This window comes from Nocardia sp. 149-1B, assembly GCF_057747975.1.
This window is the reverse complement of the sequence record NZ_CM173233.1, coordinates 620,811-843,042: the sequence shown is the minus strand read 5'-3', so window position 1 is coordinate 843,042 and position 222,232 is coordinate 620,811. Positions and strand designations below refer to the sequence as shown.

At 71.4% G+C, this 222,232-nt stretch carries 230 protein-coding genes and 1 pseudogene (1 of these 231 running past the window's edge); 74 read left to right on the top strand and 157 right to left on the bottom strand.

Annotated features, from left to right (window positions below):
• Positions 1-104 precede the first annotated feature (104 nt).
• Entirely contained in the window at positions 105-1,916 is a 1,812-nt protein-coding gene (locus AC3ANS_RS04065) for an APC family permease (RefSeq protein ID WP_488296423.1), read from the top strand.
• A 67-nt stretch (positions 1,917-1,983) separates the two neighbouring features.
• Here AC3ANS_RS04065 and AC3ANS_RS04060 read toward each other — a convergent pair whose 3' ends face one another.
• Positions 1,984-3,036 (bottom strand): hypothetical protein, encoded by a 1,053-nt coding sequence (locus tag AC3ANS_RS04060; protein ID WP_488294884.1) that lies wholly within the window; start codon positions 3,034-3,036, stop codon positions 1,984-1,986.
• Positions 3,037-3,143: 107 nt separating this feature from the next.
• A complete protein-coding gene (locus AC3ANS_RS04055; RefSeq protein ID WP_488294883.1) occupies positions 3,144-3,839 on the bottom strand; it encodes a hypothetical protein in 696 nt (231 codons plus the stop codon).
• A gap of 89 nt (positions 3,840-3,928) precedes the next feature.
• Here AC3ANS_RS04055 and AC3ANS_RS04050 point away from each other — a divergent pair, with 89 nt between their 5' ends.
• Entirely contained in the window at positions 3,929-4,129 is a 201-nt protein-coding gene (locus tag AC3ANS_RS04050; RefSeq protein WP_488294882.1) for a hypothetical protein, read from the top strand.
• Between the two features lie 16 nt (positions 4,130-4,145).
• On the opposite strand, the gene AC3ANS_RS04045 is transcribed toward AC3ANS_RS04050, so the two are convergent.
• Together AC3ANS_RS04045 and AC3ANS_RS04040 are read right to left on the bottom strand one after the other, a co-directional pair.
• Positions 4,146-4,610: a TspO/MBR family protein gene (locus AC3ANS_RS04045; RefSeq protein WP_488294881.1), complete on the bottom strand. Its 465-nt coding sequence runs from the start codon at positions 4,608-4,610 to the stop codon at positions 4,146-4,148.
• A 17-nt stretch (positions 4,611-4,627) separates the two neighbouring features.
• A complete protein-coding gene (locus AC3ANS_RS04040) occupies positions 4,628-6,151 on the bottom strand; it encodes a GMC oxidoreductase (RefSeq protein WP_488294880.1) in 1,524 nt (507 codons plus the stop codon).
• A 700-nt stretch (positions 6,152-6,851) separates the two neighbouring features.
• Here AC3ANS_RS04040 and AC3ANS_RS04035 point away from each other — a divergent pair.
• Together AC3ANS_RS04035 and AC3ANS_RS04030 are read left to right on the top strand one after the other, a co-directional pair.
• A complete protein-coding gene (locus AC3ANS_RS04035; RefSeq protein WP_488294879.1) occupies positions 6,852-7,838 on the top strand; it encodes a chymotrypsin family serine protease in 987 nt (328 codons plus the stop codon).
• Between the two features lie 114 nt (positions 7,839-7,952).
• Positions 7,953-8,618 (top strand): hypothetical protein, encoded by a 666-nt coding sequence (locus tag AC3ANS_RS04030; RefSeq protein WP_488294878.1) that lies wholly within the window; start codon positions 7,953-7,955, stop codon positions 8,616-8,618.
• A 50-nt stretch (positions 8,619-8,668) separates the two neighbouring features.
• Here the strand turns inward: AC3ANS_RS04030 and AC3ANS_RS04025 are convergent, their stop codons facing one another.
• The 9 genes from AC3ANS_RS04025 to AC3ANS_RS03985 all read right to left on the bottom strand — a co-directional run bounded on the left by AC3ANS_RS04025 (position 8,669) and on the right by AC3ANS_RS03985 (position 20,397).
• On the bottom strand, positions 8,669-9,631 hold the full coding sequence (locus tag AC3ANS_RS04025) for an N-acetylglucosamine kinase (protein ID WP_488294877.1): 963 nt from the start codon (positions 9,629-9,631) through the stop codon (positions 8,669-8,671).
• Positions 9,628-10,887: a 6-phospho-beta-glucosidase gene (locus AC3ANS_RS04020; RefSeq protein WP_488294876.1), complete on the bottom strand. Its 1,260-nt coding sequence runs from the start codon at positions 10,885-10,887 to the stop codon at positions 9,628-9,630. The genes AC3ANS_RS04025 and AC3ANS_RS04020 overlap by 4 nt, the downstream gene beginning before the upstream one ends.
• On the bottom strand, positions 10,884-11,765 hold the full coding sequence (locus AC3ANS_RS04015) for a carbohydrate ABC transporter permease (RefSeq protein WP_488294875.1): 882 nt from the start codon (positions 11,763-11,765) through the stop codon (positions 10,884-10,886). Before AC3ANS_RS04015 ends, AC3ANS_RS04020 begins: the two co-directional genes overlap by 4 nt.
• Before the next feature lies 1 nt (position 11,766).
• Positions 11,767-12,720, bottom strand: a complete 954-nt coding sequence (locus tag AC3ANS_RS04010) for a carbohydrate ABC transporter permease (protein ID WP_488294874.1) — start codon at positions 12,718-12,720, stop codon at positions 11,767-11,769.
• Positions 12,721-12,776: 56 nt separating this feature from the next.
• A complete protein-coding gene (locus AC3ANS_RS04005) occupies positions 12,777-14,111 on the bottom strand; it encodes an ABC transporter substrate-binding protein (RefSeq protein WP_488294873.1) in 1,335 nt (444 codons plus the stop codon).
• Positions 14,112-14,150: 39 nt separating this feature from the next.
• On the bottom strand, positions 14,151-15,350 hold the full coding sequence (locus AC3ANS_RS04000; RefSeq protein WP_488294872.1) for an ROK family transcriptional regulator: 1,200 nt from the start codon (positions 15,348-15,350) through the stop codon (positions 14,151-14,153).
• A 194-nt stretch (positions 15,351-15,544) separates the two neighbouring features.
• Positions 15,545-17,374, bottom strand: coding sequence for a hypothetical protein (locus AC3ANS_RS03995; protein ID WP_488294871.1), 1,830 nt, complete (start codon positions 17,372-17,374; stop codon positions 15,545-15,547).
• Positions 17,375-17,453: 79 nt separating this feature from the next.
• Positions 17,454-18,980, bottom strand: coding sequence for a M1 family metallopeptidase (locus AC3ANS_RS03990; RefSeq protein ID WP_488294870.1), 1,527 nt, complete (start codon positions 18,978-18,980; stop codon positions 17,454-17,456).
• Positions 18,981-19,032: 52 nt separating this feature from the next.
• Positions 19,033-20,397, bottom strand: coding sequence for an MFS transporter (locus AC3ANS_RS03985; protein WP_488294869.1), 1,365 nt, complete (start codon positions 20,395-20,397; stop codon positions 19,033-19,035).
• A 222-nt stretch (positions 20,398-20,619) separates the two neighbouring features.
• On the opposite strand from AC3ANS_RS03985, the gene AC3ANS_RS03980 reads away from it, so the two are divergent.
• Positions 20,620-21,351: a GntR family transcriptional regulator gene (locus tag AC3ANS_RS03980; protein WP_488294868.1), complete on the top strand. Its 732-nt coding sequence runs from the start codon at positions 20,620-20,622 to the stop codon at positions 21,349-21,351.
• A gap of 34 nt (positions 21,352-21,385) precedes the next feature.
• Here the strand turns inward: AC3ANS_RS03980 and AC3ANS_RS03975 are convergent, their stop codons facing one another.
• From AC3ANS_RS03975 to AC3ANS_RS03930, 10 genes are all read right to left on the bottom strand, one after another.
• Positions 21,386-22,381: a zinc-dependent alcohol dehydrogenase family protein gene (locus AC3ANS_RS03975; RefSeq protein WP_488294867.1), complete on the bottom strand. Its 996-nt coding sequence runs from the start codon at positions 22,379-22,381 to the stop codon at positions 21,386-21,388.
• Positions 22,382-22,478: 97 nt separating this feature from the next.
• Positions 22,479-23,300, bottom strand: a complete 822-nt coding sequence (locus tag AC3ANS_RS03970) for a carbohydrate ABC transporter permease (RefSeq protein ID WP_488294866.1) — start codon at positions 23,298-23,300, stop codon at positions 22,479-22,481.
• Positions 23,293-24,249, bottom strand: coding sequence for a carbohydrate ABC transporter permease (locus AC3ANS_RS03965; protein WP_488294865.1), 957 nt, complete (start codon positions 24,247-24,249; stop codon positions 23,293-23,295). Before AC3ANS_RS03965 ends, AC3ANS_RS03970 begins: the two co-directional genes overlap by 8 nt.
• Before the next feature lie 17 nt (positions 24,250-24,266).
• Positions 24,267-25,532 carry an extracellular solute-binding protein gene (locus AC3ANS_RS03960; RefSeq protein ID WP_488294864.1) on the bottom strand — a complete coding sequence of 422 codons (1,266 nt, stop codon included), beginning with the start codon at positions 25,530-25,532 and terminating at the stop codon, positions 24,267-24,269.
• Positions 25,533-25,545: 13 nt separating this feature from the next.
• Complete coding sequence (locus tag AC3ANS_RS03955) at positions 25,546-26,262, bottom strand: SDR family NAD(P)-dependent oxidoreductase (protein WP_488294863.1); 717 nt, start codon at positions 26,260-26,262, stop codon at positions 25,546-25,548.
• The gene (locus tag AC3ANS_RS03950) at positions 26,259-27,047 is read right to left on the bottom strand and encodes a PfkB family carbohydrate kinase (protein WP_488294862.1); all 789 of its coding nucleotides are present in this window, start codon (positions 27,045-27,047) and stop codon (positions 26,259-26,261) included. The genes AC3ANS_RS03955 and AC3ANS_RS03950 overlap by 4 nt, the downstream gene beginning before the upstream one ends.
• Before the next feature lie 3 nt (positions 27,048-27,050).
• Entirely contained in the window at positions 27,051-28,103 is a 1,053-nt protein-coding gene (locus AC3ANS_RS03945; protein ID WP_488294861.1) for an SIS domain-containing protein, read from the bottom strand.
• 249 nt (positions 28,104-28,352) lie between these two features.
• Positions 28,353-29,777 carry an amino acid permease gene (locus AC3ANS_RS03940; RefSeq protein WP_488294860.1) on the bottom strand — a complete coding sequence of 475 codons (1,425 nt, stop codon included), beginning with the start codon at positions 29,775-29,777 and terminating at the stop codon, positions 28,353-28,355.
• 31 nt (positions 29,778-29,808) lie between these two features.
• A complete protein-coding gene (locus tag AC3ANS_RS03935) occupies positions 29,809-30,207 on the bottom strand; it encodes a PIN domain-containing protein (RefSeq protein WP_488294859.1) in 399 nt (132 codons plus the stop codon).
• Positions 30,204-30,464, bottom strand: coding sequence for a type II toxin-antitoxin system Phd/YefM family antitoxin (locus AC3ANS_RS03930; RefSeq protein WP_488294858.1), 261 nt, complete (start codon positions 30,462-30,464; stop codon positions 30,204-30,206). The genes AC3ANS_RS03935 and AC3ANS_RS03930 overlap by 4 nt, the downstream gene beginning before the upstream one ends.
• Before the next feature lie 162 nt (positions 30,465-30,626).
• Between AC3ANS_RS03930 and AC3ANS_RS03925 the strand changes: the two genes are divergently transcribed.
• The gene (locus tag AC3ANS_RS03925; RefSeq protein ID WP_488294857.1) at positions 30,627-31,064 is read left to right on the top strand and encodes a hypothetical protein; all 438 of its coding nucleotides are present in this window, start codon (positions 30,627-30,629) and stop codon (positions 31,062-31,064) included.
• Between the two features lie 6 nt (positions 31,065-31,070).
• Here the strand turns inward: AC3ANS_RS03925 and AC3ANS_RS03920 are convergent, their stop codons facing one another.
• Together AC3ANS_RS03920 and AC3ANS_RS03915 are read right to left on the bottom strand one after the other, a co-directional pair.
• Positions 31,071-32,270, bottom strand: a complete 1,200-nt coding sequence (locus AC3ANS_RS03920; protein WP_488294856.1) for a cysteine desulfurase-like protein — start codon at positions 32,268-32,270, stop codon at positions 31,071-31,073.
• Between the two features lie 21 nt (positions 32,271-32,291).
• Positions 32,292-33,275: an LLM class flavin-dependent oxidoreductase gene (locus tag AC3ANS_RS03915; RefSeq protein ID WP_488294855.1), complete on the bottom strand. Its 984-nt coding sequence runs from the start codon at positions 33,273-33,275 to the stop codon at positions 32,292-32,294.
• Between the two features lie 159 nt (positions 33,276-33,434).
• On the opposite strand from AC3ANS_RS03915, the gene AC3ANS_RS03910 reads away from it, so the two are divergent.
• Both AC3ANS_RS03910 and AC3ANS_RS03905 read left to right on the top strand, forming a co-directional pair.
• On the top strand, positions 33,435-34,466 hold the full coding sequence (locus AC3ANS_RS03910; protein ID WP_488294854.1) for an SLAC1 family transporter: 1,032 nt from the start codon (positions 33,435-33,437) through the stop codon (positions 34,464-34,466).
• 151 nt (positions 34,467-34,617) lie between these two features.
• Positions 34,618-36,057 carry an MFS transporter gene (locus AC3ANS_RS03905; protein WP_488294853.1) on the top strand — a complete coding sequence of 480 codons (1,440 nt, stop codon included), beginning with the start codon at positions 34,618-34,620 and terminating at the stop codon, positions 36,055-36,057.
• Positions 36,058-36,090: 33 nt separating this feature from the next.
• On the opposite strand, the gene AC3ANS_RS03900 is transcribed toward AC3ANS_RS03905, so the two are convergent.
• The 4 genes from AC3ANS_RS03900 to AC3ANS_RS03885 form a co-directional block, all read right to left on the bottom strand.
• Positions 36,091-36,783 carry a SprT-like domain-containing protein gene (locus AC3ANS_RS03900; protein ID WP_488294852.1) on the bottom strand — a complete coding sequence of 231 codons (693 nt, stop codon included), beginning with the start codon at positions 36,781-36,783 and terminating at the stop codon, positions 36,091-36,093.
• 119 nt (positions 36,784-36,902) lie between these two features.
• Positions 36,903-37,133, bottom strand: coding sequence for a tautomerase family protein (locus AC3ANS_RS03895; RefSeq protein ID WP_488294851.1), 231 nt, complete (start codon positions 37,131-37,133; stop codon positions 36,903-36,905).
• A 40-nt stretch (positions 37,134-37,173) separates the two neighbouring features.
• On the bottom strand, positions 37,174-38,049 hold the full coding sequence (locus AC3ANS_RS03890; protein WP_488294850.1) for an SDR family oxidoreductase: 876 nt from the start codon (positions 38,047-38,049) through the stop codon (positions 37,174-37,176).
• Positions 38,049-38,801, bottom strand: coding sequence for an SDR family oxidoreductase (locus AC3ANS_RS03885; protein WP_488294849.1), 753 nt, complete (start codon positions 38,799-38,801; stop codon positions 38,049-38,051). The genes AC3ANS_RS03890 and AC3ANS_RS03885 overlap by 1 nt, the downstream gene beginning before the upstream one ends.
• A gap of 101 nt (positions 38,802-38,902) precedes the next feature.
• Here AC3ANS_RS03885 and AC3ANS_RS03880 point away from each other — a divergent pair, with 101 nt between their 5' ends.
• Positions 38,903-39,754, top strand: a complete 852-nt coding sequence (locus AC3ANS_RS03880) for a helix-turn-helix transcriptional regulator (RefSeq protein ID WP_488294848.1) — start codon at positions 38,903-38,905, stop codon at positions 39,752-39,754.
• A 178-nt stretch (positions 39,755-39,932) separates the two neighbouring features.
• Positions 39,933-40,580 (top strand): hypothetical protein, encoded by a 648-nt coding sequence (locus AC3ANS_RS03875; protein WP_488294847.1) that lies wholly within the window; start codon positions 39,933-39,935, stop codon positions 40,578-40,580.
• Positions 40,581-40,625: 45 nt separating this feature from the next.
• Here the strand turns inward: AC3ANS_RS03875 and AC3ANS_RS03870 are convergent, their stop codons facing one another.
• From AC3ANS_RS03870 to AC3ANS_RS03810, 13 genes and pseudogenes are all read right to left on the bottom strand, one after another.
• A complete protein-coding gene (locus AC3ANS_RS03870) occupies positions 40,626-41,510 on the bottom strand; it encodes a nuclease-related domain-containing protein (RefSeq protein ID WP_488294846.1) in 885 nt (294 codons plus the stop codon).
• A 309-nt stretch (positions 41,511-41,819) separates the two neighbouring features.
• Positions 41,820-42,376, bottom strand: a pseudogene (locus AC3ANS_RS03865) (MsnO8 family LLM class oxidoreductase); the annotation flags it as partial.
• 76 nt (positions 42,377-42,452) lie between these two features.
• Positions 42,453-43,277, bottom strand: coding sequence for an SMP-30/gluconolactonase/LRE family protein (locus tag AC3ANS_RS03860; RefSeq protein ID WP_488296422.1), 825 nt, complete (start codon positions 43,275-43,277; stop codon positions 42,453-42,455).
• Positions 43,278-43,312: 35 nt separating this feature from the next.
• Complete coding sequence (locus tag AC3ANS_RS03855) at positions 43,313-44,245, bottom strand: sugar kinase (RefSeq protein WP_488294845.1); 933 nt, start codon at positions 44,243-44,245, stop codon at positions 43,313-43,315.
• Entirely contained in the window at positions 44,242-44,895 is a 654-nt protein-coding gene (locus AC3ANS_RS03850; RefSeq protein WP_488294844.1) for a bifunctional 4-hydroxy-2-oxoglutarate aldolase/2-dehydro-3-deoxy-phosphogluconate aldolase, read from the bottom strand. The genes AC3ANS_RS03855 and AC3ANS_RS03850 overlap by 4 nt, the downstream gene beginning before the upstream one ends.
• A 40-nt stretch (positions 44,896-44,935) precedes the next feature.
• On the bottom strand, positions 44,936-46,084 hold the full coding sequence (gene dgoD, locus AC3ANS_RS03845; protein WP_488294843.1) for a galactonate dehydratase: 1,149 nt from the start codon (positions 46,082-46,084) through the stop codon (positions 44,936-44,938).
• Between the two features lie 42 nt (positions 46,085-46,126).
• Positions 46,127-46,852: an SDR family NAD(P)-dependent oxidoreductase gene (locus AC3ANS_RS03840; RefSeq protein WP_488294842.1), complete on the bottom strand. Its 726-nt coding sequence runs from the start codon at positions 46,850-46,852 to the stop codon at positions 46,127-46,129.
• A gap of 11 nt (positions 46,853-46,863) precedes the next feature.
• Entirely contained in the window at positions 46,864-47,913 is a 1,050-nt protein-coding gene (locus AC3ANS_RS03835) for a DUF4380 domain-containing protein (RefSeq protein ID WP_488294841.1), read from the bottom strand.
• A gap of 41 nt (positions 47,914-47,954) precedes the next feature.
• Positions 47,955-49,046, bottom strand: a complete 1,092-nt coding sequence (locus AC3ANS_RS03830; RefSeq protein ID WP_488294840.1) for a zinc-dependent alcohol dehydrogenase family protein — start codon at positions 49,044-49,046, stop codon at positions 47,955-47,957.
• Between the two features lie 42 nt (positions 49,047-49,088).
• Complete coding sequence (locus tag AC3ANS_RS03825) at positions 49,089-50,096, bottom strand: ABC transporter permease (RefSeq protein ID WP_488294839.1); 1,008 nt, start codon at positions 50,094-50,096, stop codon at positions 49,089-49,091.
• Between the two features lie 19 nt (positions 50,097-50,115).
• Positions 50,116-51,603 carry a sugar ABC transporter ATP-binding protein gene (locus tag AC3ANS_RS03820; RefSeq protein ID WP_488294838.1) on the bottom strand — a complete coding sequence of 496 codons (1,488 nt, stop codon included), beginning with the start codon at positions 51,601-51,603 and terminating at the stop codon, positions 50,116-50,118.
• Positions 51,604-51,679: 76 nt separating this feature from the next.
• On the bottom strand, positions 51,680-52,684 hold the full coding sequence (locus AC3ANS_RS03815) for a substrate-binding domain-containing protein (protein ID WP_488294837.1): 1,005 nt from the start codon (positions 52,682-52,684) through the stop codon (positions 51,680-51,682).
• 156 nt (positions 52,685-52,840) lie between these two features.
• Positions 52,841-53,707 (bottom strand): AraC family transcriptional regulator, encoded by an 867-nt coding sequence (locus AC3ANS_RS03810; RefSeq protein WP_488294836.1) that lies wholly within the window; start codon positions 53,705-53,707, stop codon positions 52,841-52,843.
• A 270-nt stretch (positions 53,708-53,977) separates the two neighbouring features.
• On the opposite strand from AC3ANS_RS03810, the gene AC3ANS_RS03805 reads away from it, so the two are divergent.
• Positions 53,978-57,055 carry a DEAD/DEAH box helicase gene (locus AC3ANS_RS03805; protein ID WP_488294835.1) on the top strand — a complete coding sequence of 1,026 codons (3,078 nt, stop codon included), beginning with the start codon at positions 53,978-53,980 and terminating at the stop codon, positions 57,053-57,055.
• A gap of 388 nt (positions 57,056-57,443) precedes the next feature.
• On the opposite strand, the gene AC3ANS_RS03800 is transcribed toward AC3ANS_RS03805, so the two are convergent.
• The 4 genes from AC3ANS_RS03800 to AC3ANS_RS03785 form a co-directional block, all read right to left on the bottom strand.
• The gene (locus AC3ANS_RS03800; RefSeq protein ID WP_488294834.1) at positions 57,444-57,821 is read right to left on the bottom strand and encodes a VOC family protein; all 378 of its coding nucleotides are present in this window, start codon (positions 57,819-57,821) and stop codon (positions 57,444-57,446) included.
• Positions 57,822-57,974: 153 nt separating this feature from the next.
• Positions 57,975-60,923: a vitamin B12-dependent ribonucleotide reductase gene (locus tag AC3ANS_RS03795; protein ID WP_488294833.1), complete on the bottom strand. Its 2,949-nt coding sequence runs from the start codon at positions 60,921-60,923 to the stop codon at positions 57,975-57,977.
• Between the two features lie 137 nt (positions 60,924-61,060).
• A complete protein-coding gene (gene nrdR / locus AC3ANS_RS03790; protein ID WP_488294832.1) occupies positions 61,061-61,567 on the bottom strand; it encodes a transcriptional regulator NrdR in 507 nt (168 codons plus the stop codon).
• 285 nt (positions 61,568-61,852) lie between these two features.
• Positions 61,853-62,368, bottom strand: coding sequence for a mismatch-specific DNA-glycosylase (locus AC3ANS_RS03785; RefSeq protein WP_488294831.1), 516 nt, complete (start codon positions 62,366-62,368; stop codon positions 61,853-61,855).
• A gap of 156 nt (positions 62,369-62,524) precedes the next feature.
• On the opposite strand from AC3ANS_RS03785, the gene AC3ANS_RS03780 reads away from it, so the two are divergent.
• Complete coding sequence (locus AC3ANS_RS03780; protein ID WP_488294830.1) at positions 62,525-63,298, top strand: SigB/SigF/SigG family RNA polymerase sigma factor; 774 nt, start codon at positions 62,525-62,527, stop codon at positions 63,296-63,298.
• Between the two features lie 76 nt (positions 63,299-63,374).
• On the opposite strand, the gene AC3ANS_RS03775 is transcribed toward AC3ANS_RS03780, so the two are convergent.
• Positions 63,375-64,295 carry an ATP-binding protein gene (locus AC3ANS_RS03775; protein ID WP_488294829.1) on the bottom strand — a complete coding sequence of 307 codons (921 nt, stop codon included), beginning with the start codon at positions 64,293-64,295 and terminating at the stop codon, positions 63,375-63,377.
• A 37-nt stretch (positions 64,296-64,332) separates the two neighbouring features.
• Here AC3ANS_RS03775 and AC3ANS_RS03770 point away from each other — a divergent pair, with 37 nt between their 5' ends.
• Positions 64,333-64,695, top strand: a complete 363-nt coding sequence (locus AC3ANS_RS03770; protein WP_488294828.1) for a hypothetical protein — start codon at positions 64,333-64,335, stop codon at positions 64,693-64,695.
• A gap of 32 nt (positions 64,696-64,727) precedes the next feature.
• Here the strand turns inward: AC3ANS_RS03770 and AC3ANS_RS03765 are convergent, their stop codons facing one another.
• The 3 genes from AC3ANS_RS03765 to AC3ANS_RS03755 form a co-directional block, all read right to left on the bottom strand.
• Entirely contained in the window at positions 64,728-65,138 is a 411-nt protein-coding gene (locus tag AC3ANS_RS03765) for a DUF3052 family protein (protein ID WP_488294827.1), read from the bottom strand.
• A 156-nt stretch (positions 65,139-65,294) separates the two neighbouring features.
• Positions 65,295-65,648, bottom strand: coding sequence for a LysM peptidoglycan-binding domain-containing protein (locus AC3ANS_RS03760; protein WP_488294826.1), 354 nt, complete (start codon positions 65,646-65,648; stop codon positions 65,295-65,297).
• A gap of 234 nt (positions 65,649-65,882) precedes the next feature.
• Entirely contained in the window at positions 65,883-66,677 is a 795-nt protein-coding gene (locus AC3ANS_RS03755; RefSeq protein WP_488294825.1) for an SDR family NAD(P)-dependent oxidoreductase, read from the bottom strand.
• Positions 66,678-66,749: 72 nt separating this feature from the next.
• Between AC3ANS_RS03755 and lexA the strand changes: the two genes are divergently transcribed.
• The 6 genes from lexA to AC3ANS_RS03725 all read left to right on the top strand — a co-directional run bounded on the left by lexA (position 66,750) and on the right by AC3ANS_RS03725 (position 74,702).
• Positions 66,750-67,499 carry a transcriptional repressor LexA gene (gene lexA, locus AC3ANS_RS03750; RefSeq protein ID WP_488294824.1) on the top strand — a complete coding sequence of 250 codons (750 nt, stop codon included), beginning with the start codon at positions 66,750-66,752 and terminating at the stop codon, positions 67,497-67,499.
• 98 nt (positions 67,500-67,597) lie between these two features.
• The gene (locus AC3ANS_RS03745; protein WP_488294823.1) at positions 67,598-68,473 is read left to right on the top strand and encodes a phosphatase PAP2 family protein; all 876 of its coding nucleotides are present in this window, start codon (positions 67,598-67,600) and stop codon (positions 68,471-68,473) included.
• An 87-nt stretch (positions 68,474-68,560) separates the two neighbouring features.
• A complete protein-coding gene (locus AC3ANS_RS03740; RefSeq protein ID WP_488294822.1) occupies positions 68,561-70,270 on the top strand; it encodes an alkaline phosphatase D family protein in 1,710 nt (569 codons plus the stop codon).
• Positions 70,267-71,517, top strand: coding sequence for an alkaline phosphatase family protein (locus tag AC3ANS_RS03735; protein ID WP_488294821.1), 1,251 nt, complete (start codon positions 70,267-70,269; stop codon positions 71,515-71,517). The genes AC3ANS_RS03740 and AC3ANS_RS03735 overlap by 4 nt, the downstream gene beginning before the upstream one ends.
• 80 nt (positions 71,518-71,597) lie before the next feature.
• Positions 71,598-73,094, top strand: a complete 1,497-nt coding sequence (locus tag AC3ANS_RS03730) for an MXAN_6640 family putative metalloprotease (protein WP_488294820.1) — start codon at positions 71,598-71,600, stop codon at positions 73,092-73,094.
• A gap of 48 nt (positions 73,095-73,142) precedes the next feature.
• Positions 73,143-74,702, top strand: coding sequence for an MXAN_6640 family putative metalloprotease (locus AC3ANS_RS03725; RefSeq protein ID WP_488294819.1), 1,560 nt, complete (start codon positions 73,143-73,145; stop codon positions 74,700-74,702).
• Here the strand turns inward: AC3ANS_RS03725 and AC3ANS_RS03720 are convergent.
• Both AC3ANS_RS03720 and AC3ANS_RS03715 read right to left on the bottom strand, forming a co-directional pair.
• A complete protein-coding gene (locus AC3ANS_RS03720; RefSeq protein WP_488294818.1) occupies positions 74,686-76,704 on the bottom strand; it encodes an ATP-dependent DNA helicase in 2,019 nt (672 codons plus the stop codon). The two genes, AC3ANS_RS03725 and AC3ANS_RS03720, sit on opposite strands and share 17 nt — an antisense overlap.
• An 86-nt stretch (positions 76,705-76,790) precedes the next feature.
• On the bottom strand, positions 76,791-77,258 hold the full coding sequence (locus AC3ANS_RS03715) for a hypothetical protein (RefSeq protein ID WP_488294817.1): 468 nt from the start codon (positions 77,256-77,258) through the stop codon (positions 76,791-76,793).
• 50 nt (positions 77,259-77,308) lie between these two features.
• Here AC3ANS_RS03715 and AC3ANS_RS03710 point away from each other — a divergent pair, with 50 nt between their 5' ends.
• Positions 77,309-77,995: a response regulator transcription factor gene (locus tag AC3ANS_RS03710; RefSeq protein ID WP_488294816.1), complete on the top strand. Its 687-nt coding sequence runs from the start codon at positions 77,309-77,311 to the stop codon at positions 77,993-77,995.
• Positions 77,996-78,006: 11 nt separating this feature from the next.
• Positions 78,007-79,278: a sensor histidine kinase gene (locus AC3ANS_RS03705; protein WP_488294815.1), complete on the top strand. Its 1,272-nt coding sequence runs from the start codon at positions 78,007-78,009 to the stop codon at positions 79,276-79,278.
• A gap of 7 nt (positions 79,279-79,285) precedes the next feature.
• Here AC3ANS_RS03705 and AC3ANS_RS03700 read toward each other — a convergent pair whose 3' ends face one another.
• Positions 79,286-79,720, bottom strand: a complete 435-nt coding sequence (locus AC3ANS_RS03700; RefSeq protein WP_488294814.1) for a hypothetical protein — start codon at positions 79,718-79,720, stop codon at positions 79,286-79,288.
• Positions 79,721-79,850: 130 nt separating this feature from the next.
• On the opposite strand from AC3ANS_RS03700, the gene AC3ANS_RS03695 reads away from it, so the two are divergent.
• Genes AC3ANS_RS03695 through AC3ANS_RS03675 form a run of 5 tightly spaced genes read left to right on the top strand, consistent with a single transcriptional unit; the run spans position 79,851 to position 83,271 of the window.
• Entirely contained in the window at positions 79,851-80,255 is a 405-nt protein-coding gene (locus AC3ANS_RS03695; RefSeq protein WP_488294813.1) for a hypothetical protein, read from the top strand.
• 4 nt (positions 80,256-80,259) lie between these two features.
• Positions 80,260-81,243 carry an FAD:protein FMN transferase gene (locus AC3ANS_RS03690; RefSeq protein WP_488294812.1) on the top strand — a complete coding sequence of 328 codons (984 nt, stop codon included), beginning with the start codon at positions 80,260-80,262 and terminating at the stop codon, positions 81,241-81,243.
• Positions 81,240-81,824 carry a ferric reductase-like transmembrane domain-containing protein gene (locus AC3ANS_RS03685; RefSeq protein WP_488294811.1) on the top strand — a complete coding sequence of 195 codons (585 nt, stop codon included), beginning with the start codon at positions 81,240-81,242 and terminating at the stop codon, positions 81,822-81,824. Before AC3ANS_RS03690 ends, AC3ANS_RS03685 begins: the two co-directional genes overlap by 4 nt.
• Positions 81,821-83,056, top strand: a complete 1,236-nt coding sequence (locus AC3ANS_RS03680) for an NADH-ubiquinone oxidoreductase-F iron-sulfur binding region domain-containing protein (RefSeq protein ID WP_488294810.1) — start codon at positions 81,821-81,823, stop codon at positions 83,054-83,056. The genes AC3ANS_RS03685 and AC3ANS_RS03680 overlap by 4 nt, the downstream gene beginning before the upstream one ends.
• Entirely contained in the window at positions 83,053-83,271 is a 219-nt protein-coding gene (locus AC3ANS_RS03675) for a ferredoxin (RefSeq protein ID WP_488294809.1), read from the top strand. Before AC3ANS_RS03680 ends, AC3ANS_RS03675 begins: the two co-directional genes overlap by 4 nt.
• A 41-nt stretch (positions 83,272-83,312) precedes the next feature.
• Here AC3ANS_RS03675 and AC3ANS_RS03670 read toward each other — a convergent pair whose 3' ends face one another.
• Positions 83,313-84,044, bottom strand: coding sequence for an SGNH/GDSL hydrolase family protein (locus tag AC3ANS_RS03670; RefSeq protein WP_488294808.1), 732 nt, complete (start codon positions 84,042-84,044; stop codon positions 83,313-83,315).
• A gap of 89 nt (positions 84,045-84,133) precedes the next feature.
• Between AC3ANS_RS03670 and AC3ANS_RS03665 the strand changes: the two genes are divergently transcribed.
• Complete coding sequence (locus tag AC3ANS_RS03665) at positions 84,134-85,021, top strand: alpha/beta fold hydrolase (RefSeq protein ID WP_488294807.1); 888 nt, start codon at positions 84,134-84,136, stop codon at positions 85,019-85,021.
• 151 nt (positions 85,022-85,172) lie between these two features.
• On the opposite strand, the gene hflX is transcribed toward AC3ANS_RS03665, so the two are convergent.
• The gene (gene hflX / locus AC3ANS_RS03660) at positions 85,173-86,669 is read right to left on the bottom strand and encodes a GTPase HflX (RefSeq protein WP_488294806.1); all 1,497 of its coding nucleotides are present in this window, start codon (positions 86,667-86,669) and stop codon (positions 85,173-85,175) included.
• 56 nt (positions 86,670-86,725) lie between these two features.
• On the opposite strand from hflX, the gene AC3ANS_RS03655 reads away from it, so the two are divergent.
• A complete protein-coding gene (locus AC3ANS_RS03655) occupies positions 86,726-87,295 on the top strand; it encodes a nucleoside/nucleotide kinase family protein (RefSeq protein ID WP_488294805.1) in 570 nt (189 codons plus the stop codon).
• A gap of 12 nt (positions 87,296-87,307) precedes the next feature.
• Here the strand turns inward: AC3ANS_RS03655 and AC3ANS_RS03650 are convergent, their stop codons facing one another.
• Both AC3ANS_RS03650 and AC3ANS_RS03645 read right to left on the bottom strand, forming a co-directional pair.
• A complete protein-coding gene (locus tag AC3ANS_RS03650) occupies positions 87,308-88,870 on the bottom strand; it encodes an alkaline phosphatase D family protein (RefSeq protein ID WP_488294804.1) in 1,563 nt (520 codons plus the stop codon).
• 74 nt (positions 88,871-88,944) lie between these two features.
• On the bottom strand, positions 88,945-89,355 hold the full coding sequence (locus AC3ANS_RS03645) for a hypothetical protein (protein ID WP_488294803.1): 411 nt from the start codon (positions 89,353-89,355) through the stop codon (positions 88,945-88,947).
• A gap of 76 nt (positions 89,356-89,431) precedes the next feature.
• On the opposite strand from AC3ANS_RS03645, the gene AC3ANS_RS03640 reads away from it, so the two are divergent.
• Complete coding sequence (locus AC3ANS_RS03640; RefSeq protein WP_488294802.1) at positions 89,432-89,875, top strand: MarR family winged helix-turn-helix transcriptional regulator; 444 nt, start codon at positions 89,432-89,434, stop codon at positions 89,873-89,875.
• On the opposite strand, the gene AC3ANS_RS03635 is transcribed toward AC3ANS_RS03640, so the two are convergent.
• Complete coding sequence (locus AC3ANS_RS03635) at positions 89,872-90,690, bottom strand: helix-turn-helix domain-containing protein (protein WP_488294801.1); 819 nt, start codon at positions 90,688-90,690, stop codon at positions 89,872-89,874. The two genes, AC3ANS_RS03640 and AC3ANS_RS03635, sit on opposite strands and share 4 nt — an antisense overlap.
• Positions 90,691-90,741: 51 nt before the next feature.
• Between AC3ANS_RS03635 and AC3ANS_RS03630 the strand changes: the two genes are divergently transcribed.
• Positions 90,742-91,299 (top strand): maleylpyruvate isomerase family mycothiol-dependent enzyme, encoded by a 558-nt coding sequence (locus AC3ANS_RS03630; RefSeq protein WP_488294800.1) that lies wholly within the window; start codon positions 90,742-90,744, stop codon positions 91,297-91,299.
• 143 nt (positions 91,300-91,442) lie between these two features.
• Here the strand turns inward: AC3ANS_RS03630 and AC3ANS_RS03625 are convergent, their stop codons facing one another.
• The 7 genes from AC3ANS_RS03625 to miaA form a co-directional block, all read right to left on the bottom strand.
• A complete protein-coding gene (locus tag AC3ANS_RS03625; RefSeq protein ID WP_488294799.1) occupies positions 91,443-92,219 on the bottom strand; it encodes an SDR family NAD(P)-dependent oxidoreductase in 777 nt (258 codons plus the stop codon).
• A 60-nt stretch (positions 92,220-92,279) separates the two neighbouring features.
• On the bottom strand, positions 92,280-93,107 hold the full coding sequence (gene dapF, locus AC3ANS_RS03620; RefSeq protein ID WP_488294798.1) for a diaminopimelate epimerase: 828 nt from the start codon (positions 93,105-93,107) through the stop codon (positions 92,280-92,282).
• The gene (locus AC3ANS_RS03615; protein WP_488294797.1) at positions 93,100-93,738 is read right to left on the bottom strand and encodes a pyridoxamine 5'-phosphate oxidase family protein; all 639 of its coding nucleotides are present in this window, start codon (positions 93,736-93,738) and stop codon (positions 93,100-93,102) included. Before AC3ANS_RS03615 ends, dapF begins: the two co-directional genes overlap by 8 nt.
• Positions 93,739-93,760: 22 nt before the next feature.
• Positions 93,761-95,572: a gamma-glutamyltransferase gene (gene ggt / locus AC3ANS_RS03610; protein ID WP_488294796.1), complete on the bottom strand. Its 1,812-nt coding sequence runs from the start codon at positions 95,570-95,572 to the stop codon at positions 93,761-93,763.
• 17 nt (positions 95,573-95,589) lie between these two features.
• Entirely contained in the window at positions 95,590-96,114 is a 525-nt protein-coding gene (locus AC3ANS_RS03605) for a dihydrofolate reductase family protein (protein ID WP_488294795.1), read from the bottom strand.
• Positions 96,111-97,016: a helix-turn-helix domain-containing protein gene (locus AC3ANS_RS03600; protein ID WP_488294794.1), complete on the bottom strand. Its 906-nt coding sequence runs from the start codon at positions 97,014-97,016 to the stop codon at positions 96,111-96,113. The genes AC3ANS_RS03605 and AC3ANS_RS03600 overlap by 4 nt, the downstream gene beginning before the upstream one ends.
• Before the next feature lie 521 nt (positions 97,017-97,537).
• Positions 97,538-98,470 carry a tRNA (adenosine(37)-N6)-dimethylallyltransferase MiaA gene (miaA, locus tag AC3ANS_RS03595; RefSeq protein WP_488294793.1) on the bottom strand — a complete coding sequence of 311 codons (933 nt, stop codon included), beginning with the start codon at positions 98,468-98,470 and terminating at the stop codon, positions 97,538-97,540.
• A gap of 18 nt (positions 98,471-98,488) precedes the next feature.
• Here miaA and AC3ANS_RS03590 point away from each other — a divergent pair, with 18 nt between their 5' ends.
• Genes AC3ANS_RS03590 through AC3ANS_RS03570 form a run of 5 tightly spaced genes read left to right on the top strand, consistent with a single transcriptional unit; the run spans position 98,489 to position 100,052 of the window.
• Positions 98,489-98,746, top strand: a complete 258-nt coding sequence (locus AC3ANS_RS03590) for a hypothetical protein (protein ID WP_488294792.1) — start codon at positions 98,489-98,491, stop codon at positions 98,744-98,746.
• A gap of 1 nt (position 98,747) precedes the next feature.
• Positions 98,748-98,927 (top strand): hypothetical protein, encoded by a 180-nt coding sequence (locus AC3ANS_RS03585; RefSeq protein ID WP_488294791.1) that lies wholly within the window; start codon positions 98,748-98,750, stop codon positions 98,925-98,927.
• A complete protein-coding gene (locus AC3ANS_RS03580; protein WP_488294790.1) occupies positions 98,924-99,442 on the top strand; it encodes an NUDIX hydrolase in 519 nt (172 codons plus the stop codon). Before AC3ANS_RS03585 ends, AC3ANS_RS03580 begins: the two co-directional genes overlap by 4 nt.
• A gap of 47 nt (positions 99,443-99,489) precedes the next feature.
• On the top strand, positions 99,490-99,750 hold the full coding sequence (locus tag AC3ANS_RS03575; RefSeq protein ID WP_488294789.1) for a hypothetical protein: 261 nt from the start codon (positions 99,490-99,492) through the stop codon (positions 99,748-99,750).
• Positions 99,747-100,052 (top strand): hypothetical protein, encoded by a 306-nt coding sequence (locus AC3ANS_RS03570; protein WP_488294788.1) that lies wholly within the window; start codon positions 99,747-99,749, stop codon positions 100,050-100,052. The genes AC3ANS_RS03575 and AC3ANS_RS03570 overlap by 4 nt, the downstream gene beginning before the upstream one ends.
• A gap of 20 nt (positions 100,053-100,072) precedes the next feature.
• Here AC3ANS_RS03570 and AC3ANS_RS03565 read toward each other — a convergent pair whose 3' ends face one another.
• The 4 genes from AC3ANS_RS03565 to AC3ANS_RS03550 form a co-directional block, all read right to left on the bottom strand.
• Entirely contained in the window at positions 100,073-100,753 is a 681-nt protein-coding gene (locus AC3ANS_RS03565; protein WP_488294787.1) for a hypothetical protein, read from the bottom strand.
• Between the two features lie 110 nt (positions 100,754-100,863).
• Positions 100,864-102,345, bottom strand: a complete 1,482-nt coding sequence (miaB, locus tag AC3ANS_RS03560) for a tRNA (N6-isopentenyl adenosine(37)-C2)-methylthiotransferase MiaB (protein ID WP_488294786.1) — start codon at positions 102,343-102,345, stop codon at positions 100,864-100,866.
• 223 nt (positions 102,346-102,568) lie between these two features.
• Positions 102,569-103,204 (bottom strand): response regulator, encoded by a 636-nt coding sequence (locus tag AC3ANS_RS03555; RefSeq protein WP_488294785.1) that lies wholly within the window; start codon positions 103,202-103,204, stop codon positions 102,569-102,571.
• A complete protein-coding gene (locus AC3ANS_RS03550; RefSeq protein WP_488294784.1) occupies positions 103,201-104,289 on the bottom strand; it encodes a sensor histidine kinase in 1,089 nt (362 codons plus the stop codon). Before AC3ANS_RS03550 ends, AC3ANS_RS03555 begins: the two co-directional genes overlap by 4 nt.
• Positions 104,290-104,399: 110 nt before the next feature.
• On the opposite strand from AC3ANS_RS03550, the gene AC3ANS_RS03545 reads away from it, so the two are divergent.
• A complete protein-coding gene (locus AC3ANS_RS03545) occupies positions 104,400-105,131 on the top strand; it encodes a hypothetical protein (RefSeq protein ID WP_488294783.1) in 732 nt (243 codons plus the stop codon).
• 3 nt (positions 105,132-105,134) lie between these two features.
• Here AC3ANS_RS03545 and AC3ANS_RS03540 read toward each other — a convergent pair whose 3' ends face one another.
• Positions 105,135-106,706, bottom strand: a complete 1,572-nt coding sequence (locus AC3ANS_RS03540; RefSeq protein ID WP_488294782.1) for an alkaline phosphatase PhoX — start codon at positions 106,704-106,706, stop codon at positions 105,135-105,137.
• 207 nt (positions 106,707-106,913) lie between these two features.
• Between AC3ANS_RS03540 and AC3ANS_RS03535 the strand changes: the two genes are divergently transcribed.
• The gene (locus AC3ANS_RS03535) at positions 106,914-108,398 is read left to right on the top strand and encodes a CehA/McbA family metallohydrolase (protein WP_488294781.1); all 1,485 of its coding nucleotides are present in this window, start codon (positions 106,914-106,916) and stop codon (positions 108,396-108,398) included.
• On the opposite strand, the gene AC3ANS_RS03530 is transcribed toward AC3ANS_RS03535, so the two are convergent.
• Entirely contained in the window at positions 108,382-108,846 is a 465-nt protein-coding gene (locus AC3ANS_RS03530) for a hotdog fold domain-containing protein (protein ID WP_488294780.1), read from the bottom strand. The genes AC3ANS_RS03535 and AC3ANS_RS03530 overlap by 17 nt on opposite strands.
• 166 nt (positions 108,847-109,012) lie before the next feature.
• Here AC3ANS_RS03530 and AC3ANS_RS03525 point away from each other — a divergent pair, with 166 nt between their 5' ends.
• Genes AC3ANS_RS03525 through AC3ANS_RS03515 form a run of 3 tightly spaced genes read left to right on the top strand, consistent with a single transcriptional unit; the run spans position 109,013 to position 111,990 of the window.
• Positions 109,013-110,128, top strand: coding sequence for a TIGR03857 family LLM class F420-dependent oxidoreductase (locus tag AC3ANS_RS03525; protein ID WP_488294779.1), 1,116 nt, complete (start codon positions 109,013-109,015; stop codon positions 110,126-110,128).
• The gene (locus tag AC3ANS_RS03520; RefSeq protein ID WP_488294778.1) at positions 110,125-111,144 is read left to right on the top strand and encodes a phosphotransferase family protein; all 1,020 of its coding nucleotides are present in this window, start codon (positions 110,125-110,127) and stop codon (positions 111,142-111,144) included. The genes AC3ANS_RS03525 and AC3ANS_RS03520 overlap by 4 nt, the downstream gene beginning before the upstream one ends.
• A 9-nt stretch (positions 111,145-111,153) precedes the next feature.
• Positions 111,154-111,990 carry a patatin-like phospholipase family protein gene (locus AC3ANS_RS03515; protein WP_488294777.1) on the top strand — a complete coding sequence of 279 codons (837 nt, stop codon included), beginning with the start codon at positions 111,154-111,156 and terminating at the stop codon, positions 111,988-111,990.
• A gap of 13 nt (positions 111,991-112,003) precedes the next feature.
• Here AC3ANS_RS03515 and AC3ANS_RS03510 read toward each other — a convergent pair whose 3' ends face one another.
• The 3 genes from AC3ANS_RS03510 to AC3ANS_RS03500 all read right to left on the bottom strand — a co-directional run bounded on the left by AC3ANS_RS03510 (position 112,004) and on the right by AC3ANS_RS03500 (position 114,237).
• A complete protein-coding gene (locus AC3ANS_RS03510) occupies positions 112,004-112,831 on the bottom strand; it encodes a PASTA domain-containing protein (protein ID WP_488294776.1) in 828 nt (275 codons plus the stop codon).
• A gap of 285 nt (positions 112,832-113,116) precedes the next feature.
• Positions 113,117-113,470 carry a VOC family protein gene (locus AC3ANS_RS03505; protein WP_488294775.1) on the bottom strand — a complete coding sequence of 118 codons (354 nt, stop codon included), beginning with the start codon at positions 113,468-113,470 and terminating at the stop codon, positions 113,117-113,119.
• Positions 113,467-114,237 (bottom strand): trans-aconitate 2-methyltransferase, encoded by a 771-nt coding sequence (locus AC3ANS_RS03500; protein WP_488294774.1) that lies wholly within the window; start codon positions 114,235-114,237, stop codon positions 113,467-113,469. Before AC3ANS_RS03500 ends, AC3ANS_RS03505 begins: the two co-directional genes overlap by 4 nt.
• A 91-nt stretch (positions 114,238-114,328) precedes the next feature.
• Here AC3ANS_RS03500 and AC3ANS_RS03495 point away from each other — a divergent pair, with 91 nt between their 5' ends.
• A complete protein-coding gene (locus tag AC3ANS_RS03495; protein ID WP_488294773.1) occupies positions 114,329-114,817 on the top strand; it encodes a MarR family winged helix-turn-helix transcriptional regulator in 489 nt (162 codons plus the stop codon).
• A 4-nt stretch (positions 114,818-114,821) separates the two neighbouring features.
• On the opposite strand, the gene AC3ANS_RS03490 is transcribed toward AC3ANS_RS03495, so the two are convergent.
• The 7 genes from AC3ANS_RS03490 to rsmI all read right to left on the bottom strand — a co-directional run bounded on the left by AC3ANS_RS03490 (position 114,822) and on the right by rsmI (position 122,414).
• Positions 114,822-116,621 carry an ABC-F family ATP-binding cassette domain-containing protein gene (locus tag AC3ANS_RS03490; protein WP_488294772.1) on the bottom strand — a complete coding sequence of 600 codons (1,800 nt, stop codon included), beginning with the start codon at positions 116,619-116,621 and terminating at the stop codon, positions 114,822-114,824.
• Positions 116,614-117,519, bottom strand: a complete 906-nt coding sequence (locus AC3ANS_RS03485) for a 4-(cytidine 5'-diphospho)-2-C-methyl-D-erythritol kinase (protein ID WP_488294771.1) — start codon at positions 117,517-117,519, stop codon at positions 116,614-116,616. The genes AC3ANS_RS03490 and AC3ANS_RS03485 overlap by 8 nt, the downstream gene beginning before the upstream one ends.
• On the bottom strand, positions 117,510-118,388 hold the full coding sequence (gene rsmA / locus AC3ANS_RS03480) for a 16S rRNA (adenine(1518)-N(6)/adenine(1519)-N(6))-dimethyltransferase RsmA (protein WP_488294770.1): 879 nt from the start codon (positions 118,386-118,388) through the stop codon (positions 117,510-117,512). Before rsmA ends, AC3ANS_RS03485 begins: the two co-directional genes overlap by 10 nt.
• A gap of 47 nt (positions 118,389-118,435) precedes the next feature.
• Positions 118,436-119,521 carry a resuscitation-promoting factor gene (locus AC3ANS_RS03475; RefSeq protein WP_488294769.1) on the bottom strand — a complete coding sequence of 362 codons (1,086 nt, stop codon included), beginning with the start codon at positions 119,519-119,521 and terminating at the stop codon, positions 118,436-118,438.
• A 333-nt stretch (positions 119,522-119,854) separates the two neighbouring features.
• The gene (locus AC3ANS_RS03470) at positions 119,855-120,682 is read right to left on the bottom strand and encodes a TatD family hydrolase (RefSeq protein WP_488294768.1); all 828 of its coding nucleotides are present in this window, start codon (positions 120,680-120,682) and stop codon (positions 119,855-119,857) included.
• Positions 120,679-121,527 carry an alpha/beta fold hydrolase gene (locus tag AC3ANS_RS03465; RefSeq protein WP_488294767.1) on the bottom strand — a complete coding sequence of 283 codons (849 nt, stop codon included), beginning with the start codon at positions 121,525-121,527 and terminating at the stop codon, positions 120,679-120,681. Before AC3ANS_RS03465 ends, AC3ANS_RS03470 begins: the two co-directional genes overlap by 4 nt.
• Before the next feature lie 2 nt (positions 121,528-121,529).
• On the bottom strand, positions 121,530-122,414 hold the full coding sequence (gene rsmI, locus AC3ANS_RS03460; protein ID WP_488294766.1) for a 16S rRNA (cytidine(1402)-2'-O)-methyltransferase: 885 nt from the start codon (positions 122,412-122,414) through the stop codon (positions 121,530-121,532).
• 23 nt (positions 122,415-122,437) lie between these two features.
• On the opposite strand from rsmI, the gene AC3ANS_RS03455 reads away from it, so the two are divergent.
• Complete coding sequence (locus AC3ANS_RS03455; RefSeq protein ID WP_488294765.1) at positions 122,438-124,057, top strand: dolichyl-phosphate-mannose--protein mannosyltransferase; 1,620 nt, start codon at positions 122,438-122,440, stop codon at positions 124,055-124,057.
• A gap of 173 nt (positions 124,058-124,230) precedes the next feature.
• Here the strand turns inward: AC3ANS_RS03455 and AC3ANS_RS03450 are convergent, their stop codons facing one another.
• The 3 genes from AC3ANS_RS03450 to AC3ANS_RS03440 all read right to left on the bottom strand — a co-directional run bounded on the left by AC3ANS_RS03450 (position 124,231) and on the right by AC3ANS_RS03440 (position 126,252).
• Complete coding sequence (locus AC3ANS_RS03450; protein ID WP_488294764.1) at positions 124,231-124,755, bottom strand: hypothetical protein; 525 nt, start codon at positions 124,753-124,755, stop codon at positions 124,231-124,233.
• Between the two features lie 254 nt (positions 124,756-125,009).
• A complete protein-coding gene (locus tag AC3ANS_RS03445; protein ID WP_488294763.1) occupies positions 125,010-125,603 on the bottom strand; it encodes a DUF6318 family protein in 594 nt (197 codons plus the stop codon).
• A 61-nt stretch (positions 125,604-125,664) separates the two neighbouring features.
• A complete protein-coding gene (locus AC3ANS_RS03440) occupies positions 125,665-126,252 on the bottom strand; it encodes a TetR/AcrR family transcriptional regulator (protein ID WP_488294762.1) in 588 nt (195 codons plus the stop codon).
• Positions 126,253-126,326: 74 nt separating this feature from the next.
• On the opposite strand from AC3ANS_RS03440, the gene AC3ANS_RS03435 reads away from it, so the two are divergent.
• The 6 genes from AC3ANS_RS03435 to AC3ANS_RS03410 are packed head-to-tail and all read left to right on the top strand — an operon-like array spanning position 126,327 to position 132,275.
• Positions 126,327-127,079, top strand: a complete 753-nt coding sequence (locus AC3ANS_RS03435) for an SDR family oxidoreductase (RefSeq protein WP_488294761.1) — start codon at positions 126,327-126,329, stop codon at positions 127,077-127,079.
• Positions 127,079-127,885: an SDR family NAD(P)-dependent oxidoreductase gene (locus tag AC3ANS_RS03430; RefSeq protein WP_488294760.1), complete on the top strand. Its 807-nt coding sequence runs from the start codon at positions 127,079-127,081 to the stop codon at positions 127,883-127,885. The genes AC3ANS_RS03435 and AC3ANS_RS03430 overlap by 1 nt, the downstream gene beginning before the upstream one ends.
• Positions 127,882-128,931 carry a phosphotransferase family protein gene (locus AC3ANS_RS03425; protein ID WP_488294759.1) on the top strand — a complete coding sequence of 350 codons (1,050 nt, stop codon included), beginning with the start codon at positions 127,882-127,884 and terminating at the stop codon, positions 128,929-128,931. Before AC3ANS_RS03430 ends, AC3ANS_RS03425 begins: the two co-directional genes overlap by 4 nt.
• A 1-nt stretch (position 128,932) precedes the next feature.
• Complete coding sequence (locus AC3ANS_RS03420) at positions 128,933-130,156, top strand: acyl-CoA dehydrogenase family protein (RefSeq protein WP_488294758.1); 1,224 nt, start codon at positions 128,933-128,935, stop codon at positions 130,154-130,156.
• A gap of 6 nt (positions 130,157-130,162) precedes the next feature.
• Positions 130,163-131,314 carry an acyl-CoA dehydrogenase family protein gene (locus AC3ANS_RS03415; RefSeq protein WP_488294757.1) on the top strand — a complete coding sequence of 384 codons (1,152 nt, stop codon included), beginning with the start codon at positions 130,163-130,165 and terminating at the stop codon, positions 131,312-131,314.
• 28 nt (positions 131,315-131,342) lie between these two features.
• On the top strand, positions 131,343-132,275 hold the full coding sequence (locus tag AC3ANS_RS03410; RefSeq protein ID WP_488294756.1) for an alpha/beta hydrolase: 933 nt from the start codon (positions 131,343-131,345) through the stop codon (positions 132,273-132,275).
• 10 nt (positions 132,276-132,285) lie between these two features.
• Here AC3ANS_RS03410 and AC3ANS_RS03405 read toward each other — a convergent pair whose 3' ends face one another.
• The 4 genes from AC3ANS_RS03405 to AC3ANS_RS03390 are packed head-to-tail and all read right to left on the bottom strand — an operon-like array spanning position 132,286 to position 135,279.
• Positions 132,286-133,011 (bottom strand): hypothetical protein, encoded by a 726-nt coding sequence (locus tag AC3ANS_RS03405; protein ID WP_488294755.1) that lies wholly within the window; start codon positions 133,009-133,011, stop codon positions 132,286-132,288.
• Between the two features lie 35 nt (positions 133,012-133,046).
• A complete protein-coding gene (locus tag AC3ANS_RS03400) occupies positions 133,047-133,835 on the bottom strand; it encodes a hypothetical protein (protein ID WP_488294754.1) in 789 nt (262 codons plus the stop codon).
• Positions 133,832-134,986 (bottom strand): hypothetical protein, encoded by a 1,155-nt coding sequence (locus AC3ANS_RS03395; RefSeq protein ID WP_488294753.1) that lies wholly within the window; start codon positions 134,984-134,986, stop codon positions 133,832-133,834. The genes AC3ANS_RS03400 and AC3ANS_RS03395 overlap by 4 nt, the downstream gene beginning before the upstream one ends.
• A complete protein-coding gene (locus AC3ANS_RS03390) occupies positions 134,986-135,279 on the bottom strand; it encodes a hypothetical protein (RefSeq protein ID WP_488294752.1) in 294 nt (97 codons plus the stop codon). The genes AC3ANS_RS03395 and AC3ANS_RS03390 overlap by 1 nt, the downstream gene beginning before the upstream one ends.
• 156 nt (positions 135,280-135,435) lie before the next feature.
• On the opposite strand from AC3ANS_RS03390, the gene AC3ANS_RS03385 reads away from it, so the two are divergent.
• Together AC3ANS_RS03385 and AC3ANS_RS03380 are read left to right on the top strand one after the other, a co-directional pair.
• A complete protein-coding gene (locus AC3ANS_RS03385) occupies positions 135,436-135,840 on the top strand; it encodes a YciI family protein (RefSeq protein WP_488294751.1) in 405 nt (134 codons plus the stop codon).
• Between the two features lie 11 nt (positions 135,841-135,851).
• Positions 135,852-137,021: an RNA polymerase sigma factor gene (locus AC3ANS_RS03380; protein ID WP_488296421.1), complete on the top strand. Its 1,170-nt coding sequence runs from the start codon at positions 135,852-135,854 to the stop codon at positions 137,019-137,021.
• On the opposite strand, the gene AC3ANS_RS03375 is transcribed toward AC3ANS_RS03380, so the two are convergent.
• Together AC3ANS_RS03375 and truA are read right to left on the bottom strand one after the other, a co-directional pair.
• A complete protein-coding gene (locus tag AC3ANS_RS03375; protein ID WP_488294750.1) occupies positions 136,987-137,604 on the bottom strand; it encodes a class I SAM-dependent methyltransferase in 618 nt (205 codons plus the stop codon). The two genes, AC3ANS_RS03380 and AC3ANS_RS03375, sit on opposite strands and share 35 nt — an antisense overlap.
• Entirely contained in the window at positions 137,597-138,412 is an 816-nt protein-coding gene (truA, locus tag AC3ANS_RS03370; RefSeq protein WP_488296420.1) for a tRNA pseudouridine(38-40) synthase TruA, read from the bottom strand. Before truA ends, AC3ANS_RS03375 begins: the two co-directional genes overlap by 8 nt.
• Before the next feature lie 35 nt (positions 138,413-138,447).
• On the opposite strand from truA, the gene AC3ANS_RS03365 reads away from it, so the two are divergent.
• Positions 138,448-140,112, top strand: coding sequence for an NAD(P)/FAD-dependent oxidoreductase (locus AC3ANS_RS03365; RefSeq protein WP_488294749.1), 1,665 nt, complete (start codon positions 138,448-138,450; stop codon positions 140,110-140,112).
• 49 nt (positions 140,113-140,161) lie between these two features.
• Here the strand turns inward: AC3ANS_RS03365 and AC3ANS_RS03360 are convergent, their stop codons facing one another.
• Positions 140,162-141,646 (bottom strand): MFS transporter, encoded by a 1,485-nt coding sequence (locus tag AC3ANS_RS03360; protein WP_488294748.1) that lies wholly within the window; start codon positions 141,644-141,646, stop codon positions 140,162-140,164.
• Between the two features lie 25 nt (positions 141,647-141,671).
• The gene (locus tag AC3ANS_RS03355; protein WP_488294747.1) at positions 141,672-142,322 is read right to left on the bottom strand and encodes an SAM-dependent methyltransferase; all 651 of its coding nucleotides are present in this window, start codon (positions 142,320-142,322) and stop codon (positions 141,672-141,674) included.
• A 99-nt stretch (positions 142,323-142,421) separates the two neighbouring features.
• Between AC3ANS_RS03355 and AC3ANS_RS03350 the strand changes: the two genes are divergently transcribed.
• Complete coding sequence (locus tag AC3ANS_RS03350; protein WP_488294746.1) at positions 142,422-143,015, top strand: helix-turn-helix domain-containing protein; 594 nt, start codon at positions 142,422-142,424, stop codon at positions 143,013-143,015.
• Between the two features lie 5 nt (positions 143,016-143,020).
• Here the strand turns inward: AC3ANS_RS03350 and AC3ANS_RS03345 are convergent, their stop codons facing one another.
• Entirely contained in the window at positions 143,021-143,935 is a 915-nt protein-coding gene (locus AC3ANS_RS03345; RefSeq protein ID WP_488294745.1) for a carbohydrate kinase family protein, read from the bottom strand.
• 23 nt (positions 143,936-143,958) lie between these two features.
• On the opposite strand from AC3ANS_RS03345, the gene AC3ANS_RS03340 reads away from it, so the two are divergent.
• The gene (locus AC3ANS_RS03340) at positions 143,959-144,315 is read left to right on the top strand and encodes a GntR family transcriptional regulator (RefSeq protein WP_488294744.1); all 357 of its coding nucleotides are present in this window, start codon (positions 143,959-143,961) and stop codon (positions 144,313-144,315) included.
• A 51-nt stretch (positions 144,316-144,366) separates the two neighbouring features.
• Here AC3ANS_RS03340 and rplQ read toward each other — a convergent pair whose 3' ends face one another.
• From rplQ to rpsJ, 33 genes are all read right to left on the bottom strand, one after another.
• Positions 144,367-144,966, bottom strand: coding sequence for a 50S ribosomal protein L17 (gene rplQ, locus AC3ANS_RS03335; protein ID WP_488294743.1), 600 nt, complete (start codon positions 144,964-144,966; stop codon positions 144,367-144,369).
• A 73-nt stretch (positions 144,967-145,039) separates the two neighbouring features.
• On the bottom strand, positions 145,040-146,056 hold the full coding sequence (locus AC3ANS_RS03330; RefSeq protein ID WP_284536116.1) for a DNA-directed RNA polymerase subunit alpha: 1,017 nt from the start codon (positions 146,054-146,056) through the stop codon (positions 145,040-145,042).
• Between the two features lie 111 nt (positions 146,057-146,167).
• Positions 146,168-146,776, bottom strand: coding sequence for a 30S ribosomal protein S4 (gene rpsD / locus AC3ANS_RS03325; protein WP_488294742.1), 609 nt, complete (start codon positions 146,774-146,776; stop codon positions 146,168-146,170).
• A gap of 28 nt (positions 146,777-146,804) precedes the next feature.
• Positions 146,805-147,212, bottom strand: a complete 408-nt coding sequence (rpsK, locus tag AC3ANS_RS03320) for a 30S ribosomal protein S11 (protein ID WP_296604425.1) — start codon at positions 147,210-147,212, stop codon at positions 146,805-146,807.
• A 68-nt stretch (positions 147,213-147,280) separates the two neighbouring features.
• Positions 147,281-147,655 (bottom strand): 30S ribosomal protein S13, encoded by a 375-nt coding sequence (gene rpsM / locus AC3ANS_RS03315; protein WP_488294741.1) that lies wholly within the window; start codon positions 147,653-147,655, stop codon positions 147,281-147,283.
• Between the two features lie 264 nt (positions 147,656-147,919).
• Positions 147,920-148,033 (bottom strand): 50S ribosomal protein L36, encoded by a 114-nt coding sequence (rpmJ, locus tag AC3ANS_RS03310; RefSeq protein ID WP_028644817.1) that lies wholly within the window; start codon positions 148,031-148,033, stop codon positions 147,920-147,922.
• A 23-nt stretch (positions 148,034-148,056) separates the two neighbouring features.
• On the bottom strand, positions 148,057-148,278 hold the full coding sequence (gene infA / locus AC3ANS_RS03305; RefSeq protein ID WP_011757309.1) for a translation initiation factor IF-1: 222 nt from the start codon (positions 148,276-148,278) through the stop codon (positions 148,057-148,059).
• A 255-nt stretch (positions 148,279-148,533) separates the two neighbouring features.
• The gene (locus AC3ANS_RS03300; RefSeq protein WP_488294740.1) at positions 148,534-149,583 is read right to left on the bottom strand and encodes an LLM class flavin-dependent oxidoreductase; all 1,050 of its coding nucleotides are present in this window, start codon (positions 149,581-149,583) and stop codon (positions 148,534-148,536) included.
• A gap of 49 nt (positions 149,584-149,632) precedes the next feature.
• Positions 149,633-150,688: a TerC family protein gene (locus tag AC3ANS_RS03295; protein WP_488294739.1), complete on the bottom strand. Its 1,056-nt coding sequence runs from the start codon at positions 150,686-150,688 to the stop codon at positions 149,633-149,635.
• A 227-nt stretch (positions 150,689-150,915) separates the two neighbouring features.
• Entirely contained in the window at positions 150,916-151,749 is an 834-nt protein-coding gene (gene map / locus AC3ANS_RS03290; protein ID WP_488294738.1) for a type I methionyl aminopeptidase, read from the bottom strand.
• A gap of 10 nt (positions 151,750-151,759) precedes the next feature.
• Positions 151,760-152,335 carry an adenylate kinase gene (locus AC3ANS_RS03285; RefSeq protein ID WP_488294737.1) on the bottom strand — a complete coding sequence of 192 codons (576 nt, stop codon included), beginning with the start codon at positions 152,333-152,335 and terminating at the stop codon, positions 151,760-151,762.
• Between the two features lie 60 nt (positions 152,336-152,395).
• A complete protein-coding gene (secY, locus tag AC3ANS_RS03280) occupies positions 152,396-153,709 on the bottom strand; it encodes a preprotein translocase subunit SecY (protein WP_488294736.1) in 1,314 nt (437 codons plus the stop codon).
• 165 nt (positions 153,710-153,874) lie between these two features.
• On the bottom strand, positions 153,875-154,315 hold the full coding sequence (rplO, locus tag AC3ANS_RS03275) for a 50S ribosomal protein L15 (protein WP_488294735.1): 441 nt from the start codon (positions 154,313-154,315) through the stop codon (positions 153,875-153,877).
• Between the two features lies 1 nt (position 154,316).
• Positions 154,317-154,499: a 50S ribosomal protein L30 gene (gene rpmD / locus AC3ANS_RS03270; RefSeq protein WP_488294734.1), complete on the bottom strand. Its 183-nt coding sequence runs from the start codon at positions 154,497-154,499 to the stop codon at positions 154,317-154,319.
• Positions 154,499-155,116: a 30S ribosomal protein S5 gene (rpsE, locus tag AC3ANS_RS03265; RefSeq protein WP_488294733.1), complete on the bottom strand. Its 618-nt coding sequence runs from the start codon at positions 155,114-155,116 to the stop codon at positions 154,499-154,501. Before rpsE ends, rpmD begins: the two co-directional genes overlap by 1 nt.
• 70 nt (positions 155,117-155,186) lie before the next feature.
• Positions 155,187-155,570 carry a 50S ribosomal protein L18 gene (gene rplR / locus AC3ANS_RS03260; RefSeq protein WP_488294732.1) on the bottom strand — a complete coding sequence of 128 codons (384 nt, stop codon included), beginning with the start codon at positions 155,568-155,570 and terminating at the stop codon, positions 155,187-155,189.
• A 2-nt stretch (positions 155,571-155,572) separates the two neighbouring features.
• A complete protein-coding gene (gene rplF, locus AC3ANS_RS03255; protein ID WP_488294731.1) occupies positions 155,573-156,112 on the bottom strand; it encodes a 50S ribosomal protein L6 in 540 nt (179 codons plus the stop codon).
• Positions 156,113-156,141: 29 nt separating this feature from the next.
• A complete protein-coding gene (rpsH, locus tag AC3ANS_RS03250; RefSeq protein WP_011757320.1) occupies positions 156,142-156,549 on the bottom strand; it encodes a 30S ribosomal protein S8 in 408 nt (135 codons plus the stop codon).
• Between the two features lie 77 nt (positions 156,550-156,626).
• Entirely contained in the window at positions 156,627-156,812 is a 186-nt protein-coding gene (locus tag AC3ANS_RS03245) for a type Z 30S ribosomal protein S14 (RefSeq protein WP_011757321.1), read from the bottom strand.
• 1 nt (position 156,813) lies between these two features.
• Positions 156,814-157,407, bottom strand: coding sequence for a 50S ribosomal protein L5 (gene rplE / locus AC3ANS_RS03240; protein WP_488294730.1), 594 nt, complete (start codon positions 157,405-157,407; stop codon positions 156,814-156,816).
• Complete coding sequence (rplX, locus tag AC3ANS_RS03235; RefSeq protein WP_488296419.1) at positions 157,407-157,757, bottom strand: 50S ribosomal protein L24; 351 nt, start codon at positions 157,755-157,757, stop codon at positions 157,407-157,409. The genes rplE and rplX overlap by 1 nt, the downstream gene beginning before the upstream one ends.
• A 15-nt stretch (positions 157,758-157,772) precedes the next feature.
• Complete coding sequence (gene rplN / locus AC3ANS_RS03230) at positions 157,773-158,141, bottom strand: 50S ribosomal protein L14 (RefSeq protein ID WP_011757324.1); 369 nt, start codon at positions 158,139-158,141, stop codon at positions 157,773-157,775.
• A 94-nt stretch (positions 158,142-158,235) separates the two neighbouring features.
• Complete coding sequence (rpsQ, locus tag AC3ANS_RS03225) at positions 158,236-158,505, bottom strand: 30S ribosomal protein S17 (protein ID WP_488294729.1); 270 nt, start codon at positions 158,503-158,505, stop codon at positions 158,236-158,238.
• Positions 158,502-158,744, bottom strand: coding sequence for a 50S ribosomal protein L29 (gene rpmC / locus AC3ANS_RS03220; RefSeq protein ID WP_488294728.1), 243 nt, complete (start codon positions 158,742-158,744; stop codon positions 158,502-158,504). Before rpmC ends, rpsQ begins: the two co-directional genes overlap by 4 nt.
• The gene (gene rplP / locus AC3ANS_RS03215; RefSeq protein ID WP_488294727.1) at positions 158,744-159,163 is read right to left on the bottom strand and encodes a 50S ribosomal protein L16; all 420 of its coding nucleotides are present in this window, start codon (positions 159,161-159,163) and stop codon (positions 158,744-158,746) included. The genes rpmC and rplP overlap by 1 nt, the downstream gene beginning before the upstream one ends.
• Before the next feature lie 3 nt (positions 159,164-159,166).
• A complete protein-coding gene (gene rpsC, locus AC3ANS_RS03210) occupies positions 159,167-160,006 on the bottom strand; it encodes a 30S ribosomal protein S3 (protein WP_488294726.1) in 840 nt (279 codons plus the stop codon).
• Positions 160,006-160,446, bottom strand: coding sequence for a 50S ribosomal protein L22 (gene rplV / locus AC3ANS_RS03205; protein ID WP_488294725.1), 441 nt, complete (start codon positions 160,444-160,446; stop codon positions 160,006-160,008). The genes rpsC and rplV overlap by 1 nt, the downstream gene beginning before the upstream one ends.
• Positions 160,443-160,724 (bottom strand): 30S ribosomal protein S19, encoded by a 282-nt coding sequence (gene rpsS / locus AC3ANS_RS03200; RefSeq protein ID WP_091025716.1) that lies wholly within the window; start codon positions 160,722-160,724, stop codon positions 160,443-160,445. The genes rplV and rpsS overlap by 4 nt, the downstream gene beginning before the upstream one ends.
• Positions 160,725-160,739: 15 nt before the next feature.
• The gene (rplB, locus tag AC3ANS_RS03195) at positions 160,740-161,576 is read right to left on the bottom strand and encodes a 50S ribosomal protein L2 (protein ID WP_488294724.1); all 837 of its coding nucleotides are present in this window, start codon (positions 161,574-161,576) and stop codon (positions 160,740-160,742) included.
• A 29-nt stretch (positions 161,577-161,605) separates the two neighbouring features.
• A complete protein-coding gene (gene rplW, locus AC3ANS_RS03190; RefSeq protein ID WP_181645078.1) occupies positions 161,606-161,911 on the bottom strand; it encodes a 50S ribosomal protein L23 in 306 nt (101 codons plus the stop codon).
• Entirely contained in the window at positions 161,908-162,681 is a 774-nt protein-coding gene (gene rplD / locus AC3ANS_RS03185; RefSeq protein WP_488294723.1) for a 50S ribosomal protein L4, read from the bottom strand. Before rplD ends, rplW begins: the two co-directional genes overlap by 4 nt.
• Before the next feature lie 2 nt (positions 162,682-162,683).
• Entirely contained in the window at positions 162,684-163,343 is a 660-nt protein-coding gene (gene rplC / locus AC3ANS_RS03180) for a 50S ribosomal protein L3 (RefSeq protein ID WP_488294722.1), read from the bottom strand.
• Between the two features lie 10 nt (positions 163,344-163,353).
• Complete coding sequence (gene rpsJ, locus AC3ANS_RS03175; RefSeq protein ID WP_008360994.1) at positions 163,354-163,662, bottom strand: 30S ribosomal protein S10; 309 nt, start codon at positions 163,660-163,662, stop codon at positions 163,354-163,356.
• Positions 163,663-164,063: 401 nt separating this feature from the next.
• Here rpsJ and AC3ANS_RS03170 point away from each other — a divergent pair, with 401 nt between their 5' ends.
• From AC3ANS_RS03170 to AC3ANS_RS03145, 6 genes are all read left to right on the top strand, one after another.
• A complete protein-coding gene (locus AC3ANS_RS03170) occupies positions 164,064-164,549 on the top strand; it encodes a carboxymuconolactone decarboxylase family protein (RefSeq protein WP_488294721.1) in 486 nt (161 codons plus the stop codon).
• Between the two features lie 153 nt (positions 164,550-164,702).
• The gene (locus AC3ANS_RS03165; RefSeq protein WP_488294720.1) at positions 164,703-165,626 is read left to right on the top strand and encodes a hypothetical protein; all 924 of its coding nucleotides are present in this window, start codon (positions 164,703-164,705) and stop codon (positions 165,624-165,626) included.
• Positions 165,623-166,246, top strand: coding sequence for a DUF4129 domain-containing protein (locus AC3ANS_RS03160; protein ID WP_488294719.1), 624 nt, complete (start codon positions 165,623-165,625; stop codon positions 166,244-166,246). The genes AC3ANS_RS03165 and AC3ANS_RS03160 overlap by 4 nt, the downstream gene beginning before the upstream one ends.
• Entirely contained in the window at positions 166,243-167,361 is a 1,119-nt protein-coding gene (locus AC3ANS_RS03155; protein WP_488294718.1) for a DUF4350 domain-containing protein, read from the top strand. Before AC3ANS_RS03160 ends, AC3ANS_RS03155 begins: the two co-directional genes overlap by 4 nt.
• Positions 167,358-168,338 carry an AAA family ATPase gene (locus AC3ANS_RS03150; RefSeq protein ID WP_488294717.1) on the top strand — a complete coding sequence of 327 codons (981 nt, stop codon included), beginning with the start codon at positions 167,358-167,360 and terminating at the stop codon, positions 168,336-168,338. Before AC3ANS_RS03155 ends, AC3ANS_RS03150 begins: the two co-directional genes overlap by 4 nt.
• A gap of 10 nt (positions 168,339-168,348) precedes the next feature.
• Positions 168,349-169,641 (top strand): DUF58 domain-containing protein, encoded by a 1,293-nt coding sequence (locus tag AC3ANS_RS03145; protein ID WP_488294716.1) that lies wholly within the window; start codon positions 168,349-168,351, stop codon positions 169,639-169,641.
• 100 nt (positions 169,642-169,741) lie between these two features.
• Here AC3ANS_RS03145 and AC3ANS_RS03140 read toward each other — a convergent pair whose 3' ends face one another.
• Positions 169,742-170,737, bottom strand: a complete 996-nt coding sequence (locus AC3ANS_RS03140; RefSeq protein WP_488294715.1) for a stage II sporulation protein M — start codon at positions 170,735-170,737, stop codon at positions 169,742-169,744.
• Between the two features lie 56 nt (positions 170,738-170,793).
• On the opposite strand from AC3ANS_RS03140, the gene AC3ANS_RS03135 reads away from it, so the two are divergent.
• The 4 genes from AC3ANS_RS03135 (at position 170,794) to AC3ANS_RS03120 (ending at position 175,431) form a co-directional block, all read left to right on the top strand.
• Positions 170,794-171,603 carry an RDD family protein gene (locus AC3ANS_RS03135; protein ID WP_488294714.1) on the top strand — a complete coding sequence of 270 codons (810 nt, stop codon included), beginning with the start codon at positions 170,794-170,796 and terminating at the stop codon, positions 171,601-171,603.
• Positions 171,604-171,991: 388 nt separating this feature from the next.
• Complete coding sequence (locus AC3ANS_RS03130; protein ID WP_488294713.1) at positions 171,992-173,386, top strand: ABC transporter substrate-binding protein; 1,395 nt, start codon at positions 171,992-171,994, stop codon at positions 173,384-173,386.
• 132 nt (positions 173,387-173,518) lie between these two features.
• Positions 173,519-174,481 (top strand): carbohydrate ABC transporter permease, encoded by a 963-nt coding sequence (locus AC3ANS_RS03125; RefSeq protein ID WP_488294712.1) that lies wholly within the window; start codon positions 173,519-173,521, stop codon positions 174,479-174,481.
• Entirely contained in the window at positions 174,478-175,431 is a 954-nt protein-coding gene (locus AC3ANS_RS03120) for a carbohydrate ABC transporter permease (RefSeq protein WP_488294711.1), read from the top strand. Before AC3ANS_RS03125 ends, AC3ANS_RS03120 begins: the two co-directional genes overlap by 4 nt.
• A gap of 73 nt (positions 175,432-175,504) precedes the next feature.
• Here the strand turns inward: AC3ANS_RS03120 and AC3ANS_RS03115 are convergent, their stop codons facing one another.
• A complete protein-coding gene (locus AC3ANS_RS03115) occupies positions 175,505-176,869 on the bottom strand; it encodes a GH1 family beta-glucosidase (RefSeq protein ID WP_488294710.1) in 1,365 nt (454 codons plus the stop codon).
• A 47-nt stretch (positions 176,870-176,916) separates the two neighbouring features.
• Between AC3ANS_RS03115 and AC3ANS_RS03110 the strand changes: the two genes are divergently transcribed.
• Positions 176,917-177,927 (top strand): LacI family DNA-binding transcriptional regulator, encoded by a 1,011-nt coding sequence (locus AC3ANS_RS03110; RefSeq protein ID WP_488294709.1) that lies wholly within the window; start codon positions 176,917-176,919, stop codon positions 177,925-177,927.
• Between the two features lie 4 nt (positions 177,928-177,931).
• Here the strand turns inward: AC3ANS_RS03110 and trmB are convergent, their stop codons facing one another.
• A complete protein-coding gene (gene trmB / locus AC3ANS_RS03105; RefSeq protein WP_488294708.1) occupies positions 177,932-178,693 on the bottom strand; it encodes a tRNA (guanosine(46)-N7)-methyltransferase TrmB in 762 nt (253 codons plus the stop codon).
• Between the two features lie 143 nt (positions 178,694-178,836).
• On the opposite strand from trmB, the gene AC3ANS_RS03100 reads away from it, so the two are divergent.
• Both AC3ANS_RS03100 and AC3ANS_RS03095 read left to right on the top strand, forming a co-directional pair.
• On the top strand, positions 178,837-179,322 hold the full coding sequence (locus AC3ANS_RS03100) for a GyrI-like domain-containing protein (RefSeq protein ID WP_488294707.1): 486 nt from the start codon (positions 178,837-178,839) through the stop codon (positions 179,320-179,322).
• A gap of 17 nt (positions 179,323-179,339) precedes the next feature.
• Positions 179,340-180,683 (top strand): aspartate aminotransferase family protein, encoded by a 1,344-nt coding sequence (locus AC3ANS_RS03095; protein WP_488294706.1) that lies wholly within the window; start codon positions 179,340-179,342, stop codon positions 180,681-180,683.
• A 294-nt stretch (positions 180,684-180,977) separates the two neighbouring features.
• Here the strand turns inward: AC3ANS_RS03095 and tuf are convergent, their stop codons facing one another.
• The 7 genes from tuf to AC3ANS_RS03060 form a co-directional block, all read right to left on the bottom strand.
• Complete coding sequence (tuf, locus tag AC3ANS_RS03090; RefSeq protein ID WP_488294705.1) at positions 180,978-182,171, bottom strand: elongation factor Tu; 1,194 nt, start codon at positions 182,169-182,171, stop codon at positions 180,978-180,980.
• 71 nt (positions 182,172-182,242) lie between these two features.
• Positions 182,243-184,354 (bottom strand): elongation factor G, encoded by a 2,112-nt coding sequence (fusA, locus tag AC3ANS_RS03085; protein ID WP_488294704.1) that lies wholly within the window; start codon positions 184,352-184,354, stop codon positions 182,243-182,245.
• A gap of 70 nt (positions 184,355-184,424) precedes the next feature.
• Entirely contained in the window at positions 184,425-184,895 is a 471-nt protein-coding gene (gene rpsG / locus AC3ANS_RS03080; RefSeq protein ID WP_488294703.1) for a 30S ribosomal protein S7, read from the bottom strand.
• A gap of 1 nt (position 184,896) precedes the next feature.
• Entirely contained in the window at positions 184,897-185,271 is a 375-nt protein-coding gene (rpsL, locus tag AC3ANS_RS03075) for a 30S ribosomal protein S12 (protein ID WP_011757353.1), read from the bottom strand.
• Positions 185,272-185,407: 136 nt separating this feature from the next.
• Positions 185,408-186,781 carry an MFS transporter gene (locus tag AC3ANS_RS03070; protein WP_488294702.1) on the bottom strand — a complete coding sequence of 458 codons (1,374 nt, stop codon included), beginning with the start codon at positions 186,779-186,781 and terminating at the stop codon, positions 185,408-185,410.
• Positions 186,782-186,791: 10 nt separating this feature from the next.
• A complete protein-coding gene (locus AC3ANS_RS03065; protein ID WP_488294701.1) occupies positions 186,792-187,244 on the bottom strand; it encodes a MarR family winged helix-turn-helix transcriptional regulator in 453 nt (150 codons plus the stop codon).
• 209 nt (positions 187,245-187,453) lie between these two features.
• Positions 187,454-188,920, bottom strand: a complete 1,467-nt coding sequence (locus AC3ANS_RS03060) for an NCS2 family permease (protein WP_488294700.1) — start codon at positions 188,918-188,920, stop codon at positions 187,454-187,456.
• Between the two features lie 48 nt (positions 188,921-188,968).
• Between AC3ANS_RS03060 and AC3ANS_RS03055 the strand changes: the two genes are divergently transcribed.
• Positions 188,969-189,256 (top strand): DUF2530 domain-containing protein, encoded by a 288-nt coding sequence (locus AC3ANS_RS03055; RefSeq protein ID WP_488294699.1) that lies wholly within the window; start codon positions 188,969-188,971, stop codon positions 189,254-189,256.
• 7 nt (positions 189,257-189,263) lie between these two features.
• Here AC3ANS_RS03055 and AC3ANS_RS03050 read toward each other — a convergent pair whose 3' ends face one another.
• A complete protein-coding gene (locus tag AC3ANS_RS03050) occupies positions 189,264-190,040 on the bottom strand; it encodes a DUF3027 domain-containing protein (RefSeq protein WP_488294698.1) in 777 nt (258 codons plus the stop codon).
• Positions 190,041-190,099: 59 nt separating this feature from the next.
• Here AC3ANS_RS03050 and AC3ANS_RS03045 point away from each other — a divergent pair, with 59 nt between their 5' ends.
• On the top strand, positions 190,100-191,461 hold the full coding sequence (locus AC3ANS_RS03045) for an MFS transporter (RefSeq protein WP_488294697.1): 1,362 nt from the start codon (positions 190,100-190,102) through the stop codon (positions 191,459-191,461).
• Positions 191,462-191,636: 175 nt separating this feature from the next.
• Here the strand turns inward: AC3ANS_RS03045 and AC3ANS_RS03040 are convergent, their stop codons facing one another.
• On the bottom strand, positions 191,637-192,032 hold the full coding sequence (locus AC3ANS_RS03040) for a cold-shock protein (RefSeq protein ID WP_488294696.1): 396 nt from the start codon (positions 192,030-192,032) through the stop codon (positions 191,637-191,639).
• Positions 192,033-192,075: 43 nt separating this feature from the next.
• The gene (gene larE, locus AC3ANS_RS03035; protein ID WP_488294695.1) at positions 192,076-193,494 is read right to left on the bottom strand and encodes an ATP-dependent sacrificial sulfur transferase LarE; all 1,419 of its coding nucleotides are present in this window, start codon (positions 193,492-193,494) and stop codon (positions 192,076-192,078) included.
• A gap of 78 nt (positions 193,495-193,572) precedes the next feature.
• Between larE and AC3ANS_RS03030 the strand changes: the two genes are divergently transcribed.
• Positions 193,573-195,681 carry a S8 family serine peptidase gene (locus AC3ANS_RS03030; RefSeq protein ID WP_488294694.1) on the top strand — a complete coding sequence of 703 codons (2,109 nt, stop codon included), beginning with the start codon at positions 193,573-193,575 and terminating at the stop codon, positions 195,679-195,681.
• Here the strand turns inward: AC3ANS_RS03030 and AC3ANS_RS03025 are convergent.
• The 16 genes from AC3ANS_RS03025 to AC3ANS_RS02950 form a co-directional block, all read right to left on the bottom strand.
• Positions 195,671-195,892, bottom strand: a complete 222-nt coding sequence (locus AC3ANS_RS03025; RefSeq protein ID WP_488294693.1) for a putative signal transducing protein — start codon at positions 195,890-195,892, stop codon at positions 195,671-195,673. The two genes, AC3ANS_RS03030 and AC3ANS_RS03025, sit on opposite strands and share 11 nt — an antisense overlap.
• Before the next feature lie 30 nt (positions 195,893-195,922).
• On the bottom strand, positions 195,923-196,354 hold the full coding sequence (locus tag AC3ANS_RS03020; RefSeq protein ID WP_488296418.1) for a MarR family winged helix-turn-helix transcriptional regulator: 432 nt from the start codon (positions 196,352-196,354) through the stop codon (positions 195,923-195,925).
• Positions 196,355-196,399: 45 nt separating this feature from the next.
• Positions 196,400-198,715, bottom strand: a complete 2,316-nt coding sequence (yicI, locus tag AC3ANS_RS03015) for an alpha-xylosidase (protein WP_488294692.1) — start codon at positions 198,713-198,715, stop codon at positions 196,400-196,402.
• Positions 198,712-199,749, bottom strand: coding sequence for a LacI family DNA-binding transcriptional regulator (locus AC3ANS_RS03010; protein ID WP_488294691.1), 1,038 nt, complete (start codon positions 199,747-199,749; stop codon positions 198,712-198,714). Before AC3ANS_RS03010 ends, yicI begins: the two co-directional genes overlap by 4 nt.
• On the bottom strand, positions 199,743-201,170 hold the full coding sequence (locus AC3ANS_RS03005; RefSeq protein ID WP_488294690.1) for a GH1 family beta-glucosidase: 1,428 nt from the start codon (positions 201,168-201,170) through the stop codon (positions 199,743-199,745). The genes AC3ANS_RS03010 and AC3ANS_RS03005 overlap by 7 nt, the downstream gene beginning before the upstream one ends.
• Positions 201,167-202,357: a sugar ABC transporter permease gene (locus AC3ANS_RS03000; protein ID WP_488294689.1), complete on the bottom strand. Its 1,191-nt coding sequence runs from the start codon at positions 202,355-202,357 to the stop codon at positions 201,167-201,169. The genes AC3ANS_RS03005 and AC3ANS_RS03000 overlap by 4 nt, the downstream gene beginning before the upstream one ends.
• Complete coding sequence (locus tag AC3ANS_RS02995) at positions 202,354-203,076, bottom strand: ATP-binding cassette domain-containing protein (RefSeq protein ID WP_488294688.1); 723 nt, start codon at positions 203,074-203,076, stop codon at positions 202,354-202,356. Before AC3ANS_RS02995 ends, AC3ANS_RS03000 begins: the two co-directional genes overlap by 4 nt.
• 70 nt (positions 203,077-203,146) lie before the next feature.
• Positions 203,147-204,217: a substrate-binding domain-containing protein gene (locus AC3ANS_RS02990; RefSeq protein WP_488294687.1), complete on the bottom strand. Its 1,071-nt coding sequence runs from the start codon at positions 204,215-204,217 to the stop codon at positions 203,147-203,149.
• A gap of 167 nt (positions 204,218-204,384) precedes the next feature.
• On the bottom strand, positions 204,385-206,001 hold the full coding sequence (locus AC3ANS_RS02985) for an AMP-binding protein (protein ID WP_488294686.1): 1,617 nt from the start codon (positions 205,999-206,001) through the stop codon (positions 204,385-204,387).
• Positions 206,002-206,064: 63 nt separating this feature from the next.
• The gene (locus AC3ANS_RS02980; protein ID WP_488294685.1) at positions 206,065-206,619 is read right to left on the bottom strand and encodes a dihydrofolate reductase family protein; all 555 of its coding nucleotides are present in this window, start codon (positions 206,617-206,619) and stop codon (positions 206,065-206,067) included.
• A 70-nt stretch (positions 206,620-206,689) separates the two neighbouring features.
• Positions 206,690-207,100 (bottom strand): SRPBCC family protein, encoded by a 411-nt coding sequence (locus AC3ANS_RS02975; protein ID WP_488294684.1) that lies wholly within the window; start codon positions 207,098-207,100, stop codon positions 206,690-206,692.
• Positions 207,101-207,241: 141 nt separating this feature from the next.
• Positions 207,242-209,632: an immune inhibitor A domain-containing protein gene (locus tag AC3ANS_RS02970; protein WP_488294683.1), complete on the bottom strand. Its 2,391-nt coding sequence runs from the start codon at positions 209,630-209,632 to the stop codon at positions 207,242-207,244.
• Positions 209,633-209,790: 158 nt separating this feature from the next.
• Entirely contained in the window at positions 209,791-210,753 is a 963-nt protein-coding gene (locus AC3ANS_RS02965; RefSeq protein ID WP_488294682.1) for an RDD family protein, read from the bottom strand.
• A gap of 8 nt (positions 210,754-210,761) precedes the next feature.
• Positions 210,762-211,970 (bottom strand): FHA domain-containing protein, encoded by a 1,209-nt coding sequence (locus AC3ANS_RS02960; protein ID WP_488294681.1) that lies wholly within the window; start codon positions 211,968-211,970, stop codon positions 210,762-210,764.
• Positions 211,967-212,791: a PP2C family protein-serine/threonine phosphatase gene (locus AC3ANS_RS02955; RefSeq protein ID WP_488294680.1), complete on the bottom strand. Its 825-nt coding sequence runs from the start codon at positions 212,789-212,791 to the stop codon at positions 211,967-211,969. The genes AC3ANS_RS02960 and AC3ANS_RS02955 overlap by 4 nt, the downstream gene beginning before the upstream one ends.
• Positions 212,792-212,924: 133 nt before the next feature.
• Entirely contained in the window at positions 212,925-214,082 is a 1,158-nt protein-coding gene (locus AC3ANS_RS02950) for a trans-sulfuration enzyme family protein (RefSeq protein WP_488294679.1), read from the bottom strand.
• A 108-nt stretch (positions 214,083-214,190) separates the two neighbouring features.
• Between AC3ANS_RS02950 and AC3ANS_RS02945 the strand changes: the two genes are divergently transcribed.
• From AC3ANS_RS02945 to AC3ANS_RS02930, 4 genes are all read left to right on the top strand, one after another.
• Entirely contained in the window at positions 214,191-214,697 is a 507-nt protein-coding gene (locus AC3ANS_RS02945; RefSeq protein WP_488294678.1) for an Lrp/AsnC family transcriptional regulator, read from the top strand.
• Positions 214,698-215,201: 504 nt separating this feature from the next.
• Complete coding sequence (locus AC3ANS_RS02940) at positions 215,202-217,478, top strand: helicase-associated domain-containing protein (protein ID WP_488294677.1); 2,277 nt, start codon at positions 215,202-215,204, stop codon at positions 217,476-217,478.
• A gap of 9 nt (positions 217,479-217,487) precedes the next feature.
• Positions 217,488-218,012 carry a CGNR zinc finger domain-containing protein gene (locus AC3ANS_RS02935; RefSeq protein WP_488294676.1) on the top strand — a complete coding sequence of 175 codons (525 nt, stop codon included), beginning with the start codon at positions 217,488-217,490 and terminating at the stop codon, positions 218,010-218,012.
• Positions 218,013-218,154: 142 nt separating this feature from the next.
• A complete protein-coding gene (locus tag AC3ANS_RS02930) occupies positions 218,155-219,795 on the top strand; it encodes a DNA repair helicase XPB (RefSeq protein ID WP_488294675.1) in 1,641 nt (546 codons plus the stop codon).
• A 117-nt stretch (positions 219,796-219,912) separates the two neighbouring features.
• On the opposite strand, the gene AC3ANS_RS02925 is transcribed toward AC3ANS_RS02930, so the two are convergent.
• Entirely contained in the window at positions 219,913-220,572 is a 660-nt protein-coding gene (locus tag AC3ANS_RS02925) for a hypothetical protein (protein ID WP_488294674.1), read from the bottom strand.
• 66 nt (positions 220,573-220,638) lie between these two features.
• Here AC3ANS_RS02925 and AC3ANS_RS02920 point away from each other — a divergent pair, with 66 nt between their 5' ends.
• Entirely contained in the window at positions 220,639-221,994 is a 1,356-nt protein-coding gene (locus tag AC3ANS_RS02920; protein WP_488294673.1) for a TrpB-like pyridoxal phosphate-dependent enzyme, read from the top strand.
• A 99-nt stretch (positions 221,995-222,093) separates the two neighbouring features.
• Here the strand turns inward: AC3ANS_RS02920 and AC3ANS_RS02915 are convergent, their stop codons facing one another.
• On the bottom strand, positions 222,094-222,232 hold the 3' end of the coding sequence (locus AC3ANS_RS02915) for an alpha/beta hydrolase (protein ID WP_488294672.1). Its footprint extends 2,591 nt past the window's final position; the window shows 139 of its 2,730 coding nt (coding positions 2,592-2,730); its start codon lies beyond the right edge, outside the window; it ends in the stop codon at positions 222,094-222,096.

Sequence of the window (222,232 nt, the reverse complement as noted above, 5' to 3'; positions counted from 1 at the left end):
GGTTCCACGACTGGTTCTTCCACCGAGCCGACGACGTCAGCACCTATCCCGGTCCGCATGCTGCTCCTCCCACGGAGGAGAAGACGCAGTCCTGGTGGAAGGTCATGTGCCTGACCGGGGTCGACTACTTCTCCACCCTCGGCTACCAGCCCGGCATCGCGTTCGTGGCTGCGGGGCTGCTCAGCCCGTTGGCCACCGCGGTGCTGGTCCTGCTCACGCTGTTCGGCGCCTTGCCGGTCTACCGGCGGGTGGCCGCCGAGAGCCCCCACGGCCAGGGGTCGATCGCCATGCTGGAGCGCCTCCTGCCGTTCTGGCGGGGGAAGCTCTTCGTGCTCGTGCTCCTCGGGTTCGCGCTGACCGACTTCATCATCACGATCACGCTCTCCGCCGCCGACGCGAGCGCCCACCTCGTGGAGAACCCCCATGTGCCGGACGTCCTCCACGGACAGCAGGTGGGCATCACCCTGGCGCTGATCGCCCTGCTCGGCGCGGTGTTCCTCAAGGGGTTCACCGAGGCCGTCGGCGTCGCGGTCGCCCTGGTGATCGCCTACCTGGGCCTGAACGCGGTCGTGATCGCGGTCGCCGCCGCTCACGTCGCCGGGGATGCCCAGGCCATGACCGACTGGACGCACGGGATGACGGTCGAGCACGGCAACGTCGCGATGATGATCGCGGTCTCGCTGACGCTCTTCCCCAAGCTCGCCCTCGGCATGTCGGGCTTCGAGACCGGCGTCGCCCTGATGAGCCACGTCGAGGGTGACGAGTCGGACCAACGTGACCACCCGGCCAAGCGAATCCGCAACACCCGCAAGCTGCTGACGACCGCGGCCTGCATCATGAGCGTCTACCTGATCGCCTCCAGCCTGGTCACCACCCTGCTGATCCCGGCCGCCGAGTTCGAGGACGGAGGATCAGCGAACGGCCGAGCACTCGCCTACCTGGCGCACCGCTACCTCGGCAACGGCTTCGGGACGGTCTACGACACCTCGACCATCCTGATCCTGTGGTTCGCCGGCGCCTCCGCCATGGCCGGCATGCTCAACCTCATCCCGCGATACCTGCCGCGCTACGGCATGTCACCGGAGTGGGCGGGCGCCGTACGCCCGCTGGTCCTCGTGCTCACCGGGACCGCGTTCCTGATCACCTGGATCTTCCAGGCCGACGTCAACGCCCAGGGTGGCGCCTACGCCACCGGCGTGCTGGTGCTGATGACCTCCGCGGCGGTCGCCGTCACCCTCGCGGCCCGGCGAGCGGGCCAACGCAAGCTGACCCTGGCCTACGGACTCATCGGCGCCGTCTTGGCCTACACCACTCTCGACAACGTCCGCGAACGCCCCGACGGGGTCAAGATCGGGGCCTGCTTCATCGCGGCCATCATCGCGCTCTCGATCCTGTCGCGGATCCGACGAGCCTTCGAGCTGCGGGCCACCGCGATCACGTACGACGCCCGGGCCGAGTCGTTCCTGCGCGACTGCGCCCGGCGGTCCATCAGGCTCGTCGCCAACGAACCCGACGACCGTGACGTCGCCGAGTACCGCGACAAGGTGCGCGAGATCATCGACGACCACGACCTCACCAACGCCGGCGACATCATCTTCGTCGAGGTCCAGCTCGGCGACTACTCCGACTTCGAGAGCCGGATCGAGGTCCACGGCGAGGTCCTGCACGACGAGTACCGGGTCCTCACCGTCACGGGGTCCTCGATCCCCAACGCCCTGGCCGCACTCCTCCTCGACATCCGCGACCGCACCGGGGTCCGTCCGCACATCTACTTCGAGTGGACCGAGGGCAACCCCGGCACCCACCTCCTCAGGTTCCTGCTCTTCGGCGTCGGCGAGGTCGCGCCCGTCACCCGCGAGGTCCTGCGTCGTGCCGAGCCCGACCGGGCCCGCCGGCCCCACATCCACGCCGGCTAGTGCCGCGAACCGGAAGTCGACCGGTCGGCGTCAGGGTGGGTGCCTCGCCAGGCGCCGGAGGCACCCGTCAGGACGTGTAGGGCACCCGCTCCCAGCTCAGCGGCGACGAGTCGTCATCACCCACGGTCACCCGCAGGTAGTCCACGTTGTTGGACGAGCCGTCGACGGTGACCCGGGTGAGGTTGTCGGCGGAGCCGCGCACGGCGTACGTCGTCAGCCACGGCGACCCGGTCGCGAGCGGCTGGTCGGCGGTGTAGACGTGGCTGTCGCCGTCGAAGAGGTAGACGGGCCCACGGAAGTGCGAGGCCTCGTCGACCAGCGCCTGCACCCAGGGCTGGAAGGCGCCGATGTCGCTCCAGGTCGGGGTGTACGTCGGGTCGAACATGTCGGCCTGCTGGAGGACGACGACACCCCGGGAGTGCTCGTGGGCGGCCAGCCGGAAGGCCGCGTGCAGGGCTTCGATGTCGGCGCGGGTGCGGTCGGCCACGGCCCGCTGCTGCTCGGGGGTCGGCTCGGTGTTGCCCAGCCCCGACCAGGGCTGCAGGCCGTTGTCGCTGCCGGTGACGTTCGCGGCCACGAACGTGAGGCCCGCCTGGTCGTAGACGACGTTCTCGGGGTAGCCGCGACGGTCCTGCGAGGCCACCCGCATCGGGTGCCGGCCCAGCGTGCGGCCGGGGTGGCCGAAGAACACCTCGCGGACGGCGTCGAGCCGCTCGAGAGGGTCGTAGGCGCCGTTGTTGGCCCGGTGGCAGTCGGTCCACTCGTTGTCGCCCGGGGTGTAGACCAGCGGGTCCTCGAAGGTGTCGAAGTCGGCGCGGATCGAGGCGAAGTACTCGTCGCTGCACACGCTCGAGCCGTTCTTGATGTCACCGACGTGGACGACCGAGCGGACGGCCGGGTCCTGGTTGATCTGCTGGATCCAGCCGGGGAACGCCGCGATCTGGTCCGCGCCGTACGGTACGTCGCCGATCACCGCGAACGCGTAGCCCGCCTCGTCGTCACCGTGGTCACCGCCGTGACCGGCCCCGTGGGCGAAGCCCGGGGCGGCACCGGCCGCGGCGATCAGCGCGGTCGCGACCACGAGCGAGAGCGGGACGGCGAGACGACGAGCTGAGCGCATGACACTCCTCCGAGAGCGGAACGACGACGCCGGCCAGCCTGGCCCGTCCGGGTGAACCCTGGGCGTCGTACGCGCGTCGGGCCGGTCAAGACCCGGGTCCGCGGCGCCTACCAGAGCGGGCCGTCGTTGATGAAGGCCAGCATCTCCCGCACCCGCTCGTGGTCGCCGGCCTCGAGGGCGGCGGCCAGCTCGGGGTCGCGGCCCGCCAGCGACTGGACATAGGCGAGGAACTCGGGCGAGTCGAGGCCGACCTCGCGCCAGTAGGGGTCGTCGGCGGCCCAGTAGCTGGTCTCGACCGGGGGGAAGTGCTGGACCCGGTCGAGCTCGAAGTCGATCGCGGTGTGCGCCTCGCGCGTGCGCTGCTCGGGCACGGCCAGCCACACCAGCTCGCCTCGTCCGGCGCTCAGGTCGGGCGCCAGTGCCGCGAGGACCTGCTCGGGCCCGACGCCCGCAGCCCACACCGTGGACAGCAGACCCTGCATCCCCTCGCTCCAGTTGGCGCCGCGCTCGCGCCACCCGTCACCCAGCCTCCGGGCCTCGTCGAGGTCACCGTGGACGGCGACCGAGGTGAGCACCACGGGAGCCGGCTCGACGACGTCGACGACCTGGAGGAACTCGTCGCCGTTGAGCTCGGCACGCACCACGTCGCCGACCGCGAGCGGGACGTAGAAGGAGTTGTTCTGCAGGGCGTAGGTGCCGCCGCCGTCATGGGCGCGGACCGGCCGGGCCCACAGGCTCTCACCCGCGACGAGCCCGAGCCCGGCGCGGTAGCGCACGCTGACCTTGACGCGGTCGTCGTCCATGGGCCCAGCCTGCCCCCGATCGCCGACAACCGCACGCCGGGTCCTGCGACCCTGTGCACCACCGCCCGGCACCACTAACGTCGAGCGGCATGGGTGGCAGCAACGGGTCGGCCAGCAACGGAGCCAGCAACGGAGCCAGCGGCGCGATCTACGGGATCGGCATCTTCGGCGCCTGGGTGTGGTTCTGGCAGCAGGCCGATGGGTTCTGGTGGCACGTCCTCGCGATCCCAGAAGGTCTGGTCTGGCCGGCGTTCCTCGTCTACCACGGCCTCGACCGTCTCGCCGGCTGAGCCGAGGCCGCCCAGCTCAGCGGTTGCGGCGCCAGATCGAGGCGTTGAGCGCGGTCGCGAACGCCGTCCAGGCGACGTACGGCGCGAGCGCGGCCGCCCCGGCGCGGTCGTGCCGCGCGGCCTCGCGCAGCAGCGCGAGGTTGAGCGCGTCGAGGCCCGCGATCACGACCAGGCCGCCCGCGGGCGAGCGGCCGCGGAAGAACATCCAGCACCAGCCGGCGTTCGCGGCGAGGTCGGCCGCCGTCAGCGCGAGCATCCGGCTGCCGCCGTCCTCGGACCGCGCGGCTCCGTCGAGCGCGCGACCGGTCCCCCACGCGATCAGCCCGTAGAGCGGGGTCCACACCACTGGGAACGCCGCGCCCGGTGGCTGCCAGGCGGGCTTGTCGATCGAGCGGTACCACTCGCTGTCGGGCGTGGTGCCGAGAAAGCCGACGCCGGCGGCGGCCACTGTCAGGGCACTGGTCACGAGGCGAGGGCGCATACGACCAGCATGCCCTCTCAGGTGAGCACGTCGAGGTCCTGGCGCAGCACGACGTCCATGGAGTACTCCGCCAGCGCCGCGATCGTCATCGAGGGGTTGCAGGCCGCGCAGGAACCGGCGATCCGCGAGCCGTCCATGACGTAGAGCCCGCGCTGCCCCAGCACCCGGCCCGCGTCGTCGACGGTCGAGCCGAACGGCATGCCGCCGACCGCATGGAACGTGGTGTTGTCCAGGAGGTTCGCGTCGAGGTTGACGTGGAACGGCGTGTCGCTGGTGATCCGCTCGACGGCCGCGTCGAGCACTGGCTTGGTGTCCAGCTCGTTCGTCCGGTCCCAGACCGGGAACGCGTCGTCGCGCAGGGCGTCGTACTGCCACCGCCCGGTCTCGGTGGTCACCATGAACCCGGCGATCGTGTAGGTGTTGACGTCGATCGGGATCGGGATCGGGCCGGTGGTCATCGTCAGCGCCCGGGCCGGGTCGGACCAGTCGCGAGCGCCCATGGCGACCGGGCCGGCCTGGTAGGCGCCCGGGCTGTCCTGGGTCGTGACCGCGGCGTAGACCCGCTCACCGTTCGTGCCCCAGCCGGTGCCGACCCCGTCGGGCAGGTCGGGGATCGTGCCCTTGTCACGGGCCTTGACCATCAGCCGGGTGGTGCCGGGCGACCCGGCGCCGAGGAACAGCGCTCGGGTGGTGATCCGCTTGCGCTCGAGCACCTTCCCGCCTGTCGAGATCCGCTCACACTCGATCAGCCACTCCCCCGCCGGCGTACGCGAGATGTCGGCGACCCGGTGCAACGGCGCGACCTGCACGTTGCCGGTCGCCTCGGCCTGCGCGAGATAGGTGACGTCGACCGACCAGCGGCCGCCGTTGTTGCAGCCGAACGTCATGTCGCCAGTGATGTACGACGGGGGCAGCTCGCCCCGCAGCTCGCGGCGGACGACGTCCCAGTCGGTCGGCGAGTCGATCCGGAACGTGTCGAACCCGGCCTGGCGTCCGCGCTCCTCGAAGATCCGCGGAGCGGCGTACCGGGGGTCGGCCAGGATGTCGTCGGGGATCGGCGACACGTGCAGGTCCCGCGCGACCCGGCGGTAGTGGTCGCGGTCGAGCAGGTCGTAGTCGATCGAGCTCGAGATCGTGATCGCGAACGACTCGCGCTGCGGCTGCACGGTCATGCCGTGGTAGCTGATCGAGCCACCGCCCACGGCAGCGACGCACATGACGTCGACGCCGACACCGCGGACCCGCTCGATCAGCCCGGTGTAGGGGATGAACGCGTTGGGGCTGGTCGGCGGCACCGGCATCGTCGGCACCGCGGAGAGCCACGACGACCGGTGGTCGTTGTTCGTGAGCGTGGGGAACGTGTCGGAGCCCGGCCCGGTCGGCCAGCGCATCCCACGCTCGAGCACGAGCGCCTTGATCCCGGCCCGGCCCAGACGCCGGGCGGTGACGCCACCGCCGAAGCCCGACCCGATCACGACCGCCTGCCGACGCTCCTCGGTGACCGGCACGGAGAAGATCGCGGCCCGTGCCGGTCCGGCCACCCCTACCGCAGTGGCACCGGCGGCCGCCGCTCCCAGGAACCCTCGTCTCGACAGCGAACCCATGCGCGCGCGACCTCCGGTCGTCTCGGCCCGATCCTTGACGGGCACGAACTAAACCAGGTGCCGAAACCCTTCAGTAGAGCGGGATCAGCATGCGGACGGGCACCGTCACGCACAGGCGTCCCGCAGCCGCTGGTGGACCGCCGGCGAGGCGCAGCACCACCGCGGTCGCTACGTCGTCATCGGCCGGGCTCGCGGCAAGCTTTTACTCGGTGGCACCGGCGATGTACATGCCCCGTCGACACCACGTGGGCCGACGTCCGCATCCCCCGCCGAGGCCACTGCGGCCGGTCCGCCCGAGTCATTGACTTGACTGCGCCGCGACGAGAGCGTGTACACGAAGTTTCTCCATCTCGGGGGAGAGCACCGATGGCGGGGCCCAGTCGACGGCCCGGTCGATGGCCCAGACGATCCCTCGAAACGCTGAGCGTCCGGCCCGGTCTCACGAGCCAGGGGTCGGGCGCCCCATGCACTCCCTCGCCGGGCCCCGCCGCGTGGGCGCTACTGAGCGCGCCCCACCGACGTCATCGGGCCGACGGCCGATCGAGATGCCCTTTTCGAGTTCCTCGTCCTCTCGGACAGACGAAGGGTGCGCGACATCATGGCGCTATCGGCAGAACAACTCAGATTGCATGACCAGATGGTCCTGGCCAAAGAACGTGTCGAGGGCGACCTCCTCGCCCGCGAGGAGGTGCGTGGCGTCGGCGTGGGACTGCGTGACGAAGGCGGGGCCCTGACCGACGAGCTGGTGATCCTCGTCTACGTGCGCGGCGGTGCGGATGCCGTGACGGATCCGCTGCCCACCACGATCGAGGGGTTCCCCGTCGTCGTTCGAGACGGGGACTTCCTCAAGCAGTCCTCCGCGACCACGGCGGCCACCGTGGCAGAGGCCGACACCAAGCGCTACAACCCCCTGCTGGGCGGAATCAGCATCGCTCCCCGCCGCGTCGACGACGTCGCGGGCACCCTCGGCCTGATGGTGCGAGGTGACAACGACGGCGAGGACGCCATGATGCTGAGCAACTACCACGTCATGTGCCTCGAGGACGGCAAGGCCAAGATCGATGACGAGATGTGCCAGGAGGCGCGCGCCGACAACAGCATCGGGTGGTGCGGCAACTGCGCGGAGCTGACCCGGTGGTACGCAGGCAACGTCACGATCTCGGGCAAGGACTACGGCGTGGACGGTGCCGTGGCGCTGAAGACGGCGCGCTCGGCAAAGCTCAGCGAAGTGGTCGCGATCGGCAAGCTGATGGGTGTCGAGGAACCCGCGGTGTCGATGGCGGTGCAGAAGCGTGGCCGCACGACGGAGCTGACCAGCGGCACGATCCAGTCGATCACCCTGTCGGCCAAGGAAAGCTTCGGGCCACCGGTGGGCGACGTCATCATGGCCAACCAGATCCAGGTCATCGGTGACGCCGGCCCGTTCACGGCCGGCGGGGACAGCGGCTCGGTCTACGTCAGCACCGTGAGCAAGAAGGTCGTGGGCCTGCACTGGGGCGGGTCGACCACGTACTCGGTCGGCAATCCCATCCAAGCCGTCATGAACGCGTTGGCGATCACGATCCCCAGCGCTCCCACCGAGGTCGTCCCGGGCGAGGAGGAACCCGGCCAGGGCTGCTGCTGAGCCCGCTGCTCCCGCACGTCCACCTCGTTCGTCCAGCGCCAGCGCCTGTCCCGAGGCACACCGGCGCCGATCCCAGCCACCCCACATCCCTGCTCGCAGCTAAGGAACTCAGACATGGAACTCGACATCCAGACCCTCGACACGAACACCGAGGTCGTCTTCACCGACCTCGTGGAGCCCGTGATCGCACCCATCGTGGCAGGAGGAGCCAGCGAGTCGTTCTCGATCGAGATCTCCGGCCTCGGCCAGCTCACCGGCCTGAGCTACACCGTGCCGGCGCACACGACCGGCAGGATCAAGGCAGACCTGCAGATCGCGGCGCTCACCAGCGATGACGTCAAGAACCTCAACGCCATGGCCATGTCGATGCTCGATGCGTCCTACCAGGAGGAGGTCAAGGACACCACCAAGACCTCAGCCAGCGCATCGTTGTCGCTGTGGTCGGCGTTCTTCGGCGGCAACTCGGCCTCGGCGTCGTACGAGTCGACGCACGAGAAGATGACGAAGATGGGGCTGAGCCCCGAGCAGATCTCGATGCTGATGGACGCCATGCTCGAGCGCGCCAAGAGCATGTCCAAGGTCAGGATCAACTTCTTCGTCGACAACGCCAACTACGACTACGCCGTCTCCGGCGATCTGTACCTCTACACGGTCTCCGGGACGGTGAAGACCTCCAAGGAGACCTCTCAGTACCGGATGCTCGCCGACCAGGCCGCGGCCGGCGGCCCCCCGCCCTCCGGAGGCGGCGCTCCGTCGACGGGCAACATCATCAAGCTCTGAGCAGAGCTCACCGCGGCCGGTGCCCCGATGCGGGCGCCGGTCGCGGCGGGTCAGACGAAGGTCTCCCGCAGCCGGGCGTGCGCGGTCGGGGCCGCGCCGATCCGGTCCAGGCCGAGCAGCGCCGCTCCCACCACGGGGGGCGCGGACACCACCACGGGTACGGCGAGGGGTGCGGCCTCGGCCAGGCCGGACCCGATGGCGTCGAGCAGCTGCGCGTGACCCCCGGTCAGGACACCCCCGCCGAGGACCACGTCGGTGCGCTCGCCGAGCAGGTCGAGGCGGCGCAGCACCGAGACCGCGAGCGCGACGATCTCCTCGGCCTGCCGCAGCACCACCGAGACCGCCACCTCGTCCCCCGCGCCGGCGGCCGCGAACAGCACCGGGGTGGCGTCGTACAGGTGCCGCTCGGGGATCTCACCGAGGTGCACGCCCTCGACGAGGTCGGCCATGTCGCGGCGGCCGAAGTGCTCGGGCAGCAGCCGCGCCAGCATCGTCTGCGGACCGCGCCCGTCGACGGCCCGTGACGCCCACCACATCGCCTCCTCGACCAGGTACGCACCGCCGCCCCAGTCACCGGAGATGCGGCCGACGGCGGCGAAGCCCGCGGTCCGCCCGTCGTGGCCGACGCCGGAGCAGTTGATCCCCGCCCCGCACACCACCGCCACCCCAGGCGGTTGCTCGACGCCGGCGCGCAACAGCGCGAACGTGTCGTTGCCGACGTACGTCGTGCGCCCCCAGCCGTGCCGCTCGATCTCGACCCGGAGCCGGTCGTGCTCGGTCGCGAGGTCGGCGTTGGCGAGGCACGCGGAGACGTGGGCGACCTGGACGCCGCCGGTGGCCTCGGCGACCAGCGGACGCAGACCGTCGACCGCGGCCCGGGCACCGATCAGGTGCGGCCGGAACCCGCCGCCGCGTGCGCTGCCGACCACGGAGCCGTCCGGGGCGACCACCACGACGTCGGTCTTGGAGTTGCCGGCGTCGATCGCGAGGACCCCGTCGATCGCGCTGTTCACCGTGCCCACGCGAGGAACTCCCGGTTGTGGGCGAGCAGCAGGTCGGTCAGCCGCTCGGCGCGGTCCACCTGACCGACGAGCGGGTGGGCCAGCAGCGCGGTGAAGACCCGGTCGCGGCCACCCTCAAGGGCGGCTTCCAGCGCGAGGCGCTCGTACGCCGCGACGTGCGCGATCAGTCCGGCGTACAACGGCTCGACCTCGCGCACCGGGAGCGGATCGGCCCCCTCAGGGCTGACCCGGGCGCGGACCTCGATCACGTGGTCGTCGGGCAGGAACGGCAGCGTCCCGTTGTTCGCGACGTTCACCACGCGGGTCGCCGCGTCGTCGGTGCCGAGGATCGAGCCGAGCAGCTCGACGGCCGCCTCGGAGTAGTACGCGCCGCCCCGCTGCTCCAGCTCGACGGGCTTCGTGACGACCGCCGGGTCGGCGTACAGGTCGAGCAGGCGCTTCTCGATCGCGGCGACCGCCTTGGCGCGGGACGGCTCGGTGCGCAGCTCGCGGACCACCTCGTCGTGGGCGTAGAAGTAACGCAGGTAGTACGACGGCACGCACCGCAGCCGGTCGAGGACCTCGGCCGGCAGCTCGATCTCGTCCGCGATCTCGGCGAGGTGGTCGGTGAGCAGGCCCGGCAGCACGTCGGTCCCGTCGAGCAGGACCTCGCGCTCCCAGGTGAGGTGGTTGAGCCCGACGTGGTCGAGCTCGATCCGGTCCGGCTCCACCCCCAACGTGGCGGCAAACCGCCGCTGGAACCCGATCGCGACGTTGCACAGCCCGACCGCACGGTGCCCGGCCTGCAGCAGCGCTCGGGTCACGATGCCGACGGGGTTGGTGAAGTCGACGATCCAGGCGTCCGGGTTGGAGCGGCGCACCTGCTCGGCGATGTCGAGGACGACCGGCACCGTGCGCAGCGCCTTGGCCAGGCCGCCCGCACCAGTGGTCTCCTGGCCGACGCACCCGCACTCGAGCGGCCAGGTCTCGTCCGCGTCGCGGGTCCCCTGGCCCCCGACGCGCAGCTGCAGCAGCACCGCGTCGGCGTCGGCGACGGCCGCGGCCACGTCGCTCGTCGTGGTCACCCGGGCCGGGTGGCCGAGGTTCTCGAGGATCCGGCGGGAGACCCCGCCGACCAGCTCGAGCCGCTCGGCGGAGGGGTCCATCAAGACCAGCTCCCCCACGTCGAGACGGTCGGCCATCCGGCCGATGCCGTCGACCAGCTCGGGGGTGTAGGTCGACCCCCCGCCGATCACTGCCAGCTTCATCCCTTCACTCCTGTCAGGGTCACGCCTTCGACGAAGGCCTTCTGTGCGAAGAAGAACACGATGATCACCGGCGCCATCACCATCAGGGTCGCCGCCATCGTGAGGTTCCAGTCGGTGTGGTGCGCGGACTTGAACGTCTCGAGCCCGTAGCTCAGCGTCCACGCGGCCGGGTTCTCGCTGGCGTAGATCTGCGGCCCGAAGTAGTCGTTCCAGCAGTAGAAGAACTGGAACAGGCCGACCGCGGCGATCGCCGGGCGCGCCATCGGCAGCACGACGTGGATCATCGCGCGGAAGTCCCCGCAACCGTCGACCTTCGCGGCGTCGACGTACTCCGCGGGGATCGTCAGCAGGAACTGCCGCAGCAGGAAGATCGAGAACGCATCGCCGAACGCCATCGGGATGATCAGCGGCCACAGCGTCCCGGTGAGGTGGAACTGCTGGGCCCACACGAGGTACATCGGCACGACCACGACCTGTGGCGGCAGCATCATGGTCGCGATCACGACGCTCATGGCCAGCGTCCGCCCCCGGAACTCGAACCGGGCCAGCGCGTAGGCGACCGGGAAGCTGGACACCACGGTCAGCACGGTTCCGACCGTCGCGTAGACGATGGTGTTGCGCCACCAGGTCAGGAAGCCCGGGGTCTTCCACACGTCCACGAGGTTGTGCCACTGGACGGGGTTCGGCCACAGGTTGCGGGTCAGGGTCTGGTCGCTGCCCATCAGGGCGGTCAGCGTCACGAACACGAACGGCAGCAGGAACAGCAGACCGACCGCGATCGCGACGGAGTGCAGCGCGATCCACTGCAACCGTGGGTGGTGCTCGCGGACGGTCGCCTCGGGCCCGAGCGCGGTGAGCGGGGTCGTCGTCGGGCTCATCTCAGGCCTCCCCGAGCAGGCCGGAGCCGCGCCGCATCAGCACCGCGGTGAACGCCATCGACAGGCCGAAGAGCACCAGAGCCACCACGCAGGCCGAGCCGGTGTCGAACCGCTGGAAGCCCAGGTTGTAGACCAGCTGGGGCAGCGTGAGCGTGGACTTCTCCGGGTAGCCGGGCTCGAACTGCTGCCCCGACCCGCCGATGACACCGCTGGCGACCTTCCCGGCCACGAGTGGCTGGGTGTAGTACTGCATCGTCTGGATGATCCCGGTGATCACCGCGAACATCACGATCGGCCGGATGTTCGGCAGCGTGATGAACCGGAACCGCGACCACGCCCCGGCCCCGTCGATCGAGGCGGCCTCGTACTGCGAGACCGGCACGTCGATCAGCGCCGCCATGAAGATCACCATCAGGTCGCCGATCCCCCACAACGCGAGGATCGTGAGCGCAGGCTTGGACCATGCCGGGTCGTTGAACCACCCGGGCTCGGGCAGGCCGAGCTTGCCGAGCACGGCATTGACCGGGCCGGTGCCCGGGTTGAGCAGGAACGCGAACGCCATCGTCGCCGCCACCGGGGGCGCCAGGTAGGGCAGGTAGAGCACGGTGCGGAGCACGCTCGCCCCGCGCTTGATCCGGGTGACCAGCAGGCCCAGGCACAGCCCGAAGATCACCCGGAGCGTGACCATGACCAGCACCAGCCACAACGTGTTGCGCATCGCCGGCCAGAACATCGGGTAGTCGGTGAGCACGTAGCGCCAGTTGTCCAGCCCGTTGGCGACCGGCGGGCTGAACCCGTCGTACTTGGTGAAGGAGAAGTAGACGGTCGAGACCAGCGGGTAGAGGAAGAACAGCCCGGTCCCGAGCAGCCAGGGCGAGAGGAAGGCCGCGTTGCGTGCGGCCTCCCTCCAGCGCCGCTTCCTGATCGGGGCCGTGGCCACCGGAGACGTGCTCATCGGACCTGAACCCATCGGACCTGAACCCATCGGACCTGAACTCATCGAGCCTGAGCTCATTGGGCCTGGGCGATGTCGGTGTCGATCTGCTGGGCCGCCTTCTCCAGGCCGGCCTGCAGGTCCGACACCTTCCCGGCCTCGTAGGCGTAGCCGAGGTCCTGCAGCGTGAGCTGGTAGGCGCCGCCGTTCACGCTCGCCGGGGTCGTGGTGCTGTGGGGGTTCTGGGCGATCGAGATGAAGGCGGCGACGGCGTCGTTGGTCGTCAGGTCGGGCGACGCGAGCGCCTCCTTGGTGGAGGGCACGTTGTGGATCGCGTTGGCGAAGCTGACCACGGCCTGGGTGTCGGTCGTCAGGTACTTGACGAGCTCCCACGCGGCGTTCTGCTTGTCGCTGGTGCTCGCGATCCCGATGACCGTGCCGGAGAGGTAGCCCCGGCCGTAGGTGTCGGCCTGGTCGTCGGGCACCGGGAACGGCGCGACGCCGTACTCGAAGTCGACGCCGGCGTCGTCGATCATCCCGGCCCGCCACTCACCGTCGATCGCCATCGCGACCTGGCCGGTCATGAACGGGTTCTTCGGCCCGAACTCGTCGCCGAAGGTGTTGCGGTACTTCTCGAGCTTGGCGAACCCGCCCAGCGCCTCCACCATCTGCTTCTGCCAGGTGAACATGGCGGAGAACGCCGGGTCGGTGGCCACCGCGGAGGTGCCGTCGTCGTTGAAGTACGTCGCGCCCCACTGCGCCGCGAAGTGGCTGACGGTCGACTCGTAGCCGTGGAAGTTCGGCATGAACCCGAGCTGGGAGAACGTGTCGCCGTCCGCCTTGGTCAGCTTCAGCGCATCGTCCTGGAACTCCGAGAGCGTCTTCGGCGGGGCCGTGATGCCGGCGGCCGCGAACGCGTCCTTGTTGTAGTACAGGCCATACGCGTCGCTGAGCAGTGGCAGCGTGCAGCGGTCGCCGTTGAACTGCGTGTAGTCCAGGAGCGCCTCGGGGAAGGTCGCCTCGGGGTCGATCCCGGACTTCTCGAGGAACGGGGCCAGGTCGACGAAGACGTTCGAGTCACAGAACGCGCCGACGTTGTCCGTGGTGAACGAGGACACGACGTCGGGGGCGTTGTCGCCGCCGGCGCGCAGCGCCTGGTTGATCTTGTCGTCGGTGATGTTGCCGACGACCTTCACGTGGATGTTGGGGTGGTCCTTCTCGAACCGGTCGACGTTGTCCTGGATCGCCTTGACCTCGCTGGGTGCGCTCCAGCCGTGCCAGAACGTGATCGAGACGTCCTTGGTGGGGTCATCGTTCGAGCCGCCCTTCGCGGTGCCCGTGCAGGCGCCGCCCATCAGGGCCACGGTCGCGACCACCGCGGTCGCCGCGAACAACTTGTGGGGGTGCGCCATGGTGAACATCTCCGTTCGATCGGTTGGTGGTGCCGACCCTCAGTCCGCGGTGCTGCTGCGGCGGGTGGCCGGCACGAGGGTGTCGAAGACGAGGTCGCGGGTGGTGCGGAGCGCGGCGTGCAGCGCGCCGGTCAGGACCGGGTCGCTGGCCACCTCGGCCAGCGCGATCCGGGGTCGCGTCACCGCCAGGTCGTTCAGCTCGCGCTGGACGGCACGCCGCAACCGCTCCCCGCCCGCGCTGCTGACGCCGCCGGAGAGCACGAGCAGCTCGGGGTCGAGCAGCGCGACGATCGCGGCGAAGCCGACGGCGAGCCGCTGGCCGAGCTCGGCGAGGAACGCCTCGCCGTCGGGGCTCGCGGCTGCCGCCGCGACCGCGGACTGCGCGTCAGGGGCCTTGAATCCGTGCTGGCGGGCCAGGGCCTGCACGGCCTTGCCGCCGACCAGCTCCTGGTAGCCACCGGCGTTGTTGACGCCGACGTTGCGGACCAGCGGCGTCCCCGGCACGGGCAGGAACCCGACCTCGCCGGCGCCTCCGGTGAAGCCACGGTGCAACCGGCCGTCGAGCACGATCGCCGCACCGACGCCCTCCTCGGCCCACAGCAGCACGAAGTCCTCGCCACCACAGGCGACGCCGACGCTGAGCTCGGCGACGGCCGCCAGGTTGACGTCGTTCTCGACGACCACGGTGGTGCCGAGGGTCTCGGCGAGCTCGCTCAGCAGCTCCGGGCTGTGCCAGCCGGGCAGGTGTCGGGCGTAGCGGAGCCGCTGGGTCCGGGGGTCGAACGCTCCCGGGGTGCCGACGACGAGCGTGTCGAGGCCGGACCGGGAGATGCCGGCGGCGGCGCAGGCCGCGTCCACCGCAGTCCGCACCCGGCCGACGGTGTCGTCGGCCGCCCGGCCCGGCGTGGGCAGCTCGTGGGTGCCGATCACCCGCCCGGTGATGTCCGCGACCGCGGCCCGGATCCGGCGCGGGGTGACGTCGAGCCCACCGACGTACGCCGCCGTCGGGTCGACCTCGTAGAGCAACGCGTTGGGGCCCGGCCGGCCGGTGGTGCTGCCGCTCGGCCGCACCAGGCGGGCCTCCTCCAGGCGGGTCAGGATCTGCGACATCGTGGGCTTCGAGAGCCCGGTCAGCTCCCCCAGCGCGGGCCGCGACAACGGCCCGCGCGCGAGCAGCAGGTCCAGGACGCTGCGGTCGTTGATCGCCCGCATCAGTCGAGGGGTGCCTGGCTCGCGCATGTTGGATCCGAACTGTTAGGTAACCTTCCTAATGATTCGGAGCGTAGAACCGCTCGCGTCGAACTGTCAACGGTTCCGGGGGTCGTCCGACGGTGTGGTTGCGATAGGCGCGTCGGCTACGGGGATCTCGACGGGCGCTCAGGCCCGGGGGCCTTCGCTGCTCGATCAACGGTGACCACCCCGAGCCGATGTAATCAGTCGGGCAGGTGCCACCGGGTGGCGCTCGTGGCGCCGGTGCGCACCAGCTCGCCCGCGGCCACCAGCTGCTGGAGAACGGTCCGTGCGTGCGCCGGGGTCAGGCCGGTCGCCGCGCGTACGTCGGCGCCGCTGACCGGCCCGCGAACGGCCAGCTCCAGGATCACCTCACGCGGGTCGGGAGCACCGCCGAGCGCGATGGTCCGCGCGGCGAGGCCCAGGGCCTCGGGGTCGTCGGCGTACTCCCCGCTCGGGTCGTGCAGCACCACGACATCGGCCTGCCCGGCGGCTGCAGGGTCGGCGAGCAGCTCGGACCACGCGACGACCCGCGGCGCCGCGGTGGCCCCGGCCTCCGAGGCGTCCCGGGCGGCCTCCCACGCCTCGGCCCACCGGGCGATCCGCGGCGCCCACCTCGTCTCGGTGCTGTCGGCCTCGAAGAGCGCCGGCATCCTGGGAGCCCGCTCCGCCACGCGAGCGAGCAGCTCCTCGCGCAGCACCGCCAGCCGGCGGGCGCGGCGCCCCGCACGCATCTTCGCCAACCACTCGGCGTACGCCGTGTCCGCGGCCGCGCGCAGGCACAGGACGAGCTCGGCCACCTCGGGCGCCGGTTGCTCGAGACCCTCGGCGGCGGCGATCCGGGTGGTGGTGAGCTCGAGCTCGACGGCGGCGACCTCGAGGTCGTGGCGGGCCTGCGCCCCTTCGCGTACGGCGACGAGCGCGTCGCCCACCCAGCCGACCTGCTCGACGCCTTCGAGCGTGCCGACCGGCATCAGGCTCAGTGGCCCGGGGCCCAGCATCTTGGCCAGGCGCCGGGAGACCTCGGCCAGCCGCGAGATCGCGCGCAACGCCTCGCCCGCGCTCGCCCACCCCTCGACGAGCTCGGCCCGGGACGCATCGGAGGACACCGGGACGCCCACCGCGTCGAACGCCTCCTCCAGCGCCGCGGCGTAGGCCGCCACCTCGAGATGACGGCGTACGGCGGTGGCACCGGCGACGTCGGCGACCGGGTCGCCGTCGACGCGGGCGCCCTCGAGCAGGCGGGCGGCCGTCCGCTGGGACTTGCCGCGGAACCAGCGCCGGGTCGGCTGTTCGGCAGCGAGCTCGGTCTGCAGGCCGGTGAACACCTGCAGCGACTCCTCGGACTCCTCGACCCCCTCGACCACCGTGTCGCCGAGCTCGGCAGCGGCGGCGAGCAGGCGCTGGATGTCGTCAGTCCGAGCTTCGAGCTGCCGCCAGGCATCCCCGCGCGGGTCACCGAGCGCGAGGTCGGCCGCCCTGACCACCCACGTCCGCCGGTGTCTCAGCACCTCCTCGAGCCGGGCCTTGATCTCCCGGATCACCGCCATCACCTCGGCGGCGTCGGGCCGGTCGAGCACGTCTCGCAGACCCGGGTCGAGCTGGCGGGCCGCCAGGTCCGACCGGGTCACCCGGTCGGCCAGCGTCCGGACGTGCTCCTCGGTCGGCACGGCGTCCTCCGGGGGGAACGCCTGGCGCCGCCGGCGCTGGTTCTCCGCGGTCTCCCGGGCGTGCAGCCGGACCAGCCGGAGCAGCTCGTCGTCATTCAGCGGCAGGTCGCCGCGCACCGGCAGCGGCAACCAGCGCAGGGCCGGATCGGCGACCTGGGCTTGATCGGGCACCGGCGCGGTGTCGGCGAGCCGCTCGCGGACCTCGGCGAGCACGGTCGCGTCGGCGCCCGTGACCAGGACTCGCAGGCCCTCCGTGACCAGCTCGGCGGCAATCGTGGCGAGCCGGTCCGCGGGCGCCTCGCCGGGGCCGAGCACCAGTCGCTCCTGGCGTCGCTGCGGCTCCGGACCGCTTCCAGCTCCCACGTCACTCCTCAGTCGCCGAGATCTTGCGGGCTCCGACGTCGGGCCCGAATGCCAGGAGCCTAGGAGAGCCGCGGCCTCATCATCTCTCGTGCCGCGCGAGCAGCGCGTCGGTGTGACTAATCTGCTCCCACGATGCCGGTACGCCGGCCCGGGCGGCCGCGACCCGGAACCCGGCGGGGAACCCGTTCGCCGCGGTCGGCGCCGGCCGGCGCTTGGCGTAGAGCCACACCTGGAAGAACGACCCGAGGTCCTGTCCCGACACCTTCTCCGCCAGGGCGATGAACTGCGGGATCGAGCCGTTGCCGTAGCGCCGGTCGGCGGCCCAGTCCTGCAGGACCGTCCAGAACGCGCGGTTGCCGATCCGGGTGCGCAGCGCCTGCAGCGTCATCGCTCCGCGGCCGTAGACGGCGCCGTCGAACTCGTGGTGCGCGCCGGGATCACCGATGGCCAGCTTCCAGAACGTGTCCCCTCGGGAGTACTGGCGCCAGTTCTGCCGGAAGAGCTCGGCCGCGCTGCCGTCGCCGTGCTTCTCCGACCACAGCCACGACGCGAACGAGGCGAACCCCTCGTTGAGCCAGATGTCGCGCCAGTTCTCCACCGACACCGAGTCGCCGTACCACTGGTGGGCGAGCTCGTGGACGATCACGTAGATGTTCGAGCCCTGGCGCCAGAACCCGCGCGTGTAGACCGGGCGGGTCTGGTTCTCGAGGGCGAACCCGAAGTCGGCGGCCGGTGCGACACCGCCCATCGCGTCGAACGGGTACTTGCCGAAGTGGCGCGCCTCGAACCGGAGCACCCTCGGGGTCTGGCGCAGGTCGGCCGCGGCGTACCGGCCCTCCTTGCCACCGTCGGACGCGACCGCGGTGACCACGGGCAGCCCATCGGCCCACGACCGGGTGATGTCGAACTGGCCGACGACGAAGAACGCGAGATAGGGCGCCATCGGCTCGGCCTCGCGCCAGTGCCAGGTGCGCTGGGCGTCGCGGGCGTCCTTGGAGACGAGGACCCCGTTGCCGAGCACCTCGAGGTCTTTCGCGACCGTGACGCGGACGTCGTAGGTCGCCTTGTCGCGCGGGTGGTCGTTGGCGGGGTACCACCACGCCGCGATCTCGGGCTCGCCGACGGCCGCCACCCCGTCGTCGGTGCGGATCCACGGCTTGATGCCGTCGGACTTGATCGTGGACGGGACGCCGCTGTAGGTGACCTCGACCGTCATCGCCTGACCGTCACGCAGCACCCGTGCCGGCGTGACGACCAGCTCGTGGCGTCCCTGGGTGTAGGTCGCGGGCCGGCCGTTGACTCGCACCCGGGAGACCGGGAGCACGAAGTCGAGGTCGAAGCGGGACAGCGGCTGGGTCGCGTGCGCGCGGATGCGGGTGGTCCCGCTCAGGTGATCGGTCTGCGGCACGTAGGACACGTGGATGCCGTAGTGGCCGACGTCGTAGCCACCGTTGCCGTAGTCGGCGTAGTAGGGATCACCGATCCCTCGCGCCCCCGGCGTGCCGCCCGTGCCCGACTGCGGTGCGGCGTGCGCGGCGCCGAGCGGCAGCAGCAGCGCCATCCCCACGACCAGTGCGGTACGGCGTACGCGTGCTCGTGATGCCATCGGCTGCTCCTCCCGAGAGACGGCCACCTCCGGCGACCGTGCGATCACACAATCACGAGGGACCGACACGGTCCAGGGGGCCGGGCGCCGGGTCGTCGGCGTCGATGAGCGACGGCGGACCGGTCACGAGCCCGACCTCGGGTTCGGGGCTGCCGGCTCGCGCCTCGGCCAGGACGTCGGCCGGCACGTGCTGCTCGAGGAAGCGCCGGGCCAGCCGGGTCGAGGGATGGATGCCGACGGTGGCCAGCACCACGATGCCGGCGATCACCATCCACCCCGCGGCCCCCCAGTTCATCGCGAGGAACGTGTAGACGGCCGGTGCCCAGACCCGCCCGAGGGTGCTGCTCAGCTCGGCGGCACCCTGGTAGGAGCCGCGCTGTCGCGGATCCATCAGCTCGGCCTCGAACGACCAGCTGGCCGCGGACAGGTAGAGCTCGGCGCCGGTGACCGTCACGTGGCCGAGCCAGACCAGCGCGATCGTCGTCCACCCGACCGTGTCGTGGGTCGCGAGCGTGATCGCGCAGGAGATGACGAAGAACGTCGACGACACCCGGACGGCGCGCAACGCGGTCGGTACGTCGTGCACACCGCGCGCGGCGGCCATCGGCAGGAAGATGCACATCACGGTGTTGGTGCCGAACAGGAACGCAAGCAGCACCCGGGGCGCATCGGTCTCCTCGACCAGCCACAGCGGGATCACGATGTTCAGCAGCACCTGGTTGGTCCAGAACACGCCGGAGAAGAACATCGTGAGCAGCCAGCCGAGGTTGCGCATCGGCCCGGGACCGGGCACCTTGACCAGCCGTTCCTCGGCGCTCAGGTCATCATGCGGAGCACGCGGCAGCCGCATGATCGCGACGCCGTTGACCAGGAACACCACAGCGGTGAACCACGGCAGCGCGTGCAGCAGGTCGTTGGAGTGGAAGGCCAGGGCGATGCCGCCGAGCAGCGAGCCGAGCGTGAAGCCGACGTTCAGCGCGGAGTACATGTAGGCGCGTGAGCGCACCCGTTCGGCCGGAGGCAGCACGTCGATCGTGTAGGCCCCGTGGGCGGCGCCACCCAGGGCGCCGATGACCTCCATGCCGATCGCCATCAGCAGGTAGCCGCGGAAGTCGCCGATCAGCGGCCACAGCGAGAACATCGCCGCCTGCCCCGTCGCGCTGAGCGCCCACATCCGCTTCGGGCCGTAGCGGTCCACGAGCTTGCCCATCGGGAGCGCCGCGAGGAACGCGCCGATCCCCGCACAGGTCAGGCCGAGGCCCACCTGGGCCGCGCTCAGCCCGACGATCTGGGTGAAGAACACCGCCGAACCGGTCATGAACGTGCCCTCACCGAGGGCGAACAGCAGCGACTGGACCGAGAGACGGCCGGCCAGCGGGGAGGGTGGGCGCGCGTGGCGCACGATCGCGGCGAACATCACCGCCGATTCTGCGCCGCGCCACCGACGGGCGTCGCCTCGTTTTCGGCCGGGCCGCCGCGAGGGGCGGCCCGGAGGTGACAGCCGACGCCACCGGGCCGAACATCCCAGAATTTGTCTGACGTCTATAGTGTCTGGTGAGGCGAATCGCTCGCCGAGCGCCACGGCGAGGCACGAACCCGGGCTCGCCTCCGACATCGGGCGTCGACGAGGAGACGGCGAATGAGCTCCACCACCAGGGTCAGCCAGGCCACGATCGTGCGCCAGCAGATCCTCGACCTCATCAACGCCGAGGGGCTGCGCCCCGGGGACCAGCTGCCCACCGAGCAGGTGCTCTCGGAGCAGTTCGACGTCGGGCGGTCGACGACACGCGAGGCGCTCAAGCTGCTCGAGCAGGAGGGCCTGGTGTCCGCGGTCCAGGGCAAGGGCCGCTTCCTGTCGTCGACGTCGGCCATCCGCGTCGAGCGTCCGATCACCGCGTACGAGAGCATCACCGAGATGCTGACGGGCCTGAACCGGTCGGTGACAACGATCGTGCTCAAGGTCGCCGACCGGGCGGCCACCGACGAGGAGGCGACCCGGCTCGACGTCGCACCGGGGACGAGCGTCACCTGGCTCCTCCGGCTCCGGTGCGAAGGCACCGAGCCGCTGATCCTGAGCGAGAACGTGATCGTCAAGGAGCTGCTGCCCGGACCGACGGCGCACCGCGACTGGAGCGGGTCCCTGACCGACCTCCTGGCCGGCCACGGCCACCGGATCAACTCCTCGGCGGCCAGCGTGAGCGCCACCGAGATGCCGGAGCAGTTCGCCGCGCCGTTCAACCTCGCCGGCTACGGCTCCTGGCTGCTGATCCGCGAGACCTGCTACACCTTCGACGGCCGCGCCGCCTTCCTCGCCAACGACTACCACCGCGGCACGGAGTTCGCGTTCAACGTGGTGCGTCGCAGGTCCTAGCCCGAACGGCGCCCGGCGGCGCTGCTCGCGACCCCTACTCGGACGGCGTGACCAGCACCTTGCGGGTCCTGCCGCTGGCGAACCTGTCCAGCGCGTCGGCGTAGTCGTCGACGGCGAAGGTGTCGCTGATCAGCGGTACGGCGTCCACGGCGCCTGTCGCCAGCAGGGCGACGGACCGGGCGAAGCTGTTGAGCGGGCACACCGCACCGAGGATCGTGATCTCCCGCTCATAGATGTCGAACGGGTCGATCTCGACCCGCACCTCGGGGGCGGCCACGCCGAACTGGACGAAGGTGCCGCCCTTGGCGATCCTGGTCAGGCCGTCCGCGATAGCGGGTGCCGCGCCGGTGGCGTCGATGACCACGTCCCATCCGCGGTCGGGCATCACCTCCCCCGCGTGCTCGCCGACGGTGGAGGCACCGAGCGTCCTTGCCGCCTCGAGCTTGCGCGGGTTGATGTCGATCACGTCCACCGTCGCTACCCCGAACCGACCGGCGAGCTGAAGCATCATCAGACCCATCGTCCCCGATCCGTAGATCGCCACGCTGCGGCCCAGCTGCTCACCGAGCAGGTCCCAGGCGTGCAGGGCACACGACAACGGCTCGGCCAGGGCGGCGTGGGCGAGGTCGAGCGCGTCCGGCACCGCGACGCAGACGTGCTCGGGCACGGCCACGTAGCCGGCCGACGCGCCGTTGAGGGTGACGCCGAGCGCCGAGTAGTTGTCGCAGAGGTTGACCCGGCCCTCCTGGCAGTAGCGGCAGCGCCAACAGGGCAGGTTCGGGTCGGCGGCCACCCGGTCACCGATCCGCAGGTCGTGGACGTCGGACCCGAGGGCGACCACGGTGCCGGCGAACTCGTGACCGGGGATGACCGGGAGGCCGGCCGGGTAGTCGCCCTCGAAGATCTGCAGGTCGGTGCCGCAGATGCCGGCAGCAGCCACCGCCAGGACGACCTCCCCTGGAGCGGGGGTCGGATCGGGGACCTCGGCGATCTCGAGCATCCTCGGTCCGGCGATGACTGCTGCACGCATGGTGTGTTCCTCACGAACTGGGGGACGGGTTGGCTGGCGGGACCGAGCGGTCCCGATGGTTGTCTGATGAATGCGCTGACGGGCGAGGCGCCGGCGGTTACTCGCGAACCGCGCCCATGCCCAGGCCCGAGAGGAGGTGGCGCTGGGCGAAGGCGATGAGCAGGAGGATGGGCACGAGCGAGATGACGCTGGTCGCCGCGATCGAGCTCCACAGGATCTGCTTGTCGGTCTGGAAGCCGGCGATGGTGACCGGGATCGTCACCACCCGGTTGCCCGCGAGGACGAGCACGAACAGGAACTCGTTCCAGATCAGCACGAACGTGACCACCGCGCTCGCACTGAGCCCGGGTCGCGCGATCGGGAGGATGACCTGCCACAGGATCCGCAGGTTCCCCGCCCCGTCGACGCGGGCGGCCTCGTCGAGCGACTCCGGGATGCCGCCGAAGATGCGGTACATGATCAGCGTCGACAGCGGCACCTGGAAGGCCACGAGCGCGAGCACCAGGCCGAGCATCGTGTCGAGCAGGTTGAGCTGTCGGTAGATGTAGAACGTGGGCACGACGATCGCGAACGTCGGCACGAGGCGGCTCAGCGCGAACATGAACGTCAGGCTCGCCGCCCCCGGGATGCGGAACCGCGACAGGGCATAGCCCGCCATGGCGCCGAACAGCACGCACAGTGCGGTCGCGACTACCGTGAGCTCGACGCTGTTCGCGAGGGACGCGAGGAACGTCGAGTCCGTCAGCAGCTTGGCGTAGGTGTCGAACTGCGGGACGAACAGCCAGTCCGTGGGCGACTGGTAGGCGCTGCTGTCGCTCTGGAGAGCCACTACCAGCAGCCAGGCGACCGGGTAGAGGCTGACCACGACGAGCACCAGCCCGATGACGAAGTTGGCGACGTGGGCGAGTGCTTTACGCATGCGTGAGACTCCGCTCGTGTGCGCGGCGGCGGATCCGGAGGATCGACAGCCCGAGGAACGTCACGACGGCGAGGAAGGCGACGACGACGGTGACGGCGGCGGAGGTCTGCCCGATCTGGAACTGCCGGAACCCGTACTGGTAAAGGTAGAGGTTGATCACCGAGGTCAGGCGTCCCGGACCGCCACCGGTGAGGACGTAGACCTCGTCGAACAGCTGCAGGGCATCCATCGCCCGGAGCACGAGGACGGCGCCGAGGATCGGCATCAGGTCGGGCAGGATGATGTGGACGAAGCGCTGCCACGCATTCGCGCCGTCCATCATGGCCGACTCCAACGGGTCGGGCGACATGCCGGCGAGACCGGCGAGGCACAGCAGCGCGACGAAGGGCGTGGTGTGCCAGACCTCGACCGCGACGACCGCCCAGCGCACGGTCGAGGGGTCGGTGAGCCAGGCGTGCGGCGAGAGACCGAAGATGTGGAAGTAGTAGTTCAGCTGCCCGAACTGGGCGCTGTAGAACATGCGGAAGAAGTTCCCGATGACGACCGGGACGAGCAGGTACGGCAACAGCGTGACGGCGCGCATCGGCCGCGAGTAGCGCCGCGGCCGGTTGAGCCACAGCGCGATCGCGAGGCCGAGGACCATCTCGAGGACGAGCGCCGGGATGATGATCCAACAGGTGGTGGACAGCGCGGCGTGGAAGTCGGTCGACGTCAGCACCGTCTCGTAGTTGTCGAGCCCGACGTTGTGCACCGGCGCCCCCTCCGCCTTGGAGAGGTCGGTGTCGGTGAAGCTGAGGAAGACGGCGACGATCATCGGCACGACGCGGAGCCCGACGACGAGCAGAGCTGCGGGAAGCAGCAACCCCAGGGGCGCCAGGAGCCCTCCAGCGGGGCCGCGCCGCGTACGACGCGGCCCCGTGGTGCTGGTGACGAGAGGTGAGTCCGTCATGAGCTGGGTGCCAGCTCTCATCGGGCCATCTCGGCGGCGAGGCGCCGGGACGACTCAGTGATGGCCTCGTCGGTCGACAGCTGTCCGTTGAGAGCGGAGGACAGCGGCGGTGACATGGCGGCCTCCCAGTCGACCCAGTGCGAGGTGACCGGGAAGTACACGGCGTTCTGGTAGTTCGTCAGCGCCGCCGAGTAGTACGGGTACTTCGCCTGGTTCGCCGGGTCCGACAGGACGGAGATCCGGCTCGCCGAGCCACCGTTGGCGAGACCCGCCTGCTGCTGCTCGGCCGCGGTCGCCCACGCGATGAAGTCGAAGGCCTCCTGCTGGTGGCTCGACTTGGCCGAGACGGCGAGGCCCCATCCCCCGAGGTTCGGGGTGCTCTTGCCGGTCGGTCCGGACGGCAGCGGCGCGAAGCCCACGTCGTCCTTGACCTTGGACGTGTCGGCGAGGAGCGCGTCCGAGGTGTCGGAGAAGTTGATCATCATCGCGGTCTTGCCCTCGGAGAACGCCGCCGCCGCGGCCGGCCAGTCGGCCGACAAGGCGTCGGCCGGTGCGTACGGCACGACCTTCTTCCAGACGTCGAATGCCTGGCGCGCCTCCGGCGAGTCCATGGCGCTGGACGTGCCGTCGGTGGTGATGGCGGCGCCGTAGGACCACGCGATGCTCCAGTACTCGTCGAGCAGCGGGTCGTCACGCTTGCCGATCAGGGTCGTGCCCGTGACGCCGGTCTTCTCCTGCACGGTCTTCGCGGCCTGCACGTACTCGTCCCAGGTCTTCGGGACCTCGACGCCGGCCTGCTTCAACAGATCGGTGCGGTAGTACAGCATGTACACCGCGCCGAACCAGGGCAGCGCGTACTGCTCGCTGTCGATGGTCCCCCAGTCGACGTAGCCCTGGATGTAGTCGGACATGTCGATCGTCTTGGCGTCCGCCTTGACCATGTCGTTCAGCGACTCGAGGTAGCCGCTCTCGACGTACTGCTTCTCCCACGCGTAGTCCAGGCCGATGACGTCGTAGCTGTCCTTGCCCGAGCTGAAGCCGAGGACCGTGCGCTCCCGGGTGGCGTCGTAGTCGAAGAGGTCGACGTCGACCTTGGTCGAGTGGTCCTTGTTCCAGGTCTTGGCGGCTTCGGCGAGCGCGTTCCCGGGCCCGCCCGCCTGGGCGATGACACGGATCGTGTCGCTTCCGCCTCCGTTGTTGGAGACCGCGCAGCTGGGGAGCATCGCGCCAGCTACGACGATGGTCCCGGCTGCGATCAGCCGGTTGATGGTGCGTTGATGCATGGACCCCTGCTTTCTACGGTCGATCGACGGTGAACCCCAGGTGGGCTCCACCACTGACGGTGAGGAACGAGCCGGTCATGTACCGGCTCGGGTCGGTGACCAGGAAGAGCGCCGTGCTCGCGATCTCCTCGGGCTCGGCGACGCGGGCGAGCGGGGTGGTGCGTTCGTAGTCGGCGAAGACCTGCTCGGGCGTCAGGCCCCGCAGCTGTGCCTCCCAGGCGAGCTCGCGGGTCTCCATCGGGGTGCGGACGTACATCGGGCAGATGCCGTTGATGCGGATGTCGCGGACCGCCAGCTCCGGCGTCACGGCTTCGACGAGGCCCGTGACCGCGAACTTCGAGGCGCAGTACGCGCTCAGGTACGGCGCGCCGCGCAGACCGCCGACGGAGTCGACGACCGCGATGGCACCGCCGTCGCGCATCCCCGGGACGATCGCGCGCAGGCAGTTGAAGACGCCGTACGCGTTGACGTTCATCTGGAAGTGCCAGTCGTCGTCGGTCGTCTCCACCAACGGAGCCATCCGCGAGACGCCCGCCGCGAGAACGGCTGCGTCCAACGGCCCGTCGAGGCGCGCGACGGCGGCCCGGACCGACGCGGGGTCGGTGACGTCGACGGGCGTCGGCGCCGCGAGGTCCCACTCGAGCACGGTGAAGCCGTCGTCGCTGAGCGCCTGCGCGCAGGCACGCCCGATCCCGCTCGCCGCCCCGGTCACTACCGCCGTTCGGGTCATGCTCTCCTCCTGTTCTGCGGGAATCCCCCGCTGTGTCCGCAGGTGACGGCCGCCCATTGCGTGCCGGCAGCGAGTGCCTCCTCGATGGACGCACCCCTGGCGGTGGCGGCGATGAAGCCGGCGATGAAGCTGTCACCGGCGCCGGTGGTGTCGACGACCGCTGCCCGCAGCGCCGGGGCGGCGATCGGGTCGCCCACGGCGGGGTAGGCGATCGCGCCCAAGGCACCTCGGGTCACCACTGCAAGCTCGGCCCCACCACCGACGGCGTCGCGCGCGAAGGCCGTCGGATCGTCCGCGCCGACCGATCCGAACGCGACCGCGAGTCCGTCGTACCCGGCCGAGACCGCGCAGTCCTGGCCGATCCGCGCACCCGGCAGCTGAGCGCGGAGCTCGCCGGCGCGCGGCAGCATCCCGATCTGCACCCAGTCGGCGTCGGCGATCTCCCTGACGTGCTCGGGCGGCGGCGTGTAGTCGGCGGTGACGCCGAAGTCCTCGCGCTCGAACACCCGGTCGCCGTCGACCTCGATGCGGATAAGCGTGACGGCGCTGGCGCCCGGGAGCACGACCAGACCGCCGACGTCGACCCCGGCGTCCGCGAGGACCGAGCGGATGAACGCGCCGTCCCCGTCGTCGGCGACCGCACCGTAGTACCGCACGCTCTCCCCCACGAGCGCCAGCTGCACGGCGACGTTGACGGCGTTGCCGCCGACGAGGTCGTACGACTCGGCGCCGAGATAGCGGTCGATGGTGTTGTCGCCGACGACGGCGAATCGGAGCCGTGTCATCGCTCAGTACACGGTCTGCCGGTAGTAGCGGCGCGTGGTCAGCGGATGCTGCGTGAGCTCCTCGAGGTGGGCGCTGACCCGCTCGAGGAGCGTGGAGATCACGACCGGGGAGAGGAGCGCGCGGACGTCGGGGCTGATCCCGGGCAGGTCGACCTCGGCGGCATCGATGGTGCGGACCTCGTGTGACACGGTCGGGGCCCAGGCCTCGACGCGCTCGACCAGCGAGCGCGCGGCGTCCTCGCCCTTGAACAGCAGCACGCTGGTGTTCTCCTCGAGCAGCTCGAGGGTGCCGTGGAAGAAGTCGGCCGCATGGATCGGGCGGGTCTTGATCCACTGCATCTCCTCGAGGATGCAGGTGCCGTAGTACCAGGCCTCGGCCCAGGTCGACCCGGCTCCGCTGATGATGTGGAAGTCGTGCGCCTGGATCGCGGCCGCGATCTCCGCGGCACGTGGCTCGTAGGCGCGCTTCGCCTCGAGGAGCAGCGGCGGGAGCGTACGAAGCTCCGCGGCCACCCGGTCGTAGTCCTCGTAGTCTCCGGTCGCCTCGAGCAGGGCCAGGACCAACAGGAGCGACTGGAGGTAGAACGACTCCGACGACGTGTCGTCCTCGGCGAAGACGGTGACGTTGTGGTCGGCCTCGCGCGCGACAGGCGTGTCCGCATGGCCGGTGAGGCTGATCACGGTCGCGCCCTTGCTCTTGGCGAAGAGCAGTACATCGGTTGCCTCGGGGGTGGTGCCCGAGAGCGACGGAATGACGACGATCGAGTGCGGGCCGAGTGCCACCGCATCCATCACCATGATCTCAGCCGCGTGCACCACCTGGGCGGGGAACACACTGTGACGTTGCACGATCTGCGCCGCTGGGTGCATGAGCACGCCGGCACCGCCGGCGCCCAGGAAGTAGAGGTTGCGTGCGCCGTTGCGCACCAGTCCGGTCACGAGCTCGCGCAGGGCCATCCCCGCCTCGACGGCGTTGTTCTGGATGGTGACGAATCGCGTCTCGTCGAAGTTGAACATGAAGCCTCGCTGATGGTTGAGGAGGTAGTTGTCTGACATCAGGTCCTGATATCAGCCAACGGTAGACCTCATCAGTTCTCTTCGCTAGATCTTCCGACTTCTTTCTGATCGGGACGGCGTCATCCACGCGCGAACGCGCCAATTCAGCGCCCTGTGACGCCGCTGTGAACGCTGTCAGACAAGCGCACACGACGGCATGACCACTGGCGCGAAGGTCACGCCCGCCAGGGCGCGGGCGCACCCCGCCGAGGCGACTCGCCTCCGGCGCCGACCTGCGGTGACCGGCGCTCAGGTGTCCTTGGTCTGGACGGCGACCCCGTGGCCGAGCCGGCTGTGGCGATAGCCGTAAGCCGCGTAGATCACCACGCCGATCAGGAACCACACCGCGAACCGCACCCAGGTCGCCGGCTGCAGCTTGGTGATCAGCCAGATGGAGAACGCGATCCCGAGCAGGGGGGTGAACGGCATCAACGGCGTGCGGAACGTCCGGGGCAGCTCGGGTGAGCGGTAGCGGAGCACGATCACCGCGGCCGAGACGACGATGAACGCGAGCAGGATCCCGATGTTCGTGAGCTCCGCAGCATCACCGATCGACACGAAACCCGCGATCGCGGCCGACACGACGCCGACGATCCACACCGGCCGGTGCGGCGAGTGGTGCTCGTTGGTCTGCGCGAACCACGCGGGCAGCAGGCCGTCGCGGCTGATCGCGTACCAGATGCGGGACGCGCCCAACGTGAACGAGAACAGCACGGTGATGATGCCGAGGATCGCGCCGATCGCGACCACCTTGGAGAACCCGGCCAGCCCCACGGACTCGAAGGCCGCGCTGAACGCCGCGGTGTCCGAGAGGTCGCGGTAGTCGACCATCCCGGTGAGCACGGTCGCGGCCAGCAGGTAGAGCACCATCGCGATCGCCAGCGAGAGGATGATCGCCTTGGGCAGGTTGCGCTCGGCTTCCTTGGACTCCTCGGCCGCGGTGCTCATCGCGTCGTACCCGAACACGGCGAAGAACACCGTCGCCGCACCGGTGGCCGCGCCGCCGACGCCGTGCGGGAAGTACGGCGTCAGATGGTCGGTGTCGACGTAGAACACCCCGACCACGATCACCGCGAGCACGATCGCGAGCTTCACGCCGACCAGCCAGGTCTCGATGCGCGCGCTCGTCTTGATGCCGCGGTTGAGCAGCCAGGCGACGGCGAGGCAGAGCAGCACGGCGAACAGGTCGACCCGGTGACCGTCACCGGTGCCCGGCGCGCCGAGCATCCAGTTCGGCAGGTCCAGCCCGATCGCGTCGGCGAGGAAGGTGATGTACTGCGAGACCCCGATCGCGACCACCGCCACGATCGCGGTGTACTCCAGCAGCAGGTCCCACCCGATGAACCAGCCGACCGACTCGCCGAGCACCGCATAGCCGTAGGTGTACGCCGACCCCGCGGCTGGGATCAGCCCGCCGAACTCGGCGTACGACAGCGCGGCGCAGGCACTCGCCACGCCGGCGACCAGGAACGAGACGGTGACCGCCGGCCCGGCGTCCGCCTTGGCCACCGGCCCGGCCAGCGCGAAGATGCCGGCGCCGATGATCGCCCCCAGGCCGATCGCGGTGAGCTGCCAGAGCCCGATGCTGCGCTCCAACCCGCTGTCGCTGTAGTCCGCCTGCACCGGCTTGCGCCGGAAGATCCCGCTCTGGGGCTCCACTCGTTGCTCGGCCATACCCGAATCTGTACCCGGAACCCATGGGCCGTCACACCCGCACGACCTCGAGCAGGCCCAGCTCCGCGAGCACGTCGAAGTCGTCGTCCTGGGTGACCACAGGCATGTCGCGCGAGACCGCGACACTCGCGATCCAGAGGTCGTTGACCCCGACGTTGCGGCCTGCCTCATGAAGGACGACGCGCAGTCGCGCCCACGCCGCCGCGGCAGGCGCATCGATCGGCAGCGGCGTGATCGACGCCGCACGCTGGGCGGTCCGCAGGCGCCTCGCCCGGATCTCGGTCGTCGTCGCCGCCAACACCCCGGCCTCGAGCTCCGCGAGCGTGACGACACAGACCAGGCTCTCGTCCGGCAGCCGGTCGAGCGCGAGCTCGCGGCCGCTCTCGGAGGCGATGAAGACGCTGGTGTCCAGGAGGCCGACGGCGGTCACGTCAACGGGCTGAGGTCGTTGGTCGACTCGCCGGCCAGGACCCGGAGGTCGGCCCGCAACTCGGCGTCCGCCTGCTCGGCCGCCAGCCACGCAGCCAGCTCCGTCCGCCGCCACGAACGCGGCCGGGCATCACGCGGCGGATGCAGCTCGGCCACGACCGCGCCTCGGACCGTCACGGCCACCACCCCGCCCGCGCCCACACGACGAAGCACATCAGCGGTGTGATTGCGCAGGTCGCGGCTGGCAACAGCATCCATGTGGCAGATCGTAGCACTTCACGCACACTCTCAGTCCGGCGCACGTGGACTCCGAAGCTCGACGACCCTCCTTCCTCGTCGAGCGGGAGCGGCCGGCGAATCCCCCGCCGTCGGCTTCGTGCCACCGCGACGGCCAACTCCGCAACGGAGCACAGTCGCGCCATGAACGTCGAACCTTTCGAGCTGCGCAGTCCGGCCGACCTGATCGTCGAGGTCGCCGAGCGCGTCCCCCTGACCCGCGGCGCGGCGTACGCCGTCCTCGTCCACGACCCTTCCCAGTCTCAGCAGCTGCGCGCGATCGAGGCGTTGCCGTGCGGCTCCGTCGTCGCCGACGAGCGACTGGTTCGCGACGCGATCTGGGCGGTCTGCGATCGCTGGGACGACCATCGCTGGCACTCGCCGTCCGACCTCAAGATGGTCACCGTGGTCGTCCGCGCCGGGCTCTGCGTGTGGACGCCCGTCGAGTGGACGTGGTCGACCGCCTGGCGCTACGCCAACACCGGCCTGTGTGGCGGCGACCTGATCACGGTGACCGAGCACGGGTGGTACGACTTCATGACCAAGCACGCCGACCACCTGCCGGCGATGCTCGAGGCGTAGTGACTCTCAGCGGGCGATCTCTGCGACGCCGGCGAGCAGCCGGTCGACGTCCTCGGCACTCGTGTACGGCGCCAGCCCGGCCCGCACCGCGCCCGCGTACCCGAGCCCGAGCAACCGGGACGCCTCGATCGCATAGAAGTGGCTGGCCGGGGCGTTGACGCCAACCGCCGCCAACTGCTCGTACACCTCACGGTTGCCGTGGCCGGCGACCGAGAAGAACGCGGTCGGCGTACGTCGGGCGGGGTCGCCGTGGAGGGTGACGCCAGGCGTCCGGCGCAGCCCCTCCAGCAGCCGCTCGAACAACCCCGCCTCGTGCTCCTCGACCGCCCGCATCGACTCCAGCACCCGCGCACGCCGGTCGGCCGCGTCCGAGGCGAGACCCGCGAGGTAGTCGACCGCCGCGGTCGAGCCTGCGAGCAGCTCGTAGGGCAGCGTCCCCAGCTCGAACCGCTCCGGCACCTGATCGCTCGACGGCAGCAGCTTGTCCGAATGGACCCGCTCCCACAGGTCCGGCGCGGCCACCACGACCCCGTGGTGGGGCCCGAGGAACTTGTACGGCGAGCACGCGAAGAAGTCCGCCCCCAGCGCCGCCACGTCCACCGGAGCATGCGGCGCCAGGTGCACCCCGTCGACGTACAGCAGCGCGCCCACCTCGTGCACCGCACCGGCGATCGCCGCCATGTCCGGTCGGGTGCCGAGGACGTTGGACGCCCCGGTCACCGCCACGAGTCTGGTGCGCGCGGACAGCTCGGCCCGCACGTCGTCGACACCCAGGTCGCCGGTGTCGCGGTCGAACCCGACCCACCGCACCGTCGCGCCCACAGACTCGGCGGCCTGCACCCAGGGCCGGATGTTCGCGTCATGGTCGAGGCGGGTCACCACGACCTCGTCTCCCGGACCCCAGGTCTTCGCGAGCGCCCGGGAGACGTCGTACGTCGCCTGGGTCATCGACCGCGCGAACACGACTCCGCTCGCGTCGCAGCCGACCAGGTCGGCCATCGCCGCTCGCGCCGCCGCGACGACCTCCTCGACCCGCAGCTCCGCCATCGTGACCGTGCCGCGGTTGCCGAGGCCGGCCGTCATGGTCGCGGTCACCGCCGCCGCGACCTGGCGCGGCACCTGGCTGCCGCCGGGCCCGTCGAAGAACGCCACCCCCTGCTCGAGGGACGGGAAGTCCGGGCGGATCGCATCGACGTCGAGGCTCATGCCGGCATCATTCCAAGCAGGTCACCCGCCGACGCGAACGCCCACGAGGTCGCGCACGGCGGCGTCGGAGGCGAACAACGCGTCGCGGTCGTACGTCGAGGTGCTGATCATCAGCTCGTCCGCACCGGTGCGCTCGGCCAGCCGCTCCAGCGCCTGTCGCACCGTGGCCGGGCTGCCGGCGACCGCTCGCCCGAGCGACGACTCGACCCGATCACGCAGCTGGGCGTTCCACGGCTGGGCCCGGATCGCCGCCACCGACTCCAACGGCGGGAACTCGCCGGTCTGCCGGGACCGGGCCATCGCCCACGCCTCGGGCAGCGCCAGCTCGCGGGCCTGGTCGTCGGTGTCGGCGACGGTGACGTCCAGCGAGACGGTCACCGACGGCGTACTGCCGCGGTGCGGGCGGAAGTCACGGCGATAGGCCCGGAGGAGATCGCCGACCTCGGCGCTGTCCAGCACCGGGCCGCCGACGACCACCGGGAGCCCCAGCCGGGCAGCCACCTCGAGACCCCGTCCGGTCGCCAGCAGGTACGTCGGGACCCGGCGCCCGGTGGCCGGTCGCGCGGTGATCGGCGCCGAGCCGTCGAGGTAGTCCCGCAGCTCGTCGAGGTCGGCCTCGAAGGTGTCGAGCGCCTCGGGTCCGCGGCGCAGCGCCTGGCGGACCGGCGGGGTGAACCCCAGCGACCGGCCCAGCCCGAGGTCGACGCGACCGGGGTAGAGGGCGTCGAGCATCCGGAACTGCTCGGCCACCACGAGGGGCTGGTGGTGCGGCAGCATCACGCCACCGGAACCGATCCGGATCGCTCCGGTCCGGGCGCCGATCGCCGCGAGCAGCACCGGCGGCGAACCAGAGGCGATGCCCGGCACCGCGTGGTGCTCCGCCACCCAGAACCGGTCGTAGCCGAGCCTCTCGGCATGTACGGCGCGCTCCACCGTCCCGGTCAGCGCCTCGGCCTCGGGCCGGCCGGCGCGGGTCCGCGAACGATCGAGCAGCGAGAGCCTCACAGGGTCACAACCACTGACGGTGGCTCTGCCTTCCCGTGCTTCCGCTGCCGTCCTCGCGGGTGGCCGTCCGCGAGGACGACGTCATCTGACTGATGTTGCGCGCGCCTCGCCCGCCCAGGGTGGGAGCCGTCCGCCACCACCGAGCTCCAGAGGACCACCATGAGGTCTCGTCACACGTTGCACCCCAACCTCCTCGCCGCCCCGTTCGGCCTGACCGGACTGGCCGAGTGCTGGTCGCTGGCCGCACGGGCGGACGCCGTACCGCCCCAGGTGGCGGATGCCCTCTGGCTGCTCTCCGCCACGACCTGGCTCGTGGTCGCCTCGGCGTACACCGGGAACGTCGCTCGCGCGGGGCGGGCTCGCGCCGAGCTGGCCGACCCGGTCTTCGGCCCGTTCACCGTCTTGCTGTTCGTGCCCCTCCTGCTCCTCGCGGTCAGGCTCGCCGCCGATGCCCCCGCCGCGGGGCGCGCCCTGTTCGTGGTCGCCCTGGGCGCCACCCTGGCTGCGGGCGGGTTGCTGACCGCTCGGTGGATCTCGACAGGGACGTCGGCAGCGCACCCGGGGTACCTGCTCCCGACCGTCGCGGGCGGGCTCGTGGCCTCCACTGCGAGCGCCGCGCTCGGCTATCGCGGGCTCTCCGTGGTGATGCTGGGCTACGGCGCACTGTCCTGCGCGATGATCGCGCCGGTGGTGCTCGCCAGGCTGCTCACCGGCCCGCCGCTCGCCGTGGCCCTGAGGCCCACGTTGGCGATCCTGGTCGCCCCGCCGGTCGTGGCAGGCAACGCGGTGCTCGAGGCCAACGGCGACCGCATCGACGTGACGATCCAGCTCCTGGCGGGCTTCGCGCTGGCGATGGTGCTCGTCCAGGCAGACCTGCTCAGGTTCATGCTGAGCGGGCCGTTCGGGCCGGGGTGGTGGTCGCTGGCGTTCTCCTACGCAGCGGCAGGTGCCTTCGCCATCCGCATGCTCGACGACACCACCGGGCGCGCCCATGTCGCGGTCGCCATCGACCTGGTGCTGGCCGCGGTCACCTGCGGGATCGGCTGGCTCGCCGTTCGCACGGTGACTGCTCTCGCACACGGGCGGTACCTGCCGGCCCCGGCCGACGCGGCCGACGTCCCGGGTCCTGCGACGCCCGTCCCGCCGCGCGGGGTTGCGGTCGCCAACTCCGAGATGCGGTCGATCGACTGATGTTGCACGCCTGAGCCCGGCGAAGACTGGCAGCCACACCCCACCAGCCCGCGCGCAACCCACCGGTGGCCCGCGGCCTCGCGGCTGGTCACCCGGACGAACGGCGGCGCGGGGCGCCGCCGCCTCCCGGGCCTCCTCGAACGGAACCCTCATGTCCTCCATCTCCCCCGCCCGGATCATCGCGCCGACCCCCGCACGCCACCGGACCGTCGTCCTCGCGGTCATCCTGGGCTGCCAGCTGATGATGACCCTCGACGCCTCGATCGTGACCACGGCGCTCCCGCACATCAGGGACCAGCTCGGCTTCACCGAGTCGGCGCTCTCCTGGATCCAGAACGCCTACGTCCTGGTGTTCGGCGGCCTCGTCCTGCTCGGCGCGCGTGCCGGAGACCTGTTCGGTCGCCGTCGGGTGTTCATGGCCGGCACAGCCGTCTTCACCCTCGCCTCCCTGCTGGCCGGTCTGGCCCAGTCTGCGGAGGTCCTCGTCGGTGCCCGCGCCCTGCAGGGCCTCGCCTCGGCGTTCGCGATCCCGTCCACCCTGGCGCTGCTGATCACGAGCTTTCCCAGCCCCAGTGAGCGCACCCGCGCGATCGCGGTCTACAGCGCGGTGATCGGCGCCGGTGCGAGCGTCGGCATCATCGTCGGCGGCCTGTTCACCGAGTACCTCTCTTGGCGCTGGGGACTCCTGGTCAACGTCCCGATCGGCGCCGTGATCGTCGCGCTCTCACCGCGCTGTCTTCCCGAGACCGAGCGGCATCCCGGCCGCGTCGACGTCGTCGGAGCCGTGACGATCACGCTCGGCATGTCCGCTCTCGTCTACGGTCTGGTCGAAGCGGCCGAGGTCGGCTGGCTCAGCTCGCGCACGATCGCCGCGCTCGCGGCAGCCGTCGTCCTCATCACCGTCTTCGTGCTCGTCGAGCGCCGGCAGCCGCAGCCGATCGTGCCGCTCGGTCTCCTCGCGAGCATCCCGCGCACCAGCGCCTACCTCGGGCGCGTCCTCGCTGTCGGTGCGATGTACTCGACGTTCTTCTTCCTCAGCCAGTACCTGCAGAACGTCCGCGGCTTCAGCCCGCTGGACACCGGCCTGGCCTACATCCCGTTGACGGCGATGCTCTTCGTGATGGTCTACGTCGTGAGGTACGCCGGGCCGCGGGTGAGCAAGCCGGCCCTGCTCGTCACGGCGTTGGGGCTGGCGATGCTCGGCATGGGCTGGCTGAGCCGGATCGACGCGACGACGGCGTACCTGCCCTGGATCGTGCTGCCGTTGCTCCTGCTCGGTGTCGGCCAGGGCATCGCGATCATCCTGCTCACCGACCTGGGCATGGCCGACGTCGAGCCCGGCCTCGCCGGCGCTGCCTCGGGGTTGGTGAACACCGCGCACCAGCTCGGCGGCTCGATCGGCCTCGCGCTGCTCACCGTCGTCTACGGCGCGGCCACCGGTCACGGTGCGCGGGTCGCCTCGGGCACCGCGGCCCACGGCTACGCGACGGTCTTCGAGGTGGCCACCGGGTTCTACGCGTTGGCCGTCATCGTCGCCCTGGTGATCGTGGCCGACGGGCGCCGCGCGAGGGCTTCCGTCGAGATCACCTGACGGGCTTCTCGCGCGGCCGCCGAGACGGGCCGGTCAGGCCGGGCCGACCAGCGCGAACGGCACGGTGAGCACCGAGCGCCCGACGCGGAGGTGGTAGCGGGTGCGCCCCTGCTTGACCAGCGTGCCGGTCATGCCGTCGTACTTGCTGCCCGGCGCGGCGATCCGCACCCGGTCCCCGACCCGGGCGCTCGCGCCCGCGGAGACCGCCGAAGCGGGCTCGCTCTCCCGCGCCAGCGCCCGGGCGAGCTGGGCGCGGTAGGACGCCGTCATCACGGCGGGTTCACCTCGGTGGGTCCAGGTGATCAGGTGCTCGGCGGAGAACGTCGGCGAGCACTCCGCGCACGACCCGGGCCGCGAGGGACGGCGGTGGCGGGTGATCCGGTGTCCGGCGGCACAGGTGCCGACCCAGTCGCCCTCGACGCGTGGCGTCTCGGGGTCGGTGCAGCGCCGGCCGCTGCAGCCGATGCGTTGAGCGGTGGCCCGCCACACCGCGTCGTGCCCGTGGCGCGGGCCGACCAGCGCGTGGGCGATCTCGTGGAGGATCGTGTCGCGGACGTCGGACTCGTCGTGCAGCGCGGTCAGCGGGGCGCTCAGCCCGATCTGCCGCGGCCCGAACCGGCAGACGCCGGCCCGGGTCTTGGCGCGGTCGAGCACCAGCGTCCAGCCGCTCAGCCCGTGCTCGTCGAGCAGCTCGCGCCCGAGTCGGCGCGCCGCCTGCAGGTCCATCCCGGTCTCCTCACCGCGTCGACGACCCCGTCGTCGCAGACCCTAGGACGGCGCGCCGACAGTCCGGCGACAGCGGTCGGGGAGGTTGCCCTGGCTTCCTCCCCGAGACCTCCGTCGCGCTACCGGGACGCCGTGTCGGCGGACGCGCCTCCGGTGAGCTGGGCGAGGGTCAGCACGTGGTCCCCGATCCCCCAGCCGCCGTCGGGCACCTCGTCGACGAGGACCATCGTGGTGGCGCGGGCGCCCTCGCCGAAGGCTTCGACGTACATATCGGTGATGGTGTGGATGAAGGCTTCCTTCTGCTCGGCGTCGACGAGACCGGCAGGGACCTTGAGGTTGGCGAACGGCATGTCATCTCTCCTGGGTGTGATGGGTGTGGTGGTGGGTCGCTCAGTAGCCGGCGTCGGCCGGCAGGAGCTGGGGCAGCCGGACGCGGTGGAAGAACTCGACGTGGACGCGGTCGGCGACCGCGTTGACCACCTCGGCTCCGTCATGGCTGGGGTCGACGTGCACCCGGAAGGGCGGCACGGCGGCGTCGATGGCGTCGGCGGTCGCGACCGCGACGTCGTAGGGGTCGCTGCCCTCGGGGAACAGCGCGTCGAGCCGGCCGGTGACGTCGGCGAGGACCGGACCATAGGTGTCGTCGTACGCCGCGGCGCGCTCGGCGTCGTCGGGTCCGGCTGCGTGGGCGAAGTGGTTGGTGCCGACCGGGTAGGCGCCGGGCACCACGATCGTGGTCTCGATCCCGTAGAGCTTCAGCTCGGCGGCGTAGGTCACCGCGAGGGAGTCCATCGCGGCCTTGGCCGCGAAGTAGGGGCCGAGGAACGGCGGCCGACCGCCCCGGGTGCTGGTCGACCCGACCCAGACCAGGTGGCCGCGACCGGCGGCCCGCAGTGCGGGCAGGAGGGCGCGGTTGAGCCGGTGGGCGCCGACGACGTTGACGTCGTACTGCGCGACCAGCTGCTCGGGGGTGAAGGACTCCAGCGGGCCGTAGGACATGTGCCCGGCGTTGTGCACGACCACGTCCAGCGCGCCGACCTCGTCGGCCAGCCGCTTCGCCACGGCGTCGATCGATGCCTGGTCGGTGATGTCGAGCTCGAGCGCCACCGCTCCGGTCGGCACGCCGGCCGCGGCGGCGGCGTTGCGGCCGGTGGTGTCGCGGATGCCGGCGTACACGCGGTGGCCGCGCCCGGCGAGCTCGGCGACCAGGTTGGCGCCGAACCCGCTCGAGGCGCCGGTGACCAGGACGGTCTTGGCGGCCGGCATCAGATGATCCCGCCGTTGGCGCGCAGCACCTGGCCGTTGACCCAGTGGCCACCCGCGCCGACCAGGAACGCGACCGCGGCCGCAATGTCCTCGGCCGTGCCGAGCCGCTCGAGCGGCGGCAGCTTGGCGAGGCCGGCCACCTGCTCCTCGGACTTGCCATCGAGGAACATGTCGGTCGCGGTCGGGCCGGGGGCGACGGCGTTGACGGTGACGTCGCGGCCGCGCAGCTCCTTGGCGAGGATCGGGGTGAGTGCCTCGACGGCGCCCTTGCTGGCGGAGTAGGCGCCGTACGTCGGGAAGGCCAGCGGCACGACCGTGGTCGAGAACAGCACCAGCGCGCCGGGGCCGCGCAGGCGGCGTACGGCCTGCTGGGCGACGGCGAAGGTGCCGCGGACGTTGACGCGCAGGGTGCGGTCGAGGTCGTCGAGGTCGAGCTCGGCGACCGGAGCCAGGCGCATCTGGCCGGCGGCGTGGACGACGGCGTCGACGCCGCCGAACTCCTGCTCGGCGCGGTCGAACATCGCCTGGGCGACGCTCGCGTCGGAGACGTCCCCACCGGCGGTGACCGCGCGGCCGCCGCGCTCCTCGATCTGGGCGACGACCTTGTCGGCCTCGGCCTCGTTGGTGCTGTAGCCGACCACGACCGCGTACCCGTCCGCGGCCAGCCGCAGGGCGGTCGCGCGGCCGATGCCGCGGGAGCCGCCGGTGACGATCGCTACTCGATTGCTGTGGGTGTTGGTGTTCGTGTCCATGGCCTCGACGTTGCCGGGTCTGCGGGGGCTGAGGAAGCGGACGTTCTCCCTGGGGATCGCGCCCCCAGGATCCGCCGTCCCGTCCCGGGCACACTGGTGGTGTGGACCTCACCGAGCTCGGAGCCTTCCTGAAGTCGCGCCGCGACCGGATCCGCCCGCAGGACGTCGGCCTCCCCGCCGGGCCGCGCCGCCGGGTCGCGGGGCTGCGGCGTGACGAGGTGGCGGTGCTGGCCGGAGCGTCGGTCGACTACTACGTCGAGCTCGAGCAGGGCCGCGGCTCCCAGCCCAGCGACCAGATGGTCGCCGCGCTGGCCCGGGCACTGCGCCTGGACCGCGACGAGCGCGACCACCTCTACCACCTCGCCGGCCGGCCCCTCCCGACCGTGCACGGCGCCAGTGCCCACGTGCACCCAGCGATGCTGGATCTGCTCGACCGCCTCGGCGACACCCCGGCCCGGGTGATCACCGACCTGCACATCACGCTCGTGCAGAACCGGATGGCCCGCGCCCTCCTCGGCGAACCCTCACCCGCGAAGGGCGTCGAGGCGAGCTTCGTCCACGAGTGGTTCGCCTCCCCCACCACCCGCAGCCGCTACCGCCACGACGAGCACGAGCGCACCGGCGCCTCGTTCGTCGCCGACCTCCGCGCCGTCCTCGGCCGCCGCGGCGACGACGCCACCGCCCGCGCCCTGGTCGACGACCTGCTCTCACGCTCGAAGGAGTTCCGCGAGCTGTGGGAGCGCCAGGACGTCGCCGTACGCCGCAACGACCGCAAGACCCTCATCCACCCCACCCTCGGCGAGCTCCCCGTCAACTGCCTCACCCTCGAGAGCGAGGACGCCACCCAGCGCCTGCTCTGGTTCACCCCCGTCCCCGGCACCCGCTCCGTCGAACAGTTCGAGCTGCTCAGCACCATCGGCGACCAAGACCTCGAGCCCTCCCTCGGCGGTTGAGGAACGACGGTGGTTGAGGAGGTTGCGCCAGCAACAGTCTCGAAACCACGGCGCCTACGGTGGTTGAGGTGCGAGCGAAGCGAGCCTCGAAACCACCCTGCCGCCGACGATCAAAGGACTGCCCGGAGAACACTCAGAATCGCCTGCGCCCCAAGCCCCGATGCGCTGGGATCTCCTCGTGAGGATCGGCACCTGGAATCTCGCCGGACGGTGGACGACCGAACACGAGCGCTTCGTTCATGACTTGGACTGCGATGTCCTGCTCCTCACCGAGGTCAGTGAGCGCGTGGTTATCCCGGGCTACGGCCTCCATCTCGGCGCGGCTCTCATGGCGCAGCGTCGTCGGTGGGCGGGGGTCGCGGGCCGGCGAGAGATCTCCCCATTGCCGGATCCACACGCAGCGAGCGCGATGGCGGTGGTGGACGGCTGGACATTCTGTAGCTCGATCCTCCCGTGGAGGAGTGCGGGCGAGCGAGAGTCCTGGCGGGGCTCACGCCATGTCGACTGGACGGAGTCCTGCCTCGCCACGCTCCTCCCATCCCTTCCGACGGATCGGCTGATTTGGGGCGGCGACTGGAACCATGCCCTCAGCGGACGGGAGTGGGCGGGCAGCATCGGTGGTCGTGCGGCTCTCCTCGCCGTCCTCGACAAGCTGAACCTCCGCGTCCCGACGGCCGACCTCGCACACCGCATCGACGGGCTCCTCTCCATCGACCACATCGCGATCCCGAGAGCGATGACCGTGGTCTCTGCGTCCAGGATCGAGGCGTCCGCAGGCGGGGACCGACTCTCCGACCATGACGCATACCTCGTCAAGATCGGGTGACGCTGTCTCCAAGAGCTCGCCCACGCCGGGGCAACTTGCTCTCGGCTAACGCCAGGTGGTTGATCGGCGGGCGGCCTCAAAGACCTCAGCCTGGCGCCCCGCGTCCAAGACCTCGCCGTGACGCAGGAGCCACCGCGCGATCTGCCGCCGCGGCACGACGTGCACGTCCTTCGGTGGCGACTTGACCGTCCACTCGACCGCGTTCACCAAAACGATCACGCCTTCGACGGGCACCGACCATCCGCACACCTGAGAGAGCAGGTTGGCGGCCCGGGCTGCCTCGTGCCGGGCATTGCGAACGTAGGGCTGGCGTTGGCCATTGATCATCACCGTGTCTCCGCCGACCCAGACCTTGCCATTCGGATGGTTCTTGGCGTTGACCGTGAACACTCCGCCTGGCCCGATGACGAGGTGGTCGATGTCGGAGCCACGAGTTCCGACGGGTATCGCATGGATGAACTGCCACCGCGGATCCTTCTTGAGGATCTTGCCGAACTGGGAGGCGACCTTCTCCTCGCCGTCCGCGCCCAGACGCCAGGCCCGCTCGTCAGTGTGAACGCCGAGGGCTCGCGCCAACAGTGTCTTCACCGGCGCAGCGTCCTTCGCCGCCACTGCCTGCGCTCGGGCTTCCGCGCCCGCCGCGTTGTGTGCAAGATCGAGCCACGCTCGTTCGGCAGGTGGTGGTTCGTTCGGAACGGGCTCCGCCCCGAGGACGCTGATCGTGCTGACCTCTGACGCTTCGACTCCGGCGGCGCTCATCCACTCATGTGCAGCGCTCGTCAACACGGCGAGGTGGCCTTCTCCTTCGGGATGAGCCTCGCCGGTCTGAAGGTCCCACCAACCGACCTTGCTGCCGTCGGGAAGCTCAACGTACAGGCGATCCTTCCCGTACCGCCTCCACCGATTGATCTGAAGCTGTTCTTCCGACATGCGGCCCCCTGCATTCCGAGATACGTGAACTCATCGGATATCCGTACGCCGATCTTGAGGGCAGATCGCGACCTCGCCATGCGAATGCCGCAGATCTGTCGTGGCCGCCTGTCAAGCTGCCGGAGTGCAGGACGGTCTTTACGAATCGCTCATCACCACGGAGCTCGCCGCCGCGCTCAGAGACATGGGGGAGCGCGACATCGCGCGCGGAGACATCGATGACGCCGACCTTCCTCACGTGCTCGCCAACGGCGTACCGGCCTCGTGCGGCCGGAAGTCACGGCGATAGACCACGAGGAGGTCGCCGATGCCCGCGCTGTCGAGGATGGGCCCGCCCCCGACGACGGGCGGCCCCAGCCGACCAGCGACCTCGAGCCCGCGTCCCGTCGCCAGGAGACGGATCGGGATGCGGCGCCGGTGGCGGTCGCGCGGTGATCTCGGCGGCATCCTCGAGGTACGCGTAAAGCTCGGCCAGACCCGCTTCGAAGGTGTCGAGCGCGCCGGCATCGCTGCGCAGTGCTCGGCGCACCGGCGCCGTGAAACCGAGGGATCGCCCGACGTCGAGGTCGACCCGTCCGGGATAGAGCGCGCAGAGCATCCGGAACTGCTCGGCCACAACCAGCGGTTGGTGGTCCGGCAGCATCACGCCACCGCAACCGATCTGTATCGAGCTGGAGCGAGCCCCGGTCGCCGCCAGGACGACCGGCGGGGAGCCCGAGGCGGCGCCGGGCACGTCGTGGTGCTCGGCCACCCAGATCCGGTCGTAGTCGAGGTCTTCGGCGTTGACTGCCCGTTCGATGGCCCCGGGTCAGCGCCTCGCCCTCGGGCCGGCCTGCACGGGTGCGCGAACGATCAAGCAGGGACAGCCCTCACGACATGACAACCATCGGCGTCGGCGCGCGCCTTCCCGGGTCCTTGCGTCGCCGCGAGGTCTGGGATCGCTCAGCCTCCGAAGGGGTGCACCTCGACCCCCGACGCCCCCAAATCGACCCAGAGCGAGCATCCGTCGACGGCGTGCGGGTCGAGGAGTCCATGGCGAGCGGTCGTGACGAGCGCGGGACCGCCGCTCGGGTCCAGGGCCAGGCTGGTGGGCTGGCTCGCTGGGAGGGGAACGACGTCGCTCAACGTACCGTCCGGGTGGTATCGGTGCAGCCGCGAGCCTCCCCACAGCGCGCTCCACAGACCGCCGTCCTGATCCAGCGCCATCCCGTCAGGGCTCCCGTCGGTCACGGTGGCGAAGACCTCGGCTGGGCCGAGGCGCCCGCTGTCCACGTCTAGGCCGTGTCGGTAGATGACACTCCGCGGGCTGTCGGCCAGATAGAGGACGCCGCGCACGTCGTCGATGACCGGGCCGTTCGGGACCGTGATCCCGGCGAGGACCATCCTGAGCTGGTGATCGGGATCGACGCACCACAGGGACCCGGCCCCCGCGGCAGCCTCGTACGCCATCAACCCGAACCAGAGGCGCCCGCGCGCATCGGTGGTCGCGTCGTTGACGCGGACGAGACCGGGGTCGGCGCCCGTGTCGAGGAGGATCGGCGCAGGATCGGCCGCAGCGTCGGCCGAGAGCAGCCGTACGCCGGTGCCCGCGACGACCGCCACGCCGCCGTCACGGCGAGGAGCGACCGCCCCCATCGGCACGCCCAAGTCGAGAACGACCTCGACCCGCCCCGCCCGGTGGGCGAGCAGTCGACCTGCGAGGAGGTCGACTTGCACGGGCCCGCCGGGGAGCCACCGTGCGCCTTCACCGAGGTCGAGCGGAGACATGGACACCGGGCGTACCTGCGGCCCGCGCCCGCCGCTCACCTGACGACCGAGCCGTCGGCGAGGGTCAGGAGTCCGAGCTCGTCTCGGCTCGGCAGACCCTCCCAGTCGCCGTGCGTGCTCACGCAGAAGGCTCCGAGCAGCAGCGCCCGGTCCAGGCACTCGGCAGGCTCCAGCCCGTCCAGCAGGCCGGACAGCAGGCCTGCACAGAAGGCGTCGCCGGCACCCACGGCGTCGACGGCGTCGACCGGCACGGCAGGGCGCTCCAGCCGCAGTCCGTCCCGGGCGTGCAGGGTCGCGCCTGCCGCCCCCCGCTTGACCGCGACGATCCGGGCGCCCGCGTCCAGCAGCTCCTCCAGGCTGGCGGCGACCAGCGGGAGCTCGTCCTCGGAGGCGATGACGACGTCCGCCTGCCGCGCCAGGGGCGCGAGGACGTCGCGGGCCGCCTCGACCGGCCACAACCGGGCGCGATAGTTGACGTCTAGGCTCACCCCGATCCCTCGGGTCCGGGCGGTCGCGACCGCCCGGGTGACGGCGTCGCGCGCGGTATCGGACAGCGCGGTAGTCACCCCGGTGACATGTAGCCATCGCGGCGACGGCGGCTCGAGATGGGGGAGGATGTCCTGCTCCTCCAGGCTGGAGCCGGCCGAGTGCCGCCGGTGATAGTCGACGCTCACCAGGCCGGAGACGCGTTCGCGGCGGAGCAGGATGCCGGTCGGTCCGGAGACCACGGCACCGTGCGCGTCGACCCCTTCGCCACGCAGGGTTCGGACGACCAGCCGGCCGGACTCGTCGTCCCCGACGCGGCCGACCCACCTGGCGGCGTGACCGAGACGTGCCAGGCCGATGGCGACGTTCGCCTCGGCACCCGCGACGGAGGTGGTGAGGCCGGCGCCGGCCGACAGCGGCCCGGAGGCTCGCAGGGACAGCAGCGTCTCGCCCAGCGTCAGCACGTCGATCGCCGGGTTCACGACGCGGGCTCCGGCTCCGCGAAGGCCAGGAACCGCTGGGCGCGGACGCGCAGGGCGCCGAGGTCACCGCCGTGGGGCGCGTCGCCGCACAGCGGGCTCCCCACGCCGACCCCGATGACTCCGGCCGAGAGGTAGGCGCCCACGGAGTCCGCGTCGACTCCGCCGACGGCCAGGAGAGGTACGTCGGGCAGGGGGTCCCTGAGCGCCTGGACGTAGGCCGGGCCGAGGACGGACGCCGGGAAGATCTTGACGGCTGCGGCGCCCCGACGCCGGGCCTCGACGACCTCGGTCGGGGTCAGCGCGCCGGCGAGCACGGGCAGTCCGGCGTCGGCCGCGGCTTCGAGGGAGGGCGCCAGCGCCGGGGTGACCAGGAAGCGAGCACCCACGTCCGCGGCCCGTCGTACGTCGTGAGGCTCCAGGACCGTCCCGGCACCGAGGACGGCGCCGGAGGGCAGCCGGTCCGCGACCTGCTCCAGAACCCAGAGGGCCCGGTCGGTCGTGAGGCTGACCTCGAGCAGGTCGATGCCTGCGTCGGCGAGCGCCAGGCACGTGGCGACGCTGGCGGCGGCGTCACGGCCACGGATGATCGCCAGGACACGGCGACGGGTGACCTGGGCGACCAGGTCGTGAGCGTCGATCGGGTGGGTCATGATGCCTCCGACGTAGTGGTGGGGATGGGGTGGTGGGCGCTCACCACTCGGCGAACGAGCCGTCGTCATGACTCCAGACCGGCGAGTGCCAGTCGTGGCCGCGGGCGCCCAGCCGGCGGACCGCCTGCTCGTCGATCTCGACCCCGAGTCCCGGCGCGTCCCACCGCTCGATGTGGCCGTCGACGAAGGCGAACGGTGATCGATCGAGCACGTAGTCGAGGAGCTCGACGCCGTCGTCGTGGTAATGGATGCCGAGGGACTGCTCCTGGATGAGGAAGTTTGGTGTCGCGAGCGCGACCTGGAGGCTCGCGGCGAGCGCCAGGGGGCCGAGCGGACAGTGCGGCGCCAGGGGCACGCCCCAGGTCTCGGCGAGGGCGCCGATGCGGCGTACCTCGCTGATGCCTCCGGCGTGCGAGAGGTCCGGTTGGAGCACGGCTACCCCGGCCTGCAGCAGGGGCAGTACGTCGGTCCGCGAGTAGGTTCGCTCCCCCGCGGCGACCGGCACCGTCGAGGCGCCCACCACCTCGGCCAGGCGATGGGTCAGCTCCGGCAGCAGCGGCTCCTCCACGAACAGCGGGCGCAGCGGCTCGAGCTCGTGGAGCAACCGCCGAGCGTCCGCGACGCCGACGCGGCCATGCAGGTCGACCGCGACATCGCGATCGTCACCCAGCACCTCCCGGACGCGAGCGACCCGCGCCAGGACGCCGTCCAGGTCGCGGGGGGTGGCCAGCCGCGGGAAACGCCCCGACCCGTTCATCTTCACCGCGGTGAGGCCAGCCTCGACCTGAGCGGCGGCGGCCTCGGCGACCTCGTTCGGCTCGTCACCGCCGATCCAGCCGTAGACCCGGACCCGATCGCGGACCGGGCCGCCGAGCAGCTGGTGCACCGGGGCACCGAGCGACTTGCCGAGGAGGTCCCAGAGCGCCTGGTCGAGGCCCGCGACCGCGCTGGAGAGGACCGGACCGCCGCGGTAGAAGCCGCCCTTGGTCATCCGCTGCCAGTGCGCCTCCACCGGCCGCGGGTCGCGGCCGAGCAGCAGCGGAGCGAGCTCGTCGACGGCCGCCCGCACGGTGGCGGCACGGCCCTCGACGACCGGCTCTCCCCAGCCGACCAGCCCCTCGTCGGTCTCGACCCGGACGAAGACCCAGCGCGGGGGGACGGCGAAGGTCTCGATCGAGACCACCTTCATCGTGCTGCTCCTAGCGTGACGTCGGCCGCGGGCGATCCGGGCTCAGGACGAGTTCTTCGTGACGCTCCAGCCGCCGTCGACCGCGAGACTGGCCCCGGTGACGAACGACGCGTCCTCGCTGAGGAGGAACGCCACCGCCGCGGCGACCTCCTCCGGTCGGCCCAACCGGCCGATCACGGTCTCCGCCGCGCTCTGCACGCGGTCGTCCTCGGAGATGCGGTCCCACTGGGCGGTCAGGACGGGACCCGGGACGACGCAGTTGACCCGCACCTCGCCGCCGTACTCCACGGCGAGCTGCCGCGCCAGTCCGGTCAGGCCGGCCTTCGCCGTGGCATAGCCGGGGACGCCCGGGAGCCCGAACCAGGCGTGCACTGAGGAGACGAGCACGACGGCACCGGCGTCGTCGCGACGCAGATCCGGCAGGCAGGTCCGCACTCCGTGGAAGGCACCGGTGAGGTTGACGCCGAGCTGCCGGTTCCACGAGTCCAGGGTCAGCTCGTGCAGCGGGCGAGGGTCGGTGGTGACCGCGTTGGAGACGAGCGCATCGACCGGCCCGAGCGCTGCGTGGACCTGTTCGAGCAGGAGCATCCAGTCCTTGGCCTCGGACACGTCGCCCGCGACGAACACCGCCGCGTGGCCCGCGGCCACCAGCTCGGCGGCGACCTCCTCGCCGGCCGGGTCGAGGTCGAGCAGGCCCACGCCGTACCCGTCCTGAGCGAGGCGCCGCGCGGTGGCCGCGCCGATGCCTCGAGCCGCTCCCGTTACCACCGCAGTGCGCGTCACGACGGCTCCTGATCGGCGCTGTGGGGTGCGGCGTAGGAGCTCCACCCGGCGAGTGTGCGGTGGCCCTCCGCGGTCACCTCGAGCACCCCGGTGGTCTCCTCGACCACGGCAGCGCAGGAGATCCTCAGCTCGGTCCGCTCGCCCGGAGCCAGCTCGACCAGCGGGCCGAGCACCTCGACCTCGACGATCCGGTCCGGTGGGTCGAGGTCGCCGAACTCGGCCAACGGCCGGTCGAGCGGGTGCTCCAGCCACACCTCGACCCGGGATCCGCCGTCGGGGTACTCGGCATCGGGGTCGACTACGAAGCGTTGGGTGCAGGTCGTGCCGTTGGCGACGTGGGCGAGCCACCCGGTCGCGGTCGGGAAGCCGACCTTGCCGACCACCTCCTGGTGGGGGACGCGCACGACGCCGTGTCCACCCGGCACGGTGCGCGGCAGCCCGGTCCCGGCCAGGACCGGCTCCACGACCGTCCCGAGGTCAGCTGCCGGTCCCACGCCGATGTCGACGCCGCCGTCGCCCGGCGCGCCCGACCGGCGCTGGGTCACGTTCCACAGGGCCCAGCGCACCGGGCGGTCCGCAACGTTGATCGCGTGGAGCAGGAGGTCGTACGTCGCGACGCCCGGTCGGAGCACCAGCTGCCGGACCAGCCGCAGGCCGGTGCGCGGATCGTCGCCGCTCGTCATCGTCAGCGTGAGGGCCGCCCCCTCGTGGAGCTCCCACTCGTAGGCCCCGGAGTCGAGCACCGGGTCCGGCGGGCCGGCCCACTGGTCGGGTGCGGACCAGCCCTGCGGCGCCGGCCAGGTCTTGTCGCCTCCGTAGTTGATCCAGTCCCCGAGGTCGCCCGCCACCGGGGCGCGGACGTGTCCACCGACGGGGTGCAGCTCATCGTCGAGATAGGCAGGGTTGCGCCACAGCGTCTCGACACCGTGCACCTGGACCGAGAGCAGCCGTCCGCCGAGGTCGGGCACGGCTCCGAGCCGGAGCACGCCGTTGTCGAGCCAGACCACGTCGGGCCGCCCCGGCGACCGATCGATGTGCGTGCGCATCCCGGCCACCGGGCCCGCTCGGCCGGGAGCGGCGTCGGCGGTCACAGCTCGGCGCCCAGGTCGAAGACGACCTTGCCGCGGCTCGCGCCAGCCGCCAGGCGGAAGGCCTCGTCGGCGTCCTCCAGCGCGAAGCGGTCGCTCACCACGACCTCCGGACGCAGACCCCAAGCCACCAGGTTCGTCGCGAGCTCGGACATGGCCGGCAAGGAGGTCACCCACGAGGCGTGCAGGGTGAGCTGCTTGTGCAGCAGGGTGTCGGAGACCTCGGTGTCGAGGCGGCCACCCTCGCCCACGAGGGACACGTGGGCCCACTCGGCTGCGGCCTCGATCGCGGTCGACCGACCCGGCGCGGAGCCGGACGCATCGATCGTGTAGGCGAACCCGGCCCCGCCGGTGAGGTCCGCGAGGGTCCCGAGCGTCTCGGGCCCGGCGGCCACCGTGGCATCGACGACCCCGGTCTCCTCGGCCCATCCGCGGCGTGCCTCGCTCGGCTCGACCCCGATGACGCGGCGCGCGCCCATGCCCCGGCCGATCATCGCGGCCGCGAGCCCGACCGGGCCGAGACCCACGACGAGCAGGTCACCCTCGCCGTCGACGCCGATCCGGCGCAGCCCCTCGTAGGCGGTGCCGAAGCCGCAGGCGATCAAGGCTCCGTCGACGTACGAGAGGCCGTCGGGCAGCGGTACGAGGGTGCGCTCCTCCGCGAGCAGGTAGGCGGCGTTGCCTCCGTCGCGCTGCCAGCCGTACGCCGCACGCGAGGCGTCCGAGCAGCTGATGTAGAACCCGCGGCGGCAGTTGTCGCAGAGCCCGCATCCCGCGATGTGATAGACGATGACGCGGTCGCCCTCGACGAACCGACGGCAGTCCGGTCCCACGGCGACCACTCGGCCCGACGGCTCGTGCCCCGACACCACGCCCTGGTAGGCGGGCCCCTCGAGGCCCTTGTGGGTCTTGTAGCCGCGGTAGATGTAGCCGATGTCGCTGCCGCAGATGCCGGACGCTCCGACACGGAGCAGCACCTGACCCGGGCCCGGTCGGGGCACGTCCACCGAGCGCAGCTCGGTGGAGGAGTCACCGGGGAGGAAGACGCCGGGCATGGTGGCCGGCACCGCGGCTGAGGCTGAGGTGGTCACGAGATCTCCTAGGAGGACGGTCGGGCTGACGGCGGGGCGCGGCTAGTCGACGCCGGCGCCGGACCGGCGGCCCAGGAGGGTGTTCACGAGGACGGCGGCGACGATCAGCGCGCCGCGCACGACGTCCTGGAAGAACGAGTTGACCCCCCAGATGATCAGGCCGTTGCCGATGACGGTGATGAAGAGGACGCCGAGGAGCGTGCCGAGCATCGAGCCCCGGCCGCCCTGGAGAGCGGTGCCGCCCACGACGACCGCGGCGATCACGGAGAACTCCAGTCCCTGGGCCGCGCCCGCGTTGCCGGAGGCCAGCCGCCCGGCGATCACGATGCCGAGCAGGGCGGCCATCAGGCCGCTGGTCGCGAAGAGCAGGACCCGGACCCGGAGCACGCGAATGCCGCTCAGCGCGGCCGCCCGGGCGTTGCCGCCGACGGCGTACACCGAGCGCCCGTAGGAGGTCGACCGGGCGACGAAGGCGAAGATCGCGAAGAGCACGAACATCACGATCGCCGCGGTCGGCACCGGCCCCACCTTGCCGCCGAGCCGGTCGAGGAAGGCGCTGTCCTGGATCGGGACAGGGAGCGCGTCCGTCATGAACTGCGCGAGGCCGCGCAACGCGCTCCACAGACCGAGGGTGACGATGAAGGACGGGACTCCGAACTGCCCGCGCAGCCATCCGGCGAAGGCACCGACGAGGGCACCGCCGAGGAGGGTGACGACGATCGCCGCGGACATCGACAGGCCCCACTCGCCGTCGAGCTTGGCGAGGATGACGCCCCAGAACGCCACCGCGGGGCCGAGGGAGATGTCGATCTCGCCCGCCACGATGATCAGGGTGCTCGCCCAGGCGACGATCCCGACGAGGGCGGCGTCGCCGAGGATGTTCCACATGTTGGGGACGGTGAAGAAGCTGTCCGTCGTCGTGGCGAGGACCGCCACCAGCACGAGCAGGGCGACCGCGAGTCCTCCTTCGTTGAGCTGCTGCACCGACAGGGTGCGGCGGGGGCGGCTCGCTGCCGATCCGGTCGCGGTTTCTGCCTTCAGCGTGGTCACGGTGACTCCTCGTTCCTGATCAGTTCTCGGCGATCGCGGCAAGCAACAGCCGGTCGGTCTCGATGTGGGGGGCGCGATGCTCCGACACGATGCGCCCGCCGTTCAGCACGACCACGCGGTCGCACACCAGGTTGAGCTCCTCCATCTCGCTGGAGACGAACACCACGGCCTTGCCCTCGGCCGCCAGTCGGCGGACGAGCTCGTAGATCTGGGCCTTGGCGCGTACGTCGACCCCGCGCGTGGGCTCGTCGAGCAGGAGCAGCCGGCTGCCGGCGTGGACCCATCGACCGATGACGACCTTCTGCTGGTTCCCGCCGCTGAGCGCCCCGACCGGAAGCCGCGGGCCGGCGCTCTTGATCGACATGGTCGCCATCGCCTCCCGCGCCGCCGCGGCCACCTTGCTCCGCGAGATGACGCCGGCGGTCGAGACGGAGCCGAGGTCGGAGAGCACGAGGTTCTCGTCGAGCCCCAGCTCGGGCACGATGCCGTCCACCTTGCGGTCCTCGGGCGTCAGCCCGACTCCGAGTGCGAGCGCCCGGCGCAGGCCGCGGCCGTCCACGCGGGTCCCCTGCACGTGGACGGTGCCGGCCTCGGTCGGCCGGATGCCGGCCATGACCTGGAGCAGCTCGGTGCGCCCCGAGCCGAGGACGCCGGCGATGCCGAGCACCTCGCCGACGTGGACGTCGAGGTCGATGTCGATCAGCTTGGGGTCGACCCGTACACCGCGCACCTGCGCCAGCACGGGACCCGCGACCAGCGGCTCGGTCACCCGCGCCGTCTCGTGGCTCGCCTCGCCGAGCATCAGGTCGACCATCTCGGCGGTGGTCGTCGTGGCGAGGTCCAGGTCGGCGACCTTGCGGCCGTCGCGCATGACGGTCGCGGTGCTCGCCACGCGGCGGATCTCGGAGACCCGGTGACTGACGAAGATGACGGCGACGCCGGATCGCTGGATCGTGCGCACGACGTCGACGACCCGGTCGACCTCGGCAGCGGCGAGCGAGCTGGTCGGCTCGTCCAGGATCAGCAGCCGCGGCTCGTCGCGCACGGCCCGGGCGATTTCGACCAGCTGTCGGTCGGCGATGGAGAGCTGGCCGACCAGGCTCCGGGGATCGATGCGCAGCCCGATGCGCTCCAGCGCGACGGCGGCCTCGCGCTCCATCCTGCGATGGTCGATGCGTCCGCGGCCCGGCCACTGGCCCATGAACAGGTTCTCGGCCACGGTCATGCCGGGGATCAGGGTGAGCTCCTGGTAGACGGTGCTGACCCCGAGCCGCTGCGCCTCCTGGACCGATGCTCGGTCCAGGGCCGTCCCGGCGATGGTCACCTTCCCGCTGTCCGGTGACTCCGCGCCCGCCAGGAGCCGGATGAGGGTCGACTTGCCGGCACCGTTCTTGCCCAGGAGGGCACGGACCTCACCAGGCTCGATGACGAAATCGACGTCCGTGAGCGCTTGCACGCCGCCGTACGACTTGGTCGCGCCTCGCACCTCGGCCGCTGGCGTGGTCATGGTTCCTCCCGGTCTCGTGGGTCCTTCTGGTGAGTCGCGTGCCGCCCCGGGACGCGAGGCGGCACGCGACCGTCTGTCACGGAATGCCGTCGGCGTGCGCCTTCAGCCACCCCGATGCGTCCTCCGAGGTCGTGTAGATGTCGACCGGGACCGGCACGACGACCTCGGCGGGGTCCTGGCCGTCGATGATCTTCAGCGCCTGCTCGATCGCCGCCTTGCCCATCACCTGCCCCGAGATGTCGACCTGGGCGACCAGCACGGAGTGGTCCTTGAGGGCGTTGGCGATGTCCGTGGTCATGTCCCCGCCGAACACCACCGTCTTGCCGACCCGGCCGGCGTTCTCGACGGCCTTGACGGCGCCGATCGTGGCGTCGCCGTACTCACCCATGAAGGCGTCGAGGTCGGGCTTGGCGGTGAGGATGTTCTGCGCCGCGGAGAGGGACGCCGAGGCATCGCCGCCCTTCTGGTTCTCCACGATCTGGTAGCCGGGGACCTTCTCCTTCAGCGCGGCCTCGAAGCCTTCACGCCGCTGGATGCACACTTCGACGAACTCGCAGTTGATGACACCGATCTGCGGGGCGTCGATCCCCTTGTCGATGAAGTAGTCGCCGGCGGCCTCGCCGAGCTTGCGACCGAACTCCTGGGGGTCGCCCAGCATGTACGCCGAGACGTACTTGGAGAGGTCGGGATCCTCGATGCAGGTGTTGTAGCAGATCACCGGGATGTCGGCGTCGTGCGCCTGCTTGATCGCGGGGACCGAGGCGGTCCCGGAGGAGGCGGAGAGCATGATGGCGTCGACCCGCTGCGCCACCAGGCTCTGCATGAAGGTCGACTCCTTGCTGGCGTCGTCCTGGGCATTGGTCTCGACGATCTTCACCGACGTGCCCGCCGCGTCGGCGCCGTCCTCGATGCCCTTGCGAACGCCTCCGTAGAACCCCTGGGTGTCGAGGTAGATGACGCCGACCTTCAGCTTGTCTGCGGACCCGCTGGCTCCGTCGCTGGATCCGCAGGCCGTGAGCCCGGCGGCCGCGACCGCCAGGACCGCAGCGACCGCCGCGAATCGGTGGGTGGTGTGTGCCATGGACCTTCCTCCTGCTGTGGGTTGCGCCTCGGGCGACCTCCCGAGCTCGCTCGGCCGGGCTTCGATGCCGAGAAAACTACGCAGGGTGACCGCCGTCACCCATGGCAGAAACAACGGGCCACCTGGACGAATCGATGGCGATGTGACGACCAGCACTCAGCCCTTGTCGCGCTCGCGGTACTGCGTGGCGGTCATCCCGTGCGCGGCCCGGAACTGGCGCGCGAAGTAGAAGGCGTCGTCGTACCCGACGTGTCGGGCGATCGCCGAGACCGGGTCGGTGGTCGTGTCGAGCAGCTCGCGAGCCACGCCCATGCGCAGCCGGGTGTGGTACTCCGCCGGCCCGCAGCCGAGCTCACGACGAAACAGCGCCGACAGGTGGGAGGCGCTCAACCCGACCCGGTCGGCGAGCTCCGGGACGGAGACCCGCTGGCCGAGGTCCTGCTGCAGGATCGCCGTGGCCAGGGCGACCGGGTCGGGCCGACCGGGCTGGGGCCGGTGCCGGGCTCCCGCGACGAGCGCCATCAGGTGCCACGCCGCACCGCTGGCCGTGACCAACGAAGCCGGCGACTCGTCGGTCTCGAGAGCCGAGATCGCCTCGTCGACCAGGGCGACCGCCTGGGCGAGCCTCGGCATCGGCAGCACCGGCCGGTCGCCGACGGCGTCCACCAGCCGTTCGACGTCACTGCCTGCCACGTGGAGCCACCAGACGGTCCACGGTGCCGACTGCTCGCTGCCGTAGACGTGCGGCACCCCTTGCGGGATGACCAGGCACTCCCCCGGACCCACCGGGTGTCGTACGTCGCCGAGCTCGCACCACCCGCGCCCCTCGGTGCAGACGATCACGATCGCCTGTGCGGCTCCGTGCGGCCGAGACCGACGATGCTCCCCGGCTGCCGGGAAGTAGCCACAGTCCGTCACCAGCAGGTGGGAGGTCACCGGGCTGTCCAACGCGTGCTCGGCGATCCTGCGCGGCAGCACCCGGATGCGTTCCCCCTCGAACCCTGAGCGCCGCGTGGCCTGCATGACGGTGCAGGGTAATGCGCCCGCCGCGCCCACGGGCGCTGGGCCCGTCAGCTATGGCCTACGACGCGTCGCCACGGCGCTGCCGCCACGTCCCCGGCTCGCGCTCCGTTGAGCGGTTCGAGCTCCTCAGCACCATCGGCGACCAAGACCTCACGCCGTCCCGCACTGGTTGAGGTGTGAGCGCAACAGCCTCCGAACCACCCTCCGGCGCCCCGAAGCGCGAACGCCGAAACCCCTCGATTCACTCCACTGGCCTGAGAAGCTGCGAGAGTGCGCGACGGCCTGTACGAGTCCCTGATCACCAGCGAGCTCGATGGCGCACTGCAACGACTAGGCGATGCCGAGGCCACCCGGCGAACGGTTGATGCGGCCGATCAGCCGCACGTGCTCGCCCGGCATGTCTACGAGCAGACGTTGCGGGCACTCGAAGCGATCCGAGACGGCGAGGATCGGCTCCGGCTCGTGAACGACATCATCAGGCGTCTCAACAGCCCCGGCGAAGACGTCCTCCCGCCCGCCGCCCAGCTGCTTCGCGTCGCTACTCCCGACGACTTGGGGCGCGCCCCCATCCCCTTGGTTCGTCCCAGCACCCCGCTGGCCGAGGCGGCCCTGCTGACCAACGCCCACGGCGAGCCCAACCTCGGGGGCGAGCTGCGAGCCGAGATCGACACCGCCGACGGCGTCGACCTGCTGTGCGCGTTCGTCAAGTGGCACGGCCTGCGCTTGCTGGACGAGCCGTTGCGGGCGCGTCGCGACCGAGGCGTGCCCTTACGCATCATCACGACCACCTACATGGGCGCCACCGAGCGAGCCGCCCTCGATCGATTGGTCCGGGAGTTCGGCGCCGAGGTCCGCGTCCAGTACGACGCTCAGCGCACCCGGCTGCACGCGAAGGCGTGGATGTTCCGGCGCAACACCGGGTTCCACACCGCGTACGTCGGCTCCTCCAACCTCTCGCGCGCCGCCCTGCTCGACGGCGTCGAGTGGAACGTACGGCTCTCTCGCGTGGCGACGCCGGCGCTCATGGAGAAGTTCACCGCGACGTTCGCGACGTACTGGAACGAGGCGAGCTTCGAGCAGTACGACCCAGACCGCGACCGCGACCGGCTCGACGATGCTCTGGCCGAGGCTTCGGGTCGCAGCCAACACAACCGGGTGACGATCTCGCTGTCCGGGCTCGAGGTCCGACCCTACCGCTACCAGCAGCAGATGCTCGACGCCATCGACGCCGAGCGCGTCGTACACGACCGCCACCGCAACCTGGTCGTCGCCGCGACCGGGACCGGCAAGACCGTCGTCGCCGCGCTGGACTACCGCCGGCTCTGCGATCCAGTTAGCGGTGAGCGGCCGTCACTGCTCTTCGTCGCCCACCGGCGCGAGATCTTGCATCAGTCCCAGCGCACCTACCAGGAGGTGCTCGGCGACGCCTCGTTCGGCGAGCTGTACGTCGACGGCGCGCGCCCCGAACGGTGGCACCACGTCTTCGCCAGCGTGCAGTCGCTGACGTCGTACGGCGTGGAGAACCTGCCCGCCGACGCGTTCGACGTTGTGGTCATCGACGAGTTCCACCACGCGCAGGCGACGACGTATCGCCGGCTGCTCGACCAACTCCAGCCCCGAGAGCTCCTCGGCCTGACCGCCACCCCCGAGCGGGCCGACGGCGTCGACGTACGCCGGTTCTTCGACGACCGGATCGCAGCCGAGCTGCGGCTGTGGGATGCCCTGGGCGCCGACCTGCTGTGCCCGTTCCACTACTTCGCACTCGCCGACGGCACCGACCTGAGGAGCATCGGCTGGTCGCGGGGTCGGTACGACGAGGAACAGCTCTCCGGCGTGTACACCGGCAACGACCGTCGCGCTCAGATCGTTCTGACCCAGCTGCGGGACAAGGTGCTGGACCCCGGCTCGATGCGGGCGCTGGGATTCTGCGTCAGCGTCGCCCATGCCGAATACATGGCGCGGGTCTTCAACTCCGCGGGCGTGCCGGCGCGAGCGGTGAGTGGCCAGACCTCGCTCCCCGAGCGTGAGCGAGCACTCACCGACCTCCGCACCGGGGACGTGAACATCCTCTTCGCCGCGGACGTGTTCAACGAGGGGCTCGATCTCCCGGAGGTCGACACGGTCTTGTTCCTGCGGCCGACCGAGAGCGCCACGGTCTTCCTGCAGCAGCTCGGACGTGGACTGCGGCGTACCCGCTCCAAAGCGGTGCTCACCGTGCTCGACTTCGTCGGCCATCACCGCAAGGAGTTCCGCTTCGACCTCAAGCTGCGCGCACTGACGGGCCACACGCGCCGCGGGCTGGAGCGCGAGATCGAGCGCGGTTTCCCGTTCTTGCCGTCGGGCTGCCAGATCGTCATGGACCGCCAGGCGCAGGCACTCGTGCTCGAGAACATCCGATCGCAGGTCTCCGCACGCTGGCCGCAGATGGTGGCCGAGCTCCGGTCCTACGGCGACCAGACGCTGCGCTCGTTCCTCCACGAGTCGGGGCTCGAGCTCTCCGACGTCGTGCGCCAGGGCCGCTCCTGGACCCAGCTGCGCCGGGCCGCCGGCCTGCCGACCCCGCCCGGCGGTGACCGCGAGGATGCGCTCTTGAGGCGGACGCGCGCGTTCGCCCACGTCGACGACCCCGAACGCGTCGCCGCGTACAGCACGTTGCTCGGCGACGAACTCGACTACGCCGGGCTCTCCCCCATGGAGCAGCGGCTCGCGAACATGCTGTTCTTCTCGTTCTTCCCCGACGGCGGCGGCTTCGACTCCGTCGACGCCGGCCTCGACGCGGTACGTCGAGAGGTCGCCGCCCGAGACGAGGTGCGCAACGTCGTCGACCTCGCCTTCGACGACACCCGCCACCAGACCGCCGAGCTCGGCGGACCGCTCGCAACCGTCCCGCTACGCGTCCACGCTCGCTACCAACGCGAGGAGGTACTCGCTGCCCTCGGATACGCGAGCTTGCAGCGCAAGCCGAACTCGTTCCGCGAGGGCGTCCTCTATGTCCCGGAGCTGAACGTCGACGCGTTCTTCGTGACGATCAAGAAGTCCGAAGCCGACTACTCCCCCACCACCATGTACCGCGACTACCCGATCAGCCCGACGCTCTTCCACTGGGAGTCACAGTCGACGACGACCGTCGCCTCCAAGACCGGCCAGCGCTACCTCACCGGCGCCGGCACCGTCCTGCTCTTCGTCCGCGAGACCCAACAAGACGCCTTCGGCACCGCGCCCTACCTGTTCCTCGGATCCGCGACCTACGTCTCGCACGAGGGTGAGCGTCCCATCGCCATCACCTGGCGCCTCGACCACGCCATGCCCACCGACTTCTTCCAGGCTGCCTCGATCGCGGTCTCCTGACTGCGTCGCGGCACAGACTTCGCTCCGGCAATCGCGGCGACAAGACGCACCTTCGGTACGCGCACGATCAGCGGCAGATGAGTGCGTCCCCCGCCCGGGCAGCCGCGGGGTCCAGCGAGCGCCGGAGCGCGCCGTGGGCATCACATGGCGCATGCAAGTTCGGGTCCGTTCGAGTCGTGTGCCTCAGGCCGGGCCACGGCTCGTCCTCAGGCACACGACCCGACAGCAGCGGCTGCTGCCGCGCACGACCCGCCGACATCGGCATGAGAGTGCGTTTCGAGCACGCGCTGACAGGCGGCGGTAGGACGCGCCTGTCGATCCGCTCAGCCCACGAGAGTGGCGTGCAGGACGGCAACTCCCGGCGGCCCCGGTCGGACCGGCGTCGCGCTCACGCGGTGGGCGGATGCTCAGCCACACAGAAGAGGTTGCCCTCCGGGTCGGCCATCGTCGTCCATTGCACGTGGGGGTGCTCATCCAGGACATCCCAGCATCTCGTCGCGCCTGCCGACACCAACCGGTCGACCTCCCGGCCTCGCGTTCCCCAGGGCACCGTCAGATCGAGGTGGATGGTGAGCCGGCTGGGCCGCGGCCCGGTGAGCGGCTGGAAGAACATGGCGAACCCGCCGGGTCCCGCTGCCGGGATGTAGACCAAGTCGTCAGCGGAAGACGGGGTGCCACCAGTGACCGTTGCCCAGAACCTCGCCAGCGCCTGCGGATCAGTTGCTTCGATGTTGATGGAGCCAAGGGTGACCTGAGGAACATCCATGTCGTCGACCTTAGGCGCAGGCAGTTGACTGAAGCCGTCAGCGTCATTCTAGAGCCGGAGCGCCGCCCCTCAAGTCGTCGAGGGCGGCCGGTCCGAAACGATTGGACCCCCGGGGCATTGCCCCGGGGGTCCAGCGGGTTAAGCGGCGGATCGTCAGCTGCAGCCGCTGGTGGAGCCGCAGCCCTCGCAGACGTAGCAGGAGCCGGCGGGGCGCATCTTGGTGCCGCAGGTGAAGCAGAGCGGGCTGTCGACGGCGGTGCCGGTGATCTGCTCGAGGAGCTCGGCGGAGGTGTGGGCGACCTTGGCGGGCTCGGCGGGGACCTCGCGGGCCTCCGAGCCGTGGGTGTCCTTGGTCTCCACCTCTGCGTCGACGATGTCCACATGGGTGGTTTCGAGGCTCGGCGCTGGCGCGCCTCGCACCTCAACCACCGGAGCCTCGATCAGCTCGGCGGCGGAGCCGGTCTCCTCGACGGGCTCGTAGGAGCCGGTCTCGAGGTAGCGCTGACGCTCGTCGGCCGAGTAGATGCCCAGCCCCTGGCGGGTCTCGAAGTCGAGGTAGTCCAGCGCGAGGCGACGGAAGATGTAGTCCATGATCGACTGCGACATCCGCACGTCGGCGTCGTCGGTGAGGCCGGCGGGCTCGAAGCGCAGGTTGGTGAACTTCGAGACGTAGGTCTCCAGCGGCACGCCGTACTGCAGGCCGATGCTGACCGCGATCGAGAACGCGTCCATCACGCCGGCCAGGGTCGAGCCCTGCTTGCCGAGCTTGAGGAAGATCTCGCCCAGCTCGCCGTCGTCGTGGGCACCCGAGGTCATGTAGCCCTCGGCGCCACCCACGGTGAAGGAGGTGGTGCGCGAGACGCGGGACTTCGGCAGGCGCTTGCGGGTCGGGGCGTAGACGATCTTCTCGATGACCTTGGTGGTCTCCTCGGCCGAGGCATCGGCAGCGGCGACGTTGGACGACGTGCCCTTGTTCTCACCCTTGCCGGACGACATCGGCTGGCCGACCTTGCAGTTGTCGCGGTAGACGGCGGTGGCCTTGAGGCCGAGCTTCCACGACTGCAGGTAGATGTCCTCGATCTCCTCGACGGTCGCCGTCTCCGGCAGGTTGACCGTCTTGCTGATCGCACCGGACAGGAACGGCTGGGCCGCGGCCATCATCCGCACGTGGCCCATCGGCTTGAGCGCGCGGGCGCCCATCGCGCAGTCGAAGACCTCGTAGTGCTCGGTCTTCAGGCCCGGCGCGTCGATCACGTGACCGTGCTCGGCGATGTGGGCGACGATCGCCTCGACCTGCTCGGGCTGGTAGCCGAGCTTGCGCAGCGCCCGCGGGATCGTCTGGTTGACGATCTGCATCGAGCCGCCGCCGACGAGCTTCTTGAACTTGACCAGCGAGAAGTCCGGCTCGATGCCGGTCGTGTCGCAGTCCATCATGAAGCCGATGGTGCCGGTGGGGGCGAGCACCGAGGCCTGCGCGTTGCGGAAGCCGTTGGTGGCGCCCAGCTCGATCACGTCGGCCCAGGCCTGGGTGGCGAGCTTGTGCACCTGGGAGTCGGCGATGCCGAGCGTGCGCACGGTGTCGTTGGCGGCCTGGTGCTTGCGCATCACGCGCTTGTGGGCCTCGGCGTTGCGCGCGTAGCCGTTGTAGGGACCCACGACCGCGGCGAGCTCGGCCGAGCGCTTGTACGACGTGCCGGTCATCAGCGAGGTGATCGTGGCGGCCATCGCGCGGCCACCGTCGGAGTCGTAGCCCAGGCCCATCGCCATCAGCAGCGCGCCGAGGTTGGCGTAGCCGATGCCGAGCTGGCGGTAGTCGACCGTGGTCTGGCCGATCGCCTCGGTCGGGAAGTCGGCGAAGCAGATCGAGATGTCCATCGCGGTGATGATCACCTCGACTGCCTTCGCGAACAGCTCGGCGTCGAAGGTGTCGTCGTCCTTGAGGAACTTCAGCAGGTTGAGCGAGGCGAGGTTGCACGAGGAGTTGTCGAGCGACATGTACTCCGAGCACGGGTTGGACGCGGTGATCCGGCCGGTCTCGGGGTTGGTGTGCCAGTCGTTGATGGTGTCGTCGTACTGCAGACCCGGGTCGGCGCACTCCCACGCGGCCTTGCTGATCTTGCGGAACAGGTCGCGGGCGTCGACGGTCTCGATGACCTCGCCGGTCTTGCGGGCCCGCAGGCCGAACTCGGTGCCGTCCTCGACCGCACGCATGAACTCGTCGCTGACGCGCACGGAGTTGTTGGCGTTCTGGTACTGCACGGAGGTGATGTCGACACCGCCGAGGTCCATGTCGAACCCGGCGTCGCGCAGCGCGCGGATCTTGTCCTCCTCGCGCGCCTTGGTCTCCACGAACTCCACGATGTCGGGGTGGTCGACGTCGAGGACGACCATCTTGGCCGCGCGGCGGGTGGCGCCACCGGACTTGATGGTGCCCGCGGAGGCGTCGGCGCCGCGCATGAACGAGACGGGGCCCGACGCGGTGCCGCCGGAGGAGAGCAGCTCCTTGGAGGAGCGGATGCGGGAGAGGTTGAGGCCGGCGCCGGAGCCGCCCTTGAAGATGAAGCCCTCTTCCTTGTACCAGTTCAGGATCGAGTCCATCGAGTCGTCGACGGAGAGGATGAAGCAGGCCGAGACCTGCTGCGGCGACGGGGTGCCGACGTTGAACCAGACGGGGCTGTTGAAGGAGAAGTACTGGTGCACGAGCAGCCAGGTGAGCTCGTGCTCGAAGACCTCGGCGTCGGCGTCGGTGGCGAAGTAGCCGTGGTCGACACCGGCCTTGGTGTAGGTCTTGACCACGCGGTCGACGAGCTGCTTGAGGCTCCACTCGCGCACGTCGGTGCCGACGGCGCCGCGGAAGTACTTGGTCGTGACGATCGTCGAGGCGTTGACCGACCAGAAGTCGGGGAACTCCACGCCGCGCTGCTCGAAGACCGTGTCACCGGTCTTCCAGTTGGTCTGCACGACGTCGCGGCGCTCCCACGTCAGCTCGTCGTAGGGGTGCACTCCCTCGGTGCTGAACACGCGCTCGATGCTCAGGCCGGCGCCCGGCCCTGCCTTCGACTCCGCCTGAGCGCTCGTGCGCCCGCTCACCGTCTCGGTCATCCCTCTGGTGTCCCGTCTCTCGAGGTTGGTGTTGCTTGATCATTGCTTGGAGCACCGACAGCGCTGCTGCGTGTGGTGCGGACGCTTGGTGCGCCCGGGCGGACCGCTTCCCCACGATCCACCCGGGCGGTCTGGGGTCAGCCCGTCGCGACGGGCTGAGGTGGGGCCGACGCGGCGGCCGGCTCGGGAGCCATGGCGGGGCGCTCGGCCCGCAACATGGCGATCTCGTCCTCGAAGTCGTCGGCCGACTCGAAGGCGCGGTAGACGCTGGCGAAGCGCAGGTAGGCGACCTCGTCGAGCGCCCGGAGCGGGCCCAGGATCGCCAAGCCGACCTCGTGGGCCGGGATCTCGGCGGCACCGTCGAGGCGCAGCGCGTCCTCGACCTCCTGGCCCAGGCAGGCGAGCTGGTCCTCGGTGACGGGGCGACCCTTGCAGGCCTTGCGGACCCCGGCGATGGCCTTCTCGCGGGCGAACGGCTCGGTGGCACCCGAGCGCTTGAGGACCGTCAGCTGCATCATCTCGACGGTCGTGAACCGCTTCGCGCACGCCGAGCAGGTACGCCGGCGCCGGATCGACCCGCCGTCGTCGGCCACGCGGGAGTCGAGGACCCGGGTGTCGGTGTTGCGGCAGTACGGACAGTGCACGGGTCACTCCTCTCGAGGGCGTGTCAGGGGTCGCCGAGAACCCCCTCGGAGGGGCGGGCGCGGGCTGTGGATAACGGGGGTTCCGCTGTGTACAACAAGCAGCTGGCTGTGGGTCTTCCACCCTCGCCCTGTGCACCGCGAGTGCGGTTCTGTGGACTAGATGTGGATAACTACACCGGTGTAACTACTAGATGTAGTGGTAACCGTACGCCTGGCCACCAGTGGTGCGCAAGTGGGGTCGGCACGTACTTCGGGTATGTCCGCCCGGTGCGGCAAACGCCCAGGTCAGAGCGTCGGGACGCCCGAGAGCGCGGCCAGGTCGCGCCACCAGGAGAGCCGATGGGGGCGACCGTCGTAGTCGCGCCGCTGGTTGGCCCCGGAGACCCCGGGGAGCACGAAGACCTGGGCCGGGCCGAGGTACCAGTCGGCCGGTCCGAGACCGAGCCGGGAGCTTCGGCGTACGCCGAGGGCGCGGGCGGCCTCCTGCGCCACCGCCTTGCTGGTGAACGCCAGCCACTCCGGCGCCCAGTCCTCGAGCTTGGCGACCAGCGCGTCGATCTCGACCCACCGCGGGTCCCAGTGCCCGACGAGGTCGGTGAGCCCCAACCCCAGCTCGACCACCCGGTGGTCCTCCTCGGGGCGCAGCCGCCGCGGGGAGAACCCGGAGCGGTGCATCGACTCCCAGAAGGAGTTGCCCGGCGTCTCGTAGTAGTGGTCGCGCAGCTTCGTGCTCTCCGCACCGGCCAGTCCGCAGAACACCACGACCGGCTCCGCGGCGACGAGATCAGGCAGCACCTGCACCACCGCGCCACCTCCCGAGTCGTCCGGACGGCCGACTGTGCCACACCCATAGACCACCCTCACGGGTGGTTTAACGGTCTACCAGCGACGGGCAGATGTACTGATGCGGTCGTCAGACGGCCGATGAACAACCGAAGACAGGAGAGGTCACCCCCGATGACTGCAGGTACCGCACCAAGCCGTTCCGATGAGACCGTCCGGCTCTTCGCCCTCCGCGCCGACGCCACCCCGGCCGAGCGCGCCGAGATCGACGACCAGCTGATCCGGCTGAACATGGCGGTGGCGGTCGACGCGACCCGCCGCTTCCGAGGCCGCGGGATCGCCTCGGACGACCTCGAGCAGGTCGCGTACGTCGGCCTCGTCAAGGCCGTGAAGGGGTTCGACCCCGAGCGCGGCCACGACTTCTTGAGCTTCGCGATCCCGACCATCCGCGGCGAGGTCCGCCGCCACTTCCGCGACCTGGGCTGGACGGTGCGGCCGCCTCGGTCGATCCAGGAGGCGCAGACCAAGATCATCGCCTGCGAGGGTGAGCTCTACCAGCAGCTCGGCCGGGCACCCCGCCCCTCCGAGATCGCCGACCACCTGGGCCTGGACCGGGAGCTGGTGATCGAGGCGCTCGGCGCCAGCGGCTGCTTCGCGCCCGCCTCGCTCGACGCGCCCGCCCACGAGGACGACGACGACCCGATGGGCCGTCGGCTCGGCTTCCACGACACCGGCTTCGACGTGGCCGAGGCCCGTGCGGTGCTCGCCCCGGTGCTCGCGAAGCTCTCCAAGCGCGAGCGCACGATCGTGGAGATGCGGTTCTTCCGCGGCTGCACCCAGGCACAGATCGGCGAGGCCATCGGGGTCACCCAGATGCAGGTCTCGCGGCTGCTCACCCGGCTGATGGCGCGGCTGCGCGAGGAGCTGAACGTCACCCTCGCCGCCTGACCTGCCTGACCTGCCTGACCCGCCGGTCTCGGCACCCGAACGGACGAGCCAGTGCGGTCGGGTCGACGGCGTACGACTACGCCGCCGACCCGACCCGCAGCGCGAACCACGAGGTGGTGCCGGCGTCGTCCTGCTCGGTCCCCCACCGCTCCGATAGCGCGTCGACGAGCTGCAGGCCCCGCCCGAACACCTTGAGCGGGTCGTCGTCCTCGACCAGGCCCGGGGTGTCGCCGGCGCCGTGGTCGCGGACCGCCACCTGGAGCAGGTCGCCCTCGAGCGCGACCGTGAGGACCGAGCTGGTGCCGGCGTGGACGACCGCGTTGGTCACCAGCTCGGAGAGGCACAGCTCGGCGGCGTCCAGCACGTCGGGGTCCACCTCCCACTCGCCGAGGACGTCGCGCAGGAACCGTCGGGCCTCGCGCGGCGCCCGCGGGTCGCCGGCGAGGCGCACCGTGGCCCGGTGCATCCCGTCGCCGTCCTGCTGGGGATCGGCGTGGTCGGCGTCCAGGCGCCGGACCCGGCGAAGAGCCTCGGAGGTGCAGAGCGCCGTCGCCTCCAGCATCTGCAGCTGGGGCTCCGCGAAGCCCTGGTCCTCGTCGAAGTACACGATCAGCCCGCCGATCGGGGCAGACACCCCGGGGAGCGGGAGGGCCGCCAGCGCGCGGGTGCCGGCGGCGCGCTGCCGCTCGAGCATCCCGGCGTACTGTCCCCCGAAGTCGCCGACGCCGCCCGCGATCCGCTCACCGGTGCGGACGACGCGGGTCAGCGGCACGTCGTCGTAGGCGTCGATGTGGCACCAGGCGCCGGCCTCGGAGGTCCGGAACCGCAGCCGTCGTCCGCCACCCTCGGTCAGCGCGATGCCGACCCGCGACACGCCCGGCAGCGCCTGCACGTCGTGCAGCACCGTCTGCGCCACCGCGTCGACGTCGGTGGCCTTCGCGAGCTTGAATCCCAGTTGGGACAAGGCTCCCAGCGCTCCGTCGCCGTGCTCCCCCACACCAGCAGCGTAGCCGCGGATCGGACACAATGGCGCGGTGGCGACGAGCGCGGGGGGCAAGCGGGCGGGATCGCGGCGCGCGCAGCGTCCGCCCCGGCGGTTCCAACCGGCCCTCCTGGCGCTGGCGCTCGGGATCACCGGCTGCATCGTCGCCTGGGGCTATCTCGTGTACGCCGCGATCGACTTCGGCACGACCGCCCGGGACGGCGACTCCCAGGCGTGGTGGTTCCTCGCCCTCGCGTGCGCCGGGGCGGTGGCGTGCCTGTTCGTCGGGCTGATGCTCGTCGCCCGGGTGCTGCGCCGGCTCGGCATCACCGGCGGCGCGGGCGCGCGCACCCCCGGCGTGCCCGCCGAGCCGGAGGCCGAGCGACCGGTGGGCGGGCGGCGCGCGGCGCGCTGAGCCACGATCGCCCAGGCGGAGCCGCCCGGCCCTCACCGGTCGGCGAGCCGGCGGACGAACTTCAGCGCCGACCAGGTGTCGTCGACCGCGGCCACCTTGACGTCGACGAACCCGAGCCGCAGGCCGAGGTCGCGCACGACGTCCCCGTCGAGGTCGCTGACGATGCCGAGCGAGCGCTGTGCGGCGAGCTTGGGCCAGCACACCCACACCATGCCGGCCGTGCTCGTGCGCTCGAACAGCGTGGGGAGCCGACCCCTCAGCCCGCTCAGCTTGGTGTGGAAGGTCAGCGTGACATCGGCCGTCGGGGGCAGCCTGCGGACGACCCGGGCACCGCCGAGGTCGCCGAGGTCCACGTCGCCCGGGAGGCCGTCGAGAAGGACGACGTGGGAGTCCTTGATGCCCAGCTTGCGCACCAACGGAGTGCCTGAGTAGCCAGCCGCCATGGCGCGGAGACTAGCGAGATGCCCTGCCGCCGTCCTGGCAACGAGTGCTGCGATCAGGGTCGGGACGCCGCGAGGGGCGGGGCCACCAGGCCCCGCCCCTCGTCTTCCCCGGCTCGCCAGCCGGGGTCGAAGCGGCTGACGATGTCTGTGGTGGTGCTACTCGACGGGCACCAGCAGCCGCTGCCCGGCGGTCACCATGCCCGTGTCGAGCGCGTTGAGGTGCTGGATGTGGTCGACCATCCCCCGCACGTCACCGTCGGCGGCGATCCCGGCCGCGATGTCCCAGAGGGTGTCGCCGGACCCGACCATCACCACGCGGGTGGGCTCAGGGGTGCCGGGCTCGTCGGTGGCGACCGAGCCGCCCGCGAGCACGAAGCCGATCGTGAGGATCGCGAACACCGCGACCACGAGCACCACGAGCCGGCCGCGGCGGGTGAGTCGGACCGAGCCGGGCCGCTCCGGGCCCGCCTGCCGGATCCGGGCGGTGGGGGTGATCGTCATCGTGCTCATCGTGACCTCCTGGGGAAGTGGCGGTCTGCCGTCGGTCGTGCTGTCTCGATGTCAGTTCTAGTGGTGGCCACCGACAGTCCCGCCGGGACTGTCTGGACCGGCCACTCGATCAGACGTTCGATCGAACATGTGTACGACGGTAGAGCACGTGTTCGAACGAATCAAGGCTCGACACGAACATTTGTTCGAAGGCGCCCAGGTCGTCTCCGAGGAGGCCCGAGGGGGCCGAGGAGGTCAGTCCCGACGTGCGATGGCCCGGCGCCCCTGCGCGGCGAACAGGCCGGTGGCCCGGCCGGCGAGGCCAGGAGCGAGCGTGGTCGCGCGGACCAGCCCGCCTCGCCACGCGGGCACCGTCCGCACCACGCGGCCCGCGCCGAGCAGGCCGACGGCCGCCTCGGCCACCTCGTCGACGCTGAGGATCCGGCCGCCCGAGTGCACCAGCGCCGCGCCGAGCCCGCCCGGCCGCTGAGCGTCGAGCATCGCGGTCCGCACCCCGTCGGGGCAGAGCGCGTGGACGCGCACCCGCCGTGGGGTCTCGGCCGCCACCGACATCGACGCGGAGACGATCGCCGCCTTGGTCGCGGCGTACACGCTGTAGCCCGGCACCGGCCCCAGCCCCGCGAGCGAGGCGGTGTTGACCACGTCGCCGCCACGCGGCCCGAACGCCGCGACCGCGGCCCGCATCCCCCACAGCGTGCCGAGCAGGTTGACCTCGACGATCCGCCGCACGACCTCGTCGGAGAGGTCGCCGATCATGCCGTCGTCGCCGACGCCCGCGTTGTTGAACCACGCGGTCAGCTCCCCGTGGCGGCCGGCCGCCACGGCCGTGGCCCGGTGGGCGTCGGGGTCGCGTACGTCGAGCCCGCGGCCCTCCGCGGCGCCGATCTCCTCGGCGCAGCTGCGGGCACCCTCGCCGTCGACGTCGGTGACCACCACGGCGTACCCGCTCCGCACCAGTCGTTCGGCGATCCCGCGTCCGATCCCGCGCGCGCCGCCGGTCACGACCGCGCTCTTCACCCGTGTGCTCATGGGCGCAGTCTGTCCGACACGCCGTTCGAACAGGTGTTTGAACGAACCGGCCGAGATGGCTACGGTGCTCCTATGGCCTCGCCCAAGACCGGCAAGAACGCCGCATCCCGCGCCTCCTCGCGCGTCACCGAGCTGCCCGACGGGCCCCCGGACGCCACGGGGCTGACCCCGCGACAGCAGCGCGTGCTCGCGCACATCAAGGACTCGATCGAGCACCGCGGCTACCCGCCGTCGATGCGCGAGATCGGCGAGGCGGTCGGCCTGACCAGCTCCTCGAGCGTGGCCCACCAGCTCAAGACGCTCGAGGAGAAGGGCTTCCTCAAGCGCGACCCGCACCGGCCGCGGGCCCTGGAGGTGTTCCTGCCCGAGGTGATGGCCGCCCGTCGTTCGATGTCGGGCGCCGAGGAGACCTCGTTCGACGAGACCGGCGTGGGCGACGCCCTCCCGGCCGCACGGTACGTCCCCGTCGTCGGCCGGATCGCCGCCGGCGGCCCGATCCTCGCCGAGGAGCGCGTCGAGCAGGTCTTCCCGCTGCCGCGCGAGCTCGTGGGCGACGGGCAGCTCTTCCTGCTGGAGGTGCGCGGCGACTCGATGATCGAGGCGGCGATCTGCGACGGCGACTACGTGGCGATCCGCCAGCAGCCCACCGCGGAGAACGGCGAGATCGTCGCCGCGATGATCGACGGGGAGGCGACCGTCAAGACCTTCCAGCGCAAGGACGGAAATGTGTGGCTGCTGCCGCACAACCCGGCCTACGATCCCATCGACGGCACCCATGCGACCATCTTGGGTAAGGTGACAGCGGTGCTGCGCCGGGTCTGACGTCCATTCGTGGTCGGGGAAATACCTGAGCAGACCCTGGTGTTATATCCGGGACGATCCGGATGCCACGGGGAGGATGCATGAACAACGCTGGTGCTGTGACGACAGCATCTGCGCTCGCCCGCCCTCGGCCCCTGCCGCGGTGGGTGCGCGGCATCTTCGAGCTCGTGTTGATCCTGGCGCTCTGGGTGATCTACAGCCTGGCCCGCCTGCTCGCCGACACGAACATGCAGCCCGCGCTGCACCGTGCCAACGAGCTGCTGCACGTCGAGAGCGTCATGGGCATCCAGTGGGAGACCCCGCTCAACAAGCTGTTCACCGACCACCGGGTGATCGGCCTGCTCGGCAGCTACTGGTACGCCACCCTCCACTACGTCGTCACCGCCGGCGTGCTGATCTGGCTGTGGCGCCTCGGCGCCGACCGCTACGGTCCCGCTCGGCGGGCGCTGGTGATCGGCACCCTGCTCGGGCTGGCGGCCTACATCTCGCTGCCGACCGCGCCGCCGCGCTTCATCGGCGGGTACGTCGACGTCCTCAGCCTGCACGCCGCCGACGGCTGGTGGGGCGGCGACGCCTCCGCGCCGCGGGGCCTGGGCGGGCTGACCAACGAGCTCGCGGCGTTCCCCTCCCTGCACGCCGGGTGGTCCCTGTGGGTCGCGCTCGCGCTGCAGATCTACGCCTCCCGCAAGTGGGTCCGCGTCCTGGGCTGGCTCTACGCCCTCGGCACGGTGGTCGTGATCGTCGGCACCGGCAACCACTGGGTGATCGACGCGATCATGGGCTGGCTGGTCATCGCGGTCGGCTGGGCCGCCGCCGAGGCCATCGGCCGGATCCCGCTGCGGCGGCTGCTGCGTCTCGACTCACGACGCGAGCCGGCGCCGTACCTCGTCCCCGAGGCGGCCGAGGCGCTCGATGCGGCCGCCGTCCAGGACCAGCTCCAGACTGCTCGGCGCGTGGTCGACGCGGACCAGTGAGCCCGGCCCGGGTGTCCCCCGGGTGAACAGACGGTGCTCACACTCGGCGGTCCGTGCCTCGGCACCGGATCGGTCGTTCACTGAGGCGTGACCGCGCCAGACTCCCCGCCTCCCGTCCACCGTCGTACCGTCCTCGGCACCGCCTCCGCGGGCGCCGCGGCTCTCGTCGTCGCCGCTCCGCTCGCCGGCTCGGCCGAGGCCTGGGGCTCTGCCGCAGACTCCCGTGGCATCGGCGAGCGTCGCGGCCGCGCGTTCCGCCACGGCGTCGCCTCGGGCGACCCGCTCTCCCATGCCGTGCTCATCTGGACCCGGGTCACGCCGACCGCCGCCAGCACCCCCGGCTCGGGCCAGGGGCCGCGCGCGGACGTGGGGTGGGAGGTCGCCACCGACGCCGGGTTCCGGCGGGTCGTGCGTCGCGGGACCTTCCAGACCGGGCCGGCGCGCGATCACACGGTCAAGGTCGACGTCACGGGGCTGGCGCCGGACACCTGGTACCACTACCGCTTCCGGTACGCCGGCACCACCAGCCCGGTCGGCCGCACCCGCACCGCGCCCGCGGAGGACGCGACGCCCGACCACCTGCGGTTCGGGATCGTCTCGTGCGCCAACCTGCAGGCCGGCTGGTTCTCGGCGTACCGCGGCCTGGCCGCGCGTGACGACCTGCACGCCGTGGTGCACCTGGGCGACTACCTCTACGAGTACGGGCCCGGGCAGTACGGCTACGGGATGAGCGACCAGGACATCCGCCCGCACGTGCCGGCCCACGAGATCGTGTCGCTGGCCGACTACCGGCAGCGGCACGCGCAGTACAAGCAGGACCCCGACCTGCAGGCGCTGCACGCGAAGTACCCGTGGATCCTCACCTGGGACGACCACGAGGTCGCCAACGACGCCTACCGAGACGGCGCGGAGAACCACAACCCCGACCTCGGCGAGGGCGACTTCCGGCTGCGCCGTGCGCGGGCGCACCGGGCCTACGACGAGTGGATGCCGGTGCGGATGGACGGCACCGCGCGGCTGGGCGACGGCGACCGGCTGTTCCGCCGGCTGCGGTTCGGGCGGCTGGCCGAGATCAGCATGCTCGACCTGCGCAGCTACCGCGACGCCCAGGTGAAGGTCCCGGGCGCCGAGGTCAGCGACCCGGACCGGACCATCACCGGGCGCCAGCAGCTGGACTGGCTCAAGGAGTCGCTGTCCCGTGGCCGGGCCCAGTGGAAGATCGTCGGCAACCCGGTGATGATCGCGCCGGTGGACTTCGGGGCGCTCCCCCACGACCTGCTCGACCCGGTCAACGACGTCACCGGGCTGCTGCCGCGCGACGGGCTGCCCTACAACGTCGACCAGTGGGACGGCTACACCGACGACCGGCGCGAGGTGTTCCAGCACATCCGCGACCACCAGGTCACCGACGCGCTGTTCGTCACCGGCGACATCCACTCCGGTTGGGCCAGCGAGCTGCCGTACGACGCCTCCACCTACCCCCTGGGCGACTCCGCAGGCGTGGAGTTCGTGTGCTCGTCGGTGACCTCCAACAACCTCAAGGACATCACCGGCACGCCGCCGCACACGACCAGCACCGTGGTGGAGGGGGTCATCAAGGCCAACAACCGGCACATCAAGTACCTGAACTTCGACGACCACGGGTTCTCGGTGCTCGACGTGACACCCGTGCGCGCGCAGATGGACTGGTACGTGATCGGCGATCGCGCCGACTGGGACACCCCCATCACCTGGTCGGTGTCGTTTGCGACCAAGACCGGCACCGGGCGGGTCGAGCAGGTCGGGGAGCCGGTGTGAGCGGGCCCGTCCGTACCGACCGGCGTACGTTCCTCACGGCCGGTGCCGCCGGCCTCGTCTTCTCCACGGTCGCCGGCGCCCCAGCGGCCGCCGCCCCGCGGAGCCGCAAGCGGGCCTACGTGCTCGTCATCGACGGGTGCCGCCCCGAGGAGATCGACTCCGGCCTGACGCCGCACCTCGCGGCCTTGCGCGACGGCGGGCTGCGGTTCCCCCAGGCCTCCTCGATGCCGGTGATGGAGACCATCCCCAACCACGTGATGATGATGACCGGACTGCGCCCCGACCGCACCGGCGTGCCCGCGAACTCGGTGTTCGACGCCGACCTCGGCGCGGTCCGGGACCTGGACCGCCCCACCGACATCCGGTGCGACACGCTGATCGGCCGGCTCAACCGCCGTGGCCACACGACGGGGACGGTGCTCAGCAAGACCTATCTGTACGGCGTGTTCGGCGGCCGCGCCACCCACCGGTGGGAGCCGAGCCCGACCCTCCCGATCACCGAGCACGCCCCCGACGTGTTCACGATCGACGCCGCGATCACGATGGTGAAGGAGCTCGACCCGAACCTGATGTTCGTCAACCTCGGCGACATCGACCGGTTCGGGCACGCCGACCTGACCGGCACCACGCTGCGTCTCGCGCGCCGGCTGGCCCTGGCCGACACCGACCTGCAGGTGCAGCGGTTCCTCGACGCGTTGCGGGCCCAGGGGGTCTGGGACGACTCGATCGTGATCGTGCTGGCCGACCACTCGATGGACTGGTCGACCCCCGACAAGGTGATCAGCCTGACCGCCCCGCTCGCGGCCGACCCGCTGCTGGCCGGCCACGTGCAGATCGCCGACAACGGCGGCGCGGACCTCCTCTACTGGACCGGGCCCGAGGCGCAGCGCGCCGAGGCCGTCAGCAGGATGAGGGCGATCGCCCGGGCCCAGGACGGCGTGCTGGCGGCGTACCCCCGCACCGCGCCGTGGTTGCGGCTCGGCCCCGAGGCCGGTGACGTCGTGGTGTTCTGCCAGGCCGGGTGGCGGTTCAGTGACCCGGACCTGCTCGCCAACCCGATCCCCGGCAACCACGGCCACCCCGCCACCCGGTCGATCCCGTTCTTCATCGGCGGCGGCCACCCGGCCGTGCCGCGGCGTACCGCCTCCTCCCGGGTCGCCCGCACCATCGACGTCGCCCCCACGGTCGCGGCGTTCTTCGGCGCCGGCGCCCCGCAGGGTGGCTACGACGGACGCAACCTGCTCTGAGCCGGGTGCAGCCGAACCCCGCGACGTGCGGCCGCACCGCAGATCCGGGGATCCGCAGGCGGACGTGGTTGAGTAGCTGGGTGCGTCTGCGTCCTGCTCCGGTCCTCGCCGCGTGTGCCGCGGTCGCCATCTCCCTCCTGGCGCAGGTGCCGGCGCAGGCCCAGCTGGAGAGCAGGGCGGACAGCCGTCCCGGCAGCGCACCGGTGGCGGCCCGGGCACTGGCCACGGCACGGGCGGCGCTCGCGGGCACCGGCCACCGCGACGTCACGCTGAGCCTGCGTGAGCTGCGCCGGCACCGCGACGAGCTCACCGGCAGCGACCGCACGACGGCGGACCGGCTGCTGGCACGCCCGGTCACCACCCGCTCGAAGTGCTTCACGACCGTGTGCATCCACTGGTCGGCCACCGGGCCCGACAAGGCGACCGCGGCGTACGTCGAGAAGGTCGCGGCCACCGCCGAGCACGTGCTGGCGACGTACGCCGGTGCCGGCTACCGCGCCCCGGAGAGCGACGGCAAGCGCGGCGGCAACGCCCTGCTGGACATCTACCTGCAGGACCTCGGTGCCCAAGGGCTCTACGGCTACTGCGACACCGACCGGCAGCCGCCCGCCGACGGGCCGTACGACACCTGGGCCTACTGCGCCTTCGACAACAACTACACGGAGTTCCCCAACCACAGCCCGTTGCAGAACCTCCAGGTGACCGCGGCCCACGAGCTGTTCCACGCCGTGCAGTTCGCCTACGACTACTTCGAGGACGGGTGGTTCATGGAGGCCACCGCGACCTGGGCCGAGGACGAGCTCTACGACGGGGTCGACGACAACCTGCAGTACCTCGCCCAGAGCCCGCTGGCCCAGCCCGCCAAGCCGATGGACCACTTCGAGTCGGCCGGGCTGCGCCAGTACGGCGACTGGATCTTCTTCCGCTACCTCACCGAGCACCTCGGCGGGCACCAGGGCGGGCTCCCGACGCTCGTGCGCCGGATCTGGGAGCGAGCCGACGGCGCCAAGGGCGGACCCGACGACTACTCGATCGCCGCGATCGCACACGTGCTCGCGGCCCACGACACGACCCTGAGCACCGTGTGGGCGGCGTTCGCCGACGCGAACCGCCGGCCCGGCACGTCGTACGACGAGGGTGCGGCCAACCACTACCCGACCGCGAATCCGGCCGGGACGATCGCGCTCTCCGCCGCCAAGTCCGACAGCGGCTGGATCACCCGCGACGTCGACCACCTGGCGAGCGCGACCTACCGCATCACCCGCGCCGCCGGCACCACCGACCGCCACCTGCGGCTGCGCCTGGACCTGCCCGCGACCACGCGAGGATCGGGCGCCGTCGTCACGGTCGTGCGCGCCGACGGCCGCGCGCGGACCACGCCGGTGGCGCTCTCGGCGGGCGGCGACGCCACCACGAGCGTCACGTTCGGCCGGGGCGTGCGCTACGTCGAGGTCACGCTCGCGAACGCCGGAACGGCGTACAAGTGCTGGCGCCCCCGCGACACCGGCTTCTCCTGTCGGGGTCGCTCCGAGGACGACAACCTGCCGATGCGCATCCGGGCGACCACCGTCCGATAGCCCGATCGGGCCATGCCGCTCGGCACGCTGATCTAGTTGGCTGGTCGGATGCTCCTCCGACCCGCCCTCGCCGTCCCTGCCGTCATCGCGCTCCTGGTCACCGGTGGTCTCACCGTGGCCACCGCGACCGCCGAACCGGCCCCTCCGACCGGCTCGCCCGCGAAGGTCACCGCCTCGCGCGCCGCTGCCCGCGCCGCACTCACCCAGGCCGAGGCGGTGATGACCGGGGAGCGGCACGGCGACGCCACGATGGCGCTGCGGAACCTGTGGCTGCACCGCACCGACCTGACCGGCGCCGACCGAGCAGCGGCCGACCGTCTGCTGGGCCGGCCGGACGACGAGATTGGCGGCAGCTGGCAGTCGAAGTGCACCGCGGACAACTGCTATCACTGGACGACCGGCGGCGCCAACGGCGTGCCGGCCACCGACGCGGACGCCAACGGGTTGCCCGACTACATCCAGTCGGTGATCGCGACCGTTGACGGCGTGCACGACACCTACGTCGCGGCCGGCTACCGGGAGCCGGAGGCCGACGGTGGCCAGGGCGGCAACACCAAACCGGACATCTACCTTGCTGACACCTACCAAGAGGGTGCCTACGGCTACTGCACGACCGATGCACCCAACCCTCCCAACAGCGGGCCGTTCGACGTCTGGGCTTTCTGCGTGCTCGACAACGACTTCAGCCCCAGTCAGTTCCCGACGAACACGCCCATCGAGAACCTCCAGGTCACCGCAGCCCACGAGTACTTCCACGCGGTCCAATTCGCCTACGACATCACCGAGGACAACTGGCTGATGGAGGCCACCGCGACCTGGGCCGAGGACGAGCTCTACACCGACGTCAACGACAACCTGCAATACCTGCCCGAGAGCCCGCTCGCGAAGCCGGGACAGGCGCTCGACACCTACAACGACGCGGGCGCGCAGTACGGCACCTGGATCTTCTTCCGGTTCCTCACCGAGCAGTTCCCCAACGCCGACGGCGGTCTGCCCACGCTGGTGCGCGACATCTGGGAGCGAGCCGACGGCGCGACCGGCGGACCCGACGACTACTCCATGCAGGCGGTCACCCAGGTCCTCATGGACCACGGCGTCACCCTGCCCGCCGCCTACGCCCTGTTCGCGACCGCCAACCGGGCTCCCGCGGTGTGGTACGCCGAAGGCGCCGCGAACCGCTACCCCACCGCCGCCCCGGCCGGCACGATCAAGCTGACCAGCGCCAAGAAGGACAGCGGCTGGCGGCCCATCACGCTCAGGCACATGTCCAGCGCCACGGTGCGGTTCGTCCCGAGCACCGGCCTGAGTGCGTCGTCGTGGAAGCTCAGGGTCGCTCTGGACCTGCCCAACACGAGCACCGGCTCGGCGGCCGTCGTCACGGCGTACCCGAAGTCCGGTGCCCCCCAGGTGACGGTGATCCCGCTCAGCAGCAGCGGGGCCGGGAGCCGCACGGTCGCGTTCGGCTCGACCGGGATCAAGTACGTCGAGGTGACCATCGCCAACGCCGGCAGCCACTACAAGTGCTGGGTCGGCGGGGCCTACTCCTGCCAGGGCAAGTCGCTCGACGACGGGCGCAAGATGCTGCTGCGCGCTACGGCGACGCGGTAGCCGCCAGCCGGGTCAGCGCCTGTCGGGCGACCGCCGGGTCGGTGGTCGTCCACATCGGCGGCAGGCTGGCCTTGAGGAAGCCGCCGTACCTCGCGGTCGCGAGGCGCGGGTCGAGCACCGCCACCACGCCGCGGTCGGCGTGGGTGCGGATCAGCCGGCCCGCGCCCTGCGCGAGCAGCAGCGCGGCGTGGGTGGCGGCGACCTGCATGAAGCCGTTGCCTCCCGCCTGGTCGGCGGCCTTCTGGCGGGCGCTGAGCAGCGGGTCGTCGGGGCGCGGGAACGGGATCCGGTCGATGAGCACCAGCTGGCAGGTGTCGCCCGGGACGTCGAGTCCCTGCCACAGGCTGAGCGTGCCGAACAGGCAGGTGTGGGGGTCGCCCACGAACTGTGCGGCCAGCTCGGGCAGCTGGGCGTCCCCCTGCGCGAGCGTCGTCAGGTGGGGCAGCCGCTCGCGGACCACCTCGGCCGCGGCCTCGGCTGCCCGGCGGCTCGAGAACAGCCCGAGCGTGCGGCCCTCCGCGGCGTCGACCAGCTCCACGATGTCGTCGAGCTGGGCCTTCACCAGCCCGTCGCGGCCCGGCGGCGGCAGGTGGCGCGCGACGTACAGGATCGCCTGACGGCCGTAGTCGAACGGGCTGCCGACGTCGATGCCTCGCCAGGGAAGGGCGTGCTCGGACACCGACGGCTCGACGACCGGGGTGCCGTCGACGATCCGCTCGGACGGCTTGAGCCCCACGCTGGTCGCCACCGAGGAGAAGTCGCCGCCGAGCATCAACGTGGCCGAGGTGAACACCACGGTCTTGTCGCTGAGCAGCTTGTCGCGCATCGGGCCCCACACCTGCAGCGGCGCCACACACAGCCGCGGGGGAATCCGTTCGGTGCCCTCGCTCAGCCACAGCACGTCGGCGTCCGAGCCGGACGCCATCCGCTCGGCGGTCGCGAACACCTCCTGGACGGCGCCCTTGGCCTGGGTGCGCCCGGCGTCGGCCTCGTCGCCGGAGCCCGCCTCGGCCTTGGGGTACGCCGAGACGCAGGCGCGCGCGGCGTCGCGCACCAGCACCAGGGCGTCGGAGAGCTGCTCGGGCACCTGCTCGAACCGCCCCGGGCGCGCCTCGCTGATGGCGTCGCGCAGCGCGTCGGCCGCGTCGGCGAGGTCATTGGCCTGGTCGCCCTCGACGTAGCGCTGGCTGCGCCGGGCGGCACGCTCGACCTCGGCGGCCCACAGCTCGTCGGTCGCGGCCTGGGTGACCCGGGTGGTGAGCTCGTGGGCCTCGTCGATCACCACCACGTCGTAGTCGGGGATCATCGGGACCCCCTCGATCGCGTCGATCGCGAGCAGGGAGTGGTTGGTGACCACGAGGTGGGAGCGGTGCGCCTTCTCCTTGGCCAGCTCGGCGAAGCACTCCTGGCCGAACGGGCACTTGGCCGCTCCGAGGCACTCGCGGTGGTTGACGCTGACCTGGCGCCACTCACGGTCGGTGTGGCGGGGGGCGTTGTCGCGCTCACCGGTGCCACCACCCTCGGACTCCTGCTCGGCCCAGGCCCGCAGCTCGAGGATCTTCTTGCCCAGGGAGCCTGTCGGGAGCTCGACGTCGAGGGCGCCCTGGTCGTCGGGGACGCCCTCGCGGATGCGGTGGAGGCAGGCGTAGTTGGAGCGGCCCTTGAGCACGGCGTAGCTCGCGTCGACCTCGGCACCCTTGACCGCCTCGACCAGCCGCGGCAGGTCGCGCTCGACCAGCTGGTGCTGGAGTGCGAGGGTCGCGGTGGCCACCACCACCCGCTTGTCGTGCAGCAGGCTCGGCACCAGGTAGGCCAGCGACTTGCCGGTGCCGGTGCCGGCCTGCACGAGCAGGTGCTGGCCCTTGTCCATCGCCTCGGCCACGGCCTCGGCCATCTGCACCTGCCCGGCGCGCTCCTGGCCCCCCAGGGCCGCCACCGCGGTGCTGAGCAGGTCGGTCACAGCCGTCGTGGCTGTGGTCGTGGTGGGCGCGGCTTCGGGCACCCGAGAACCCTAGCCGCGCGCCCGGACAGTCCGCGTGGCTGCTGCCCCTGCACCCGTGTAACCAGCGGGGGCGGGGCCGCGGGTGGTCAGTCGTCGCCGGTGGTGTCGACCTCGAACACAGGCACCCCGGACTCGCACTGGCCCTTGAGCACGGTCTCGCGGCCCTCGTCGCCCTGACCCTCGAAGGCCAGCTCGAGCTTGTCCGGGCCACGGTCCTTCACCTCGACGCGGAACCCGGCGTCGGCGGAGGAGGAGACCAGCGAGATCGCCGAGCCTCGGCAGTCCGCGATCACCAGCCCGCCCGCGCCCTGCCAGGTACGCCGCACCGAGGCCGGACCGGTCGGCGAGCCCGAGGACGAGCCGGGCGAGGGGGTGCCGGACGCAGACGGGGCAGGCGACCCGGATCCGGCCGAGGTCGCGACGACACCCGGGTCGGCGGTCGGGGCGATGCCGTCACCGGCCCGCGAGATCACCGCCCACACGACCGTCGACCCGACGGCGACGACCGCGAGCCAGGCGACCACGGCCCCGAGCACGCTGCGGCGTACGTTCACGTGACCAGTCTCCCAGCGCCGGGCCGCCCGTGCGGCGTACGTTCTCTGCCATGGCCAGCATCCTCGTCGTCGAGGACGACGACGCGATCAGGGACGCCGTACGCCGGGGGCTGACCGAACGCGGCCATGCGGTCGCCGTGGCGGCCACCGGACTCGCCGGGCTCGAGCACGTCCTCGCCGACCGGCCGCAGGCCGTGCTCCTCGATCTCGGGCTGCCCGACGTCGACGGGCTGACGCTGATCGGCATGATCCGCGCGGCGAGCACCGTGCCGATCATCGTGATCACCGCCCAGGACGACGACCCCACGATGGTCAAGGCCCTCGACGGGGGCGCCGACGACTACGTGGTCAAGCCCTTCGGCACCGGGCAGGTCGAGGCGCGCATCCGCGCGGTGCTGCGCCGCGGCGAGCGGGCGCTGACCAGTGAGCCGATCCGGGTCGGCGACCTGGTGATCGACGAGGGCGCCCGCACCGCCACCCTGGCCGGCCGGCGCCTGGAGCTCGCGCGCCGCGAGTTCGACCTGCTGCTGGCGCTGGCGCAGCGCCAGGGCCAGGTGATGACCAAGCGCGAGATCCTCGCCGAGGTGTGGCAGCAGGCGTACGGCGGTGGCGACCGCAGCATCGACGTGCACCTGTCGTGGCTGCGGCGCAAGCTCGGGGAGACCGCGGCCGAGCCGCGCTACCTGATCAGCGTGCGCGGTGTCGGCGTACGCCTCGTCGACCCGGACGCCGACTGAGACGCCGGCCGATGCGTCGTCGGATCTCATGGCTGGTGATGGCCACCACGTCGAGCGTGGTGGTGTCGTTCGTGATCCCGCTGTGCCTGCTGGTGCGCACGCTCGCGGAGGACCGGGCGATGGCCGCGGCCGACCAGGAGGCCCGCAACGTCGCGATCCTGGTCGCCAGCCTCCACGACGACCCGCAGCTCGCGGGACTCGTGAGCGACCTCGACCAGCGCGGCACCCCGTCCACCAGCGTGCTGACCGCGGACCGGCGGGTGCTCGGCTCGGACACCGCGATGCGGCGCGACCCGGAGGTACGTCGAGCCGCGTCCGGGGAGGGCTTCGAGATCGTCGACTCCTCCGGCGGGCGGGTGCTGCTGCCGGTCGTGGTCGAGTCCGGCACCGCCGTCGTGCGCAGCAGCGTCACGCCCGCGGACCTGCATCGCGGGGTCGCCGCGGCCTGGGCCGGCATCATCGGCCTGGGCGTGGCACTGCTGGCGCTCGCGCTGTTCATCGCCTCGCGGCTGGGGCGCCGGGTCAGCGAGCCGCTGCGGCGGGTCGCCGGCGTCGCCCACCAGCTGCGCGAGGGCGACCTGCACGCGCGGGCCGAGGCCGCGGGACCCGAGGAGACCCAGGAGCTGGCCCGCGCCCTCAACGGGCTCGCCGACCGTACCGTCGAGCTGCTGGCCGCCGAACGGGCGACCGTCGGCGACCTCTCGCACCGGCTGCGTACGCCGGTGACCGCGTTGCGCCTGGACGCCGAGGGGGTCGACGACCCGGTGCTGGCCGAACGGCTGGCCGACCACATCCAGGTCCTCCAGCGCTCGATCGACGCGATCGTCAAGGAGGCCCGGCGGCCGGTGCGCACCGACCTGACGGCCGCCGGCGACGCGGTCGCGACCGTGCGGGACCGGGCAGAGTTCTGGGGGGCTCTCGCCGAGGACCAGGGCCGGACGATGACGGTGACGCTGCCCGACCGGGCGCTGGTCGTCCCGGTCGCGACCGACGACCTCGCCGACGTCGTCGACGTGCTGGTCGACAACGTGTTCGCGCACACCCCCGACGGCACGGCGTTCGAGGTCGGGCTGCACGCCGACGGCCCCCACGCGGTGCTCGTGGTCGCCGATCGGGGCCCCGGCATCGCGCCGCGCCCGCCCGGTGACCGGGTGGGCAGCACCGGGCTGGGGCTGGACATCGCGCGGCGTACCGCCGCCGCCTGCGGCGGCGACCTCAGCGTCACCACCCCCGCCGAGGGAGGCACCCGGGTCGAGGTGCGGCTCCCGCTGGCGCCCGGCTGACGCCGGGTCAGTCATCCTCGTGCTCGGACTCGTGCCCGGACTCGTGCTCGGACTCGTGCTCGGGGCCGTCGTCGCCGGACTCGTGCGCACGCTCCCCACCGCGGTCGTCACCTGCGTGCTCAGGGTGGTCGTCCCCGGTGCGGACCGAGCGCACCACCGGGGCCGCCGCGGGCGCGGGGGCGGTGGCCGGTGCGGGTACGACGACGGTGCGGACCTCCTCGGTCACGCACACCTGGCCGCGGCGTACGGCCGGCGGCTTGCAGGGCGCCCACCGCACCCGGGGTGCGTGGGTCCGGGCCGCTGCGCGAGTGGCCGGGGCGGCCGGCGTGGCCGCGGGAGAGCCGTGGCCGTTCGAGGCCGAGGCGAGCTGGTAGGTGGTGACGCCGGCCAGCAGGGCGACGCCGAGCACCGCGGCAAGGACGAGAGCGGGAATGGTCTTCATGCCACGACCCTGCGCGCCGCCGGGATATGGGCGCCTCGCGAGAACCTCAAGGGCAGGTCAAGGGCGCTGATGACGTGGACTTAACATCGCGATGAGGCACCGTTGCGCCCGCCACCGGCAACCTGTGGCCATGTCCTACTCCTCCACCGACCGCAACCGCTACCGGATCGCCGTCGCCGCCGTCTCCGGGGTCACCGCCGTCGCCGCCTTCTCGGCGACCGGGTGGCTCGCCGGGGCCGCGGCCCGCGCCACCGAGGCCCAGCAGGCCAGCCAGACGGGCCAGACCGGCCAGTCCGGGGCAGCCACGCAGGCCTCGAAGGCCGCGCACCGGGCCGCCCGCCAGCACCAGAAGGTGGTCCTGCGGCAGCGTCCCCAGCGCACCCACACCACCGTGCGCTACGTCCAGGGCGCTCCCTCGGCGCCGGTCGGCGGCGGCGGGACCGTGTCCCAGCCGACGGTGCAGCACGCCCCCGCACCCGCCCCGGCGCCCGCCCCCGCCCCGGCGCCCGCGCCGGCCCCGAGCACCGGGTCCTGAGCCGATGCCCGCGCTGGCCTCGTCGGCCCAGGACACCGCCCTGGGCACGTATGTCTTCATCGCCACCCGCCGCCCTGCCGACCTCGGGCTCGCGCGCCGGCTCGCCCGCGACATCCTCGAGGACGTCGACCGCACCTGCAGCCGGTTCCGGGCCGACTCCGACCTCGCCCGCGCCAACGCCGACGCCGGCTACTGGGTGGCGGTCGACCCGATCCTGGTCGCCGCCGTCACCGCGGCCTGCGCGGCCGCGCTCCAGACCGAGGGCCTGGTCCACCCGCTGCTGGGCCGGACACTGGTGCAGCTCGGCTACGACCGCGACTTCACCGAGCTCACCCCGGTCGCCGACGACCGGGCGACGATGTTCGCCTGGCCCGGCGAGACGCCGGGACCGGACAGCTGGCGCGAGATCGGGCTCGACCCAGACGGCGCGATCCGGGTGCCGGCCGGCACCGCCCTGGACCTCGGGTCGACCGGCAAGGCCTGGGCCGCTGACGTGATCGCGTCGGCGTACGCCGAGGAGCTCGGCGGGTCCGCACTGGTGAGCCTCGGCGGGGACCTGGCGATCGCCGCGCCGGACGACGAGCCCTGGCCCGTCGCGATCTCGACCCGGCTGGGAGACCCGGCCGAGGCCACGGTCACCCTCGACCGGGGCGCGATGGCGACCTCGAGCACCCGGGTGCGCCGCTGGGCACGCCGGGGCGCCGCCCTGCACCACCTGATCGATCCGCGCACCGGCCAGCCCGCACCGGAGGTCTGGCGCACGGTCACCGCCACCGGACCCACGTGCGTCGCGGCCAACACCGCGTCCACCGCCGCCGTCGTGCTCGGTGCCCAGGCACCGGCGTGGCTGACCGCCCGCGGGGTCACCGCGCGCCTGGTCGCCGCCGACGGCACGGTCGTCACCACGGATGGCTGGCCCACGGAGGACCCCACGGTGGCCTCCACCGGGGCCTCCACCGGGGTCATGGCCGAGCGGAGGCCCGCATGATCGACGGCCCGCTCCTGTGGTACCTCAACCGCGGCACCGGCTTCGTGATCCTCGGCCTGTTCACGATTACCACCGCCCTCGGCATCCTCGCCACCGGCGGCCGCGCCGGCCGAGGTCTGCCCCGCTTCGTCACCCAGGGCCTGCACCGCAACCTGGCCCTGATCTCGGTGGCGATGCTCGGCGCCCACATCACCACCGCCGTGGCCGACAGCTACGTCGACATCCGGTGGTGGCAGGCGCTCGTCCCGTGGGCGGGCTCGACGTACCTCCCCCTCTGGCTGGGGCTCGGCACGCTCGCGCTCGACCTGATCCTGGTGGTGACCGTGACCAGCCTGCTGCGGACCCGGATGCGGCACGGCTCCTGGCGGGCCGTGCACCTGCTGGCGTACGCCGGGTGGGTGGCCGCCGTCGCACACACGATCGGCATCGGGACCGACGTGCGGCAAGGCGTCTCCTGGGCCCAGCTCGGGGTCGCCGGGTGCGTCGCCGTCGTCGCCGCCGCCGTCGCGCTGCGGCTCGGCCGGCTGGTCGCGGACCGCGCCCGCCGCACGCCGGCCCTCACCGCCGGGAGCCGGGCATGAGCGCCTCACCGGTGCCGGTGTCCACCGGCGTGCACGTGCGCCCCGGTCCGGCACTGCTCCACGGCCTGAGCGGTGGCCCCGGGCTGGCCGCGCATCGTCAGCAGTACGGCGAGCTGCCCCGGGTCGACCTCGCTGCCCTGCTCGGCGCGCTGGGTCGGATGCGGGTGCGCGGCCGCGGCGGCGCGGCGTTCCCCTTCGAGGTCAAGCTCCGCACCGCCGCCGAGGGCCGTCGGCCGGTGGTCGTGGTCAACCTCAGCGAGGGTGAGCCCGCGAGCGCCAAGGACAGCGCGCTCGCGCTGACGCGCCCGCACCTGGTGCTGGACGGCGCGGTCCTCACGGCGCGCGCCCTGGGCGCCCGAGAGCTGCACGTGGTGGTCCCGCAGGAGCGGCCATGGGTGGCGCGGGCGGTGCGGGCCGCCGTGGCCGAACGTCGCGACGGGCTGCGCACCGAGGTCCACGTGGCGGCGAGCCGCTTCGTGGCCGGCCAGGCGCGCGCCGTGCTCGAGCTGATGGCCGGGCGGGCGAACCTGCCGGTGACCGCGTGGGCTCCGGAGGCGGTCTCGGGACACCGCGGCCGGCCCACGCTGCTCTCCAACGCCGAGACCTGGGCGCAGGTCGGGCGGCTCGTGCTCGCCGGCGAGCAGGGGTACGCCGCACTCGGCACCCCCGACGAGCCGGGGACCACCCTGCTGACGCTGTCGGCTCCCACGCCGACCGTCGTCGAGGTCGAGCTCGGCACGCCGTGGCGCTCGGTGCTGCCGGCGGCGTGGGCGGGCCGGCCGCTGCTGATCGGTGGCTTCCACGGGTCGTGGGTGCCGTGGACGGCACTGGTCGACGGGGTCGTCTCCGTCGACGCCATGCGAGCGGCGGGCACGCCGCTGGGCGCGGGGGTCGTCGTGGCCCCCGCTGAGTGCCCGGTGACGTTCACCGCGCGGGTCGTGGACTACCTCGCGGGGCAGAGCGCCCAGCGCTGCGGACCCTGCCTCAACGGGCTGCCCGCGCTGGCGACCGCGGTGCACGCCGTCGCCGACGGGGCTGGGGACGCCGGGCGGGTCGAGGCGCTGGCGTCGCTGGTCAGCGGGCGGGGCGCGTGCGCCCACCCCGACGGCACGGTGCGGCTGGTGCGCTCGCTGCTCGCGTCCTTCCCCGTGGAGGTCGCGCTGCACGGCAGCCGTCGCTGCTCCGGCGTACCCGCTCCTGGGCTGCCGGGGTTGTCGGGGGTGGCGTCGTGAGCGGCGAGGTGCGCAGCGGGGCGGGTGCCCGGCTGCGGGTCGACTGGCCCAGCTGCCGCGCCCGTGGGCTGTGCCACGAGCTGCTCCCGGAGGTGGTCGATCTCGACGAGTGGGGCTACCCGATCGTCACCGGCGAGGTCACCCCCGAGCTGCTCGCCGACGCCCGGACCGCCGTACGGATGTGCCCGCGCCTGGCGCTGCGGCTGGTGACCTGACCCGCACGCCGCCGCCCGTTGTATGCGGCGGGGCGGGAGGATCAGGCGCCGAGCTCGGCGATCTGCGCGGCCACGAAGTCGCCGAAGACCTGGTGGCCGGCGGGGGTGAGGTGGAGACGGTCGTCGAGGTAGTCCAGCGTGAGGCCGGAGGTCCGCACGTAAGCCACGTCGTACCGCGCGGCGAGCGAGGCGAGCAGCGCGTCGACGTGGGGTACGGCGGCGGCGCGGGACGGCGCGCTGGCCGGCCCGACCACCACGACCCGGCCCGCGTCGCCGAGCTCACCCATCAGCCGGGCGAACCCGGCGCGGATGTCGGCGTCCGGCTGGTTGTAGTCGTTGAGGCCACCCTCGATCACCACCAGGTCGGCACCGCCGCGCAGCGCGGCCGGCGCCCGTGCGGCGAACGAGACGCCGGGGCAGTGGCCGGCGTGGGCGGCGAACCCGGAGCCGGAGAACCCGGCGACGTGCACCGCGCCCGGCAGCCGCGACGGCCACGACGCGGCGGGCTGGTCCAGGCCCAGGCCGGCGGACCAGGAGTCACCGATCACCACGACCCGCTCGCCACGCCCGCTGACCACGGCCGCGCGCGCGGTGGAGGCGGTTGCGAACCGCTCGCAGCGGTCCCCATCGGCCCGGGCCCGGTCGGCGACGTGCACGATGAGCACCGAGACGACCAGGACGACGAACAGCGCGCCGACGACGAACGCGTGACGGCGCAGACAGCTGGACACATGACTGGGCGAGCCGGTGCTCGCGACCCCCCGGAGGACCACGGGAGCAATGATCCGTCGCAGGTCCGGCGCGCGCTGGCGATGTTGCCAACCCGTGACGATTCCGCAAGAAATCCTGCCAGGCTGGGGGCATGAGCGACTACCTCGACGTCACCCTGCCCGACGGCCGGACAGTGGAGGTCCTGACCGGCGGCGACCCGGCCGGCCGACCCCTCCTCTTCCACGGCGGCTCCCCCTCCGCGGCGACGCCGTACGACCTGCTCGACGAGGCGGCCCGCGCACGCGGGCTGCGGCTGGTGACCTACTCGCGACCGGGATACGGCGGCTCGACGCCGCGGCCGGCGCCCGGCCGGTACGCCGACGACGTGAGCGAGTCGGTCGCGGTGCTCGACGCTCTGGGGATCGAGGAGTTCCTCACCCTCGGCTGGTCCGGCGGCGGTCCCCGCGCCCTGGCCTGCGCGGCGCTCCTGCCCGACCGGTGCCGGGCCGCGGCGTCGCTGGCCGGGGTGGCGCCGTACCACGCCGAGGGGCTGGACTGGTTCGCCGGGATGGCGGAGGAGAACCACGAGGAGTACCACGCCGCCGAGGCCGGCCCCGAGGTCTACGAGGCCTACGTCGTGGAGAACATGCTGCCGATGCTGGCCGCGTCCCCCGACCAGCTGGTCGAGGGCATGGGCGGGCTCGTGACACCGGTCGACCGGGACGCGCTGACCCCCGGGTTCGCCGACTGGCTGAGCCGGACGTTCAACCGCGCCGGCGCCCAGGGCGCGGCCGGGGTGCGCGACGACGGGCTGGCCGCGGTGGCGCCGTGGGGGTTCGACGTCGCCGACATCCGGGTGCCGGTCGCGATCTGGCAGGGCCGCCAGGACGCGATGGTCCCCTACGAGCACGGCGCGTGGCTGGCCGTGCACGTGCCCGGCGCCCAGGCGCACCTGTTCGAGGACGAGGGGCACCTCTCGGTGGTCATGCGCATCGACGAGGTGCTCGCCGACCTGGTGCGGATGGCCGGACGGGAATGAACCGTCGCCCGCCCGGGAACGAGCAGGCATGAGTGACACACCGATCTGCGCCGCCGTCGAGCAGGACCTGGAGCTCTCCTTCGACGAGCTCACCGGTCCGCGGCCCGAATGGACGCCGTCGAGCTGACCGTGCGGCCCTCGGGGGCCGCGGTCAGACGGCGTACGCCTCCAGCTCGCCGGCCAGGTCAGCGTTGGCGCGACCGACGACCAGCGTGCCGTCGCCGGTGTGCTCCATGGAGTCGATCTCGCCGTGCTGGTGCAGCCGGTTGATGAGGTCACCGCGCTCGTAGGGGACCAGCGCCGTGAACTCCACGCCCGGGCGTGGCAGCTCGCTCTCGATGAGCGAGAGCGCCTCGGCGATGCCGGCCCCGGTCTTGGCCGAGACGACCACGGAGTGCGGCTCGCGCTGGCGCAGCCGCGCGAGCACCATCGGGTCGGCCGCGTCGGCCTTGTTGATCACGACGAGCTCGGGCACCTGGGTGGCGCCGATCTCGGCGAACACCTCACGCACGGCGGTGAGCTGGCCCTCGGGGTCGGGGTGCGAGCCGTCGACCACGTGCAGGATCAGGTCGGAGTCGGCCACCTCCTCCAGCGTCGAGCGGAACGCCTCGACCAGCTGGTGGGGCAGGTGCCGCACGAACCCGACCGTGTCGCTCATCGTGTAGACCCGGCCGTCGGACGTCGTCGTACGACGCGTCGTCGGGTCGAGCGTCGCGAACAGCGCGTCCTCCACGAGGACACCGGCGTCGGTGAGCCGGTTGAGGAGTGAGGACTTGCCGGCGTTGGTGTAGCCGGCGATCGACACGCTCGGGATGTGGTGGCGGCGGCGCTCCTGGCGCTTGGTGTCGCGGGTGCCCTTCATCTCGCGCAGCTCGCGGCGCAGCTTGGCGATGCGGGTGTTGATGCGGCGCCGGTCGGTCTCGATCTTCGTCTCACCGGGGCCACGGCCACCGATGCCGACGCCGCCGGCGGCGCGACCACCGACCTGGCGCGACAGGTTGCCGCCCCAGCCGCGCAGGCGCTGCTTGAGGTAGGTCAGCTGGGCCAGCTCGACCTGGGCCTGGCCCTCCTTGGACTTCGCGTGCTGGGCGAAGATGTCGAGGATCAGCGCGGTCCGGTCGACGACCTTGACCTTGAGCCGGTCCTCGAGGTTGCGCAGCTGGCTGGGCGCCAGCTCGCCGTCGCAGATCACCGTGTCGGCACCGGTCGCCTGCACGATCTCGCGCAGCCCCTCGACCTTGCCGCGGCCGATGTAGGTGGCCGGGTCGGGCGACTGGCGGCGCTGGTAGATCGCGTCGAGGACCTCCGAGCCGGCGGTCTCGGCGAGCAGCGCGAGCTCGGCCATGGAGTTCTCGGCATCCTCGACCGACCCGTCGGTCCAGACGCCGACGAGCACCACCCGCTCGAGCCGCAGCTGGCGGTACTCGACCTCGGTGATGTCCTCGAGCTCGGTGCGCAGGCTCGCGACCCGGCGCAGCTGATGGCGCTCGGCGAGGTCGAGCTCACCGGTGGAGAGCTCCTCGGGATCGGGCGCGTCGGGGTCCGGCTCGGCGTACCCCGACTCGAACTCGTCGGTCTCCTCGGAGTCGTCCCAGCCGTCGGTGGCCTCGAGCTCGGAGTCGAGGTTGAAGTCGGGTGCGTTCGTCATATGAGGCACAGCGTACGTTTCGTTCATCTGTAGGGACCAACGCTTAACCTGATCTCGTGATTCCCCCGGTCCCGCCCGGCATCCGCCTGCTCGGCATCACCGGTGCGCCTGGTGCCGGGAAGTCCACGGTCGCGGCGCTGCTCCGCGACCAGCACGGCCTCCCGGTCGTGCCGATGGACGGCTTCCACTACGCCGACGTCGAGCTCGTGCGTCGCGGGCTGCGCGACCGCAAGGGTGCGCCCGAGACGTTCGACGCCGAGGGGTACGCCGCGCTCCTGCGGCGGGTGCGCGCGGGCGAGCCCGACGTCGTCGCCCCGATGTTCGAGCGCGACCTCGAGCAGCCGCTCGCGGGAGCGATCCACGTGCCGGCCGCGGGCACGGTGATCACCGAGGGCAACTACCTCCTGCTCGACGAGCCGCGATGGCGAGCCGTGCGCCAGGAGATCGACGTCGTGTGGCATGTCGAGGTCGACGACGCACTGCGGGTCGAGCGGCTGGTCGCTCGCCACGTGCGGTTCGGCAAGACCCCCGAGGAGGCGCGGGAGTGGGTCGAGCGCGTCGATGGCGCCAACGCCCTGCTGGTCCAGGCCGCCCGCGACCGCGCCGATCTGATCGTCGAGCTCTAGTGGTCACCACCGTCAGCTGACGGGTTCCAGCCCCCGCGACCACAGCACGGCACCGGAGCCGTCGTACAGCGTCACGGTCAGGGCCCCGTCGGCGGCGATCGCGACGTGGCCGAAGAACTGGTTGCCGGCCCGGGGCGACTGGGTCCACGCGCTGGTCTCGTTGCCCTTCGAGAAGACCACCTCGGGGCCGAAGGTGCCGTCGAGCTGGGCGTCCTTGGTCGCGAACGTCCCGGCCGCCGCAGGTCCCGAGACGAACTCCCAGAACGGGTCGAAGTCGGTGAACGCCGCGCGGTCGGGGCTGTAGTGGTGGGCCGCGGTGTAGTGGACGTCGGCGGTCAGCCAGACCACGTTGCGGACCCCGGCGCGCTGGAACGCCGCGAGGATCCGGGCCAGCTCGGGCTCGCGGCCGGTGGGCGGACCACTGTCGAGGTTCGGCACGCTGTCGAGGTCGTCGGCATGGTTGGACGGCGCGGAGAGCGGCAGGTCCGCGGAGATCACCTTCCAGGTCGCCCGTGAGCGGGTGACCTGCTCGATCAGCCACCGCTCCTGCTCCGGACCGAGGAGGCCCGGCTGGTCCGGGCCCGCCGACGTGGGGTTCGGTCCGCGGTAGGAGCGCATGTCGAGGCAGAACAGGTCGAGGTGCTGCCCGCGGGGAACACGACGGTAGATCCGCTGCAGCGCGTGGCCGTCACCGCCACGCTCGACCAGGGTGCGGACCGGCACGGGCTGGTACTCCTGCCAGGCGCGGCGCCCGCGCAGGGCCAACACGTCGGCGCGGCGCTCGGTGTAGCGGTCGTCGTCGATGACCTCGCCGGGGTACCAGTTGTTGCAGGTCTCGTGGTCGTCCCACTGCGAGACGGTCGGCACCTCGGCGTACAGCGCGCGGACGTTCTCGTCGAGCAGCGGGTAGCGGTGCCGGCCCCGGAACTCCTCGAGCGACTCGGCGACCTTGCCGACCCCCTCGGCGACCACGTTGCGCCAGGTCTCCCCCGTCGGCTCGGGCACGGACTCGTAGATCTCGATGTCGGCGTAGATCGTGTCGCCGCAGTGCAGGAAGAAGTCCGGCCGGGTCTCGAGCATCGTGCGGTACGTCGTGAGGCCGCCCAGGTCGGGGTTGATCCCGAAGCCCTGGCCGCAGGTGTCGCCGGACCACACGAACGACTGTGCCGCGGTGTGGATCGGTGCCGTGGTGAAGCTGACCCGCTCGACCTCGCCCGCGGCTCCGTCGGGTCCGGTGAACCACAGGTCGGCGTCGTACCGGCGCCCGGGCGCGAGCCCGTCCAGCACGAGCCGCGCGGTGTGGTCGGCGCGCTCGTCGGCCCACACCCCCTCGATCTCGCGCAGGACCCTGCCGTTGCTGGAGATCCGGGCATCGAGGCGGCCGTCGGCCGTGGCACGCGACCAGAGGACCGCGGAGCTCGTGGTCACCTCCCCGGAGCGCGCCCCGTGGCTGTGCTCCACGCGTTCCCGGGCCAGGGCCGGGGCGCTGTTGCGGACGCCCCAGGCGACCAGGCCCGGGGTGCCTCCGATCGCGACCCCTGCCATCAAGGTGGTGCGTCTCCCGAGGAGGACCATGGCCTCGACGCTGTCGGCGCCGCTCGACGCGCGCCGTACGCCGACATGTCGAGTCGGTCAACAGCGGGTGAGGATCAGAGCGGGGCCAGCTGGGCGCGAGCCCGGTCTCGCACCTGGGTGAGCACGCGTTGTGCGGCGGCGACGTCCTCGAGGGGCAGGTCCCGCCAGATCGGTGCGGTGCGGGCGGCGATTTCGGCCTGCACGTCGGCGACCAGGGCACGCGCTCGGTCGGTCGGCCGTCCGTCCTGGAGCAGCCCGCCGTCGGTGAGGCCGCGGACCAGCCCGGCGGCATCCTCGAAGCGCGCGCGGTCGGACACCGCGGCGACGAGCTGGTCGTCGCCAGTCACCTCTTCGGCGAGGAGGTTCGCGAGACGCAGGGTCACCCACTGCGGTTCGGTGAGCCGCCCGGCCAGGACCTGGTGGAGCAGGGCGTTGAGGGTCTTCTCGGTCTCGCCGATGAGCTGGGGTCCGAAGGGGGTGGACATGTCGCATCTCCTATTCGTTGGTGCGACCAACGATAGCCGATCATTGGTCGCGCCAACAATCCCTTAGGCTGGGCGCGTGACGACCTTGCGACGGGTAGCCGACCGGCCCACGTGGCTCCTCAGCCGGGCGAACGCCCGCGCCCAGGGCCTGCTGGCCGAGGCTTTCTCCGCGGCCGGGGTGCGCGGCTACCACTTCCGGCTGCTGGCGGCGCTCGATGAGCACGGGTCCTCCAGCCAGGCCGACCTCGGCCGCGCGACCGGGATCGACCGCAGCGACGTCGTCGCCGCCCTCGATGAGCTGGACGGCTGGGGACTGACCCGCCGCGAGCCGGACCCGTCCGACCGGCGACGCAACGTGGTGTTCCTGACCGAGGCCGGCGCCGCCCGGCTGGAGGAGCTCGATGCGGTGCTCGGAGCGGTCCAGGACGCCGTCCTCGAGCCGCTGTCGCCGGCGGAGCGGACCACGTTGCGCCGGTTGCTGCGCAAGCTCGGACCCACCGACTCCTGGCGCGACTCCTAGCGAGGCTCGGCCGCGAACTCCCCCGGCGTGAGGCCGGTGACCGCGCGGAAGTCGCGGCCGAAGTGGGCCTGGTCGGCGTAGCCGAGGTCGGCGGCGACCCGGGCGAGGTCGGGACGGTCGTCGGCGCGCAGCCGTTCGGCGGCCTCGTGCAGGCGCCGGCGCTGGATCAGCCACTTGGGGGTGAGCCCGATCCTGCGCGCGGTGAGCCGCTGGAGGGTGCGCTCGCCGATCGCGAACTTGTCGCAGACCTGGCTCACGCGCTGGACGTCCGGGTCGCCCTCGACGTACTCGACGATCGCGTTGACCAGCAGCCCCTCCTCGTCGAGCGGCAGCAGTGCTCGCAGGGATGCCTCGACGGCCGCGACCGCCGCTCGCTGGCGGGCCGGGTCGTCGGGGTGGTCCGCGATCGCGTCGCGGATCCGACGGGCCAGGTCCGCGTCGGGCAGCGGGACCGCGCGGTCGGTGAGGGTGCTGACCGGGCCGCCCACGAGCGCAACGCCGGCCGCGGGCTGGAGCATGGTGCCGAGCGCCCACCCCGAGCCGGCGAGCTCGGTGGTGGACAGGCCACTGGAAGGGCCGACGAGGGTCGCGTAGCTGTCGGAGACCACGAGCAGGCAGACGGGGTACTGCAGCACCCGCTGCGTGGAGGCAACGCCCGCGGGCAGGTCCCAGACCGGCATCCAGTAGCGACGCACCAGCGGGGCGAGCCCGGGCGACGGGGCGAACCGGTGGATCGGCGGGGTGTAGCCCGAAGGGTCGAGCAGATGGGCGCGTTCGGTCGGATCGATGCGCCTGATGTCGCTGCCGCCCGTCATGTGTCGGATTCTTTCAAGAGCCACCGACACCGCGACCCCGATGCTCCTGGCATGACCTTCTTCCTCGACGCCGCCGACCGCTTCTCGGCCCTCGTCTCCGCCACCACCGACTGGTCGGCGCCCAGCCCGTGCGAGGGCTGGACCGCCGCCGACGTCCTCGACCACGTCGTCGACACCGAGCGCGACTACCTGACCCGGATGGACATCCTGGTCGGTGACCGGCCCACGGGCTCACCCGCGGAGGTGTGGTCGGCGCACCTCGCCGCCGTACGTCCGATCGCGTCCGACAGGGCGGTGACCGGCCGCGAGTACGACGGGTTCTTCGCGCGCACGACGATCGGCGCGACGCTCGACAGCTTCTACGGCTTCGACCTCGTGATCCACGGGTGGGACCTCGGCGCCTCGCAGGGCGCCCCGACCACGTTCTCCGAGGCGGACATGGATGCGCTGGACGCGGCCTTCGAGGGCTTCGGCGACCACGCGTACGACGACGGGGTGTTCCGCCAGCCCGTCGAGGTGCCCACGGACGCCTCGCGCCAGGTCCGGCTGTTGGCCCGGATGGGCCGTCGGGCTGAGTGCCGGGACGCACCCTCCTCGGTGGTCGAGTAGCCGTCGCGAGGAACGAGCGACGGCGTATCGAGACCCAACGCGAATGGGGTCTCGATACGCCCGTCGCGGCTTCGTTCCTCAGCCGCGGGGCTACTCGACCTGGCTGCTGCGTCCGAGTCGGCGCAAGCGCCGCCTCGGGCAGCTCACTTGGGAGGCATCCGGATGCCGCCGTCGACCCGGACGACCTCGCCGTTCATGTAGCTGTTGGTGATGCACTCCACGACCATGCTGGCCAGCTCGTCGGGCACCCCGAGGCGCTTGGGGAACAGCACGCTCTCGCCGAGCTTGGCCTTGAACGCCTCGGCCTGCTCGCCCTCGCCGTAGATCGGGGTGTCGATCAGGCCGGGGGCGACGGTGTTGAGGCGGATGCCGGCAGCGGAGAGGTCGCGGGCCACCGGGAGGGTCATGCCGACGACGCCGCCCTTGGAGGCGGAGTACGACGCCTGGCCGATCTGACCGTCGAACGCCGCGACGCTGGCGAGGTTGACGATCGCCCCGCGGCAGCCGTCCTCGTCGGGCTCGTTGCGGCTCATGGCGGTCGCGGCGAGGCGGGTCATGTCGAAGGTGCCGATCAGGTTGATCGCGATCACCTTGCGGAACGCCTCGAGGTCGTGAGCGGAGTCGAACTCGCCGTCGCGGCCGATCGTGCGCTGGGCCCAGCCGATGCCGGCGGAGTTGACGCAGGCACGCAGCGGCGCGATCTCGGCGGCCGCCTCGACCGCCGCCCGGATCTGGTCGGTGTCGGTGACGTCGACCTGGGCGAACACCCCGCCGATCTCCTGGGCGAGCGCCTCACCCTTGTCGGCCTGCAGGTCGGCGACCACGACGATCGCGCCCTTGGCGGCGAGCTGGCGGGCGGCAGCTGCGCCGATGCCCGACGCTGCACCCGTGACGATGGCACTGGCTCCGTTGATGTCCATGGCGCGAGCATAACCACGCTCACAGTGGCGCTGTCACGGTCGGTCGCGTCCCTCGACCGCTCAGAGCGACGTGGTGCCCCGGGCGACGACGACGGCGGGGCCGGTGAGGAGCACCCGGTCCTCGGCGGTCCAGGTGACGGTGAGCGTGCCGCCGGGGACGTCGACGCGGTAGGCCACGTCCGCCCCGTCCGGCCGGGCGCCGTCGGCGAGCGCCGAGGCCACCATGACCGCGCAGGCGCCGGTGCCGCAGGAGCGGGTCTCGCCCGAGCCGCGCTCGTGCACGCGCATCGCCAGGTGGCGCTCCCCGCGGCGTACGACGAACTCGACGTTGACCCCGTGGGGATAGGTCTCCGGGTCGTGGCTGGGCGGGTCGAGCAGTGGGCCCACCGGCCCGTGCGGGTCGAGGGAGTCGACGAACGCGACGGCGTGGGGGTTGCCCATGTCGACGTGGCGCGCCGGCCAGCTCGTCGTGCCGACGCCGACCACGGTGTCGCCCAGCACCCGAGGGGTCCCGAGGTCGGCGGTGATCAGGTCGCCCTCGACCCGCACGACCTTCACCCCGTCGCGGGTGTCGATCTCGATCGGCGCCGCAGGGTCCGCGAGGCCCTCCTCGATCAGGTGCCGCACGAACACGCGCAACCCGTTGCCGCACATCTCGCCGATCGAGCCGTCGGCGTTGCGGTAGTCCATGAACCACCGGTCCTCGCGGAGTACGACGCGCAGCACGCCATCGCCACCGATGCCGGCGCGCCGGTCGCAGAGCGCCCGCACCCGCGCCGCCATGGCCTCGGCACTGAGCTCGCCGTGGATGGTGCCGTCGTGGTCGGGCAGCAGCACGAAGTCGTTCTCGGTGCCGTGGCCCTTGAGGAACGGGTAGGGCTCAGGCATACAGGCCTCGCTCGTAGTTCTCGGGGCGGTAGTAGTCGTCGAGCTGCTCGACCGTCAGGTCGCTGGGCTCCACCGCCGCGGCGATCACGGCGCGGCGCGGCACGACCGCCTCGGGGTTCCACGTCTCGGGCTTCCACAGCGCGGAGCGCAGGAACGCCTTGGCGCAGTGGAAGAAGATCTCCTCGATCTCCACCACGATGGCCAGCACCGGGCGGTGGCCCTTGACGACCATCTGATCGAAGAACGGCGCATCACGCACCAGCCGCGCACGCCCGTTGATGCGCAGCGTGTCGCCGCGGCCGGGGATGAGGAAGTTCAGCCCGACGTGGGGGTTCTCGAGGATGTTCCGGTAGCCGTCGGCGCGCTTGTTGCCGGGGCGCTCGGCCAGCGCGATCGTCCGCTCGTCGATGACGTGGACCAGGCTGCCGGCCGGATCCCCCTTGGGAGAGGCGTCGCAACGGCCGTCCGTCGAGGAGGTCGCCAGCACGCAGAACGGCGAGGCCGCGAGCCAGTCGCGGTCGACGTCGAGCAGCGCCGTGCGGCCCTTGTCGCGGGCGCGGGCGTTGGGCTCGCCGAGCAGGCCGACGAGCTCGTCGACGGTGCTGATCTCGGCCCAGGGCGTGGTCTCCACACCCCTCACGGTACTGGCGACGTCACCTGCGTTGTCGGTGCACGACGGTGGCTGAGCCGCCGCCGCGCCGCGTCGGCTCGGCCGCGACCGTCAGCCGCCGGCCGGGCCCGAACTCGATCCCGGTCGCCGCGCCGATCTCGTGCGTGCCGGTGAAGACGTCCTCGTAGGTCTCCACGTCGTGGCCGAGCGCAGCCAACGCATCGCCGTACGCCGTGACGAACGCCGGCTCGGCGAGGTCGGCGGCGGTGTTGCGCTGGGTCGCTCGCGGGGCCGCGATCGCCTGCGGCAGCGTCATGCCGAGGTCGATGCGGTTGACCAGGATCTGCAGCACCGTCGTGATGATCGTCGACCCGCCGGGCGAGCCGACCGCGAGGAACGGCTTGCCGTCACGCAGCACGATCGTCGGCGCCATCGAGCTGCGCGGCCGCTTGAGCGGCTCGATCCGGTTCGGGTCGGCCGGGTCGTAGACGGCGTCGAAGTCCGTGAGCTCGTTGTTGAGCAGGAAGCCTCGGCCGGGCACGACGATCCCCGAGCCGCCCGTCTGCTCGATGGTGAGGGTGTACTCCACGACGTTGCCCCACCGGTCGGCCACGGTGAGGTTGGTGGTCTCGACGTTCTCGGTGTCCCGCGCGGCGGTTCCGCGGCCGGGGCCGGGGCCACAGACGCCGTCGTACGACGAGACGTCGCCCGCCGCGACCGGCTTGTCCGCCGCGTGCGCCGGGTCGATCGCACAGTCCCGCTCCGCGGCGAACTCGTCGCTGAGCAGGTCGCCGAGGGGAACGTCGACCTGCGCCGGGTCGCCGACGTACGCCGACCGGTCGGCGAACGCCAGGGCACTCGCCTCGAGGTAGAGGTGCAGCGCCTCGGCACGTGGCAGCGAGCCCAGGTCGTGGCGCTCGAGGATGTTCAGGGCCTCGCCGACCGTGGAGCCGCCCGACGAGGAGGGCGCCATGCCGTAGACGTCGAGCCCGCGGTAGCCGACGTGCGTGGGCGCCCGGTCGACGGTGCGGTAGCGCTCGAGGTCACGGCGCGCCATGAACCCGCGCGGCACCGGCAGCGTGGTGCCGGCGGTCGTGGGCGGGCGGCGTACGGCGCGCACGATCTCGCCGGCGATGGCACCCCGGTAGAACGGCCGGGTGCCGCGATCGGCGAGCAGGTCGTAGGTGGCGGCGAGGTCGCGGTTGCGGAACACGCTGCCGACGCGCGGCGCGTGCCCACCGGCGTAGTAGAGCCGGCGCGTGGGGACGAACGCCTGGAACCGTTGCTCGTTCTGCACGACCTGGTCGTGGAACGTCTGGTCGACCACGAAGCCGCGCCGGGCCAGCACCTCGGCCGGCTCGAGGGACTGCGCCAGCGAACGGGTGCCCCAGCGGTGGAGCGCGCGCTGCCAGGTGGCGAGCGTGCCGGGCACACCGACGGAGACGCCGCTGGTCACCAGCTCCGGGGAGAAGTTGTAGGGCTCGCCCGTCGCGGGGTCGATGAACGCGTCGTGCGGCATCGCAGCCGGCGCGGTCTCACGGCCGTCGATCGTGTGGACCTTGCCGGTCGACGCGTCGTAGTAGACGAAGTAGCCGCCCCCGCCGATGCCTGCGCTGAACGGCTCGGTGACGCCGAGCGCGGCGGCGGTCGCGACCGCGGCATCCACCGCGTTGCCGCCGCGGCGCAGCACCTGCAGGCCGATGCGGGAGGCGTCCGGGTCGACGGAGGTGACGCCGCCGCCGTACCCGACCGCGGTTGGTCGCTTCGGCGTGGTCTGCGGCCCGGCGTGGGCCGGGGTGGCGACGAGCAACGTGGTGGCGAGCGTGAGTGGCACGACGATCCCGAGACGGCGCATGCGCGCCCCGTGCCCGCTCAGGCGGGCGGCGAAACCGCGTAGCGGGCACAGAGGAACTCGCGGTTGCGGGCGTGCTCCTCGAGCCGCAGCTCGAGGCGCCGCGGCAGCAGTGGGGCGCCGCCGCCCAGGGTGAGGGGTGCGTACTGCACCCAGATCTCGTCGAGCAGCCCGGCGTCCGCGAACTGGCCGACCAGGTCGCCGCCGCCGATCAGCCAGAGATCCTGACCGTCCGCGGCCTCGGCCATCTCGGCATGGACGTCACGTACGTCGCCGCTGGTGAACGTGATGCCGTCCTGAGGCGCGAACGAGCGATGGGTGAAGACCCAGGACGGCATGGTGAAGTCCCAGCCGCCCGGGTCGTTGTCGAGGATCCACTGAAAGGTGGTCGCGCCGAGCGCGGCCGCACCGATCCTCGCGCGGAAGCCCGGGTAGCTCATCGGCCCGTCCTCGTCGATGTCGCGGCTCAGCAGCCAGCTCAACGAGTTGTCCGGGTCGGCGATGAAGCCGTCGAGCGAGCTGGCGGTGTAGTAGATCGTCTTCATGCGGTCTCTCCGGATCGTCGTCGCAGCCAGGTGATGGGGTCGCCCTCGTCGACCTCGACACCGAGGTCGCGCAGCATCGAGCGCGCCGTGAGGCGCCGGTGGGCGGCGTAGGTGAGCACGTCGGCGAGGATGCTGCCGACCACGAAGCTCTCGGGCGGGTCGCACAGCGCGTCGATGATCCGGTCGTCCCAGGCGCCGCGGCGGCCGATGTCGCGGACCATCTCCAGCCAGCGCGGCGCGAGGTCGTCGTGGCGCGCGAGCAGGGCGGCCGGGCTGTCCGCGCGATCGGTGGGGAACTCACCTCCGAGGATCGCTGCCAGCCACACCTCCTTGGTGAACACGGTGCGTTCGAGCACCGACGCCACCGAGGGCTCCGGACCCTCCCACTCCACCACCTGGTGGCCGGGTCGCAGCTCGCGGCGGAAGTCCTCCTCCGGGAGCTGCTTGGCCTGGTCCAGCAGCGTGCGGGTGTCGTCGAGGTCGTGGTGGACCATCAGGTCCAACGGCTGGGTCATCGTGCGCTCCCCGGTGTGCACCCACAGCGACGTGGGCGGGTGGAAGTGGATCCCGTTGGGCGCGGGCAGCCAGTGGCTCCCCGCACCGGTCTGGGACGGCGGGTGGCCGTACGCCCGTGCGTAGGCACGGCTGAACCCCTCGACGGAGTCGTAGCCGGCGGCGAACGCCGCGTCGGTGACCGAGCCGCCCTGGCGCAGCTGCCACGCGGCCCGCTCGAGCATCACCCGCCGGCGCATCGCGACCGGCGGCTCGCCGGCGCCCGCCGAGAGCTGGCGGGTGAAGTGGTACGGCGACGCGAACGCCCCGCCCGCCATCTCCCCCAGGGTGGAGTGCTGCTCGTCGAGCACCGCGTCGAGCAGCTCTCGGAGCCGGTCCTGTCCCGCCATGCCCTCAGTCTGGCGGCGACCCACGTCCGCGCGCCCGACCGTTCTTGCTCACCCGCAGGCCCGAGTCGGCGCAACTGCACGCCAGAAAAGCCCGAGTCGGCGCAACTGCACGTCAGAAAGGCCCGAGTCGGCGCAACTGCACGGCAGAAAGGCCCGAGTCGGCGCAACTGCACGCCAGAAAAGCCCGAGTCGGCGCAACTGCACGTCAAAAAGGGCCCGAGTCGGCGCAACTGCACGTCAGAAAGGCCCGAGTCGAGTCGGCGCAACTGCACCCGCATCTAATGTGTCGGTTTGGCCGCCGCGCCGGCTGCGGATCGATCTGGGGTCGGTGCTCCGACGTGGTTGCGGTTGGCGGCAAGTGGTCCCTGTGCGTGCAGACGCGCCGACTCGGCGTCCCTGTGCGTGCAGACGCGCCGACTCGGCGTCCCTGTGCGTGCAGACGCGCCGACTCGGCGTCCCTGTACGTGCAGACGCGCCGACTCGGCGTCCCTGTACGTGCAGACGCGCCGACTCGACCCTCGTCAGCGAGCGGCGACCAGGCCTACGGCGTGGTCGACCAGGTCGGGGTCGTCGTAGCGGATCCAGGCGACGCGGGGGTCCTTGCGGAACCACGAGTCCTGACGGCGGGCGAACCGCCGAGTGGCGATCACGGTCCGCTCCCGGGCCTCGTCGAGGGTGAGCTCTCCGGCGAGGTAGGCCGTGACCTCCCGGTAGCCGATCGCCCGGCCGGCGGTGCGGCCCTCGGCCAGCCCCTCACCGAGCAGCCGTTGCACCTCGGCGACGAAGCCCGCCTCGAACATCGCGTCGACCCGGGCCGCGATCCGCTCGTCGAGCGTGGGCCGGTCGATGTCGACGCCGATCTGGACGGTGCGCGGGTCGGCGTACTCCAGCGTCGGCAGCGAGGCGGTGAACGGCCGACCGGTGATCTCGACGACCTCGAGAGCACGCACGATCCGGCGGCCGTTCTCGACGAGGATCCGGGAGGCCGCCTCGGGGTCGACCGAGCGGAGCCGGTCGTGCAGCACCGCCGGGCCGACGTCGGCGAGCTCGTCCTCCAACCGGCGGCGCACCGCGTCGTCGGTGCCGGGGAACTCGAACCGGTCGAGGATCGCCCGCGTGTACAACGCGGAGCCGCCGACCAGCACCGGCACGCGTCCGCGCTCGCGGATCTCGGCGACGGCGGCCCGAGCCCACCGCTGGAACTCCGCCACCGTCGCGGGGTCGCGGACGGTGAGCGTGTCGAGCAGGTGGTGGGGGATGCCGCGGCGCTCGGCGGGCGGCAGCTTCGCCGTACCGATGTCCATGCCGCGGTAGACCTGCATCGCGTCGGTGTTGACGATCTCGCCCCCGAGCCGCTCCGCGAGGTCGAGGGAGAGACCGGTCTTGCCGGACGCCGTCGCCCCGACCACGGCCACCACGACCGCACTCGGCGCACCGTTTGCGTGGGAGGCCATGTGGTTAGTGTGACAAGCATGAGCGAGCCCGAGGACACGACCCAGGACACGGCCCAGGGACCGGTCGACCCGCACGGCGAGGGCGGTCTCGACGCGCCCGCGCCTCCCGGCGGCCCGCAGCGCACGGACACCCCGGACGGGCCGTACGGCGTGCCGCCCGGTGAGCACGAGAGCGAGCTGCCCGACGAGGACGACGCGGCTGCGGGCAGCGCCCTGCAGGAGGAGAATGCGGAGACGTCGCTCGATGAGCCGTCCGACGGCTCGGGAGGTGAGTGAGATGAGCGAGTTCGACCTGACCGAGGACCTCGAGCCCGAGGAGTCCCCGCACGAGGAGGAGTACGAGGCCTCCGAGCACGAGGCGGTGTCCGACGACACCGGCACGGTCTACGAGAGCCACGGCGAGCCGGCCCTGACCCCGCACGACCTCGAGGCCGACTCCGAGGCAGACGAGACGTGACCGACGGCGTGACCGACGGCGTGACCGACGGCGTGACCGACGGCGTGACCAAGTCAGTGATCGACAGGTTCGTCGTCGTCCCGGCTGCCTACGTCTTCCTGCTCCGCGACGGAGTCGCTGGGCCCGAGGTGCTGCTGCAGCTGCGCCGGAACACCGGCTACATGGACGACCACTGGGCCGCGGCCGCAGCCGGGCACGTCGAGAAGGGCGAGACGGCGTACGACGCCGCGCGACGCGAGGCGCTGGAGGAGATCGGCGTGACCGACCTCGACCTCACGTTCGTGACCGCGATGCAGCGCACCCGCAGCGCGGAGCCGATCGACGAGCGCATCGACTTCTTCTTCACCGCCCGGTCCTGGGTCGGGGAGCCGCGGATCGTGGAGCCGCACAAGGCCGCCGACCTGCGTTGGTGTCCTCTCGACGCGCTCCCCGAGCCGGTGGTCCCGCACGAGCACGCGGTGTTGGACCTGGTGCGAACGGGTACGGCTCCGGCGTACACGACGTTCGGATTCTGACCAGTCGGGCCCCGGCCAGTCGGTCTCCGTCAGGGGAGGGAGAACCCATGTCACCCGAGCTCGGACCGATGCCCACGCCCCATGTGGAGCCCGGTGAGCCCAACCCCGGCGGGGTCGACGCGATCGGGGACGACAGCGGTCCGATCCTGATCCCCGACCTCACGCCGGAGGAGAACCCCGCCATCGAGGAGGCGCCCGACCCGCTCAAGGAGCAGGTGGACGGCAGCGAGGACACCTCGACCAGCGCCACCCGCAGCGCGGGCGGCGAGCACGAGGGAGCCGACGAGGACAAGGAGTCCCCCGCATGAGCGACAACGACGCAGCCCAGAAGCACACCGACGAGGAGATCCAGTCCTCCACTCCCGGTTCGAGCGGCCCGGCGCGGGCGTCCGGCGACATGGGCGTCAGCAGCGAACGGGTCGGCCACGCCGGTCCGGGCCAGGAGGCGACCGACGGCACGCGGTACGTGTCCGCCGAGGGTGCCGACCGCACCGAGGCTGAGGACGCCCGCCCCGAGCAGTCGACCGGCAACCCCGAGCTCAACCCGACCGGGCTGCCGCCCAAGGCGGGATACTCCGAGCGCGACCCACGCTCCGACGACGAGGTCTGACCGCAGGGCCTCGAACGGGTCTAGGGGCAGTTGACGGCCGCGACGTCGACCGAGAGCACCTTCCGTCCCTTGGCGGTCACGTCGACGTGCGTCGACCCGCCGGCGGGCACGGGCAGGTAGTCGTTGGTCGACGATGCGGCCCGGACGGTGAACGACGCCGACGAGCCGCCGTAGGACGACGCGACCGTGTAGGCGACCGCTTCGTCACTGGTGGACCGGTTGTCGAGCACGATCTGGGCGACGGAGTCGGCTCCGCGGCAGGAGACGCCGCCGAGCGACGCCCGGGGGTCGACGGTCGCGACGTAGCAGGACGCGAGCGCCGGGACGGTCCTGGAGAGCCGCAGCTCCTCGCGGCCCATCTCCGGGACCCGGACCCGTACCGAGGCCGTGGAGCGCTGCGGGACGGAGACGGTCACCGTCCTCGTGCGGTGCGCCGGCACCCACACGTAGACGACGGGATCGGCGAACCGGTCGCCCTCGCGGACCACCTTGAACTGCGCCCGGCGAGCGGACCGCGAGTTGTCCAGGACGATGGCGCGGCGGGTGATGCCGAGGTGGCCACGTTCGCTGCACGTGGAGCGGCCCGACAGGCTGGCGCGAGCGTCGTACCCCGTGGCGGCGGTCGTGGCTCCGGCGGTGGTCAGCAGGGTGGCGACGGCGCCGAGTACGGCGGTCGCGGTCGTGATCGTGATCGTGCGCATGAGAGGGTCCTTTTCCCGAGGTGACATGACGGCGTCAGCCTCCGCAGCGCGGCGTCGCCGAGCAAGGCGCTCCTCGCGCGCTGTGGAAATGAGTCGGGCGGACCGACCTGTCAGCGACAGGCGGGGGCGTCGGGCAGCGGGGCCGGGACGCCGAGGGTCGGCATGCCGAGGGTGACTCCGGCAGGCGCCGGTGCCGCGTGCCGAGCCTCCCAGGCGTCACCGGAGCGGGTACGGCGTACGTCGACCACGGCACCGTCGGCCACGAGATGGTGCGGCGCGGCGTAGGTGATCTCCACGGTCACCATGTCGCCCGGGCGCACCTCCGCGCCTGACGGCGGGGTGAAGTGCACGAGCCGGTTGTCGCGGCCGCGGCCGGAGAGCCGGTGGGTGGCGGCATCCTTGCGCCCCTCCCCCTCGGCGACCATGAGCTCGACGCGCCGGCCGACCAGCCGCTTGTTCTCCTCCCACGCGATCTCGTTGACCACGGCGACCAGCCGCTCGTAGCGGTCCTTGACGACCTCCGGTGAGATCTGGTCGGGCAGCGTGGCGGCCGGGGTGCCGGGGCGCTTGGAGTACTGGAACGTGAACGCCGCCGAGAACCTCGCCTCGCGCACCACGCGGAGCGTCTCCTGGAAGTCCTCCTCGGTCTCGCCGGGGAAGCCCACGATGATGTCGGTGGTGATCGCCGCGTCGGGCATCGCGGCGCGGACCCGCTCGATGATGCCGAGGAACTTCTGCTGCCGGTAGGACCGGCGCATGTCGCGCAGCACCTTGTCGGAGCCCGACTGCAGGGGCATGTGCAGCTGCGGCATCACGTTCGGCGTCTCGGCCATCGCCTCGATGACGTCGTCGGTGAACTCCGCGGGGTGCGGGCTGGTGAACCGCACCCGCTCGAGCCCCTCGATGTCCCCGCAGGCCCGCAGCAGCTTGGAGAACGCCTGCCGGTCTCCGAACTCCACGCCGTACGCGTTGACGTTCTGGCCGAGCAGCGTGATCTCCGAGACACCCTCGGCGACCAGGGCCTCCACCTCGGCGAGGATCTCGCCGGGCCGGCGGTCCTTCTCCTTGCCGCGCAGGCTCGGGACGATGCAGAACGTGCAGGTGTTGTTGCACCCCACCGACACCGAGACCCAGGCGGCGTACGCCGACTCGCGCCGGGTCGGCAGCGTGGAGGGGAAGACCTCGAGCGATTCGAGGATCTCGACCTGCGCCTCCTCCTGGATGCGCGCCCGCTCCAGCAGCGTCGGGAGCGACCCGATGTTGTGGGTGCCGAACACGACGTCCACCCACGGCGCCCGGGACGTGATCGTCTCGCGGTCCTTCTGCGCCAGGCAGCCGCCGACGGCGATCTGCATGCCGGGCGTGGCGGCCTTGATCGGCGCCAGGTGGCCGAGGTTGCCGTAGAGCTTGTTGTCGGCGTTCTCCCGCACCGCGCAGGTATTGAACACGACGACGTCGGCCTGGCGGCCCTGAGGCGCAGCGACGTAGCCGGCGTCCTCCAGCAGCCCGGTGAGCCGCTCGGAGTCGTGCACGTTCATCTGGCAGCCGTAGGTGCGGACCTCGTAGGTGCGCCCGGCGGAAGTAGCAGTCATGACAGTCGTCAAGGGTACGGCGAGCCCCGGCGTGCTTCGAATCGCGCTGGGTACCGGCCCGCCATGACGACAGCACCCTTCGAACCCGACCCGACCATAGACCCCGGACTCGTCCCGGACTCGGATCCCGAGACGGCCCCGAACCCGGTGGCACCCGGCGAGACCAGGCCCCCCGACGCACCCGAACCACAGCCGACGGAGTCCTGACCGCGTCCCGGCGGCTTCAGCCGAGCCCGGCGTCCCGGGCGACCACCACCGCCTGGGCGCGATCACGGAGGTCGAGCTTGGCGAAGAGATGACGCACGTGCGTCTTCACCGTGGCCATGGTGATCACGAGCTCGGCGGCGATCTCGGCGTTGGACCTGCCGCGTCCGATCAGCGCCAGGACCTCGCGCTCGCGGTCGCTGAGCGTGTCGAAGCCGGGTGGCGGGGAGGGCTGCGGCGGTCGCGCCGCGAAGTGGTCCATCATCCGCGCGAGCACGGCGGGTGCGACCACGGGATCGCCGGCCGCGGCCCGGCGTACCGCCTCGACGAGCGCGTCGCCGGTGACGTCCTTGAGCAGGAACCCGACAGCCCCGGCGCGCAGTGCGTCGACCACGTGCTCGTCGACGTCGAACGTCGTGAGCACCAGCACCCGGGCACGGGCCGAGCGAGTGATCCGGCGGGTCGCCTCGACCCCGTCCATCCCGGGCATCCGCACGTCCATCAGCACCACGTCGGGGTCGTGGGCCGCTACGGCGGCCACCGCCTCCGATCCGTCGCGTGCCTCGGCGACGACGTCGAGGCCGCCCAGCTCCAGGATCAGGCGGAGGCCCTGGCGGACCAGATCCTGGTCGTCGACCAGGAGCACGCGGGTCATCGGGGCAGCACCACCCTTACGTCGAACCGCCCGTCCCGCACGAGCGCCTCGAAGCCGCCGCCGAGCAGCTCCGCGCGGTGCCGCATCCCGGTGAGGCCGCGGCCGGGCTCCGGAACCCGGGCGGAGGCAACCGCGTTCGAGGCGGTGACGAGGACCTGCGTGCCCTGCCAGTCGACCTCGATGGCGACGGGCCGCCCCGGTGCGTGTCGGCCGGCGTTGGTGAGGCACTCACGCACGATCCGGTTCACCGCGAGCCGGGTCTGTGCGTGGTCGGACACCACGCCGGTGACCGTGAGGCTGTTGGCGATCCCCGCCTCTCGCGCACGTCGGGCGAGCTCCTCGAGGTCCTCGGCCGGGTCCGCCTGCCCGCCCGAGAGCACGTCGAGCACGCCGCGGATCTCGGCGAGCGTGCGGTGCGCCGTGACGCGGATCGCCTCCACCGGCTCGGCCGCGCGATCGGGCGCCAGCCGGAGCGCGGCCGACGCCGCCTCCGCCTGGACCGCGATCAGGGTGACCTCGTGACCGACGACGTCGTGGAGCTCCTGGGCGATCCGGGCCCGTTCGGACTCGACCGCCGACTCCTCGGCGCGCCGACGTTCCTGCTGGAGGCGGTCGGCGAGCCGAGCGAGCTCGGCGTTCTGGCGGCGCTCGTGCGCCAGGAGCTGGCCGGCCAGCACCGGGGCGGCCACCACGAGCGCCGCACCGATCGCCGCCACCGGGTCCTCCGGGCCGAGCAGCGTGCCGATCGCGCCGGCCACCGCTCCCCAGGCCGTCACCACCACGATCGCGCGCCGCGGCGCCCCCTGGCTGCCGAGCGCGAAGAACTGCAGGATCACCACCACGAACCCCAGCACCGGGAACCCGTCGAGCGGCATCACCCAGGGCAGCGTCGAGAGGAACGACGACACCACGGGGCGCGTACGTCGCCACGCCAGCGGCAGCGTCGTTCCCAGCACGTACACGTGCCCGAGCCCGTGGTCCGCGATCGGCCACACGCTCGCCTGCACCAGGCCGGCGCTCAGGAACCCGACGGCCAGCGCGGCGTCGAGGCGGGTCACGCCGAGGCGGGCGACGACAGAGGTCACGTCCGCAGAGTAGGGCCCGCGCGGCCCGGTCGGCCTCAGCCCAGGGGCTGATCCGAGGAGCCGCCCTGCGGCCGATGTGACCGCGCCGGGCTGGTTCCTACGGTCTCCGCATGACTCACACCGACACCGCACTCGCGGCACCACCGGCCCGGACCTCGGGCACCGACATCGCCCGGCTCAGCACGTGGTGCGGGCTCGCCTTCACGGTCTGCCAGCTCACCGTCATGGTGTTCATGACCCTTCTGGTCCTCCCGCACGGCGGGTCCCCCAGCGACCCCGCCCTCGAGCGCGGCCGCAACGTCCTCGACGCGGCCGACGCCTACCGGCTGGGCAACTACGCGTTCATGGCCGCAGGCTCGCTGCTGCTCGGCTTCCTGGGCGCGGTGCACCTCAGGTTGCGGCGCGCCGATGCCAGCGGCGTGCTGGCCACGGTCGCGGTGGCGGCCGGAACCCTGCTCGCCCTCGTCTGGCCGCTCGCCGGCGTGCTCCACGACGTGGCCCTGGACACCGCCGAGACCGGTGCCGACGTGCGGATCCTGGGCGCGTGGGACGCGGTCGCGCCGTACTCGCTGGCGTTCTCGGCCTTCCCTCGGGTCTTCCTGCTGCTGGCTCTCGTGCTCGGCCTGCGGATGGCCGGTGGCTCCCGCTGGCTGGAGCGCAGCGGGCTCGTGATCGCCGGGCTGAGCCTCCTGGGCAGCGCCACGCTGGTGGCGGGCGCGTTCTTCCCCGCGCTCGCCGTGAGCACGCTCGCCTACGAGGTCTGGATCGGCGTGCTGGCCTGGCACTGGCTGCGCGAGCCTCGGCCCGCCCGGAGTGCCGCCGGACGGGCCGAGGTGGGGTGAGGGTCAGCGACCCCAGCGCACCTCCCAGGTGGTGTTGTCGCCGTGCTGCTGGGTCCAGAACGTCCGCCACGTCCCGCTCTTCGAGTTCGGCACCTTGGCGCCGAGGATGCCGGCCACCGTCGAGTCCCCGTCGGAGACGTGGATGCCGGTGATCTCGTTGTCACCGTCGTTGTAGGGCAGGCCCGCGGAGGAGTCGTACGTCGCCGACGCGTCCCGGCCCTCGGCGAGCCAACGGACCGGCCGCGGGGCGCGGTCGGTGCCCCGGTGGTGCGGTCGGCCGGTCGCCAGGTTGTAGAGGTAGCCGGAGTCCAGCGCGTTGCGCTGCCCGTGGAGACCGTCACCGGCGTCCTCGACGACGAGCAGGTCGTCCTTGGTCAGGAACGAGATGTTGTCGAGCCCGGTGTGGGCCTGGTCGCCGACGGCGACGATCGACAGCGTGCCGGTCGCGGCGCTCGGCCCGGACTGGGTGATCTTGAAGACGCCGCCGTACGCACCGGGCAGGGTGCTGGTCGTCGTGGTGTCACCGGTCTCGGTGAAGTAGAACTCGCGGAAGTCGGTGCCCGGGCGGAACACGCCGTTCTCCGGGCGCTTCATCGGCGTTGCGCCCGCGGCCTTGGCGGCGGCGGTCGCGTCGAACGCCACGGGCGCACCGGTGTGGACGGTGACCCACTTCGTCTTGAACGACGTGCCGTAGGTGTGCAGCTGGGTGATGAAGGAGTCCGAGGGGTTGCTCTGCAGCTGGTCGGCCGTCGCCGGGGTGCCGTCCTTGCGCGCGATCTGCAGCGCCTGCAGGGTGCCGCCCGCGGCGAGGTCGGCCTTGTTCGTGGGCACGAAGCGGTACACGTAGCTGTTCGGGACCTTGCCGCCCGACGCCGCGGCGCCGCCGATGTCCTCGACGAGCCAGACGTTGCCGTCCTTGTCGTTCTGGACGCCTTCGTAGCCTCCGGAGCCCAGGGCGTCGAGGCGTACGGCGTGGCCGTCGACCGGGTCGCCCTTCGCGTCGAGCGTGACCCCGAAGACGCCACCGGCGGGCGCCTTGGACTCGGCGGTGAGCAGCAGCTGGTGGGTGAAGGGGTCCCAGGTGATGCCGTCGATCGTGGGGTAGGCCTTGCCGTCGGCGTCGGTGTCGGAGATCAGCGTGACCCGCTTGGACGGGTCGGTCTGGTCGAGGTCGATCCGCGTGACGTAGCCGCGGGGGCCGCCCTCGTGACCCTGGTAGAGGTAGTGCTTGTCACCGAAGGTGAGGTAGACGTTCTTGTCCGGCTCGGTCTTCAGCGACTCGTTCTGCGCCTGGGTGAGCGGACCGCCGGCCAGGGTGTTGTAGCCGTAGTGCGTCACGCCGTTGGCGGTGTCGGGGTTGACCAGGGGCAGCGCGCCCCAGGCGACCGAGGTCTCGGTGGCCGACGGGGTGAGCATGTTGCTCTCGACGCCGAAGCGCGGGTTGGCGCTGGGCACGTTGACGACCGTCGTCGAGCCGCTGCCACCGTGGGCCTGGGCCGGCACCACGCAGAGGAGAGCGAGGCTGCCGGCGGCGATAGCGCCGAGACCGGCCTTGGCGATGAACTGAGATGTCACGATGAACCTTTCGAGGTTGCAGGCGATCTGCCGATCCGAGACCCCCGACCCGGACAGTCCGGAGCCTCGACCTCGTCCGTGACCGCCGAGCGTCCAGGGCGTGAAATCCGGTACTACGCTGCCGAACGCGTCAGCTCGACCGGCTCGACCCGAATCCCCTGGTTTCGGTATCCGCCGCGCGCTCGGCTGGGCCATGCTGGAACCACCATGTCCACCCCTCCTCTGGATCGCCGCCGGCTGCTGCTGACCGGCGCCGGCATCGTCACCACGGCAGCCCTCACGACCTTCGAGCCCGCGGCCGCCGGCTCGACCGTCACGAAGAAGTTCACGGGCCACTTCTCCCCCGACGGCCACGAGGACTGGCGGTACCTGCCGTTCAAGGTGCCGCGGGGGGTGCACGACATCCAGGTGTCCTACTCCTACCCGCCGCCCACGGACACCGGCCTCGGGTTCAGCACCAACGTCGTCGACATCGGCATCTTCGACTCCTCGGGCACCGGCCTCGGCAACGCCGCCGGGTTCCGTGGATGGTCGGGCGGAGCTCGCTCCTCGTTCACGATCAGCCGCGGCTCCGCGACGCCCGGCTACGTGCCCGGGCCGATCTCACCGGGCACGTGGCGCATCGCCCTCGGCCCGTACCAGATCCTCCATCGCGTCGACTACCAGGTGACCGTGACCCTGCGCTTCGGCCCTCGTGGCGCGGCCTTCCACCCGGCGCCGGCACCGTCGTCCGTCTCGGGCACCGGCCGGAAGTGGTACCGCGGCGACCTCCACGTGCACACCGTCCACTCCGACGGCTCGCAGACGCAGCGCGACGTGATCACCCGCGCCCAGGCGGCCGGCCTCGACTTCATCGGCACCGCCGAGCACAACACCAGCACGGCTCAGCTCACCTGGGGCAGGTACGTCCCCGACGGATTCCTGGTGATCTCCGGGGAGGAGGTCACCACCCGCGCCGGGCACTGGCTCGCCACCGGGGTCCCGGCGGGCACCTGGATCGACTGGCGCTACCGGCCCGAGGACGAACGGCTGGCCCGGTTCACCCAGCAGGTGCGTGACCTGGGCGGCCTCTCGATCGCCGCCCATCCGAACATTCCCGTCTCGTCGATCCGGTGGGACTTCGACGCGAAGTTCGCCGAGGTCGACGCGGTCGAGGTCTGGAACGGGCCCTGGGACGGCTTCGACGAGGCCGCGGTGAAGCGGTGGCACAACCTCCTCACCGCAGGCACCTTCAAGCCCGCGGTCGGGAACTCCGACTCGCACAACGCCTCCCAGCGGATCGGGCTGCCCCAGACCGTGGTGCACGCCGAGTCGCTCTCGACCGCCGCGGTCATCGACGGCTACCGCGCCGGTCACTCGTGGATCGCGGAGTCCTCGGAGATCGATCTGAGCTTCACCGCGAGCCTCGGCGGCGTCACCGGTGGCTGCGGCGACCGGGTGCCGAGCACCGCCGCCGACGACGTCGAGGTCAGCCTCCGGGTCGACGGTGCCGACGGCTGCGTGGCGACGTTGCTCGGCCCGGGGCTCGAGACCTTCGCGACCCAGGCGGCCGACGAGACCGGTCTCATCGTGCTCGACACGACGATCTCCGGCGGGGTCGGGTTCGTGCGCGCCGAGGTGCGACGCGGCGACCAGCCGACCGACCCGATGGTCGCGCTGACCAACCCGGTCTTCCTCACCCCCGCGGGGTGACCCAGAGCCGGATCACGCCCTGGATGACCACGGTGCCGTCGTCGCGGACGCCACGGACCCGGACCGGCAGGTCGGGGTCGGTGCCCGTCCACTGCTCGGCGTCGGTCTCGGCGATGCAGACGATGTCGCTGGTGGCCTTGGCGGTGTAGGCGACCTCCATCCCCTTGGGGATCCACCGCTTGTCGGCGGGGATGGTCGCCTCGGCGAGCGCGCCCATCGCGGCCTCGAGGCCGTTGCACAGCGCGATCGCGTGCACGGTGCCCAGGTGGTTGTGCACCCGGCGGCGCTTGGGGATCAGCAGCTCGGCGTGGTTGGGCTCGATGGTCAGGAAGCGCGGGCGGATCGAGGCGAAGTACGGCGCCTTCTGCGCGAACAGCACCGAGAAGACCCGAGTGCCCACGACGGGTATCGCACGGGTCTTGTTCCACATCGTGAGGACCTGGCTCATCCGGCGCACATTACCGACCAGTAACGTTTTGGTCGAGGCCTGTGGATGACCGGTCGCGGAGGTCGGCGTACGGATCTAGCGTGGCGAGCACTCTCGGGACAGGACCACACGATGCTCGGACGGACCCACCTGACACGCGTCAACTGCGGTGCTAGCGTCCGCGACTGTGAACGAGAACACGTTCTACCCGCCCGGACGTCAGGACCTGCCCGAGATCGGCTGCTACGGGTTGGCCGGGCACACCTCGTCCCCGCGGGACCTGCTCGACGAGGTACGCCTGGCCGAGCGGCTCGGCATCGGCTCGGTGTTCCTCTCCGAGCGCTTCAACGTCAAGGACGCCGCCGTGCTCGCGGGAGCGGCCGGCGCGGCCACCGAGACGATCGGCATCGCCACCGCGGCGACCAACCACAACACCCGGCACCCGTTGGTGACCGCGACGTTCGCGACGACCATGCACCGGCTCACCGGCGGGCGCTACGCGTTCGGCCTGGGCCGCGGGTTCGACCTGCTCTTCGACGTGATGGGTGTCCCCCGCGTCACCGGCGCCCAGTTGGAGGACGCGATCGGCATCTACCGCTCGCTGTGGCACGGCCAGGCGGTCGCCGGCCACGACGGGCCCGCCGGCAGCTACCCCTATCTCTCCCAGGACAGCTCCTTCAACGAGGACATCCCGGTGCTGATGATGGCGATCGGCGGCCGCACCCTCGAGCTGGCCGGCCGGGTCGCCGACGGCGTCGTCCTGCACACGTTCCTCGGCGACGAGACGCTGGCCCGGTCGGTCACGACCATCCGCCGCGCCGCCGAGCAGGCCGGGCGCGACCCCGCCTCCGTGCGGGTCTGGGCCGTGCTCGCGACCGTCGAGGAGTCGTTGGGCGAGGAGGCCCGGCTGCGCAAGCTGGTGGGCCGGCTCGCGACCTATCTCCAGGGGTACGGCGAGGTGCTGGTGCGTGCGAACGGCTGGGACCTCGCGGCGCTCGAGCGGTTCCGCGCCGACGGGCTGGTCCAGGGCTACCCCGGGTCCTTCGACGCGGTCGGCACCGTCGCGGAGCTCACCCACCTGCGCGACGAGGTGCTGCCCGCCGAGTGGCTCGCGGCCTCGGCGACCGGATCGGCGGCCTCCTGCGCGGCGCGCATCCAGGACCAGCTCGACGCCGGCGCGGACAGTGTGATCCTGCACGGCGCGACCCCGGCCGAGCTCGCGCCGGTGCTCGACGCCTGGCGGGCGATCCGGCCGGCCGAGCAGCTCGCCGGCCTGCCGACCAACCCGGGGTGGGCGCGATGAACGTCGAGGACCTGACCCCCGGCTGGATCGGCGGGGTGCTCGACGCCGAGGTGAGCGCCGTCGAGGTCGAACGGGTCGGCACCGGCCAGATCGGCACCTGCTACCGGCTGCAGCTGACCGGAGCCGGCGTACCGGCGTCCGTCCTGGTCAAGCTGCCGCCGGCCGACGTGGGGACCCGGGAGATGATGGCGGGCGCCTACCGCGGGGAGATCCGGTTCTACCAGGAGGTCGCGCCGACGGTCGCCGTACGCGTGCCCTTCTGCCACCACGCGTGGATCGCCGACGGATCGGGCGACTTCGTGCTGGTCATGGAGGACCTCGCCCCGGCCGAGCAGGGCGACCAGATCGCCGGGTGCTCGGTCGACCAGGCCCGGGACGCCGTCGTCAACCTCGCCGGGCTGCACGGGCCGCGGTGGTGCGACCCGGGGCTGGTCGAGGTCGAGACGCTCGGTCGCAACGGGCCGGACGAGATCGCGCTGCTGCTGGAGATGTACGGCCCGACGACCGACCTGTTCCTCGACGGACTCGGCGACCTCGTCAGCGCCGAGGACGCCGCGACGATCCGCGCCTGCGAGCCGGTGCTGGAGGCCTGGCTGCTCGGGCGTCCCGAGCGGTTCGGGCTGGTGCACGGCGACTACCGCCTCGACAACCTGATGTTCCCGCCGTCCGGGCCCGGCGTGGTCGCGGTGGACTGGCAGACGCTCAGCCTCGGGCTTCCCGCCCGCGACGTGTCGTACTTCCTCGGCACCAGCCTGCACGTCGAGTCCCGGCGGACCCACGAGCGCGACCTGGTCGCGGCGTACCACGACGCACTGCTCACCCACGGGGTCACCGGCTACGACCTCGGTCAGTGCTGGGACGACTACGTGTTCTCGATGATCCAGGGTCCGCTCGTGTCGGTGTTCGGCTGCGCCTATGGCACCCGAACCGAGCGGGGCGACCGGATGTTCGCGGCGATGATCGAGCGCTCGTGCGCCGCGATCCGCGACCTCGGAACGCTCGACATCGCCCCGTAGGGTCCGGTCATGCGACGAGCGTTGGTGTTGGGTGGCGGCGGGGTCACGGGGATCGCCTGGGAGACCGGGCTGCTGCTGGGCCTCCAGGACCTCGGGGTGGATGTCGCCAACGCCGACGTCGTCGTCGGGACCTCGGCCGGGTCGGTCGTCGGCGCCCAGGTCACGACCGGCATCTCGCTGGTCGACCTCTTCGAGCACCAGGTGTCGCCCCCGAAGCCGGCGCCGCTCGCGAGCATCAGCCCGCTGGTGCTCGCCGGGTTCGTCCGAGCCATGGTCCGGGCCCGCGGAGACCTCGAGGCGTTCGGCCGGCACGTCGGGCGCTGGTCGGCTCGGCGGGCGGCGGCCGGCAGGCTGCCGACCCTGGAGGAGCGCCTGGCGGCGATCCGGGAGCGGCTGCCGGTGCAGGAGTGGGCCCCGGACGGCCGGCTCCGCGTCACCGCCGTCGACGTCGCGAGCGGCGCCCTCCGGGTCTTCGACGGCGCCGACGGCGTCTCGCTGGTCGAGGCGGTCGCCGCGAGCTGCGCCGTGCCGGGCGTCTACCCACCCGTGCCGATCGCGGGCCGAACCTACATCGACGGCGGCGCCCGATCGGGCTCGAACGCCGATCTCGTCGCCGACTGCGAGCGGGTCCTCGCGCTCACCCCGGTCGACCGCGCGGCCGGCCCGATGCGGACCGCCGGCCAGCTGCTCGGCGCGACCCCGCACCTGGTGGTCTCGCCCGACCGGGCCTCGATGGCCGCCATCGGCAAGAACGTCCTCGACCCGGCCCGGAGGGCCGACTCGGCCCGCGCCGGCCGGGCCCAGGCGCTCGCGGTCGCACCTCTCGCCCGCGAGATCTGGGGCTAGGGCCTCCTCAGGCTCAGGGTGAGCCCAGACGCAGCGCGACGCCGCGGATCTCCTCCCCCTCAAGGAAGAGCGTCACGCCCCACCAGTCGATGCAGGAGCCCACGGTGTCGCGGGCGGGCGTGAGCGTGATTGCGCGAAGACCCTTCAGCTCGGCCGGCGGGTCGTCGCCGCCGGCCGGACAGGTGCCGACGACCCCGCGGCGCAGCTCGTAGTAGCCGCCACTGCTCGCCACGACGTCCAGCGCAGAGAACGGACCCGCTCGCTCGGCGTACTCGGTGCGGAGCCGCCAGGCTGCGGGGTCGGCCCGCTCCTCCGGACTCACGGTGGTCGAGGCGAGCCCCTCCTCGACCCCGGTCCACACATCGTCGGCGACGAAAGGCGCCGCGAGGGACGGGTCTGCGGCGAAGCGGTAGAACCGGCGGGCCAGCGACGCGTCCGGCCCCAGCACCGGGCCGAGGTCGCCGTCGGCAGGGTCGCACGGCCCTCGGAACTCATCGAGGTCCAGCATCGCGACGGCCAGCCGCACCTGGGTGTCGTCGGTGAGCACGGTGCCGGCCGGGGGCGACTGCCGCACGACAGTGCCCGGCCGGGCCTCGCACCGCACGGTCGCGGTGCGCCACTCGGATCCGAGCCCGAGGTCGCCGATCACGCGGTCCACCTCGGCCGACCCGAGCCCGGCGAGGTCCGGCATCGTCGCCACCTCGGCCGTCGGGCTCTTCGGGCTCGGCGCCGTCGGTCGCGACTCATCCGCCACCTCGTCCGGGTCGCTCGGCGTCCCGCAGGCGGCCACCACCAGAGCGAGGGCCACCAGCGCCATCCACCACCGCGTCCGCCTGCTCATCAGCCCCCTCCTCGCGTCGTACCTGTGACACGCGCAGCGAGGCGCCGAGGTTGGCCGCTGGCCGGCGGTGCACCACCCACCGCGAACCCCGGCGCCGCCGGCACTGTCCCGGGCCGGCGGTGCACCACCCACCTCCCGCGCCCCAGATCAGGTGGACCAGCCACCGCCCACCCCGGCCGACACCGGCACTGACCCGGGCCGGCGGTGCACCACCCACCTCCCCCGCCCCCGAACACGTGGACCAGCCACCGCCCACCCCGGCCGACCCGACGCCCTACCTCGCCGTCAGGCCAGCACCTCGACGCGGTTGCCGTGGGCGTCGAAGGCGTGGAAGCGCTCGAAGCCGGGGAACGTGTGCCGCTCGCTCCAGTCGACGTCGAAGCCGAGCGCGACCAGGCGGCCAGCCACCGCCTCCAGGTCGTCGACGACCAGCGCGGGGTGCGCCTTGCGGGCCGGGGCGAAGGGCTCCTCGACACCGAGGTGGATCTCGGCGGTCCCGGCGCGGAACCAGCAGCCGCCGCGGCCGGCCAGCTCGGCCGGCTTGGCGACCTCGGTCATGCCGAGGCCGTCGCGGTAGAACCGGCGCGCCGCCTCCTCGCCGCCGCCCGGACAGGCGACCTGCACGTGGTGGAGCCTCATTCCGGCACCTGGGCGACCACGAAGACCCGGCGGAACGGCAGGACGACGCCGTACTCGCGTCTGGGATAGGCCTCGTCCAAGCGCCGCTTGAACTCCGTCTCGAACGACGTCCGCAGGTCGTCCGGCAGCGCCTGCAGGGTCGGTCGCGCGCCGGTGCCGGAGACCCAGGTGAACACCGGGTCGTCGCCGGTGAGCACGTGGAGGTACGTCGTCTCCCAGGCGTCGACCGTGCAACCGAGTGTCGCCAGCCGGCCGAGGTAGACCGCCGAGTCATGGCTGCTCGGCACGGCGACCCCGCGCGTGTGGGCGGCGTACGGCGGCTGCGCGGCGAGCTCGTCGCGGATCGTGTGGCTGGGCTCGCCGAAGTTGCCCGGCACCTGGAACGCCAGCCAACCACCGGGCGCGACCGCGGCGACCAGCCGCGGCAGCAGCTCGAGGTGGCCCGGCACCCACTGGAGGGTCGCGTTGGAGACCAGGACGTCGACGGGCGCGGACGGAGCCCAGCCGCGCAGGTCGCCCACCTCGAACGTGATGTCGGGGGCAGCGGCCCGAGCGGCGGCGATCATCTCCGGGCTCGAGTCGACACCCGCCACCCGAGCCTGCGGCCAGCGCTCGGCGAGCAGCGCGGTGAGGTTGCCCGGCCCGCACCCGAGGTCGACCACGGTGCGAGGGCGATCGGCTCGCACCCGGGCGAGCAGATCCACGAACGGCCGGCCGCGCTCGTCGGCGTAGGCCAGGTAGCGGGCGGGGTCCCAAGTGTGCGCCATGGCTCCTCCGATTATCTTGACGTCAAGAGATACTGTCCGCCTCGACTCTCTCGATGTCAAGATTCTCGACGGGATCCGCTACGCTCGTGACATGCGGGACGAGGTCGACGCACTGGTCGAGGCCTGGGCGCGCGAGCGACCCGACCTCGACCTCGGGCCTGTCGAGGTCTTCAGCCGGATCAGCCGGCTCTCACGTCAGCTCGACCTGGCGCGGCGCGACGCGTTCACCGCCGCTCGCGTCGAACCGTGGGAGTTCGACGTGCTGGCGGCGCTGCGCCGAGCCGGTACGCCGTACGAGCTCTCCCCCGGCCGTCTGCTGCGCGAGACCATGGTGACCAGCGGCACGATGACCAACCGGGTCGACCGGTTGACGTCCCGCGGCCTGGTCGAACGGCTGCCCGACCCCCACGACCGTCGCGGCGTGCTGGTCCGCCTCACCCTCGAGGGCCGCACCGCCGTCGACGAGGCGTTCGAGGCGCTCGTGGCCGCGGAGCGGACGTTCCTGGCCGCGCTGCCCGAGCGCGACCGCCCCCGCCTGGCCGCGCTGCTGCGCGCGCTGTCGGCGCCGTTCTCGGGCTGAGCGACTACTCCAGCACCTCGGCGGCCTCGAGCCACTCGAGCTCCAGGTCGTCCTTCTCCGCCGCCAGCGCCTGCAGCTGGACGCTGAGCTCCGCGAGCCGCTCGTAGTCCTGGGCGTGCTCGAGCACCTCGGCATTGAGCTCGGCCTCCTGCTCGGCGATCCGCGCGAGGCGCTTGTCGATCCGGGCGATCACCTTGCGCGCCGCACGCTCCTCGGCGCTGCCGGGCTTCGCCTTCGTCGAGGCCGGTACGTCGGACTCCGCGGGCTGGTCGTCGTGGTGGGCCAACCCGTCGAGGTGCAGGGCCTCGGCCCGGCGCTCGAGGTACTCGTCCACCCCGCGCGGCAGCATCGAGATCTGCCCGTCGCCGAGCAGCGCCCACACCGAGTCGGTGACCCGCTCGAGGAAGTAGCGGTCGTGGGAGACCACGATCAGCGTGCCGGGCCAGCCGTCGAGGAAGTCCTCCAGGACGTTGAGCGTCTCGATGTCGAGATCGTTGGTGGGCTCGTCGAGCAGCAGCACGTTGGGCTCCTCGAGCAGCAGGAGCAGCAGCTGGAACCGGCGCCGCTCCCCACCCGACAGGTCCCCGATCCGGGCGGTCAGCTTGTCGCCGGTGAACCCGAACCGCTCCAGCATCGAGCTGGCCGTGATCTCCCCGCCGTCGGTGGTCTTGGTGACCCGGCGGTACGACTCGACCATCGGCAGCACCCGGCCGTCGGGGTCGAGCTCGTCGAGCTGCTGGGTCAGGTGCCGCAGCGCGACGGTCCGGCCCCGCTTGACCTTGCCGACCCGCGGCGCCAGCACACCCGCGACGAGGTTGAGGACCGAGCTCTTGCCCGCACCGTTGACCCCGACGATGCCGACCCGGTCGCCGGGCCCGAGTCGCCAGGTCGCATGGGTGAGCAGGACACGCTCACCGCGCACCAGATCGACGTCCTCGAGGTCGATGACGTCCTTGCCGAGCCGCTGGGTCGCGAACTTCTGCAGCTCGAGCCGGTCGCGCGGCGGCGGCACGTCCTCGATCAGCTGGTTGGCCGCGTCGATGCGGAACTTCGGCTTCGAGGTCCGCGCCGGCGGGCCGCGGCGCAGCCACGCGAGCTCCTTGCGGACCAGGTTCTGCCGGCGGATCTCGGAGGCGGCCGCCTGCCGCGATCGCTCGGCCTTGGCGAGCACGAACGCGGCGTACCCGCCCTCGTAGGCGTCGACCACACCGTCGTGGACCTCCCAGGTCCACTGGCAGACCTCGTCGAGGAACCAGCGGTCGTGGGTGACCACGACGAGCGCGGACGTACGCCGGACCAGGTGCTGGGCCAGCCACGCGACGGCCTCGACGTCGAGGTGGTTGGTCGGTTCGTCGAGCACCACCAGGTCGTGGTCGCCGAGCAGCAGCTCGGCCAGCGAGCACCGGCGCCGCTCGCCACCGGAGAGCCCCGACACGGGCCGGTCGAGCGCGACCCCGGCCAGCAGCACCTCGACGATCTCGCGCATCCGCGAGTCGGCGGCCCACTCGTGGTCGGAGCGCCCGCCGAGCACGGCCTCGCGGACCGTGTGCGAGTCCTCGAGCTCGTCGCCCTGGTGGAGGTACCCGATCAGCAGACCCCGCTGCCGCGAGACCCGCCCCGAGTCGACCTCCTCCAGGCCGGTCATCACCTCCAGCAGCGTGGTCTTGCCGTCGCCGTTGCGGCCCACGATGCCGATCCGCTCACCCGCGCCGATGCCGAGCGAGACGTCGGTGAGCAGCGGGCGCACGCCGTACGACTTGGACACCCGCTCGAGGTTGACCAGGTTGGTCCCGGGGCTAGGCATACGACACCAGGTGGGCTCCGGAGACGGGGCCGTTGGCCGCGAGCACGACCGGGTGGCCGGCGCCGGACAGGTCGGCCGCCAGGGACCTCGCGTGGTCGGCGGACCCGCACAGGAACACGCAGGTCGGTCCGGAGCCCGAGACGATGCCACGCAGCGCGCCGGCCTCCTCGCCGCGCTCGATGAGGCGGCCCAGCTCGGGGCGCAGGTCGATCGCGGCGGCCTCGAGGTCGTTGTGCAGCGCGTCGGCGAGCGCCCAGGTGTCGCCGGTGGCGATCGCCTCGAGCAGCGCGTCCGCCGGCACCGGCTGGGACGGGACGTCGGGGAACATCTTGTCGAAGTGGCGGTAGACCTCGGGGGTCGGCAGTCCGGTGTCGGACGGCACGACCACCCACCACCAGGTGCCGCGGTCGTCCACGGGTGTGACGAGCTCGCCGCGCCCGACGCCGAGGGCGGTGCCGCCGAGCAGCGCGAACGGCACGTCGCTGCCGAGCCGGGCGGCCAGGCCGAGGAGGTCGTCGTCGGTGGTGCCCAGGCCCCACAGCCGGTCGAGCGCGACCAGGGCGGCCGCGGCGTCCGCGGAGCCGCCGGCCATGCCACCGGCCACGGGGATCGCCTTGTTGATGTGGACCTCGCCGGTCGGCTCGACGCCGTGGTGGGCGGCGAGCAGGGACGCGGCCCGGTCGACGATGTTGTCGCCGGCCAGCGGGACCGCGTCGTCGTCCATCCAGTCCGGCACGGTCACCCCGACGCTCCAGTCGGGAGCGATCCGGGCCGTGACGTCGTCGTAGAGCCCGATGGCCTGGTAGACGGTCACCAGCGGGTGGAAGCCGTCATCGCGGGGGGCGCCGACGCCGAGGTGCAGGTTGACCTTCGCGGGCGCGCGCACGGTCACCTCCACGGCCCCTCCTCCCACGGCAGGCCCTCCGCGATCCGGGCGAAGTCCTCCACGCGCAGCGACTCCCCGCGGGCGAGCGGGTCGACGCCGGCACGTTCGAGAGCGGCGTCGACGGCCTCGGCCGGCGCGAGCGAGCGGAGCACGCCGCGCAGCACCTTGCGGCGGTGGGCGAACGCCGCGTCGACGACCGCGAACACCTGCTCGCGGGTCGCGGTCGTCTCCGGCGGCTCGCGGCGGGTCCAGGCGACCAGGCCGGAGTCCACGTTGGGCGCCGGCCAGAACACGTTGCGGCCGATGGCGCCGGCCCGGCGTACGTCGGCGTACCAGGCGGCCTTGACCGAGGGGACGCCGTACACCTTGGAGCCCGGGGGCGCCGCCAGCCGGTCCGCGACCTCGGACTGCACCATCACCAGTCCGCGCTCGAGGGAGGGCAGCAGCATCAGCAGGTGCAGCAACACCGGCACCGAGACGTTGTAGGGCAGGTTGGCGACCAGGGCCGTCGGCGCCGGCCCCGGGACCTCCTCGATGCGCATCGCGTCGGCGAGCACGACCTCGAAGCGATCGGCCTGGCCGGGGGCGTAGGTCGCGATGGTCTCGGGCAGTCGTCCGGCGAGCACCTCGTCGACCTCGATCGCGACGACGCGGCCGGCGACCTCGAGCAGCGCGAGCGTCAACGAGCCCAGCCCGGGGCCGACCTCGACGACGACGTCGTGGCCGGTGACGCCGGACTCGCGGACGATGCGGCGCACGGTGTTGGCGTCGATGACGAAGTTCTGGCCGCGCTGCTTGGTGGGACGCAGGTCGAGCTCGGCGGCGAGCGCTCGCACGTCCGCCGGTCCGAGGAGCCTCGGACCGGCGGAGGTGTCAGACATGTGCGCCAGCGTAGTCAGCGCGGTGTGGGCCGCCCTGACGTGGGCAGCTATGTGGGGAGTCCCAGCGCGTGCGCGCAGCCCGGCCACGCGCCGTAGCCGCCGGACGCGTCGCGCAGCTTGGTGGCGATGGCGATCTGCGTCTCCCGGCTGGCGCTGCTCGGCAGGCCGGAGCCGCCGTACGCCTGCCAGGTGCCGAGGCTGAACTGCAGCCCGCCGTAGTAGCCGTTGCCGGTGTTGGTGGCCCAGTTGCCGCCGGACTCGCACTGGGCGAGCTTGTCCCACACGCTGTTGCCGGAGGCGTAGACGCTCACCGGGGCCTTGGTGCCGACCTTGACGATCTCGTCGACCGGCTGGCGCAGCACGTCCTGGCTGACGACCTTGCGGACCGAGACCTTGCCGTTGCGGTAGACGATCCGGTAGGTCACGTCACGCAGACCGGTCCGACCCGCGCGGACCACGTCGGTCTCGCCCTGGGTCATCGACGCGTCGTCCTGCTTGACGGTGCCGAAGCCGACCACCTCGCCGGCGACGTGCAAGGTGGCAACCCGGACGTTGGTGAACACCAGCGTGTCGCCGTCCTCGAGCCGGTGCTCCGGCGCGGGGCGGGTCTGGTCGTGCTTGCCGAGCGTCACGCCGAGCTCGTCGAGGGCGTCCTCAACGGTGAGCGCCGTGAGGGTCCTGGTGACCATCTTGTGGGCGCCGATCTTGACCTTCAGGGTCTTGGGCGTGACTACCGCGAGGCTCATACCCCCGCGGTCGATCGCCCCACCCCGGCTGGCCGACAGCTCGGCGCCGTCGTAGGTGCGCCCGATCTCGTCGAGCGCGCGGGAGACCGTGGTGGCGGTGACCCAGTAGGTGTGGGTCTGGCCGTCGACGTTCAGCTCGAACGGACGGGCGTACTGCACCGAGATCTTGCTGCCGTCGTCGATCCGCTCGTCGAGGCTCGGCGCGACGACGTCGCGCGAGGACACCTCGATGCCTACGGACTTCAGCACGTCGCCGACGGTCCCGCCGAAGGCGGTGACCTCCTGGGACTTGCCGTCGACCGAGAGGGTCACGGTCTTGCTCAGTGCGCTGTAGCCCCAGGTGCTCCCCGCGACCGCGAGGACGACCACCGCCGCGAGGGTGACCATCAGCGGACGGCTCCTGCTGGCTCGGCTCAGCAGGCTCTTGCTGGGCTCTTGCTGCTCATTGCTGTGCTCATTGATGGGCACGATTCTCCGAACGTCGTACGACCCGGGCCTCGGGGGCCAGTGCGTCCCGACGTGTGTTCCCCACACGCACTGGTCTGGTGTCCTGCAGTCCCGATCCCGGCGATTTCGCGGTCCAGCCGAACAGCCAACGTGCCAGAAATGCAAACCGAGCGGGCGGAAATCTGTGGATCGTGAGCAGGATCTCGATGGCAAATTCTGCTCTTGCCGGGCCTTCCGGGGCAGCGAACACCCGCTCTGACCAGGGCGGATGCGCTACCAGGTGCCCCCGAACGCGGTCTCGGTGTTGCCGTTCACCGCGACGCACAGCTCGGCGAGGTCAGCGCCGCGAACCTCGGCCATCGTCCGCATCGTCAGCGGCACGAGGTAGGACGCGTTGGTGCGGCCGCGGTGGGGCGTCGGGGTCAGGTACGGCGCGTCGGTCTCCACGAGCACCCGGTCGACCGGCGTGATCGCGAGCGCGTCGCGCAGCGGCTGAGCGTTCTTGAACGTCACGGTGCCCGCGAACGACAGGTAGGCGCCGCGGTCCAGGCAGCGACGCGCGAACTCGGCGTCACCGGAGAAGCAGTGCATCACCCAGCGCTCCGGCGCGCCCTCGTCGTCGAGCACGTCGAGCACCGCGTCGTGGGCGTCGCGGTCGTGGATGACGAGGGTCTTGTCGAGTCGCTTGGCGAGGTCGATGTGCCGGCGGAACGACTCGACCTGGACGGCCCGCCCGTCCTCGCCGGTGCGGAAGAAGTCCAGGCCGGTCTCCCCCACCGCGCGGACCTTCGCGTGGGCGCCCGCGAGCTGCTCGATCTCGGCCATCGCTGCGTCGAGGTCCGGCAGTCGCGGCGCCTCGTTGGGGTGCAGCGCGACACCGGCGACCAGCGCGTCGTACGCCGCCGCTGCCTCGACCGCCCACCGGGCGCTGGGCAGCTCGCAGCCGATCTGGACGATCCGGGTGACACCGACGGCCGCCGCGGCCGCGAGGGCCTCCTCCACCGGCCAGGGCTCCTCGTCGCCGCGGGCGGTGTCGAGGTGGCAGTGGTTGTCGACCACGGGGTGCGGCAGCGGCTCGGGGGCAGGAGGGCGCTCGGTCACCGCGTCGCCTCCGCTGCCCGGACCCGGCGCACGATCGCGGCCGCGCACTCGTCGGGCGCCTGCGTCGGGATCCAGTGCGAGGTGCCCTCGAGCACGACGAGCTCGTAGTCGGCGTCGACGAACCTCCCGGTCTCCTCCGCGCCCTTGCGGGCGACCGCGACGTCGCCGTCGCTCCACACGAACGTCGTGGGCACGGCGACCCGGCCGGTGCCGCTGGGGTCGCCCAGCGGAATGGCCCGGTACCACCCGAGCGCGTGCGGGAGCGCGCCGTCCGCGACGATCTCGCGCCGGAACAGGGCGACCTCCTCGGTCGTCATGCCGGCACGGCGCAGGGACAGGTCGAACGGGCCACCCGCACGCGACGCGGCGAGCTCCGCGACCCGCGGGAGCTGGAAGAGCCCGATGTACCAGGACCTCAGGCCCTGGGTGGACGTCAGGCCCGCCTTGAGGAACGCGTTCGGGTGCGGCACCGAGACCGCGGTCCAGGTGCGCAGCAGCTCGGGCCGCCGGGCGGCGACCGTCCAGCCGACGACCGCGCCCCAGTCGTGGCCGACCAGGTGGACAGGGGCGCCGATCTGGTCGACCAGCGCCGCGACGTCGCCCACGAGGTTGCTCAGGCGGTAGTCGCGCCGGCGCCGCGGACGCGCGCCGGGAGAGTAGCCGCGCTGGTCGAGCGCGTAGGTCCGCAGCCCGGCCGCGTGCAGGAGCGGGGCCACGTGGCGCCAGGAGGTGTTGCGCTCGGGGAACCCGTGCAGCAGCACCACCGGCGCGCCGTCCAGCGGCCCCTCGTCGAGGACGTCGAAGGTCAGGCCGTCGTGCTCGTACTGGCTGATGCGTCCGGTCATGGTCACCCCTGTGCCCCGTGGCCCGCGCCGTGAACCAGGTTGTAGACCTCGCGCTTCGGTACGCCGGCGCGGCGGGCGACCTCGACGATCGCCTCCTTGCGGGGCGTTCCCTCGGCCTCGAGGTCGGCGACCGCGGCCCGCAGGCTGGCCGGGTCGCCCGCGACCTCGGCCTCCGGGTCGGCACCGGCCACCACGATCGTGACCTCGCCGCGCACGCCCTCGGCCGCCCACGAGACGAGCTCGGCCAGCGGACCACGCCGTACCTCCTCGTGGGTCTTGGTCAGCTCACGGCAGACCGCGGCCGCCCGGTCGTCCCCGAGTGCCTCGGCCATCGCGGCCAGCGCCGCCTCGGTCCGGTGCGGTGCCTCGAAGAACACCATCGTGCGGCGCTCGCCCGCGAGATCCGCGAGCCGCCGGCGCCGCTCGCCGGGCTTGCGAGGCAGGAACCCCTCGAAGCAGAACCGGTCGACCGGCAGCCCGCTGACCGCGAGGGCCGTCAACACCGCCGACGGGCCGGGTACGGCGGTCACGCGCACGTCGTGCTCGACCGCGGCGACCACGAGGCGGTAGCCGGGGTCGGAGACGCTGGGCATCCCCGCGTCGGTGACGAGCAGGACCCGCTCCCCGGCCAGCAGGCTCTCGAGGAGTGCCGGCGTGCGCGCCGACTCGTTGCCCTCGAAGTAGGACACCACCCGCCCGCTGATCGTCACCCCGAGGTCGGTGGTGAGGCGCTTGAGCCGGCGGGTGTCCTCGGCCGCGACCACGTCGGCGGTCGCCAGCTCCTGCGCCAGCCGCGGCGGGGCGTCCCCGACCTGCCCGATGGGGGTCGCCGCGAGCACGAGCACACCGATGCTGTCGTCCACGGCACGATCATCGCAGCGTCTCATCCCCGGCCCGTATCCTCGGGCCCGTGACGACCGGCTCCCCTCCCTCTGCCTGGGAGCGCGCGCGGAGCCGGGTCCGGCTCGAGGACCCGTTCATCGGGTGGACGGCGAGCGTCGCGGTCGCGCTGCTGGCGCTGTTCCTGCGGTTGTGGCGGCTCGGCTCGCCCCGGATCTTCGAGTTCGACGAGACCTACTACGCCAAGGACGCCTGGTCCCTGCTCAACTACGGGTTCGAGCGCAACGGCACCGACAAGGCCAACGAGCTGATCCTCCAGGGGCAGACGCTGTCCGGCGTCTTCAAGAACACCCCGGAGATGATCGTCCACCCCGAGGTCGGCAAGTGGCTGATCGCCGCCGGCATCAAGGTCTTCGGGATGGACCCGTTCGGATGGCGGGTCGCCTCGGCCGTCGTCGGGTCGCTGATGGTGCTGGTCATGGTCCGGCTCGCCCGCCGGCTCACCGGGTCGACGCTGCTCGGCGTCGTGGCCGGGCTCCTGCTGTGCTTCGACGGGCTGCAGTTCGTGCTGTCCCGCCTGGCGCTGCTCGACATCTTCGTGGCGTTCTTCCTGCTGTGCGGGGTGCACTGCGTCGTCGCCGACCGCGACTGGCACCGCGCCCGGCTCGCCCGGCTCGTCCCGGAGCCGATCACCAGCTCGCGCGCCTGGGGTCCTGTGCGCGGCCTGCTGTTCCGGCCGTGGCTGCTGCTGGGGGGCCTGTGCTGGGGGCTGGCCCTCGGCTCGAAGTGGGAGGCGATCTATCCGCTCGCGGCGTTCGGCGTACTGGTGTGGCTGTGGTCGGCCGGCGCCCGCCGCTCGTTCGGTGTCCGCTGGCCGCTCCTGCGCTCGGCGCTCGTCGACGGCGTACCCGCCTTCGTCCACCTCGTGCTGGTCGCGGTCGTGGTCTACGTCGCGACCTGGACCGGCTGGCTGATCCACGCCCACGAGTACGAGGAACACCTCTCGGCGACCCAGTACACCCACTACGACGGCGGGCAGGACTGGCCGACGCGGACCGAGGCGGACGCGTCGGGGTTCGGGGAGGTCACCCAGTCACTGAGGTCGCTCTGGTACTACCACCGCGACGTCTACGCGTTCCACACCCACTTCCTCAACGACAGCACGCACACCTACGCCTCCAACCCGGCCGGGTGGTTGCTGCTGAACCGGCCGGTCGGCGTCGCGGCCGACACCGGCATCAAGCCCGGTACCCAGGGCTGCAACGCACCGGCGGGCAGCGACTGCCTGCGGCAGGTCCTGCTCCTCGGCAACCCCACCCTGTGGTGGGGCGGCTGCCTCGCCCTGATCGCCGCGGCGGTCATGTGGGCCGGCTCCCGTGACTGGCGCTACGGGGTGGTGGTCGTGGGGGCTGCCACCACCTGGCTGCCGTGGTTGCAGTACGACGACCGGCCGATCTTCTCCTTCTACGCCGTGATCACCCTGCCGTTCCTCGTCCTGGCCCTGGTGATGGCTATGGGGAAGCTGATCGGCTCGGGTGCCACCCGCCGGCGTACCGCCGGGGTCATCATCTCCGGCACGTTCTTCGTGCTCGTGCTCCTGAACTTCGCCTGGTTCTGGCCCATCTACACCAACCAGCTCCTCACCCATCGCGAGTGGGTCGACCGGATCTGGTTCTCCCGCTGGATCTAGCCGCGTCTGGCGTGTCGCCTGCGGCGCCACGCCGGACGCGGATGGCTCTTGGCGTGGTCATCCGACGGTGTGGTGACGGCGGGTGGGTCAGATGCAGGCCGCTGTCTCGCGCGCGACCACACAGTGCGGTGGCTGGGATGAACCTGGTTCAACCAATCCACCGCACTACCCGATCAGCCACCCACCAGCACCGGCCGCGCCGTCACCACCCGCAACGGCTCCGCCGCACCCGGGATCGTCACCGTTCCGTCCACATGCCGCCACCCACCGGCCCCGACCCGGAAGTCCGCCGCATACGTCGTGTCCACACTCACTGCCACCCGCCCCTTGGACACGTATCGGTGCGTGATCTCCAGATCCGGATACGCCGACCCCGCCGAGCTCGTCTGCTCCGAGGTCCCATCCCCATAACGCCACACAAACGACTCCGGCCAGATCCGCAGCTCCACCCGCTGCCCCAACAGGTGCACCACCCGCGTGAACCCACCCTGCTCGGTGTAGAAGTTCGTCTCGAAGTTCACCAACGTCCGCCCACCCGGCGGCTGCACCACCAGCTCCGACGCCGGCAACGGAACCCGCCGGAATGCCGCCAACACCAACCCCGGCGTCACCACCGGCGGAGCAGCGACGGTGTCCTCGCAGTTGCTGCCTCCGTAGCTCTCCGAACCATCGGTCGCGACGAAGTAGGCCAGCGTCATGACCGATCCATCCGGGCAATACGCGACGTCGGCGCAAGTCCGGTCCCCACCTAGCCCGGCTGCGCACGCGTCGTAGACCTCCCAGTGGCCCGTGACCGGATCTCCTGCTGCGGTTGGCGCACCCTGTTGGTTGCCTGGGTTGTACCCGGTTCCTCCCGCCCAGAAGTAGCCCGGACCCGAGCCGGTGTCCGTCGCGTCTGCCGGGCAGGCTACGAAGACGGCTGCAGTCGCAGCCGCCAGGAGAGTGGTGATAGCTAACGCTTTGATGGGTCCTCACCCCAATACTCGAGCGTCCACGCGCCATCGATCCTACGGAGGAGACTCATCGCTCGAACCTGCTTCGACTGATACACCTGGTCGGCCTGGTTACCCGGGTAGTCGATCGTTTGGCGCGATGCCGCTAGGCGGTACCAAACGGTGACCCGATTCCCGCCATCGAACGACGCGCTCGACACGTCCGACAGTTCGTAGGCGCCGCCGCGGACTTCCGCATCCTTCGCCACCAACTGCTCGAGAGCACGAAGGCCACCAGTGCACGGGCGACATCCGTCGTCAGTCAGCCCGCGTAGACCGTCGAGATCTCCCGTGGCCTGGGCGTAGTTGACCATCTCCCAGTAGAACTTCACGAACGCCTCAGCAGCGGCGGCATCGGTGCCCCGCGCAGCGGCCGGCATCGTGGGCTCTACGGGGCCGGAGACAGCGGTGGTGGACGGAGCGGTGGGCTCCGACGGGGTGGGGTCGGCGAACTTGGGCTGGGGGTCACTGCCGGAGCACGCGCCGAGCGCGAGCACCGACGCGAGCGCCAGGGCGGTGAGGGCCGTCCGAGACCGGTTCACGGCGATCATCATTCCCCGGTCATCGCCGTGGCGAAACCGGTCGATGTCGACCTGTGGAGGACTGCCGGAAGACCTACGCGGCGCCGACCATCCGGAGGGCGAGGAGCCGGTAGTGGGCGGCGACCTCGTCGGGGGTCCAGCGGCCCTCGTCGCGATACCACCGCGCGACGTCGATGCCGAGGGAGAGGAGGGCGAGGGCGGTCATCCGGGAGTCGGGGGTGGTGAAGACGCCGGCCGCGACGCCCCGGTCGAGCACACCGCGCACGACCAGGTCGATGTCGTGGCGGATCGCGCGGATCTCGGCGAGGTGCTCGTCGGTCAGCGCCGACAGCTCGTAGTTGATCACCCGGGCGCCGGTGTGCTGGTCGGCGTGGTCGCGGACGAAGTCCTCGACGAGCTGCCCGAGCTGCTCCACCGGGTCGGTGAGCCCCGCCACGGAGGCACGCACCATCTCCAGCACCCGCAGGTGCCCGACCCGCGCGAGCTCGAAGAGCAGCTCCTCCTTGGAGCGGTGGTGCACGTACAGCGCGGCCGGGCTCATCCCGGCCGTGGTGGAGATGTCCCGGGTGGTGGTCCCGTGGAAGCCACGGGCGGCGAAGGCGTCCACCGCCGCGGCCGCGAGCCGGGTCCGGGCATCGGGAACGGGGGTGGACGCACTCATGCACGGCATGGTAAGCAAGCGCTTAGTCAGCATGCAAGGCCACCGCCACCGGGGCCACGACGAGGAGGACACACGTGCAGGGAATCGCCGGCAAGGTCGCGATCATCACCGGAGCCAGCCGCGGCATCGGCCTGGGCATCGCCCAGCGCCTGGTGGACGAGGGCGCCAAGGTCTGCCTGACCGCACGCAAGCCCGAGGCCCTCGATGAGGCCGTCGCCAGTCTCGGCGGCGCCGAGCACGCGATCGCGGTGGCCGGCAAGGCGGACGACCCCGAGCACCGCGAGGACGCCGTACGGCGCACCATCGAGACGTTCGGCAGCCTCGACCTGCTCGTCAACAACGCCGGCATCAACCCCGTCCTCTCGAGCCTGGTCGACCTCGACCTCGGCGCCGCGCGCAAGATCGTCGAGGTCAACGCGCTCGGGGCCCTCGCCTGGGTCCAGTCCGCGCACCGCGCGTGGATGGCCGAGCACGGCGGCTCGATCGTCAACATCTCCTCGGTCTCGGGCGTCAAGCCGGCCCCGGGCATCGCGATGTACGGCGCCTCCAAGGCGATGCTGATCAGCCTCACCGAGTCCCTCGCCGTGGAGCTCGGCCCCACGGTCCGGGTCAACGCGGTGGCCCCCGCGGTCGTGAAGACGCAGTTCGCCGGGCCGCTGTACGAGGGTCGGGAGGACGAGGTCGCGAGCACCTACCCGCTCAAGCGGCTCGGCCTCCCCGAGGACGTGGCCGGCGCGGTCGCGTTCCTGCTCTCCGACGAGGCCTCCTGGGTCACCGGCCAGACCCTCACCCTGGACGGCGGCCTGACGCTCACCGGCGGGGTGTGATGACCGACCAGCTCAACGGCAAGGGCGTCGTCGTCACCGGCGCCGGTCGCGGCATCGGACGCGCCCTCGCGACCCGGCTCGCCGCGGAGGGCGCCCGGGTCGTCGTCAACGACCTCGACCCGGCCACCGCCCAGGCCGTCGCCGACGACATCGGCGGCACCCCGGCCCCGGGCGACGCCTCCTCCGCAGATGGGGTCGCGGCACTCATCGACGCGGCCACCGAGGCGCTCGGGCGCATCGACGTCTACTGCGCGAACGCCGGCATCGACGGCGCGGGCAGCCTCGGTGGCGTCGACAGCCTGCAGACCCCGGACGAGCACTGGCAGCGCATCCTCGACGTCAACGTCATGGCCCACGTCCGTGCGGCCCGCATCCTGGTGCCGCGCTGGCTGGAGACGGGCGGTGGCCGCTTCGTCGTCACCGCCTCGGCAGCCGGGCTGCTGACGATGATCGGCAGCGCGCCGTACTCCGTGACCAAGCACGCCTCGGTGGCCTTCGCCGAGTGGCTCTCGGTCAGCTACGGCCACCGCGGCATCGTGGTACAGGCCATCTGCCCCCAAGGCGTGCGCACCCAGATGCTCGAGGACGCGGGCCCGTTGCAGGACCTGCTCTCCCGCGACGACGCGCTCGAGCCCGAGCAGGTCGCCGACGCGTGGATCGCGTCCCTCGCGGACGACCGGTTCCTCGTGCTCCCGCACCCGGAGGTCGCCGGCTACTACGCCGCACGCGCGACCGACACCGACCGCTGGCTGGCCGGCATGCGCCGCCTCCAGCACAAGCTCGACGAGAGCGGACTCCTGTCATGACCGAGCTGCAGACGACCGACGTCCCCGGCCTCGACCTCACCGCCTTTCGCACCTGGTACGACGCGCAGCGGCCCGGCGACATCGCCGGCGAGCTCAGCGCACGGCTGATCGCGGGCGGCCGGTCCAACCTCACCTACGAGGTCACCGACGGCGCCGGCTGGTGGATCGTGCGGCGCCCCCCGCTCGGCCACGTGCAGGCGACCGCCCACGACATGGGCCGGGAGTACACCGCGATGTCCGCGCTCCGCGACACCGACGTCCCGGTGCCCACGACGTACGCGCACTGCAGCGACCCGGACGTGCTCGGCGCGCCGTTCTACGTGATGGAGCGGGTGATCGGCACCGCGTACCGGTCGGCCCAGGAGCTCCGGGAGCTCGGCGCGGAGCGCACCGCGAGCATCGCCCGCGAGATGGTCGACGTGCTCGCCCGGCTGCACACCGTCCACCCCGCAGCGGTCGGACTCGGCGAGTTCGGGCGGCCGGCGGGCTTCCTCGAGCGTCAGGTCCGGCGCTGGGGCCAGCAGCTCGAGGGCTCCAAGACGCAGGACCGCCCCGGCGCCGACGAGCTGCACCGCCGGCTCACCGCGCGCGTGCCGGAGGACTCCGACGAAGGGGACGCGTGGGCCGGGATCGTGCACGGCGACTACCGCCTCGACAACCTGCTGACCGGAGCCGACGACCACATCAAGGCCGTCGTCGACTGGGAGATGGCCACGCTCGGCGACGTCCGCACCGACCTCGCGCTGCTGCTCGTCTACGACCGGCTGGCCGAGCTCCCGGCCGCCGGCCTGGTCTCCGACGTGAGCACGGCGCCCGGCTACCCGACCGGCGAGGAGCACCTCGCGCGGTACGCCGAGACCCGTGGCCGCGACCTCGGTGACATGGGATTCCATCTCGGACTCGCCTACTTCAAGCTCGCCGTGATCCTCGAGGGCATCAACTTCCGGTTCCTCCAGGGCAAGACCGTCGGCGAGGGATTCGACCAGATCGGCGCGGGGTTCGACCCGCTCATCACCGCGGGGCTGGATGCCCTCGGAGAGGACTGACATGGACTTCGCACACGACGAGAAGACCGCCGAGCTGATCGAGCGGCTCGAGACCTTCATGGCGGAGCGGATCGTGCCCTCCGCGCCTGTCTTCCACGAGCAGCTCGGCCAGCTCCCGGACCGCTGGGCATGGTCGGAGGCTCCGGTGCTCCAGGAGCTGCAGGCCGAGGCCCGTCAGCTCGGGCTGTGGAACCTCTTCCTCCCCCACGAGCACGCGGACTCCCCCGGGCTCACCAACCTCCAGTACGCCCCGCTCGCCGAGATCACCGGCCGCTGCGGCCACCTCGCGCCGGCGGCCCTCAACTGCGCGGCCCCCGACACCGGCAACATGGAGGTGCTCTCGCTCTTCGGCAACGACGAGCAGAAGGAGCGTTGGCTCCAACCGCTGCTGAAGGGCGAGATCCGCTCGGCGTTCGCGATGACCGAGCCGGACGTCGCGTCCTCCGACGCGACCAACATCGAGACCCGCATCGAGCGCGACGGCGACGAGTACGTCATCAACGGCCGCAAGTGGTGGATCACCGGCGCGATGAACCCGCACGCCGAGATCTTCATCGTGATGGGCAAGACCGACCCGTCCGCCTCCCGGCACCGCCAGCAGAGCATGGTGCTGGTGCCCCGCGACACCCCCGGCGTCATCATCAAGCGCGGCATGGAGGTCTTCGGGTACGACGACCACGAGCACGGCGGCCACGCCGAGCTGGAGTTCCGCGACGTACGCGTCCCGGTGGCCAACCTGATCGGTGAGGAGGGCACCGGGTTCGCGATCGCCCAGGCCCGGCTGGGTCCCGGCCGCATCCACCACTGCATGCGCGCGATCGGCATCGCGGAGACCGCGATCGAGCTGATGTGCCAGCGGGCCTCCTCCCGGGTGGCGTTCGGCCGGCCGCTGGCCGACCAGGGCGTGGTCCGCGGCTGGATCGCGGAGTCGCGCGTCAAGCTCGAGCAGCTGCGGTTGCTGGTGCTCAAGACCGCCTGGTTGATGGACACCGTCGGCAACCGCGGCGCGCACACCGAGATCCAGGCGATCAAGATCGCCACCCCCGAGACCGTGCAGTGGATCCTCGACAGGGCCATCCAGGTGCACGGCGGCGGCGGGCTCTCGCAGGACTTCCCGCTGGCCTACGCGTTCGCCCAGGTGCGCACGCTGCGCTTCGCGGACGGCCCCGACGAGGTGCACAAGAGCTCGCTGGCCAAGGCCGAGATCGCTCGCTGGAAGGCCTGAACCCGGATGGACCTCAGCCTCAGCGACGAGCAGCAGGCGTTCCGCGACCTGGCACGCGACTTCCTCGACCGCGAGGCGGTCCCGCACCGCACGGCCTGGGACCGCGCCGAGTCCGTCGACACCGCGATCATCCCCAAGATGGCCGAGATCGGGTTCTTCGGCCTCACGATCCCCGAGGAGTACGGCGGGCTCGGCGGTGACTACGTCACCTACGTGCTCGGCATGGAGGAGCTCGGCCGCGCCGACTCCGCGCTGCGCGGCATCGTGTCGGTCTCCAACGGGCTGGTCGGGAAGTCGATCCTGGGCTTCGGGAGCGAGGAGCAGAAGCAGCGCTGGCTGCCCGGCATCGCGGACGCCAGCATCCTCGGGTGCTTCGGGCTCACCGAGCCCGACACCGGGTCCGACGCGGGCAACCTCACCAGCCGGGCTCGGCGCGACGGCGATGACTGGGTGATCAGCGGCCAGAAGCTGTTCATCACCAACGGCACCTGGGCCCACGTCGCGCTGGTGTTCGCGCGCACGGGCGGCCCGGGACCGAAGGGTGTCAGCGCGTTCCTGGTGCCCACGGACACCCCCGGCTTCGAGGCGCGGGAGATCAAGGGCAAGCTCGGGCTACGCGGGCAGGCCACCGCCGAGCTGTTCCTCTCCGAGGTCCGCGTCCGCGCCGACGCGCTGCTCGGCGAGGAGGGCCAGGGGTTCCGGATCGCGATGACCACGCTCGACAAGGGCCGCGTCTCGGTCGCGGCCGGCTGCGTCGGCATCGTGCAGGGCTGCCTCGAGTCCGCCCGCGACTACGCCACCAGCCGCACCCAGTTCGGCCGGCCGCTCGCGTCCTTCCAGCTCGTGCAGGAGCTGATCTCCGACCTCTCGGTCGACGCCGACGCGGCACGGCTGCTGGTGTGGCGCTGCGCCGACCTGATCGACCGCGGCGAGCCCTTCGGCACCGCCGCCTCCAAGGCCAAGCTGTTCGCCTCCGAGGCCGCCGTACGCGCCGCCAACAACGCGATCCAGGTCTACGGCGGCGCCGGGTACGTCGACGAGCACCCGGTCGAGAAGTACCTGCGCGACGCCCGCGTCATGACCCTCTACGAGGGCACCAGCCAGATCCAGAAGCTGCTCATCGGCCGTGCCGAGACCGGCATCAGCGCCTTCGTCTGACCCACCCACGCCAGGCTCCAGGAGAGACATGCCCCTCGACCCCCAGATCGCCGCCCTGCTGCAGTTCCTCGCCTCGGCCGAGTCCGCACCGATGTCCGAGAGCGGGCCGGAGGAGGCCCGGCGAGGCCTGCGCACGCTGTCGGTCGACCTGCGCGACCCGGCCGCCGTGCCCGACGTACGCGCCGTCGAGGACACCACGGTGCCCGGCGCGGAGGGCGACCTGCCCGCGCGCGTCTATCGGCCCGCGCTCGAGGGTCCGCTGCCCACGATCGTGCTGCTCCACGGGGGCGGGTTCGTGATCGGGGACCTCGACACCCACGACCTGTTCGCCCGCGCTCTCGCCAACGGCTGCGCGGCCGTCGTGGTGTCCGTTGCCTATCGGCTCGCACCCGAGCACCCCTTCCCCGCCGCGCCCGACGACGCGCTGGCAGCGACGCGGTACGTCGCGGAGCATCTCGCCGACCTCGGCGGTGACGACCGGGTCGCGGTCGCCGGGGACAGCGCCGGCGGCAACCTCTCCGCGGTCGTCGCGCAGGCCTTCCGCGACGAGGGTCGGCCGCTCGCCGGCCAGCTGCTGGTCTACCCGGTCACCGACATGGCGGGCGACTACCCGTCGCACTCCGAGAACGCCGAGGGCTACTTCCTCGACGCGGCCAGCATGGCGTGGTTCCAGCAGCAGTACACCGGCCGGCGCACCGATCTGAGCGAGCCGCGGCTCAGCCCGCTGCGCGGCGACCTGAGCGGCCTCGCCCCCGCCGTCGTGGTGGTGGCGGAGTTCGACCCGCTGCGCGACGACGGGCTCGCGTACGCCGAGGCGCTCGCCGCTGCCGGCGTACCCGTCGACGTGCGGACGTTCCCCGGTCTCATCCACGGGTTCGTCGACATGGGCCGCCACTCTGCCGCGGCGCAGCAGGCGCTGGACGAGACCTGCGCGCTGTTCCGGACGGTGCTGCACGGCTGAGCAGCGTCGGTCAGCCCCGGACGGTGCCGATCGCGGCACCGATCACCAGCGCCAGGACGAGACCCAGCCCGCCGGTCAGCCCGGGCCGGCGCCCAGGCTTCGGCGGCAGCAGGCCGCACGGCCCGCCGAAGAGCAGGAACGCCACGATCCCGACCGGCGCGGCCAGCAGGAACAGCCAGAACCACGCCCAGCGGGTCGCCCGCCACGGTGGCGCGCCGCCGACGATCAGCATCAGCGTCGCGAGCCAGATGCCGACGACCACGAGGCTGCTCCAGCTGGGGAGACGCCACCCCAGGAGCTCCGCGTCGGACTCGAGGCGCCGCCAGTGCGATCGGGTCTCGACCTCGACCCCGGCGTCGACGCTGCGCAGATCCTCACCGACGTCGCGCACGACGGGGAGCCCGTCGACCTGATCCGCCCGCAGCGGGTGCTGCTCGACGACCTCCGCGACCCGCCACCCGGAGCGGGTGTGCCAGTAGACGTCGACGGTCGCCCTGCCCCGGAAGTCCCCCGTGAAGCCCTGCGACACGATGACGTGGTCGACCTTCCCGTCGGCCACGGCGACGCGCAGCTCGTCGTAGCTCGAGGTCCGCTCGCCGGCGACGAGGCCGACGACGACGAGGCCCAGACAGGCGACGATCAGCGACCATCCGACGGCGCGCGCCGCCCAGGTCGATCTCGACCGTGTGGGCGCGTCAGCGCTGATGGACTCCACGACCGACCCCCGAGTGCCCACCCGGCCACCGTATCCCCATTCGTCCGCTGCATCCCTCAGACCACCCGCGCCTCGTCCGTCAGGGTCGTCACGCCCTCGCTGGCCAGGTGCACGGACCTCTCCGCGAGGTCCATGCGAATCAGCTGGCGGGCGAGCTCGATCAGCTGCGTCGGCATGTCGACGGCGAGGAGGGACATCTGGACGTTGTCCTGCCCGGGCGGGGGGTCCAGCCAGGCCACCATCTTGTGCCGTTCGGCCCGCACCGTGGTGGTCGGCTGCAGGTCGAACCGGATCGCGGGGACCCACGGGTTCGACCGGTCGGTGCCGACGTGCGTGATCTCCTCCCACGGAACCTCGGCGTCGCAGGAGAAGCCGTGGTAGGTCAGCGCTCGCGGGGTCAGGACGACCTCTCGGCCGCGGGTGAGCAGGCCACGCACGCAGTCGGGGACGAGCAGCAGGGGCAGTGGCAGGAGCAGCCACATCAGGACGCGGCCGGCGACCGACTCGACGACGCACAGGCCGCCACCGAACAGCATCGCCATACCCACGGAGGTGCACAGCAGGCCCAGCGGTCGGTGGGGCCGGAGGCCGATCCGGATCTCGACGCCGTCGGGGCCCCAGATCTCCCAGACCCGCTCGCCGAGGCGCCGGCGCCCGAACAGGCTGAGACGAAGGCTCGCGGCCAGCAGCACGAAGGAGCCACCACCCAGCACGCTGCCCCAGGCGCCGACGCGGAGACCGGCGACGACGAGTGCGAGGCCTCCGACGATGCTGACGAGTACGAGCAGCTGGATGCCGACGGCGTCGTGCGCCTCTCGGCCGATGAAGCGGGGATCGATCCTCATCGAGCGTCCCGGTGGTCGGCCGGCTGCGGGGACGCGAGCGCCTCGGCGGCGTAGTCGAGCAGCTCCTCGCCCGGCTCTGGCTCCTCATGTCGATCACCGGACTCATAGGCCTGGTCCACCCACTTGTTCCCATAGTGGGACCCCAACGCGCCGCCGATCAGGGTGGCTCCGCCGACGGCGACCGCCCCGACCAGCGTCCCCGGGCCAGGGACGAAGCTGCCGACGCCCGCTCCAGCGCCCGCGGCAGTGAGCGACCCGAGGAGCAGGCCGCCACCCTGCGACGCCACTGCCTGCTCCGTCGACTCCCCGTCCTGGATGTCGGCGTAGACGCCATATCCGGCGAGCGCGCCGCTGAGCAGTCCGAGGCCGCCGCGCAGCTCGCCCGGGAGCCTGGGGTGCTGGGCGGCGTCGCGCAGCCCCTCCGCGGCATGTCGGGTCGTGATCCGCTCGTCGGCGAGCTTCTCGAGGAGAGCCCGGTCGCCGGGCCGGCCGAAGCGCTCGACGGCCCGGGAGAGGTCATCGATCTGGCTGTCGAGCCGCGTCACCTCGGACTCGAAGAACTCCGCCTGTCCGGCCATGATCCGAGAGGCCTTCAACAGCAGCGCCTGCTCCGCCGTGGTCATGATCAGGTCCGCGGTCAGCGTCAGCAGGGTGCTCGACTCCGCCTCGACGAAGGCAGCGGCCCGGTCGAGGGCGGCGTACCAGCCCCGCCGGTGCGACTCCGCGTCCGCGAGCGCGGCATCCCACACCTCGCGGAACCGGATGGCCTCGGCGAGGTCGAGCTGCCAGACGTCGGCGGGCCAGCCGATCGTCGTGCCTGCGACGCTCAGACCGCCGGCCGCGGCGGCCGTCCGGACCGCCGCCATACCTTCCTGGGCGAGTCCCAGGGTCTCGCCGAGGGACTCGACCTCGGTCGCGGCGGCACGCGCCCGGTCAGCGAGTCCGTCGCCGGCGCTCACGAGGGCGCCGGCCCGCTCGCCGAAGGCGTCGGCGGCGGCGCCGCGCCAGGTGCCGCCGAGCAGGGACCGTTGTCCGGCGGTGCGGTCCGCCAGCTCCTCGGCCCGGGCGGCGAGCACGCTCCGGAGGTAGTCGGCCAGGGCCTGGAACGCGGCCGGCTCCCCCGGGATCTCGGTCTCGATCACGCCGGCCATCAGCGCCCCACCTCGACGTAGCGCAGTGCCTGCTCGGTGTCGGTGGCCTCGATGTCGGCCGAGGCGACCCGCAGGCCCAACCCCAGCACCTTCGCCTCCGCGACCAGGCGGGCGGCGGTCTCCGCGAGCGCGGCCATGAGCACGGCGACGGGCCCCGTCGCCTCCCCGTAGTCACCGGACGGCACCGTTGCTCCCGCCGCGTCCAGGCCGGCGGCCGCCGAGGCGACCTCGACCTCGGCCAGGTGCATCGCGCCGTAGTCACAGGCCAAGCCGCCGGATGGATCGACCAACATGACAACCTCCCCCGAGCGAGTCGTTGTCCGGTCATCCTCCCCCGGTCGCGGCACCTCGGAAACTGGCTCTCCACAGGCCATGTCGAGAACGCCGGTCCGGCTCCGTCCCAGGGGTGTGCCACCACAATGGCGGCACCGAACCGAGGAGAGATCAACATGGCGAAGTACCTGCTGCTCAAGCACTACCGCGGCGAGAAGACCCTCGACTGCGCCCCGATGGACCAGTGGACGCCCGAGGAGGTCGAGGCGCACATCGCGTTCATGGGACACGTCGCCGACCAGCTGCGCGACCGCGGCGAGTTCGTCGACGCCCAGGCGCTGTCGCCCGACGGGATGTGGGTGCGCTTCGACGGGGAGGGCAAGCCCCCGGTCACCGACGGGCCGTTCGCCGAGACCAAGGACCTGATCGCCGGGTGGATGATCATCGACGTCGACTCGGTCGACCGGGCCCAGGAGGCCGCGGCGTACCTCTCCTCGGCGCCTGGCCCGGGGGGCGAGCCGATCCGGGAGTGGATCGAGGTGCGGCCGTTCCTGGACCACCCGCAGACCATCACCGAGTGAGCCGACCTCTCGTGGAGGAGCTGGTCCGGGAGCTGGTGCCCCAGGTCCTCGGCGTCCTCGTCCGTCGCGGAGCCGACTTCGCGACGGCCGAGGACGCCGTCCAGGAGGCGCTGGTCGAGGCGGTACGCCGGTGGCCCGGCGCCCCACCGGAGGACCCGAAGGCGTGGCTGGTCACGGTCGCGTGGCGCAAGGTGGTGGACGCGAGCCGCTCGGAGTCCGCCCGCCGGTCCCGGGAGGAGCGGGTGCACGACCAACCAGCGCCTGGCCCGGCAGAGGAGCAGGACGACACCCTGCTGCTGCTGTTCCTGTGCTGCCACCCGGCACTGACGCCGTCGTCCGCGGTCGCCCTCACCCTGCGGGCGGTCGGCGGGCTCACCACCCGGCAGATCGCCGAGGCCTATCTCGTGCCGGAGGCCACGATGGCCCAGCGGATCAGCCGGGCCAAGCGCACGGTGGCCGAGGCCGGGGTGGGCGCTCCCGGCGACCTGCGACGGGTGCTGACCGTGCTGTACCTGATCTTCAACGAGGGCTACTCCGGCGACGTCGACCTGGCTGCGGAGGCCATCCGCCTGACCCGGATGCTCACCCGGGCCAGCGCTTCTACTGAGGTGCGAGCTCGCGAGCCTCGAAGTGCGGAGCCGGAGGTCGCCGGGCTGCTCGCCCTGATGCTGCTGCACCAGGCCCGCCGCCCGGCCCGCTGGGACGAGCACGGCGCCCTGGTGCCGCTCGCGGAGCAGGACCGCAGCCGCTGGGACACCACGCTGATCGCGGAGGGCGTCGCGATCCTGCAGGCCGCGCTCGCCGTGGACCGCCTCGGTGAGTACCAAGCCCAGGCGGCGATCGCGGCGCTGCACTGCGACGCCCGTTCGGCCGAGGAGACCGACTGGCCGCAGGTCCTGGAGTGGTACGACGAGCTGCTGGCCCTCACCGACTCACCGGTCGTCGCGCTCAACCGGGCGGTCGCCGTCGGCGAGGTCGACGGCCCGCTGGCCGGACTCCGGGCACTGGACTCCCTGCCCGCGGACCTCCCGCGGCGTACCGCGGTCGAGGCGTGGCTGCACGAGCGCGCCGGTGACCGCGCGACCGCCCACGACCTCTATGCGCGGGCGGCGGCCGCGGCGAGCAACGCCGCCGAGCGCGACCACCTCACCCGGCAGGCGGCTCGGCTCCGCGACGCGTGACCAGCACCCGGAAGCCCTTGACGCTGGCGACCCGCTCAGTCGGCCAGCCCTGCTCGCCCAGCCAGCGCTGGAGCGAGTCCGCACCCAGGTTCTTCCCGACCACCATCACCGCGCGCCCGCCGGGCGCGAGTCGCGGCAGCCAGGTGAGCAGCAGCTCGTGCAGCGCCTGCTTGCCGATCCGGATCGGGGGGTTCGACCAGATCTCGTCGTACGTCGCATCCACCGGGACGGCGTCCGGGGTCGTGGCCGAGAACCGGCCGGACAGGCCGAGCGCCGCGGCGTTCTCCCGGGCCAGCAGCAGCGCCCGCTCGTTGACGTCGACCGCGGTCACGACCGCGTCCGGGACCACGGCCGCGATCGCCAGCCCGATCACGCCGTACCCGCAGCCGAGGTCGAGGACCCGTCCCGGCGCCGGAGGCTGGGTCTCGCGGAAGAGCACCGCGGTCGCGTGGTCGAGGTGGCCGCGGCTGAAGACACCCGAGCCGCTGACCAGCGACAGCTCGCGTCCCCACACCTCGCAGGTGAACCGCTCGCGCTCGAACGGCACCGACGGGTCGGCACTGAAGTAGTGGTCCTCAGGCATCGCTGGTCCGCTTGGCCCGGGTCTGCTCGGCACGCGCCGACAGCTCGTCGTCGGGCGGGTAGGCGACCTCCTCGAGCGTGAGCCCGTGGGCGTGCACCACCATCACCGCGGGGTCCCGCGTCTCGGCGCGCAGGATGTCACCGGCCCAGGCGGCCGGCCGACGGCCCTCGCCGACGGCGATCAGGCAGCCCACCAGCGCGCGGACCATGCTGTGGCAGAACGCGTCGGCACGCACGGTCCCGACGAGCACGCCGGCCGGATCGCGCTGCCAGCCCAGGTCGAGCAGGGTGCGGATCGTCGTCGCGCCCTCGCGCTGCTTGCAGAACGAGGCGAAGTCGTGGCGGCCCACCAGCAGCGCCGACGCGGCGTTCATCGCCTCGATGTCGAGAGGCCGCGGCCACGCCAGCACGTGGGCCCGGGTGAGCGGGTCGACCGTCTCCGGCGCGTCCGCGATCCGGTAGGCGTAGCGCCGCCACAGCGCACCGAACCGGGCGTCGAACCCCTCGGGCGCCCGGCACGCACGGCGGATCCGGACGTCCGCGGACAGCCGCCCGTTGAGCCGGCGTACGAGCCGGTCGAGCTCGTCGTCGTCGACCTCCGCGGGCAGGTCGGCGTGCACCACCTGTCCTCGCGCGTGCACCCCGGCGTCGGTGCGGCCCGCGCAGACCACGTCGACCGCCGGCACCCGCAGCACGGTCGCCAGCGCGGCACTCAGCTCACCCTGCACGGTCCGCAGTCCCGGCTGGGCCGCCCAGCCATGGAAGTCGGTGCCGTCGTAGGCCAGGTCGAGGCGGATGCGCACGACCAGCAATCCTATTGCCCCGTCCCCTTACGCTCATCCACGTGAGCACCCCTGCCATCGTGCTGATCGGGCCTGAGCACCCCGACGAGCTCCTCGGAGGCTTCGCCCGCTACCAGCACGAGTACGACGTGCGCCTGGTCCGGTCCTGCCGGGAGGCGCTCGAGGCCACCCACGACGTCCTCTCCGGCGGCGCCACCGTGGCGTTGTACGTCTCCGAGTCCGCCGTACCCGACGCCGAGACCGTGCTGCACGCCTTCCACAAGCTGCGCGAGAAGGTCCCGACCGCGCGGCGGGTCATCGCGGCCCACTGGGACCGGTTCCTCGCCGACGGGCCCGGTCTGCGCGCCGGCATGGCGGCCGGCAAGTACGACGCCTACCTCTTGATGCCCCGCGGGGTCCGCGACGAGGAGTTCCACAACGCGATCACCGACCTGCTCTCCGACTGGGGATCCACCGTCCCCGACCCGGAGGTCGTCTCGGTCAAGATCGTCTCCCCGACCCGCGACGCGCTGACTCTGGGGATCCGCGACTTCCTGGACCGGATGGGCATGCCGAGCCGGGTCTACCCGCCCGACTCCGACGGCGGCCGCTACGTCCTCGACCTGTGGGACCAGGAGCCGGCGTACCCCCTCGTCTGCGCGCTCAACCGGCCGGTCATCCACGCGACGTCCGTTCGCGACGTCGCGATCAGCATCTACGGCGCCCCGACGGAGATCGACCTCGACCACGTCGTCGACGTGGCCGTCGTCGGCGGCGGTCCGGCGGGCCTCGCGGCCGCCGTGTACGCCGCCTCCGAGGGTCTCTCGACGGTGATCCTCGAGGCCGAGGCGATCGGCGGTCAGGCCGGCACCAGCTCGATGATCCGCAACTACCTGGGCTTCCCGCGCGGCATCTCCGGCATGCGGCTGGCGCAGCGGGCGCGCAACCAGGCGCTGCGGTTCGGGGCCCGGTTCTACACCGGCCAGTCCGTCGACGAGCTCCGGCCCGGGCAGGACGGCGACCCCCACGTGCTGTGCACCGACAGCGGCGAGGTGCGGGCCCGCTCGGTGGTGATCGCCAGCGGCGTCGCCTACCGCAAGCTGCGGGTCGATCCGCTCGAGGAGCTGGTCGGGATGGGCGTCTACTACGGCGCCGCGATGACGGCGGCCCGCGAGATGGAGGGCCAGGACGTCTACGTCGTCGGCGGCGGCAACTCCGCCGGGCAGGCGGCGATGCACCTCGCGCGATTCGCCCGATCCGTGACGATCCTGGTCCGCCGGCCCTCCCTGGCCGAGACGATGTCGTCGTACCTGATCAGTGAGATCGAGTACAGCTCGCGGGTTTCGGTGCGCACCTGCGCCGCGGTGGTCGACGGCGGCGGCGACGGCCGGCTCGAGTGGCTGTGCCTCGAGGACACCCGCACCGGTGAACGCGAGCGCGTGTCGGCGTACGGCCTGTTCCTGCTGCTCGGCGCCGAGCCGCACTGCGACTGGATCCACGCCTCGGTCGCGCGCGACGAGCGCGGCTTCGTGCTCACCGGTCGCGACGTGCCGCGCGAGCACTGGCGCGACGGCCTGCCGCCGGCCGAGCTCGCGACGACCGTGCCCGGCGTGTTCTGCGCCGGCGACGTGCGCGCCGGCTCGATGAAGCGCGTCGCCTCCGCCAGCGGCGAGGGTGCCTCCGTCGTCCCGCTCGTCCACGCCTACCTGGCGCCCGAGGCTCCCTGACCCAGCCCGCGCCGGCTCCTCACGAGGATGAAGAGGAGCAGCGCGGCCATCACCGAAGCCCCGACCCACATCGCGTGCTGCCACCCGTCGATGAAGGCCTCCTCGGCAGCCCGGACCAGCGCCCCGGCCGCTCGCCCTGGCTGCCCGACACCGCCACCGCGTTGGCCAGGCCGGCGCGTGCGGAGTCGGCCGCGTCCGGCGAGATGCCATCGAGCCGGGCGTCGATCGAGCTCCGGTAGCCGGCGGAGAGCACGGCGCCCAGGAGCGCGACACCCAGGGCAGTGCCGAGCTCCCGCGTCACGTCGTTGAGCGCGGAGGCGAGACCCTGACGCTCCCGTGGCAGCGCGCTCGTGATCGCCTCGGTCGAGGGTGTCATCGAGAGGCCCATGCCCAGGCCCATGCAGAGCATCCCGGGCAGTACGGCGAGGTAGCCGCCGTCCACCGAGACCAGGCGCGCCATCAGGACCAGGCCCACGCCGCCGAGCAGGACGCCGGACGCCATCGTCGAGCGACGGCCGACGCGGGCGGCGACCTTCGGCGCGAGGCCGGAGGCGAGCATCATCAGCAGGGCCATCGGCATCATCGCCAGGGTCGCCCGCAACGCCGTCCACCCGAGCACGAGCTGGAGGAACGGGAAGAGCACGACGAAGATCCCGGCCTGCACGCCGAACACCGACAGCAGCGAGACCGACCCGCTGGCGAGGTCGCGCCGGGCGAAGAGGCGTACGTCGAGCAGCGGCTCGACGTGGTGCAGCTCCCACCTGACGAAGGCAGCCGCCGCGACGAGGCCGACGGCGAGCGCCGCCAGGGTCGCGGGCCGCGCCCATCCCTGCACCGGTCCCTCGTGGAGCGCGAAGACCACGCCCACCACCGCGAGGACCGAGGAGACCGCCCCGACCGTGTCGAAGGAGTGCTCGCCGAGCGACCGTGAGTTCGGCACCGACCGCACCACCATCGCGGCGGCCACCAGGACGAGCACGACGGGCAGGACGAAGAGCCAGCGCCAGGTCGCGACGTCCACCAGCAGCGCCGAGAGGTACATGCCGAGGATGCCCCCGCCGCCGGCGACGGCGGTCCAGACCCCGATCCCCTTGGCGCGCTCGTCCTCGGGGAAGGTCGAGGTGATCACCGCCAGCGTGACCGGCATGATCATCGCAGCCCCGATGCCGGCCAGGAGACGAGACGCGAGCATGACCTCTGCGGTCGTCGCCAGCCCGGCCGCGACGTTCGCCGCACCGAACAGCACCAGTCCCATCAGCAGCACGGGCTTGCGTCCGCGCCGGTCACCGAGGGCGCCCATCGGCAGCAGGAGCGCGGCCAGGCTGATCGTGTAGAGGTTGATGAACCACAAGACCTCGCCCTGGGAGGCGTCGAACTCGACGGCGAGCTGCGGCTGGGCGACGTTGAGGCCGGTCACCGACGCGATGACGGCCATCAGGGCCACGCAGACGGCGATCAGGATCGCTCGGCGTCGGATCGGGTCGTCGACGGTCGGAGCGGGCTCGCCGACGGTGGCGGCACTGGAATGGTTCACGGAGGTCTCCCTTCGGGTGGTGCGGTCAGTGGCGGCGGGTAGCCCGGACGACGACGTCGGCGATCGAGACCTCTCGGCCACCGGGGCCGGCAAGCGAGCGGTGGGGCTCCTGGGCCGTCTCGATGCGCCACAGCGACGGGTCGAGGCGCGCGGTGACGTCCTCAGCGCGGACCGAGGCGGCAGCCGGCGGCGCCGTACCGTCCTGCCCGTCGTCGTGCCCGTGGTCGTGCGGGCCGCTGTGCTCGTGCAGGTGGCCGACGATGAGCAGCGTGCCGCGGGGTGCCACCCACGAGGCGAGGCGCTCGTAGAACTCCAGCTGCGGAGCGGCTGGATGCGCGTAGTGCGTGGTGACGAGGTCGTACCGCTCGCCGGGTTCCCAGCGCGAGAGGTCGGCCAGGACCCACTGCACACGACCGGCGACCCCAGATCCGGCCGCTCGGTGCTCGGCACGGGCGAGTGCCTCGGCAGCGACGTCCGCGCCGGTCACCTGCCAGCCCTGCGTGGCGAGCCAGATCGCCTCGGCGCCGGCTCCGCAACCCGCATCGAGAGCAGTCCCGGGCGTGAGGCCGGCGGTCTCGCGGACCAGGTGGGGGTTCGGCTCGCCCCCGGCCATGGCGAGGGCCCGGTCACCCGACCAGATCCGGTCCCAGTACTCCTGGTCGAACGAGTGCGTCATGGTGCATCCCTCCTGCGCCGCCGACGGTCGACGGCTCCTCGATGGTCGCCAGACCCACTCCGATTCGCAAACGTTGTTGCCAAATGGCAAGGTAGAGGGATGGACGACACCGACCGCACCCTCGACGCCGTCGGACCCCGGCTCAAGCGTCTCCGCCAGGGTCGCGACATCACGCTCGCCGACCTCGCCGACGAGACGGGCATCTCGACCAGCACGCTCTCCCGCCTCGAGGCGGGGCTCCGACGTCCCACGCTCGAGCAGCTGCTGCCGCTGGCTCGCGCCTACGGCGTCACCCTCGACGAGCTCGTCGACGCGCCGCCGACCGGCGACCCACGCGTCAACCTGCGGCCGATCGCGACCGGCGACGGCCGCACGATCCTGCCCCTGAGCCGCCGGCCCGGCGGCATCCAGGCCTACAAGTTCATCCTGCCGGCCGGTCGCGACGACGACGAGCCCGACCTGCGCACCCACGAGGGCTACGACTGGGCGTTCGTCCTCAACGGCCACCTCCGGCTCGTGCTCGGAGAGCATGACCTCGTGCTCCGGCCCGGTGAGGCGGCGGAGTTCGACACCCGCACACCTCACTGGTTCGGCGCCACGAGCTCAGGTCCCGTGGAGTTCCTCAGCCTCGTCGGCAAGCAGGGCGAGCGCGCCCATCTCCGGGCCGCGCCACGGCGCCGGCTGCAGAGCTGACGCTCTCAGAGCTCGTGGCGGTACGGCGGGTTCGCACCCGGCCGTGACACGGTGACGGCCGCGGCCCGGGCGGCGTGGCCGAGGACCTCGGTGATCACCTCCGGGTCCAGGTCGCGGAGCTGTTCGCGCCGGGCGGCGCCCAGCAGGCCGCGCTCCCACAGCGCATCGATCACTGCGGCGCCGAACGTGTCCCCGGCGCCGATGGTGTCGGCCACCTCGACGGGCAGCGACGTGACCTCGACCACCCCGGCGTCGTTGACCCAGGTCGCGCCGTCGCCGCCCCGGGTCACGACCACGGCCGCCGGGCCCAGCGCGAGCAGCGTCCGGGCGGCCGCCTCGATCGGGAGCGCCGGGTACAGCGCGGCCAGGTCCTCGTCGGACGCCTTCACGACGTCGGAGGCAGCCACCATCCGCTCCACCAGCGCGACCAGCTCCGGCCCGGTGCCGGTGATCGCGGGCCGGGCGTTGACGTCGTAGCTGATCGTGGCGCTCGCCCGCAACCGCTCGACCAGGGCCAGCACCTCGTCGGCACCCGGCTCGAGAACGGCGCCCAGCGAGCACGTGTGGACCACGAGCGGTGCGGGTTCGTCGACGAGCGCAGGGATGCGCCACTCGAGGTCGAACTCGTACGACGCGGCGCCGTCCGCTCCGATGGTCGCAGCCGCGGTGGCGGTGCGCGTGAGCACGTGCGGGTCGCCGGCCAGCTCGACCCCCGCGGCGGCCACGTGGTCGGCCAGCACCCGGCCGCGCTCGTCGTCGGCCCACGCGGTCACGAACCGCACGCGCCGGCCCAGGCGCGCCAGCGCCACCGCGACGTTGGCGGCGCTGCCCCCGGCGTACTCCGTGGTGCGGCCGCCCGCCCCGTGCACGATGTCGACCAGCGACTCCCCCACCACGAGCACGGTCTCGACGTTCTCCATGGGGAAGTCTCTACCATGCGGGCATGCAGGTGCATCCGCTGGACCCCGGCTCATCGGTCGCGCCGTACGAGCAGCTGCGCGCCCAGGTCGCCTCGCGGGCCGCCTCGGGCGACCTGCCGGCCGGCACCCGGCTGCCGACGGTGCGGGCGCTGGCCGCCGAGCTGGGCCTCGCGGTCAACACGGTCGCCCGCGCCTACCGCGAGCTCGAGTCCGACGGCGTGATCACCACCGAGGGTCGCCGTGGCACCTTCGTCGCCGCCACCGCCGCGGGCCGGTCCACGGAGGCCGCGGAGGCCGCGGAGGCGTACGCCGCCACCGCCCGCCGGCTCGGCCTCACCCTCCCCGAGGCCGTCCACCTCCTCGAGAACACCTGGAAATGACGTTGACCCGCCCGAAAGTTTCGGGCGGGTCAACGTGTCAGACGTTCAGGCTCAGGCCTTGTCGTCCTCGGTGCTCTCCTCGGCGGGTGCCTCGGCAGCGGCCTCGTCCTCGACGGGCTCGGCCTCGGCGACCACGCTCTCCTCCGGCGACGCCTCGTCGGTCAGCTCGGTGGGAGCCTCCTCGACGCTCGCGTCCTCGGAGACGGTCTCCTCGACCGGCGCCTCCTCGGCCGGAGCCGGGGCAGCAGCGGCCGGGGCGGCCTTCTTCTTGGTGCTCGCCGGCTTCGGCTTGTAGGCCTCGGTCACGAGCTCGATGACGGCCATCGGGGCGTTGTCGCCCTTGCGGGGGCCGATCTTCGTGATCCGGGTGTAGCCACCCGGACGCTCGGAGAAGGTCGGCGCGATCTCGGTGAAGAGGGTGTGCACGACCGACTTGTCGCGGATGGTCTTGAGGACCTCGCGACGGTTGTGCAGGTCGCCCTTCTTCGCCTTGGTGATCAGCTTCTCCGCGTGCGGACGCAGCGCGCGCGCCCGCGACTCGGTCGTGGTGATCCGGCCGTGCTCGAAGAGCTGGGTGGCCAGGTTCGCCAGGATCAGGCGCTGGTGGGAGGGGCTGCCGCCGAGGCGGGGACCCTTGGTGGGCTTGGGCATTGCTCTCTTCTCATCTCTCCGGCCGTGTCAGGTACCGGGGTAGACGTCCGACCGGATGGCCGGACGATTTCGATCAGTACTGCTCGTCCTCGACGAAGGCGTCGTCGTCGTCATCGCCGTAGGCCGCGAGCGCGGCGTGCGGGTCGAAGCCGGGCGCGCTGTCCTTGAGGGACAGGCCCATCTCGACCAGCTTGGCCTTGACCTCGTCGATCGACTTCGCACCGAAGTTGCGGATGTCGAGCAGGTCCTGCTCCGAGCGGCTGATGAGCTCACCCACGGTGTGGATGCCCTCGCGCTTGAGGCAGTTGTAGGAGCGGACGGTCAGCTGCAGGTCCTCGACCGGGAGGGCGAGGTCGGCGGCCAGCTGCTCGTCGACCGGCGACGGGCCGATGTCGATGCCCTCGGCCTCGACGTTCAGCTCACGGGCCAGGCCGAAGAGCTCGACCAGGGTCTTGCCGGCCGAGGCGATCGCGTCGCGGGGACGGATCGACGGCTTGGTCTCGACGTCGATGACGAGCTTGTCGAAGTCGGTGCGCTGCTCGACACGGGTGGCCTCGACCTTGTAGGTCACCTTCAGCACAGGGCTGTAGATCGAGTCGACCGGCATCCGGCCGATCTCGTTGTCGGCGCCCTTGTTCTGGACGGCGGAGACGTAGCCACGACCGCGCTCGACGACCAGCTCCATCTCCAGCTTGCCCTTGTCGGACAGCGTGGCGATCTTGAGGTCGGGGTTGTGCACCTCGACGCCGGCCGGGGGCGCGATGTCGGCGGCGGTCACGTCACCGGCACCCGACTTGCGCAGGTACATGGTGACCGGCTCGTCGTGCTCGGAGGAGACCACGAGGCCCTTGAGGTTGAGGATGACCTCGGTGACGTCCTCCTTGACCCCCTCGATGGTCGAGAACTCGTGGAGGACGTTGTCGATCTTGATGCTCGTCACCGAGGCACCGGGGATCGAGCTGAGGAGCGTACGGCGGAGCGAGTTGCCGAGCGTGTAGCCGAAGCCGGGCTCCAGGGGCTCGATCACGAACCTCGAGCGGAACTCGTCGACGGACTCTTCCGACAGGGTGGGGCGCTGTGCGATGAGCACTGGTTCTTTCCTTTCCGGACCTACCCGCTATTTGACAGGTCCGAATGTGCTGGCGACGGAAGGATGGTCGGCCCCTGCCCCTCCGCGAGGAGGGACAGGAGCCGGGTGTCACTACTTCTTGGAGTAGTACTCGACGATGAGCTGCTCCTGGACCGGGATGTCGATCTGGGCCCGGACGGGGAGCTGGTGGACCAGGATCCGCATCCGCGTCGGGATCGCCTCGAGCCACGCCGGCACCACGCGCTCGCCGTGGGTCTCACGGGCGACGATGAACGGCGTCATCTCCAGGGACTTCTCCCGCACGTCGATGACGTCGTGGGCCGTGACCTGGAACGAGGGGATGTCGACCTTCTTGCCGTTCACCTTGAAGTGACCGTGCGTCACGAGCTGGCGCGCGTGGCGACGGGTCCGGGCGAAGCCGGCACGGTAGACGACGTTGTCGAGGCGGCACTCCAGCAGCTGGAGCAGGTTGTCGCCGGTCTTGCCGGATCGACGCGAGGCCTCGGTGTAGTAGTTGTGGAACTGCTTCTCGAGGACGCCGTAGGTGAAGCGAGCCTTCTGCTTCTCACGAAGCTGGAGGAGGTACTCGCTCTCCTTGATGCGGCCGCGGCCGTGCTGGCCGGGGGGGTACGGGCGACGCTCGTACGCCGAGTCGCCGCCGACGAGGTCGACACCGAGGCGGCGCGACTTCTTGGTCATGGGGCCGGTGTAACGGGCCATAGCTACAAGTCTCCTGTTCTCGGGTCGGTCAGACGCGGCGGCGCTTGGGCGGGCGGCAGCCGTTGTGGGGCGCGGGCGTGACGTCCTGGATGGTGCCGACCTCGAGGCCGATCGCACCCAGCGAACGGATCGCCGTCTCGCGGCCCGAACCCGGGCCCTTCACGAAGACGTCGATCTTCTTCATGCCGTGCTCCATCGCCCGACGACCGGCAGCCTCGGCTGCCATCTGCGCGGCGAACGGGGTCGACTTGCGCGAGCCCTTGAAGCCGACGGTGCCGGCCGAGGCCCACGAGATCACCGCACCGGTCGGGTCGGTGATCGTGACGATCGTGTTGTTGAACGTGCTCTTGATGTGGGCCTCGCCCACGGCGACGTTCTTCTTCTCCTTGCGACGCACCTTCTTGGCGCCGGCCGCAGTGCGGCTCTTGGGAGGCATGCAGTTATCTCCTGAAGTAGCTGGTCTGGATGATCAGAGACCGAAGTGGCTCGCCCGCGGGCGAGACGTCACTTGGCCTTCTTCTTGCCGGCAACCGTGCGCTTGGGACCCTTGCGGGTGCGCGCGTTGGTCTTGGTGCGCTGACCGCGGACCGGGAGGCCCTGGCGGTGGCGGCGCCCCTGGTAGCTGCCGATCTCGATCTTGCGGCGGATGTCTGCCTGGACCTCGCGACGGAGGTCACCCTCGATCTTGAAGTTGGCTTCGATCTCGTCGCGGAGCTTGACCAGCTCTTCGTCGCCCAGCTGGTGGACGCGCAGGTCGGGGTTGACCCCGGTGGCCTGCAGGACCTGCTGGGAGCGGGTACGGCCGATGCCGTAGATGTAGGTGAGTGCGATCTCGATGCGCTTGTCGCGCGGGAGGTCCACACCAACGAGGCGTGCCATGTGGCGGTGTCCTTCTGTTGTTCGCAGCGGTTTCGGTCGTGTCGCGTCCTGTCCCTCGTTGGACGGGCTCCGGCCTGCTGCTCCGGAGGTGGTTCGCACCGTCCTGGGACGGGCTAGCGATCACGTTGTGGTGTTCAGTTTTCTAGCGGGCTATCGATCCACTGGAGGGGATTTCGATGCGCCCGTCCCGACCTCGCAAGCTCGGTCGGGGGGCTTACTCAATCTGCGGCTGAGACGCCATGTGCGACTTCGTCGCACACGATTTCAGCCTTGGCGCTGCTTGTGGCGCGGGTTCTCACAGATGACCATGACGCGGCCGTGGCGACGGATCACCTTGCACTTGTCACAGATCGCCTTGACGCTGGGCTTGACCTTCACGAGGGAGGTCCTTTCTCGGCTGGCTACTTGTAGCGGTAGACGATCCGACCTCGCGTGAGGTCGTACGGCGAGAGCTCCACCACCACGCGGTCCTCAGGGAGGATCCGGATGTAGTGCTGACGCATCTTGCCGCTGATGTGGGCGAGAACCTTGTGGCCGTTGCTCAGCTCCACGCGGAACATCGCGTTCGGGAGGGCCTCCACGACGGTGCCCTCGATCTCGATCACGCCTTCTTTCTTCGGCATGTCCTCCACAATCTGTTGGATCTGTGTCTACCGTTGCTGCACCGCGACCGGCGTTCTTTCCGGTCTCGGGTGACCCGGGAACCTCCCCCGCCCGCGGGCGGGAGTGGACCTCGTGCAGCCGCTCATGGACCTCATCCCAGGCACGCGACCGAGCCACTCAGCAGAGTGATTCGGTGCGATCCGGGCAGCCGCGAGGCACCACGAAACAGACCCACGTTGGGCCGACACACCAGTTTAGCGGCTAGCGCCCAGCAATCACCAATCGGCCAGGAGTCGCAGCGTCTCCTCGCGGGCCGGGCTCGCGGCGGGCTCGGTGCCGGTCCAGGCTCCGGCGACCGGGTGCACCATGACCTCGTCGACGGCGTACGTCGCCGCGAGCTCCTCGATGCGGGCGCGGGCTCGTTCGGGGGCTTCGATCACCCAGCGCTGCGCCATCGACTCGACCAGGTCGAGGTGGGCGGGCGGGAGCTCGACCTTCTCGGCCTCCTCGACCGAGAGCTGGGGTGCCAGCTCGCCGCCGGTGCGCAGGGCGACCATCGCGAGCAGCTGCGGGAGCGCGAGGCGCCTCGCCTCCTCGGCGGTGTCGGCGACGACGGCGTTGACGGTGAGGAACGTCCGAGGCTCGGCGAGCTCGGGCGAGGGCTGGAAACGCGAGCGGTAGAGCGCGAGCGCCTCGGCGGTGCCGCTGCCCGAGAAGTGGTGGGCGAAGACGTAGGGCATCCCCTTCTCCGCGGCGAGGCGTGCGGAGTAGTCGGAGGAGCCGAGCAGCCAGATCGTGGGCACCGACCGCGCGGCCGGCGTCGCCTTGAGGGGATAGGTGCGGCCCTGGATGCCGAGACCTACGCCCTCCGGCTCCATCATCGCCAGCACGTTGTCGACGTACTCGGGGAACCGGGTGACTGCCTCGTCGCTCACTCCCCCGGCGCCGTGGCGCAGGGCGTAGCTGGTGACGGGGTCGCTGCCGGGGGCACGACCGATGCCGAGGTCGATGCGGCCGGGGAACGCCGCTTCGAGCAGCGCGAACTGCTCGGCGACCACGAGCGGTGCGTGGTTGGGCAGCATCACCCCGCCCGACCCGACGCGCAGCCGGGAGGTGGCGCCGGCCACGAGCCCGATCAGGACCGGCGGGTTGGTGGCCGCGACCGCCGGCATGTTGTGGTGCTCGGCGAGCCAGTAGCGGCGGTAGCCCAGGTCGTCGGCGACCCGGGCCAGCGAGAGCGTGGCCGCGAGCGCGTCCCCGGTGGTCTGGTCGCTCCGCACGGGCACCAGGTCGAGCACGGACAGGGCGGTACGACGGTCGCTCACCCCAGTGCCAACCGGACTGACGGCCGATCCATTCCGACGTCGGTGCGCGTCAGTCGTCGCCCATCGAGATGGTCCGCTTGTCGATCTCGTCCTGGGTCATCCGGGACGAGACCGCCAGGCTGACGACCGCGGTCACGGCCAGGGTCCCGACGATCACCACCAGTGACAGCCAGATCGGGATGTCGGGCGCCCATCCGATGTGCTCACCGCCGTTGACGAACGGCAGCTCGTTCTCGTGCATCGCGTGCAGCACGAGCTTCACCCCGATGAACCCGAGCAGGATCGCCAGGCCGTACGAGAGGTAGATGAGCCGCTGGAGCAGGCCCCCGATGAGGAAGTAGAGCTGGCGCAGGCCCATCAACGCGAACACGTTGGCGGTGAACACCAGGTAGGGGTCGCGGGTGAGGCCGTAGATGGCCGGGATCGAGTCGAGCGCGAACAGCAGGTCGGTGGTGCCCAGGGTCAGCACGACCAGGAACATCGGCGTGATCAGCCGCTTGCCGTTCTGCAAGGTCAGCAGCTTGGTGCCGTTCCACTCGCTGGTCGCCGGGAGGTGCCTCTCGGCGAAACGCACGAGCCGGTTCTCCTCGTACTCCTCCTCGTCGTCGTCGTTGGACCCCTGCTTGGCGAGCTTGACCGCCGTCCACAGCAGGAACGCCCCGAAGAGGTAGAACACCCAGCTGAACTCGTTGATGGCCGCGGCGCCCACGATGATGAAGATCGCGCGCATCACCAGCGCCAGCACGATGCCGATCATCAGCGCCGTCTGCTGGTACTGCCTCGGCACCGAGAAGTTGGCCATGATGATGATGAAGATGAACAGGTTGTCGATCGAGAGCGAGTACTCGGTCAACCAGCCGGCGAAGAACTCCGGGCCGGGGTGCGGGGACAGCTCGTGCGGCTCCGCGAAGAACCACAGCGCGAGCCCGAAGACCACCGCGAGACCGATGAAGAACACCAGGTGCCGGGTGACCTCGGGCATCGTCGGCTCATGGGGGCGGCGCGCGATGATGACGAGGTCGACGAACAGGGCGCCGACCGTGACGACGATCGTGATCGCCCACACGAGCGGCGAAGCGACCGAGTCGCCCATGATGGAACTCATCAGTGGTTCTCCTCCGGAGTGGCCCAGGGTGCCGACGTACGGCGTACGCGGGCGTGGTCATGTCTCCGGAGGTCTCTTCCGCTCGGGTCACGAGCCGATGGCACCGGGTCCGGGCGCGAGCCCGGGCCGTCCTGACGACACCACCGTGATGGGAATACTCCCCTCCTGGCGCGACCATCCTGTCACGCGGGCACGGCACCTGGCGAACCGGCGTCGGCGGACTGGGCTCAGCGCCCGCCGAACGGAACGCCGAGGGCGGTGAGCTGGGCTTCGCCGCCGTCGATCGCGGTCAGCACCCACGTCCCCTGCGGGGTGATCGTGAAGGTGTGCTCGAAGTGCGCGGCCCAGCTGCCGTCGTCGGTGACCACGGTCCAGTCGTCCTCGAGGACCGAGCTCTCCTTGGTGCCGAGCGTGATCATCGGCTCGACCGCCAGGGCCAACCCCTCGACCAGGCGCGGGCCCTTGCCCGGACGGCCGTGGTTGGGCACGTCCGGGGGCTGGTGCATCTGGGACCCGATCCCGTGGCCGGTGTAGTCCTCGACGATCCCGTAGCGGCCCTGGCCGCGCACGAAGTGCTCCACCGCGTGGGAGATGTCGGTGACGCGGCCACCCAGGCGCGCGGCCGCGATGCCCCGCCACATGGCCTCTTCGGTGACGCGCATCAGCTCGGTGACCTCGTCGGGGACCGCGCCGACCGCGACGGTGATCGCCGCGTCGCCGTGCCAGCCCCGCCCGGAATCATCAGCGACGATCGCTCCACAGTCGATGGAGACCACGTCGCCCTCGGCGATCACCCGGCCGCCCGGGATGCCGTGCACGACCTCGTCGTTGATCGAGGTGCAGATCGTCGCCGGGAAGCCGTGGTAGCCCAGGAACGACGGCACAGCCCCCGAGGAGCGGATGCTGTCCTCGGCGATCGCGTCGAGGTCCTTGGTCGACATCCCGGCCCGCACGCTGCCGCGCAGCAGCTCGAGGGTCCTGCCGACCACGAGGCCGGCCTTGCGCATGCCGTCAATCTGGTCGGGCGTCTTGATCTCGATGCCGCGGTCGAGGAACCCCATCAGCGTGAGGTCATGACTCAGGGATGATGTCCAGCGACTCGAAGATCCGCGTGGTCACGTCGGAGACCTCACCCATGCCGTCGATCTCCACGACGATGCCGCGCTGCTTGTAGACCTCGATCAGCGGCTCGGTCTGCTCGAGGTAGACGTCTTGGCGTCGCCGGATGACGTCCTCGGTGTCGTCGGCACGCCCCTCGACCTGCGCCCGCTGGAGCAGCCGGCTGACGATCTCGTCCTGGTCGACGGTGAGGCACACGACGGCGTCGAGCTGGTGCCCGGTGAACCGGATCATCCCGTCGAGCTCCTCGACCTGGGAGACCGTCCGCGGGTAGCCGTCGAGCAGGAAGCCGTTGGCGGCGTCCGGCTCGTCGATCCGGTTGCGGACCATCCGGTTCGTGACCTCGTCGGGGACGTAGTCGCCTGCGTCCATGTAGCGCTTGGCCTCGATGCCGAGAGGGGTGCCCTCGGAGACGTTCGCGCGGAAGATGTCGCCCGTCGAGATCGCAGGGATCTTGAAGTGCTCGGCGATGAACTTCGCTTGGGTGCCCTTGCCGGCCCCGGGGGGGCCCATGATGATCAGTCGCATGTCAGGGGCATTGTCGCAGGGACGGGCACCTCAGCGCAGTCGTTGGTGATCCATCGCATATCAGCGCAGGAACCCTTCGTAGTTGCGCTGCTGGAGCTGGCTCTCGATCTGCTTCACGGTGTCGAGCGCGACGCCCACCATGATCAGGATGCTGGTGCCACCGAACGGGAAGTTCTGGTTGGCCCCGATCACCGCGAACGCGATCAGCGGGATCAGCGCGATCAGCCCCAGGTAGAGCGCACCGGGCAAGGTGATGCGCGAGAGCACGTAGGACAGGTAGTCCTCGGTCGGCTTGCCGGCCCGGATGCCGGGGATGAAGCCGCCGTACTTCTTCATGTTGTCGGCCACTTCTTCGGGGTTGAAGGTGATCGACACGTAGAAGTAGGTGAAGAACACGATCAGCAAGAAGAACGCGATCATGTAGAGCGGGTGATCGCCCTTGACCAGGTAGTTGCTGATGAAGTTGGCCCACGGCGAGTCGGTGTTGGGGTTGAACGACACCAGCATCGCCGGCAGGTACAGCAAGGACGAGGCGAAGATGACCGGGATGACACCGGCCTGGTTGACCTTCAGCGGGATGTAGGTCGAGCTGCCGCCGAACATCTTGCGGCCGACCATGCGACGGGCGTACTGCACCGGGATCCGGCGCTGCGCCTGCTCGACGAAGATGACCGCGGCGATGATCACGAAGCCGATCAAGATCACGATCCCGAAGACCCACGGGCCCTTCGACTGCTGGACACCCCACAGCGAGGACGGGAACCCGGCGACGACCTGCGTGAAGATCAGCAGCGACATGCCGTTGCCGATGCCGTGCTCGGTGATGAGCTCGCCGAGCCACATGATCACCGCGGTGCCGGCCGTCATCGTGACGACCATGACGAGGAACGTCCCCGTCCCGTTGTCGTGCAGCAGCGGGTAGGTGTCCGGATCACACCCTTGGAGGAGGTTGCCGGACCGCGCGAGCGCCACGATCCCCGTCGCCTGGAGGACCGCGAGGCCCAGCGTCAGGTAGCGGGTGTACTGGGTGATCTTGGTCTGGCCGGACTGGCCTTCCTTCTTCAGCGCCTCGAGCCGCGGGATCACCACGACGAGCAGCTGCAAGATGATGCTCGCGGTGATGTACGGCATGATGCCGAGCGCGAAGATCGTGATCTTCAGCAGCGCCCCGCCCGAGAACATGTTGACCATGCTGTAGAGGTCGGCATTGGCACCGTTGTTGGCGATGTCGATGCAGGCCTTGACGTTGCCGACATCGACGCCCGGGCTCGGGACCTGGGACCCGAGCCGGAAGATCGTCATGATCAGCAGGACGAACAGCAGCTTGCGCCGTAGGTCCGGGGTCCGGAAAGCGTTCGCGAACGCGCTCAGCACGAGATCCTCTTTCTCCAAGCGTGAAGCGGTCCCTGCGACTCGACCGCAAGGACCCGTGGAAGCCTAACAGGCGCCGGTGACGCCCCCGAAAGCGCGACGGGCGCGGCCGGTCCTGCCAGGGGCAGGACCGCCGCGCCCAACGCGCTGAAACGGGTCACCCGTCGGTCACACCAACGTGGTGGTGCCGCCGGCGGCCTCGATCTTCTCCTTGGCGGAGCCGGAGAACGCGTTCGCGCTCACCTGGACCGCCACCGACAGCTCGCCCTGGCCGAGAACCTTGACCGGCAGGCTGTCGCGAACGGCGCCCTTGGCAACCAGGTCGTCAACCGTCACGACGCCACCCTCGGGGAAGAGCTCGCCCAGGCGGTCGAGGTTGACGACCTGGAACTCCACCTTGTTGGGGTTCTTGAAGCCCTTGAGCTTCGGGAGCCGCATGTGGATGGGCATCTGCCCACCCTCGAAGGCGGACGGGACCTGGTAGCGGGCCTTGGTGCCCTTGGTACCGCGGCCCGAGGTCTTGCCCTTCGAGCCCTCACCGCGACCGACGCGGGTCTTGGCGGTCTTGGCGCCCTTGGCAGGGCGCAGGTTGTGCAGCTTGAGCGTCATGTCACTCGACCTCCTCGACCGTCACGAGGTGACGGACGGTGTTGACCATGCCGCGGATCTCCGGGCGGTCCTCCTTCACCACGACGTCGCCGATGCGCTTGAGACCGAGCGTGCGCAGGGTCTCCCGCTGGTTGGCCTTGACGCCGACGATGCCCTTCTTCTGCTGGACCTTGAGCTGTGCCATCAGGCCGACACCTCCTGGGAGACCCCCGCGGGGACCTCGGCACGGGCCTTCAGCAGAGCGGCCGGAGCGACCTGCTCGACGGGGAGACCACGACGAGCGGCCACCGCCTCGGGCTGCTCGAGCATCTTCAGCGCCGCCACCGTCGCGTGGACGATGTTGATCTGGTTGGACGAGCCGAGCGACTTGCTCAGCACGTCGTGGATGCCGGCGCACTCCAGGACCGCGCGCACCGGGCCGCCGGCGATGACACCGGTACCAGGGGCGGCGGGACGCAGGAGGACGACACCGGCGGCCTTCTCACCCTGGACGGGGTGAGGGATCGTGCCCTGGATGCGCGGGACGCGGAAGAAGGCCTTCTTGGCCTCTTCGACACCCTTCGCGATCGCCGCGGGAACTTCCTTGGCCTTGCCGTAGCCGACGCCGACCAGACCATCGCCGTCGCCCACGATCACGAGGGCGGTGAAGCTGAAGCGACGACCACCCTTCACGACCTTGGCGACACGGTTGATCGCAACGACGCGCTCGATGTAGGCGGTCTTGTCAGCACCCTGGCCGCGACGGTCGTCGCGTCCACCACGGCGCTCGCCACCGCGCTGACTGCGCTGGGCTCCGCTCATGAGACTTTCCTCTTCTCTTTCAAGCTTGCAATTCCGGGGGTCCACGGGGGTGTCCCCCGTGAAGTTGCGATCAGAAGGTCAGGCCGCCCTCGCGGGCGCCGTCGGCCAGGGCCGCGACGCGACCGTGGTACTTGTTGCCGGCACGGTCGAAGACGACGCCGTCGACACCAGCGGACTTCGCCCGCTCGGCGACGAGCTCTCCGACCTTCTTGGCCTTGGCAGTCTTGTCACCCGCGAAGCCACGCAGGTCCGACTCCATGGTGGAGGCCGACGCCAGCGTCTTGCCGGCCAGGTCGTCGACGACCTGGACGGTGATGTGCTTCGAGGAGCGGGTGACGACGAGACGCGGGCGCTCCGGAGTGCCGGAGACCTTCTTGCGACCCCGGACCTGGCGACGCAGGCGCGACTTGGTCCGCGCAGCGGTGTGCTTGTTGTTGGACAGCGAGATCGCCATGGTTACTTACCGGCCTTTCCGACCTTGCGGCGGATCTGCTCGCCGGCGTAACGGACGCCCTTGCCCTTGTACGGCTCGGGCTTGCGCAGCTTGCGGATGTTGGCCGCGACCTCGCCGACGAGCTGCTTGTCGATGCCCTGCACGCCGAGGCGCGTGGGGCCGTCGACGGTGAAGGTGATGCCCTCGGGCGCGTTGAACGTGATGGGGTGGGAGTACCCGAGCTGGAACTCCAGCTGGGTCGGGCTCTTGGACAGGACGCGGTAACCGACGCCCACGATCTCGAGCCGCTTCTCGTAGCCCTCGGTCACACCCACGACCATGTTGTTGACCAGGGTGCGGGTGAGGCCGTGGAGGGCCCGGCTCTGACGCTCGTCGTCAGGGCGCTTGACGTCGAGGACGCCGTCACCCTGCTCGACGATGATGGGTGCGGCCACGGTGTGGGACAGGGTGCCCTTGGGTCCCTTGACGGTCACGTGTGCGCCGTCGATGGCGACGTCGACACCCGACGGGACCGCGACGGGGAGCTTGCCAATACGCGACATGCTTCTAGATCTCCTTCTCGGTCTCGTCGTTACCAGACGTAGGCGAGGACTTCCCCACCCACGCCCTTCTGGTTGGCCTGGCGGTCTGTCAGCAGGCCCTGGCTGGTCGAGATGATCGCGACACCGAGGCCGCCGAGCACCTTCGGGAGGCCCGTGTGCTTGGCGTACACGCGCAGACCGGGCTTGCTGATCCGGCGGACGCCCGCGATCGAGCGCTCCCGGTTGCGGCCGTACTTGAGCGTGATGGTCAGCGTCTTGCCGACCTCGCCCTCGGCCGGCTCGGTGACGTCGTAGGAGGTGATGTACCCCTCCTGCTTGAGGATGTCGGCGACACCCTGCTTGAGCTTGCTGTACGGCATGGAGACCGCATCGTGGTACGCCTGGTTGGCGTTGCGCAGACGCGTGAGCATGTCTGCGATCGGGTCAGTCATCGTCATTGCGGTTTGTTCTCTCTCTTCTGCGGTTTCGCGCCTCTCGCGGAGACGCGACCTTCAGCGGTTGTGGAGGGTGGTTGTCACCAGCTGGACTTGGTCACGCCCGGCAGCTCGCCCCGGTGCGCCATCTCCCGGAGGCAGATGCGGCACAGGCCGAACTTGCGGTAGACGGCCTTCGGCCGGCCGCAGCGCTGGCAACGGGTGTAGCCCCGCACCGCGAACTTCGGCTTGCGAGCGGCCTTGACCTTCAGAGCGGTCTTCGCCATGTCAGTTCTCCTTGAACGGGAAGCCGAGCTGCTTCAGCAGCGCGCGACCCTGCTCGTCATTGGTGGCGGTGGTGACGACCGTGATGTCCATACCGCGCGAGCGGTCGATCCGGTCCTGGTCGATCTCGTGGAACATGACCTGCTCGGTGAGACCGAAGGTGTAGTTGCCGCGGCCGTCGAACTGGCCGGGGTTGAGGCCCCGGAAGTCACGGATACGCGGGAGCGCGAGCGACAGGAGGCGGTCGAGGAACTCCCACATCCGGTCACCGCGCAGCGTCGTGTGGGCGCCGATCGGCATGCCCTCACGCAGCTTGAACTGGGCGATCGACTTGCGGGCCTTGGTGACCAACGGCTTCTGACCGGTGATCGCGGTGAGGTCCTTGACAGCACCCTCGATCAGCTTCGAGTCGCGAGCCGCCTCGCCGACACCCATGTTGACCACGATCTTGGTCAGGCCGGGCACCTGCATGACGTTCTTGATGTCGAACTCGGAGCGCAGCGCGGGAAGGATCTCCTCGCGGTAGCGCGTCTGGAGACGAGGGGCGACCTTTGCGGAGGCCGTCGTCTGCGACTGCTCAGATTCGGTCTGGGTCATCAGATTTCCTTGCCGGTCTTGCGCGAGATGCGGACGCTGCGCTCCGCCTTGTACGTCGAGCCGTCCGGGCGGCGCTTGGTGACCTCGTCGCGACGGAAGCCCACCCGGGTCACGCCGTCGCCGTCGACGAGCATCACGTTGGAGACGTGGATCGGGGCCTCGGCGGTGATGATGCCACCGGTGGTCCCGGCGCGGCCGCCCTGGTTGACGACCTTGGTGTGCCGCTTGACGCGGTTGACACCCTCGACGATCACCCGCTGCTCCTCGCGGAGCACCTGGATGACCTTGCCCTCGGCGCCCTTGTCCTTGCCGGCGATCACCTTGACGGTGTCGCCCTTCTTGATGTTCAGACTCTTCGGCATGACTCAGAGCACCTCCGGTGCGAGCGAGATGATCTTCATGAACTTCTTCTCGCGCAGCTCGCGACCCACCGGGCCGAAGATGCGCGTGCCTCGGGGCTCACCGTCGTTCTTGAGGATGACGGCGGCGTTCTCGTCGAAGCGGATGTACGAACCGTCGGGACGGCGACGCTCCTTCACGGTGCGCACGACAACAGCCTTGACGACGTCACCCTTCTTCACGTTGCCACCGGGGATCGCATCCTTCACGGTGGCGACGATGACGTCGCCGATACCGGCGTAGCGCCGACCCGAGCCGCCGAGAACACGGATGCAGAGGATCTCCTTCGCACCGGTGTTGTCGGCGACCTTGAGTCGCGACTCCTGCTGGATCATCAGTTTCTCCTGGTTGTCGAGCTGGTTCTCAACGCTTCACGAGCGTGAGCCTGGCCGAACTTCATTGGGGTTGGCCCGCCGGGAAGGCGAGGTGTCACTTGGCCTTTTCGAGGATCTCGACGACGCGCCAGCGCTTGGTGGCCGACAGCGGGCGGGTCTCCATGAGGAGCACGCGGTCGCCAACGCCGCACTCGTTGTTCTCGTCGTGCGCCTTGTACTTGCTGGTCCGGCGCATGACCTTGCCGTACATGGCGTGCTTGACGCGGTCCTCGACGGACACGACCACGGTCTTGTCCATCTTGTCGCTGACGACCAGGCCCTCGCGGACCTTGCGGGCGTTCCGCGCCGCAGTCTGCTCGCTCATGCGTCACCATCCTCGTTGCTGTCCTGGCCCGGGGCCGTGCGGATGCCGAGCTCGCGCTCGCGCACCACGGTGTAGATCCGGGCGATGTCCTTCTTGACCGTGCGGAGCCGGCCGTGGCTCTCCAGCTGGCCGGTGGCCGCCTGGAAACGGAGGTTGAAGAGCTCCTCCTTGGCCTCGCGGAGCTTGGCCTCGAGGTCGACGGCGTTCAGCTCGTCGAGCTCGTGAGCAGTCGTAGCCATCAGAATTCACCTGCTTCGCGGGAGATGAACCGGCACTTCATCGGGAGCTTGTGCATCGCGCGGCGCATGGCCTCGCGAGCAGTCGCCTCGTCGACGCCGGAGAGTTCGAACATGACCCGACCGGGCTTCACATTGGCGATCCACCACTCGGGGGAACCCTTACCGGAACCCATGCGGGTCTCGGCGGGCTTCTTGGTCAGCGGGCGGTCGGGGTAGATGTTGATCCACACCTTGCCGCCACGCTTGATGTGACGCGTCATGGCGATACGAGCGGACTCGATCTGCCGGTTGGTCACGTAGGCGGACTCGATCGCCTGGATGCCGAAGTCGCCGAAGGCCAGACGGGTGCCGCCCTTGGCCGCACCGGTCCGCTTCGGGTGGTGCTGCTTGCGGTGCTTGACACGACGGGGCATCAACATGGCTCAGCCCTCCTTCGGGGTGTCAGCGGCCGGAGCCGGAGTGGCGGCCTCCGCCGGAGCGGCGGCCGGAGCGGCGTCGCGGTCCGAGCGAGCCGGGCGGTCGCCGCGCGAGCCACGGCTCGGACGCTCGCCACCACGCTCGTTGCCGCGGGTCGGGCGGCCACCGCGACCGGGGACCCCGGCGCGGGCGGCGGCCTGGGCCTGGCGCTCGGCACGGGTGCCGGCGACCTCGCCCTTGTAGATCCAGACCTTCACACCGATGCGGCCGAAGGTCGTCTTGGCCTCGTAGAAGCCGTAGTCGATGTCGGCGCGCAGGGTGTGCAGCGGAACGCGGCCCTCGCGGTAGAACTCGGTGCGCGACATCTCGGCGCCGTTGAGGCGGCCGGAGCACTGGATCCGGATGCCCTTGGCACCCGAGCGCATCGTGGTCTGCATGGCCTTGCGCATGGCGCGACGGAACTGCACGCGACCGGAGAGCTGCTCGGCGACACCCTGGGCGACCAGCTGGGCGTCCATCTCGGGGTTCTTGACCTCGAGGATGTTCAGCTGGACCTGCTTGCCGGTGAGCTTCTCGAGCTCGCCGCGGATGCGGTCGGCCTCGGCGCCGCGGCGACCGATCACGATGCCCGGACGCGCGGTGTGGATGTCCACCCGCACGCGGTCACGGGTGCGCTCGATCTCCACCTTGGCGATGCCGGCCCGCTCCATGCCCTTGGAGAGCAGCTTGCGGATGGCGACGTCCTCGCCGACGTACGACTTGTAGAGCTTGTCGGCGTACCAACGGCTCTTGTGGTCGGTCGAGATGCCGAGGCGGAAGCCGTTCGGGTTGATCTTCTGGCCCATCAGGCACTCTTCCTCTTCTTCAGGGACGCCTTCTTCTCTGCCACCACGTCGGCCGGCTGGACGACGAGCGTGATGTGGCTGGTGCGCTTGTTGATGCGGGTCGCACGACCCTGCGCACGCGGACGCCACCGCTTCATCGTCGGGCCCTCGTCGACCTGCGCCACGGAGACCACCAGCGCGCCGCGGTCGAGACCCTCAGTGGTCTCGGCGTTGGCGACGGCGCTCTCGAGCACCTTGTAGACGGTCTCGGAGGCGGCCTGCGGTGCGAACTGCAGCAGCGACAGGGCGTCGTCCACGGGCAGGCCGCGGACCATGTCGACGACTCGACGGGCCTTCATCGGCGTGATCCGCACGTAGCGGGCGCTCGCGAAGGCTCCGGGCTGGTCGCCGAGCAGCGACTCGCGGCGGGCGCTGCTGCGCCTGCGCTCGGTGGTGCTCATCGGCGTCGTCCCTTCCGGTCTTCCTTGACGTGCCCGCGGTAGGTGCGGGTGGGAGCGAACTCCCCGAGCTTGTGGCCGACCATGGCGTCGGTCACGAAGACCGGCACGTGCTTGCGACCGTCGTGCACGGCGATCGTGTGACCGATCATGTCCGGCACGATCATCGACCGGCGCGACCAGGTCTTGATGACGTTGTGAGAGCCCTTGGCGTTCTCGGCGTCCACCTTCTTCTGCAGGTGGTCGTCGACGAAGGGGCCCTTCTTCAGGCTGCGAGGCATGTCTCTATTTCCCTATCAGCGCTTGTTCTTGCCGGTCTTGCGACGTCGGATGATCTGGGAGTCGCTGGCCTTGCGCTTGCGCGTGCGGCCCTCGGGCTTGCCCCAGGGGGACACCGGGTGACGACCACCCGAGGTCTTGCCCTCGCCACCACCGTGCGGGTGGTCGACCGGGTTCATCACGACACCACGAACGGTCGGGCGCTTGCCCTTCCAACGCATCCGGCCGGCCTTGCCCCAGTTGATGTTCGACTGCTCGGCGTTGCCGACCTCGCCGACCGTGGCGCGGCAGCGCACGTCGACGAAGCGCATCTCGCCCGAGGGCAGACGCAGCGTCGCGCGGGAGCCCTCGCGGGCGACCAGCTGGGCGCTGTTTCCGGCCGAGCGGGCGATCTTCGCACCGCCGCCGGGCCGCAGCTCGACGCAGTGGATGGTCGTACCGACCGGGATGTTGCGCAGCGGCAGGTTGTTGCCGGGCTTGATGTCGGCGTTGGGACCCGACTCGATGCGCGTGCCCTGCGACAGGTCCTTCGGCGCGATGATGTAGCGCTTCTCGCCGTCGACGTAGTGCAGCAGCGCGATGCGCGCGGTGCGGTTCGGGTCGTACTCGATGTGCGCGACCTTGGCCGGGACACCGTCCTTGTCGTAGCGACGGAAGTCGATCAGACGGTAGGCGCGCTTGTGACCGCCACCCTGGTGCCGGGTGGTGATCCGGCCCTGGTTGTTGCGGCCGCCCTTCTTGGGCAGCGGACGCGTCAGCGACTTCTCCGGAGTGGTCCGGGTGATCTCGACGAAGTCGGCGACCGACGAGCCGCGACGGCCCGGGGTAGTCGGCTTGTACTTGCGGATAGCCATGTGTCTAGTCCTCGTATCCAGGGGCCCGGTCAGGAGACCGGACCTCCGAAGATGTCGATGCGGTCGCCCTCGGCGAGGCTGACGATCGCGCGCTTGGTGTCCTTGCGCTTGCCGAGCCCGTTGCGGGTGCGACGCGTCTTGCCCGGACGGTTGATCGTGTTGACGGAGGTCACCTTGACGTTGAACACCTTCTCGACCGCGATCTTGATCTCGGTCTTGTTGGCGTCGGGGTGCACCAGGAAGGTGTACTTGTTCGCGTCGAGAAGGCTGTAGCTCTTCTCGGACACGACCGGCGCCAGCAGGATGTCGCGGTGGTCCTTGTGCAGGGTGCTCACTTAGAAACCTCCTCAGCCGAAGCGGACGTGGACAGCGCGGTGCCGTTCACGAAGGCGTCGTAGGCGCCCTGCGTGAAGACGACGTCGTCGGACGCCAGCACGTCGTAGGTGTTGAGCTGGTCGACCGCCACGATGTGCACCTGCGGCGCGTTGCGCAGCGAGAGCCAGGTGACGGTGTCGGTGCGCTCGAGCACCACGAGGAACCGCGAGCGGTCCGAGAGCGTCGTCAGCGCGGCCAGCGCCGCACGGGTCGACGGGGCCTCGGCCGCGATGATCGACTCCACGACGTGGATGCGGTCGTTGCGGGCCCGGTCGGAGAGAGCACCGCGGAGCGCGGCGACCTTCATCTTCTTGGGGGTCCGCTGGTCGTAGTTGCGCGGCTGCGGGCCGTGGACGACGCCACCACCGGCGAACTGCGGCGCGCGGGTCGAGCCCTGACGGGCGCGGCCGGTGCCCTTCTGCTTGTAGGGCTTGCGGCCACCGCCGCGAACCTCGCCGCGGGTCTTGGTGGCGTGCGTGCCCTGGCGGGCAGCAGCCTGCTGGGCCACGACGACCTGGTGCATGAGCGGGATGTTGACCTCGACGTCGAAGATCTCGGCGGGGAAGTCGACCTTGGCGGCCTTGGGCGCAGTGGCCTTGGCGGGCGCCTTCTTGGCGGGCGCCTTCTTGGCCGGCGCAGCCTTCTTGGCGGTCGTCTTCTTGGCCGCGGTCTTCTTGGCCGGAGCGGCGTTCTCTGCCTGCTCGGTGGTCTTCTCGTTGTCCTCAGCCATGATCAGACCTCCTGCGTCTTCTTGGCGGCCGTGCGAAGGACCACGAGGCCACCCTTGGGGCCGGGAACGGCGCCCTTGAGGAGGATCAGGCCCTTCTCGGCGTCCACGGCGTGCACGGTGACGTTCTGGGTCGTGACGGTGTCGCTACCCATCCGGCCGGCCATGCGAGTGCCCTTGAACACGCGACCCGGGGTGGCGCAGGCGCCGATCGAGCCCGGCTTGCGGTGGTTGCGGTGAGCACCGTGGGACGCAGAGACGCCGTGGAAGCCGTGGAGCTTCATGACGCCGGCGAATCCCTTGCCCTTGCTGGTGCCGGTCACGTCGATCTCCTCGCCCGCGGCGAAGGTGTCGACGGCCAGCTCCTGGCCGACGGTGTAGTCGGTCGCGAGGGCGGTGCGGATCTCGACGAGGTGGCGGCGCGGCGTCGTGCCGGCCTTGCCGAAGTGGCCAGCCTGGGGCTTGGTCACCTTGCGGCCGTCGATCTCGCCGAACCCGACCTGGATGGCGTTGTAGCCGTCGGTCGCGGGGGTACGGACCTGGGTCACCACGTTGGTGCTCGCGGCGATGACGGTCACGGGGACGACACGGTTGTTCTCGTCCCAGACCTGGGTCATGCCGAGCTTGGTGCCCAGCAGGCCCTTTACGTTGCGTTCGAAAGTCATCTCGTCAACCTCAGAGCTTGATCTCGATGTCGACGCCGGCAGGCAGGTCGAGGCGCATGAGCGAGTCGACGGTCTTCGGCGTGGGGTCGATGATGTCGATGAGGCGCTTGTGGGTGCGCATCTCGAAGTGCTCGCGGGAGTCCTTGTACTTGTGGGGCGAGCGGATGACGCAGTACACGTTCTTCTCGGTCGGCAGCGGCACCGGGCCGGCGACCTTGGCACCCGTGCGGGTGACCGTGTCCACGATCTTGCGCGCCGAGGTGTCGATCACCTCGTGGTCATAGGCCTTGAGCCTGATGCGGATCTTCTGTCCCGCCATAGGTCTCTCTCGTCCTTCTCGATTCGGTACCGCGTGCAGTCCCGGGGGTTCCTCCGGCTTGAGTCGTCCCCGCCCGTGCTTCTCCACTCACATCCGCCGACCCCCGCGGTCGGGCGTGTCGCACCTGCTAGGCGCAACACGAGACCGGTTGATCTCGTCTGCTGTGGTGGTGCCCGACGGTTCGTCGAGCGGATCGGGTCTCCTGGGTCGGTGCGGCCGCACGCCGGACCACTGACCTCTCATGGAGACGCGATTCAGTAGTCAAGATGTGAAGCGCACCCCGGCAACCCGCCGAAGCAACCGGACCATCTTGGCAGAGATCGCCGCGAGCACCAAACTCGGGGCGCGCATCGGCTTCGCGACCCTAGAACTCGTTCTAGATCGACGACTACGCTGCTGTCATGATCATCGACCTGCCCGAGGGCGCGGACCCCATCATGCACGTGTGGGGCGAGATGGTCCCGCACATCGGCGTGGCGGCGTCACGCTTCTCGCAGAGCGTCTACGCCCACTCCACGCTCGGCCTGCGCGAGTTCGAGGCGGCCCGGCTGCGGATCGCCCAGGTCAACGGCTGTGTGTTCTGCCAGGACTGGCGCACCGATCGCGACGGGGTCACGGTCGAGGACTCGTTCCCGGAGGCGGTGGCCGACTGGCGCACCACGGACGACCTCGACGAGCGGGGCCGGCTCGCCGCCGAGTACGCCGAGCGGTTCGCCCTGGACCACCACGGTCTGGACGAGGCGTTCTGGTCGCGGATGAAGGCGTCGTACTCCGATGCCGAGATCGTCGAGCTCACGATGTGCCTGGGCTCGTGGATCGCGTTCGGCAGGCTGAACCGGGTGCTCGGCCTCGACACCGCGTGCCAGCTTCCCTCGCCCCACCACTGACAAGATAGGCGCGTGTCGGGCGACCAGTACCCTCCCCCACCCGGGTGGCAGCCGCCGCCTCCGACGCCCGCCGGCCCGCCCGCCTGGGCAGCACCGCCGCCCCTCCCCTCCCCCGCCCCGGGCATGCTCGGGGCCGCGCACAAGCCGGGCGCCATGCCGTTGCGCCCGCTGTCGCTGGGCGACATGTACGACGCGGCGTTCCGGATCATCCGGTTCAACCCGAGGGCGACGGTCGGCTCCGCGGTGCTGGTCTCGGCGGTGTCCATGGCGGTCCCGGTGCTGGTCACCGCAGTGCTCACGGGGGTGGTCGACCTGTCCGCCGCCCAGTCGGGCGACGACCTCACGACCGCTGAGGTAGCGGGATACGCCGGCTCGATCGGGTCGCTCTTCCTGGGCACCCTGCTGCAGTCGGTCGGTGCGATCCTGGTGACCGGCATGGTGGCGCACGTGACCGCGGCCGCGGCGATCGGGCGCCGGCTCACCCTGGGCGAGGCCTGGGCGGCCACGCGTGGCTCGCGCTGGCGACTGGTGGGCCTGACGCTCCTGCTCGGTCTGATGACGGCGGGCGCGCTCCTCGTCTACGGGGCCGCGTGGGTAGTCGTCGTCCTGCTGCTGCCCCCCTGGGCGATCGTGCTCTTCGGCGTCCTCACCGTGCCGGCGTTCCTGGTCCTGGCCGCGTGGTTCTGGATCCGTGTCTACTACCTGCCGGTGCCGGCGCTGATGATCGAGGAGATCGGCGTGCTGGCCGCCATCGGGCGCGGCTTCCGGCTGACCCGACAGCAGTTCTGGCGGACGTTCGGCGTCGGGCTGCTGACCCTCGTCGTCGGCGGGGTGGCCGGCAGCATGCTCGCGGCGCCGTTCTCCATCGGCGCCCAGGTGCTGCCGCTGGTGATGGCCGACTCGCGCTACGTGGTGCTCGGGGTGGTGGGACTCACCGCGGTCGGGACCGTCGTGCAGACCGCGTTCGTCACACCGTTCACCTCCGCGGTGACCAGCGTGCAGTACCTCGACCAGCGGATCCGCAAGGAGGCGTACGACGTCGAGCTGATGGCCCGGGCCGGGATCACCCCGTCGTGACCGGCCCGCTGACCGCGCTCCTCACCGAGCCCCCGCTCGACCCTTCGCCCGACGACGCGAGCTCGCTCCTGCGCCGCGAGCTGCTGCACCCGGAGTACCACGATCGCAACGTGCTCCAACAGGTCCTGGCCTGGGTGAGCCGCCTGGTCGACGGCGCCGTCGACGCGGCGTCCGGCACGCCGCCGCTGTCGACGCTCGCCGCGATGGTCGCGTTCCTGCTGCTCGCCCTGGGTCTCGCGTGGCTCCTCTCGCGGGCTCGGCGTACGGCGCGGGTCGCGCGCGAGCGCGCCGTGCTGCCGACCGGCCGGACGGCGACCGCCGCCGACCTGCGGGCCCTCGCGGAGCAGGCGCTCGCCGACGGCCGGGCCGCCGACGCGGTTGTGGACGGCTTCCGCGCCCTGGCGGTGCGGCAGGTCGAGCGCGGGCTGATCGAGGACCGGCCCGGCGCGACCGCCCACGAGGTCGCCTCAGCCCTCGGCGCCGCCCATCCCGGCCAGCGGCCGCACGTGGACCGCACGGCGGCGCTCTTCGACGCGGTCCGCTACGGCGACCGTCCGGCGTCGCCCGCCCAGGCCCGGGACGTGCTGGACCTCGACGACGTGCTGGCAGGCCGGCCGTGACCGCCCGGCCCGGTGGCCGCCGCCGCGGAACCGTGTTGATCCTCGCGGGGCTCGTCGTCGCCACCGCCGTAGTGCTGGTCGTCGGCGGCGGCACCATGCGCCGCGGCGTGCCGCTCGACCCCGACAACCCGGACCCCGAAGGCGCCCGGGCCGTGGCGCGGGTGCTGGCCGACCAGGGTGTCGACCTCACGATCGTGCGCAGCGCCGACGAGCTCGAGGACACCGAGGTGGACGGGGCGACGGTGCTGGTCACCTCGACCGACCGCCTCGGCGACAGCACCGTCGCCCGGCTCCTCGACCACACCCGGGAGGCTCGGCTGGTGCTCGCGGAGCCCGGGCCGGGGACCACGTCGGCGTTCGGGCTCGACGACGACCTGCCCTACCGGGTCGCGCTCGACGCGCCCCGGCCGGCGGAATGCGCCGACCCGGCGTACGACGGTCTGCGCGTCCAGGTCGACCACGCCGAGGAGTACCCGGTCGAGGGTGGCTGCTTCCGCGGTGAGCACGGCGCCCTGCTCGCCGAGCCGCGGCCCGGTCTGGTGCTGCTGGGTGCCGGAGAGCTGCTGAGCAACGACCAGGTGCTGCGGGCCGACGACGCCGCCGTGGCGCTGCGGCTGCTGGGGGCTCGCGACCGCCTGGTCTGGTACGTCCCGTCGCTCGACGACCTCGTCGGCGACGACGGGGTGAGCCTCACGACCCTGCTGCCCCGCTGGTTGCGCCCCGCCTTGTGGCTGCTCGTCCTGACCACCCTGGCGCTGCTGCTGTGGCGCGGACGCCGGCTCGGCCCGTTGGCGACCGAGCCGCTGCCGGTGGTCGTCAAGGCGATCGAGACCACGCACAGCCGAGGCCGCCTCTACCGCAGGGCCGGAGACCGGGCCCACGCCGCCACCGCGCTCCGGGCGGCCGCCCGCGGGCGTGCCGCCGTGCGTCTCGGCCTCGGCACCGACGCCGACGCCGCAACGCTGGTCGACGACCTCGCCCGCCACACCGGCCGACCGAGCGAGGAGCTCCGCCTGCTGCTCGACCCGGGCGCACCCGCTCCCGCCACCGACCACGACCTGATCACCCTGGCCGGCCGCCTGGCCGAGCTCGACAGAGAGGTACGCCGATCATGACCCCGGTGCCCACCGACATCCCCGACCCCGACCCGGCCCGCGACCGGCTGGCCGCCGTACGCACCGAGGTCGGGAAGGCCGTCGTCGGGCAGGACGCGGCCGTGTCGGGGTTGCTCGTCGCCCTGCTGTGCGGCGGCCACGTGCTGATGGAGGGCGTGCCGGGCGTCGCGAAGACGCTGCTGGTCCGCACGCTCGCCGCGGCCCTGTCGGTCGACGCCCGACGCGTGCAGTTCACCCCCGACCTGATGCCCGGCGACATCACCGGCTCGATGGTCATCGACAGCGCCCGCGGCGAGCTCAGCTTCCGCCAGGGCCCCATCTTCACCAACCTGCTGCTGGCCGACGAGATCAACCGGACCCCACCGAAGACACAGTCCGCACTGCTCGAGGCGATGGAGGAGGGCCAGGTGTCCGTCGACGGCGTCTCGCGGCCGCTGCCCCGGCCGTTCCTCGTCGCGGCGACGCAGAACCCGGTCGAGTACGAAGGCACCTACCCGCTCCCCGAGGCCCAGCTGGACCGGTTCCTGCTCAAGGTCGTGCTGCCGGTGCCGGAGCGCGAGGCCGAGCTGGAGATCGTGCGACGGCACGCGGCGGGGTTCGATCCGCGCGACGTCGCCGCTGCCGGCGTACGACCGGTGGCCGGCGCCGAGGACATCGAGGCCGGCCGGGCGGCCGTGGGCCGGGTCCAGGTGAGCCCGGAGGTCGCGGGGTACGTCGTCGACATCGCGCGCGCCACCCGCAGCTCGCCGTCACTCAGCCTCGGGGTGAGCCCGCGCGGCGCGACCGCCCTGCTGCGCTCGGCCCGGGCGTGGGCATGGCTGACCGGCCGGGACTTCGTCACGCCCGACGACGTCAAGGCGCTCGCCCACGCCACGCTCGTGCACCGGCTCGGGCTGCGACCCGAGGCGGAGCTGGAGGGCGTCGACGTCGGGCAGGTGCTCGCCTCGGCCCTGGGGTCGGTCCCGGTCCCCCGCTGATGGTCCGCTGATGGCGATCTCCGGCCGGGTCCCGCTGCTGCTCCTCCTGGGGGTGGTGGCTGTGGTGCTGCGCCCGGGCATGGGCACGGCCTGGCTGTGGCTCCTGGCCGTCACCCTGCTGGTGGTGCTCGACGTGCTGCTCGCACCGTCACCGGCGCGCATCGCGCTGGAGCGCCCGCCCGTCGGAACGGTGCGGCTCGGCGAGCCCACCGAGACGCGGCTCGTGGCCTCCACCACCTCCCGTCGCCCCGTGCGGGGGTTGCTGCGCGACGCGTGGCAGCCCACTGCCGGGGCCGGGGCCAACCGGCACCGGCTGCGCCTGCGGCCCGGTGACCGGGTCGTGCTGCGGACGCCGCTGCTCCCCCGTCGCCGCGGCGACCTGCGGGCAGTCGGGGTCACCGTGCGGCTCCACGGCCCCCTGGGCCTGGCGTCGCGGCAGCGCACGACCCTGGTCGAGGGTGCGGTGCGCGCGCTGCCCCCGTTCGACTCCCGCAAGCACCTGCCGAGCCGGCTGGCCCGGCTGCGCGAGCTGGACGGCCGCGCCGCGGTGCGCGTGCGCGGGCCGGGCACGGAGTTCGACTCGTTGCGGGAGTACGTCCGCGGGGACGACGTGCGCTCCATCGACTGGCGGGCGAGCGCGCGCAGCCGCACCGTGGTCGTCCGCACCTGGCAGCCCGAGCGCGACCGGCGGGTCGTGCTGGTGCTCGACACCTCGCGCACCTCGGCCGGTCGCGTCGGGGACGTGCCTCGCCTGGACTCCGCGATGGACGCCGCCCTGCTCCTGGCCGCCCTGGCCGCCCGAGCCGGGGACCGCGTCGACTTCGTGGCCGGCGACCACCGGGTGCGCGCCCGCCTGCGGTCGGCCGGCGCACGCGACCTCGCCGTACGGCTCCAGGAGACGATGGCCGACCTGGAGCCGGTGATCGCCGAGGCCGACTGGGGCTCGCTCGCGGGCGCGGTCACCGGCCTGGGACGCCAGCGGGCGCTGGTCGTGCTCTTGACCCCGCTCGAGCCGGCAGCCGTCGAGGAGGGCCTGCTACCGGTGCTCCCGACCCTCACCAAGCACCACCGGGTCGTGGTCGCGTCGGTGCGCGATCCCGCGCTGGAGCAGCTCGCCGCGACCCGGGGCACGGTGGACGAGGTGTACGACGCCGCCGCGGCCGAGCGGGTCCTCGGCCGGCGCCGCCACACCGCGCGCCTGCTCCGCGCCCTCGACGTCGACGTCCTCGACACCGACGCCGAGCGGTTGCCGCCCGCGCTCGCCGACCACTACCTCTCGTTGAAGGCGCGCGGGTTGCTCTGACCCGCCGGCGCGCTGGGTCTCGACACGGCGGTCGCGGCTTCGTCCCTCAGCCCCGCGCCTCGCTCGACCACCATCAGCGGATCCGCTGGCGCGTCTCCGCTCACGCCTGCGTCGCCACCCGGTCCTCGAGGAGGGCGGCGTCCAGGTCGCCGGTCGCGCCCCGGTGGACGGCGTCGCGGCCGATGACGAACACGTAGGCGAGGAAGACAGCCTCGGCCAGCGCCCCGATGCCGATCCGGGACCACGTGGGCAGACCGGACGGGGTCACGAACGCCTCGATCAGCCCGCTGACGAACAGCACCGCGACCAGGCCCAGGGCCACGGTCCCGGCGGTGCGGCCCTCGCGGGCCAATGACTGGGTCCTCGTCAGCGCGCCCGGCTCGACCCAGGACCAGAAGAGCCGCAGGCCGACCCCACCGGCGACGAAGACCGCGGTCAGCTCGAGCATGCCGTGCGGGAGGATCAGCCCCCAGAAGTGGGCGCCGTGGTCGTGGCGGATCATGATCGAGCCGATGATCGCGAGGTTCGCGATGTTCTGGAACAGCAGGTAGACCACCGGCACCCCCAGCACCCCGAGCGCCAGGCACAGCGCGGCGACCCAGGCGTTGTTGACCCACACCTGCGCGGCGAAGTGGCTGGCGGCGTACGCGCTGTAGTAGTCCTCGAAGTCGTGGGAGACCAGCTGGTCGACCTGCTCGGGAGACAGCAGGCTCTGCTCGACGGCCGGGTGCTCGATCAGCCAGAGCATCATCACCGCGGTGACGACCACGTTGGCCGCGAGTGTGCCCAGCCACCACCACCGCAACCTGAACAGCGCCGCCGGGAACCGCTCCAGGAAGAAGCGGCGTACGCCGCTCCACGTGCCGGTGCGGGTCCCCGCCGCGCGGTTGCGGGCGCGCGAGAGCAGCGAGGAGAGGTAGGCGACGACCGAGGCGTCCGGCGCGGAAGTCCGCACCACCGAGAGGTGGGTCGCCACCCGCTGGTAGCGCTCGACGAGCTCGTCGGCCTCGGGGCCGGTCAGCCGGCGTCTGCGGGTGAGCTCCTCGAGCCGGCGCCACTCGGGCGCGTGCGCGCCGACGTACGCGTCGAGGTCCACGGGCCCGACCCTACGGCGCCTGCCCCTCCCCCGCGCCGGCACTAGGCTGGACATCGATGGCGACTCCGGAGCTCGCGACGCTCACCACCGACGACCTCGTCACCGGTGAGGCGGTCGCGCTCGACCTCCCGCCAGCCAGTCTCGGGCTGCGGATCGCCTCGGGACTGCTCGACGCGCTGGCGACCGCCGCCCTGCTGGTCGTCCTCGTGCTCGTGCTGGTGATCGCCGCCCTCCAGGCCGACCAGGCGCTGGTCGAGGTCGCCACGCTGGCCGCGGTGATCGTGTCCCTGATCGGCTTCCCGACCACGCTCGAGACGCTGACCCGCGGCCGGTCGCTCGGCAAGCTCGCGTTCGGCCTGCGCACCGTGCGCGACGACGCCGGACCGATCTCCTTCCAGCACGCGTTCGTCCGGGCGCTGGTGGGTGTCGTGGAGATCTTCGTGTTCCTCGGCGGTCCGGCGTTCTTCTCCGCGTTGCTGAGCGGGCGCGGCAAGCGGCTCGGCGACTTCGCTGCCGGCACGTACGTCGTGCGTGAACGGGTCGCCCTCCACCTGGCGCCTCCGGCACGCATGCCGCCGGCGCTGGCCCAGTGGGCCTCCGCCGCGGACCTCACCTCCCTGCCCACGGGGCTCGCCCTCGCCGTGCGCCAGTTCCTCGGACGGCTCCCGCAGATCGACGCGGAGTCGCGGACGCGCGTCGGCGCCCGACTGGCCGCCGCCGTCAGCGAGTACGCCGCGCCCCCACCGCCTCCGGGGACGTCGCCCGAGGCGTTCCTCGCGGCGGTGGTCGCCGCCCGGCGCGAGCGCGACGCCGCCCGCCTGGCTCGCGAGGACGAGCTCCGCCGCCGGCTGACCGCACGCGGCTGAGACGCTCCGCGACGCCACCTCGGCCCGGTCGTGGACGGTTGTCACACCCGATCCGGCAAGGTCACGAACCGTGACCATCCACGGGTCCAAGGTCAACAACTTCTGCTGCCATTGGTCCCTCCCGCCGGAGGAACGGCACACCCACGATGGTCCGTACCGGCAACGTCCCGTTGACGGCAGCGATGGAGATCGTCCGGCTCCCACCCTCCGCCGGAGAAGTTTCGACGGATTTGGGAGCGTTCCCACGGAATTGTGGCGCACGTTACAGAAACGTTACGGCTTGTCCTTGACGAGGCGGAGCGTAAACGTTTGCATCATGTTCGACGGAGCGGGTTTCGGGCACGCGGACCCAGGACGGACCTGCTGACAACGCAGAGAGGAAGCACGCATGCAATCACGCAACACGCGCAAGGGGGTCGCGGCAGCCGCGGTCCTCGTGACCGCGGGGCTCGTCCTTGCCGGATGTGGCGGCAGTGACAGCGACGGCGGTAGCGGTGGCAAGGCCTCCGGCACCTGGCCGGGCAAGGACAAGGCCGAGTGCAAGGGCCTCGAGCAGCTCGCCGACTTCGGCGACCTGACCGGCAAGACCGTCTCGATCTACACCTCGATCCTGCCTCCGGAGCAGCAGGCCCAGGAGGATTCCTACAAGCTCTTCACCACCTGCACGGGGGCCAAGGTCAAGTACGAAGGCTCCGACCAGTTCGAGACCCAGCTGGTGGTGCGCCTCAAGGCGGGCACGCAGCCCGACATCGCCTACATCCCGCAGCCCGGTCTGCTCAAGACCGTCGTGTCGTCGGGCAAGGCCGTGGAGGCTCCCTCCCAGGTCTCCGACAACGTCGACAAGTGGTTCGGCGAGGACTGGAAGGGCTACGGCAGCGTGGACGGCAAGCTCTACGCCGCCCCGCTCGGCGCGAGCGTGAAGTCCTTCGTCTGGTACTCCCCGGAGATGTTCAAGAAGAACGGCTGGACCGTCCCGGAGACCTGGGACGACATGATGGCGCTCTCCGACACGATCGCCGCCACGGGCATCAAGCCCTGGTGTGCGGGCATCGAGTCCGGCGAGGCCACCGGCTGGCCGGCCACCGACTGGCTGGAGGATGTCCTCCTTCGCGACGCCGGTCCGGACGTCTACGACCAGTGGGTCAACCACGACATCCCGTTCAACGACCCGGCTGTCGCCGAGGCGCTGGACCGCGTCGGTAGCATCCTGAAGGACCCGAAGTACGTCAACGGCGGCTTCGGCGACGTCAACTCCATCGCCACCACGGCGTTCCAGGACGGCGGCCAGCCGATCCTCAAGGGCGAGTGCGCGATGTACCGCATGGCGTCGTTCTACGCCGCGCAGTGGCCTGAGGGCACCGACGTGTCCAAGGACGGCAAGGTGTTCGCGTTCTACCTGCCCACCACCAACGCCGACAACGGCAAGCCGGTCCTCGGCGGTGGCGAGTTCGTGACCGCGTTCTCCGACCGGGCCGAGGTCCAGGCGTTCCAGACCTACCTGTCGACCGACGTGTGGGCCAACGAGAAGGCCAAGGCGACGCCGGGCGGCGGCTGGGTCAGCGCCAACACCGGTCTGAGCATCGACAACCTCAGCAGCCCGATCGACCAGCTGTCCGCGTCGATCTTCCAGGACCCCGAGGCCGTCTTCCGCTTCGACGGTTCCGACCAGATGCCCAGCGCCGTCGGCGCCGGCTCCTTCTGGAAGGAGATGACCTCCTGGATCACCGGTGAGAGCACCAAGGACGCCCTCGACAACATCGAGGCTTCCTGGCCGGCTTCCTGATCGACCGGAGCGCCGGGGCGGACCTCCTGTCCGCCCCGGCGCTCCGCGGTTTGTCACCTGGGGCCGCGTGAGCGCGCGACCGATCGGACGAGAGACGGGTGGGTTGTGACCACACAAGAGAAACTGATCCAGATGGTCATCGCCATCGCGCTGTTCTTCGGCGTGATGGCCATCATCTTGCTGCTGACCCAGCGCCTGAGGTCGCGCGCTGGGGAGCGAGTACAGGCCGCCGCGTTCCTCGGGCCGGCTTTGCTTCTGATCGGGGTCGGCCTGCTCTACCCCGCCGGCGTCACCGTGTGGCAGTCGCTGCACAGCGCCGATCCGTTCAACCCGCAGTGGGTGGGCCTGGACAACTACAAGACCCTGTTCACCAACAAGAACGAGATAACGGTCCTCCGCAACACCCTGCTCTGGGTGCTGCTCACGCCGATCTTCTCCACCGGCATCGGGTTGGTCTACGCCGTCCTGGTCGACCGGGCCAGGTTCGAGAAGATCGCCAAGGCGCTGCTGTTCCTGCCGATGGCCATCTCGATGGTGGCGGCCTCGATCATCTGGAAGTTCGTCTACGACTACAAGTCCAGCTCCTCGGGCGGCGGCGGCAAGAAGCTCGAGCAGATCGGGCTGGCCAACCAGTTCCTCGACTGGCTCGGACTGAACACCTACAACTTCCTGCTCACGCCCCCGTGGAACACGCTCTTCCTGATCGTGATCCTGATCTGGGTCCAGGCAGGCTTCGCGATGACGATCCTGTCGGCCTCGATCAAGGCGATCCCCGACGACATCGTCGAGGCCGCACGGCTCGACGGGGTCGGCGGCTGGAAGATGTTCCGCCACATCACCGTGCCGAGCATCCGGCCCTCGCTCATCGTGGTCCTCACCACGATCACGATCGCGACCCTGAAGGTCTTCGACATCGTGCAGACCGCGACCGGCGGCAATTTCGACACCAGCGTCTTGGCCTATGAGTTCTACCGACAGAACTTCGTCGCGAACAACCAGGGTCTGGCCACCGCGATCGCCGTGATGATCTTCGTGCTCGTCTCGCCCGTCGTCATCTACAACGTCCGTCAGCTGCGCAAGTTGGAGGCACGATGACCACCTCGACCCCGATCGCGCCCCAGGTTCCCGGCGCCGGCACGCCCCCGCCCCCTCGCTCGGCGTCCGCCGTCGCCAAGGCCGGGCTCACCGGCCGGTTCGCCTCCGGCGCCGCGATGGTCATCGCCGTCCTCTGGACGGTGCCGACGTTCGGCCTGCTGGTGTCCTCGTTCCGACCGGAGGACCAGGTCAAGGCCAACGGCTGGTGGAACGTGTTCACCCACCCGTCCTTCACGTTGCAGAACTACAAGGACACGCTGAACGGCGGCGCCTCGAACACCGGCCTCAGCACGAACCTCATCAACTCGATCGTGATCACGATCCCGGGCGTGCTGATCCCGATCGCGCTGGCGACGCTCGCCGCCTACGCCTTCGCATGGATGCAGTTCCGAGGCCGGGACACGCTGTTCGTCGCCGTCTTCGCGCTGCAGATCGTGCCGATCCAGGTCACGATGGTCCCGCTGCTCAAGCTCTACAGCCAGCCGCCGTTCGGGCTCCCCTCGCTCGCCGGGCGGGACGCACCGGCGGGCGGCCTCTACGAGCTGTGGCTCTCGCACACGATCTTCGCGCTGCCGTTGGCGATCTTCCTGCTGCACAACTTCATGCGGGAGATTCCGGGTGAGCTCATCGAGTCTGCACGCGTGGACGGTGCGGGCCACGTGCAGATCTTCACCCGGATGATGCTGCCGCTCATGGCACCGGCCATCGCGGCGTTCGGCATCTTCCAGTTCCTGTGGGTCTGGAACGACCTGCTGGTGGCGAAGGTCTTCAGCTCCCCCGAGATCACCCCGATGACCGTGCAGCTCCAGCTGATGGTCGGTGAGCGCGGGCAGGACTGGCAACTGCTGGCGTCGGGCGCGTTCCTCTCCCTCGCCATCCCGCTGGTCGTGTTCTTGTCGCTGCAGCGCTACTTCGTGCGCGGCCTGCTGGCCGGCAGCGTCAAGGGCTAGGTCGATGGCACCCGATCCCGCGGCCGTCCCGGTCGGTCGGACGCGGGATCGGGAGCCTCGACGGCCTGTCTCCCTAGCGGCTGGCGCCGATGTGCTCGGCGAGCCAGCGGTAGGACGCCTTCGGCGTTCGCGTCTGGTCCTCGGGGTCGACGTGGACGACACCGAACGTCTTCGTGTAGCCCTCGGCCCACTCGAAGTTGTCCAGCAAGGTCCACACGAAGTAGGCCCGGATGTCGGCTCCCGCCGCCCGGGCTCGCTCGGTGGCGGCGATGTGGTCGCGCAGGTAGCCGATCCGGTCCTGGTCGTCGACCACACCCGAGTCTCCCTCGAGGACGTCGTCCGGGTAGGCCGCGCCGTTCTCGGTCACCATCAGCGGCAGGCCGGTGCGGCGGTGGGTCTCGACGAGCAGCTCCTCCAAGCCCGACGCGTCGACCTCCCACCCGATGTCCGTGCGCGGCTCACGGACCACGAACGACACCGGGGCGGACCCGGGGTAGGCGTCGAGCTCGGGGTGGACCTCCAGCGCCGGGTCGGCCACCGCCGGACGCACCGGCGTGTAGTAGTTGACCCCGATCCAGTCAGCGGATCCGCGGACCAGGTCGAGGTCGCCGTCCCGGACCACCGCGGGGTCGGCGAGCTCGGGCGCGACGGCGAGCATGCCCTCGTCGTACGCACCGTCCACCAGGGGGCCCAACCAGACCCGGTTGCGGATCGCGTCGATCCCGTCGGCAGCGGCCTTGACCTCGGGGGTCTCCGGCCACACCGGGACCAGGTTGAGCACGATGCCCAGGTCGGTGACCCCGGCGGCGTGCAGTCGCTGCGCGGCGAGTCCGTGACCCAGCAGCAGGTGATGGGCGGCGACGTGACCGGCCCCGCCCTCACGACGGCCGGGGGCGTGGATGCCGGCGGCGTAGCCGAGGTACGCCGCGCACCACGGCTCGTTGTGCGTCGCCCAGACACCGACCCGGTCACCGAGGCGCTCGTGCACGATCATGGCGTAGTCGGCGAACGCCTCGGCCGTCGATCGCTCGGTCCAGCCGCCGCGGTCCTCGAGCGCCTGGGGCAGGTCCCAGTGGTAGAACGTGCCGGTCGGGGAGATGCCGCGGGCCAGCAGCGCGTCGACGAGGCGGTCGTAGTAGTCCAGGCCCCGGGTCTCGACGCGCCCGGTGCCCTCGGGCAGGATCCGGGACCAGGAGACGGAGAAGCGATACCACCCGACGCCGAGGCCGGCGAGCAGGTCGACGTCCTCCTCGTAGCGGTGGTAGGAGTCGCAGGCGACCGACCCGTCGGAGCTGTCCCGGATGGTGCCGGGCCGAGCGGTGAAGGTGTCCCAGATGGAGGGCCCGCGTCCGTCCTCGGTGCTCGCCCCCTCGATCTGGTAGGACGCCGTCGCGGCGCCGTACTGGAGGGTCGTTCCGTCAGGCAGGTGCAGGCTCATGGGCCTCATCGTAGTGCCTGGACCGGTAAAGTGGGAGCGCTCCCGCGATGACCGGGATCAAGGACGTGGCCCGCGAGGTCGAGATGTCGACCGCGACCGTCTCGCGCGCCCTGCGCGGCCTGCCCGGCGTCTCGGAGGAGACCCGCAGCCGGATCCAGGAGACCGCTCGCCGGTTGGGCTACGTGCCCTCCCCCAGCGCCGCGGGGCTGGCCAGCGGGCAGACCCGGACGGTGGCCGTGATCGTCCCGTTCGTGACCCGCTGGTTCTTCGCGGCGGTCGTCCAGGGCGCCGAGGAGGTGCTCCGCGAACGCGGCTACGACCTCCTGCTCTACAACCTCGCCGGCGACTCCTCGGCCCGGCACCGGGTCTTCGAGACCAGCCTGCTGACCAAGCGGGTCGACGCGGTGCTGGTGCTCAGCCTCAAGCCCAGCCCCGAGGAGCTGCAGCGCCTCGAGCGGATCGGACGCCCCGTGACCGTGGTCGGTGCGGACCTCCCCGGCTGGGCCACCGTCCGGATCGACGACCGCCTTGCGGCCGCCACCGCGATGGAGCACCTGATCTCGCTCGGGCACCGACGGATCGGCTACGTCGGCGGCGCCACGGAGGGCGTTCTGGACTTCACCGCGCCCACGGCTCGGCTGGCCGGCTACCGGGACTCGCTCCTCGAGGCCGGCCTGGCGCCCGACCCCGACCTCGAGGCCAACGGCGAGTTCACCTTCGCGGGCGGGATGCGCGCGGGCCGGGAGCTGCTCGAGCGGGCGAACCCGCCGACCGCGATCTTCGCCGCCTCCGACGAGATGGCGATCGGGGTGATGCGCGCGGCCCGCGAGCTCGGGCTGGCAGTCCCCGAGGACCTGTCGGTGATCGGGATCGACGACCACGAGATGGCCGGGTTCTTCGAGCTGACCACGGTGGCGCAACCGGTCCACGAGCAGGGCCGGGTGGCCGCCCTCCAGGTCCTGCGATCGCTCACGCATCCCGCGTGGAAGCCCGAGCAGGTGCTGCTGCCCACCCGCCTCGTGGTCCGACGTACGACCGCCCCTCCGGCCGCTCGATGAGCGGCTAGACCCGGCGGTAGGCGAGGTCGGTGATCCCCCGGCCGGCGGCGAGCCCCTTGCGCTCGAACCTGGTCAGCGGCCGCTCGTCCCACCGGTCGACGACGCCGCCCTCGAGCAGCGGCTCCGCGTCGAGCACCTCGACCATCTGGTCGGCGTAGTCCGCCCAGTCGGTCGCGAGGCGCCACTCGGCACCGGGAGCGAGGCGCTCCGCCGCGAGGCGGGCGAACGCCCGCGTCACCAGACGCCTCTTGTGGTGCCTGGTCTTGTGCCAGGGGTCGGGGAAGAACGTCCAGAGCGCGGCCAGGGTGCCCGGGGCGACCAGGTGCTCCATCGACCACACGGCGTCGACGCTGAGCAGGCGGACGTTCGACAGGCCGGCCTCCCCCACACGCCCCAGGGTGTCGGCGACCCCGGGCAGCCAGACCTCGAACGCCACCACGTCGTGGTCGGGCCGGGTGGCGGCGAGCTCCACGGTCGACTCCCCGATCCCTGAGCCGATCTCGACGATCAGCGGCGCCGTACGCCCGAAGCAGGCCGCCAGCGAGAAGCCCGGGTCGTCGACCGCCTCGTCCGGCACCCACCAGCACTCGGCGTAGGCATCCCACGCGAGCTGCTGACGCGGTGTGAACCGGTTGCCGCGTCGGGAGTAGCTGAGCACCTCCCGCATCCGCCGGCCGTCCTCGGTGAGCTTGTGGTGCGGGCGCGCGGGCCGCACCCCGTCCGGGGTGTCGGGCGCATCGTCCGGGACGTCTGGGTGGTCGAGCACGGCGCCAATCCTCCCCCACCCCTGCGGTTCGGGCCTCGGCGCCTGCCGGGCGTCCCTGCCAACCGTGCCCTTCGGCCCTACTCGCGTCCCGGCCGGGTTTCTAGCGTCGGAGGTGACAGATCAACGACAGGTAGTGGGGAGACATGAACCAGACCATCGACGACGTACACGAGGCCGGACGCAGGATCGCGGTCACGTCGTTCCCCTGGGAGCACGAGGACATCGCCGAGCTGATGGCCGCGTCGTTCGGCACCGTGGCGCGCTACCTGGCTCAGGTGGGCGTGACGATCACCGGACCCGCTGTGGGCTACTACACCAAGCAGACCAACGGCCACTTCCGCGTCTCGGCGGGCTTCGTGGTCGACGATGCCTTCGAGAGCGACGGGAACATCGAAGTGATGCGGCTGCCCGCCGGCCGGGTCATCTCCACCGTGCACATCGGGCCCTACGAGCGCCTCACCGAGACCTACGACGCTCTGCAGGACTACGCCGCCCGGCACCACCTGGTCCTGGACCAGGAGGCGATGTGGGAGGAGTACCTCTCGGCCCGCGACGTCGACCCGGAGCAGGTCCACACCCGGGTGACCTGGCCCGTGACGCACGCGAACGTCCCGGTGGCGGCCCACTGAGGCACTAGGTTGGCGGCGTGCTGGACAGACGCCGCCTCACCGACCTCCGGACCACCGAGGAGGAGCGCTTCGTCGCCGACCATCCTCGCTCCGCCGAGCTCTCGGCGCGCGCCCGCGGGCCACTGCTCGCGGGCGTGCCCATGCCCTGGATGACGCGGTGGCCCGGCAGGTATCCGCTCTTCTTCGACACCGCCTCGGGCGCGCGGCTGGTGGACGTCGACGGGCATGAGTACGTCGACCTCTGTCTGGGGGACACCGGTGCGATGACGGGGCACGCGCTCCCGCAGGTCGCCGATGCCATCGCGGACCGCGCGCGCACCGGCATCACCACGATGTTGCCGTCCGCGGACGCGATCTGGGTGGCCGAGGAGCTCGCCCGCCGGTTCGGGCTGCCCACCTGGCAGCTGGCCATGTCGGCGACCGACGCCAACCGGTTCGTGCTCCGCTTCGCCCGGCACCTCACCGGCCGGCCCCGCATCGCAGTGATGGACTGGTGCTACCACGGCACCGTGGACGAGACGCTCGCGATCCTCGACGGCGATCGGGTGGTCGCTCGCCCCGGCGCCCTCGGCCCGCAGGTCGACGTCGCGCAGACCACCGCCGTGGTGCCCTTCAACGACGCCGAGGCACTCGAGCGCAGGCTGGCCGAGGGCGACGTCGCCTGCCTGCTCATGGAGCCGGCGCTGACCAACATCGGCATCGTGCTGCCCGAGGCCGGATATCTCGACGCCGTCCGGGAGATCACCCGGAGGCACGGCGTGCTGCTGGTGATCGACGAGACCCACACGCTGTGCACCGGGCCGGGCGGCGCCACCGCGGCCTGGGGCCTGGAGCCCGATCTGGTGGTGGTCGGGAAGCCCATCGGCGGCGGTGTGCCCTGCGCGGCGTACGGCATGAGCGCCGAGGTGGCCGAGCGCCTCACGGGGCCGATGGTCGGCCACGAGATCGACGTCGCCGGGGTCGGCGGCACACTCACGGGCAATGCGCTCGCGCTCGCGGCGATCCGCGCCACGCTGTCGACCTGCCTGCGTGAGGACGACTTCGCCGTCGCGATCCCACTCGCCGAACGGTTCGCTGCCGGCGTGGCCCGGGTCATCGCCGAGCACGGACTGCCCTGGCACGTGCAACGCCTCGGCTGTCGCGCGGAGTACTGGTTCTGCCCTCCCCCACGTGACGGCGCAGCGGCCGCTGCGGCCGTCGACGAGGAGCTCGAGGGGTTCTTGCACCTGTGGTGCCTCAACCGGGGCGTCCTGCTCACGCCGTTCCACAACATGGCGCTGTTCTCACCGGCGCACACCGAGGCCGACGTGGATCGCCACACCGAGGTCTTCGCCGAGGCGCTGAACGCCCTCGTGGGTTAGGTGCGAGTCGGCGCCACTGCAGGTCTGAGGAGTGCCGAGTCGGCGCTACTGCACGCGTGAGGGTGCCGAGTCGGCGCATCTGCAGGTCGGCGGCTGGCGGCTCGACGTCCGTCCTCGGCTTGCGGGTCCGCTGGGGATCGCCGAGTCGGCGCAACTTCACGGACGGGGCGCTGCGCGCCCGAGCGGTTAAGAACCGCCGACTCGGCTCGCAACAGGAGAGCGATGCCTGATCCAAAGCAAAGGGCCCCGAAAGCTGCTGCGCAGCTTTCGGGGCCCTTCGTTTGGATCAGGCGATCACTTCGTGATCTTGGTGACCCGGCCGGCGCCGACGGTGCGGCCGCCCTCGCGGATCGCGAAGCGCAGACCCTCGTCCATGGCGATCGGCTGGATCAGCTCGACGACCATCTCGGTGTTGTCGCCGGGCATGACCATCTCGGTGCCCTCAGGAAGGGTCACGACGCCGGTCACGTCCGTCGTCCGGAAGTAGAACTGCGGACGGTAGTTGTTGAAGAACGGCGTGTGACGGCCGCCCTCCTCCTTCGAGAGGATGTAGACCGAGGCCTCGAAGTTGGTGTGCGGGGTCGTGGTGCCCGGCTTGATGACGACCATGCCGCGCTCGACGTCCTCGCGCTTGGTGCCACGAAGCAGCAGACCGACGTTCTCACCGGCCTGGCCCTCGTCGAGCAGCTTGCGGAACATCTCGACACCGGTGACGGTGCTCTTCTGCGAGCCCTCGCGGATGCCGACGATCTCGACCTCCTCGCCGACCTTCACGATGCCGCGCTCGATGCGGCCCGTGATGACGGTGCCACGACCCGTGATCGTGAAGACGTCCTCGACCGGCATGAGGAACGGCTTGTCCGTCTCACGCTCGGGGGTGGGGATGGCCTCGTCGACCGCGTCCATCAGCTCGAGGATCGACTCGCCCCACTTGGCGTCGCCGTTGAGGGCCGGGAAGGCCGCAACGCGCACGACCGGGATGTCGTCGCCCGGGAACTCGTACTCGGAGAGGAGCTCGCGCACCTCCATCTCGACGAGCTCGATGAGCTCCTCGTCGTCGACCATGTCGCACTTGTTCAGGGCGACCACCAGGGCGGGCACGCCGACCTGGCGCGCGAGCAGCACGTGCTCACGGGTCTGCGGCATCGGGCCGTCGGTGGCGGCGACCACGAGGATCGCGCCGTCCATCTGGGCCGCGCCGGTGATCATGTTCTTGATGTAGTCCGCGTGACCGGGGCAGTCGACGTGCGCGTAGTGGCGCGACTCGGTCTGGTACTCGACGTGCGCGATCGAGATGGTGATACCGCGCTGACGCTCCTCAGGGGCCTTGTCGATCTCGTCGAACGGCGTGAAGGGGTTCAGGTCCGGAAACTTGTCGTGCAGCACCTTGGTGATTGCTGCGGTCAACGTCGTCTTGCCGTGGTCGATGTGACCGATGGTTCCGATGTTGACGTGCGGCTTGGTCCGCTCGAACTTCGCCTTAGCCACTGTGGGCTCCTCCTGGTTGGGTTGTTACTTGACTCGTACTTGCTGGTGGTGGTGCCGAGGGTCCGCCGCGACTACTCGCCGCGCACCTTCTTGATGATCTCGTCGGCGATGTTCGTGGGAACCTCGGCGTACGAGTCGAACTCCATCGAGTACGAAGCCTGGCCGGAGGTCTTGGACCTCAGGTCGCCAACGTACCCGAACATCTCGGACAGCGGCACAAGGGCGTTGATGACCATGTCACCGTGACGCTCCTCCTGTGCCTGGATCTGGCCGCGTCGGCTGTTGATGTCGCCGATGACCGTGCCGAGGAAGCTCTCCGGCGTGGTCACCTCCACGGCGAACATCGGCTCGAGCAGCACAGGCTTCGCCTGGCGAGCGGCCTCCTTGAAGGCCTGGTTGCCGGCGATCTTGAACGCGAGCTCGGACGAGTCGACGTCGTGGTAGGCGCCGTCCTCGAGCGTGAACTTCACGTCGACCATCGGGTAGCCGGCGAGCACGCCGAACTCCATGGCGTCCTGGCCGCCCTGGTCGACCGAGGGGATGTACTCGCGCGGGACGCGACCACCCGACACGTTGTTCACGAACTCATAGCCCGCGCCGGTGCCGGTCTCCGGGTCGATGTTGGGCTCGAGGGAGATGACGACCTTCGCGAACTGACCCGAACCACCGGTCTGCTTCTTGTGGGTGTAGCTGTGGTTCTCCACCTTGCGGCGGACGGTCTCGCGGTAGGCGACCTGCGGCTTGCCAACGGTGGCCTCCACGCGGAACTCGCGGCGCATCCGGTCGACGAGGATCTCCAGGTGCAGCTCACCCATGCCGGCGATGATCGTCTGGCCGGTCTCCTCGTCGGACTTGACGGTGAACGTCGGGTCCTCGTCGGAGAGGCGCTGGATCGCCGTACCGAGCTTCTCCTGGTCGCTCTTCGTCTTGGGCTCGATCGCGACCTCGATCACCGGGGCCGGGAACGTCATGGACTCGAGCACGACCTGGTGCTGCGGGTCGGACAGGGTGTGGCCGGTCTTGGTGTCCTTGAGACCCATGACCGCCACGATCTGGCCAGCACCGACCGACGCGATCTCCTCGCGCTTGTTGGCGTGCATCTGGTAGACCTTGCCGATCCGCTCCTTGCGGCCGTTGACGGAGTTGACCACCGTCGAGCCGGCCTCGAGCTTGCCGGAGTAGACCCGGACGTAGATCAGCTTGCCGAGGTGCGGGTCCGAGGCGATCTTGTAGGCCAGCCCGGAGAACGGCTCGGAGTCAGCCGGCTTGCGGGAGACCTGCTCGTTCTCGTCCTTGACGGAGTGACCGATGATCTCACCGATGTCGAGCGGCGAGGGCAGGTACTTCACGACCGCGTCGAGCAGGGGCTGGACGCCCTTGTTCTTGAACGCAGTGCCGCACAGGACCGGGTTGACCTTGTCGGCCAGGGTCGCGCGACGGATCGCCGCCTCGAGCTCGTCGACGGGGATCTCCTCGCCCTCGAGGAACTTCTCCATGACGGCGTCGTCGGCGTCGGCCAGCGTCTCGAGGAACTTCTCGCGGTACTCGGCGGCCTGCTCGGCCATGTCCGCGGGGATCTCCTCGACCTCGTAGTCCTCGCCCATCTTGGTCTCGCCGCGCCAGGTGAGCGCGCGCATCCCGACCAGGTCGACGACACCGAGGAAGTCCGACTCCGCGCCGATCGGCAGCTGCAGGACCAGCGGGGTGGAGTTGAGGCGCTCGACCATCATGTCCACGCAGCGGAAGAAGTCCGCGCCGGTGCGGTCGAGCTTGTTGACGAAGCACATCCGGGGCACGGAGTACTTGTTGGCCTGCCGCCACACCGTCATCGTCTGGGGCTCGACACCAGCAACACCGTCGAAGACCGCGACCGCGCCGTCGAGGACGCGCAGCGAGCGCTCGACCTCGGCGGTGAAGTCCACGTGTCCGGGGGTGTCGATGATGTTGATCTGGTGGTCCTTCCACCAGCAGGTCGTCGCGGCGGACGTGATGGTGATGCCGCGCTCCTGCTCCTGCTCCATCCAGTCCATCGTGGCCGCGCCCTCGTGGACCTCACCGATCTTGTAGGTGATACCGGTGTAGAAGAGGATGCGCTCGGTGGTGGTGGTCTTGCCGGCGTCGATGTGCGCCATGATGCCGATGTTGCGGACCTTGTTGAGGTCCGTGGTGATGTCGACAGCCACTGTCTGTGCGTTCCTTAGAAAGTAGGAAGACCGGTGTTGGTGGGAGCCGGGGTGCCGGCTCCCACCGAAGTCACCAGCGGTAGTGCGCGAAGGCCTTGTTGGACTCGGCCATCTTGTGGGTGTCCTCACGCTTCTTCACCGCGGCACCGAGGCCGTTGGAAGCGTCGAGGATCTCGTTCATCAGGCGCTCGGACATCGTCTTCTCACGACGAGCCTGCGCGTAGCCGACCAGCCAGCGCAGCGCGAGCGTGGTGCCGCGGGTGCCCTTGACCTCGATCGGGACCTGGTAGGTCGCACCGCCGACGCGGCGGGACTTGACCTCGATCGCCGGCTTCACGTTGTCGAGCGCACGCTTGAGCGTGACGACCGGGTCGGTGCCGGTCTTCTCCCGGCAGCCCTCGAGCGCCGTGTAGACGATGCGCTGCGCGACCTGCTTCTTGCCGTCCATGAGCACCTTGGACACGAGCTGCGAGACCAGCTGCGACCCGTAGACCGGGTCGATGTCGATCGGCCGCTTCGGAGCGGGACCCTTGCGCGGCATATCAGCTCTTCTCCTTCTTGGCGCCGTAGCGGCTGCGGGCCTGCTTACGGTTCTTCACACCCTGGGTGTCGAGCGTGCCGCGGATGATCTTGTAGCGGACACCGGGGAGGTCCTTCACACGGCCGCCACGCACGAGCACGATCGAGTGCTCCTGGAGGTTGTGGCCGACGCCCGGGATGTACGCCGTGACCTCGACGCCGCTCGACAGGCGCACGCGGGCGACCTTGCGGAGGGCGGAGTTCGGCTTCTTCGGAGTCGTGGTGTAGACGCGGGTGCACACACCGCGTCGCTGGGGCGAACCCTTGAGGGCAGGCGTCTTGTTCTTCGACACCTTGTCCTGGCGGCCCTTGCGGACCAACTGCTGAATGGTGGGCACCGGGTGGTTCCCCTTCTTTTCCGCTCTCAGTACGGACGCTCTGTCCGCACGGTGTACTGCTGTGTGTCCGGGTGGTGCTAGGTCAACCCTGAATCGCTCGCCCCCGAGGTCGGGCGTGTCGCCCTGACCGCACTGCTCAACGGGAGCCGGTGAGGGTTCCGCTGACGGGGTTTTCGGTGCCGGACTCGAGAAACTGACTCCCCGATTGCTTCCGGGCACGCACAACGGCCTGGTTGTCCCAGACACGAGGAAAAAGGCTACCCGGGCGGCTCGGCACGGTCAAAACGGTGCGCACGCCGCCGTCGAGGCGGGCATGCACGGCCAACGCCAAGAGTACGCCGGCGATGGTGAGCAGCCCACCGAACTCCAGCGCCCACCGGGCGCCGAGGTGCTGACCCACCCAGCCGACGATCGGAGCGCCGAGCGGGGTGCCGCCCATCAGGATCGTCATGTAGAGCGCCATCACCCGGCCGCGCAGCGCCGGGGCCGACTCAAGCTGGAGCGTGGCGTTGGCCGAGCTGAGGAACGTCAGGGTGAAGAACCCGATCACGGGCGCGAACAGCGTGAACTCCAGGTAGGTCGGCAGCAGGCCCGCGACGATCTCGGCGACGCCGAAGCCCAGCGCGGCCACGACCAGCAGCCGCACCCGGACCCGGACCCGCCGCGCGGCGAGCAGCGCCCCGGTCAGCGAGCCGACCGCCAGCGCCGAGCCCAGCACGCCGTACTCCCCCGCACCCTTGCCGAACACCTCGGTCGCCATCAGCGCGGAGGTGATCTGGAAGTTCATGCCGAACGTGCCCGCGAAGAACACCATGATCATGATCAGCACCATCTTCGGCTGGCTGCGCACGTAGCGCACGCCCTCCACGAGCATGCCGGGCTCGCGGTGCTGCAGCTCGAGCGGGTGGAGCAGCCTGGCGTCCATCCGCTGGAGCTGGGCGATGACCGCGAGGTACGAGGCCGCGTTGACCAGGATCACCCAGCCGGTCGCCTCGGCGCCGCCGCCGAGCGCGCCGATCATCAGGCCGGCGATCGCCGGGCCGAGGATGCGGGCAGCGTTGAAGGTCGCGGAGTTGAGGCCGACCGCGTTGGTGAGGTCGTCGGGGCCGACCATCTCGGAGACGAAGGACTGGCGCGCCGGGCCGTCGAAGGCCGCGCCGATGCCGAACAGGACTGCGATGACGTAGACGTGCCAGGTCTGGGCGACCCCCAGCACGGCGATCAGGCCCAGAGCCAGGGACGCGAGCGCCATCATCGCCTGCGTCACCTGCAGCAGCCGGCGCTTGGGGAACCGGTCGGCCACGACCCCGGCGTACGGGCTGAGCAGCAGGATCGGGAGGAACTGGAGGCCCGTGGTGATGCCGAGCTCGCTGCCGCTGTTGCCGGGCAGCTGGAGCACGAGCCAGTCCTGGGCCACCCGCTGCATCCAGGTGCCGGTGTTCGACACCAGGCTGCCGGCGAGGTAGCGCCGGTAGTTGGGGTTGCGCAGCGAGCGGAACGTGGGACTCAAGGTGTGGTGGTCAGTCCTTCTGAGCGAGGTTGGCGAGGATGGGGGCGGCCTGGCGGAGGATGGCGCGCTCGTCGGGCGTGAGCTCCTTGAGGCACCGGGCGAGCCAGGCGTCGCGGCGGTCGCGGTCGGCCAGCACCCGGGCACGGCCCTGGTCGGAGAGCTCGACGACGACCTGGCGGCCGTCGGTCTCGTGGGGACGGCGTACGACGTCGCCGCTCTCCTCCAGGCAGTTGACCGTGCGGGTCATCGACGGCGGCTGGACCTTCTCGGCCGCGGCCAGCTCGCCGATCGTCAAGGCGCCGCCGGTGCGGAACAGCACGCCGAGCACGCCCATCTGGTTGATGCTCAGCTCGTTGTCGGGGTGCCGCTCGACGGCCAGCCGGCGACGCAGGCGCATGACGCTGAGCCGGAGCTCCGAGGCGAGCCCGGCGTCCGTCCTGGTGACCTTCTGCAGCGTCGGCATGTACTTAGCATAACTCATTACCCACGCTAAGCATTCCCGATGAGGCAACCGCCGCGCTGTGGTCGCCGTCGCGGATTGCCTGCGGGAGGCGCGTGGCTCGCCGAGTCGGCGCTACCGCACGGCGTGGGCGCTTCGCGCCGTGCGGTGCAGTACCGCCGACTCGGCTCCGACCCCATCACTCACTGGCCGAGCCGACATCGCTTCGCTCGTCAGCTCAACCAGTTCGTGATGGGGTTGATAGCGAAGTAGACGACGAACAGCGCGGCCACGACCCACATGAGCGGGTGGACCCCTGCGACCTTGCCGCGGACGATCTTGATCAGCACGTAGGCGAGGAAGCCGGCGCCGATGCCGACGGAGATCGAGTAGGTGAACGGCATCAGCACGATCGTGAGGAACGCCGGGATCGCGATCTCGAGGTCGTCCCAGTCGATGCCCTTGACCTGCTGCATCATCAGGAAGCCGACGAGCACGAGCGCCGGCACGGCCGCCTCGGACGGGATGATCTCCACGACCGGGGAGACGAAGATCGCGGCCAGGAACAGGACGCCGGTCACCACCGAGGCCAGGCCGGTGCGGGCGCCCTCGCCGACGCCGGACGCCGACTCGATGTAGGAGGTGTTGGACGAGACGCCCGCGGCACCACCGGCGGCCGCGGCGAGCGAGTCGACCACGAGGATGCGCCGGGTGTTCGGCGGGGTGCCGTCCTCCTGCAGCAGGCCGGCCTCCGCGCCGATCGCGGTCATCGTGCCCATCGTGTCGAAGAAGTCCGCGAGCATGAGCGTGAAGATCAGCAGCACCGCGGTGACCACGCCCGCGTTCTGCCACGAGCCGAGGAGGCTGAAGTGGCCCACGGTGTCGAAGTGCGGCCGCGCGATGATGTCGTCGGGCCAGGCGGGGACGTTGAGGCTCCACCCCTTGGGGTTGTCCGCGCTGCCCTGTCCGAGGTCGGCGACCGCCTCGACGATGATCGCGACCACGGTGGTCGCGATGATCGAGATCAAGATCGCGCCGTGGATCTTGCGCACCCACAGGGTGATCACGAGGACCAGGCCGATCGCGAACACCAGCACCGGCCATCCGGCGAGCTGCCCGGTCTGACCGAGCTGGACCGGCACCGTCGTCTGGGCCGCGTCGGGGATGCGGCGCACGAAACCGGCGTCCACGAAACCGATGAGGCTGATGAACAGGCCGATGCCGACCGAGATCGCGATCTTGAGCTGGGCGGGTACGGCGTGGAACACGGCCTCTCGGAACCCGGTGAGCACCAGCACCAGGATGACCAGACCCTCGATGACCACCAGGCCCATGGCATCCGCCCAGGTCATCTGGTTGGCGATCGAGAACGCCACGAACGCGTTGAGTCCCAGACCGGTCGCGAGCGCCAGCGGGTAGTTGGCGACCACGCCCATGAGGATCGTCATCACCCCGGCGACCAGCGCGGTGCCGGCCGCGATCGCCGGGAGGTTGGAGCCGTCACCCGGACCACCGCCGAGAAATCCGCCGTTCTCGTCGGGGACGAAGCCGAGGATGAGGGGGTTCAGCACGATGATGTAGGACATCGTGAAGAACGTGACGATCCCGCCACGCACCTCGTTGCCCACTGTCGAGCCGCGCTCGCTGATCTTGAAGTAGCGGTCCAAGCCGCCGCGACCCGTGGTCGTCTGAGTGCTCACGGGCGGCAAGCATCCCAGACGCGCGGGCTGTCGACTAGCGTGTCTCGCGTGGAGCTTCGCGACAACCAGCCGCTGCAGCACGAGTTCGGCAACCGGACGTTCTTCGTCGCCGACGTCGAGCCGCTCGACGTCGACGGGGTGCGCACGGTCGAGGTCGGCACCGCGCTCTGGTTGATCGGGTTCCTGGCGCTGCTGCCGTTCTACGGCCGGCTGCAGGACTCGGGGAACGAGTGGTGGCTCTGGACGTGCCTGTCCGGCTTCGGTCTCGGGCTCTTCGGGCTGGAGTACTGCCGGCGGCGCCGCAAGGCACGCCGCGAGCTGGCCGACGAGGCCTGAGCGACCCTCAGAAGGTCTCGATGTCGTCGGGGTTGATCGTGTCGACGACGGGCTCGGGCAGCGGCAGCGGCTCGTGCTTCTTCGCCAACCGCACCTCGGAGTGGGCGCCGCAGCCGTGGTCGAAGGAGACGATCCGACCGTCGTCGTTCGCGTCGCCGTTGGCGCAGACACCGAACAGCTCCGAGAGCGGGCCGGCGACGCGCATCAGGAAGCCGCAGGTGGTGCAGCTGTCCGGGGCCGAGCGCGCCAGCGGCGCGTCCGGGCCGCCGTCACCGTCGTACCAGCGCTGCGCGGCGAGCTCGCGGCCCTCCGGCGAGAGCGTGCGGACCCGGCCGAGGCCGAGGTCCTGGGCGACCTGGCGGACCTGGGCCTTGTCGTCGGCGTCGAGCGGGTCGTCACCGTAGGAGTACGACGGGACCAGCCGCGGGTCGTCGTCGCTGACAGGAAGCAGGTCACCCGGGGAGAGGTCACCCGGCTTGATCCGCTCGCGGTAGGGCACCCACGGCGGCGCGACGATCGCCTCGGCCCCGGGGATCAGCACGACCTCGTCGATCGTCACGTGCTTCTGCCGCGGCGCCCGTGCGACCGTCACCGACCAGCGCCACCCGACGTACCCGGGCCGCGTGCAGGCGAAGAGGTGGGTGACCACGCGCTCGCCCTCGACCTCGTGACCGAGGTGGTCGCCGACGTCGGCGGCGCCGACCTGCTCGACGAGGGCGTCGCGGGCCACGTCCACCGCCGCCACCGTGGCGGAGTCGGGCTTGGGTCGCGTGGTCGTGATCACCCCGGAATCATGACTCATGTCGACGCCGACTGTCAGGTCGGGTGCGGCAGGATGGCCCCATGTCCGCCCCGTCGCCCGAGACACCGACCGCCGGGCGGGGGGCGAAGGTCGCTCGGGGCCTGGGTGCGACAGCGCGTGCGGCGCGACGCTTCGGCCGGTTCACGATGCGGCAGGCGAGGCGGGCCGCCGAGGCCGAGGGCGCCGGCGAGTCGGGGCTGTCGCGGCTGATCCAGATGCACACCTTCAACACTGCCGGCGACGCCGCGGTGGCGATCTCGCTGGCCGGATCGCTGTTCTTCCAGGTCCCCTCCGGCGAGGCCCGCGGCCAGGTGGCGCTGTTCCTCGGCCTGACGATGCTGCCGTTCGCGATCGTCGCCCCGCTGATCGGCCCGTTCCTCGACCGGTTCGCCCACGGCCGCCGGTGGGCGATCGGCGCGACGATGGCGATCCGGGCGTTCCTCTGCTGGGTGCTGGCCGACGCGGTGGTCACCGAGTCGGCGCTGCTCTTCCCCGCCGCGCTCGGTGTGCTCGTGGCGTCCAAGGCGTACGGCGTGACCCGCGCGGCCGCCGTACCCCGCCTGCTGCCGAAGGACTTCACGCTGGTCAAGGCCAACGGCCGCGTCTCGATGTCGGGCATCGTCGGGGTCGCGATCTCGGGGCCGATCGCGGGGTTGGCGTCGCTGGCCGGCCCGGAGTGGGTGCTCCGCTACGCGTTCGTGCTGTTCGTGATCGCCACGGTCGCGGCCATCCGGCTGCCTGCGCGGGTCGACTCGAGCCAGGGCGAGGAGGAGCTCGTGCTCCTCGGGTCAGAGGTGCCCGGTGGCTCGGGGCGCCGCCGGACGCGGATCCCCCCGGCGGTCGCCTACGCGCTGCGGGCCAACTGCGGACCCCGGTGGCTGGCGGGCTTCTTGATCATGTTCATGGCGTTCCTGCTGCGCGAGAACCCGATCGGTGACTGGAACCCCAAGGTGCTGACCGGCATCGTCGTCGGCGCGGCCGGGGTCGGCAACTTCCTGGGCGTGGTCGCCGCCTCGGTGCTGCGGCGGATCCGGCCCGCGATCACGGTGACCATCGTGCTGATCGCCGACGTCGCGGTCGCGATCGTCGCGGCGCTGTTCTACGGCGTGCTCGCGGTCGCGCTGCTCGGCCTCGTCGCGGGGCTGGGTCAGGCGCTGGCGAAGTTCTCCCTCGACGCCACCATCCAGCGCGACATCCCCCATCGGGTCCAGGCCAGCGCGTTCGCGCGCAGCGACACGACGCTCCAGCTGGCGTGGGTGATCGGCGGGTTCGTCGGCATCGCGCTCCCGCTCGACCCGCCCCGGCTGGGCCTGGGTGTCGCGGCCGTCGTACTCGCCGCGTGGGCGGTGTTCGTGCTCGTCAACGGCCCGCGGCGGGTCGGGTCGGCCTCACGGGCCAGTTGATCGACCGGTCTCGACACGCCGGTCGCGACCTCGCAAGCTCGCTCGCGCGGCTCGCTCGACCACCATCAGCGGGTCCGCTGGCGCGTCCCCTGGTCTCGACACGGCGGTCGCGGCTTCGTCCCTCAGCCGCGCGCCTCGCTCGACCACCATCAACGGGTCCGCTGGCGCGTCCCCGCTAACGCTCGAGCTCGTCGGCGAGAGCGCGGAGGAGCTTGGCGGCGGGCTTGGCGGTGCGGGGGTCGGGGTGGCGGCCGTGGCGGTAAGCCTCGCCGACGTCGTCGAGCATCCGGATCAGGTCCTCGACGATCGTGACCATCTCCTCGGGCTTCTTGCGGCGGGCGTCGCGCTGGTTGCGCGAGACCGAGACCGGGGCGTCGAGGATGCGCACCTGCAGGGCCTGGTCACCGCGCCGGCCCTGGGCGATGCCGAACTCCACGCGGGTGCCCGCCTTGAGGGCGCCGGTCCCGCCCGGAAGGGCCTCCGAACGCACGTAGACGTCGGGGCCGTCGTCCTGGGAGAGGAAGCCGAAACCCTTCTCGGCGTCGAACCACTTCACCTTGCCAGTGGGCACGGGCTGACCTTCTTCTCACACAGTGGGACCGGGACACTCCAGCCTATAGCGCCTCGTTCATCGATCCGGACCGGAATCCGCGGGAATCCACCTCGGCCTCGGCGAAGCCGGCACCGCGCACGGCCTCGAGCAGCCGCTCCTCCTGCTCGGCGGGCAGCGGCAGCAGCGTGGCGTCGACCTCGATCGAGGCCCGGTCGCCGAGGTCGCGCACCCGCAGGTTGCGCAGGCCGGTGCCCTCGAGCTCGGCCCGGACGGCCGTCTCGGCACGCTCCACGCGGCCCAGTCGGTACGGCGTGACCTCGACGCCGTACGCGACCCGGGAGGAGAGGCAGGCGGCCGCCGGCTTGTCCCAGGTGGGCAGGCCCCAGCGGCGGGAGGCCTCCCGGACCTGAGCCTTGGTCAGGCCGGCGTCGCGCAGCGGCGCGATCGCGCCACGCTCGTCGGCCGCCCGGATGCCGGGGCGGAAGCCGGCGACGGCGTCGTCGGCGTTGGTGCCGGTCGCGACGTGCGCGAGCCCGTGCTCGGCGGCCAGCGGGGTGAGCACGTCGAGCAGCTCGGCCTTGCAGAAGTAGCAGCGGTCACCGCCGTTGGCGCGGTAGCCCTCGCGGTCCATCTCGTGGGTGGCGGGCGTGAGCACCTCCACCCCCAACGACGCGGCGAACTCCCGGGCGGGATCCCGCTCGGCCAGCGGCAGCGAGTGGGAGTACCCCGTGGCGGCGGCCACCCGGTCGGGACCCAACGCACGCACCGCGGCGGCGAGCAGGAACGCGCTGTCGGCGCCGCCGCTGTAGGCGACCAGCACCGAGCCGCGCTCGCGCAGGCCGGCCTCGAGCGCGTCCAGACGCAGCGCGAGCAGGTGGTCCTCGAGCCACGCGGGGAACTCCCCGAGCCCCTCGAGCACGACATCGGTGCCGGCCTCGAGCAGCTCCTCGCGGGTGCAGCCGCCGGTGAGCACCGAGACGCTGAGCGCCCCGGCGGCTCGCGCGCCCTCGACGTCGTGGACGTGGTCGCCGACGTAGATTCCTGCGCCCTCGCGGCGCAGCACGTCCGCCTTGCCGACGCCCCACACCCAGCCCTCGAGGTGGTCGACCTCGAGGCCGAGGTGGTCGAGGTGGAGCTGCGCGTTGGCGGGGTACTTGCCGGTGACCACCAGCACCCGGCCACCATGACGTCGTACGGCGGCGATCGCGTCCTCGGCGCCCGCCAGGAGCGGGACCGAGGCGATCGCATGATCGGGGTAGAGCGCTCGGAACCGGTCCCCGGCCGGGCCGACGGCCTCCGCGGCCAGGTGCTCGCCGAGCATGTGGTCCAGCGGGGGGCCGAGCCGGGCGGTCATCTCCTCGACCGGGAACTCCACCCCCAGCTCCGCACCCAGCGCCCGGAGCACCGCACCGAACCCCGGAGCGGTGTCGATCAGCGTCATGTCGAGGTCGAAGCCGACCACCAGCGGCGCTGCGTGCATGACCCCACACTAAGGATCCCTGGGAAGGATGCTGAAACTCCTGTCACAATGAGTGGTTCAGGTGACAGGGGGGTGACCATGACCACGATGCGCGGAGCTCGCGCCGGGCTGGCGGCTGCCCTCGTGGTCGGGGGCCTCGGCGGCCTCGGTGCGCAGGTGCCCCTCGCCGCCGCCGAGCCGGGCACGTCCGAGCCGGTCTACCTCGTGACGTTGGCGGGTCCCGGCACGTCCGGAGACACGGTCGACCCGCTGGCCTCGTTCCGGATGCGCACCGAGCAGGACGCGGTGCTCGACGCGGTCGGCAGCCCCGAGCCCGTCTACCGCTGGACCACCGCCCTCAACGGCGTCGCCGTGCACCTCTCCCCCGCGGAGGCCGCCGGCCTCCGCACCGACCCCCGGGTCGCCCTGGTGGAGCGCAACTCGGTGCGGCCACTGGCGGGGCACCCTGCCGCCGTGGGGCTGCTCGGCATGCCGCGATCCGCGCGCGGTGGCGCCGGCGTCGTCGTCGGCCTGGTCGACTCCGGGATCTGGCCCGACTCGCCGCTGTTCTCCGCGGTCACGGGCCTGGGCCGCGCGCCGCGCGGGTTCTCCGGCACCTGCGAGACCGGCGACGGCTGGCCCGAGACCTCCTGCAACCGCAAGCTGGTCGGCGCCCGGTGGTTCGTCTCCGGCTTCGGCGTCGACCACCTCCGGTCGGCCTCCTCGCTCTCGCCGCTCGACGAGGACGGCCACGGCACCCAGGTCGCCTCGATCGTGGCCGGCAACGCCGGCGTGCCCGCCCGGGTGCGCGGCCAGCAGCTCGGCACGTACGCCGGCATCGCCCCGCAGGCGAGGCTGGCCGTCTACAAGGCCTGCTGGAGCGCGCCTGACCCCGACCAGGACGGCTGTGCGACTGCCGACCTGGTGGCCGCGATCGACGCCGCCACGGCCGACGGCGTCGACGTCCTCAACCTCTCGGTCGGCGGCCCGTCGCGGATCGACACCGTGGAGCGGGCGCTGCTCGGCGCGACCGAGGGCGGCGTGGTCGTCGTCGGCGCCGCCGGCAACTCCGGCCGGACCCCGGCCGCGCACCGCAGCCCGTGGGTGACCTCGGTCGGCGCAGCCAGCGGGCCGGTACGCCGCGGGCGCGTGCTGCTGCCCGACGGCACGACGTTCCCCGGCGCGATGGCCTCCGCCCGTGGTGTCGGACCGGCGCGGCTGGTCCGTGCCGCCGACGTACCGACCGCGACGGCGACCCGGAACGAGGCGCGCGTCTGCACCCCGGGCAGCCTGGACGCGGGCCAGGTCGAGGGACGGATCGTCCTGTGCGAGCGTGGCGTGGTCGGCCGGGTGGACAAGTCCGCGGCCGTCGACCTGGCCGGCGGGGTCGGCATGGTGCTGGCCAACGCCGGAGCCGGGGACCTCGTGGCCGACTTCCACCGGGTGCCGACCGTGCACGTCGACCGGGCGTCGGGCCGGGCGCTGGAGCAGTGGCTCACGGCGCATCCCGACGGACGGGTGCGGCTCGAGCCGCGCGGCCTGGTGCGCACGGCGGCCCGCGTGGTCGGCTGGTCGAGCGGTGGGTCCGCCGCCTCTCCCGTGGTCAAGCCCGACCTGGTCGCGACCGGGGTCGGGGTCCTGGGCGCGGTGCCGCCACAGGACGCACGGGCCAGCTGGGACCTGCTGTCCGGCAGCTCCGCGGCCGCCGCGGTCACCAGCGGCGTCGCCGCACTGGTCCGCTCGCAGCATGAGGACTGGTCGCCCGCACGGGTCCGCTCGGCGCTCGCCACGACTGCTCTGCCGGTGCCGGGTGCGGCCGTGCTGCGCGCGGGCAACGGGCTCGTCTCGCTGAGCCGAGCCGCCCGGCCCGGCCTGGCCTATGACGTCCCACCGGAGGACTACCGCGCCTGGTTGGACGGCGACCTCGTCGAGCTCAACACCCCCTCGATCCGCCTGGCCGGCGCGGGCACGGTCCTCCGGACGATCACGAACGTCACCGGCCGTCGCCTGTACTTCTCCTCGGCGGTGAGCGGGTTCGCCGACCACGCGGTGCGGGTGACCCCCGCGGCGGTGCGGCTGGGCCCCGGTGACAGCGCCACGTTCACGCTGACCGTCGGGTCGGGCGGCCGCGGCGTCGACGACGGATGGGTCACCTGGCGCGGCGCAACCGGCACCGTGACTCGGATCCCCGTCGTGCTCAGTCGCTGAGCCAGTCCTCCAGCTCCGCGTCCATCATCAGCTCGCGGGCCTCGGCCATCCGCTCGTCCGGCACCAGGATCCGCACCTGGATCACCTGGATCAGGCCGTCGATCACACTCATGTTGCGGTCGGCCACGTGGTAGGGGATCTCGGCGGATACCAGCAGTCCCTCGATCACCGAGATCATCGCCGGGTCGTTCGTGCGCACTAGCTCAGCCATAGGACACCTCCTGGATCGGGTCCCAGTGTCTCAGGTCGGACCCGGCGCGGCGCCGGCAGCGGCACCACACGGGCACGCGATCGATCCTGGCTGCCCGACCAATCCGAGTCCAGCACGGTGCGAGAGCACCAGTGCCTCCGCCCAGATGTTCTCGAGAGAGGGACGGGCGCGGTCGGCCTGTGCCGAGGTCGACACGAGGGTCGCTCGCCGATCCCGGGGATGAGGGGTCCTGAGAACCCATCCGCCACGCTCCATGCGCTGGAGGGTGCGGGTCATGGCCGGCGTGTCGGTGCGCAGGGCCCGAGCCAGTTCGACCTGTCGCTGGGGCCCGCGCTCCCACAGGCAGCGGAGCACCGCGTCCTGGCCCCAGCTCAGGGAGAGCGCGAGGAGCCGCGGCTCGAGTCTGGCCCGCTGCAGCCGCGCAAGCTCCCGAACGGTCTCCAAGAGACGAGCGCCCACCATCGCGTCGCTGAGATGCAGGCGGTCAGCGTCCTCGGCCACGGCGGTTCACCGCGACGGGTCGCTGAGCGCCAAGTACGCCGCGCGTTCGCCGGCCGCGGCAGTCACCAGCGGACCCCTGACCGGACCGATCGGCCCCGTGACCCAGCGAACCGACCACCCGCTGCGCAACAGCTCGGCGCCGCGCTCGATCGTGGCGACCACTCCGGCCCCGTCGCGGCGGACCACCCCGAAGACCGCTGACGTCCCGTCCGCGTCGTGCAGCTGGAACGTCGCAGACGCGCCGTCTGCGAGGGAGAACACCTCGAAGGTCGGTGAGTCGAAGACGTCGTGCTCGGGCCGCTCCTCGTCGGGTCCCAGCGCGACGACCGAACCCGGCCGCACCAGGACCGGCATGCTGGCGAAGTCGTGGCGCTCGCGGTGCCATCGGGGACCGAAACGCTCGACTCCGTCGAGGAACCCGAGCCACCTACCGTCGGGGACGTAGAAGTCGGTCTCACCCTCGTCGGAGAACACCGGCGCGACCAGAAGACCCGATCCGAGCATGTACTGCCGGTCGAGGGGAGCACAGGAGCGATCCTCCGGGAACTCCAGGAACATGGCGCGCATCATCGGCAGGCCACGGTTCGCGGCGTCGACGGCCGCGCCCCAGAGGTAGGGCATCATCCGGTTGCGCAGGCGCACGAACCGCCGCGCGATCTCGACCGACTCCTCGTCGAAGGCCCACGGCACCCGGTAGGACCCCGAGCCGTGCAGCCGGGCGTGCGAGGAGAACAGGCCGAACAGGAGCCACCGCTTGAACAGGGCCGGCGTCGGCGTTCCCTCGAAGCCCCCGATGTCGTGGCTCCAGAACCCGAACCCGCTCAGGCCGAGCGAGAGTCCCGCGCGCAGGGACTCTGCCATCGAGGCGTACGTCGACTCGCAGTCCCCACCCCAGTGCACCGGGAACTGCTGGCCACCCACGGTGGCCGCACGCGAGAACAACACGGCCTCCCCCCGGCCTCTGACCTTCTCGATCGCGCGGAAGACGATCTCGTTGTAGAGCAGCGCGTAGTAGTTGTGCATGCGTTGCGGGTCCGAGCCGTCGTGCCACACGACGTCGGTCGGGATCCGTTCCCCGAAGTCCGCCTTGATGGCGTGGACGCCGCAGTCCAGGAGCGCCTCGATCTTGCCGGCGAACCATTCCCGCGCCTCCGGGTTGGTGAAGTCGACGAGGGCCATGCCCGCTACCCACAGGTCCCACTGCCAGACGGTGCCGTCACCGCGCTTGACGAGGTAGCCCGCGCGGGCCGCCTCCGCGTAGAGAGGTGAGCGCTGGCCGATGTAGGGGTTGATCCACACACTGGTGCGGAGTCCCCGACGCCCCAACCGCTCGAGCATCCCCTGCGGATCGGGGAAGACCTCGGAGTCCCAGGTGAAGTCGCACCAGTTCAGGGGCTTCATCCAGTAACAGTCGAAGTGGAACACGCTGAGCGGGATGCCGCGCTCCGCCATGCCGTCGACGAAGTGACTGACCGTGGCCTCGTCGTACTCGGTGGTGAAGGAGGTGGAGAGCCAGAGACCGAACGACCAGCGCGGCGGAAGCGCCGGCCGCCCGGTCAGCTCGGTGTAGCGCTCCAGGATCGCGGCCGGGGTCGGACCGTGGATGACGTAGTAGGTGAGCTCGTCCCCCGCCGTCGAGAACTGCACGGTCGAGACCACCTCGGAGGCGACCTCGAACGACACCCGGGCCGGTGAGTCGACGAAGACTCCGAAACCGGCGTCGGTCACGAAGAAGGGAATCGCCTTGTAGGCCTGCTCGCTCGCCGTTCCCCCGTCCTCGTTCCAGGTCTCGATCACCTGTCCGTTCTTGACGAAGGGAGTGAATCGCTCGCCGAAGCCGTACACGCTGGCGCCGACGGGGAGCTCGAGACGCTGGACCATGAACGGACCGACGCCAGCGACCTCCATGGAGGCTGCCGCCCGGAACCGGCTCGCCGTCAGCACCCGTCGCGAGTCCCGGAACTCCAGCTCCCAGGGGCCGCTCGTCCTTTGGAAGACCCTCAGGTCGCCCGTGGTCATCTCGACGCTCGTGTCGTCGCGCACCGTCTTGACCACGGCGGGGGCGGCGCCCAGCCGGAACGACGGGCGCGGCGGGTCGACGCTCTGGCGACGGCTGATCGTCACCCGCGCCACGTCCGACATCGGTGAGGAGACGTCGACGGTGATGGTGGGGGTGTTGAGGTGGGATCCACGGTCGACGACGGGCTTGGAGAGCGTGACCACCGACATCGCGTCGTCCTCCACACGCACGTCGAAGGCCTCGGTCGCGTACCGCGCCGTCACGCCTTCGTGCAGCAGCCAGTAGCCGTTGTTGAACTTCACCGAGCTTCTCCGTTCTGGTCGCCCGAGACTTCGCGTGGCGGTGCGGTGCTGGCCCGGACGGTGAGCTCGGGTGCCAGCAGGCGCGTCTCCGCACTCCCGGGGCGCTGGAGGTGGCCGAGCACGATCTCCACCGCGATCTGACCGACCTCGGACGCCGGCACGGCGATCCCGGTCAGGGGCACGCGCTGGCCGATCGCCATGTCCACGGGGCACACGGCGACCAGAGACATGTCCTGGGGCACGCTGAGCCCCCGCTGCTCGAGCACGGCGAGCAGCATCCCGAGGATCGCCTCGTTGTGGACGACGAGCCCCGTCGTCGCGGGTGCGTCTCGCAGCTGCTCGTCAACAGCGCGCTCGACGGCTTCGTAGCTCTGGTCGACCGGGCGCCAGGTGGCTTCGACCTGGCGCTTGGCGGCGGCGCGCTCGAAGCCCTCGGCGAAACGGACCGCGTAGGTGCTGCGGCGCTCATAGACCGAGGGAGGGGCCCCGAACATGCCGAGCGTGCGGTGGCCGAGGCTGGTCAGGTGCTCGACGCCCTGCGCCGCGGCCTCCCGCATGTCCAGGTCGACGCAGCTGAGCCCGCGCGGCTCGTCGGGGTGACCGATCAGCACGCAGGGCAGCTCCAGCCCGCGCAGCATCGGCAGGCGGGGGTCGTCGGTCTCGAGGTCCATGACGATGACGGCGTCGACCAACGAGGCCATGCTCACTCGGCGGACGCCCTCCTCACCCTCCTGCTGCGTCACGAGCAGCACATCGTGGTCGCGTTCGCGCGCGGCCGTGGCGACGGCAGAGACGAACTGCATGAGGACCGGCACGTTGTTGTCGGCACGGAACGGCGCGACCAGGCCGATCGCGTTCATCCGCCCCCCGGCGAGCGCCCGGGCGTTGGCGTTGGGTTGGTAGCCGAGGGCGGAGATGCTCGCACGCACGCGTGTGCTCGTCTCCTCGGAGATCGCACGCTTCCCGGAGAGCACATAGCTCACCGTGCTCACCGACACCCCGGCGTGCCGGGCGACCTCCGCGATCGTCACCATTTCCGGGCCTCCGGGGAGCCTGCGTGGATGCGCGCGTGCTCTGCGATGAGTGCTGCGTACCACGACGCGCTGTCCTTGGGCGTGCGGCGCTGCGTGCCGAAGTCGACGTGGAAGAGCCCGAATCGGATGGAGTAGCCGAGCTCCCACTCGAGATTGTCCAGCAACGACCAGACGTAGAGCCCGCGTACGTCGACGCCATGGTCGACCGCGGCCGCGATCGAGCGCACCACCGTGCGGAGGTAGTCGACGCGGGCGCCGTCCTTCACCCGTCCGTCGGGGTCGACGTAGTCGTGCAGCGACGCGCCCATCTCGGTGACGTGGATCGGTAGGGTCGTGTACTCGGCCTGGACCCGACGCAGACACTCCTCGATGCCTTCGGGAACGGCCGCGATGCCGGCGCTCATCATCGGGCCCGGTGGGTGGACCTGGCGGGCGCCGAGCACGGGCACCGTCGGATCGGCGGCCACGAGGTGGTTGAGGTAGTAGTTCACGCCCAGGAAGTCGATGGGCGCGGCGATCCGCTCGGCGTCGCCTGCCTGCACGACGGACCCGTCGAACAACGTCGGGAACAAGGGCTCGAGGTCATCGGGGTAGCAACCGCGGAAGAGGGGATCGAGGTAGACCCGGTTCTGCTCCCCGTCCAGCAGGCGCGCGGCGGCGACGTCCCGAGGGTCCTGCGACCACGGCCGCGCGATCGCCATCGAGAGGGTGATCCCGAGCTGCGCTCCCGGCAGCGCCTGCGCCCGGAACGCCTCGACACCCACGGCGTGCGCGAGCAGCAGGTGGTGGATGGCGGTGCCGGCGGTGGCGTAGTCGCGGTGACCAGGGGCGTGCACGCCGCGGCAGTAACCCTGGCCGACCACGGTCCAGGGCTCGTTGAGCGTCAGCCAGAAGGGGACCCGGTCTCCCAGCGCCTCGAGGACCACGGTCGCGAAGTCGCCGAACCGGGCAGCCGTGTCGCGGTCGTACCAACCGCCTCGATCCTCCAGGTACTCCGGCAGGTCCCAGTGGAAGAGCGTGACCATGGGCTCGATGCCGGCGTCGAGCAAGGTGTCGACTACCCGCGAGTAGTGGTCGAGGCCGCGCTGGTTGACCGCCCCGGAGGCGTCCGGGACGATCCGCGGCCACGCGATCGAGAAGCGGTAGGCGTTCATGCCGAGCCGCGCCATCGCCGCGATGTCCTCGGGGTAGCGGTGGTAGTGGTCGGCGGCTACGTCCCCCGTGTCGCCGTTCAGCGTCCTCCCCGGCGTGTGGCTGAACGCGTCCCAGATCGAGCGACCCCGGCCGTCCTCGTCGGCCGCGCCCTCGACCTGGTAAGCAGCAGTGGCGGCACCCCAGCGGAAGTCCGTGCGCAGTGTGCCGAGCCCCTCGAGGAGATCGGGACCCAGCGACGTGGGGGACAGGTTCGCCGGGGGGATCACTTCGCACCTGCCTGGGCCCGACGGTTGCGGGCCGTCATGTCGAGCGTGACGGCGGCCAAGAGGATCAGGCCCGTCGTGATCGTCTGCGTCGCAGCACTCTGCCCGATGAGGGCCAGCCCGTTCTGGACGCTCGAGATCACCAGAGCGCCGAGCAGCGCACCGACGATCGTGCCGCGGCCGCCGAAGAGGCTCGTCCCCCCGATGACGGCGGCCGCGATCGCGTTCAGGGATGTGTTGCCGCCGCCGGTGTTGACCGAGACCGAGAACGCCCGGGCGGCATCGAGGACCCCCGCGGTCGCGGCCAGGGTGGAGACCATGACGAAGACGCCCACGCGGAGCTGTCCCGTGCGGACTCCGGTCCGACGCGCGGCCTCGGCACTGCCTCCCACCGCGTAGATGTGCCGCCCGAGCACGGTCGAGCCGGTCATCAGCGCCAGCCCGAGCGTGATCACCAGGACGATCACGAGCAGGATCGGCGTACCGAGGTAGTCGTTGAGGACCGCGATCACCGTCAACGGGATGACGACGACCAGGGCGACCCGGAAGGCCAGACGCGAGAGCGCCTCCGCCTCGTAGCCGGCGCGACGGGTGAGCACGTGGTGGACCGCCATCCACCCGAGGCCACCGACCGCCACGAGCGCCGCGAGAGCCCAGCCGAGGCCGGCGGAGAGGTAGTTCGAGGCGATGCCCGTGATGCCGGTGTCCTCGATGCGCACCTGGCCGTTGCGGTCACTGAGCGCGGAGAGCTGGACGCCCTGCCAGACCAGCATCCCCGCGAGGGTCACGATGAAGGACGGGGCCCGGAAGACCACGATCCATGCACCCTGGACGGCGCCGATCAGCGCACCGAGGGCGAGGGCGGCCAGGATCGCCGCCCAGGCCGGCCATCCGGCGACGGCCGAGAGGAGACCCATCGCGGAGGCGCACAGTCCGCTGACGGCTCCGACCGAGAGATCGATCTCCCCGAGCAGGAGCACCAGCATGACGCCCAGGGTCAGCACCGACAGGGTGGCGGTCTGCAGGACGAGGTTCGACATGTTGCGCGGCGTCAGGTAGGCGTCGTTCGACATCTGGAACCCGATCCCGATGATGGCCAGAGCGATGATCACCGGCCACAGGCCCAGGTCTCCCCGACCCAGGCGAGGCAACGTCCATCGACGCTGGCTGGTCGCGGTGGCGACGCTCATCCGAGGACCTCCTGGACGTCGATGCTGTCGGATCCGGTGATCGCCGCGATGACGGCCTGCGGGGAGTCGACTCCGGGAGTGAACACGCCCGCACCGGCTCCGAGCCGCAGGACGGTGATCCGGTCCGCGACCTCGAAGACGTCGACCATGTTGTGCGAGATGAGGATCACCGAGATGTCCCTCTCCTTCAGACGACGGATCAGGTCGTAGACCATCGCTGTCTGCTGGACGCCGAGCGCGGCCGTCGGCTCGTCCAGGACGACGATGCTCGAGCCCCACAGCACCGCGCGACCGACGGCGATCGCCTGCCGCTGCCCCCCGGAGAGCTCGGCGACGTGCGCGGTCAGGGACGGCAGCGTCACCGACAGGTCCGTGAGGATGCGTTGCGCCTCGAAGCTCATCTTCTTCCGGGCGAGGAACCGCGCCAGCGGGCCGGACCGAGGGCTGCGCAGCTCCCGCCCGAGATAGAGGTTCGCGACCACGTCGAGGTTGTCGCAAAGCGCGAGGTCCTGATAGACGGTCTCCACGCCCGCGGCCACCGCGTCGGTCGGCCCTGAGATCGACACCGGGCGGCCGTCGATCTCGATGGTGCCGGTGTCAGCCGGCGCCACGCCGGCCAACGCCTTCACCAGCGTGCTCTTGCCCGCTCCGTTATCCCCGACGAGCGCCATCACCTCGCCCGGCCGGACCTCCAGGTCGACACCGCGCAAGGCCCTCATCTGTCCGAACGACTTGTGGATGCCTGTCATCCGCAAGCGAGGCACGACGCCGGTCGACCCCGGCTGACGATCAGAAGTCACAGCTGTCGGCCACCTCGCCGGTGCACAGGTCGTCGCGAGAGACGAAGCCGTTGTCGACGAGCATGCTGACGTTCGCCTTGTCGACGACCTCGGGCTGGAGGAACAGCGCCGGGATCTTGAAGTCGCCGTTCTGGAAGGTGTCCGTGAGCCCGGTGTCGTCCTTGTCGTGGGCGAGGGCGACGGCTGCCTGAGCTGCGGCGCCGGCCTGCTTGATGAAGTCCTTGTAGACCGTCATGGTCTGGTTGCCGAGCAGGATCTCCTGGAGGCCGGTGAGGGTGGCGTCCTGGCCGGTCACCACCACCTTCCCGTTGAGGTCGCGCGCCTTGAGCGCGGCGATGACGCCTTCGGCAAGCCCGTCGTTCGCGGCGTACACGGCCGCGACGTCGTCGTCGAGCTTCGTCAGCGCCTGCTCGGTCTGCTTCTGGGCGTTGGCGGTGAGCCAGTCAGGGGTGTCGGCCTCGTAGCCGATCGTCAGGGTCCCGGCGTCGACCAGCGGATCCAACACCTCGTGGGCACCCTTCTTGAAATCGGTGCAGGCTGCGCAGACCTGGGCACCGTTCATGACTGCGACGGTCGACCCGGCCGGCACGTGGTCGGCAATGTACTGCGCCTGCAGCTTGCCCACGGCGACGTTGTTGAAGGTGATGTAGCCCGCGAGGTCGGCATCGGCGATCAGGCCCTCGTAGGAGATGACCGGGATGTCGTCGCGAGCTGCGAGATCGACGACGGGGAGAGCGCCGTCAGCGGTGATGGGGTTGATCACGATGACGTCGGCGCCGCGTGCGATCGCGGCTTCGGCGGCCTGCTGCATCTCGGCGTCCGTGTGCGCGGTGCTCGCGATGACCTCGGCGTCGGGGTCCAGCTTCGCGACCGCGGCCTCGAACGCCGGGCGGTCCTGCGTGTCCCACCTCGTCGAGGTGGTCGCGTCCGGAGCGATCCAGGCGATCACGGCGGAGCCGCCGTCGCCCGAGCCGCCCTCGTCCGACCCTCCGCCATCGCTCGAGCCGCACGCCGTGAGCGCCAAGACCAACCCGACCCCGAGAACCATCGTCTTCTTCATGACTACTCCATTCCGTCACGCTATCGAAGCGCTTCGATAGTTCCTGGACCGGACGGTAGACGTGATTTCGCGACTATGTCAATGGTCACAACGGTATGAATGTCGAAGCGCATCGACACCAAGCGGACAGGACGACCGTCCGCCGCACCCGCACGCCCGGTCGAGGATCAGGCGAGCCCGAGCCGGCGGGCGGTCTCCTCGCGCATCTGCACCTTGCGGATCTTGCCGGTGACGGTCATGGGGAACTCCTCGACGACCAGCACGTAGCGCGGGATCTTGTAGTGGGCCAGCTTGCCGGTGGCGTAGGCCCGCACCGCGTCGGCATCGAGGGGCTCGGCCCCGGCGCGCATCCGGACCCAGGCGCACAGCTCCTCGCCGTACCTCTCGTCGGGGACGCCGATCACCTGGACGTCCTCGATGTCGGGATGCTGGTAGAGGAACTCCTCGATCTCGCGGGGATAGATGTTCTCCCCGCCCCGGATCACCATGTCCTTGATCCGCCCGACGATGTTGCAGTAGCCGTCCTCGCGCATCTCGGCGAGGTCGCCGGTGTGCATCCACCCGTCCGCGTCGATCGCCTCGGCGGTCTTGTCGGGGTCGTCCCAGTAGCCGAGCATCACCGAGTAGCCCCGCGTGCAGAACTCCCCCGTCTGCCCGCGCTCCACGGTCTCGCCCGTCACCGGGTCGACGATCTTGATCTCGACGTGCGGGTGCACCCGGCCGATGGTGGCGGTACGCCGCTCGAGGTCGTCGTCGGCGCGCGTCTGGCACGACACCGGGCTGGTCTCGGTCATGCCGTAGGCGATCGAGACCTCGGCCATGTGCATGTCGTCGACGCACCGCTTCATCACCTCGACCGGACAGATCGAGCCGGCCATGATGCCGGTGCGCAGGCTGGACAGGTCGTGCTCGGCGAAGCTCGGGTGGTGCTGCATCGCGATGAACATCGTCGGTACGCCGTACACGCCCGTGCAGCGCTCCGCCTCGACGGTGCGCAGCGTGATCTCGGGGTCGAAGCCGGGCGCCGGAATCACCATCGTGGTGCCGTGGCTGGTGCAGCCGAGGTTGGCCATCACCATCCCGAAGCAGTGGTAGAAGGGCACCGGGATGCACAGCCGGTCTTCAGGCCCGAGGCCGATCAGCTCGGTGGTGAAGTAGCCGTTGTTGAGGATGTTGCGGTGGCTCAGGGTCGCGCCCTTGGGATAGCCGGTGGTGCCCGAGGTGTACTGGATGTTGATCGGGTCGTCGGGCGACGTCTGCGCTAGCCGCTCCGCCACTGCGTCGGCGGGGAGTCCGCGGCCCGCCTCGACCAGGTCCGCCCAGTCGTCGGTGTCCAGGAACACGACCCTCTCGAGCGTCGGCGCCTGCCCCCCGATCTCGGAGACCATCGCGCGGTAGTCGCTGGTCTTGAAGTGCGAGGCGCTGATCAGCAGCCGCATCCCGCTCTGGTTGATGGCGTAGGAGAGCTCGTGGGTGCGGTACGCCGGGTTGACGTTGACCAGCACGATCCCGACCTTGGCCGTGGCGTACTGCACGATCGTCCACTCCGCGCAGTTCGGCGCCCAGATGCCGACCCGATCGCCCTTGCCGATGCCGGCGGCGATCAGGCCACGCGCCAGGTCGTCGACGTCGCGGTCGAGCTCGGCCCAGGTCCACCGCCGGCCGCTCGCGACCTCGACGAGCGCTTCCCGCTCGGCGTACGCCGCCACGGTCCGGGCGAAGCTCGCTCCGATGGTCTCCTCGAGCAGGGGCGGCTCCAGCTCGCCCTTCGCGTAGGCCTCCATGGCGGCAACCTACGCGGTCGGACGTTGGGCTGTCGTTGGTCGGCGCCCTGGTCAACGCGTTGGTCAGCGCACGGGCCGGTAGACCTGGTGCTGGACGCCGTTGGTGAACGTTGTGGTCTCCACCAGGGTCAGCCTCACCTTGTCCTCGGCCGTGTCGGGGAACAGCCGGCGGCCGCTGCCGAGGATCACCGGGAACACCATCAGCCGCACCTCGTCGACGAGGCCGGCCGCGAGCAGGCCCTGGGTGAGCAGCAGGCTGCCCTGCACCAGGATCGGGCCTCCGTCACCGTCCTTGAGCCGGGCGACGTCGTCGAACGCGACCACCGAGGTGTTGTTCCACTCCGGGTCGGTGAGCGTGCTGGAGACGACGTACTTGGGCATCGCGTTGAAGCCCGCGAAGTAGTCCATGGTGGGCCAGATCGGCGCGAACGCGTCGTAGGACCGCGCGCCCATCAGGAACGCCGCTGCCTCGTCCTGCTCGCGACCCTTGAGCTCGTACTGCGCCGGGTCCTGCCCGACGTCGAACGTCCAACCGGCGTGGCGGTAGCCGGGTTCGCCGCCGGGTGCCTCCGCGACGCCGTCGAGGGAGACGAAGTGGGTGGTGATCAGGGTGCGCATCGGGTGATCCTCTCGTGGGGGCTGGTCTCGTCTCCTCCACGAACCGCTCACCGCGGATACGACAGGTGGGTCAGGACTTCTTCTCCGCCATCTCGACCAGAGCCTCGAGGGCCCGCGGGGTGTCCTCGACGACCGTCGGACCGATGTCCTGGGCGCCGGGACCCTCGACCGTGGTCCGCACGGTGATCTCCGCGCCGTCGGCGGTCCCCTTGACCTGGTGGTCGATGCGGATCACCAGGTCACCGAACGTCAGCCGATCCAGGTAGCGCGCGCACGGCTCGACGATCTCGAGCACGAAGGGCGCCTCGGTGCCGTTGCCGAACACGATCGTGCCCGCCGCGCCCTCACCGAAGTGGCCCTCGATCGCCACCTGCTCGACCGCCGGGTCCCAGCGGTGCCAGCTGCCCACGTTGCTCCAGAGCGCCCAGACATCGGCGGGCGAAGCGGACGTGGACACGGTGTGCTCGTAGTCGAAGCTCATGCTCTGCAACCTAGTACGACCGACCGTGCAGATGGGTCGGTTCGCACCCCCCGCTCCGGTGTCTGCCAGGTCACGGCAGAGACCCCCACACCCCGCCGTTGCCGGCGGGGTGTGGGGGTCTCGACGAGCTCGACCTGTGGGTCAGCTGGCGGTGCCGACCCGCACGGTCATCACGTGCGTGCGCTTGTTGACCTTCAGCACCCGGATGGTGGTGCCGGTCTTGGGCACGTCGACGCTGTACCACTCGGGCTCGTAGAAGCCCGGGTGGTCACCCGTGCCGTGCTCGTCGCTGCTGAACCACCAGTCCATCGTGTCGTCGAAGAGCGGCACGGCGGCCTGTCCCTTGAACGTGTACGGCTGACCCTTGTAGTGCAGCTTCTGCGACGGGGTCGCCTGCAGCGAGAACGTCGAGTCCGCCGTGAGCACCTTCGGGCGCAGGATCGACCCGTCGGAGGCGTGCTGGAACACCGGGTGGGCGTCCACCGGGAGAACCTCACCGTGTCCGGGGTGATCCCCGACGTTGTTGTCGGTGTAGGAGGTGTCCCAGTAGCTGATCAGCGCGCCTGGCTGGTAGGCGAAGTGGTCCACCCAGTCGGGGCGCTTCTCGTAACCGGCGAAGTTGTAGACGTTCTGGAGCACCTGGTCGCGGCCGACGTACTGCCGGTTGTCCACGAAGTAGGTGTTCAGGAACGGCTTGGTCTCCTCGGAGTGGACAGCCTCGAACCCGTTGAGCACCCAGCCCTCGTTGCCGGCCTCGGCGGAGCCGATCGGCTGACCACCCAGGGTGATGTTGTCGACCTGGAAGCCGGCCTCGGCGGCCGCGCCGTCGGTGAGGTAGCGCCAGCGGACCGCGTTGGTGCCGGCGGGCACGGTGGCGGTCAGGTCGACCCACTGGCCGTCGGTGGTGCCGGTGATGCCGGTGCCGTCCGGGTTGAACGAGCCCTGGTCCTCGCCCTTGTAGCTCTGGCTGGTCGGGATGGAGGTCCAGGTGTCGCCACCGTCGCTGGAGACCTCGAGGAACGCGTAGTCCCAACCCTCCTCGATCGCGTAGCGCACCTTGGCGGTGAGCTCGCCGCCGTCGGCGACGTCACGGGTCATGGTGTTGTCGAGGTTGTCGCCGGAGCCCGAGAAGTAGAACCTCTCCCCGCACTCGGCGCACGGGTCGCCGTACTGGAACGTCACGTTCTTGTCCGGCAGCAGCACGATCAGGCCGTTGGAGGCCGACCCGACGGTCGACGCACCCGGCCGCAGCCGGAAGGTGCCCGTGCGGCCCGCGCGGATCGTGTCGTAGTCGAGCCACCCGAGCTGGAACTTCTCCCAGGCGCCCATCGGCTGGGGACGGTCGCCGATCGCCGGGTCGTGCTTGGCGGTGCCGCGCGACTGGGCCATCAGCGACCAGTGCTCGACGCTGTTGCTGGCACCACCGGTGTTGCCGGAGGTGTCGTAGAGGTCGGGCAGCTCCAGGTCGTGGGTGTACTCGTGCGAGAACACGCTGAGTCCGCCGTTCTCGGGCTGCATCGTGTAGTCGCTGACCCACAGGCCGGTGGGGTTGTCCGGGAACGTCACCCCGCCGTCGGAGGCGCTGGTGTCGCTCTTGCCGCCCTCACCGACCTGGATGCCGCCGATGGCCGGACCGGGACCGGTGCCCAGGCCGTGCAGCGCGGCGTTGCCGCGGTGGCTCCAGATCGCGTCCGAACCGTAGATCGGGTCGCCGTCGGCCTCGTCGCCGCCCGCGTGGACGATCTGGAAGTGGTCGATGTAGCCGTCCGGCTCACGGAAGTTGCCGTCGCCGTCGTAGTCGTAGCGGTCCTGGACGTCGAACGTCTTCAGGTAGGCCTGGATGCGCTCCATGGTCCAACCGGCGTCGAGGCGGCCCTGGACCCACTCGGAGAGCGCGTCACGGATCAGGAAGTTGACGTTGCTGCAGACGATGTCGCCGCAGTCCTTGTTGCTGCCGTAGCGCGCCTCGTTGAAGGGCACCTTCACCCAGGCGGTGACGTCCCCGCCGATGGAGTACTGGCCGCTGGACTGGTCCTCGAAGAAGTCCTTCATGCGGTTGAAGTACATGTTCTTGAAGTACGACGTGCTGAAGTCGGCGTTCCACAGGGTGGAGTTGTCGATCTTGCGGTTCGGCTTCGGGATCTGGTTGTGCAGCGGGCCGTCGAACCGCTGGGCGCCCGAGTCGGGGTCGTCCTGGTAGGCCTGGTGGCGTCGGTCGCCGAACTCGGCGAGCACGACGAAGATGCGGTCCTTGCCGGTCTGCGCGACCCGCCCGTAGACGCCCTTGCCGAGCTTCTCGGTCGCGCCGGTGCCGCCGGTGCGCAGCCTCTTCTCCAACGCGGCCTGGGTGCGGTCCTGGTAGACGGACTTCCAGCCGGGTGTGAGGACGTCCGAGGGGGTGCCGCGATCGGGCTTGGCCGACGATGCGGGGGCAGCTGGCCTGGCGTCGGCCTGCGGGGTGGTGAGCGACAGCGCCGTGGCGGCCGCGATCAGAGATGCGGTCGCCGAAGCGGCGACCCGGGTCCTTCGCAAGAGATTCCTCCCAATTGTCGGGGCGAGGTACGCCCGAGAGCCTCCCGGGGAACAGGCTCGACAACGGATCACGGTGCCGAGACCACCGTCAGGAGGAGAGCAGTCGACACGCTCGGGCACGGGTAGCGAAAGAGGCGCCGGGGTTCGTTACCGGACCGTTATGGACCCGTTGGCCCCGGACCCGGGTCACGCGACACGCGCATCTCCCGGTCGCCGAGCCGCACCACGTCGCCCTCGAGCAGAGTCGTGGAGCGGCCGGGCGGCAGGTCGCGGGTGGCGCCCTCGCGCACGAGGACCGAGCCGTTGGTCGAGCCACGGTCGGCGACGAGCAGCACCCCGTCGGCGCCGAGCTGGAGCTGGGCATGGGTCTTGGAGAGCGACAGGTCCGCGGACCGCAGGCTGACGAGCCGGCGTACGGTCTCGCCGGGCCGCGCCTCGGGCTCCCGCCCGAGCAGCGTCAGCCCCTCGACGACGACACTCTCGCCGGTGTCGAAGGCGACCCGCCACCGGCCGGCGGGTACGGCGGGCGCCGGCGGCCGTCCGGAGACCGGGCGGGCCGCGGGGGACGGCGGCGGCGCCGACCCGGCCGGTGGGGGCGGCGCCGGCACGAGACGCATCGCCGTGAGGTTGACCATCCCGGGCGGCGCCGGCTCGTCGGGGACCGGCCGGGTGCTCGGGGTGCGGGCGTCCACGACCGCCGAGCCCGCGATCCGGTCGTGCCACCCACGCCGGCGAGCGCCCGGATCCGTGACTGCCGTCCAGGCCAGCACCACCACGCCCAACCCGAACGTCGGAAGGGTCGCCAGCCCGAGGACCAGCTGGCGCCGCAGCGCCCGACCGATGCCGATCGGATCGCCGGTCGCCGCATCGACGAGCCGGATCCGCACGGCCGCCCGGCCGGGCGAGGTGCCGGTCAGACCGGCGATGACGGCGAAGACCGCCCCGACGAGCAGCACCACGCCGGCGATCGTCAGCGCCCCGGTCACCGGGTGGTCGCGCTGGACCGGACGGAGCACGGCGTAGACGAGCGCGACATCCGTCGTCCACGCCACCAACCGATCGACGGCGAAGGCGTAGAACCGTCGGTCGAGCTCGGCCGGGGGTGGCACGGGCCGGGTCATGGCACCGGTCAGGGGCTCGCGACGTGGATGGTGACCCCGTCGCCGAGGTCGACGACGGCACCCGGGATCAGCTGGACGGCCACGCCCGCCTGGAGGCTCTCCGGCGGCAGACCCGGCTGGACGAGCAGGGTGCCGTTGGTGGACCCCAGGTCGATCACCACCGCGGAGCCGTGGTCGGCGCCCGACCCGGGCCGGACCTCGAGGTGGGTGGAGGAGATCTCGTGGTGTGGGCTGGGAACCGCCACCAGCAGGGGCTCCTCGGTGAGCGTGTGACGCCGGGGCTCCGGGGCCCGCCCCACCAGCACCGACCTGTCGACCAGGACATCCGCACCGCTGGAGAAGACCAGGCGTGCCACGGGCCGGGCGGTGACCGGCGGGGCCGGGACCTGGCCGGCAATGCCCGGCCGGGCGTGACCGAGCCCGGCAGGGTCGGCGGCACCCGCGCGGGTCAGCCCGTCGTGGTCCGCACTCCGGTGGGCGCCGGCCTCGAGCGAGGACGCGGTCGGCGCCACGACCGGCGCCGCGATGGGTGGCACGACGGGTGGCACGGCAGGCATCACCTCGGTGAGTGCACCGTCGAACAGCTCCGGCTCCGGCTCGGGCTCGGGCTCCGGTGCCAGCGCTGGCTCGGCTTCCGGCACGGGCACGGGTTCGGGCTCCGGTGCCAGCGCGGGCTCGGCTTCCGGCTCGGGCTCGGGCACGGGTTCGGCCTCGAGCTCCGGTTCCGGCTCGGGCTCCATCGCGAGCGGCGGGACGGAGACCGGCACCTCGGGCGCAGGGAGGACCGGGGGCCACTCGGCGGTGGCGATGCGCACCAGCCCGCCGGTCACCGCCAGCTCCTCGGGCGCGCTCTCGTCACCGACCTCGATGCGGGTGCGGGTGACACCGCTCAGCGTCCGCTCGACCCAGGTCGTCGCGCCGTCGCCCTCGACGTGGACCACCTCGTCGGCGGTGGCCAGGTGGGCCCGGGCGGCACCGCGGAGCACGACCCGGGTCCGGTCCCCCTCGCTGCTGACCAGCACGAAGCCCGGCAGGTCGCGCAGCCCCCCGGAGATCAAGGCGTCGAGGGTCTCGTCGAAGCCGGCGCCGTCGTCGACCAGCTCCCAGAGCGCGGCCACGCGCGGCTTCTCCGACGGCGGCAGCACCACCACGGCGTGGTCACCGAAGATGCCGAACCAGTCCCCACCACGGAACGACCAGGTGCGCGGGTCACTCACGGCAGCTCTCCCAGCTTGTCCTCGAGACTCGTCCGACCAGGTCCGGACTCGTCGACGTGCTCCGCGACCGATCCCACCACATCGACGACGACCGCGGTGGCGTTGTCCTCACCCCCGGCCTCCACCGCCGCGGCCACCAGCCGGGCCGCCGCCTCGGCCGGGTCGGCGTGGGCGGCGAGGATCGCCGCCATCTCGGTGTCGTCCAGCATCCCGCTCACGCCGTCCGAGCAGAGCAGCAGGCGCTCGGCCTCGACCAGCGACACCACGAAGAAGTCGGGCCCACCGCCGGTCGAGTCGCCCAGGGCCCGGGTGATCACGTTGCGTTGGGGATGGGTCGCGACCTCCCCGGGATCGAGCCGACCGGCGTCGACGAGCTCCTGCACGAGACTGTGGTCGATGCTGACCTGGACGAGCCGCCCACCGGCGAAGCGGTAGATGCGGGAGTCACCGAGATTGGCCAGCAGCCAGGTCGGCCCGTGGTCGTCCTCGACCAGCAGGGCGGCCACGACCGTCGTGCCGGCCGACCGTCCGCGGGCGACCCCGGAGGCGCGCTGGGCGGCGGCGTACTCCGCGAGCCGGTCGGTGCAGGCGGCCAGCGTGGCGGTCACCGCTTCCGCGCCTCGGCGCGGGTCGTAGCCCGTCTCGGCCAGGCGGCCGAACTCCTCGACCACGATCGCGCTCGCCACGTCGCCGCCCTCGTGACCGCCCATCCCGTCGGCGACGACGAACACCGGCGGCCGCACCAGGTAGGCGTCCTCGTTGACCTCGCGCACCCGGCCGACATCCGTGGCGGCTCCGTGTCGGATCTCGACCTGGTTCATCGCCACACGGCCCCTCACGGCTCCGGGCACCCGGGGGTGCTGACGCCCGGCGACCCCGACCGGACTCAGTCCCCTAGTTTCCCCGCCCGCGCGGGTCAAACACCACCCGTCACGGGGTGTGGATCGTGGTGGGTCAGCGCAGGGCCTGCTCGAGGTCGGCCCACAGGTCCTCGACGTCCTCGAGCCCCACCGAGAGGCGGAGCAGGCCCTCGCCGGGCCGGGCGGCCGCCTCGACCGGGCGATGGGTGAGGCCGGCCGGGTGCTGGATCAGCGTGTCGACGCCCCCGAGCGAGACCGCGTGCGTGATCAGCCGGCAGCGCTGGGCGGTACCCGCGGCCGCGGCGTACGCCCCCGCGAGCTCGAAGGCGAGCAGGCTGCCGGGACCGCTCATCTGGGTGCCGACCAGGCCGGCGGGGTCGCACGCCTTGAGGCCGGGGTACATCACCCGGGCGATCGCGGGGTGCTCGACGAGCCGGCCGGCGAGCACGGCCGCCGTCTCCTGCTGTGCCCGAACCCGCAGCGGCAGGGTCTGCAGCCCACGGTGGAGGTCGTACGCCGCGCGCGGGTGGAGCAGGCCGCCGGTCAGGGCGCGGACCTGGCGCAGACGCACCTGCCAGTCCTCGCCGGCCGCGACCACCCCGCCCATCGCGTCGCCGTGACCGCCCATGAACTTCGTGGCGGAGTGCAATACCAGCGCCGCCCCGTGGGAGCCGGGCCGTTGCAGCACCGGGGTGGCGAAGGTGTTGTCGACGAGGACCGGCACGGCGCCGGCCTGGGCGACCACCGAGTCGAGGTCGACGAGGTCGACGGTCGGGTTCGCCGGCGTCTCGACGATCACCAGGCCGGTCTCGGGGCCGATCGCCTCGGCGATCCGGTCGGCCGTGGCCCAGGTGACGCGGGTGCCGAGCAGACCGGTCGCGAGCACGTGGTCGGTGCCGCCGTACAGCGGGCGGACGGCGACGACGTGGGGACGGCCGGCGGCGACCGTGGCGACCAGCACCGCGCTCAGCGCGGCCATGCCGGTGGCGAACGCGACCGCGCCGGGCAGGCCCTCGAGACCCGCGACGGCCCGCTCGAACCGGTCGACGTTGGGGTTCCAGAGCCGCTGGTAGACCAGCGAGCCGACCCCCTCCGGTCGCCCGCCGGTGGCGAGCTGCTCGTAGGCCGCACCGCCGCCCTCGACGCTGGGCAGCGGGTACGTCGTGGAGAGGTCCAGCGAGGGGACGTGCACCCCGAGGGCGACCAGGTCCTCGCGGCCGAGGTGGACGGCATCGGTGTCGAGGCGGCTCATGGGACCAGGGTCGATCGCCCACGTCGATGCCACAACGGTCATGCAGATCCTTCGCACAGCACTCGGCGGACCGCAGGATCTTCGGTGCGGGCGAGGTACTGTGCCGTGGTGCCGAAGAACGCGCCGCACCTCTCCCCCGGCCCCGCGCCCCGCGAGCGCCCGGTGCTCGACGAGGTCGACCGGGCCCTGGTCGACGCCCTGGTGCGCGACGGCCGGACCCCGAACGTCGAGCTCGCCCGGGCCGTCGGCATCGCGGAGTCGACCTGCCTGGCGCGGGTCCGCAGCCTGCGCGAGCGCGGCATCGTCACCGGCGTCACCGCGGACGTCGACCTGGCCCGGGTCGGTCTGCCCGTGCAGGCGATGGTGACCGTCCGCTTCTCGGGCCACCTGCGCGCGGACGTGGACGCGTTCGGCGAGGAGGTGACCGGCCTGCCCGGCGTGCTGGCGGCGTACAACATCTCGGGAGCCAACGACTTCCTGGTGCACGTGGCGACCTCCACCCCCGAGGCGTTGCGCGACTTCGTGCTCGACAACCTCACCGGTCGGCCCGGGGTCGTGCACGCCGAGACCAGCCTGGTCTTCCACGCGACGCGCGGACGTGCCGTGCTCGGCTGAGCCTGGATCCACCGACTTGCGGCGTCGCGAGCGTCACCAGATGGGTGGGCTGGCAAGGCGTCCGGCGCGAAGGCATACCGGGGTCTGTTGAGCGTCGGCAACGCAGCCAGCGTGCCCAGATGGTGGCGCGCAGCAGGCGGAAGTCGGTGGATCCAGGCTGAGCCTGGTTCCACCGACTTGCGGCGTCGCGAGCGTCACCAGATGGGTGGGCTGGCAAGGCGTCCGGCGCGAAGGCATACCGGGGTCTGTTGAGCGTCGGCAACGCAGCCAGCGTGCCCAGATGGTGGCGCGCAGCAGGCGGAAGTCGGTGGATCCAGGCTGAGCCTGGTTCCACCGACTTGCGGCGTCGCGAGCGTCACCAGATGGGTGGGCTGGCAAGGCGTCCGGCGCGAAGGCATACCGGGGTCTGTTGAGCGTCGGCAACGCAGCCAGCGTGCCCAGATGGTGGCGCGCAGCAGGCGGAAGTCGGTGGATCCAGGCTGAGCGCCCGGTAGCGTTGCAGAGATGTCCACGACCGGGTTCCGCACGCTCGCCGACCAGCTGCGCAGCTGGCCGGACGACCGGCTGTCCCGGCTGCTGGTGGCGCGCCCCGACCTCGCCACGCCGGCACCCCACGACTCCGCCCAGCTGGCGTCGCGGGCCGCCACCCGGTCCTCGCTGCTGCGCGCTCTCGACCAGCTGACGACGGCCGAGCTGAGCGTCCTCGACGCCCTGGTGGTCGTCGGCCAGACCACTGACGCCGGCGTGGCCTCGGTCGTGCGAGCGGCACCCGAGTCCGTCGAGGCCGCACTTGGCCGGCTCCTCGACCTCGCGCTCGTGTGGGAGGCACCTCCCGGCGTACGCGCCCTGACCGCGGTGGCCGAGGCCCTGACCCAGGGCGGCGGCGCGACGGTGGTCAGCGGGCTGCGGCCCGTGTCGGAGGAGCCGCCGGCGCCCGAGGACGTACGCCGGCGCCTGGAGGAGCTCTCCCCGGCCGCGCGGGCGCTCCTCGAGCACGTGCTGGCCTCGGGCGGCGAGGCGACCACGGGGACGGCGCGGCACACGGTGCTCCCCGAGGACGCCGAGACCCCCGCCGAGGAGCTGCTCGCCCGCCGGCTGCTGGTGCCGCGCTCTGGGGGCGTGGTCGTGCTGCCCGGCGAGGTAGGCATCGCGCTGCGCGGCGGCCGCACCACGACCGAGCCGGTCGACGAGGAGCCGGCCCTGGCCACCTCGGCGCGCGCCGCGACGATCGTCGACCGGGCGGCCGCGGGTGCGGCCTTCGAGGCGGTGCGGCGGGTGGAGCTGCTGCTGGACCAGTGGGGTCTCACCCCGCCGAGCGCGCTGCGCAGCGGCGGCCTCGCCGTACGCGACCTGCGGGCGACCGCCGCCCAGCTGCACGTGGACGAGCCGACCGCCGCTCTCCTGGTGGAGGTGGCGGCCGCGGCCGGGCTGCTCGCCACCGCCGCGGACCCCGACGGCAACCCGGCCTGGATCCCCACCGACGCGTTCGACCAGTGGACCGCCCAGCCGGTCGTGGACCGGTGGGCCGCACTCGTGCGCGCCTGGCTCGACAGCCCGCGGCTGCCCGGGCTGGTGGGGTCGCGCGACCCCGCGGGCAAGACCTGGAACGCGCTCGCGCCCGAGCTCGCCGGGGTCCACCAGGTCGAGAGTCGACGGATGGCGCTCGACGCCCTCGCCGAGCTGCCCGAGGGCGAGGTGCTCGCCACCGGGACCGGCGTCCCGTCGCTGGTCAACCGGATCACCTGGCGGCGGCCGCGCCGCCCGCGCACCCGTGCCGACCAGGTCGCCTGGGCGGTCGACGAGGCCACCGCGCTCGGGCTCGCTGCGCTCGGTGGGCTGGCGACGTACGCACGTCAGCTGCTCGCCGGCGACGAGGCGGCCGGGCTCGCGATGTTGGCCGGGCTGCTGCCCGACCCGGTCGACCACGTGCTGCTCCAGGCGGACCTGACCGCCGTGGCGCCCGGACCGCTGGAGTCGCAGCTCGCGCGGCGGCTGCAGCTGGTGGCCGATGTCGAGTCGCGGGGCGGAGCCACCGTCTACCGCTTCACGCCCGCGTCCGTACGCCGCGCCCTCGACACCGGCTGGAGCGCGGCCGAGGTGCACGACTTCGTGGCCGGGGTCTCGCGCACGCCGGTCCCCCAGCCGCTGACCTATCTGGTCGACGACACGGCCCGCACCTTCGGGAGCATCCGGGTGGGACATGCCGAGGCGTTCCTGCGCGCGGACGACGAGGCGGCGCTGACCGAGCTGCTGCACCACCCGCGGGCCTCGACGCTGGGGCTGCGGCGGCTCGCCCCGACCGTGCTGATCAGCTCGACCCCTCTCGACGTGCTGCTCCCGCGGCTGCGCGAGCTCGGGGCGGCCCCGGTGGTCGAGGCCGCCGACGGGACCGTGCACGTCGCACGGCCCGACCTGTTGCGCGCCCGCACGCCCCGCGAGCACCGGGTGCGGGCGGCGCGGACGGCCCGGGAGACCGCGCACGCGGCGCACGCCGTCACCGCGATCCGGGCCGGCGACCGGGCCGAGTCGACGCGGTCCGAGGGGCCGGCCACGGTGCTGACCCCGAGCGGGTCGATGGCCGCGCTGCGCGAGGCGGCCGAGGCCGGCGACACCGTGCTCATCGGCTACCTCGACAACCAGGGCACCCGCTCGGAGCGCCTCGTCGACCCGGTGCGGGTCGAGGGTGGATCGCTCACGGCGTACGACCACCGCTCCGACGACGTCAGAACCTTTGCTGTGCATCGCATCACGACCGTCCTCCCGGTCACGCCGGATCCGTAAGATTGAATCGTGGACTTCATCCGGTACGCCGAGGCCGCCGCGGCCCTCCTGAACGCCGACATGGCCGATGTCGACGACCTGGTGGCGTACCTGCACGGTCGCGACCGGCTCGCCGAGGAGGCCACCGACCGCGACTGCATGCTGCTGCGCAAGTTCCAGCGCGAGCTGCGGCCGGTCTTCGAGGCCGGCACGACCGAGGACACCGACGCGGTGGTCGAGCGGCTCAACGACCTGATGGCCCGGCACCCCGTCACCCCGCGGATCTCCGCACACGGCGGCGACCTCCACCTGCACGTGGCGACCGAGAACGCCAGCGTCGCGGAGCTGCTGGTCGGCGAGTCCCTGCTCGGCCTGTCCACGCTGGTCTGCGACCTCGGCCCCAACCGGCTCGGGGAGTGCGCCGCGCCGCGCTGCAGCGACGTGTTCGTCGACACCTCCCCCAACCAGTCGCGCCGCTACTGCTCCGAGCGCTGCTCCTCGCGCGCCAACGTCGCCGCCTTCCGGGCCCGGCAGAAGGCCGTCGCGTCTGCGTGATCGGCTCCTCGGCTCGCCGCGAGTTTCGTCGACCGACCGACAGAACTCGTGCTGGGACGACGCAGTTGCGTCGTCCAGGGCCGAGTTTCGTCGGCCGGCCGACGAAACTGGCCGACCGCCCACCACCCCCTAGGATCATGAAGTGAATGACGGCCCCCTGATCGTCCAGTCGGACAAGACGCTGCTGCTCGAGGTCGACCACGAGCGCGCCGCCGACTGCCGCAAGGCGATCGCGCCGTTCGCGGAGCTGGAGCGCTCGCCCGAGCACGTCCACACCTACCGGCTCACCCCGCTCGGCCTGTGGAACGCCCGCGCGGCCGGCCACGACGCCGAGCAGGTCGTCGACACCCTGCTGGAGTACAGCCGCTACGCCGTACCGCACGCGCTGCTGGTCGACGTGGCCGAGACGATGGCCCGCTACGGCCGGCTCCGGCTGGAGAAGAACCCGATCCACGGCCTGGTGCTCGTGAGCAACGACCGCCCGGTGCTCGAGGAGGTGCTGCGCGCCAAGAAGATCGCCGGGATGCTGGGGACCCGCATCGACGACGACACCGTCGCCGTGCACGCCTCCGAGCGCGGCAACCTCAAGCAGGCGCTGCTCAAGCTCGGGTGGCCGGCGGAGGACTTCGCCGGGTACGTCGACGGCGAGGCGCATGCGATCGCGCTCGACGAGACCGCGTGGCAACTGCGCGCCTACCAGCGCGAGGCGGCCGAGTCGTTCTGGCACGGCGGGTCCGGTGTGGTCGTGCTGCCCTGTGGTGCCGGCAAGACCCTGGTCGGCGCGGCCGCGATGGCCCACGCCCAGGCGACCACGCTGATCCTCGTCACCAACACCGTGTCCGCGCGGCAGTGGAAGGACGAGCTGATTCGGCGTACCTCTCTGACCGAGGACGAGATCGGGGAGTACTCCGGGTCGGTCAAGGAGGTCCGGCCGGTCACCATCGCGACGTACCAGGTGATGACGACCAAGCGGAAGGGCGTCTACCCCCACCTCGAGCTGCTCGACGCGCGCGACTGGGGGCTGATCGTCTACGACGAGGTGCACCTGCTGCCGGCCCCGATCTTCCGGATGACCGCCAACCTGCAGGCGCGGCGCCGTCTCGGCCTCACCGCGACGCTGGTGCGCGAGGACGGCCGCGAGGGCGACGTGTTCTCGCTGATCGGGCCCAAGAGGTACGACGCGCCCTGGAAAGACATCGAGGCGCAGGGCTGGATCGCCCCGGCCGACTGCGTGGAGGTGCGGGTGACGCTGCCGTCCTCGGAGCGGCTGGTCTACGCGACCGCCGAGCCCGAGGAGCGCTACCGGCTCGCGTCGTGCACGCACCACAAGGTCGACGTCGTGCGGTCGCTGGTCGAGTCGCACCCCGGCCAACCGACGCTGGTGATCGGCCAGTACATCGACCAGCTCGACGAGCTCGCCGCCGCCCTGGATGCGCCGGTCATCAAGGGCGAGACCCCGGTCAAGGAGCGGCAGCGGCTCTTCGACGCCTTCCGGTCCGGCGAGGTCGGGCTGCTGGTGGTGTCGAAGGTCGCGAACTTCTCCATCGACCTGCCCTCGGCCGAGGTGGCGATCCAGGTGTCGGGCTCGTTCGGCTCCCGCCAGGAGGAGGCCCAGCGCCTCGGCCGGCTGCTGCGCCCCAAGACCGAGGGCCGCACCGCGCACTTCTACACGATCGTCTCGCGCGACACCGTCGACGCCGAGTTCGCCCAGAACCGGCAGCGCTTCCTCGCCGAGCAGGGCTACGCCTACCGGATCGTGGACGCGGAGGACCTGCCGGCGTAGGGGGTCGGCGCGGCGTCGGCTTCCCCGGGTACCCGGGGAAACCATCACTGTTCGGCCGAAACTTCACCCCAGAAGTGCAGGGATTGCCCGACCAGTCCTCGGAGTACGGCGTTCAGGTCAGGCGTCGAGGTCGTCGTCGACCTGAAGGAGGTCGTTCTCGAACCCGGTGCGCCCCAGGTCGCCACCGACAGGGACACAACGCACGACCACACCGGTCTGCACGTCGAGCGCCACCTCGTGGTGGTCGGGGTACCGCCCACCAGCGAACCTCTCGCCCCACTCCTCGCGGTCCACCGCCGCCGAGGAGAGCAGCGAGCAGCACCCGCACCGCGGCTCGTAGCCCGCCAGCGGGTCGACCCACGCCTCCCAGGTCGGGCGGCCGCCGCGCTCGTCAACCCGCAGGTCGCGGACGTCGACGTCGTGGCTCAGCTCGACCGGGTCGAGCATCGCGACCCAGGAGTAGTTCTCCCAGAACAGCCCGTCGTCCTCGACATCCGGGGGCCGCGACGCCACCAGCCCGTCGGGGCGGTACGCCGGCTCCGGCGGCTGCCAGGAGCCGGTCGGGCGGCCGTCGGGGCGCTGGGTGTCCAGGTTCAGCGGCACGGGACGGCCGTCGGCGGCAACGAGCCGGATGCCGTCGGGTCGGACCAGCCAGGCCTCGACGTGCTCGCCGTACGACCCGTGCAGGCTCCCCGAGCGGTGCACGAGGTGCAGCGACCTCCAGCGCCAGGGAGAGCTGCGCGCCAGGGCCAGGAAGTCGCCGACGGACGGGGTCATCCAAAGCAGGCTAGGCCGGTGAGACGCTCGGTGCCCACGGGGTTTCGGCATCGCTACGCTGCGGCCATGAGCGACGACCAGGTCATGTTCACGCTGGACGAGTCCGAGCAGGTCACCCACTGGTACAACGTCGTGGCGGATCTCCCCACCCCGCCTCCCCCGCCGCTGCACCCGGGCACCCACCAGCCCGTGGGCCCCGACGACCTCGCGGCGCTGTTCCCGATGGAGCTGATCCTGCAGGAGGTCAGCACCGAGCGGTACGTCGAGATCCCCGAGCCGGTGCGTGCGGTCTACCGCCAGTACCGTCCGAGCCCGCTCTACCGCGCCCGCCGCTGGGAGCAGAAGCTCGGCACCACGGCCCGGATCTACTTCAAGTACGAGGGCGTCTCGCCGGCCGGGTCGCACAAGACCAACACCTCGGTGCCGCAGGTCTACTACAACTCCCTGCACGGCGTACGCCGGCTGACGACCGAGACCGGCGCCGGCCAGTGGGGCACCGCGCTGGCCTACGCGTGCTCGCTGTTCGACATCGAGTGCGAGGTCTGGCAGGTGGGCGCGTCGTACGACTCCAAGCCCCAGCGCCGCACCCTGATCGAGGTCTTCGGCGGCACCGTGCACCGCTCACCGAGCCAGCTCACCGAGTCCGGCAAGGCGTACGCCGAGGGCCACCCCGGATCGCTGGGCATCGCGATCTCGGAGGCGGTCGAGGTGGCCGCCCAGGACGAGACCACGAAGTACGCCCTCGGCTCGGTGCTCAACCACGTGCTGCTGCACCAGACCGTGATCGGCGAGGAGACGCTGCGCCAGCTGGGCAAGGCCGGCGAGTCCGGCGCGGACGTCGTGATCGGCTGCGCGGGCGGCGGCTCCAACTTCGCGGGCCTCGCGTTCCCGTTCCTCCGCGAGAAGCTCGCCGGCGCCCAGAGCCCGCGCATCCTCGCCGTCGAGCCCACGTCGTGCCCCACGCTCACCCGTGGCGAGTACCGCTACGACTTCGGCGACACCGCCGGGCTCACGCCGTTGATGAAGATGTACACGCTCGGCCACGACTTCGTGCCCTCACCGATCCACGCGGGCGGGCTGCGCTACCACGGCATGGCGCCGCTGGTCTCCCACGCGGTGCACGAGGGGTTGATCGAGGCGACCGCCCTGCACCAGAGCGAGTGCTTCGAGGCAGCACTGGAGTTCGCACGCACCCAGGGCATCGTCGCGGCGCCGGAGTCGTCGCACGCGCTCGCCCAGGCCCGCCGCGAGGCGGTCGCCGCCACCGAGTCCGGCGCCGAGCCGGTGATCGTCGTCGGGCTCTCCGGCCACGGCCTGCTGGAGCTCGGTGCCTACGAGAGCTTCCTCGCCGGACGCCTCGAGGACGACCCGCTCTCCGACGAGGACCTCACCGCGGCGCTGGCGGGCGTCCCGCAGATCTGAGGCACTGCCCGGCCTGGTGGGCAGAACCATCACTTGTGGGCTGAAGTTCCGGCCCACAAGTGATGGTCTCCCCGGCCGGCCGGGGAAACCTCCCCGCCGTCAGTCCGACGGCGCGACGAACACGGTCCGCGTGTAGACGCGCTTGCCGATCTTGAGCCGCAGGGTCAGGGACTCGCGTCCCTCGGCCTCGGCGTCGCGGCGGATCGGGATCGTGATGTCGACGCTGCGCGCGCCCGCC

Excerpts from the sequence above, each read along its gene's own strand:
- AC3ANS_RS04065 (WP_488296423.1), top strand. The coding sequence starts at position 105 with ATGTGCCTGACCGGGGTCGACTACTTCTCCACCCTCGGCTACCAGCCC.
- AC3ANS_RS04060 (WP_488294884.1), bottom strand. The coding sequence starts at position 3,036 with ATGCGCTCAGCTCGTCGTCTCGCCGTCCCGCTCTCGCTCGTGGTCGCG.
- AC3ANS_RS04055 (WP_488294883.1), bottom strand. The coding sequence starts at position 3,839 with ATGGACGACGACCGCGTCAAGGTCAGCGTGCGCTACCGCGCCGGGCTC.
- AC3ANS_RS04050 (WP_488294882.1), top strand. The coding sequence starts at position 3,929 with ATGGGTGGCAGCAACGGGTCGGCCAGCAACGGAGCCAGCAACGGAGCC.
- AC3ANS_RS04045 (WP_488294881.1), bottom strand. The coding sequence starts at position 4,610 with ATGCGCCCTCGCCTCGTGACCAGTGCCCTGACAGTGGCCGCCGCCGGC.
- AC3ANS_RS04035 (WP_488294879.1), top strand. The coding sequence starts at position 6,852 with ATGGTCCTGGCCAAAGAACGTGTCGAGGGCGACCTCCTCGCCCGCGAG.
- AC3ANS_RS04030 (WP_488294878.1), top strand. The coding sequence starts at position 7,953 with ATGGAACTCGACATCCAGACCCTCGACACGAACACCGAGGTCGTCTTC.
- AC3ANS_RS04020 (WP_488294876.1), bottom strand. The coding sequence starts at position 10,887 with ATGAAGCTGGCAGTGATCGGCGGGGGGTCGACCTACACCCCCGAGCTG.
- AC3ANS_RS04015 (WP_488294875.1), bottom strand. The coding sequence starts at position 11,765 with ATGAGCCCGACGACGACCCCGCTCACCGCGCTCGGGCCCGAGGCGACC.
- AC3ANS_RS04010 (WP_488294874.1), bottom strand. The coding sequence starts at position 12,720 with ATGAGCACGTCTCCGGTGGCCACGGCCCCGATCAGGAAGCGGCGCTGG.
- AC3ANS_RS04005 (WP_488294873.1), bottom strand. The coding sequence starts at position 14,111 with ATGGCGCACCCCCACAAGTTGTTCGCGGCGACCGCGGTGGTCGCGACC.
- AC3ANS_RS04000 (WP_488294872.1), bottom strand. The coding sequence starts at position 15,350 with ATGCGCGAGCCAGGCACCCCTCGACTGATGCGGGCGATCAACGACCGC.
- AC3ANS_RS03990 (WP_488294870.1), bottom strand. The coding sequence starts at position 18,980 with ATGGCATCACGAGCACGCGTACGCCGTACCGCACTGGTCGTGGGGATG.
- AC3ANS_RS03985 (WP_488294869.1), bottom strand. The coding sequence starts at position 20,397 with ATGTTCGCCGCGATCGTGCGCCACGCGCGCCCACCCTCCCCGCTGGCC.
- AC3ANS_RS03980 (WP_488294868.1), top strand. The coding sequence starts at position 20,620 with ATGAGCTCCACCACCAGGGTCAGCCAGGCCACGATCGTGCGCCAGCAG.
- AC3ANS_RS03975 (WP_488294867.1), bottom strand. The coding sequence starts at position 22,381 with ATGCGTGCAGCAGTCATCGCCGGACCGAGGATGCTCGAGATCGCCGAG.
- AC3ANS_RS03970 (WP_488294866.1), bottom strand. The coding sequence starts at position 23,300 with ATGCGTAAAGCACTCGCCCACGTCGCCAACTTCGTCATCGGGCTGGTG.
- AC3ANS_RS03965 (WP_488294865.1), bottom strand. The coding sequence starts at position 24,249 with ATGACGGACTCACCTCTCGTCACCAGCACCACGGGGCCGCGTCGTACG.
- AC3ANS_RS03960 (WP_488294864.1), bottom strand. The coding sequence starts at position 25,532 with ATGCATCAACGCACCATCAACCGGCTGATCGCAGCCGGGACCATCGTC.
- AC3ANS_RS03955 (WP_488294863.1), bottom strand. The coding sequence starts at position 26,262 with ATGACCCGAACGGCGGTAGTGACCGGGGCGGCGAGCGGGATCGGGCGT.
- AC3ANS_RS03950 (WP_488294862.1), bottom strand. The coding sequence starts at position 27,047 with ATGACACGGCTCCGATTCGCCGTCGTCGGCGACAACACCATCGACCGC.
- AC3ANS_RS03945 (WP_488294861.1), bottom strand. The coding sequence starts at position 28,103 with ATGTCAGACAACTACCTCCTCAACCATCAGCGAGGCTTCATGTTCAAC.
- AC3ANS_RS03940 (WP_488294860.1), bottom strand. The coding sequence starts at position 29,777 with ATGGCCGAGCAACGAGTGGAGCCCCAGAGCGGGATCTTCCGGCGCAAG.
- AC3ANS_RS03930 (WP_488294858.1), bottom strand. The coding sequence starts at position 30,464 with ATGGATGCTGTTGCCAGCCGCGACCTGCGCAATCACACCGCTGATGTG.
- AC3ANS_RS03925 (WP_488294857.1), top strand. The coding sequence starts at position 30,627 with ATGAACGTCGAACCTTTCGAGCTGCGCAGTCCGGCCGACCTGATCGTC.
- AC3ANS_RS03920 (WP_488294856.1), bottom strand. The coding sequence starts at position 32,270 with ATGAGCCTCGACGTCGATGCGATCCGCCCGGACTTCCCGTCCCTCGAG.
- AC3ANS_RS03910 (WP_488294854.1), top strand. The coding sequence starts at position 33,435 with ATGAGGTCTCGTCACACGTTGCACCCCAACCTCCTCGCCGCCCCGTTC.
- AC3ANS_RS03905 (WP_488294853.1), top strand. The coding sequence starts at position 34,618 with ATGTCCTCCATCTCCCCCGCCCGGATCATCGCGCCGACCCCCGCACGC.
- AC3ANS_RS03900 (WP_488294852.1), bottom strand. The coding sequence starts at position 36,783 with ATGGACCTGCAGGCGGCGCGCCGACTCGGGCGCGAGCTGCTCGACGAG.
- AC3ANS_RS03895 (WP_488294851.1), bottom strand. The coding sequence starts at position 37,133 with ATGCCGTTCGCCAACCTCAAGGTCCCTGCCGGTCTCGTCGACGCCGAG.
- AC3ANS_RS03890 (WP_488294850.1), bottom strand. The coding sequence starts at position 38,049 with ATGCCGGCCGCCAAGACCGTCCTGGTCACCGGCGCCTCGAGCGGGTTC.
- AC3ANS_RS03885 (WP_488294849.1), bottom strand. The coding sequence starts at position 38,801 with ATGGACACGAACACCAACACCCACAGCAATCGAGTAGCGATCGTCACC.
- AC3ANS_RS03870 (WP_488294846.1), bottom strand. The coding sequence starts at position 41,510 with ATGTCGGAAGAACAGCTTCAGATCAATCGGTGGAGGCGGTACGGGAAG.
- AC3ANS_RS03860 (WP_488296422.1), bottom strand. The coding sequence starts at position 43,277 with ATGTCTCCGCTCGACCTCGGTGAAGGCGCACGGTGGCTCCCCGGCGGG.
- AC3ANS_RS03850 (WP_488294844.1), bottom strand. The coding sequence starts at position 44,895 with ATGACCCACCCGATCGACGCTCACGACCTGGTCGCCCAGGTCACCCGT.
- dgoD (WP_488294843.1), bottom strand. The coding sequence starts at position 46,084 with ATGAAGGTGGTCTCGATCGAGACCTTCGCCGTCCCCCCGCGCTGGGTC.
- AC3ANS_RS03835 (WP_488294841.1), bottom strand. The coding sequence starts at position 47,913 with ATGCGCACGCACATCGATCGGTCGCCGGGGCGGCCCGACGTGGTCTGG.
- AC3ANS_RS03820 (WP_488294838.1), bottom strand. The coding sequence starts at position 51,603 with ATGACCACGCCAGCGGCCGAGGTGCGAGGCGCGACCAAGTCGTACGGC.
- AC3ANS_RS03815 (WP_488294837.1), bottom strand. The coding sequence starts at position 52,684 with ATGGCACACACCACCCACCGATTCGCGGCGGTCGCTGCGGTCCTGGCG.
- AC3ANS_RS03810 (WP_488294836.1), bottom strand. The coding sequence starts at position 53,707 with ATGCAGGCCACGCGGCGCTCAGGGTTCGAGGGGGAACGCATCCGGGTG.
- AC3ANS_RS03800 (WP_488294834.1), bottom strand. The coding sequence starts at position 57,821 with ATGGATGTTCCTCAGGTCACCCTTGGCTCCATCAACATCGAAGCAACT.
- AC3ANS_RS03795 (WP_488294833.1), bottom strand. The coding sequence starts at position 60,923 with ATGACCGAGACGGTGAGCGGGCGCACGAGCGCTCAGGCGGAGTCGAAG.
- AC3ANS_RS03780 (WP_488294830.1), top strand. The coding sequence starts at position 62,525 with ATGACTGCAGGTACCGCACCAAGCCGTTCCGATGAGACCGTCCGGCTC.
- AC3ANS_RS03765 (WP_488294827.1), bottom strand. The coding sequence starts at position 65,138 with ATGGCGGCTGGCTACTCAGGCACTCCGTTGGTGCGCAAGCTGGGCATC.
- AC3ANS_RS03760 (WP_488294826.1), bottom strand. The coding sequence starts at position 65,648 with ATGAGCACGATGACGATCACCCCCACCGCCCGGATCCGGCAGGCGGGC.
- AC3ANS_RS03755 (WP_488294825.1), bottom strand. The coding sequence starts at position 66,677 with ATGAGCACACGGGTGAAGAGCGCGGTCGTGACCGGCGGCGCGCGCGGG.
- lexA (WP_488294824.1), top strand. The coding sequence starts at position 66,750 with ATGGCCTCGCCCAAGACCGGCAAGAACGCCGCATCCCGCGCCTCCTCG.
- AC3ANS_RS03725 (WP_488294819.1), top strand. The coding sequence starts at position 73,143 with ATGCTCCTCCGACCCGCCCTCGCCGTCCCTGCCGTCATCGCGCTCCTG.
- AC3ANS_RS03710 (WP_488294816.1), top strand. The coding sequence starts at position 77,309 with ATGGCCAGCATCCTCGTCGTCGAGGACGACGACGCGATCAGGGACGCC.
- AC3ANS_RS03705 (WP_488294815.1), top strand. The coding sequence starts at position 78,007 with ATGCGTCGTCGGATCTCATGGCTGGTGATGGCCACCACGTCGAGCGTG.
- AC3ANS_RS03700 (WP_488294814.1), bottom strand. The coding sequence starts at position 79,720 with ATGAAGACCATTCCCGCTCTCGTCCTTGCCGCGGTGCTCGGCGTCGCC.
- AC3ANS_RS03695 (WP_488294813.1), top strand. The coding sequence starts at position 79,851 with ATGTCCTACTCCTCCACCGACCGCAACCGCTACCGGATCGCCGTCGCC.
- AC3ANS_RS03690 (WP_488294812.1), top strand. The coding sequence starts at position 80,260 with ATGCCCGCGCTGGCCTCGTCGGCCCAGGACACCGCCCTGGGCACGTAT.
- AC3ANS_RS03685 (WP_488294811.1), top strand. The coding sequence starts at position 81,240 with ATGATCGACGGCCCGCTCCTGTGGTACCTCAACCGCGGCACCGGCTTC.
- AC3ANS_RS03680 (WP_488294810.1), top strand. The coding sequence starts at position 81,821 with ATGAGCGCCTCACCGGTGCCGGTGTCCACCGGCGTGCACGTGCGCCCC.
- AC3ANS_RS03665 (WP_488294807.1), top strand. The coding sequence starts at position 84,134 with ATGAGCGACTACCTCGACGTCACCCTGCCCGACGGCCGGACAGTGGAG.
- hflX (WP_488294806.1), bottom strand. The coding sequence starts at position 86,669 with ATGACGAACGCACCCGACTTCAACCTCGACTCCGAGCTCGAGGCCACC.
- AC3ANS_RS03650 (WP_488294804.1), bottom strand. The coding sequence starts at position 88,870 with ATGGTCCTCCTCGGGAGACGCACCACCTTGATGGCAGGGGTCGCGATC.
- AC3ANS_RS03645 (WP_488294803.1), bottom strand. The coding sequence starts at position 89,355 with ATGTCCACCCCCTTCGGACCCCAGCTCATCGGCGAGACCGAGAAGACC.
- AC3ANS_RS03635 (WP_488294801.1), bottom strand. The coding sequence starts at position 90,690 with ATGACGGGCGGCAGCGACATCAGGCGCATCGATCCGACCGAACGCGCC.
- AC3ANS_RS03630 (WP_488294800.1), top strand. The coding sequence starts at position 90,742 with ATGACCTTCTTCCTCGACGCCGCCGACCGCTTCTCGGCCCTCGTCTCC.
- AC3ANS_RS03625 (WP_488294799.1), bottom strand. The coding sequence starts at position 92,219 with ATGGACATCAACGGAGCCAGTGCCATCGTCACGGGTGCAGCGTCGGGC.
- dapF (WP_488294798.1), bottom strand. The coding sequence starts at position 93,107 with ATGCCTGAGCCCTACCCGTTCCTCAAGGGCCACGGCACCGAGAACGAC.
- ggt (WP_488294796.1), bottom strand. The coding sequence starts at position 95,572 with ATGCGCCGTCTCGGGATCGTCGTGCCACTCACGCTCGCCACCACGTTG.
- AC3ANS_RS03605 (WP_488294795.1), bottom strand. The coding sequence starts at position 96,114 with ATGAAGACGATCTACTACACCGCCAGCTCGCTCGACGGCTTCATCGCC.
- AC3ANS_RS03600 (WP_488294794.1), bottom strand. The coding sequence starts at position 97,016 with ATGGCGGGACAGGACCGGCTCCGAGAGCTGCTCGACGCGGTGCTCGAC.
- miaA (WP_488294793.1), bottom strand. The coding sequence starts at position 98,470 with ATGGCCTCCCACGCAAACGGTGCGCCGAGTGCGGTCGTGGTGGCCGTG.
- AC3ANS_RS03590 (WP_488294792.1), top strand. The coding sequence starts at position 98,489 with ATGAGCGAGCCCGAGGACACGACCCAGGACACGGCCCAGGGACCGGTC.
- AC3ANS_RS03585 (WP_488294791.1), top strand. The coding sequence starts at position 98,748 with ATGAGCGAGTTCGACCTGACCGAGGACCTCGAGCCCGAGGAGTCCCCG.
- AC3ANS_RS03575 (WP_488294789.1), top strand. The coding sequence starts at position 99,490 with ATGTCACCCGAGCTCGGACCGATGCCCACGCCCCATGTGGAGCCCGGT.
- AC3ANS_RS03570 (WP_488294788.1), top strand. The coding sequence starts at position 99,747 with ATGAGCGACAACGACGCAGCCCAGAAGCACACCGACGAGGAGATCCAG.
- AC3ANS_RS03565 (WP_488294787.1), bottom strand. The coding sequence starts at position 100,753 with ATGCGCACGATCACGATCACGACCGCGACCGCCGTACTCGGCGCCGTC.
- miaB (WP_488294786.1), bottom strand. The coding sequence starts at position 102,345 with ATGACTGCTACTTCCGCCGGGCGCACCTACGAGGTCCGCACCTACGGC.
- AC3ANS_RS03555 (WP_488294785.1), bottom strand. The coding sequence starts at position 103,204 with ATGACCCGCGTGCTCCTGGTCGACGACCAGGATCTGGTCCGCCAGGGC.
- AC3ANS_RS03545 (WP_488294783.1), top strand. The coding sequence starts at position 104,400 with ATGACTCACACCGACACCGCACTCGCGGCACCACCGGCCCGGACCTCG.
- AC3ANS_RS03535 (WP_488294781.1), top strand. The coding sequence starts at position 106,914 with ATGTCCACCCCTCCTCTGGATCGCCGCCGGCTGCTGCTGACCGGCGCC.
- AC3ANS_RS03530 (WP_488294780.1), bottom strand. The coding sequence starts at position 108,846 with ATGAGCCAGGTCCTCACGATGTGGAACAAGACCCGTGCGATACCCGTC.
- AC3ANS_RS03520 (WP_488294778.1), top strand. The coding sequence starts at position 110,125 with ATGAACGTCGAGGACCTGACCCCCGGCTGGATCGGCGGGGTGCTCGAC.
- AC3ANS_RS03515 (WP_488294777.1), top strand. The coding sequence starts at position 111,154 with ATGCGACGAGCGTTGGTGTTGGGTGGCGGCGGGGTCACGGGGATCGCC.
- AC3ANS_RS03510 (WP_488294776.1), bottom strand. The coding sequence starts at position 112,831 with ATGAGCAGGCGGACGCGGTGGTGGATGGCGCTGGTGGCCCTCGCTCTG.
- AC3ANS_RS03505 (WP_488294775.1), bottom strand. The coding sequence starts at position 113,470 with ATGAGGCTCCACCACGTGCAGGTCGCCTGTCCGGGCGGCGGCGAGGAG.
- AC3ANS_RS03500 (WP_488294774.1), bottom strand. The coding sequence starts at position 114,237 with ATGGCGCACACTTGGGACCCCGCCCGCTACCTGGCCTACGCCGACGAG.
- AC3ANS_RS03495 (WP_488294773.1), top strand. The coding sequence starts at position 114,329 with ATGCGGGACGAGGTCGACGCACTGGTCGAGGCCTGGGCGCGCGAGCGA.
- AC3ANS_RS03490 (WP_488294772.1), bottom strand. The coding sequence starts at position 116,621 with ATGCCTAGCCCCGGGACCAACCTGGTCAACCTCGAGCGGGTGTCCAAG.
- rsmA (WP_488294770.1), bottom strand. The coding sequence starts at position 118,388 with ATGTCTGACACCTCCGCCGGTCCGAGGCTCCTCGGACCGGCGGACGTG.
- AC3ANS_RS03475 (WP_488294769.1), bottom strand. The coding sequence starts at position 119,521 with ATGGTCACCCTCGCGGCGGTGGTCGTCCTCGCGGTCGCGGGGAGCACC.
- AC3ANS_RS03465 (WP_488294767.1), bottom strand. The coding sequence starts at position 121,527 with ATGACCGGACGCATCAGCCAGTACGAGCACGACGGCCTGACCTTCGAC.
- rsmI (WP_488294766.1), bottom strand. The coding sequence starts at position 122,414 with ATGAGACGCTGCGATGATCGTGCCGTGGACGACAGCATCGGTGTGCTC.
- AC3ANS_RS03450 (WP_488294764.1), bottom strand. The coding sequence starts at position 124,755 with ATGACGCTGGCCTACTTCGTCGCGACCGATGGTTCGGAGAGCTACGGA.
- AC3ANS_RS03445 (WP_488294763.1), bottom strand. The coding sequence starts at position 125,603 with ATGATGATCGCCGTGAACCGGTCTCGGACGGCCCTCACCGCCCTGGCG.
- AC3ANS_RS03440 (WP_488294762.1), bottom strand. The coding sequence starts at position 126,252 with ATGAGTGCGTCCACCCCCGTTCCCGATGCCCGGACCCGGCTCGCGGCC.
- AC3ANS_RS03430 (WP_488294760.1), top strand. The coding sequence starts at position 127,079 with ATGACCGACCAGCTCAACGGCAAGGGCGTCGTCGTCACCGGCGCCGGT.
- AC3ANS_RS03425 (WP_488294759.1), top strand. The coding sequence starts at position 127,882 with ATGACCGAGCTGCAGACGACCGACGTCCCCGGCCTCGACCTCACCGCC.
- AC3ANS_RS03420 (WP_488294758.1), top strand. The coding sequence starts at position 128,933 with ATGGACTTCGCACACGACGAGAAGACCGCCGAGCTGATCGAGCGGCTC.
- AC3ANS_RS03415 (WP_488294757.1), top strand. The coding sequence starts at position 130,163 with ATGGACCTCAGCCTCAGCGACGAGCAGCAGGCGTTCCGCGACCTGGCA.
- AC3ANS_RS03410 (WP_488294756.1), top strand. The coding sequence starts at position 131,343 with ATGCCCCTCGACCCCCAGATCGCCGCCCTGCTGCAGTTCCTCGCCTCG.
- AC3ANS_RS03400 (WP_488294754.1), bottom strand. The coding sequence starts at position 133,835 with ATGAGGATCGATCCCCGCTTCATCGGCCGAGAGGCGCACGACGCCGTC.
- AC3ANS_RS03395 (WP_488294753.1), bottom strand. The coding sequence starts at position 134,986 with ATGGCCGGCGTGATCGAGACCGAGATCCCGGGGGAGCCGGCCGCGTTC.
- AC3ANS_RS03390 (WP_488294752.1), bottom strand. The coding sequence starts at position 135,279 with ATGTTGGTCGATCCATCCGGCGGCTTGGCCTGTGACTACGGCGCGATG.
- AC3ANS_RS03385 (WP_488294751.1), top strand. The coding sequence starts at position 135,436 with ATGGCGAAGTACCTGCTGCTCAAGCACTACCGCGGCGAGAAGACCCTC.
- AC3ANS_RS03375 (WP_488294750.1), bottom strand. The coding sequence starts at position 137,604 with ATGCCTGAGGACCACTACTTCAGTGCCGACCCGTCGGTGCCGTTCGAG.
- AC3ANS_RS03355 (WP_488294747.1), bottom strand. The coding sequence starts at position 142,322 with ATGACGCACTCGTTCGACCAGGAGTACTGGGACCGGATCTGGTCGGGT.
- AC3ANS_RS03350 (WP_488294746.1), top strand. The coding sequence starts at position 142,422 with ATGGACGACACCGACCGCACCCTCGACGCCGTCGGACCCCGGCTCAAG.
- AC3ANS_RS03345 (WP_488294745.1), bottom strand. The coding sequence starts at position 143,935 with ATGGAGAACGTCGAGACCGTGCTCGTGGTGGGGGAGTCGCTGGTCGAC.
- AC3ANS_RS03340 (WP_488294744.1), top strand. The coding sequence starts at position 143,959 with ATGCAGGTGCATCCGCTGGACCCCGGCTCATCGGTCGCGCCGTACGAG.
- rplQ (WP_488294743.1), bottom strand. The coding sequence starts at position 144,966 with ATGCCCAAGCCCACCAAGGGTCCCCGCCTCGGCGGCAGCCCCTCCCAC.
- rpsD (WP_488294742.1), bottom strand. The coding sequence starts at position 146,776 with ATGGCCCGTTACACCGGCCCCATGACCAAGAAGTCGCGCCGCCTCGGT.
- rpsK (WP_296604425.1), bottom strand. The coding sequence starts at position 147,212 with ATGCCTCCCAAGAGCCGCACTGCGGCCGGCGCCAAGAAGGTGCGTCGC.
- rpsM (WP_488294741.1), bottom strand. The coding sequence starts at position 147,655 with ATGGCACGCCTCGTTGGTGTGGACCTCCCGCGCGACAAGCGCATCGAG.
- infA (WP_011757309.1), bottom strand. The coding sequence starts at position 148,278 with ATGCCGAAGAAAGAAGGCGTGATCGAGATCGAGGGCACCGTCGTGGAG.
- AC3ANS_RS03295 (WP_488294739.1), bottom strand. The coding sequence starts at position 150,688 with ATGAGTTCCATCATGGGCGACTCGGTCGCTTCGCCGCTCGTGTGGGCG.
- map (WP_488294738.1), bottom strand. The coding sequence starts at position 151,749 with ATGGGGTTCCTCGACCGCGGCATCGAGATCAAGACGCCCGACCAGATT.
- AC3ANS_RS03285 (WP_488294737.1), bottom strand. The coding sequence starts at position 152,335 with ATGCGACTGATCATCATGGGCCCCCCCGGGGCCGGCAAGGGCACCCAA.
- rplO (WP_488294735.1), bottom strand. The coding sequence starts at position 154,315 with ATGACGCTCAAGCTGCACAACCTGCGCCCTGCCAAGGGCGCCAAGACC.
- rpmD (WP_488294734.1), bottom strand. The coding sequence starts at position 154,499 with ATGGCACAGCTCAAGGTCCAGCAGAAGAAGGGCATCGTCGGCGTCAAG.
- rpsE (WP_488294733.1), bottom strand. The coding sequence starts at position 155,116 with ATGAGCGGAGCCCAGCGCAGTCAGCGCGGTGGCGAGCGCCGTGGTGGA.
- rplR (WP_488294732.1), bottom strand. The coding sequence starts at position 155,570 with ATGGCGATCTCGCTGTCCAACAACAAGCACACCGCTGCGCGGACCAAG.
- rplF (WP_488294731.1), bottom strand. The coding sequence starts at position 156,112 with ATGTCGCGTATTGGCAAGCTCCCCGTCGCGGTCCCGTCGGGTGTCGAC.
- rpsH (WP_011757320.1), bottom strand. The coding sequence starts at position 156,549 with ATGACGATGACTGACCCGATCGCAGACATGCTCACGCGTCTGCGCAAC.
- AC3ANS_RS03245 (WP_011757321.1), bottom strand. The coding sequence starts at position 156,812 with ATGGCGAAGACCGCTCTGAAGGTCAAGGCCGCTCGCAAGCCGAAGTTC.
- rplE (WP_488294730.1), bottom strand. The coding sequence starts at position 157,407 with ATGACCCAGACCGAATCTGAGCAGTCGCAGACGACGGCCTCCGCAAAG.
- rplN (WP_011757324.1), bottom strand. The coding sequence starts at position 158,141 with ATGATCCAGCAGGAGTCGCGACTCAAGGTCGCCGACAACACCGGTGCG.
- rpsQ (WP_488294729.1), bottom strand. The coding sequence starts at position 158,505 with ATGAGCGAGCAGACTGCGGCGCGGAACGCCCGCAAGGTCCGCGAGGGC.
- rpmC (WP_488294728.1), bottom strand. The coding sequence starts at position 158,744 with ATGGCTACGACTGCTCACGAGCTCGACGAGCTGAACGCCGTCGACCTC.
- rplP (WP_488294727.1), bottom strand. The coding sequence starts at position 159,163 with ATGTTGATGCCCCGTCGTGTCAAGCACCGCAAGCAGCACCACCCGAAG.
- rpsC (WP_488294726.1), bottom strand. The coding sequence starts at position 160,006 with ATGGGCCAGAAGATCAACCCGAACGGCTTCCGCCTCGGCATCTCGACC.
- rplV (WP_488294725.1), bottom strand. The coding sequence starts at position 160,446 with ATGAGCACCACCGAGCGCAGGCGCAGCAGCGCCCGCCGCGAGTCGCTG.
- rpsS (WP_091025716.1), bottom strand. The coding sequence starts at position 160,724 with ATGCCTCGCAGCCTGAAGAAGGGCCCCTTCGTCGACGACCACCTGCAG.
- rplB (WP_488294724.1), bottom strand. The coding sequence starts at position 161,576 with ATGGCTATCCGCAAGTACAAGCCGACTACCCCGGGCCGTCGCGGCTCG.
- rplD (WP_488294723.1), bottom strand. The coding sequence starts at position 162,681 with ATGGCTGAGGACAACGAGAAGACCACCGAGCAGGCAGAGAACGCCGCT.
- rplC (WP_488294722.1), bottom strand. The coding sequence starts at position 163,343 with ATGACTTTCGAACGCAACGTAAAGGGCCTGCTGGGCACCAAGCTCGGC.
- rpsJ (WP_008360994.1), bottom strand. The coding sequence starts at position 163,662 with ATGGCGGGACAGAAGATCCGCATCAGGCTCAAGGCCTATGACCACGAG.
- AC3ANS_RS03170 (WP_488294721.1), top strand. The coding sequence starts at position 164,064 with ATGATCATCGACCTGCCCGAGGGCGCGGACCCCATCATGCACGTGTGG.
- AC3ANS_RS03165 (WP_488294720.1), top strand. The coding sequence starts at position 164,703 with ATGCCGTTGCGCCCGCTGTCGCTGGGCGACATGTACGACGCGGCGTTC.
- AC3ANS_RS03150 (WP_488294717.1), top strand. The coding sequence starts at position 167,358 with ATGACCCCGGTGCCCACCGACATCCCCGACCCCGACCCGGCCCGCGAC.
- AC3ANS_RS03145 (WP_488294716.1), top strand. The coding sequence starts at position 168,349 with ATGGCGATCTCCGGCCGGGTCCCGCTGCTGCTCCTCCTGGGGGTGGTG.
- AC3ANS_RS03135 (WP_488294714.1), top strand. The coding sequence starts at position 170,794 with ATGGCGACTCCGGAGCTCGCGACGCTCACCACCGACGACCTCGTCACC.
- AC3ANS_RS03130 (WP_488294713.1), top strand. The coding sequence starts at position 171,992 with ATGCAATCACGCAACACGCGCAAGGGGGTCGCGGCAGCCGCGGTCCTC.
- AC3ANS_RS03125 (WP_488294712.1), top strand. The coding sequence starts at position 173,519 with ATGGTCATCGCCATCGCGCTGTTCTTCGGCGTGATGGCCATCATCTTG.
- AC3ANS_RS03120 (WP_488294711.1), top strand. The coding sequence starts at position 174,478 with ATGACCACCTCGACCCCGATCGCGCCCCAGGTTCCCGGCGCCGGCACG.
- AC3ANS_RS03115 (WP_488294710.1), bottom strand. The coding sequence starts at position 176,869 with ATGAGCCTGCACCTGCCTGACGGAACGACCCTCCAGTACGGCGCCGCG.
- AC3ANS_RS03110 (WP_488294709.1), top strand. The coding sequence starts at position 176,917 with ATGACCGGGATCAAGGACGTGGCCCGCGAGGTCGAGATGTCGACCGCG.
- AC3ANS_RS03100 (WP_488294707.1), top strand. The coding sequence starts at position 178,837 with ATGAACCAGACCATCGACGACGTACACGAGGCCGGACGCAGGATCGCG.
- rpsG (WP_488294703.1), bottom strand. The coding sequence starts at position 184,895 with ATGCCGCGCAAGGGTCCCGCTCCGAAGCGGCCGATCGACATCGACCCG.
- AC3ANS_RS03065 (WP_488294701.1), bottom strand. The coding sequence starts at position 187,244 with ATGCCGACGCTGCAGAAGGTCACCAGGACGGACGCCGGGCTCGCCTCG.
- AC3ANS_RS03045 (WP_488294697.1), top strand. The coding sequence starts at position 190,100 with ATGTCCGCCCCGTCGCCCGAGACACCGACCGCCGGGCGGGGGGCGAAG.
- larE (WP_488294695.1), bottom strand. The coding sequence starts at position 193,494 with ATGCACGCAGCGCCGCTGGTGGTCGGCTTCGACCTCGACATGACGCTG.
- AC3ANS_RS03030 (WP_488294694.1), top strand. The coding sequence starts at position 193,573 with ATGACCACGATGCGCGGAGCTCGCGCCGGGCTGGCGGCTGCCCTCGTG.
- AC3ANS_RS03025 (WP_488294693.1), bottom strand. The coding sequence starts at position 195,892 with ATGGCTGAGCTAGTGCGCACGAACGACCCGGCGATGATCTCGGTGATC.
- AC3ANS_RS03020 (WP_488296418.1), bottom strand. The coding sequence starts at position 196,354 with ATGGTGGGCGCTCGTCTCTTGGAGACCGTTCGGGAGCTTGCGCGGCTG.
- AC3ANS_RS03010 (WP_488294691.1), bottom strand. The coding sequence starts at position 199,749 with ATGGTGACGATCGCGGAGGTCGCCCGGCACGCCGGGGTGTCGGTGAGC.
- AC3ANS_RS03000 (WP_488294689.1), bottom strand. The coding sequence starts at position 202,357 with ATGAGCGTCGCCACCGCGACCAGCCAGCGTCGATGGACGTTGCCTCGC.
- AC3ANS_RS02995 (WP_488294688.1), bottom strand. The coding sequence starts at position 203,076 with ATGAGGGCCTTGCGCGGTGTCGACCTGGAGGTCCGGCCGGGCGAGGTG.
- AC3ANS_RS02990 (WP_488294687.1), bottom strand. The coding sequence starts at position 204,217 with ATGAAGAAGACGATGGTTCTCGGGGTCGGGTTGGTCTTGGCGCTCACG.
- AC3ANS_RS02985 (WP_488294686.1), bottom strand. The coding sequence starts at position 206,001 with ATGGAGGCCTACGCGAAGGGCGAGCTGGAGCCGCCCCTGCTCGAGGAG.
- AC3ANS_RS02980 (WP_488294685.1), bottom strand. The coding sequence starts at position 206,619 with ATGCGCACCCTGATCACCACCCACTTCGTCTCCCTCGACGGCGTCGCG.
- AC3ANS_RS02975 (WP_488294684.1), bottom strand. The coding sequence starts at position 207,100 with ATGAGCTTCGACTACGAGCACACCGTGTCCACGTCCGCTTCGCCCGCC.
- AC3ANS_RS02965 (WP_488294682.1), bottom strand. The coding sequence starts at position 210,753 with ATGACCCGGCCCGTGCCACCCCCGGCCGAGCTCGACCGACGGTTCTAC.
- AC3ANS_RS02955 (WP_488294680.1), bottom strand. The coding sequence starts at position 212,791 with ATGAACCAGGTCGAGATCCGACACGGAGCCGCCACGGATGTCGGCCGG.
- AC3ANS_RS02950 (WP_488294679.1), bottom strand. The coding sequence starts at position 214,082 with ATGAGCCGCCTCGACACCGATGCCGTCCACCTCGGCCGCGAGGACCTG.
- AC3ANS_RS02940 (WP_488294677.1), top strand. The coding sequence starts at position 215,202 with ATGTCCACGACCGGGTTCCGCACGCTCGCCGACCAGCTGCGCAGCTGG.
- AC3ANS_RS02925 (WP_488294674.1), bottom strand. The coding sequence starts at position 220,572 with ATGACCCCGTCCGTCGGCGACTTCCTGGCCCTGGCGCGCAGCTCTCCC.
- AC3ANS_RS02920 (WP_488294673.1), top strand. The coding sequence starts at position 220,639 with ATGAGCGACGACCAGGTCATGTTCACGCTGGACGAGTCCGAGCAGGTC.